Origin of the sequence: Paenibacillus sp. N3/727 (assembly GCF_022637315.1) — a bacterium.
GTDB classification, from domain to species: domain Bacteria; phylum Bacillota; class Bacilli; order Paenibacillales; family Paenibacillaceae; genus Paenibacillus_AQ; species Paenibacillus_AQ uliginis.
In genome coordinates, this window is the sequence record NZ_CP093336.1 from 1742672 (window position 1) to 1973357 (window position 230686).

A 230686-nucleotide genomic window follows, 5' to 3' on the forward strand; every position below is an offset into this window, starting at 1 on the left:
GATCAAGGAGCTTCAAGATCCTGAACGGGAACTTTCTTTTGGATTCTTTTATAAAGAACAAGTTTATTAATAAGATTTCAGTTAAATAGAATGAACTTCTTTAGTTCAGTCTGTAAAAACAAGGAGTGAACAAAAGATGGCAGCTATGGTTCAGCCAACTTACAAGGGCAAACGTTATCGCTTGGACAAGCCGGAGCTTCTCGCACCGGCGGGTAATCTGGAAAAATTAAAATTTGCAGTCCACTACGGAGCGGATGCAGTTTATATCGGCGGACAAAAATACGGCCTGCGCTCAAATGCCGACAATTTCAGTTTTGAGGAAATGAAAGAAGGCGTCGAATTCGCTAAAAAGTATGGTGCAAAGGTAATCGTTGCAACCAACATGTATGTCCATAATGAAGATATCGAAGGAATCGAGGAGTACTTGCGCAGTCTGAATGAGACTGGGGTTTTCGCCATAATCGCGGCTGATCCTGCGATCATTGAGATTGCCCAGCGTATTGCGCCGGATCTCGAGGTTCATCTGAGCACACAGCAGTCGACGTTGAATTGGCAGGCGGTAAAGTTCTGGAAGGAAGAAGGACTTCCGCGTGTAGTTCTTGGCCGAGAAACGAGTCTTGAGGAAATAGCCGAGATTAAAAATCATGTGGATATTGAAATCGAAGCTTTTGTTCATGGAGCGATGTGCTCTTCTTTTTCCGGGCGCTGCGTTCTGTCCAACCATTTTACGGATCGGGACTCCAATCGGGGCGGCTGTTGTCAGTCATGCCGTTGGAAATATGACTTATTTGAGGATGGACGTGAGGACTGGGTATCTGAAGAGCAGGTGGCGCTGGATCAGATAGTTCCTACACCTTCCTCTTTCAAACCGGGCGTAACACAGATCCCGCTGTTCCAACCGGAGGATAATGCGTTTACGATGGGGTCCAAGGATCTGTGTATGCTGGGGCACATTCCCGACTTGATCGAAGTAGGGATAGACAGCTTCAAGATTGAAGGACGCATGAAGTCGATTCATTATGTAGCAACGGTTGTAAATGTTTATCGACAGGCTATTGATTCGTATATGGCTGATCCAGAAAATTATGTGCTGAAGACTGAGTGGATAGAAGAGCTTAATAAAGCGGCCAACCGACCGCTAAACACCGGCTTCTTCTACGATACTCCGGACCATGAGGATCATATTTATGAACCGGAAGAAAAAGCGGCGCCTTATGATTTCGCAGGACTTGTTATGGATTATGATTCAGTGAACGGCATAGCACTGATTCAGCAGCGGAATCATTTTAAACTAGGCCAGGAAATTGAGTTTTTTGGTCCGGAAGGGACCTTCTTCAAACAAGTTGTCGGTATGATTACCGATGAAGAAGGTAATGAGCTGGATGCAGCCCGCCATCCTTTGCAGCTGGTACGCATGAAAGTGGATCATCCGGTAAAGGGTTTTGATATGATGCGCAAACGTAAATGATGAGTCAACTTGTGAAATAGGTACAAATATCTTACAATAACAGGAATCCGGTACCTCGTCAGGTGTCGGATTCTTTTTTTATGACAAAAAAACTAGGACGTTTGAATTATTTTTGTGTGAAAAGCCAAAGGAAATGCTACCCAACTGTCGAAATAAGAAGTAGTGTATTGTTTTTGCCTCATATTCTAAAATTGATAGTGGTAGGTGAACAGCAAATGGGAGAGGTTGAACAGCAAGATAGAAAGCCAAAAAAAGAGAAGAAGGTGAAAGATCAAAAGAATAATAAGACTGTTACTTCCGGATCGAAGGGGGATCGTTCAGGAAGATCCAAGTTGGCTGGATTGGTTCATGCTGCCAAGCAGATGCGGATTAATCCTGCTAACTCGGTCGGCATACGTTTATTTTTGATTTTCTTTATCGCAATTGTTATGTTTGTTGTAGTCCTCGGCTTACTGTCGTACATGAAAGCTAAGGATACGATTGAGAAAAATGCGGCTACTGCCAACCAGCAGACCATTATTCAGACTTCAGAAAAAATAGACATTATTCTGGAATTTTATGAGAATCTGGGAAGGCAAATTTTTTATGATAAAGAGCTGCAAAAGCTTTTGACGTCCTATAATTCAAATAAATTAAGTGACTACGAGATGTTCTCTACCCAAAAAGACATCCGTGACAAACTAACTAACCAGATTACTTCCGATGGATATATTAAGGCGATTTACATTATTCCGCCTAAGAAGAACTTCGTCATCGCTGCGGGAGCTACGAGGAATGATCTAGACGGTATGCTTAAAGAGCCATGGGTCGCAGAACTTGAAAAGGGTACAAAGACTCTTTGGCTGCCAACCAGAGCAGATGAGAGTACTCCATATTTCAGTATTGCCCGTTCTTTAGGTTCAATGAACAATCTGAATGACTCATATATTTTTGTAATTGAGCTTGCGGAATCGGTTATTAACAAGCAACTGCAAAACATTAATCTCGGTACAGAAGGACAGCTGCAGCTCGTTTCAAGAGATGGCAAGATCATATCGGCTAACGATGAAAAATTGAGTGGCACGGAGTCCCTAATGACATTTATGAAGAATGAGCCTGAGGACAAGAAGACCGGAAGTCTTAGTGCTCATGATGTTAATGCTAACGACGTATTGGCGGTGTACAATACACTGGAAGTCAATGATTGGAGACTCGTCGGTACGATTCAGACCGAAGAACTTACGAAAGATGCAGCAGGTATTCTGACGATTACGATGTGGGCGGCGCTAGCCGATGCTCTTATAGCCATATTGATTGGGATATGGATGGTTCGCATGATTGCGCGTCCACTCGGTAAGCTTAACCTGCTTATGAAAGAAGGCGCCAAGGGTAATCTAAACGTTCGTACGAATCATCGTTCGAATGATGAGATCGGTCAGCTTTCTGCCAGCTTTAATGATATGATGGAGCAAATTACACAACTAGTTCAGCAGACCAACAATACAGCTCAGGACGTGCTAAATACAGCAGTAGAACTGACTGATGCTTCCAAGAAGACCGCCCTGTCGGCGAAGGAAATTGCAGTGGCTACTGAGGAGATTGCTAATGGAGCAAGCAGTTTAGCTGTAGAGGCTGAGCGCGGAAGCGACCTTACAGGCAACATCTCAAGACAGATGGAGATCGTTGTCACGGCGAATGACGAGATGGGCAAATCCGCCCGTCATGTTGAAAGATCAAGTGAACATGGTACGAAACATCTGAATCATTTGCTGGAGAAAACACACCAGACAGAAGATATGACCCGTAACATGATGCGCAAGGTTGATGGATTGAAGGAAACAACTTCTTCTGTTGTAAAAGTTCTGGATGTACTGCAGAATATTACAAAACAGACGAATATTTTATCACTGAATGCTACGATTGAAGCTGCACGTGCAGGTGCTGCTGGCCGTGGATTCATGGTTGTAGCGGATGAAATCCGGCAGCTTGCGGATCAATCCAGGCAATCGATTGATATGGTCAGCCAGATCACAGACCGTATTATGACAGAAATGAATGAAACGGTACAAGTTCTTCTGGATGCGAATCCGCTGTTTAAAGCTCAAATGGATTCGGTTAAAGAAACGAATGATATATTCGTCTCCGTCCAGCAGCAGATGGGTGAGTTCATCGAACGACTCGATTCTGTTACGGATTCCATTGAAGGCCTCAATCAGTCACAAATCGTACTCTCTGAAGCGATGGGCAACGTAAGCGCTGTTGCTGAAGAATCATCAGCAACTTCCGAAGAGGTTGCATCCTTGAGCAATGAGCAGCAGAGTGTGAGCAACCAGCTCGTAAATCTGTCTGGCAAACTGGAGAATGTATCAAGCGAGTTGAAAGCTACACTCTCCCGATTTACACTGTAAATATGACAAAAGCTTGGATCTCTTTGCGGGAGATCCAAGTTTTTTTGTTTAGGTGCCGCTGCAAACGATTGTGATAATGATTGAGGGGGAATGATGATATAAAAGGATCATCAGGAGGGACAAACATGCGGGTTAACCGGCAAAAACGTATATTTTATGGATGGTTGACACTAGCAGTGCTGATGGTTCTACTGGTTTGTCGGCTGGCATGGGTACAATTCGTCATGAAAAATCATAAGCCTCCTGGCAGTCGGCATACTCTGCTTGAAACATCAATGCTTCAGCGTGAGCGGGGCATTGTGCTGGATACCGGGCGGGGACATTTTACCGATCGGAACGGTCTTCCGTTGACCGGTAAGTTGATCTGGTCCGCCGTCCTTTTTCCTATCGAGAATGAAAATGATGATATATCCGATGATTCATTGTTGAAGCTGGCTCATATACTGAATACGGAAGATAAACATTTAAGAGAAGTATGGTTCGCCTTGAAAGAGCCAATACTATGGCATGCTCAAGGGACTTACATTCCTCTTGCGCTGAATTCATCTCAGATTGAAGCCATTAAGGAATTGAAATTATCTGCTATTCGGGTACTTCCGTATGAACAAAGGTATGGAGACAGGGAGACGGGGATGCAGTGGTTAGGCTTTATATCAGGTCAGCGTAAAGAGAACTTATTCTTCCGTGATTATGAAGGGGTAAAGGGAACAAGTGGGCTGGAAAGGACACTGGATGCTCTTCTACAGGGAACAGGACCTACAGTCGTTTATTTCCCCGTAGATGGTCGGAATCAAATCATACAAGAGATGAAGCCGATGGTGAAAGCGGGAGATAACCCCTATTATCCGCTACGGATTACGACAACGGTTGATGCCAAGCTTCAGAAGGGCATTGAGCAGTTGACAGAACAGGCAGGTATGAAGGAAGGAGCTGTAGTCGTACTGGATGTCCGGAATAGCGATGTTCTGGCGATGGTCTCCAGACCTTTTTATAATCCGGAACAGATACATCCTGAGCAGGGCGAGTGGGAGAACAAAGCGTTAAAGGGAGCGGTGCCCGGATCGATCTTCAAAATTGTTACGGCTGCAGCTGCACTGGATTCCGGTTTAACCTCGAGTAAAGAAACGTTTCACTGTAATGGTGAATTTGGAAAATACGGCTTATCCTGCTGGAAAGAGGGAGGCCACGGAACCCTCAACCTTCGTCAGGGGTTTGCGGAATCCTGTAATGTGGTATTTGCCGAATTGGCTGAACGCCTGACCTCTGGACAAATACAGGATACGGCATTACAGCTTGGACTTGGCCGGACTGTAGGCTGGCAGGCACAGAGGAGTATACTGGGCATTCCTCTACTGAAGCCGCTAGACCACGAGGAGAGTGGGACTGTTTTTGCAGCCTCTACAGATCCTTTGGATTCTGGTGCTCGTGTACAGACAGCGATTGGGCAAAGGGATACATTGGTTACACCGCTGCAGGCTGCTAATTTGGTCGTAACGCTGCTGAACGATGGGGACGTGATTTCGCCTCGGATTGTCCATCATATATTATACGCGAACGGTCAGCATCTTCAAACCTTGGAGCCTATGAAGCGGTCTTCCGTTGAAGGAACAATTTCCCGGGAAACCGCCCGAACACTTCTGACTTGGATGGAAGACGTAGTTCGAAATGGAACGGGACGCTCGCTTAAACATTCGACTTGGCAGCTAGGGGGCAAGTCTGGTACGGCTGAGACCATGGTAAAGGGCCGTCCCCGGAACAACCAATGGTTCGTGGGATACGGCCCTATAAAACATCCGCGTTATGCGGTAGCAGTGCTGGTGGAGAATGTGAGTCCGCACAGCAAGCATCAAGCGACAAAGCTGTTTGGTCAGGTCATGGATTTATTGTCTTCTTTTGAGACTTCTGAAGAATGAGCAGTTTGCGGATTTTTCATCTCAAACGGTGACACATCGAATTCTTCTTTTGGCAGTCTAATCCATTGTTGAAGATAACCTTGCTGCAGCAGCTCTTTGAGCAGAATCATCAGGATTGGTGAAAGAATCAGACCCGCCATTCCGAAAATAGAAATCGAAATAATCATGAACGACAGCATTAGAAACGCTGAAGATACACCGAGGGATTGGCCTGTTATTTTTGGTTCAAGCAGCTGACGGGTTACCATCACAATAGCCAAGAGGATAGTCAAACTAATGGCAAGACCTACCTTGCCGACAATAAAGAGATAAATAATCCACGGTATGAAGATAACCGGCACGCCTAACAGTGGAAGTATATCAAAAATTGCACTCATGAGCGCCAGTGAAAATGCGTTGCCGGTACCAAGGATAAGCAAGCCTATGTATACGAGAACAAATGTGATCGAAATCAGCTTTAATTGTGCCTTCAAATAAGCTCCAATGGCTGAAAATACATTATCCTTCAAAAAGTGAAAAGCTGTTTTTATAGTCTTTGGTGTCTTTTCTTTTGCAAACTTACGCCAACTACCAATTTCGGAACTAAGGAAAAAGGCGAGGATAATTGCAACACCGAAGTTGGCAATAAAAGTAGTGAAAGAACCCATAAATCCGACACTATAACGGAAAAATGATTCTGCTGCACTTTGAGCAAAGTTGGTAATATCTTTGAAGTATCCATTCATTCGCGCCACCATGTCTGGTGGAAGTGCGTCCAACTTGTTTTGTAAATAATTCATGATAGATGAGAAGTGCTCTTGAAGGGTGCGGGTATGAAGCGGAAGATTTTCCTGCAAATTCATCACTTGCGAAACGATAATTGCTCCTGCACCAAACAGAACGCCCAATATAATAAGGAGAAACAGAAGTACGGAAATCGCTGCTGCAAATGTCTTGGGCAAACCACGACGATGCAGTAACCGGGCTAGCGGCTCGATGAGCAAAAATACCAGGAAGGATAAAAAGACAGGAGCGGCAATCTGGTATAGCTTGCTGAACACGTACATAATCAGGTACACCGTCAGCACGATCATTGCTATATCGAAGAAGGTCCTCCAATATTTTTTGTAGAGGGGAAGCATAGTAAATTATCGGCTCCTTTATACTTTAATAATGTTTCTATTGTACACGATTTGTGAAAAAAACGCCTATTTCTTTATCGGCTATGATAAAATAATAAATAGTGTATTGCCAAAGTAAAAAGAAAAGAGAAGCGGGGAGTTGGCATGCAGACATTACTGCTTTGGTTGTTTTATCTTTCATCTTTTTATGCCTTTATTCCCGGGCTTATTACCCGGATTTTTGGTTTTCGAGTATTTCGTAGGGGTACGGGGAAGCAGGATTTCGCTCTGACGTTTGATGATGGGCCGGATCCCGTATATACGCCTCAGTTGCTCGATCTTTTGAAGCGTTATGATATGAAGGCGACCTTTTTTCTGGTTGGCTCCCATGCGGAGAGTCATCCGGATGTGGTAAAACAAATTCATGAAGAAGGCCATCTGATTGGAATTCACAACTATATTCATAAGAGCAATTGGCTAATGCGGCCCAAAACAGTACGAATGCAGCTTAAACGGACCGATGACATCATTTACAATGTAACGGGTGAGCGTCCAACCTTTTATCGACCGCCGTGGGGTATTGTGAATTTGTTTGACTTTGCCAAAAACAGCGGCTATCGGATCGTATTATGGTCGGCTATGTTTGGAGATTGGCGTAGCAAGACCGGCTCTGATAAACTGGCCAAGCGTATGCTCCGGAAGCTAAAGCCTGGGGAAGTTATGCTCCTGCATGATTGCGGAACGACGGTGGGAGCGAATCCAGATGCTCCTGTGAATATGCTGATTGCATTAGAGCAGGTGCTGGAAGAAGCACAACGTAGAAATCTGAAAAGTATACGGATAGACACGATGATTAATAGCGAGAAAAAATTGCAAAAAGCTAAACTCTCGATCATGAAGCGTATGGTGGTTTCGCTATGGCTATTGTGGGAAAAAGTATTTCATGTATTGTTCCAGCTTGAGACTGTAACGCCAAAAGATCCCATGCTTCATTTCCGGCCTATTTCATATCAAGGCAAGACGGTAACAATGGATGACGGCACCCGTCTAGAAAAAGGCGATCAGGTGCTAGAGCTTCACTTTGACAACAAGAAGTTGTTTCGTATCGGAAGTCGGTCCCGTTCGGAAATGCAGCTTGCCATTCAAATGATCAGAGCGATGCAAAAGGATCTCCCTACGCTGGCCAACATGGTGCTAGAACGGCCGGAGTATATGGATATCAAAGGTTTATACGGAGTAACAATGATTTCTCGTGGACCGGAACAGTTCGGTTTTCATGTCCAGGATCTACCGCAGGGGCTGTTTGCAAGTTCAGCGCGCATATATCTTAAAATTTTGCTGAGTGTTATTCATCCTAAAGGTCAATCCCGCCTGAAGGAAGGAAGTCAAAAGATGGAACCTAAGTTGCTCATGATGCCGGTGGATGTGTTAATTAACCGTTATGCAGAAAAAGGCAGCCGTTCGTACCGCTCACCCAAGCAGGACAGCGCGGAGGAACATGAATTAAGTGATCTGCCCATAGGCAGTGCATCACAAGGTCTATCATCCTAAATAAAACCCGCCCTTGAATTTTCAAGAGGCGGGTTTTATATGTTAGTTCTCGTAATTATTAGATTTTCAGGACGCCGCCGGAGCTTGCGTTCGTTACGAGCTTGGAATAACGGGCAAGATAGCCTGTCTTCACTTTAGGCTCAAACTCTTTCCAGTGGGTGCGTCGTTCAGCCATTTCTTCGTCGCTGACTTCAAGCTGAATGATACGGTTGTTCAGATCCAACACAATGATGTCGCCGTCTTCAACGAAAGCGATAGGTCCACCTTCAGCTGCCTCTGGGGAGATATGGCCGATACTGATGCCGCGGGAAGCTCCAGAGAAGCGTCCATCGGTAATGAGACCGACTTTGGCTCCAAGACCCATACCTGCGATCTGAGAGGTCGGTGCAAGCATTTCTGGCATGCCCGGTCCGCCTTTAGGACCTTCATAGCGAATAACAACGACGTTGCCTTCCTTCACTTTGCCGTTTGCAATGCCTTCAAGTGCTTCCTCTTGAGAGTTAAAGCAGATGGCAGGACCTTTATGGTAGCCGCCTACAGAAGGGTCTACCGCACCGACTTTGATGATGGAACCTTCCGGAGCAAGGTTACCGTACAAGACAGCAAGGCCTCCACGTTCGGAATAAGGCTGGTCGATCGGATGAATAACATTGGTATCCTGGATTTCACATCCTGCCACATTCTCAGCAAGTGTTTTGCCTGTTACGGTAATGCAGTCACCAAATAGGGCTCCTGGCTTTTTAAGCAGTTCATGGAGCACTGCACTCACGCCGCCAGCAGTATGCACGTCCTCAATGAAATAATCGGAGGCCGGGGCCAGTTTCGAAATATGAGGTACACGGTCTGCCACTTCGTTTATCCGCTCCAGCGGGTAATCAATGCCTGCTTCGTGGGCAAGAGCAAGCGTGTGGAGAACAGTATTGGTCGAGCCGCCCATCGCCATGTCCAGTGCAAATGCATTGTCGATGGCTTCACGGGTTACGATATCACGCGGTTTGAGATCCAGCTTGATAAGCTCCATCAGTTGGCGAGCCGATTGTTTAACAAACTCTCTGCGCTCGTCTGCAATCGCAAGAATTGTACCATTCCCCGGAAGGGCAAGGCCCAGCGCCTCGGAAAGACAGTTCATGGAGTTAGCCGTGAACATTCCAGAGCATGAACCACATGTTGGACAACCGTACTGTTCCAGTTCAAGCAGCTCGCTATCATTAATTTTACCGACCTGATGGGCACCAACACCCTCAAATACAGAAGTCAGAGACAGTTTACGTCCTTTGCTGTCGACACCTGCTTTCATTGGACCGCCGCTGACAACGATGGTCGGGATGTTAACACGCAGTGCACCCATCAGCATGCCTGGCGTGATTTTGTCACAGTTCGGGATACAGACCATACCGTCAAACCAGTGGGCCGAAACGACGGTTTCCAAGGAATCTGCAATAATTTCGCGGCTCGGGAGTGAATAACGCATGCCGATGTGTCCCATGGCAATTCCATCGTCTACCCCGATTGTATTGAACTCGAACGGAACGCCGCCAGCTTCACGGATGGCTTCTTTAACGATCTTACCGAATTCCTGAAGATGTACATGGCCTGGAACAATATCGATATAAGAGTTGCACACGGCGATAAACGGTTTGCCAAAATCTTCTTCCTTCACGCCGGCGGCACGCAGCAGACTGCGATGCGGTGCCCGATCAAAACCTTTTTTAATCATGTCTGAACGCATTTTTTTTGCTGTCATGATGTCGGTTTCCCCCCAGATCTTTTATATTAGATTTTACTAGTGCTTTATCGCGGTTCACCGGCAAAGCAGCCGGGTACCAGTAATGAACGTTTCGGTTTAAATGAGTCTATCACAAAAAGGCATGTTTTTCTACTCGATTTTAGTAGAAAGGAAGAGGGGAATAATTCAAGAAATTCGGGGACAAGAGCGATTGTAGGAACGATTCGTACATGTAGCGCCTTACAACAGAGAAGGGGGCGCCCTAGGTCAACGGACCTTTTAGGACACCCTCTCAATGATATGGGATATTGGAAGATTTATGGTGTTATCTTACAAAAAAACGTCGCATTGCCAGATTTTCTAGACGAAGAATTCCGTCTACTGACGGTTCAATGACGGGATGGAACAAGCGTTTAAAGCCGGGCTGGGCAAGAAGGACCGTACACAGTATGGCAGCAGCGATAAGCAGCATTGCTCCTCCAAAATGCGAGATGGATTCATGGAGACCGGAAAAGTCCATCAGCCGGATAATGAAACCGTGCAGCAAGAACACATACAACGTGCGGCGGCCAAGATCGGTAATGCGCCCCATTGTCATTGGAACCCAGGCGAGGAATGCGGCGGAAGCAGTCAGTTGTAAAGCGTAAACCGCAATCCGGAACAGGCCTGCATACCACACGTCTTGGCCAAGCTCTGCATAGGTCATGTTCCCATAAAGCCATCCTGTTGGAAGATTGCTTCCCCAAACGCTAAACCCAATAAACAGGAGGAGCGAGATCGTGGCTGCGATACCTTTAATCCATGGTTTAAAGCGCAGAGCGAATGTTTCGAATGAAAAATGATACCCTACTAAAAAGAATGGAAAGAAAACAAACGTACGGCTGACACTCAACCAGACACCATCTACCGGTAAGTATCCGGCAATTACGCCGAGTACTGCTGCGAAGAGAAGCTGCTGCCCTGCCGTTAATTTGCCCACGGATAATAGCAATAAACGCCAGCATGCATGGCTGAATAGAAACCACAGCAGGAGGTAAGGTGCAAAGAAGGAGCGATGTATATCATCTACATGGAAGAAGACAGCATCCAGTAAAGAATATAAACTTTGGAAAATAACATATTGTATAGCGATTTGGAGTAGCACTTTTCGGCCGGTCTTACCCATCATTGAACTTTTTGCAAAGTAACCTGTAACGAGAACAAACAAAGGCATATGAAATGAAAAAATCCACAGGTACAATGTGTGAAGACTGTCCATCCGGCTAATTAAAGGTTCAATGGCATTACCGACAAACACAGTGACGATAAGAATAAAACGCAGGTTTAGAAAGAAGGTTTCACCTTTCTGTTCAATGGTGCGGTTCATGGTTTCCCTCCATGGCCCTATCTTTTTTGAATTATGCCGGGCCTTTATATATTGCTTGTTTGTCTTGATAATTCACGTTAAGCTACAATTTAAAATTACTCCGTTTAAGGTTTTTAATAGGTGATAATAATCACAAAGCATGACGCTGCAGCGTTTTCAAATGTGTCAAAGCATTGAATATCCACAGGCAGTAGAGTACGTGTTCGAAAGGAGTAATAGAAAGGAAGAAAAAGGAGACATTTCAATATAGAAAGAGTATCATCGAATGAAAGGGAGGGATTCTGCTTGCCGCTTATTCAGGTGAATGGACATTCATCCCCGTGCCGGGGGGTATTGTTCGACAAGGATGGTACTTTGCTTCATTTTATGGCTCTCTGGGGAGGCTGGGCTGATTATGTTCTACGCTTCATGGAAGAACGTCTGGAGCTTATGGGAGCCGGTTTTACCGTACCTAAAGAGAAGGTGCTCGGAACGTTACATGTTTCTGGGGGCGCTGTATCGGATTACGATGTTCAAGGGCCGCTTGCGATGGGAACTGCGGAGGAAACGAGCGGAATTCTGGCTTGGCAGCTGTACGCTGCGGGAATGCCTTGGAATGAAGCCATCATACAAGTAAACCAGATTACGAAAAATGCGATGTACCAAATACGCCAGCATAAACCGGCGTTTCCTATGCCGGGACTGGAGACATTTTTGGAGTCTTGCAGGAACGCTTCTTTAGAAATGGCAGTGGTTACTTCGGATACGACCGCAGCGGCACTAGAGCATTTGGAATGGATGGGAATCCGCTCTTATTTCTCAGTAGTAATCGGCCGGGATCAAGTTGAGAACGGTAAACCACACCCTGAAATGGCAGAAAAGGCATGCAGAATGCTTGGATTAGAGCCAGGTGAAGCCGTTATTATTGGAGATAGTAACGGAGACATGCAGATGGCAAGGCAAGCTGGTGCTGCACTGGCTGTCGGGCTTTATCAAGGAGAGGGCGAAGACAATCATCTTATAGATGCCGAAGTCGTCATCTCCGATTATAATGAAATGAAGGTAGTTTATTAGATTCGTTATTTTATGGCGCTGTACGGAGGTGTATGGATTGGAGAACAGGGAAAAGAACGAAAGGTTGGCTACTTGGATAGAAGCAAGTGATTATATCGTCTTTTTTGGGGGAGCCGGAACATCGACAGAAAGTGGAATTCCGGATTTCCGGTCAGCCGCAGGGCTGTATCAAACAGAGCACCATTCGCCGTATCCTCCGGAGGAAATGCTCAGCCATACGTTTTTTATGAATCATCCCGAGGTGTTTTTTGACTTTTACCGCAGTAAAATGTTGCATCCTCATGCAAAGCCCAACGGCTGCCACAAGCTGCTGGCTAGACTTGAGCAGGAAGGTAAGCTTAAGGCCGTCATTACACAAAATATTGACGGTTTGCATCAGACAGCCGGAAGCACGGAAGTGCTCGAGTTGCACGGTTCCATTCACCGAAATTACTGCATGGACTGCTCACGGTTCTACTCATTGGAAGATGTTATGGGCATTCAGGAGACGGTTCCGCTTTGTTCGGATTGCGGCGGTGTGATCAAGCCGGATGTTGTATTATATGAAGAAGAACTGGACCAACAAATTCTGATGCGCTCCATTCAGGAAATATCCACGGCGGATTTACTCATTATCGGCGGTACATCGCTCACGGTACATCCGGCTGCAGAGCTTGTGACTTATTTTCACGGAAGTAAGACAGCTCTACTCAATGCAGACCCAACCCCTTACGACCATCGAGCCGGCCTGCTCATCGCAGATCGTATCGGTCAGGTCATGACACAGATCAATGACTTGCTTCGCAAAAGTACATAAGTTATTGCATTCACTCCACTTTAACAGGGCTTGTTAACAAACAAGTATCTGAATGGCATTCCGAACGATTCCCGGGCAGCAAGTCCATCTGTATTCCTGAACGAGAACAACATCACACCAGAAGTGTTGCGCAAGATTCGCGCACTGAGCTGCGGCTCGCGGTCAAAGTCTGGCTCAGTTCGCTTTGGCATGGGTTTTGCGAGGTAAACGAGTGACCTCCGCCCTGATCGGAGCGAGCAAAGTCAGTCAGATCGAGGATAATGTAGCAACACTAAACAACCTGGAATTCTCGAAGGAAGAACTTGATCGCATTGAGACGATCTTAAAAACGGAAAACGAAGGATAATTTCAGCCTTAAGTATTATCGAAAAACGGTAACCTTTTTGGAGAGTTGAGCACACTTGAGTCACGAAATAGCGGTACAGGGAGTTATATCTGAACCGCCATTTTATGATTTCGATCTGTTGCTGCTTTCTTAGCAGTCATGAAGCAGCGGAGAGGACGAATCGATTCTGGAGAAGCGGCAGCGGCCGCCTTTGTCCCCGAATTTCAACCATGATTTATGATTTCAGGAAATTCGGGGGCAAGAGCGATTGTAGGAACGATTCGTACTCGTAGTGTCTTACAACGAATAAAAGGATCTCTTATTTCGTATGTCGTGATCTCTTTCTAGATACCGGTCATCTCTTTACGGTAACTGGTGGGGGATTGTCCGCAGAAGCGTTTGAACTGCCTCGAAAAATATAGCGGATCGGTTAGGCCGACCGAGGAGGAAATCTGCTCAACCGAAAGCTCAGGGCGCTCGCGAAGCAACCGCTTGGCTTGATCGATCCTTAATTTTAACAGGTATGTCACAGGTGATATACCTGTTTCTTTTTTGAAAATCCGTGATAAATATGCACGGTTATATCCGAGACTCACGCACATTTGCTCGATAGAGACAGGGTGTGCATACTGGGAAGTCATATAGTTAATCATCTGCTTGACCGTTCGTTGCACCTGCGGCTCTACCACCGTTAGCCGGGAAGGTTGAGTGGCGCAGTTCATGATCTCGGCCCAAATGAGGTGCAGGAAGCCGACCGCGGCTGTATGCGCACTTTCTTGTTTCATATGAAAATGTTCTTGAATATGGTGAATATATTCAGGAACCTTGCTGTTTTCGCTTTTATTGGTTGTGTTCAGGACTGGGCAACCTGGGAGGAAACCGGCAGACTCCACCAGAGAATGACCTGTTTCTCCAGTGAAAGCGACCCATAGATATTTCCATGGATCAGAGTGACATGACACATAACTGACGAGTTGACCGGGGTGGATAAGAAAACAGTCACCGGGTCCAAGCTCATAAACATCGGTTTCCGTGCGGAATGTTCCGTGTCCGGATACAATGGCGTGCAGTAAGTAGTAGTCATATATTTTCGGGCCTAAAGCATGTTCGGGTTTGGTCTGGCTTTCACCAGCAAAAAGCACATTCAGCTTGCCAAACTCCGCTTGAACCGGATTGGAGGACACAGAATAACTTTCCTTTTTTTTCATGGAGAGACCTTCCTTTTTTCATTGGGTAAATCGTTATGAGAAGACGGTCACAGCTACTTGTAGTTTACAACGTAAGGTCACATTTATCCATATGTATCACACAAGACTGCATTACCCTCTTCACCTTAATCTTTTATACTATGGATATCGGTACTACCATACGTACAGGATGGAGTGATTAACGGGATGAATACACAACAGCTAATAAAGATGTTTTTAGAAAAATACGGTGAAGGCAGGTATCCGCTTCGGGTGTTTAATGCACCGGGACGAGTAAACCTAATTGGCGAGCATCTGGATTATAACGGAGGGTATGTACTTCCAGCAGCTCTCGAATTCGGGACAACGCTGATTATCAGGGATCGTGACGATCAGCATATTTCATTGGCTTCCACGAATATACCTTACGAAGTAACCCTCTCCATGAAAGATGCTTTTGGCGGGAAAAGCGGCCAGTGGACCGACTATCCGGTAGGCGTCATTCATGAACTGGATAAACTCGGCTATAAACTGACCAAAGGTTATGACCTGCTGTATCAAGGTGATATTCCAAACGGAGCTGGACTTTCCTCTTCGGCTTCTATTGAGGTTGTAACCGCTTATGCTCTGATGTCGATGGAAGGCCATAAATCAGACACTGTTGAAATTGCGAAGTTGTCCCAGAAGGCGGAGAACCTGTTTGTTGGCGTCAATTCGGGGATCATGGACCAATTTGCGGTGGCTAATGGGCGTAAAGACCACGCTATTTTGCTGATGTGCGATACGCTGGATTACGAATTGGTGCCTTTTGAGACAGGGTCCTACAAAATTGTGATTGCCAATACGAACAAACGAAGAGGACTGGTGGACTCTAAGTATAACGAACGCCGCGGTGAGTGTGATCAGGCTCTGGAAATTTTGCAAAAGGAAATTCCTTCCCTTCAATACTTGGCTCAGCTGAATCCTGACCAGTTCGTTACCCTGCAGGACAGCATTCTGGACGAAACCATAAGACGCCGTGCCAAGCATGTAGTGGAAGAGAATCAGCGGGTGCTTGATTCGGTTGAATCACTGAAGAACAACGATCTTGAGGCATTCGGACAATATATGAATCAGTCTCACGATTCTTTGCGCTATTTGTATGAAGTAACTGGAGATGAACTGGACGCGATGGTGGAAGAATTCCAGCGTCAGGAAGGTACTCTGGGAGCACGGATGACCGGTGCCGGTTTCGGCGGTTGTACCGTGGCATTGGTGCATGAGGATCATGTCGAGAAGGTAATCGAGGAAGTCACATACCACTATGAAGTCAGAACGGGGCTCAAACCCGAGTTCTATGTGTGCGGCGTTGGTCAAGGTGTACATGAAGTAAAGGAGGCGTAGTAATATGGCGATTTTAGTTACCGGCGGTGCCGGATATATCGGGTCTCATACTGTAGCTGAGCTGCTTACACGCGGTGAGGAAGTTGTTGTGATCGACAGTCTGGAAACAGGGCATCGGGAAGCTCTTCTGGGTGGAAAGCTCTATGAGGGGGATTTGCGCGACAAGGCGTTGTTGAAAGCGCTGTTCGCCGAGAATAAAATTGATGCTGTTATTCATTTTGCGGCCAGTTCTCTTGTCGGCGAGAGTATGAAGGACCCCGTGAAATATTATGACAACAACGTTAACGGTGCACTATGCCTGCTGGAAGCGATGAATGAGGCCGGTGTACGCAAAATCGTATTTTCGTCCACAGCTGCGACGTATGGTGAGCCGGAGAAGGTGCCTATTGAAGAAAAGGACTGCACCCAGCCGACGAATGTATATGGCGAAACGAAGCTGATGATGGAGAGAATGATGTCCTGGTTTGATAAAGTGCTGGGCATTAAGTACGTATCTTTGCGTTATTTCAATGCGGCAGGGTCCCATGCTAGCGGCAAAATTGGCGAGGATCATCGTCCGGAGAGTCATCTGATTCCGCTTGTGCTTCAGACTGCTTTGAAACAGCGTGATCACATTTCCGTATTTGGTGAGGATTATCCTACAGCTGATGGCACCTGCATCCGAGACTATATCCATGTAAGTGACCTGGCTGACGCACATATCCGTGCAGTTGATTACTTGCGCCGCGGTGAGGACAGCAATGTGTTCAATCTGGGTAATGGGCTCGGCTTCTCGGTAAAGGAAGTCATCGAAACGTCGAAACAGGTAACAGGACGTGACATTCCGGTTGTGATGGAAGCCCGTCGTGCCGGTGATCCGGCTGTTCTGGTTGCCTCGTCCGAGAAGGCCCGCAGTATTCTTGGATGGAATCCTTCCTACAACAAGCTGGAGGATATCATTGAAAGCGCCTGGAGATGGCATAACAGCCACCCGCACGGGTATAGCGGCAACTAAGGGGGACTGACGATGGAAAACCTGACAGCAAGAACTCCCGAAATGGAAGATGCTCTGCACGCGATAGAACGTCTTGTGTTGTTTGCCTTGCGCAAGGCGTTAATCAAGGAAGCAGATTACGATTATAGCCGCAATCTGCTTCTGGAAGACTTTGGATTTAGCGAGCCTTACAATGGACAGGTGAACGAGGAGATCCTTGACGGCCCGCAGTCGCAGCTGGATATCTTGATCGATTATGCTGCTGCAAATGGGATGATTGCTGAAAATACGGACACGTACCGTGATTTGCTGGACGCCAAAATGATGGGACGCTTGATGGCCCGTCCTTCCGAGGTAGTTCATGCATTCAGCCAGACGGAGCAGATGCACGGTATTGAAGCGGCAACGAACGATTTTTACAAGCTGTGCATCGACTCCAACTATATCCGGATGGACCGGGTCGCCAAGAACGAGTATTGGAAGCATCCGAGTGCGTATGGGGACATCGAAATTACGATCAACCTGTCCAAACCGGAAAAGAGTCCGAAAGAAATCGCTATGGCGAAGCTGCTTCCTCCACCTGTATATCCGAAATGTCAGCTATGTCGTGAGAATGTTGGTTATGCAGGGCGGGTCAATCATCCGGCTCGGCAAAATCTGAGAGTGATTCCGCTGGAACTGAACAAGGAGAAGTGGTTTTTTCAATACTCTCCTTATGTGTACTATAACGAGCATTGTATTGTGTTTCAGCATGATCATGTTCCGATGAAATTAACAAAAGATACGCTCGCGCGCTTGCTCGGTTTTGTGAATGCGTATCCTCATTATTTCCTTGGCTCAAACGCGGATCTTCCGATTGTTGGGGGATCCATCCTGACACATGATCATTTCCAAGGCGGACGGCACACATTCCCGATTCAAAATGCTCCAAAAGTAGCCGGATTCAAAAATGAGGTCTATCCGGATGTATCAGTCAGTATTGTCAACTGGCCGATGTCAGTCATCCGTTTATCCTCGAATGACTCGGGTATGCTGCTTGAATGTGCAAATCATATTTATGAATCATGGAAAAGTTACAGTGATCCCTCTGCTGATATTGAGGCGGACAGCAAGGTGGATGGGCAATGGATTCGTCATAATACGGTGACTCCGATTGCGCGCCGGAATGCTGAGGACGTATACGAAATGGATTTGGTGCTTCGTAACAACCGGACGAACGATGAGTATCCAGAGGGGATATTTCACCCGCATCGCGAAATGCATCATATCAAGAAAGAGAATATCGGCCTGATTGAAGTCATGGGTCTGGCGATACTGCCTGGTCGTCTTAAGCTGGAGCTAGATCAGATTTCGGATATTTTGTCAGGAGATGATGCGCTGTATGAAGCGGTACAGTCGGAGGGACACACACTTGCGATTCACCGTGACTGGATTGAACAGTTGAAAGAGCGAGTGGGAGCAACAATAACTAAAGGTGAAGCCGTGGATTTGATCCGAAGCGAGGTTGGCGGTATTTTCACGACTATACTTGAACAGGCCGGTGTCTATAAGCATACAGCGGAGGGCCGTGAGGCATTCTGTCGCTTCCTCGAAAGTACGGGCTATTCAGCGGTATGACTTACCGAATAATGATATAACGAAATGGTGAACAGCCGCAGTTCCTGTCCGGAACTGCGGTTGTTTGGTTTTGAAAGAACAGGAGAGTATAATTAAATCGTTATTTCATTACAAGATTAAGTTATTGGAGGTTGAAATGGCATGGGACCTTTTGAATTTTATAATCCGACCAAATTGTTTTTTGGTAAAGGAAAACTGAGTACTCTAAAGACAGAAGCACCGAAATACGGGCAAAAAGTACTTCTCGTGTATGGTGGAGGCAGCATTAAACGCAGTGGGTTGTATGACCAAGTGGTATCTCTGCTTGGAGAGTGCGGAGCCGAAGTCACTGAACTAAGTGGAGTCGAACCCAATCCGCGCCTGTCGACAGTTCACCGGGGCGTAGAGTTATGCCGCAAGCATCATATTGATCTGATTCTCGCTGTCGGCGGGGGGAGTGTACTAGACTGCTCCAAGGCAATTGCTGTCGGTGCAAAATACGAAGGCGATATGTGGGATTTTGTGGAGCGTAAGGCGGTCCCTCAGGATGCTCTCCCTCTTGGCACAGTTCTGACGATGGCAGCTACCGGCTCGGAGATGAACGGTGGTTCGGTCATTACCAATGAAGCAACGAAGGAAAAGATGGGCTGGGGCAGCAAACTGGCATACCCTGCGTTCTCCATCCTTGACCCGGTACATACGTTTTCCTTGCCGAAAGACCAGACGGTATACGGTATGGTGGATATCATGTCTCATGTACTCGAGCACTATTTTCACCTGGATACCAATACTCCGATTCAGGATGGCTTCTGTGAGACAATTCTCCGGACAGTTATCGAAACGGCACCTAAACTTATTGATGATTTAGAGAACTTCGACCTCCGGGAGACGATTATGTACTGCGGAACGATGGCACTGAACGATATGATCAGTATGGGCCTCAGAGGCGACTGGGCCACTCATAACATCGAGCATGCCGTATCTGCGGTATACGATATTCCGCATGGCGGAGGTCTTGCGATTCTGTTCCCGAATTGGATGGCTTATAATATCGATGTCAATCCAGAGCGTTTCAAACGTTTGGCTGTAAATGTATTCGGTGTTGATGAAGCAGGTAAAACAGATAAGGAAGCAGGTCTCGAGGGAATCCGGGCTCTGCGTGATTTCTGGACATCCATCGGGGCACCAAGCACATTGGCTGATTATGATATCGACGGAAGTGATATTGAAGTGATGGCAGATAAAGCAGTACGCTTTGGTCCGTTTGGAAATTTCCGCAAGCTGCAGCGGGAAGATGCTGTAGAGATATACAAGATGTCACTTTAGTACTTAAATATTGGAAAACCTGCTCATTCAACATGAGCAGTTTTTTTGTTGTTATAAATCGAATAAGAATAAAGTGAGAATCATGTAAAGCTAGGTAAATATTTGAAACGAAGTTAACTTTATTCCGTATTACTTGTTATATACAGTGAGGGATTCTGAAGGAGGCAGTCAAAATGGAGGCGCTGTTTTGGGGATGTCTGATCGGTGGGGTATTGTTTGCCGTTGTGACGGTGCTGCTTGGAGATGTTCTAAGTGGAGCGCTGGACGGGATGCTGGATTTTCTGTCCGTTGATTTCTTTAAACCAGTAGTACTGGCAGCGGGAGTCACTGTTTTTGGAGGTACAGGCATCATGCTGGTAAAGTACACCGACCTATCCTCAATGCCGCAGGTGGTCATATCTTTGCTTGTTGCTATTCTGTTATCGATCGCAGTGTATTTCGGTTATGTGCGGCCGATGGAGAACAGTGAAAACTCTACTGGCTTTTCCATACAGGAGTTGGCTGGAAGAATCGGGGAAGTTACGATTCCGTTGCCAGCTGAAGGTTATGGTGAAGTTATGGTGAGAGTAGGCGCAGGCAATACACTACATATTGCCTCCAGTTTTGACAAAACGCCGCTGGTTGCCGGGGTCCGGGTGGTTGTCGTGGAAGTGGCCGATGGTGTCCTGAGAGTATCTGAGCTGGAAGAGCGAAAGGGAGATGATTATGAACATTCCTGAGTATTTGGTCATACCGTCCATTGTTGTAGGGGTCATTATCGTATTGGGTCTGGCTTTTTGGGCTCGTTACAAAACGGTTAGTCCGGATGAAGCGATGATCGTAACCGGGTCGTTTCTTGGCAGTAAAAATATTTCAGAAGATGAGTCCGGGCGTAGAATCAAAATCGTCCGTGGCGGCGGTGCTTTTATTTTACCAGTATTTCAGAATTCGGAATTTGTTTCACTTTTATCCCACAAGCTTGATGTCATGACGCCAGAGGTTTATACGGAGCAAGGTGTTCCGGTTTTGGCGGATGGGGTGGCGATTATCAAGATTGGAAGCTCCATTGAAGATGTGGCGACAGCAGCCGAACAGTTCCTAGGTAAACCGATTGAAGCGCTGAAGGGTGAAGCCCAGGAGGTGCTGGAAGGTCATCTGCGTGCCATCCTCGGTTCGATGACTGTCGAGGAAGTATATCGTAATCGAGATAAATTTGCTCAGGAAGTGCAGGGCGTGGCTGCCCGCGATCTAAAAAAAATGGGCCTGCAAATTGTATCCTTTACCATCAAGGATGTACGCGATAAGCATGGTTACCTGGAGGCGCTTGGTAAGCCGCGGATCGCAACGGTAAAACGTGATGCGGAAATCGCCGAAGCTGAGGCAGTTCGGGATGCTCGTATTCAAAAAGCACGTGCAGAAGAAGAAGGACAGAAGGCCGAACTGCTGCGCGATACGAACATTGCCGAGGCGGCTAAAGAGAAAGAACTGAAAGTAGCCTCCTTTAAGAGGGATCAGGATACCGCGAAAGCGGAAGCCGACCAGGCATACCATATTCAAGAAGCCAGAGCCAAACAGACGATGGTGGAAGAGCAAATGAAGGTGGAACTCGTCCGAAAAGAGCGGGAAATCGATCTTCAGGACAAAGAAATTGTGGTTCGTCAGAAGCAGTATGATGCGGAAGTGAAGAAAAAAGCCGACGCTGACCGCTACGCGGTTGAGCAGGCTGCGGAGGCGGATAAAGCACGTAAAATGCGTGAAGCTGATGCCTTACAATATTCTATCGAGACTCAGGCCAGAGCTTCTGCTGAGCAGAAACGGTTGGAAGGTCAAGCAGTGGCAGATGCCGAACGCGCCAAAGGTACAGCGGAAGCAGAAGTTATCCGTCTGCGCGGTTTGGCAGAAGCAGATGCAAAAGAAAAGCTGGCTGAAGCATTCCAAAAATTTGGAGAAGCGGCTGTGCTCGACATTATTGTCAAGATGCTGCCTGAGCTTGCCGGCAAAATCGCCCAGCCAATTGCTTCCATTGATAAGCTGACGGTTGTTGATACCGGTAAGGGCGAAGGAGCGGCTCGTGTGAGCAATTATGTAACAGAACTGATGTCTACCGCTCCTGAAATGCTGAAAAGTGTATCGGGAATCGATGTCGAGCAGTTGATTCAAAGCTTGACGAAACGTCCTGCGGCTCCGGCCCAGAAGCCGGTTGCTATTGAACCAGAGCGGGTAACGATGGAAGTGGGCGCAGCTAAAGAAGAACAATAACCCTCAGCGGACGGCTCTGACTATAGAGCTGTCCGTTTTTCGATATCATTTCCAATCGAGCTACCTCCAGAAAAATGGAAGACACTTATTTTTGCTGAATCAGCAGTTATCTGTTAGAATTAGCGGGATATATGTGTTAGCAAATGGGGTGCGGATGTGAGCAGCTTACGAGTGGCTAAAGTATTGAATAATAATGTAATCATAGCAAAACATCCTCAACATGATGAGGTTGTTGTAATCGGCAAAGGGATCGGTTTTAACCGTAAGACGAATGATATGATACCGCTCTCAGCCGTAGAGAAGATGTTTATTCTGACCAAACCTGAGGAACAGGAGCAGTATAAACAGCTGGTACCCCAGATTGATGAACAGTTAATTGAAGCCATGAATGATATTATCCTCCATGCCACGAAATCTGGCAGTGGGCCGCTGAACGAGCATATACACATTGCTTTGACCGATCATATTGCATTTGCTATTAAACGCCATGCACAAGGTCTTCTAATACATAATCCTTTTTTGTATGAGACAAAGGAATTATATCCTAAAGAATTTGAGATGGCTGAATATGCGGTGCAGACTATTAAGAAGCGGCTTGGCGTGGATCTTGGGCAAGACGAGGTTGGCTTCATCGCTCTTCACTTTCACGGAGCACTGACAAATCAGCATATCTCAGAGGTGAGGAAGTACTCCGAACTTGTATCTGATCTCGTACAGATGGTTGAACATAAGCTGGAATATGTCATCCCTCGGGATTCTCTTGACTATTCTAGATTGATTACTCATCTGCGTTTTGCCTTGGAAAGAATACGGCGTGGAGAATCTGTCGAAGAAGCGGGTGGGCTCGACAGCCTCCTCAAGCGAGAATATCCTGAAATGTATGCTCTCGCCTGGAAGCTAACCAAGATGATGGAACAGCGTCTGAAAAAACCGATCTATCCGGCAGAAGCGGGGTATTTGAGTATCCATCTGCAGAGACTTGCTCAAAGAAAAGAGCAAAGTGAATAATTGGTGAATATTTTGTGAGGTGTGTCTAATGGACTTGAAACCTGACATTATGGGTGTTACAATACGGACAGTAAACTAACAGAACTACAAATCAACGTGTAACTGATTCGATCAGGCATGAGTATATAACAGGTCATTTTTGGTTGTTTCTACTCCTTTATGGGTAATCTAACCCATAAAGAATTAGAATTAACCGAATCCTGGTGTATGCTTATGCCTTTTTTTGGTTTGAAGTTTTGTCTCCACACCTTTGATTCGACAACTAGATGGAAGGAGAAATTTTATGTTTAAACGGTTTTTTGGCGTTTTGCAGAGAGTTGGTAAGGCTCTCATGCTGCCAGTTGCCATCCTGCCAGCGGCGGGGCTGCTGCTTGGACTGGGCAATATGCTGGTCAATCCAGACTTCCTCCAATATGCGCCATGGCTCGATGCAGACTGGGTTCAATCCGTTGCAACCGTAATGATGAACGCCGGACAGATCGTATTTACGAACTTGTCACTGCTGTTTGCCGTCGGTGTAGCCATCGGATTGGCTGGGGGTGAAGGGGTTGCGGGTCTTGCCGCAATTATCGGTTATCTTGTCATGAACGTGACCATGGGAACGGTGATCGGTGTTACACCGTCCATGATCGGTACCGATAATGCGTATGCAAGCGTGCTCGGCATTCCAACACTGGCAACCGGAGTATTCGGCGGTATCCTTGTCGGTATATTAGCAGCCAGCATGTACAACAGATTTTTCAAAATCGAACTGCCATCCTACCTGGGCTTCTTTGCAGGTAAGCGGTTCGTACCGATCATGACAGCAGCTACTTCGGTATTACTGGGCTTGCTGATGACGGTAATCTGGCCGCCAATCCAAACGGGATTGAACTCCGCTTCCCACTTCATGCTAGAGCAGAATTTAACACTGTCTGCGTTTGTATTTGGCGTCGTGGAGCGTGGATTGATTCCGTTCGGGTTGCATCACATCTTCTATTCTCCGTTCTGGTTTGAGTTCGGTGAATATGTAAACCAGGCTGGACAATTAGTACGCGGGGACCAGAATATTTTTATGGCCCAGCTCCGAGATGGTGTTGAATTTACCGCAGGTACTTTCATGACTGGTAAGTTTCCGTTTATGATGTTCGGTCTTCCAGCTGCAGCACTCGCGATTTACCACGAGGCCAGACCAGAACACAAGAAGTATGTTGCGGGTATTATGGGCTCCGCAGCTCTGACTTCCTTCCTGACAGGGATCACAGAGCCGCTCGAATTTTCATTCCTCTTTTTAGCACCGCTTCTGTTTGCGGTTCACGCTTTGTTTGCGGGTCTGTCTTTTATGACCATGCACATTTTGAACACAAAGATTGGTATGACTTTCTCGGGTGGATTGATCGACTATATGATCTTTGGGGTTATTCCAAACCGTACACCATGGTGGAATGTTATCATCGTCGGTTTGGTTATGGCCGTGATCTACTACTTTGGATTCCGCTTTGTCATCCGCAGGTTCAATCTGAAGACACCTGGTCGTGAGGAAGCAACCGAGCAGGAAGAGAACAGTGAATCAAGTGGAGGCAGTAAGGATGAATTGCCTTACAATATCCTGAACGCACTTGGCGGACAACCGAACATTGCGCATCTGGATGCTTGTATCACACGTCTCCGTGTCGAAGTAAAGGATAAGGGGAATGTGGATAAAGCTCGTTTGAAAAAGTTGGGCGCTTCTGGTGTACTGGAAGTAGGTAATAATATTCAAGCGATTTTTGGTACCCGGTCGGATACGATTAAATCGCAAATTCAAGACATCATGTCAGGTATTACGCCTGCCCCTTCTACAGCCACAGCTAAGGAGGAACCAGCTGTTGTGGAACAGCAGGCAGCACAGGGTGGCGATGCTGTTATCATGGAAGATATCGTCGCTCCAGTTAACGGGGAATTGATGGATATTTCCAACGTGCCTGATCCGGTATTCTCTGAACGGATGACGGGTGATGGATTTGCAGTACTGCCACATGATGGAATGATTTCATCGCCGGTTTACGGTAAAGTATTTAATGTATTCCCGAGCAAACATGCGGTCGGCATCATGTCGGACGGCGGTAAAGAAGTGCTTGTTCATATTGGTGTAAATACGGTTAAGTTAAAGGGACAAGGCTTTAAAGTGCTCGTTAACGAGGGCGACCTTGTATCGGCTGGTCAGCCGATTATGGAAGTAGATCTGGAGTATGTGAAAGAGCATGCTAAATCGATTATTTCTCCGATCATCTTCTCCAATCTTCCTGAGGGAGTGTCGGTGACGCTCAATAAAACAGGTGTCGTCAAATCAGGTGAACCCAATATCATTACGATTAAATAGTTTATTTGGGTAATTATTTAAAAATGAAGAAAGAGGGATGAAAAACATGCAAAAAACTTTCAGAATTATCGACGAGGATGGAATCCACGCACGCCCAGCTACAGCATTGGTAAACACAGCTAATAAATTTAAGGATACAGAATCTTTTGCTGAGGCTAATGGTAAAAAAGTAACTTTAAAATCAATTCTAGGTGTTCTGTCTCTGGGACTGGAGCAAGGCGATACACTTACGTTGATCTCGGAAGGAGCAAGTGAGAACGACGCGCTGTCCGCACTTTCGGACGTTATGATTAACGAAGGGCTGGGCGAACTCAATGAATAATATTAAGGGAATCGCGGCATCGGCAGGTATTGCCATTGCCCGTGCATTTACCTTGGAGCATCCGGATTACACCGTAACAACTCAAAAGGCGGAGGACGTTAACAGTGAGATTGCGAAGCTGGATGCCGCGCTGGATAAATCCCGTGCTGAGCTGGAAGCAATCAAGGAACGGACCCGTCAAGAGCTGGGTGAGAAGAAGGCTGAGATTTTCGAATCTCACCTTCTGATCCTGGACGATCCAGAGCTTATCACTCCGGTTAAAGATAAAATTGCCGCTGAATCGGCTACTGCAGAATACGCACTGAATGAAACAGCTGAGCAATTTATTAAGATGTTTGAAAACATGAAGAGTGCTTATCTGCAAGAGCGTGCAGCTGATATGCGTGATGTAACTAAGCGTATACTTAAGCATTTGCTTGGACTGAACTATGTAAGTCCATCTGAGATTAATGAAGAAGTTATTGTCATTGCTGAAGACTTGACACCATCAGATACTGCACAGCTGAACCGTAAATATGTCAAAGGTTTCACAACAAACATTGGCGGACGCACTTCACACTCGGCTATCATGGCCCGCTCACTCGAGATACCTGCAGTCGTCGGAACGAAGAACGTTCTTTCCTTGGTGAAAAACGGTGATCTGATCATCGTTGACGGACTTGAGGGGAATGTACTGATTAACCCTTCCGAGGCAATAGTTGCGGAATATCGCAGCAAACAGGAGTCTTATGCGAAGCAGGTTGAAGAGTGGAGAAAGCTTCGCAATGAGCCTACGGTTTCGAAAGACGGAGTTCATGTTGAGCTTGCCGCTAACATCGGTACGCCAAATGATGTAGCCGGCGTTCTGGATAACGGGGGTGAAGCTGTAGGTCTTTATCGTACGGAGTTTCTGTATATGGGACGCGACAAATTGCCTTCCGAAGAAATTCAGTACAATGCCTACAAGACAGTACTTGAGAGAATGGAAGGAAAGCCTGTCGTTGTCCGTACGCTAGATATCGGCGGCGACAAAGAGCTGCCTTATCTGGATCTGCCGAAAGAGATGAATCCGTTCCTTGGGTTCCGGGCTGTACGTCTATGTCTGGAGCGTCAGGATATATTCAGAACTCAGCTTCGGGCACTGCTTCGGGCAAGTGTTCATGGCAACTTGCGGATCATGTTCCCGATGATTGCTACACTGGGTGAATTCCGCGAAGCGAAAGCTCTTCTGGAAGAAGAAAAGAGCAAGCTGATCTCTGAAGGTACGGCTGTTTCGGAGAACATTCAGCTGGGCATCATGGTGGAAATTCCATCCACGGCTGTTATGGCTGATCAGTTCGCGAAGGAAGTAGACTTCTTCAGTATCGGAACCAATGATCTGATTCAGTACACCATGGCTGCCGACCGGATGAATGAACGGGTATCCTATCTGTACCAGCCGTATAATCCGGCTATTCTCCGTCTTGTAAAGATGGTTATTGATGCTGCTCACCGTGAAGGCCGCTGGGCCGGCATGTGCGGTGAGATGGCAGGAGATGCTATTGCGATCCCGCTGCTGCTCGGTCTAGGTCTGGATGAGTTCAGCATGAGTGCAACCTCGATCCTTCCGGCGCGTAGCCAGATTTCCCGCCTGTCTCGTGCAGAAATGCAAGAACTTGCGGTAAAAGCGCTGGATATGCGCACGGCGGAAGAAGTTGTTGAGCTCGTGAGACAAGTAACTGCTGAATAAGCAATGAACAAGTTATATGAATGATCATGGTTTCTGAAATCTTATCAAGGGTATTTCATAGCATCCGTCTTTTATAGACGGGTGCTCTTTTTAATCGTAGACTGAAGCCCAAACCGAATTGTTCCGCCTAGCATAAACTGAAAGTGTAAGCGATTTATCAGCCTATAGAGGTCTGTCTTATGAATCAGGCGCCAATACTATTAAATGAATCTACTTTAAAAGTGACGGTGATAATGATGAGTATGGACATGATCAATCCTATTACGGATATAAAACTTGGAGTAACTTATGGAAAGAATCAAAGCTACTTCAGCTTGTGGGCACCTACAGCCCGTACGGTATTCCTTGTATTGTATGAGGATGCCGGGAATTATGATGAATCCGGAGCAGTCACGAATCATGGTGGCGGACAAGAAAACCAGATGACCCGTGGAGATGAGGGGATTTGGACTTTCATTATTGCCGGAGATATGGCGGGCAAATATTATCTTTACAAAATAGAACAGGATTATGGTGAATACCGGTTTGCTGTAGATCCGTATGCGACGGCAGTGTCAGCAAATGGGTACCGTGGAGCGATTGTTGATCCGGAAGTCTGTCGTCCGAAGGACTGGGATCTCGATAAGCGACTTCCATTGATACAGCCGACAGATGCAGTACTGTATGAACTGCATGTAAGGGATTTTTCCATGTCACCGGATTCCGGTATGAAATATAGAGGGAAGTACAAGGCGTTTACAGAAACGGGTTTAAGTGATGAATATGGTAACAGCTTGGGGATTGACCATCTTGCTGAGCTGGGCGTAACGCATGTGCATTTGCTGCCCATATTTGATTTTAAGACGGTTAATGAGCTTGAGGGAACAGAATACAACTGGGGTTATGATCCGCAAAATTATAACGTACCGGAGGGCTCTTATTCAACTGATCCGACAAAGCCGGAGGTTCGTATCCGAGAATGTAAAGAAATGATACAGGCACTTCACAAGAAGGGTATTAGAGTCATTATGGATGTGGTGTTCAACCATACCTATACAGTGGATGACGGACCGTTCGAACGGGTTGTTCCCGGATACTTCTACCGTCAAAATGGGAGCGGGAGCCTGTCAAACGGGTCGGGAGTAGGTAATGAGTTGGCGACTGAAAAGCCGATGGTACGAAAATATATTAAAGACTCACTGCGCTATTGGGCTGAGGAATATCACATGGACGGCTTCCGGTTTGATCTCATGGCTCTAATAGACACGACGACCATTTATGAGATCGTAGAAGAGCTTCGTCGTGAAGTAAATCCGTCTATTTTAATTTATGGAGAGCCTTGGACGGGAGGAGATAGCCCGCTGCCTAATAAGACGGTCAAGGGAACACAGCGGGGGAAAGGTTTCGCCGTGTTTAACGATAACTATCGTCATGCGATTAAAGGTGACAATGACGGAGGTAGCAAAGGGTTTGCTACCGGGGAACCTTGGTGTGAGGGAGCAGTGGCTGAAGGCCTGATGGGATCGATCCACGATTTTGCCCACGATGCCTCTGAGACAATCAACTACGTGACTGTACATGATAATTTAAATTTGTGGGATAAGGTCCTCACTTCCATGGGAAAGGGGCATGAAGCGGGATTGCTTCACATGAATAACGGAGCTCCTGCAGATGGCGGGGACATTTTGGAAAAAGTGTTCGATTGCCGGCCTTATTTCGCTATTTCGGATCACGATATCATGACCTCAGAGCCGGTGCGCCGAAGTTTGCTTGCCAACAGTATTGTGCTTGTATCTCAGGGAATTCCGCTTATTCATGCAGGTGACGAACTGCTGAGAAGCAAGTTTGGCGATCATAACAGCTACCGGAGTGGAGATGTCGTTAACGCCATTCGTTGGATAAACAAAGAGCGATTTCTTCCTGTTTTTCAATATTATAAAGGACTGCTGGAACTGCGAAGGACACATTCTGCTTTCAGGATGAACAACCGTGAGCAGATTGAAAATCATATGGAGATTATTCAATGTGGCGGTCAGACGGTGGCTTACCACCTGAATAACCATGCCAATGGAGACAGTTGGAGCGATATTGTTGTCATCGTTAATGGAGGTTGCAACGAAACCATATTGGAGCTGCCAGCTTCACCATATGGCTGGAATGTTGTAGTGAATGAGAAGAAAGCAGGAGTAGAGACTCTTATGACAGTCGACACCTCCGAGATTGCTGTTCCGGGATTATCAATGATGGTGCTACGTGCAGATAAGCAGCGGCCGAAAAAAAATCTTGTCACCATTGAATTGGAATATGAGCGTGCAGATGACAAGTATGACGGATGGAACTTATGGGTATGGGGTACAGGTGTGAAGGATGGTAAGATTGATTTTACACAAAAGGATGATGGAGGAGTTACAGCTATTATCCGTGCGGCATCCGATGTGAATCGGATCGGCTGTATTGTTCGCTTGAACGATTGGGAAGCGAGAGAGTGGGACCAAGACCGTTTTATCGTGTTTCCTCCTGGGGAGAAGTTGTTGAAGATCAAGGTGATTAGCGGAAGCGGAGAAGGGAGTTCCCTTTCAGATTTAGCCAGTTAAACTAAGCAAAAGGAGCCTTCCGGTAACTGGAAGGCTCCTTTTTAGAGATAAGAAGAAGTCTATAAAGAAAAAATAATTGTTTCACTACCAAGGAAATAGGGTAATGATTAGTTAGACTTTGTTTTCATAATAAGGAGGATGCTTATCATGTCGTCAAAAGGAAACAATGTTCAACTAGCAGCTGAAATTCGGAATGAATTTACGCGGGCTGCACGCCGCAGTATTCGTCAAAATGGAGGGCTTCCCGGAGTTGTATACGGCTCGGACTCGGAAAGCATTCCGGTGTCCGTTAATCTGAAAGAAACAGCAAGACTGTTTCAGACAGGACGTTCGGAAGTGTTTGATCTTAACATTCCAGGATCTGACCCGGTTCCCGTACTGATTAAAGATATTCAGAAACGTGGAGAAAAAGTAATACACATCGATTTCCTGCATATTTCGATGAATAAGTCGGTTCGTGTCTCAATTCCTCTGGAGTATCAGGGAGAAGCTATAGGCACGAAAAGTGGCGGTATTTTGCAAATTCAGGAAATAGTGCTTGAAGTGGAAGGAATGCCAGGAGATCTTCCGGTAACGATTGAAGCAGATGTTTCCGGGCTTGAGATTGGCGATAAACTAACTGTTGCTGATCTTAAACTTCCGTCAGGTATAACATTGATGGCAACTGGCGAAGAGGTTCTTGCATCAGTTAATATTCCGCGCGCTGTAGAAGCAGCTCAGGCTAACGATGAAAAGGCGGAAGAAGCAAGCGAGATAAAAAGCTGAAAACGGACTTATAATTCAGCCCTCCGGAATAAACCGGAGGGCTTTTTATTGCTGAGACCTATTTCTCACGGTCAATAATTCCTTTGTATGCTGACGGAGAATCACCGAAATATTTCTTCCATATAGTCAAGTAGCTACCATCCGCCTGCATGGTCTCCAGCGCGTTATCTATCGCAGCTACAAGGTCGGAGTTTCCTTTCGCAAAGACAGCGCATACCTGGTTAACATAGTCCAGGGAATAAGCCGTCTTCACAGGTAAATCCGGGGTTTGCTGGCGCAGGTTTAATATAGATAAACTATCCGTGAGAACGGCATCCACTTTACGATTCACAAGCAGGTTAGCTGCCTCTGTAAAATCTTTTGTTACTACTGCTTTTGATTGATATTTGGCTGCGATCTGCTGATACTCACCGACCGCTTCAACGGCGGTCGTCTTTCCCTTCAGATCAGTGAAGGCTCGGATGTTCTTCTCATTCGATCGCACTACCAGGACTGGGGTAGAGGTCATATACGGATTAGAGAAATCATATAAGGCACGACGATTCCGATTATCGGCTACTTCGTTAAAAACGGCGTCATATTTCCCTTCTGTTAAACCAGGTAGCAGGTCCTTCCATTTAGCCTCAACAAAGACGGCTTTCATCTCCATATGTCTGGCAACTTCCTCAGCGATCTCGACATCGAAGCCGGTCAATCTTCCGCCAGTTCCATGATAGCTGAATGGAGGATAATTGCCTTCTGTTCCGATGCGAAGTGTGTCTTGTAGTGCTGCATTTTGCAAGAGTCCTCCGGTTTTAACCCGAAGCTGACCTACACCCATATTTGGGTTTGGAACTCTGTCGTAACTTTTCTGACCGCACCCCGGAAGTGCAAGTAATATAATAATCACAATCAGCAATGTTTTTATGGAATAATGTTGTCCACCCATTTAATCCATCCTTTCCAGATTGACTCCGATCCATAGTTAAGGATTAGGTTATCCTAAACATCGCGATGTATTCGTTCTATCGAGGGGGATCCATACCAAAAAAAGCTTAATCTGCGCCGGAAATCCGGGGCAGATTAAGCTTTAAGATGAAGTCACATAATTGATGATGGATTTTTAAAGAATTATGATGATTGCTATTTAAATATAAGGATGCTGGTTTCCGAAATGGTTATCTGGCCATCCAGCCACCATCGACACATAGGACGTGACCGTTTATGTAATCGGATGCGGAAGAAGCCAGGAAGACAGCAGGACCTCCGATATCCTTCGGTGTACCCCATCTACCAGCCGGAATACGGTCTGTTATCGACTGTGTCCGTTCCGGATCTTGGCGTATAGGCGCTGTGTTTTCGGTTTCGATGTAACCTGGAGCGATACCGTTAACTTGAACACCGCTTGCAGCCCACTCGTTAGCAAATGCTTTAGTAAGACCTGCAACCCCGTGTTTACTTGCAGTATACCCCGGTACATTGATTCCACCTTGATAAGATAACATCGAGCAAATATTAATAATCTTTCCACTGCCTCGGGCAATCATATGGTTTCCGACGATTTGTGACAGCAGAAATACGCTGTTTAGATTGAGGTCAATAACATCGAACCAATCCTGGGCGCTATGATCTTTTGCCGGTGTCCGGCGAATGATGCCAGCGTTATTAACGAGAATATCAATATGTCCTGTAAGCTTAAGTGCCTGATCAAAAGTTTCCTGAAGCTTGGAATGATCACTCAGGTCAACTACAATATCATCACCTTGTCTGCCATGTGACCGGACGATTTGTAAGGTTTCTTCACTCGAACTGTAGGATACGGCAACAACATCTGCACCTGCAGCGGCAAGAGCAGTGGCAATACCTTGACCAAGCCCGCGGGCAGCTCCGGTAACCAATGCGGTTTTGCCTGTTAAGTCAAAACTGTTCATGATGGGAAACACTCCTTTTTATTAAACAGTGTAAGGTTTTGTGTTTTAAGCATTAGTTTGGCATTTCAATGGAGATGCCGGCATTGCGGAACAGCCCGGCTGTTTCGGCCGGAAGTCCCTGATCCGTAATAATCGATGTTAATTCATCTAATGCGGCAAAAGTACGTAGCGCCGTTTGTCCGAACTTTTGATGATGCGCCACTGCAAACACCTCTCGCGAAGTACTGACCAACGCTTTTTTGAAATCGATCAAATCTCCTGTATATATGGAAAGGCCATGTTCCAAATGCACCCCTGTGGCCGATACGAAAGCTTTCTGAATATTTAACTGCTTTACATAATCTACCGACTCGGGTCCGGCAAGCATGTTTCGAACACGGTAACCACCGGGAACGACGAGGCGGATATTATTTTTGGGCGCCAACTCGCTGATGATATAAACATCGTTGGTGATTACCGTCAATGGTTCATTGGCCAGCTTGCGTGCAATTTCAAGCGTCGTGCTACCGCCATCGAGAGCAATGATATCATCAGGCTGTATATGAAGCAGTGCCAATTCGGCAATCTCGCTTTTCTCATCTGCGTGTTTGGTCAGCGGTTCTTTTGATGGAAGTATGCCGAATTGATCTTTTTGGGCAAGCATCGCTCCGCCATGAATCCGGACAATCAGCCCTTGTTCCTCCAGCTTCGTCAGATCCTCTCGAATCGTCTTCCCGGTAACCTGCAGCTTCTCGCTTAGTTCCGCCACCGTGACTTCCTTATGGGTCAGCAGCAGCTCCATTATGTTTTCGTATCGTCTTATAGGGTTCATTTCATTTTCAACTCTTCCGTTTGAGGATTACTCTTATTTTAATTCTTTCATGGAGACTGGGTCCATATCATCATACTTTTTGTTATCGCCAGCCATTCCCCAAATAAATGTATAATTGCTAGTTCCGACGCCGCTATGGATAGACCAGCTCGGTGAAATAACCGCTTGCTCATTTCTCATGACGATGTGGCGAGTTTCTGATGGTTCACCCATCAGATGGAATACAACAGCATCTTCCGGCAGATCAAAGTACAAATACGCCTCCATACGGCGTGGATGAGTGTGAGCTGGCATTGTGTTCCACATGTTTCCTGTTTTGAGCAAGGTCATTCCCATTACAAGCTGTGCGCTTTGGATGCCATTCTGATGAATGAAACGGTAAATGACGCGGTCGTTTGAATTTTTGATATCGCCAAGCGCACTGGAATCAACTTCTTCAAGTGTAGCTTTTGCAGTAGGAAATTCTTTATGGGCTGGTGCAGAGTTTAAATAAAATTTGGCCGGTTGCTTGGCATCAGTGCTTTTAAAAATAACTTCTTTGGTGCCCATGCTAACATACAGGCATTCCTTATTATCCAGCTTATATTCCGTTCCGTCCACAACAACAGATCCTTGTCCACCTACGTTGATAATTCCAAGCTCACGGCGCTCCAGAAAGTAGGAAACACCTAATTCTTTAAGATCTGTTTCGAGCTTAACTTCTTCATTTACAGGATTGGCACCACCAACAATGAGACGATCCTCGTGTGAGAGAACTAGTTCCAGCTTGTCTGGGGTAAATAGAGTAGGGATATGAAATTCCTTGCGGAGTCGGTCAGTGTCGAATTGTTTGACCTCATTAGGATGTGAAGCGTAACGTCTTTCCATATTGTATTATCTCCTTCAACCATGTAGTCATGAACAAGTGACGTTCATATAAGTACAAATTACTCCATTTACGTTCATATTGCAAGTCATTAGATACAAAATGAACATAATATACATATATTTAATATGTATTCAGGGAATTATCTGATTACGGATAAACTGCTTATCGACTGACCTTTGTATAATTTTGTTGTTGGTGGATGACATAAGCTCTCATGGAATGCCTGGCTTCGGGAAAGCTATAGCTGACTAACAAAGGACCTAGGGGCTATTCCTGACGGAAGGATGAACATCATTGAAGATAGGATCATGGTCTGTCATTGTGGCAGTGGTCAGCTTAAGTCTAACTGTCTGTAGTGCATACGTATCCTTGGAAAAAAATATGCCTAATACATGGTTGATGGAACGCCATAGTGATGTACTCCGAATCGCCCACCGGGGAACGTCTGGCTATGCACCGGAAAACACGATCGCCGCATTCGAACATGCATGCAACATGGGGGCCGATATGATTGAGCTGGATGTGCAGCTGAGCAGCGACGGTCATGTGGTCGTTATTCATGATACTAAAGTGAACCGAACAAGTACTGGTAAGGGCAAGGTACACAATATGACGTTGAATCAGCTTCAGAAGCTGGACGCGGGTTCTTGGTATGACTTCAGGTTTAAGGGACAAAGGATACCTACGTTGGACGAGATACTGAGGAGATTTGGCGGAAAAATTCCGCTTTTGATCGAGATGAAGTCACCTGCAATCAATCCAGGCATTGAACAAAAGACAGCGGATCTTATACGAAAGCACGGACTGGATAAATTCTCTGGAAAGCATCCTGAACTTATTGTACAGTCTTTTCACATCGCTTCACTCCAGCGGTTTCACAAGATTCTAACGGACATTCCTCTCGCTGTGTTGGTATCCAATCCATTGGAGCTGACGGATGAACGAATACAGGAGTTTGTCCCTTTTGCCAATTACGTGAACCCTTCGATTGCTGCCGTAAATGAAGATAATATCCGAAAAATTCATAATGCAGGTATGAAGGTGTTCGTCTGGGACGTACATCATTTGCTGGAAATTCCGCCGCTTCTGCAGGCAGGGGTTGATGGAATAATTACAGATTATCCGGATATTGTACCAACGCATATTTATTCCACGAAAGTTTCTGATACGCCTCAAACCCCATAAACCTGACCATTCTTGAAAATGCATAAAATCATAAATTTGTTCGAAAAAGGACATGGGTGCGGGAAGGTGTTCTTGTGATGAAATTGGAGCCAGCTGTCTCTGAATCTTCTACTATATTCATAGATTATGGAATTGAGGATAAAAATATGACTATTATTTCGTTAGAATTTACTAGAAAGAAAAACTTCCAACAAACAAGAAGAGGAGCCGCCCCTCAGTCATTCCGATGACTTATGGGGTAGCTCCTTTCTATCATTTACGCCGGTATGGTGACACGGAGATAGAAGCTTCCGGGTCTATTGTTCGTACAAGCGATTTCAGCCTGGTCAGTTCCATCAGATGGATCTGATAAAGCAGCTGATCGTGTTGTTGATCGGGATGTATGTCTACACCTTCTGTCATATGAAGAGGCAGGGGCTTTCTGCCGAGCAACATCTCCATACAGTTTCGGATTTCCTGAGTGTGAGAACTATGAATGGTAACTTCTCGCTTCAGAGAATAACCGGAAGTCGTTAATCGGGCAGCCTCAAGGGCCATCAAGCAGGCGATAGCAGAGTACATAGCCTGTTCTAAACCGAGCAGCAAACCGGCCAGGGACAGGATAAGAACATTGATGACGATACCTGCGCCTGAGAGGCGCATGCTGTTGATTATCGCCATAATGGGTGGCGGTATTTTGGGCATGTGCAACAACATATCCAGTACAGCCCCATGCTTGATACCGATACCAATGCCAAGGCCAAGAAAGATTCCGCCAAGCCCCGCTGCCGCCGCTCCGCCTTCGATGAGCGGCGGCAGCGGGTGGAGTAGAAGGGAACAGATCGAGAACACGGTAAGTCCTGCAGCAGCCCTGAGGGCCAGATCCCGGTTAGCTTGGAGGAACAAGAAGATGACTAAGGGCAGGTTGAACAGAAAAAGAAACATACCCGTCTGCAGGCCGGTTACTTGATAGGCCAAGGCTGATATCCCTGTAAGGCCTCCGGCGATGAAGCCGTTCGGGACAAGAAACATATCCAGACCAAAGGAAGCGATCATGCTTCCGATGATAATCATAAATAACCGCTTGCGGCGTGAAACAACATGTGAATCGCCATGTGTACCGTCTGGAGCAAGAAACGGTTGGTTTGACATTAGGTTAACCGACTCCTCCTTTCTGACAGAAATGGAGACGATGGAAACGAGAGACGATGTCCCGGGTTAAATCACCCCATTACACCATCATTTCTACATGCTTATGATGAAGTGGGAAAGTGATTAAACCGAACCATCCTCATGTAAAACCATAGAATCAGGCTTCTTTTTCTGCGCATCCTTAAACTTGAACACCCGATTCAGCAGTTTGTAGACATGCTTGGATTCTTTTGTTAGAAGAGGTCCAAGTATAGCAAGTATTAACACATACAATGCCGCGAACGGTTGAATGATGGTCATCAGACCACCGGCTTTACCCAGATTAGCTAATATTATCGAGAATTCTCCGCGCGACACGATCGTCAAACCAATGTTGTTAGAGGCTTTGGAAGATAAACCTGCACTTCGTCCTGCGAGCATACCTGCTGCGTAATTACCAATCAATGTTACGACTACTGCAGCGAGTGACAGCCACACAGCACCGCCAAGCTCCATTGGATTAATCGTTAATCCGAAGCTGAAGAAGAAAATCGCCCCAAAGAAATCGCGGAAAGGCAGGATGAGGTGCTCAATTCGTTCTCTATGATCGGTTTCAGCCAGCACCAGTCCCAGAAGGAGTGCTCCAATGGCTTCGGCCACATGAATAGTTTCAGAGAAACCTGCCAGTAGAAACAGTGACGCGAATACGACGAGTGAGAACAATTCGTTGGAACGAATGTTCAGCAGGCGATTCAGCAAAGGAACTGCCTTGCGTCCAATGATAAGCACTAGCAGCATGAAGCCGAGTGCGATCACGGCTGATAACAGCACGCCTCCAAGCGAGGAAGATCCGCTTAATACAAGACCTGAGAGAATGGAAATATATACGGCAAGGAATACATCTTCAAACATAATAATACCAAGTATCATTTCGGTTTCCGAATTCGCAGTCCGTTTAAGATCGACAAGCACTTTGGCTACAATCGCACTGGACGAAATGGTTGTTATACCGGCAATGATAAGCGTTTCAGCCAATGGAAAGCCAGACATAAAACCGATCAGGAGGCCAAGTGTAAAGTTGATACCGATATAAATGCTACCACCAACGGCAATGGAGCGACCGGATTTAATAAGGCGACCGACAGAAAACTCCAGACCGAGATAGAACAGAAGGAACAGCACGCCAATTCGTCCCATAAATTCGATCAGCGGGGCGCTTTCGATAAATCGAAAATCAAAATGCCACCACTGCATAGCATGAGGTCCAACCGCCATCCCGATAAGAATATAGAAGGGGATGACGGAAAAACGGAGTTTGGAAGAAATCAACCCCGATAAAGCGATTAAAGCAATTGCCAGTCCTACTTCGAATACAAGATGATTCATCTATTCAACCACTTCCATTCAGCAAAATTTGTTTAAACAAGCGCTGCTGTTGACGTTCGCCAACAACAACGAGTGTGGAGTCAGCTTTGATGACTACTTCAGGACCGGGGTTAATCTGTTTCCCCTGATTTTTTTCCACAATCGCGATGATTGTCGCTCCCGATGCCTGGCGCACGCCAAGTTCTCCGATGGATTTTCCAACTCCATAGTAATGGGGTTCGATCCGGTACCATTCTATAATCAGCTCATCCAGAGCCATGTCGATGGTCTCAAGCGCTTTAGGTTTATAAGTTAGACCGCCCACGATGGCGGCAAGCTGCCGTGCCTCATCATCATCCATTGATATCATGGAGATGCTTTCGTCAGGCTCGTCGTAATTAAAATGGTATATTTCACGTCGGCCATCATCATGCAGGATGATCACAGCTTTATCTCCCCCACGGGTTTCAACTACATACTTTTTTCCGATACCCGGCAGATCACTTTCACGTACATACATGGATTAAATCCTCCTAAAGATACACTTTTTTGGTCAATAAAACGGCGAACTCAAATAAGCCTGCTGTATTCGGCCTTTTTTAAGAAGAAATTGTTAAATTGAAAAAATAACGAAACTCATAAAGGGTAAAAGAAAAGTAAATAGAACGCGAGGTATAAACCGCGCTGAGGATAAAGAAATCACACAAACGTAGAGGTGAATTTTATGGGGGATAAAATTAAAAGGCGGAGTCGTAAAAGGATGACCGGCAAGTAAGGTAGTCGAGGTCTAGGGACACGGAGTATAAGAAGGCTTGTAAAACAAAACAAGACAATAAAAATTTTACCCGCAGCAATCAGCTTGGATGAAGAAGGGGCAGTCTTGTGAACAGCGGATGCCTTCACATGCGTATATGTTTCGTGTACAGACCGACCTTGAATGTTCTCGCTCACGTATTGATCCTGAACCGGGAAGTACAGCACAAACGCAGTCAAAAACATGATTCCAAACATTGTAATATTTCGTAAAACGTTGTAAATTCGCTCCATTTCGTCCCACCTCCTTTCAATCCAACCTTTCTCAATTTATCATAACACATAACCGGATTGATCTCAAAAAGAGATTGATGTTTTTTATAAAATACCAAAATATTTTCCACAATCTTCTTGATAAGTCTGAAAAGAAACTTAAAACGTACGGCATTATAAATCCATGGGTATGACCTCGCAGCGGATCCGGGCTTGTCGTGAGTGAAGTTGCCTGATTCAAGTTCACATTTTTTAAAATGAACTGATGAGCTCTAGTGAAGACTCCCTTGCCCAGGGAGTCTTTTTTGCTTGAAGAAGGAGGAGTTCGTAAATATTGGAAACCAACTCTCGTTACTTTGCGTAAAGGAATGGTAGCCTGCAAGGTACAGTGAAATCCCGACTTCACCGGGCTCGTGTTACCTTGGCTGACGCACTCGAATCCTCTCATGAAAGATTCCCTGTTTCAAAGCAAGTTTGCGGCTTAACACCGCAGATGTAAGAGAAATATCTGATTACGATAAGGAGTGGTAGCAATGCCAGATGTTCATTTTCGAAAAATTGATGAAAATACCGTTCTTGAAATTTGTCAATTAAGCAACACCCTTACAGAGGTTCAACGAATAATGGTTGCTGATAATGCGGTTTCTATTGCTCAAGCTCATTTCTCTAAGAATGCATGGTTCAGAGCCATCTATGCTGATGATGATCCGATCGGCTTTATCATGCTGCACCAGGGATCTGATGATGAGATAGATGTCGATGGAGTCTATTTATGGCGTTTTATGATCGCGGGGCCCCATCAAGGGAAAGGATACGGAAAGCAGGCGATTGGATTACTGATTGAACACTTAAAAGGACAAGGAATCCATGAAGTCGTTGCAAGTTGTGGGGAAGGAGAAGGAAGCCCATTGGGGTTTTACTTGAGCTTAGGGTTTACACCGAACGGAGAAACCTTTGGTGATGAGATCGGGTTAGAACTCAGATTTTAGAAGTAGAATCCGGGGTTAGATGAATTAGTGTGAGGGCGTTTGAGTTTTAAATGTTGAGAATATCACCAGGAGGAAAAGTATGAGCAAACCTGAAATGAATGTGGCATTGGTTGTTGGTCCTGATTGCGACCTGGAATCCCAGGCTATGCGCAATACATTTGAGTATTTTGGTGTAAGAGTATTTACATATTGGATCGGCAGACCGAGTGACTTCACAGATGTATTGTCTGGTAATGACCTGTATCCGGATACCGATATGATCGTTTTAAATTTTCACGGAGATGAAGATGGATTTATCATGCCGGAACTTGGTGAGGACGTCTATGAGGCAGATGAGCCACGGGGGAATTTCGGCCCAGAAGATGTTAGAACCTTTGCGAAACTGGATGGAAAAATCGTTATTGGCAATGGATGCATGTTAGGTGCTCCTACGCTCGCGCAAGCATTCCTGGATCGTGGGTGCAAAACCTATATCGGACCGGATGATTATCCGGACGGGAATGCTGCTCTTATGTATGTTTATCGCTTTTTCTATGAAGTTATTCAAAATAAGAAAAGCGTTAATGAAGCTCATCAGATAGCAAGAACAATGGATGAGGAAATGTTGATGTACCAAATTTATGAAAATAGTGATTAAACTAGAGAAGAGTGAGTATACAATTGAAAACAAGATTAATGGTCACATCAGACCTTGAACAATGTTCACACCTATTTTTAAAGGTTTTTAACGGCGAACCATGGAATGATCAATGGGAATCAATCCAGCACGTACAAAAATATCTTCTGGAATTTATAAATAATCCTGTATTTATCGGGTTTGTTATCGAGCAGAATGATAAAATCATAGGTGCGAGTTTTGGGCATACCAAGAGCTGGTATGCGGGGGAAGAGTACCACATTCATGAATATTTTATTGATACCGATCTACAGCATAGCGGGGTGGGTTCGCAGCTGATGAATGACATTAAAACAGAGTTGGCATCCAGAAATATTCATTGTATTGTGCTGCTTACAGAAAGGGATCTTCCTGCTGAGAAGTTTTATAAGAAGCATGGGTTCGAAGTGAAAAAAGATGTTATTTTTATGTACAATGTTTTCTAGTCTAAAAGGAGTAGAAAATGATATACGCTTCGATTGCACTTGATTGTCTAATCATTTCCATTTATAATCGGTTATAACTTAAAAAATAGGAGTTGTCTTGATGTCGGCGTTTGTTCTTAACTAACCAAATTTCATATGATTCATCCGTTTATTTTAGCAAAAATCCACTTTTAGAGTGGTATATTTGTTATGGAAACCAATGGATGAATCGAAATTAGTTAAGAACACTACGGCCATCCATATACAATCGACTGCAATCAGCCGTGCTCTTAAGCACGGCTTTGTTTTTTGCAATAATGTAAAAAACAGGTTTTGTTCATCGTTTTTGTCATTTTGACAAAAGTCGATGGAGCAGTCAGCCAATCCCCAAAAGGGACAGAAGATGGACTATACGTTCATTTTCTGTCCCTTTTTTTATTTGGCATAACAATGAACGTTTAACTGCTTGGATGGCGTGTGTTCTTTTCTAAGGTAACAGAAGCATAACAAAATCGATGATAAGAGAGGGATTACCATGAAAAATTATATCGCGGAAGCAAATGCAAATGTACATCTTCAAGAGGGATCGAGGGTCATTGAGCAGCTGTTAGTGGAGTGTTATATACATCCTGGAATTTCTACAAAAGAACTTGCCAAAAAGACGTTTCTACCTGTTCCAGTTGCTACAGCGATCAAAAAGGAGCTCATTAAGGCAGGTGCTCTTACACAGGATAGCGGGGTTCGTTGTACGCCCGAAGGCGTTACATTTATTGAAGATGAGTTGGGATATGGTGGATTAGACAAAGCCTTATATCAGAAGCTTATGGCCAATGATTTCGATTGGAAGGCTGAACTTTCGGATTTGTTACAATTACTCACGGACATATTTCAACAACGGCCGCAAGTTAATGTGCAAATTGATCAGTCCAAATGTACAGTGGAAACGAGCATGCGTCGGGCCATTCTGTGCTTGAGGGAGCATGCGCTGATCGGAAAGAAAATCATATGTGTTGGTGATGACGACCTGGTCAGTATATCGCTTGGTTTTCTAATCAAAAAATTATTTCCGAACATAAGGAATCAAAGAGCTTTGATAACCGTCGTCGATGTTGATGAGCGATTTTTACAGTATATCCGTAACACAGCTGAGCAGGAGGGAATAGAGGTGATATGCCGCAGTCTGGATTTGCGCCAGCCACTTCCAAAGAAATTATGTGGACAATACGATTGCTTTTTCACGGATCCGCCTTATACGCTGCAAGGTATGACGTTGTTCGTTTCTCGCGGGATAAGCGCGTTGAAGAAAGAAAAGGGATTGCCGATTTTTTTGTCATACGCACATAAATCCCCTGACTATAATCTGGCAATACTGCGGGAGCTTGTACGTATGGGCTTGTCACTACGAGAGATTATTCCGCATTTCAACAAGTATGAAGGAGCACAGATGATTGGCAATAGTGGACAAATGATCATTCTCAAGACGACGGAGTTGACAGAACCCATTGTTACATGCTCTTTTGAGGATGCGCTCTATACAGGTGAGGTAAAGCGAACATTACGCACATACCAGTGTAAGCAGTGCCACGGATCTCTGCTTGTTGGTATTCAGGGCGAATTTCATACGATCGAGGATTTGAAAAATCAAGGATGTCCCCATTGCGAAAATGATACCTTTACATTGATTGCTAAAAAGAATGCGTAGCTTGGTTCACCTGATCTTGTGAAGAGTCGATTGCTATAGATCGGTGAACTGCAGTTGAATCAAGTACAAAAAAAGAGCAGGCGCCGCGGCAGGCAGCCTGCTCTTTTACAACCCATCCTGCGTGATCGCGTCAAAACAATGCGTGACTCCCTCCATATTCGGCGCCGGATACGGATACCGGGACTTTGATTCCTTGGTATGCTCCTTGTGTGCAAATTACCCCGACTGAGGAGCGTTAATTATGAAAAACGAATGGACTCGTAAAATTGCGGCATTTTTTGTGAAATCGGACCCTGAATATGAGAGCTTTATTCATCAGCATGAGGCGAAAAGCCGCAAGGAGATACTACTGTATTTGTCTTACGCCGTCTTACCTGGTTTGCTGGTCTATTTGCTCATTTATCCACTTCGTCCCCTGCTTATGTCGCTTACTGGACTATCCAGCCACTACGTACAATTTCTTGTTTTGGCTATTATGGCCAGCGGTTGGCATATTCTTTTCCCATTATTCATGCTAAAATTTGTGGATAAACTTACCTTTAAGCAGTCTCTGGTTTATCTAGGGTTCAGAAAATGGGATACCAAGGGACTGCTTGTTATTTTACCGATTATCACCATCTTGTTTACTCTCCTGTCGCTGCCCTATATGAAATGGATTTTTCCGCCTTTATCGACATTTCTGGACCAGATGCCTGTGTTTCATATGGGGGAGTGGCATATTTACCGGCAGGGTTATTATGATTTTCCTTGGCCGTTGCTGGTCATCGGGCTTATTGGGAATTTTATCGGGGAGGAAATATATTTCCGTGGATATTTGCTGAAAAAAATCGGCCGACTTCGTTACGACTGGCTGATTCTCAGCGTGCTGTTCCAGTTCTATCATATGTGGCAAGCGCCGATAAATTGGGCATTTATCCCACTGGCAGTTATCATTCCGTGTGAAATTCTGGTCAAGCTGCGGAAAAACCTTTACGGAGCTATTTTGTTTCATGTCTATATCAACACGGTATGGGGTGCTGTAACGCTCTATTTAGTTGGAGTATAATCCTTTTTTGCAATTCAAAGAGAGAGGAATCTGCGAATGCCTTCCCTAAAAATGAAGCTTCCCTTGATTGCCGCGGCCCTGCTTGCTGGATTTCTCGTTATGGCCGTGTATATTCACCTGGAGACGATTCGGCATCCTTATATCGGAGCGGTACTTGAACACGATGAAATAGGCTGGAGGGTAAGCAGTGTGGACCCTTCGGGCAAAGCGGCACAAGGGCAAGTGGACGGGGGAGATCGTGCATTGATAGTTGACGGCATGCCAGCGGAAACATGGTTTGCTGGCAAGACGCAGGCTTCTCTGGTCAGGGCCACTACATCGGCATTCATGCGTAGTGATGGCTCCGTCTACGAATTGCGGATCGAAACGGAAAGCGACGATGTACGGAAAAGCTTGTTGGCCATGCTGCTAGAAGCGCTGCTACTTGCCATTGGCTTGCTGGCTTGCCGCAAAAATCCCGGCTCGCACACGGTTCGCCGATTCTCCATGATGAATTATGTGATGGCGCTGGTCATCCTAACTGTATATTCTACGGAATTGGCTTTGTCGAATTTGCTTCTCGCATTATCCTCCATCTGGCTCCCTTATTTATTGCTCTCTTTCTGTGTCGCGTTTGTGCTGCGTGCTGTGCCTCTTATGTGGACAAAGGCTCTGTTTGTCTTTCGGCTCCTCTGTGCACTGTTATCCTGCTACGCTCTTTGGGCGATGGTCCAAAATGAGATTCCCAGCTGGCTTCGAGGGACGCTGCATCTTGTCTTCATGCTGACGTTGCTGTTCATCCTGGTTATGGTCCGATTATATTGGAGGTCGTTGGACTCGGTAGAGAAGAACCATGCTCTGGTACTGGTTGCCGGGCTGGGCTTCAGCCTTCTGCCCTATCTGCTCTTATATGCGATCCCGGATTTGTTGGGAGACGGGTACTTTCTGGCTCCCGAATACGCGCTCAGCGGCCTTGTACCGCTGTCCGCCATTTTCCTGTATGTTCTGAACAAACGGAGCATGGTGGATATGCAGGTATACCTTCCCCGTCTGGTCATCCATACGCTCTACTACGGAGGCGTATTTCTATTGTTTTCCCTGGCATATCGAACAAAACATCCGCTTTGGGTTGTGGCTATATTTGGCGGATTTGCAGCCGGAACCTGGGCTTACCGGAAACATCTTTACCGGTCGGAAAGGAGCGCGGAGGGGCGGAGGAAATGGTTGGATCAACAGAAACTCAAGCTGTCCATCCAGGTGGCAAAGACCCGGAATATCCAGGATATTCTCAGTCTGATGAGCGAGGCGTTGCACCATATTGTGGATGCGGAAGGGATTTGTGTCATATGGCAGGATGAGGAAGGGACACGACCAGTTGTACATGGCACAGGCAAATATGAGAACACCGGAACCGGAGAAGACGCGCGCTGGATGGAGCGAAGCTTTTGGGAAAGGAACTTTGACTTTGAATATGTCGCTTCCATTGCCAGTCATACGGAAAAGGGAGGCAAAGGGTATCTGTGCATAGGGCCCAAATGCAATTTGTCCATGTTTTCCGCGGAGGAGAAAGGGTTAATTGACGAAATTTGCGTAGAAGCAGTCCGGCTGCTGACCAATACCAGGCTGTTGGTAGGACTCCACAAGGAATTTCAACGCAGCAAGGAGCAAAACGCAGCTTTTGAACGTCATGTCAGCGATATCCGTCAGACGAATCGCCTACTGCTGGAGGCCCAGCAAGCCGAACGTATCCGCCTCTCTTATGCTCTGCATGACCACCTGCTACAAAATCTGATCTTTTTGTCGCGGGATCTGGAGGAACTGGCGGATCAGGGACGAGTGGATTCCAAGAGGGTAGCCGCCTGGTTGAAATGCGTCTATGATTCCCAGCAGGAGATTCGGGTGTTGTGTGATGAGTTGTATCCACATATTGTAGACAAGGCGGATCTGGAGGAATCCCTGCGATGGCTGCTGCGGACTGCCGGAGAGAAAGGCGACCTGAACGTATCGCTTCATTATCATTGGCCTGCAGAAGCACCTCCACCTGACCCGATTTTGAAATCCAATCTGTTCCGGATAATCCGTGAACTGGTTCACAATGTGCTAAAGCATGCTGAAGCCAGTCGGCTTGATGTCCGATTAAATTTGGAGTCAAATGGGGTGATATGTTGCGTCGTAAGCGATGACGGCAAGGGCTTCGACGCAACCGCCTTTCCTGACCAGATCGCCTCCATAGACGGTGGACATCTCGGACTCATCTCCGTTAACAGCCAGATCGGTTATCTTGGCGGTGAGATGGACATCCAGTCCAAACTGGGAAAGGGAGCCCTCATTACGCTGCGGCTACGGCCCCAGCATCATGAGCAACGGGAGGGAAAAAAACATGAAAGACAGTATCAGAGTGATTTTGCTTGACGATCATCCTCTAGTGATGGATGCGTTGAGAAGCCGTCTGGAGCAAGAAGGGGATATTCGCGTGCTCGGAACCTTTGCAGACCCGCGGCGCTTACTAGAACAAATCGGCTTATCTAAACCAGATGTGCTTGTGCTGGACGTTTCCTTGCCCTATATGGACGGCTTCGAACTGACAAAGCAACTAAAGAAGGAGTACGGCTCTTCCCTGAAAATCATTATGCTGTCCGGATATACCTACGATGAATTCTATCGTAAGGCTTACGAGCTTGGGGTAAACGCCTATTTATCCAAGCAGGCCTCATATGGACAGATTATAAATGCTGTGAGGCAGAGCATGTCCGGTCATATGCTGGTGCCGGAGAGATTATTCACGGCTTCCGGGCAGGACAAGCTTACACCTGCGGAACGGGAGGTGCTGGTTCGAGTTGCTCAGGAAATGAGCAATAAGGAGATCGCCCGGGATCTGGCTGTCAGCCAACGGACGGTGGAATACCATCTAACGGCGATTCTTCAGAAGCTGGGCGTCAAATCGCGGGTGGGTGCCGTCGCTAAAGGCTATGAGCTAGGAATAATGGGTTCATCTGTATACGATTCATGATATAGGAGAAGTATTTGATGATTGCTATGATGTGTTAGTTGAAAATAATCATGGGAGGGAAGTCGCTTGGAAAATGTTCAGTTGATTGAATTGGATCATGAACTGCTGGAGGGAACGGGGAGTTACTGCCTCAGAAGCAAAAGAAATTCCGAAGGATATGCAAACAAAAATAAATGGTTAATGAACAGATTTGAAGAAGGGTTAAAATATGTACAATTGTTTGAAAATCAAAAACAAGTAGGTTTTATTGAATACATGGAAGCAGAGTCTTCGTATAGAGTTGTGTCCGCAGATCACTATCTAGTCATTCATTGCTTATGGGTCAGCGTCACAGGAAAAGGACATGGCACAACACTTATACATAAATGCCTTGAAGATGCACAAAAGCTGGGGAAACAAGGAGTTGTCGTTGTGACCAGTTCCGAAACCTCTTGGACACCAAGTAAGGACATCTTTCTTAGAAATAACTTCAAAATCGTTGACACAGCACCATTTGGCTTTGAGTTACTTGTTCATCAGTTTATTGATGACTCTAGTTCTCCTTACTTTCCAACAAATTGGGAAGAACGTCTTAAACCGTTTAATAAGCTAACCATTTTGCGTTCCTTCCAATGCCCTTATGTAGAGATCGCTACCAACAATGTGGTAGAAGGTGCAAATCATCTTGGTATTGAAGCAGAGATTTACGATTTTAACAATCGGGATGAATTGATGAAGATGTCACCTACTCCATACGGTATTTACTCTGTTATTTATAAAGGGCAGCTGATTGCTTTTCATAGATTAACCGTTCATTCCGTAATCAAAAGATTAAAACAAATCAATTCGCTGCATGAGTAACTTATGAACCTGGATTTCGTGGAGGCTGGAGTAACCGGGGGCTCACTCAAGAAGGAATACAACAGTCAGAGCGATTGGGACAGTATTTGCTTCAAAATAATGATCGATTTAATATCGAACGAATCATAACCAGCGATTTGAAGAGGGCTCTTCAAACATCTACGATCATTGCGAAGCAACTTAATCTGCCGACCACCATCTCAGAAGATTGGCGGGAAACCAATAATGGTCTACTGGCGGGAATGCCAAATGCATTAGCTGATGAGAAATATCCTGGTTTATATTTTTCAAGTTTAAGAATTGATGAAAGGTATCCGGGGGGTGAGAGTCCCATAGAAAATTTCAGAAGAATTAGAGAAGCATTCACAACCTTATGCCAGAATCAGACAAACACAGACCATACCGAGAATGTAATGGTGGTAACTCACGGTGGGGTTATCAATATTATTTATCATATTGAAAAAAACATCGAGTGGAGCAATAAGAATAAGTTTATAGCAGCAGCGAACACAGGACTTCATAAGGTTGAGTATCGCGGAGGAAAATGGGAGCTTACTTTGGAAAATTCAACAGACCATATCTGTTGAGAACAGCCTCAAGACTACCGAAAAAGGAATGATCTCGCTTGACATGCTGATCTTGCTCAGGGAATATGATAAAGAATGGATAATCGAGGGTTTAATGGCAGGGGCGGTGTAGACTTAAGATGAAAAAATGGATTACGTTTGATCTTGACGGTACATTAATGCAAAATCCGTTTGACGCCTGGGTTTTTCCAGAGGTCGAGAATTTGTTGTCCAAAGAATTGAAATACAGCTGTGATGCCAAAAAGCGATTGTTTCATGCACACCAGCAAATGCTTAGGAATGAGCAAATAGTGGCTGCTTACGACTGGGATGATCTTGTAAGGCAACTCATTCAGGAGCTGGGGCTAACACGAGAGATTGACATCGAGGCGCTGGTGGTCGCACATTCGGTAGAGCCTAAGGTATATCTATTGGACGACACAGTCATTCCTGCATTACGACGGCTTAAAGAGGAAGGATATGATCTGGCAGCTGTAACGAACGGTTATTACAAGTACCAATATCCGGTGATGAAGGCGCTCGGATTAACGGAATGGCTTGATGTGATTGTGACGCCGGAGCGTACCGGTTATGCGAAACCAAGCATACGTATGCTCGACAGCCTATTGTCAGAGGGTGAATTGGTTGCACATGTGGGTGACCGGTTAGACCATGATGTCACGATTGCGAATCAGCTTGGTGTTGTGTCGGTTTTAATTCATCGGGATCTGCCGGAGAATTTACTTCAATTATTGCCAAAGCAGCGCGCGGATCACATAGCCATAAGGCCCGTTTTGGAGGGGCTTGCGGTCTCGGAAAATCCACAGCTTGCTGATGAGCCGTTGCCACATACGTATAAACCGAACTACGTCATTCGGGATCTTGAGGAATTATTTCATTGTTTGGACATAAAAAAGAGGTAGGTTAGCGGAACTTGTACTATAGCATCACGGTGTAACGCCGGCTGTAGCGCAGGTTTTTAATGCTCTGACATTATAATGGGATGGAACGGATGATCTATAGTTCTCGTATTAGAACAAAAGGTATGATGAAGGTTTAAGGAAGAAAGGGGCGTTCTCATGAGTTTTATGGATAAATTCAAAGCCGGGGTTACAGAGGCCGGCAGCAAAGCAAAGACCTTAGTGGAAATCAATCGCTTGAAACTGCAGAACAACAGCAAAAAAAGCGATATCGAGCAGCAATATCAAGAGATCGGCAAGCTTGTCTTTGATTCAATAGAAGAAGGCAGCTGGCCGCTTACGAAGGAGCAGCTAGAACCCCAAATCAATCAAATTATGCAGCTAAAGTGTGAGATTGACCAGAACTTGCTGCAGATTATAAATTTGGGAGATGAAAAGAAATGTAAATCCTGCGGAAACCTGGTGTCGGTTAATGACCGGTACTGTTCTAAATGCGGATATACGTTTGAAATTGAACATGAACTCGTTCAAGTCATTGAATTGAACGAAGGTTCCGTCCATGATGGGGATACTTTTATTGTTCCTGACCCGCTGAAAAAGAAGGAAGACCAGTAGGTTATTAACTATAAATAGGCTATGCTATTTCCAAAGGCATAGCTTATTATCGTTTGAAGTCGGATGGGGAAATTATTAATTAACAGCACATCGAACGAATAACAAAACCGGTCACCGTATGAACGGTGACCGATTGTTTTAAGCTAATCCAAAGTGCTTTTCGATCTTTGAAAGCATATCTTCTTTTGTTGTAGAAGTATCTCTTACATAGTATTGCACACCACATTGCTTGGCTTGCAGTAAGTAATGATTCGAGGTTTTTACTATATTATTTAAGGTTTCAGTTTTGGCACGTTCAGGATCAGATAAAGTTGGAAAAATGTCTTCCATACCCTTTACATGATCACGCTTGAAGTAATCCGTTCGGATAAGGTCATCTTCCGCAAATACATATGCAATCCGATTGTTGTTTGCAATGGATTTAAGAAAATCTGGTGTCATGTCAGTATCAACGATGATGGGCTTATCGCTGCCCATTTGAAGAAGATCTAAAATGATAAATTCAACGCTTTCCTCGGCCGCCGTATTGAGCCACTGATTTCTATCGTTGTCTTTCCCCAAAAAGTACCATTCCCAATCCACAAAATGTCTTAATATGGCAGGATGGTCCTGGGGGTTAGCTTTCTGCTGATAATTAAAGGTTTGATCATCAGAAGAATAGCATTTCATCCCCCACTTGGAGGAGATCATACGTGTCATGGTGCTCTTGCCTCCACACGGGCCGCCACAAATCCAATAAACGTGTTCAAGATAGCGTCTTAATAAACGGTCAGAAATTTTCACCGGTCAATCCCCCTGTAATTTTTATTCGTTAATGTCAGGGGACTTTCTTATTCTGCTTGCATGAAATGACCATGTTGCTGGCACTGGCATACACCACCTTTAATGTAGTCGCTGATATTATCTCAATTATTTTTCTTCAATACCACAAAAAACCAATATATAGTATTATGTTGTTTATTAGTGGAGGGAGTGATTGAAGCGAATGAAGAGAAAAACGAGGTTATTATCCATTATATTTGTAACCGCTTTCTTTATTTCTGGGTGTGGTCTTATTGGAAGCCCTTCAGACAAACGATCTCCCACAATACACAATTCCCAGACCATAAGTATTGTAATATCGAACCTGGGTATGACATTTCCTTCCGGGATGGACGAGAATGACAACCGCTATCTGAACTATATTGAGGAAGAAACCGGGCTCGAAATTAAGGTCACTACACCGCCAACGGAAGTGTATAATGAAAAGCTTGACGTAATTATGTCCTCGGGCAATTTACCGGATATGATACATGTCTATGAGCCGGTTTGGTTTGGCAATTATGCGAAGCAAGGGGCGTTTATGCCGCTAGATGACCTGATTGATCGGTATGGACCCAACCTAAAGGAGAAAATTCCTGCAGAGATATGGGATCGGGTACGGTACGGCGGAAAAATTTATGCGGTTCCAAGTCTGAATGAAGTAAGCGGTGTGGAGCTGGTTTATGCAAGAAAGGATTGGCTTGACCGGCTAGGCATAAAGCCTCCTGTTACGCTGGATGAATATTATGAGGTTATTCGGGCGTTCACTCAGGACGATCCGGACGGTAATGGTATTGATGATACGATTGGCCTTACCTTTACTGCTAATCTGGGGCGGTCGTCTCCATTTTTCGGCGCATTCGGAACTCAGATCAATTCTTGGTTTGAACGGAATGGGAAGCTGGTGAATGGAAATATTTTGCCGGAAACAAAAGAGGCACTCGCCTATCTGGCGAAGTTATATAAGGAGGGGCTCCTGGATCGCGAATTCCCATTAAACCTGCAAAACAATTTATACGAGAAAATTAAAAATGGAACGGTGGGTCTGTTCTCTGCAGCTTGGTATGATACCCGAGGTCCAATTGCCGACAATATGAAAAAAGATCCGAATGCACAGTGGATCGCCCTAGAATATCCGACAGGACAGAATGGTCTAAAGGGAGTCTATGATAAAGACATCATACGGGGATATAACGTCATTCCTGCCGGATCAAAGAACGCCAAATCTGTTATTCAAATGCTTGATTTCATTGTAAGCGATTATAAAAATTTGAAATTAGGCTTTCAGAATGAAATATGGCATTTGGAGAATGGCAAAATGGTCACGAACTTTGAGAAGCATGATGAGCATTTATATCGGGGGATTTATCAATCGCTCGTGGATGTACCGGATCCTGTTTTGTTTAGGGAACGATTGGACTCGCTCGGAGACTTTCAATTATACACTAACTTAGAGATGATAAAGAAAAACGTCATTAAAAATAAATTTTATGGGATACCAACTCCAGCCATGAGTAAGTATGACAAGAAGCTGGATGGGCTGCAAGATATTTTCACGAGAATCATCATGGGGATAGAGCCCATCGATTCCTTTGATACTTTCGTAGAGCGATGGAAGCAGGAGGGTGGAGACGAAATTACAAAAGAAGTTAACGAGTGGTACAGAACTAGAGGCCGTGCGGGGTTGGAGGATGGTCTGGATGAATAATCTGTTCCGCTGGATTCGTCAGCGATTTTCACAAAATATTCAAACAAGGCTGACCGGGTATTTCCTGTTGATTCTGCTGCCTCTCGTTATTATTAGCTTGTTTGCAGTTGAGAGGTCACGTGATATTTTGTATGAGCAGGCAGTGGAAAGAACGGAAATGGCGTTAGCTTCAGCCTTGAATCACTTTGATCTGGTATTGCAAAATGTGGAGGAGATTTCTACGTTAATTGCAGCTGATCCTGGTATGAATGAATTGCTCAACAAAAATGACACTGCCTTTTCGCCGAAATCTATTGTTGATTTCTCGAATATCCTTGGACAGTTAGCCAATTCCGTCTCCGTGAACCGTTTTGTGTCTCATATTTCTATATATCATCGAGCATCTAACATGTTCATCTCAACCAATTTTGGCGGCCGGAAGCTGACCTCTGAGCCTCAACAGGAATGGTTAGTAGAATCGGCCCGAAGAAATGGAACAGGGATTTCCTATGTCATGGCAGATTATCCTGTTACAGATGAGTTAACCTTCGGAAAAATGACCGGAACCGATACCATTTCTTTAATCCGCTCTATGGACTTGTATAATACGGAACGCCAATCGAATTTGTTGATCGTTAGTTTTAACAAGAACAAGCTGCTGAATGTTCTCAAAACACTTCTACCTACGGAGAACAGCCGGATATCCTTACTGAATGAGAAGGGAGATGTCATCATTGAAACAGGCAGTGCCGGAGAAAAGGAAGGGTTGTCCGAGAATGAGATGGAGGTTATAAAGGACTCCGAGTATTCCCTGTGGCGGCTTGCTCTGGTTCAGCCGAAGAAAGAGCTTTACGAGGAGACTGATCAGCTCCGTCTGTATACCTTTACGATTATCGGCATCAGCATTTTGCTTGCCATCATTATTTCATGGGTTATATACAGTGGAATCGCGGCTCCTGTACTGAAATTGTCCCGCGGGATGAAGAGGCTTAGCCATGGAGAAATGAACGTTCACATTAAAGACAAAAGAAAGGATGAATTTGGCTTTCTCATTCAGTCTTTTAATCGGATGGTATTGGATCAGAAGCATTTGATCGAGGACCATTACGAGCAGCAGCTCCGTTTGAAGACAACGGAACTGAAATTTTTACAATCTCAGATTAATCCGCATTTTCTATACAATACGCTGGATTCAATCTACTGGACGGCGAAAAATTACGAAGCTGAAGAGATTAGTGAAATGGTTATGAACCTGTCTAAGTTTTTCCGCTTAAGCTTGAATAAGGGCAGACAGGTGTTTTCAATCGAAGAGAGTATTGTGCATCTTCATTATTACATCCGGATTCAGCAGCTCCGGTTTTTGGACAATTTCACGGTGGAGTACCAGATTGAAGAGGAGAGCAAGGCTATTCCCATCTTGAAGCTGCTGCTTCAGCCATTGGTGGAGAATGCGATCATTCACGGTATGGAAGGCAAATCATCAGGTGGTACTCTTATCGTCTCCAGCAGGATTGTTCAGCAAAAATATGTTCATATCAGTGTTCAAGATAATGGTCCTGGAATCGGGGAAGAAAGGCTGGAATATATCCGTAATGAGCTAAGCCGTATGGGTTCACGTAACTTTCCGTCCCTTTCACAAGAGGAAGAATACATAAAGGATCTGTTTGGTTTGCGCAACGTGTTCACGAGAATGAGACTGTATTACGGTAAAGAGTCGGACATGACACTTGAAAGTACGCCAGGGATCGGCACGACTGTTACGATCTCTATTCCACTTGATCGCTGCAAAATGGAACGAGAGGGGGCAACAGAATGAATTTGATGATTGTGGAAGATGAACCCCGGTTAAGAAATTCGATTGCCAACAATATTCCTTGGGAAGAACATGGTATCGAGGTTGTAGGTTTGGCATCTAATGGTGTGGAGGCGCTTCAAATTGCGGAACGCAAAATGCCAGATATGATGCTTGTTGATGTTCAAATGCCGGAAATGGATGGTTTAACGCTGATTAGCAAGCTTAAGGAACGTCAGGCCGGAAGAGCTCATATCAAGATGATCATATTGAGCGGTCATGATAATTTTGAATTTGCACAGCAAGCGATGGAGTACGGAGTATCGAAATATTTGCTTAAACCTGCGGGAGAGACGGAAATACTGGAGGCCGTCTTAGAGGCGAGAGAACAGCTTCGGTCCGATCTGGAGCAGTGGCAAATGACCGCAGAGTTGGAGCAGAAGTGGAAGGATAATCTTCCGAATTTGCAAAATAATCTGATGATCAACTGGGTGCGCGGCAGATATACGAGCAGGGAAGTGCTGGCCAAGAGCAAAGAGCTCTATATGGATATAAAAGAGGATGATCAGTTCGCGGTGGCTGTGATCGATCTTGATCCGATTCCTGCCGACAACACAAGGTTTGGATCGGGAGATACAGAGCTGCTGCAATTTACAATGTATTGTTTGGCTAAGGAAATTTTGCCAAAATCTTTTTGTTGGGTATGTACTGACCCAGATTATGATCTGATGCTTGTTTTTGGGGCTGATCCGCTCCGTAATCCGAAGGATGTTATGCTGCATATCAACAGCACGGTCGTTAAGCTGCTGTCCCAGACGAAGGAAATATTAAAATTGACCGCAAGCTCGGGTATTTGTGCAGGTACAGGCGGGATCGAAGACATGTGCCATATGTATTCGCAGGCCTGTAGAGCATTACAAGAAAGAGTCGTGTACGGCCATGACATCGCTATTCCTTACCGGGAAGAGCAGAGTACACACAGACATGATATGTCAGGACTGCCTCCACTGGAGAAGCAGCTTGAAATTGCGCTCGAAACGGCGGACGAGGACAATGCGATGAGGGCATTATCCCAATTGTGGGAGGAGGGCTTTTCGCAGACCGAATCATCTGAGGAATTCCATGAAGCTGTGTTATACATGAACAGTTTGTTTACCCGGCTCATCCTGAAGCAGGGATGGAGGATCAGGCATGTGGTGGAAGAGGATATTGTATATTTTCAAAACATTAAGCTGCTGAACACCAAAATGCAAACATGGTCCTGGCTCGTGAGGACGGTTCAGAAGATTTCAGCTTACATGAGACAGCAGCGCAAGACAACGAGCCATCAGGTTGTGAAGGAAATTCTCTCTCTGATCGATCAGGAGATTGATCAGGACATCACGCTTCATACGGTAGCTGACCGGATGTACGTTAATTCCTCTTACCTGAGCCGTTTGTTCAAACAGGAGATGGGTACGGCCTTCTCAGCTTATGTTCTGGAGCAGAAGATGGAACGGGCAAAGCGGGTTTTGCAGGAAGGTCACAAGGTTTATGATGCGGCCCGTTTGGTCGGCTACCGTGATGTAAGTTATTTTACGAAAGTGTTTCGTAAGTATTGGGGGGTGAATCCCGGCGAATTCAAACTGTAATTTAGATCAGATTAAAGAAGAAGTTTGGGGCATTCGAGGTGGTCTGTTATTAGCCATCTTGGATGCCTCTTTCTTATATTTCTCGCAGAAACGCTGTCGCCCTTTGAAAAGTACGACAAATTCGTTTCTACTTGCATGTCCCCTTGAAGTGAACATCAAATTACCAGAAACAGTAATGAGTGTCGTCTACCCGAATGTCCTCTGCAAAATTAAAATTTATAGTAACAAACGTACTCATACCAACGGAAGAGGGGGAAGTATATGAAGCCTGGAACAAATAAGCTGCCCACGCCCCATCCAAAGCGCGGATATATGCCGCGTCTGTGGTCGGATATATGGAAGGAATGGGACTTGTATCTGCTGCTTGTACCCGGGATCCTATTCATATTGCTGTTTAAGTACACACCGATGTACGGAATTGTTATCGCTTTCAAAGATTTTAATATTTTCACAGGCTTTGCCGACAGTCCTTGGGTGGGGTGGAAGCATTTTGAGAAGTTATTTACCTCCCCGGATTTCGCGCTCGTGTTTAAGAACACCGTTATTATTAGCCTTTTAAAAATCGTGATCTTATTTCCACTCCCGATCATCATCGCTCTTATGCTAAACGAGATGAAAAATATGATTTTTAAACGCTCGGTGCAGACGGTTATTTATCTTCCACACTTCTTGTCATGGGTTATCGTCAGCGGCTTGTTTATCGATCTGTTATCTACGAATGGTGGGCTGGTCAATAAGTTGCTTGTTTCGCTTAATCTCGAACCCATTGCCTTCTTTCTTGATAACAGTGTGTTCCGCAGTGTTCTGATCACTTCTGCGGGGTGGAAGGAAACCGGCTGGAGCACGATCGTTTATCTCGCCGCCTTCAGTACCATCGATCCGGTGCTGTATGAAGCCGCTAAAATTGATGGATCCGGAAAATGGAAGCAATTATGGCATATTACGCTCCCTGGCATTGCCCCGATTATTATTCTGATGTTCATTCTACGTCTAGGAAGCATATTGGAAGCAGGAACCGAACAGATACTGACCATGTACAATCCGGTCGTTTATAAAGTTTCTGATGTCATTGGTACTTACGTGTATAGACAGGGCCTTGGCAATCAGGACTACAGCTTTACGACGGCAGTCGGTCTGTTCGAGGCGGTTATTTCGTTCACACTCGTTATCGTAGGTAATTCATTAAGTAAGAAATACCTGCAACGGGGAATTTGGTAATGAAAGGGGGGAGCGAAAATGAATCAAAATCACGCCTTACGGACGGAGAATGGTGCTGGACTTAGCGGAACAATTAAAACCTCATTCGGAGAAAGGTGCTTCGCGGCCTTCAATTATTTCTTTTTCATCTTGATGGGAATCACAACGCTAGTTCCTTTTGTGAATCTGATCGCCAAATCCTTGAGCAGCGAGGAAGCGGTCATCTCTGGAAGAGTCGGTCTGCTGCCGGTCGGCGTACAATTTGAAACCTATGGATATGTGTTGCAGAATTCCATGTTTCTAACGTCTTTAAAAACGTCAGTGCTCCTCACGGTTATCGGTACGATTCTGAGCCTAACGATGACAACGATTACCGCCTATCCGTTATCCAAAGTTAGGTTGAGAGGAAGAAAGTGGCTGCTGTTGATGTTTGTATTCACGATGCTGTTCAGCGGCGGACTGATTCCTACATACCTGCTGATGCACAACCTGAACCTGCTCAACACACTGGCGGTGCTGTTTTTGCCGGCGATGGTGAACGTGTTTAACATGCTTATTATTAAAAATTACTTTGAGGGGCTGCCAGATTCACTTGAGGAATCCGCGAAGCTGGACGGAGCAGGTAATATCCGAATTCTGATCTATATCATACTGCCGTTGTCCCTACCGGTACTCGCAACGATTGCTCTTTTCTTTGCGGTCGCGTTCTGGAACGATTTTTTTGCCGCCATGATCTATATTACCAGTCCGGAACTGAAGCCGCTGCAGCTGTACCTGAAGGAATTGTTTGTTTCCACCAGTGGAGATTTCCTGAAAAACAATGTGGATGCAGCCATTAACATGACATCGCAGTCCATTCAGGCATCATCGATTCTTCTGGCTACCCTGCCGATTCTGATCGTATACCCTTTCCTGCAAAAATACTTCGTCAAGGGTGTGCTTGTAGGCTCGGTTAAAGGTTAAACGTCAACTATTTAAAGGCGGTGATGCCCTGGTCATGTGATGGTTTAGTTTCCCTGATATTCATTTCCAAGGAGGTTATACGATGATAAAAAAATCAGCGATGCTTGCCGTGCTTCTAGGTTTTAGTTTAGCCGTTTCAGGCTGTGGCGGCGGGTCCACAAAGACAGAAAGTGAAACACCGAAAGCCGAAACACCGAAAACCGCTTCGGAAGGTCAGAAGGAAGACACCAAGCCGGGAATACGCATGATTATGCAGTATGGACTATTTGATCCGAGTAAAGAATTTACGAGTCAATTAATTAAAGAGAAGACTGGCTACGATGTTCAGTACGAAATGCTTCCTGCAGAAAACCCCGATGAGAAGTTGAATTTATTAGTAGCGAATAAAGAAAGTTTTGATGTGATGAAACTTAATTCGGCTCAATTTTATAATCTCGCAACAGCAGGCGCTCTCGAACCTCTTGATGAACTACTTGAAGCTCACGGAAACAATATCAATCAGGCGATCAAGCCTGAATCTTGGGGAAGTGCGACGATTGACGGCAAGAAGTATGCCATTCCTGAAGTGGGTTCGGGCATAGCCGTCGGCGAAGAACTGATTGTGCGTCAGGATTGGATGGATGAGCTTGGCCTCTCGATGCCTACCAACCCAGATGAGCTTTATACCGTTCTTAAGACGATTAAGGAAAAGAAAAATATTACCCCGCTTACGGGCGGCAATAAAGATTCGCTCTACGGAGATATCGCATGGGCTTTCGGCGTATTGACCGATTGGAAAGAAGTTGATGGAAAGCTGGTCCATAAAGCAGAGCTTCCGGAAATGAAAGAGTTCATTGCCTATATGAATAAGCTCTACACTGAGGGATTGCTTGATACGGAGATGCCTATCAATACCGCACAGAAAGCCATTGAGAAATTTACAAGCGATAAAGCGGCCGTTTACAAGTTGGCCTGGTGGAATGCCGGAACTACAATTTCAGCGTTAGAACAGAATTCCCCGGATGCCAAGGTGTCGATAATCCCTTACCTGAAAGGAAAGGACGGCAAGGCTGTGGCTGGTGTTGACGCTAAAACGACCTGGTTTATCGCAATTCCGAAAGCGTCCAAAAATAAGGAAGAAGCGATGAAGTTCTTGAATGCGAAGCTCGAGCCAGAAACGTTTAAGGAACTTGCCATCGGAAAAGAAGGAGTCCATCACGAAGTGAAAGATGGCAAGTATTACCCGATCCTGCCAAAATTCAACGAAGATCTGGGCAACGGAAGTTCATTCTTAACCGGAGTTGACGAAGAGAAGTATCCGATTTATTGGCAGGCCCGTGTTCGTAAAGATCCTGTATTGCAATCGTACTTTGAAACGTACCAGAAAAATGCGGAAGGTATCATTGTGATTGATCCAATGTCAACTGCACCGCCGATTGAAGCAGTCTCTAAAAACACCTTGAAGCTGAGAACGCTTCTTGATGACAATATGCTTAAATTTATATCTGGCTCGGAACCGCTGGAAGGTTATGATAAATTCCTTGAACAGTGGAGAGCTGAGGGAGGAGCCGATATGGTCAAGGCGGCGAATGAATGGTACCAGTCCGCCAAATAATGATGACATGACCCTAAAAAGCAGTTGCGTGTGCAGCTGCTTTTTTTTCAAAATCAATCATTGTGAGAAAGGTGGTATCGTAATGAACAAAAATTTCCGGAGACGGCTGGCATCATTATTGAGTCTGACTTTAATCCTTTCTCTGGTGACCCCGTGGGGTTCTGGCGTGTCCGCGCAGACTAGCGAAACACCTCAGCCCGAAAGTGTATCATTGGTTTCTCAAGATGGACAACAACAGCTAATGCTGACAGATATTAATGCAGATGAGAACATACTGGCACAGAAAAGTGATTATCTGGCAGTATTCACAAGCGGAGCCAGAGTTACGGATGACGTTTACGATGAACAAGTGTTCATCAAAACACATGACGTGGCCATTGTAGTGGATGCCTCCGGAATCGTACAGAAGAAATATGGCCCGGATGGGGATCCGCCGACTGCGTGGGATCCTGATGAAGAGGTCATGATCCCGGAAGGAGGTTACATCGTTTTAGCTGGCGGCAGTTCGTGGGATGCCTCCGTTCATCAGAAGCCGCTTTTTCTTCACTATGGGGTTGGAGATAAAATCAAGCTGATGCGTGGTGAAAGGGAAGTTACAGCTGGGGATTTTCTGAAGCCGTCTCCTGAGCCAGAGCCAGAACCGAACCCAGAACCAGGAACGAAGCCGGAGCTGGTTGTGAATACCCCTTCGGAAACCATTGTTACGATTCCTTTGGTTGAAGTCAGTGGTTATGTGAAGAATTACACGGAGGAGAATGGCATGAAGATTACGATTAACGATAAGATAACACCGATTGCAGCCGGCGGAAGCTTTCGGATGAACGTGTATTTAAATCCCGGTCCTAACCCGATTACAGTCCGGCTGTTGGATAACCAGGGGGAACTTGCTACAGTTTCGTTGAATGCTGTTTATGATACTTCGGAGCAAACCGAGGATTATATCGAGGTGGAAGCCGCGCCTGCGGACATCACCATTGGTGTTCAGGGACCTCGGAAGAGACTGAGTTATATCGATAAAGACGTATCTGGCATTGAGAACATTATCGCTTTGTTTACGGGCGACTTCGGTGCATCCATTGTAGTTCCTAAGTTTAATGTGGCGGTACAGGTCGATGTAAACAACCGAGTGCTGCAGGTCATCAATCCGTCCGTGAACGGCAAACCTCCAGTGTGGGCCGGGCCGACAGAGCTTGCGATACCGGAGGGCGGATATGTGCTAATGGCACAGGATAACAGTTATGCAGGCAATGATATTAAACGGTTCTTGGCTGAAAAGTTTAAAGCCGGCGATATGATCAAACTCCGGAAGAACGGAGAAGTAGTAAGTGTCAAAGATTTGATGAGCGGAAACGGCTGGATCGCGAAGCTGGTTTTGGATAACGCGCCGATGTACACGGTCATAGAAAGCCAAACTTCGCTAACCGGTAGAATTGAAAATATGGATGATCCGTCAGTGATTCGTCTTATGGTCAATGATACAGAAGTTCCTTTTGGTGAAGATGGGACTTTTACTTATTCTTATTCACTGCAGGCAGGCACGAATTACATTGATGTGAAGGTGCTTAAAAATAGTACCGAGCAGGATAAGCGCAGCATTGTTGTATTTAACAGACCCGGATTCACCTCTGACAAGGAAGTGATCCTGTGGGTTGACCAGGCGGCAAATGCGAAGAAATTCAAAACCAGTGAGAATGTACGTGAGTTTCTTGAGCAAGCCAAGAACGGTGGTACTACAGCGGTTGTATTCGATGTGAAGGGAGTGGAGGGATACGCTTCGTATAAAAAGAATGATCTGACGGGGCGTCCTTACGTAAGCGAAATTAAAGCACCGCAAAAAGCCGGAGCGAGTCCCGATCTGGATCTTCTGCAAGAGTTCATTACGCATGGACACGCGCTCGGCTTGAAAATTCATGCGGCGATCAATGTTTTTGCCGAGGGTTCGATTGCGCATCAGGAATTTGCTGTGCTTAACGATCATCTGGATTGGGAAGAACGGGTTCACTTTGCTGAGAATAACGGGGAAATCAAACGACTTCGGGAGAGTGCCAAGCAAGGTTTGGTTGCTTTTGTTAACCCATCAAATGATGAGGTCAGGGAGTATGAACTGAAGACATTCAAGGAAATTATTAAAAACTATGACGTTGACGGTGTCGTTCATGACCGGGGACGTTATGATAACGAAGGGGCCGATTTCAGTAATGAAACTCGGGTCAAGTTCGAACAGTTTCTGTCCGCTAGAGGCAAGCAACTTGTCAATTGGCCGAATGATGTTTTTTACTATGAGAATAATGTCCGTGTGAATGGACCGCTGATCCAGGATTGGTGGGAATTCCGGTCGGGAACGATTCAAAGCTTTTTTGGAGAGGTAAAAGCGATGGTCGATTCCTATGAAGCTGAGTCCGGTAGGGAAATAAAGGTTTCCTCTTATGTCGGATCGTGGTATGAGACATATTTTTTGAATGGCGTGAACTGGGGCAGTAAAAATTTTCGTTTTGACTCTAGGCTTGGTCTGCTGGATGAGTCTGTGTATACGCCTGAATATTACGAAACAGGGTACATTGAATATTTGGATTTTCTCATGATTGGTGCTTATCAGACGACCAGCCAAGAGGTCAAAAAGTACATTACACTCGGTAATATCGTAACCAATGGAGAAATTCCACTATATGCGGGTATTGCGTTAACGAATGTGCAAACACCCGCCATGCAGCGCGAAGTGTTCCAGGCAGGTCTCAGTACGACCAACGGGCTAATGCTGTTTGATGCTTCTCAGGTCAATTGGCCGATTGTGTCAGCAGCGCTGCAGGATCGGGAGTGGGTCAAGGATTATCAGCTTGGCACGAGCCTGCCTGGAAATCCGACTGGATTTATGGAGGGCAATTTCTATAATGTGAATCGGGTGGAAGGCAACATCAATGTCATGACAGAAGAATTCGGTTATTCAACGGGAACCAACCGCTTCGGCGTTGAGGTGGTTGTTAACGCCTCCGGCGAAGTAACCCATGTGGTGAACAGGGATCAGGCTATACGCTGGAGCTGGGGCTCACCGGAAGAAAACAACAGTGTTATTCCGCCTGGAGGATTTGTTATTTCAACCGTAGATCCTTCGGGGATCCGGATCAATCGGCAGCTAGTTGCCAATGCATACAATAAGGGAGACCAAGTACGTTCAGCGGTATTGAGCGGACTTCTGGACGATGAAGGAAAGCAGACGGCGAACAGCTCGGTGACGGTGGAAGGCCATGTAAAAGTACTCGGACCAGGTAATGTCTCTGTACAGTTTAACGGACAGCCAGCGACGGTGAAAGCGAATGGGGATTTTACGGCTTCGATTCCGCTTTCGACGGGTTCTAATAGAATAACCTTTGACGTGTATGTGGATCAATTGAAGACGAACAGCAAATCACTTGATATCGTAAGAACCTCGAATGGTGGGGAAACAGGACCAGAAAACCCTGGTAATCCTGGTAATCCCGGCAGTCCTGTAAGTTCAACCACGCCTTCGGTTCCAACATCTCCTGCAGCGCCTGAGCGGTTGAAGGTTAAACAGGAGACCGGTAGAGACGGTCGTACAGTGACACGTGCTGACGTCAATCTGGAGCTAATGCTTAAGGAAATCGAACAGTTGGTAAAAGGGGAAGCGTCATCGCGTAAACTACAATACACGCTGAAGGATAAAGGGGATGTTGTTGAGATCAACTTGCCCGTTAGCGGATTAATTACAGCAGTTAAGAAGCTTTCAGCAGGGGAGATTGTGATAGATACGCCATATGGACATCTCCAAATACCGCTGAGCAGCTTACAGAAAGCGGTATTGGTAGGAAAAGATACTAAAATGCTGATGGTAAGGATTAGGAAGTTAGAAGATCAGCAGGAAAAACGGTTGGCTGCCCGATTGGCTCTGGAAGGAACGTCTAAGCTCGGACAAACGGTAGATTTGGAGTTGGTGTTTAAGCAGGAAGAAGCGGAGTTGAAGTTTCCTGGCTTTAGTGGGGGATACGCTAAATTCGCAATGAATTTGCCAGATGGAAGCGATCTGTCCCGAATTTCGGCGTTCAAATACGATCTGGCATCCGACCGAACCACTTTTGTTCCGTCACGTATTAATACGAAGGAAGGACAGTCTTACGCCGAACTCATCCTGTCGGATGGTGGTATATTGTCCATAGGGACACGGGAGAAGAGTTTCAATGACTTAAGCGGTCATTGGGCACAGAAAGATATTATGCTGCTTGCTTCCAGAGGGTTGATTGAAGGAGTGGATTCGGTCCGATTCGCACCGAATAAACCTGTTACCCGAGCAGAATTCACATCGCTCCTCGTGCGGTCGCTTGGTCTGAAGAAACAGTCTGATTCGGGCGTCTCCTTTAATGATGTGCATAAGGAGGACTGGTTCGCGGACGCCATAGAAACAGCTGCTGGCTTGGGACTTATCGAAGGCTTTGTGAATGGCGAATTCCGTCCGAATGAGCAGATTACGCGCGAACAGATGAGTGCTTTGCTAGTACGGGCGCTCAAAATGGCAGGTAAAGAGCTTGACACAACAGGAGCGAAAGAGACTTTGCGAGGATTCGAGGATGCGGAAGGGATCGGGGCATGGTCTGAAACCGCAGTTGCTGCAGTTGTTAAAGCAGGACTCATGAAAGGACGATCTGCAAGCCGTTTCGTTCCTCAGGCACACTCGACCCGTGCGGAAGCAGCTGCGGTGTTAAAAGGAATGCTCCAGTCAGCAGGTTTCATTGATGGGTAAAAGCTAGGAAGACGATTTGCTAAATAGAAATGGGATATGAAAAGGGTATAAAAAATGGGGTGTCCGAGATCTATTCACCTGGGACACCCCTCATTTGTTCCGCAGAGTATAAGGCTCATCACCAAAGTAAGTGCTTGGCGATTGTTATAGTGAATGGGTTGCAAACACTCTTGATGCATTTACTGATCTGCCTAACGTTTGAATGGGCAGTTACATTTATCAAACATGATGTGATAAATGTAATGTTGTACGTTATACAACACTGGAGAAGCAGAATGCTTGAACCTACTGATATTGTTGTAGATTCTACAACAATACCATCTGGAAAGAGGCAAATAAACGATTTCCTATCTCTATTGTTGTATGGAATACAACAATCCGTCTTTCACCGCTATATGATGGATTAAAGTTGCATTTTATACAACATTCACTGAATCCTGTTGGATAATATGAGTAGCTACATCCCACCGCGTATGTAGGAATATAAGTAGTCACATTCTACACATAAGGAGGTTCAATTCATTCAAGTACTGATGTTGTGTCCATGTCAGTCCATCAAAAAAAACGGAGGCAAGAGCGATTGTAGGAACGATTCGTTCGCGCCGCGTCTCACAACAGACAAAAAGGGGTGTCCCAGGTCAAAGGACCTTTTGGGACACCCCTCTTATACTGGATCAATCAAAGACGATCTCTTTGCCCTGCTTGCTGGATTCATAGACACCGCATAGAATCTTCATCATTTCCACACCGTCGCCTACAGGACTGATGGTAGATTGTTTGCCTTGACAAACCTCGATGAAATAATCGATTTCATCTTGGAATCCTTGTATAAAGTCAAAGCTTAGATTGTTAATCTGGGGCGTCGTATTCAAGATCGTATTATGCTTCTCGGTGATGATTGTCAAACTAGGCTCGAGTTCTACTCCGCCGTTCTCACCGTACAGCTTCACAGTTAGCTCGTCTTCTTTGGCATGGAGAGTAAAGCTGACGTCAACCAGGAGAGAGGCACCATTATCAAATCGGATTAATGCGTTCGCCATATCTTCCACGGTGTTGTGCTCAGCATTGTAGTCTGCTGCTTTATAAAACTTCAGATTTTGAATGTTCGATCGGTTTCCAAGCTTGTTGTAAGTATTTCCGCTGATCGATTTTACTTTTGGCTTGCCCATAAGGTACCAGCATAAATCGATGACGTGAACCCCGACATCGATCAAGGGTCCGCCTCCGGAGCGTTCAATGTCCGAGAACCAGCCGCCCGGGTTGCCCAGCCTGCGGATACAGGAAGCTTTTGCATAGTAAATCGGGCCAATATCGCCGCTGTCCATAAACTGCTTGACGATCCGTGTGTTGGAGGCATAACGACGTACAAATCCAACCTGAAGTATTTTTCTGGATTGCTCTACCGCTTGTTCAACGGCTAACGCTTCATCTACAGATTTGCAGAGAGGCTTCTCCACGAGTACATTTTTACCGGCCTGAAGGGCAGCTATACTAATTTCTGCGTGTGAGTTGTTCCATGTGCAGATGCTGACAGCATCAATGTCCGGATTGGCAAGAAGTTCTTGGTAGTCGGAATAGACAAAAGGAATATCGTATTTCTCAGCCTTGGCCTGTGCTCGTTCCACTTTCATATCACATACCGCGTACAGGATGGCTTGCGGGTTCTGATGATAGGATTTCAGGTGCATTTCAGAGATACTTCCTGCTCCGATGACACCGATTCGTATGACTTCACTCATTGTTTATTCACCTCTGCTATAGAAATAGGAAACAGATCACGGATTTTAGATTAAACGGAATGTATGGTCGGCCACTGAAGTTCAATGCCTTCCTGAGTCAGTCTCATCTGGAATTGGGAAAGCTCGGTTTCATTGTTACGGACGGCAGTAGGAAGCAGATTTCGGTCCAGGCAATAACTTGCACAGTAACCGGCAGCCTCTCCGATGTTCCACTCCACTGGATGCAGTCGGTAGCATCCATTCGTAATGTGGGTAACGCCGATGTTTTTGGCGGCCGCAAGAACATTGGTCACCCGTTTCGGAATCAAGCTACCGAGCGGGATCTGAAAGGGCAGGGAAGATATATCGATGTAGGGCCGGCCAGCTGTACTCGGATGCAGATCAATGCGATAACATCCGATGCCAACGGAATCGTGGAACATTTCCGCTTTCCCATCCGGACGGCTATCCGTAGCCACATGCTGCTCCAGCACGGTAAACTCCGCTTGAATCCTCCTTGATTCACGTATGTAAGGGTACATCGCTAGGCCGTCCTCGGTGCCAACGACATCTGGTCTAAGCCGCAGACCCGGATAACCCTGCTTGCCGTCCGGATGAGGCGCTTCGGTCTGCAGCCAATAGAGCAGAGAAAGGCTAAGCTGCTTAGCGCCGTATAAGTGTCGGCGTCGTTCCTCCTCGCTTACATCGATCACAGATCCTAGCCAGTAGTCGTTCTGGGGCCAGTTGATGAGTGAAATCGGGCTCTGGAATGTTCCTTCCTGAAAAAGCTTCTGATTGAGGATTTGCCGGTACAGGAATAAAGAAAACTTCTCCGTGTCCGGGAAAATCTCATATCTTACCGGTTCCATCGTTGCAGGTCTTACACCACTAAGACTCAGCAGGTGATCGGGCCAGAACTCAGGTTTGTAATCACGCCAAAATGAATACTGTTCCGGCCTGTCAATGGTATGATCCTCATTTTCCATATAATCAACCGCGTAACAGTAGGTAAAGCCCTGCATATCCATTGGCAATGCTTCCCCGTCTACCGCATGTGGTTCACCGGTCTGTGCCATGGATTCCGCTCCGGTGACATATTCCACTCCTGCTGCTGGAAGAAGATCACCACATTCTGTTGCATCTAAATAAATAGGTGCACGTAATATCACACGTACATCCGTGTTGAGGCTCTTGACGGTTACACTGCTGACCTGATCTCCAGCAACTTCGGCCTGCTCTAACACATATTCATACATAATTTTTAATCTTCCGCTGTGTATATAAGGGGCGAGCATTTCTTGCAGCACGGCTAGAGCCGTACGGGGCTCATGACACAACCGGCTTACAATCCCGCCTCCGGGATTCAGGTGGATATCTGCTCTGGCCGCTGCCGTTAAGGGAAAGTGATTGCGATAATACTGCCTTACTCCTTCACGAAACTGACGATAACTTCGCGTACAGCCAAACGATTCAATCCATGGATGCTCATCTGGAGGTACAGCTTGACTTGTGAGCTGGCCACCAATCCAGCGGGTCTCTTCTGTCATAATTACGTTTTTTCCTGATTTAGCAGCTGCGAGAGCAGCAGCCGTACCGCCGGTGCCGCCTCCGAGAATAACGATGTCCGCATGCAATTCTTTAACCATCGGTGCAAACGCTCCTTTTTTGCTTGATAGGATAAAGATGCTGTCCCCCTTCCATCCCAAGGCTACGCGTTAGCCTGATTATGGAATAACTATACTTATTGTATAAGTTCATATGCTGGAAATGTACGGGGGGAAGGTGACCTTTTTTGGTAAAATGATGCTTTCTTAAACAATAAGATGAGGTAGTTTTCCCGTACATGCACTTCTGGGCCTCTGCCCACATACAATGAACAGACTAGAACCGAGCGCGATAAAGGGCCGGTTGCATTGTATTCTGCAGGAGGTGTCCCCAGTGCCTGGACTGTTTACCGCAATTGCTTTGTTCATTAAAGAATTGAGCCTACTCGTATCGTATGTGAAAAATAATGCGTTTCCCCAGCCCTTGACCGAGGAAGAGGAAGCGAGGCATCTGCTTCTTATGGCGGAAGGTGACCCCAATTCCCGCAACAAGCTCATTGAGCATAACCTCAGGCTGGTGGCCCACATTGTCAAAAAATTCGATAATACGGGCGAGGATCTGGAAGATCTGATTTCGATCGGAACGATCGGTCTGATTAAGGCAATAGAGAGCTTTCGACCAAACAAAGGGACGAAGCTTGCGACATTTGCCGCGCGTTGTATAGAAAATGAGATACTAATGCATCTTCGTTCCCTGAAGAAGACCCGCAAGGACGTATCTCTTCATGATCCGATTGGAACGGATAAAGAGGGCAATGAAATCACTTTGATAGATATCCTTGGCTCAGAGGCTGATGATATTGTGGATGCGGTGCAGTTGAAGATTGAAAAGAGCAAGATTTACCGCAATCTGGACATTTTGGACGACCGGGAGAAGGAAGTGGTCATCGGGCGTTTCGGCCTTGAAGCAGGCGGTGAGGAACGGACGCAGCGGGAGATCGCGAAGGAGCTCGGGATTTCGCGTAGCTATGTATCACGGATTGAGAAGCGGGCATTGATGAAGTTGTATCATGAGTTTTATAAGGCGAAGCGGTGAGGTAAGAAATTGCCTGTAGGAATGAGACTTCAAATGTCTCGATCCTGCAGGTTGTTTATGTTTTTAATAAGAAATTCCAAAATCACTGAATTATCTGTATAGCTTGAAGCAGATATAAAATGCGCTGTACTGTGGTATACTCGAACTATAAGTGGGAAATGAGGTGTTTGTGTAATTATGAATCTTACGAAGGACCTTGCTAAATTGATCCGGTTAACGGGTGACCGGGCGAAGTTGGATGCTAAAGCAAATGGAACATATATTGTATATAAGACAAATGAGGGGCAAATTGTTAGAGAATATAGTACGGGTAAGATCGAGAAAATGAATGAACAGGATTTCACACATGAATGAGATAAATGTAACAATGTATGTGTTTGCAGGTAATAATGGAAGTGGTAAGAGCACAATCCGCAACTTGATTGTTGACCGGCTTGGAGTCAGTGTGAATATTGATCCAGATGCACTAGCCCGCAAAATCAATAACGGGCATCCTGAAAAGAGTAAAGTATCCGCTGGAAAAGAAGCTATAAGAATAGCCAGAGAATGTATCAGAAATAAGTGGGACTTCACTGTGGAAACCACTTTAGCGGGTGGTAACGTTATAAGGCAGATGAGAGATGCAAAGGAACAAGGCTTTGAAATCATTATGTTTTATGTGGGATTAGGTGATATTCTGATATCTCACTGAGACCTGATTGATCAATTAATTGTTGTTGATAAAAGTAAAGCTAATGGAGAGTTTATTTTTGAAGCAGATAAAAGCGGATAAAATATTATTTAAATGAACTGCCTGAATGGACACAAGAAATTAATCGGAAACTACAAAAAAATTATAAAACACATAAGTAAACCAATTCGAATCGGAAACGATCGTAATTGGTTTATTTTTTTGACATCGCATCGTGCCCACAACCTCAAAAAATTCGACAATACAGGCGAAGACATGGAGGACCTCATCTCCATCGGCACCATTGGGCTAATCAAGGCGATTGAGAGCTACCGTCCGAACAAGGGCACGAAGCTGGCCACGTTCGCGGCCCGGAAATTTTAGACGATAGAAAGAAACTTGAATATCCAGATCTGTTAAAATCAGTGTGTGAAGAACATTGGGTTACACCTAAACTCAACATTTTTCAAGTATTACTACAAAGTGTATAGAACATGTATATCAGTATATCAAAAAGGAGTACGCCACTGGTATTATACAGTGCGTACTCCTTTTGTCATTAACTAGACTTATATCACACCACTTTTTCCATTACTTGATAAAATTGACTGTTGTACAAGTCTGCATAGAAGCCCCCCTGTTTCAGTAACCCCTCGTGGCTGCCCTTTTCAATCACACTACCATGGTTCATTACTAGAATAAGATCGGCGTCTCGAATCGTAGATAATCGATGTGCAATTACGAAGCTGGTTCTACCTTTCATCAGCTCATTCATGGCTTTCTGAATGTAAATTTCAGTACGCGTATCTACGCTACTCGTCGCTTCGTCTAAAATAAGAATCGACGGATTTGCAAGGATGGCTCTGGCAATCGTCAGGAGTTGCTTCTGACCATGAGAAATATTGGAGGCTTCTTCATTCAGAATCGTATTATACCCATCCGGAAGGGTCCGAATGAAATGATCCGCATGGGCTGCTTTAGAAGCTTTAATGATCTCCTCTTCCGTAGCTCCTTCGCGGCCATAAGCGATATTATCTCGAATCGTACCATTAAAGAGCCAAGTGTCTTGAAGAACCATACCGAATTTACTGCGAAGGTCACCGCGCTTCATATCGGTGATATTCACACCATCAATCTTAATCGCCCCACCATTCAATTCATAGAAACGCATAAAAAGATTGATGAGTGTCGTCTTTCCTGCTCCTGTCGGCCCTACAATGGCAATGCTCTGTCCGGGTGAGACATCAATATTCATATCTTCGATAAGCATTGAATCTTCTTTGTACCCAAAATTAACATGTTCAAATTGAACCGCGCCTCGAGGATACATAACCATTTTAGCATTCTGAATTTCTGGCACTTCTTCTTGTTCATCCAAGAGCTCAAATACACGTTCAGCACATGCTATTGTTGATTGAATGATGTTGGCAATGTTTGCTGTTTGAGCAATCGGTTGCGAGAATTGTCTCGTATACTGAATAAATGCTTGTACATCCCCGATGTTGATTTTTCCATTAGAGACAAAGATACCACCGACGACACACACAAATACATAACCTATATTACTAACGAAACTCATTAATGGCATAATCATTCCAGAAAGGAATTGGGCCTTCCAACCAGAAAGGTACAAGTTCTCATTGATTTCGTCAAAATCCTTTAACGTTTGCTCTTCGAGTCCAAATGCCTTTACAATCTTATGTCCTGTGTACATTTCCTCAACGTGTCCATTCATATCACCCAGAGACTTCTGTTGTCCCTTAAAATACTTCTGTGATCGAGTAGCCACACCTTTTACAACAAGCACACTTAGAGGTAAGGTGACAATGGTAATAAGCGTCAACCATGGACTGATCGTCAGCATCATGACAATGACCCCGACAATGGTCACAACCGATGTAATAAGCTGAGCTAAACTTTGTTGTAGTGTTGTACTGATATTATCGACATCATTTGTAGCGCGACTCAGAATTTCGCCATGTGTCTGGGAATCGAAATACTTGAGCGGCAAGCGAGATAACTTACTGTTAATCTGCGTCCGCATATCGAGTACAACTTTCTGAGCTACACCAGCCATCAGATACTGTTGTATATAACTGAATAGCGCACTGATGATATAAAAACCAGCCAGAATCAGCAAAATTTGAGTGATATAATGGAAATCTATTTTGGCATTTGGGACACCTTTACTCATCGCAATGATGCCTTCAAATAATTTAGTTGTTGCTTTCCCCAGAATTTTGGGGCTTACAATACTAAATATAGTACTTAGTATTGCCATCAATAAAATGAATATCAATGTAATCTTGCGAGGTTTTAGATACTGAATCAATCGCTTTAAAGATCCCTTGAAGTTTTTAGCCTTCTCTCCGGGCATAATACTTGCTGGTCCACCTTGGCTGCGACTTCGTCCAGCAGGCCTGTTTTTTCTTTCCTTTTCACTCATGCGCTTTCCTCCTCTGACAACTGTGAGGATACAATCTCACGATACACATCACAGGTATCCATTAACTCTCGATGTGTACCTATTCCGACAATGCCACCATTATCCAACACGATAATTCGATCTGCATCCATCACGGTACTTACTCTCTGTGCTACTAAGAGTACAGTAGCATTCATAGTAACTTCTTTCAGGGCGGTACGAAGCTTTGCATCTGTCTTCATATCTAGCGCTGAGAAGCTATCGTCAAATACATATACTTCTGGCTGCCTAACCAATGCACGAGCGATAGATAGCCGTTGTTTTTGACCACCTGAGACATTACCGCCACCTTGCGCAATCTCGGATTGGAATCCGTCCTTCATATTGGATATAAATTCGGTAGCCTGTGCAATGTCAGCCGCACGTTGTATCTCTTCATCATTAGCATTCTTTTTACCGTAACGAATATTATCTGCAATAGTACCGGTGAAGAGCAATGACTTCTGGGGAACGAAACCAATCTTCTCCCGTAATTGTTCCTGAGAAAGTTCTCGGACATCCACACCATCTAAAAGCACTTTTCCGCTGCCTACATCATAGAAGCGCGGGATAAGACTCAACAGTGTGGATTTACCTGATCCGGTGCCACCAATAATTGCGGTCGTCTCACCCGGTCCGGCATCAAAGGAAATGTTAGAAATCGCTGGTTGCTCTGCACCAGGATAATGGAATGTTACGTCTTTAAATGAGAGGTAGCCCCTTTGAAGATTGGCTTGTTTAGGTTGTGAGGGGTCATTAATTTCCGGTACCTTATCCAATACCTCATTAATCCGAATAGCCGAAGCAGAAGCTCTTGGAAGGATAACAAAGATAACAGATACCATGATGAGCGAGAATATAATTTGTGTCGCGTATTGAATAAATGCCATTAAAGATCCCACTTGCATATCGCCGTTACTTATACGAACCCCGCCAAACCAGACAATGGCAATGGTTGAGAAATTCATAACTAACATCATGATCGGCATCATAGCTGCCATAATCTTGTTTACTTTAACCGCTGTGTTTGTAAAATCTACATTGGCATCTTCAAAGCGCTTGGTCTCATGTTCAGTACGATTGAACGAGCGAATCACTCGCATTCCTGTAAGATTCTCACGTAAAACGCGGTTCAACGTATCTAACTTCACCTGCATAGATTTAAATAGTGGAAGTCCCCTCAGCGCTATAATCGCAATGGCTGCAACAAGTACAGGAATGATGACCACAATAACAAGCGATAACTCGGCATCTTTATTTACGGCCATGATCATACCGCCAATACACATCATCGGTGCACTGATCATCATACGAAGAAGCATAATGAGCACTTGCTGAACTTGATAGATATCATTTGTGCTTCGGGTAATTAGAGATGCAGTACCAAACGTATCGAACTCCTGCAGGGAGAAATTCTGTACATGACGGTACATTTTACTCCGTAATTTTTGGCCGAATCTTATAGCCACACGTGAAGAGCAATAGCTTACTCCAATAGAACAAACCGCTCCAATGGCTGCAAATATTAGCATGATACCGCCAATTTTCCAGATATACGGGATATCACCGTTAATGATCCCTTTATCTACGATGTCCGCCATTAGTGTAGGTAAGTACAAGTCTGATAAAGACTGCATAAAGACCAATGCGAACACCACTAGGATTGGAAGCCGAAAGGGCTTCAAATACCTAAATAATTTCATCATATTATTCATCCCCATTTTCAGTCAGACTCACGTTTATATGCTCAAAACAGCCATGAGCTTTAGTGAGTAAACCTGCTAGTTTATCACTTTCTTATTCACCTAAGAATTGAATTTACCCGCTAAATGAAGTCTCTGTTACCGTCACCCTTCTTGCGTAGTTCTTTAAGAACCGCTCTTCATCTCTAATTTCTTATGTATTTGTGTAACTTTCGGAGATATGACATCTAGCATTTCACTAATTTCAGAACTCTAAAACCTGCTTGATTTAGCCTTCCCCTCCTCTTTAAGCAGAGCATTAGCATCATTCTTTGGGTTTGACGGCCTTAGTATGCACGGTGTCTAAACTCAGCTTTATTAAATCTCTTTATGGCTATGGAAATAAATAACTTCTCAGCATTTACTATTACGGAAGTGTATTCACCTCTTAGTCATTTAATATTTTCGGTACTAATGTAGTATAATTTCAATCTGAATAAAATGTCAATATTTGTCTGAAATTTAAAATAAAAACCAAAAATTCATTTTTAAAGGTAGAGGGATGAAGCCTGTGTAAGGTTTTGTGTGGAATTAAACAACTATTAATTGAATAATGTGGCATTTTATCAAAAAAAGTAATTTGATGGATTTACTCTTTCTGTTATTTTATGGTATGATTATGGCGTTATATAGCGTTTTAGTAAAAATAATACATGATTTGGCTTTATTATACAAAAAATGAAATTAATGCGGCTGTTGATATCTTCGCTAAATAAATGCTATTCAAACGTTAGGTTTGGTCTACATCGACGTTAGATTATATTGCAGTGAAGCGTGAAACAGTCTCTAAGGAGGATGTTTATCTTGCTCTGTTTATGTGGCACGTAGCAAATAGTGAAATGAAAAAAGCAAAGAACAGGTCCCACATGTAGAACCCTAGAAAAGTTCCTAGTAACTCAGTTTGAGGGGGACAACAAACGCTTCACTGCACTTACAAGAGTTGATTTTTTCATTTACATAAAATACTGACGTTATCAGAAATTATAAGAAGTATAAAAATCATCAGAATAGTTGATGGGAATTACATAATATTGTTTCGTTGAAGTGACTTCGTTGTAACCAAACTTGGTTTATCCAGACAAGTCACTTTTTTTGATGAGCTTTTTCCTGAGATTCTTTTGGAATCAGATAGCTTGTGAAAGTTTGTTCATGAGGTGAGCTATAAGTATAAAGTTGGGATTGATTTTAGAAATATAGTGTCTTCAAATTCGAGAGGGGTTTAATGATGATTAACGATGAAAAAACTAAATTAATCAACGGTATATACTCACTCACACCTTTGCAGGAAGGAATGCTTTACCATCATATGACTGACAGTGAGTCTACACAAAATATGATGCAGTACATAATAAACTTAAAAGGTGAAATTAGAGAGGAAAAAATCATTCAAGCGCTTAGGTTGCTCGCATTAAGACATGATGTATTAAGAACAGCTATTACGGACGAGAAACTAGCAAATCAAGGTCAGGTAGTATTAGGTAGTAGAGAAATAGAGTACGAAAAAATTGATCTGTCAGGGCTTGGCGAAATGGAGAAACAATGTAGGCTGGATGAGATATCGGATCTCAATGTCAAGCGCAGATTTGACCTGCAGAAAGATTCTCTTTTAAGAGTAAAATATATTGTATTGGATAACAAAAACTACAAAATGATTTGGCTTTATCATCATCTTATTATTGATAGTTGGTGCCTACCTTTAATATATAGTGATTTTAAGAGATACTATGATTCGCTTGACAATGGAAAAACAATGTCTGAGATGATAGAAGATATATCCCAAGAAAAAAGTCAGGAAGCAGGATACAATGAATACGTAGAGTGGCTTGATAAACAGGATAGGGCAGCAGGACTTTCCTACTGGAGGGAAATGCTGGCGGATTATGATGAAATGGCTGAAATTAAGCCGATGGCGAAACCCAAACATACTACTGTTCAAATGGTTAAAACAGGACACAGGCTTTCCGAAGATGTAACGAATAAGCTGCTTAATTTCATTGATTCTAATAATATACCAATAAATGTTGCAGTAGAACTTGCCTGGGGAATAGTTTTACAAAAATACAACTATACAAGCGATGTAGTATTCGGAAAAGTTGTATCAGGCAGAGATGCAGACATAAGAGGAATTAAAAATATAGTCGGGTTATTTATTAATACAATTCCTGTAAGAGTGAAAAGTACTAAGGATATTACCATTTTGGAGCTTTTGAAAGAACTTCAGAAGCTGGGGGAAAAGAGCAATAGATATTCGTATTGTTCTCTTGCCGAGATTCAGGGGTTAACAAAGCAAAAAAATAAGTTGATGAAAACGCTGTGTGTATTTGAAGATTCGCTTGGTTTTAAGGATAGATTGGATACCAGTGAAAACGGGCTCCGTTTAACGGTTGAGTCGGAAAGAAGGCAGACAAACTATGCTATAAGTGCAAGCGTTAGTCTGGACTACAACAGATTAAACATTGATCTATCGTATAACCCAAATGAGTATATAAAAGACGAAATCCAAAACATCATGTTAATGTTTGAAAAAATATTGCACGCGATTGTTGCAAATCCCCTGGGTAAAGTTTCCGAGATCGAAGCGATAAGCGATAGGGATAAAGAAAAAATAATCAACGAGTTCAACCATAAATATCTAGACAATGCTAAAACTGAGACAATGGTAGATATATTTGAGAGCCAGGTAAAGAAAATACCTAATAATACAGCAGTAGTATTTGAAGATGAGCATATTACTTACGCAGAGATGAATAAAAGATCCAATCAACTTGCAAGGAAATTGCGTAAAATGGGCGTAAAGCCAGATGACTTCGTAGCCGTTATGACAGAGCGGAGTATCGAGATGATTGTGAGTATTTATGGAATTCTAAAAGCGGGTGGGGCTTATGTTCCGATAGACCCAACCTCTCCAGATGACAGAATTACAATCATGCTTGAGGATTGTCAGCCCAAGGCCATTCTGGTTTACCAGACAAAACTAAAACATGATATTGGAATACCAGTAATCGATCTTGCAGAGAGGGAGATATGGGAAGGGCTGTCCACAAATCCGAGAAAGGTAAATAAACCTGAGGATTTAGCCTATGTGATCTACACCTCGGGAACGACAGGTACACCGAAAGGTGTCATGATTAAGCACAGTGGTGTAGCATCCTTCAGAACTCATTTCCTGGATTTATATAAGGTGACGGAGAAGGATAACGTTCTTCAATTTGCAAACTATGTATTTGATGGTTCTGTTTGGGAAATGACCATCTCCTTATTGACTGGTGCAACGCTGACGATTGCAACACAAGCTAGCATTTCAGACATCAGAAGCTTTAACAAGCTAGTAGAAGAAAGTGGAATAACAATAGCTGCATTACCGCCGCAGTTTTATCTGCAGACTGATATACCGAGCGTAAAAATAATTACGACGGGAGGATCGATGTCAAGTCCGGAAGTTGTAAATAAATCAGGTGGTAGAAGCAGATACATAAATGCCTTTGGACCGACGGAAAATACAGTACAGGCCACTCTCTGGGAATATGACGGGGAAAGTGAAATACCGCATAATATTCCGATAGGTAAACCGATGCCAAACTCACGGATATATATACTGAATGGAATGAATTTGTGCGGAGTAGGCGTTCCCGGAGAACTGTGTATTGCTGGCGCAGGTTTGGCAAGAGGATATCTTAACAGACCCGATCTCACAGCAGAAAAATTTATCGATAATCCTTTTGGAGAAGGAAAATTATATCGTTCGGGAGACTTGGCCAAATGGCTGTCTGACGGAAACATCGAGTATTTGGGACGGATTGATGAGCAGGTCAAGATCAGAGGCTTCCGAATTGAACTAGGTGAAATTGAAAGTGCAATAAGAAGTGTAGAAGGGATCGTGGACTTAGCTGTTATCGCCAGGGAAGACAATTCAGGTGATCCTGCGATTTGTGCTTATGTTGTCTCTGACAAAGCGATAAGCGGATCCGAGCTTAAGAAGACACTTGGAGAGTCGCTGCCGGACTATATGATACCTGCATATATCATGCAAATAGATAGTATTCCGGTCACAAGAAACGGGAAGCTAGACAAGAGGGCACTTCCACAAATCCAAATAACGAGCAAGCGAGAGTATGTTGCGCCAAGTAATGAAACAGAAGAGATTTTGTGTGCTTTATTTAGCGAAATTCTTGGTATCGGAACAGTAGGCGTTAAGGACAGCTTCTTTGAGTTAGGCGGAGATTCGATCAAGGCAATAAGAATCGTATCGAAAATAAGAAGTGAAGGATTTGAAGTTTCTGTTCAGGACATCATGAGCAAACACACAATTGAAGCAATTGCATACAGCGTTAGGGAATCATCTTATGAAAATAAATACGAACAGAGTGAAGTTACGGGAAAAGTAGTATCCACTCCGATTATCCAGCAATTCGAAGCATGGAGTTTGGTCAAGCCGAGCCACTTTAACCAAGACATAATGATAGAAATTGACACAAACAATGAAATGGAAATCAGAAAGGTTATCGATGCATTGGTGATCCACCATGATATCATTCGTTCTGTCTACAGAAACGGGCAGCTGGAAATATTAAGTGCACAAGAGAGTATGCTGTATGATTTCGAAATATTTGACTTAATAGACGGTGATTATAGATTAGTAGATATTGAAGGGATTTGTACGAAACTGCAAAGCAGCTTGGATTTGGAAAATGGGCCGCTAATGAAAGTGGCATTATTCAAAACTGAGCCGAAAAATCACCTGTTCATATGCTTGCATCATCTAGTTGTGGATGGGGTTTCCTGGCGCATTCTGCTGGAAGACTTTGAGACCGCTATGAAGCAGATAAAGGCTGGTGATAACAAAATTGAGCTGCCTCTAAAGACCGCTTCGTATAAAGAATGGGGCGAAGCGCTCAGGGAATACAAAGAGAGTATGCAGCTGAAAAAGGAAAGAGCATACTGGGAGATAATCACAACCAAAATTAAAGAAGGTAAATTAGCGACAAGCGGAAATGAGACAGGCACAGGGCATGCTGTTATAAGCCTGAGTTTCAGCAAGGAAGAAACATATAATCTATTACATAAAGCCGGTAAAGCATTCAACACAAAGATTAATGACTTGCTAATAAGTGCATTAGGGGTGTCTGTAAAAGGGTGTACAGGTCAAGAACGAGTATCCATAATGATGGAAGGACACGGAAGAGAGGGGATTCATAAGAAGATAGATATAGATAGAACCGTTGGTTGGTTTACGAGCATGTATCCGATCATTGTGGAATGCAGTGGAACTATACAAGACAGCATTATATCAACCAAAGAAATGCTAAGAAAAGTACCGAATCATGGGATGGGATACGGTCTATTAAAAGAGGGTCTTCCGGAAATATCAGCAGATATTTACTTTAACTATTTGGGACAAATGGACGCTGAATCGAAGGGCTACGCTTCTGTTGTTAATTCAACCGGAAAACGCTTAGCAGACGAAAATAATTTATCAACGAATATACTCTTTAGTGGAGTTATACATCAAGGGGAATTGAAGTTTACAATTAAATATGACAGCGGCCTTTTTGCATCAGAGACAGTTCAGAAGCTTGCTAATTTGTATAAAGACAGTCTGAATGAAAGTATAAAATTTTGTATTAATCAAAAAGAAACGGTTAAAACCCCTTCGGATTTTTCAGCAAGTGAGTTAACACAGACTGATCTATCAATGGTATACAACCGATTCGCAGATAAAACGGAGATTGTTGACATTTACGAACTTTCGCCTTTACAAGAGGGGATTTTATATCATAGTTTAGCTAATAATGAATCTACAGATTATTTCATACAGAATGTTTTTGAAGTCAGCAGAGAAGTTAAAGAAGGTAAGATCAAACAAGCACTTAAACTTCTTGCCATGAGACATGAGGTACTAAAATCTTCCATTGTATTTGGTGAATTTAAACGCCCGAAACAGGTCGTATTGTTAAATAGAGAACCTGAGTTCGAAAGAATTGATTTAACAGGGCTTGCAGAAAATGAGCAGCAAAATAAAATAGCTGAAATAGCGGCACTTGATGTAAACCGCGGATTTGATTTGCAAGAAGATTCGCTTTTTCGAGTAAAGTACATCATTCTTCGTGAAAATAACTGCAAAATGATATGGAGTTATCACCATATCATCATTGACGGCTGGTGTTCATCATTGCTATGCAATGATTTTCAGAATTATTACAATTCTCTTAACAACGATGAAAGCATACTAGAAATCGAAGAAATGGTTTTAAAAGAAAAGAATCGGACAGCAGAATATAGTGAGTATATCAAATGGGTTGAAAAGCAGGATAAAGAGCTTGGAATCTCCTATTGGGGAAATTTACTGGAAGATTATCAAGAAATATCAGAAATAAAACCAGTGATGAAACCTGTACCTTCAGATATGAAAGTAGCCCAAGAGAAGATAAAGGTCTCAAAAGAAACAAGTCAAAGTTTATTTTCATTGGCATCATCTAACCGTTTAACAATAAATACAATAGCAGAAGCTGCATGGGGAATTGTATTACAACAATATAGCTTTACCAAAGATGTTGTGTTTGGGAAAGTTGTATCGGGAAGAAATGCAGATGTTAGAGGAATTGAAAAAATAGTTGGGATATTCATTAACACAATACCAGTAAGAGTAAATGATAAAGATAATACGATTATTTTGGATCTATTTAAAGAGCTTCAAATGCAAGGGACAAAAAGTAACGCATATTCGTATTGTTCTCTTGCCGAAATTCAGGAATTAACCAAACAAAAATCAAGTTTGATAATGTCACTTTTCGTATTTGAAAATCACTTGGATCAAGAAAAAGACCAAGACAACATTGTTGGGCTGCAGCTTAAACTGGAGTCGGTAAGAGAAAAAACTAATTATGCAATAACCGTAATTGCCGGAGTAGAGGATGGTTGCTTGCGTTTTGAGATTATGTATAACCCAAATGAGTATGTAAAAGGCGAAATTCAAAGCATTCTGGCAATGATTGAAAGGGTGTTACACGAGTTTGTTGCAAATCCTCAAGGAAAAGTCTCCAATATCGAAGCAGTAAATGATAACGAGAAGGAAAAAATACTCAACGAGTTCAACCATAAATATACAGGCAATGCTAATACTGAGACCATAGTAGATTTATTCGAGGAGCAGGTAAAGAAAACACCCGATAATATAGCAATAGTACTCGAAAGTAAGCAGATTACGTACACAGAGATGAATGAGAGAACCAATCAGCTGGCAAGAAAATTGCGCGAAATGGGCGTAAAACCGGACGACTTCGTAGCCATTATGGCAGAGCGGAGTGTCGAGATGATTGTAGGGATTTACGGAATTTTGAAAGCGGGAGGGGCTTATGTACCGATAGATCCAACCTACCCAGAAGACAGAATTGCATTCATGCTTAAGGATTGCCAGCCCAAAGCTGTTCTTGTCTACCAGGCAGAACCTAAACATGATATTGGAATACCAGTAATCGATCTTGCAGAGCGGGAAATCTGGGAAGGGGTTTCCACAAATCCAACAAAGGTAAACAAACCTGAGGATTTAGCTTATGTCATCTATACGTCAGGAACTACTGGTCAGCCCAAAGGTGTTATGCTGGAACATTGCGGGATTGTCGCCCTGCGTACCCATCTGATGGAGCTGTATCAGGTAACCGAACAGGACAACGTCCTGCAGTTTGCCAATTACGTCTTTGACGCCGCAGTTTGGGAAATGACACTATCGCTTCTGCTTGGAGCAAGGTTGACACTGATCCCGAAGGAAACTATTTTGGATACGGGAAGCTTCAATGCGTTTGTGAATAAGAGTGGAATCACGCTGACCTTGTTGCCGCCGCAGTATTATGTGCAGACAGAACTCACCGGTCTAAAGGCGCTGACAACGGGCGGATCTGCATCGAATGTGGAAATTATCGAAAAAGCAGGCCGGCGTTGCAAGTATATTAATGCTTATGGTCCGACGGAAAATACAGTGCTAGCTACTAACTGGGAATATGACGGAAAGAGTGACATCCCGTATCCGGTTCCGATAGGCAAACCGATTTCAAACTCACAGATATATATACTGAATGGAATGAGTTTGTGCGGAATAGGGGTCCCGGGAGAACTGTGTATAGCCGGCGCTGGCTTAGCAAGAGGTTATCTGAACAGACCTGAGCTGACAGCGGAGAAATTTATCGATAATCCTTTTGGAGAAGGTAAGCTGTATCGTTCGGGAGATTTGGCTAGATGGCTGCCCGACGGCAACATCGAATACCAGGGGCGGATCGACGAGCAGGTCAAGATCAGAGGCTTCCGGATTGAACTGGGTGAAATTGAAAGTGCCATGCGACTTATAGAAGGGATTGTGGACGTAGCTGTCATCGCTACCAAAGACAAATCAGGAGATTCTGCGATCTGTGCTTATTTTGTATCCGACACAGAAATGAGCGAGTCCGCACTTAAGAAGAACCTTGGAGCGTCGTTGCCGGAATATATGATCCCTGCATATATCATGCAAATTGACAGCATTCCGGTCACAAGAAGCGGAAAGATCGATAAGCGGGCACTTCCAGAAATCGAAGTAACGAGTACACGTGAATATGTTGCGCCGAGAAACGAAACGGAAGAAATTTTGTGTGCTTTATTTAGTGAGATTCTTGGCATTGCATCATTGGGTATTAAGGACAGCTTCTTTGAACTTGGCGGTCATTCGCTGAGCGCAGTAAGACTTGTCAATGCGATCGAAACTAAAACTGGCTATCGCATTCCGCTTCAGGAAATCTTTGCAAATCGGACGCCGGAATGCTTAGCAATTCGATTATCCGAAAAAGAATTGGTATCCTATACACCGATTACAGCAGCAGAAGAAAAAAAATACTACTCCATGTCATCTGCGCAAAAACGGGTTTATGTTGTTTGCCAGATGGGTATCGACAGAACTGCTTACAACATCCCACAAAGCTTTAGGATCAAGGGTCAGGTGAACATTGAATCCATTGGAATAGCTTTGCAAAAAATGATTGATCGTCATGAGATTTTGCGCACCAATTTCTTAATGGTTGACGGAGAGCCTGTGCAAGAAGTAAGAAAAACGACAAAGTTTGACTTTGAATTTCTAGAAGTCAAGGATACGTCAGAAGCAGAACAGTTCAAGGAGTTTGTAAAACCATTCGACCTTGGGCAAGCTCCGCTTGTACGGATGAAGCTCGTGAAGCGGGAAGAGGATCACTTGTTGATGCTTGACATGCATCATATTATCAGTGACGGCATGAGTATGGGGACGTTCATCCGTGAATTAATAGCACTGTACAATGGCGAATCTCTCAAACCTCCGATGCTTCAGTATAAGGATTACAGTGAATGGATCAGCAAGAAAGACTTCTCAACGCAAAAGGCTTATTGGGTTAATGAGTTTTCGGACGAGATTCCTGTGCTTGATTTGCCCCTTGATTACAGACGGCTGCAGACGCAGAGCTACAATGGAGCCATTATCGATACGACGACTGGCCGAGAACTGGGGGAAAGAATCAAGGAGATCGCACGGCGGACCGATACGACTGAATATATGGTGTTCCTTTCAGCAATTATGATCCTGCTGAGCAAGTATAGCAGGCAGGAGGATATTATCGTCGGTAGTCTGTTCAGCGGACGAACGCACAAAGACACCGAGAATATTCTAGGGATGTTTGTTAACACCCTGGCTATGAGAGGGAGACCGGAAGGCAATAAAACATTTGCTGAGTTTTTGAGCGAAATGAAAGAAAAATGTCTGCACGCATACGACAACCAGGAGTATCCGTTTGAAGAACTGGTTGATGCGGTACAAGTTAGACGTGATATGGCAAGAAATCCGCTGTTCGATGTCCTGATGGTACTGCAAAACAATGAGCAACCAGAACTTAAGATGCACTGCGCAGAAATAGAGTCTGTCAGACAAGAAAGTACAACTTCCAAGTTTGATCTGAAATTTGACATTGTTGAAACGGGCACTGGCTTCTGTATCGAACTCGAATACTGTATGGATTTGTTTAAAGCAGACAGCATTGAGCGAATGCTTGTACACTTTATCGGCCTGCTGGAGCAGATAACCGCGAATGTAGAAATAAAGATCAGTGAGATCGAGACCATCACCAAGGCCGATAAAATATTGATTCAACAGACTTTTAATGATACTAGTATGGCGTTTCCACTCGACAAGACGGTCGTAGATCTGTTTGAAGAGCAGGTCAGAAACAAACCGGACAACACGGCAATCATCTTCGGTAATGAACAACTTACGTATGAGGAACTGAATCAAAAAGCAAACCAGCTGGCTAGACAGCTTCGCGGCATTGGCATCAAGCCTGACGATTTTGTAGCCATCATCGCTGAAAGATGCACGGAAATGATTGTGGCAATCCTAGGCATCTTGAAGGCAGGCGGTGCTTATGTGCCGATCGATCCGACATATCCTGCAGATAGGATCGAGTACATAGTGGACGATTGCAAACCAAAGGTTATTTTGACAGCAAAAACCGAGGTACCGTTGGTAACAAAGATTGAGTGTATCGATCTCAGTTCTGTTGATCTCTATACAGGTGCTTCAACAAATCTGGACAAGAACGTCTCCAGCAATGATTTAGCATACAGCATCTATACTTCTGGGACGACAGGGCGTCCGAAGGGCGTCATGATTGAACACCATTCACTGACTACAAATATGATCTATTCAGCCAGACGGTTCCTGCTAGGGAATGAGATTCTGGTGCCTTTGTTCACCAACTACAGTTTCGACTTGACGGTACCATCTATTTTTCTGCCGCTCTGTTTTGGTGGCACGCTTGATCTGATTCACAAGGATAAAGAGATGGACATAAGATTCATCATGAATAATAAAGAATACACATTTATCAAGATGACGCCCTCACAGTTGAAAATGCTACTCGGTGGCTATAACCACAAGCCGCTAGAGAAACTGTGCTGCCTTGTAGTCGGAGGCGAGAAGTTGGAAAGCGATGTGGCAAGCGAGATTCTAAATACTTACGGCCATCATCTCGTGATTCTTAATGAATACGGGCCTACGGAAGCAACTGTCGGAAGCACGTTGTATCCGTATTCCGCAACGGATGAACGTACCTTTATGCCGATTGGCAGGCCGTTTGCCAACACGCAGATCTATATCATGAACGGGATGAACCTTTGTGGCATTGGAGTTCCCGGAGAACTTTGCATCGCGGGTGAACAAGTTGCACGTGGTTACCTGAACAAGCCAGAGATGACTGCGCAAAAATTCATTGATAATCCTTTTGGTGATGGGAAGCTATATCGTACAGGTGACCTTGCAAAATGGTTGCCGGACGGGAACATCGAATATATTGGTCGAATTGATGAGCAGGTCAAAGTCAGGGGATTCCGGATTGAGCTGGATGAAATAATTCACGCGATTCGCAGTATCGAATCCATCCGAGACAACGCAGTAATTGTCCGGGAAGACGAATTCGGTGACAAAGTGATTCTTGCGTATTATGTATCGGATGAAAAAATCAGCACATCTGAAGTGCGGGAAGAACTCAGAAAGATTCTTCCTGAATACATGCTTCCAACCTCTTTCATGCAGATAGACAAGCTGCCGACCACGAAAAACGGCAAGCTTGATAAACGGGCACTGCCGCAGATATTCATCGATAACACAAGTGAATTCGTGCTGCCGAGAAACAAGATTGAAGAATTATTGTGTCAGGTATTCTGTGAAATGCTGGGAGTAAAAGCGGTAAGTGTCAAAGATAGCTTTTTCGAGCTTGGTGGGGATTCTATCAAGGCGATCCGTATCGTTTCGAAATTAAGAAGCCTTGGTTATGAACTATCTGTCCGCGACATCATGAGCCAATATACCGTTGAAGCAATCGCCCGCACCGTTGTTGTTACTCATGAGAACTACTATGAGCAACAAGAGGTAACCGGAAGCATCATTCCGACACCGATTCTCAAAGACTTCGAAGCGCGCAACCTTAAAAAGCCGCATCACTACAATCAGGATGTGATGTTGGAAATCGACACGGATAACGTAGCGCACATTCGGAAGGCACTTGATGCGCTGGCTGTACATCATGATATCATTCGATCTATTTATCGGGATGGTAGATTGGCGATTTTGAGTAGCTGCGACAGCAAACTATATGGTTTTGAAACGTATGATTTCCGAGATGCAGCTGCTGCTTCCCTCCAGATGGAAGCAGCTTGCAACAAGCTCCAGAGTAGTATTGATCTGGAGAACGGGCCGATGATAAAAGCCGCTTTCTTCCAAATAGATTCCGGTAATTTTCTCTTCCTGTGCTTGCATCATCTCGTTGTGGACGCCGTTTCGTGGCAGATCCTGTTGGAAGACCTGCAGACTGCATTGAGACAGGTAGAGGATGGAAAGCCGGTAAACCTACCACCGAAGACTGCTTCCTTCAAGGATTGGGCAGAAGCTTTAGAGGAGTACAAATCTAGTAGCCTGCTTAAACAGGAGCAGAAATATTGGGCAATAATAATGGCGAATATGAAAAATGGCAGAATTGACTTGGAAGATAACGGGACGGAAACGGGATTTGGTAATGTGAAGATCAACTTCGATGAGGAACAGACGGAACAACTGGTGCGGCGCGCAGGAAAGGCGTTCAATACGGAAATCAACGATTTGTTAATCAGTACCATTGGTCTTGCGGTTCGCGGGCTTACGGGTCAGGTAAAAGTTGTCGTCGGTCTCGAAGGTCACGGCCGGGAAGAAATTCACAAGAAGATTGATACCGATCGCACTGTTGGCTGGTTTACCACAAAGCATCCGATCGTTGTTGAATGCCATGAGGAGATCCGGAAAAGCATCATTTCGATCAAAGAAATGTTGCGAAAAGTACCTTCACACGGTTTGGGTTACGGCCTGTTGTATGAGCTTCAGGATATTGCGGCTAACATTTATTTCAACTATTTAGGTCAGATGGACACTCAATCGAAAGCTGCCTTCTTCTCAACAGGAAAGAGCATTGCAGAGGAAAATGGAATGTCTGGGATCATTGACATGAACGGATACATCGCAGACGGCAAGCTTAACTTCCTGATTCAATACGACAGAAGCGGATTTTCTGCTGAAATGGTTGAACGGTTTGCCGAGCTATATCAACAGTATTTAATAGAAACTATCAAGTATTGCTGTACTCAGGGAGCAATAGAGAAAACCGTGTCAGATTATTCTGCTTATGACCTGACGGAGGAGGATTTGTCCGAACTGCATCGTCAGTATGCAGAACCATCTGTATTGGAAGACATATTCCCGCTTACCTCTTTGCAGGAAGGAATCCTCTATCATAGCATCGCTGATCATCAATCGACGAGCTATGTCACACAGCTTGTTTATGCGTTCAGCGGTGGTATAAGCGAAGAAAAGGTACAGCAAGTGTTTACATTGCTTGTCATGCGGCACAACGTGCTCCGAATGGCGATTGTGCACGAACAGCTGTCTAAGCCGAGACAGATCCTGTTGACCAGTCGGGAAGTAGACTTTGAAACAATTGATCTCTCGGGACTCGGAAAACTAGAACAGGAGAAAAAGGTTGCCGAACTTGCTGATCTGAACATCCAACGCGGATTCGATTTGCAGTATGATCCGTTACTGCGGGTTAAGCATATTGTGCTTAGTCCTGATGAATACAAGATTCTTTGGAGCTATCATCATATTGTATTTGACGGCTGGTCTTCTAACATGCTGTTTGGCGATTTCATAACTTATTGCAACAAATTGAAGAACGGCAGTATTCTGTCTGATCTGGAGCGTATGGCGGCAGAGGAAAAGCATCAATCCGCGACCTACGGTGATTATGTCAACTGGCTCAAGAAGCAGGACCGTGAGATGGGGCTGTCCTATTGGAGTGAGTTGCTCTCCGAATATCAGGAGATTGCTGAAATCAAGCCTATGACAAAACCCGAATCTACGGAAAAGCAGATGGAACGAATCGGAATAAAAATTCCGGATGAAATCACTAATCAACTTCTTCAGAAAGCTGCTTCCTGTCAAATCACAATCAATACGGTGGCTGAGGCTGCTTGGGGGATTGTGCTGCAACAATACAGCAACATTAAGGATGTTGTATTCGGTAAGGTTGTTTCCGGAAGGAATGCAAATGTTCGAGGGATAGAGAAGATCGTTGGACTGTTCGTCAATACCATCCCGGTTAGGATAAGATCCAGCGTGGGGATGACTGTCTCGGAGCTCTGGAATGAGCTTCAGGAGCAGGGGACGGAGAGCGATCAGTACTCATATTGTTCCCTCGCTGACATTCAGGGCTTGACTGAACAACAAGGTGATCTGATCAAGGTACTGTTTGCCTTTGATAACTATTATGTTAACGAAGAGAAACAGCAAGGCGGAGAAAACGGACTTCAGTTTGTTTTAGAGTCGGGACGCGAGCAAACCAACTACGCGATTACCTTGAAAACATATTTTATTGGTGAACAATGGGTCTTTGATATTCTTTATAATCCGAGTCACTTTGTATTGAAAGAAGTACAAAGTATACTTTCCAGAATTCAAGCTGTCTTACTGTCGTTTGCAGCCAACCCTGAGAGAAGGGTCTCCGAGATCGACATGATTACCCAGCAAGAGAAGGATCAACTCCTTGAGTTCAACAATACGGCGACCGATTATCCAATAGACAAGACCGTCGTAGATGTGTTCGAGGAGCAGGTGATAAAAACACCTGATCATATAGCAGTAGTATTCGAGGATGAGCAGCTTACTTATGCTGAGTTGAACCGAAAGGCCAACCAACTGGCAAGGAAACTGCGTAAGATGGGCGTGAAGCCGGATGACTTCGTTGCCATTCTGGCAGAGCGGAGTATCGAGATGATTGTAGCGATTTATGGAATTCTGAAAGCGGGAGGGGCTTATGTACCATTAGACCCTACCTTTCCAGAAGACAGAATCGCATTCATGCTCCAGGATTGTCAGCCCAAAGCCATTCTTGTCTATCAGGCAGACCTGAAACTTAATGCGGGTATGCCAATAATCGATCTCGCAGAGATGGAGAATTGGGATGGGGAGTCCACAAACCCGGAAAAGGTAAACCAACCTGAGGATTTAGCTTATGTAATCTACACTTCGGGAACAACGGGTACACCGAAAGGGGTCTTGGTTAAACACAGTGGCGTTGTATCCTTCAGAACCTATTTGCTGGATACATATAGAGTAACAGAGCAAGATAATATTCTACAGTTTGCAAACTATATATTTGATGCTTCGGTTTGGGAAATGACTCTTTCCTTATTGGTAGGAGCCAGGCTGACGCTTCCAACACAAGCTATCATTTCAGACATTAGAAGATTTAATGAATTTGTAAAGCAAAGTGGAATAACTATCACATTATTACCACCGCAGTTTTATCTGCAGACTGACCTGCCGAGCGTAAACATAATAACGACGGGAGGATCAGCCTCAAGTCCGGAAGTTATAAAAAAATCTGGCGGCAGAGGCAGATATATAAATGCATTCGGACCAACGGAAAATACAGTCCAGGCCACACACTGGGAATATGACGGGAAAAGTGAAATACCGGAAAGTATCCCGATAGGCAAACCGATTTCAAACTCACAGATATATATACTGAATGGAATGAGTTTGTGCGGAATAGGGATCCCGGGAGAACTATGTATAGCCGGCGCGGGCTTAGCAAGAGGTTATCTGAACAGACCTGAGCTGACAGCGGAGAAATTTATCGATAATCCTTTTGGAGAAGGTAAGCTGTATCGTTCGGGAGATTTGGCTAGATGGCTGCCCGACGGCAACATCGAATACCAGGGTCGGATCGACGAGCAGGTCAAGATCAGAGGCTTCCGGATTGAACTGGGTGAAATTGAAAGTGCCATGCGACTTATAGAAGGGATTGTGGATGTAGCTGTCATCGCTGTCAAAGACAAATCAGGAGATTCTGCGATCTGTGCTTATTTTGTATCCGACACAGAAATGAGCGAGTCCGCACTTAAGAAGAACCTTGGAGCGTCGTTGCCGGAATATATGATCCCTGCATATATCATGCAAATTGACAGCATTCCGGTCACAAGAAGCGGAAAGGTCGATAAGCGGGCACTTCCACAAATCGAAGTAACGAGTACACGTGAATATGTTGCGCCGAGAAACGAAATCGAAGAAACACTGTGTCAGGTCTTTAGTCAGGTGCTGGGTGTTGAAAGGGTTGGAGCGGAGGATAGCTTCTTTGAACTTGGCGGAGACTCCATCAAAGCGATCCGCATCGTATCGAAGATGAGAAGCGCAGGGTACAGCATCTCCATTAAGGAGATCATGGGCAAATATACGGTGGAAGCAATCGCTCACGCGGTTGAGGCAGTCAGCGAAAACCACTATGAGCAAAATGAAGTGACAGGACCCGTGATCCCGACACCGATCATAGAGGCGTTTGCGTTGTGGCAGCTTCCCGCCCCGCAGCATTTCAACCAGGACATCATGCTGGAGATCGATCTTGATGATGAAGCCCAAATTCAAAAGGTGCTCACAGCTTTGGCTGTTCATCATGATATCATCCGGTCGGTCTATCGGAAGGGCCGCCTTGAAATTCTGAGCAGCCGCGAAAGCAAATTGTATGAGTTTAAGGTGTTTGATGTCCGGGGTGAAGCGCATGTGAGGGACCGGATCGAAGTGGCCTGTACCGGGCTGCAGAGTAGTATGGATTTGGAACGGGGACCCCTGATGAAAGCGGCACTGTTCCGAACCGCCGGGAGGAACCTCCTCTTCCTCTGCTTGCACCATTTGATTGTGGACGGCGTTTCTTGGCGCATCCTGCAGGAAGACTTGAGCACGGCTTTGCAACAGGTGAAGGAAGGCAGGAGCATCCGCTTGCCGGCCAAGACGGCCTCCTTCAAGGAATGGGCGGAAGCTCTGGAGGCCTATAAAAGCAGCCGGCAGCTTCAAAAAGAACGGACTTATTGGGAAAAGGTCATGTCACAGATGGAACAGGGCCATATTGCAATTGATGAATATACCGATGATACCGGATTTGCCAGCCTGGAGATCACCTTGAGTAAAGAAGAAACGGAGCAGTTGGTTCACCGGGCAGGCAGGGCATTTAACACTGAAATAAATGACCTGTTGATCAGCGCCATCGGTATGTCTGTACAAAGGCTGACTGGACAAGCCGTTGTGTCCGTTGGACTGGAAGGCCACGGCCGGGAAGAAATCCATACGAAGATGGAAATTGACCGGACAGTTGGCTGGTTTACAAGCATGTATCCGATTGTCATCGAATGTAATGAAGATCTGCACGAAATGATTGTAACGACAAAGGAAATGCTGCGGAAAGTTCCGAATCATGGCCTGGGATACGGGGTGCTGAAGCAGGAGCTTCCGGATCTCGCAGCTGACATCCATTTTAATTATTTAGGACAAATGGATGCAGAAGCGAAAGATCACAGGATCCTGTTTAATTCGAGCGGAAAAAGCGCAGCAGATGAGAACGCTATGTTCCGTAAGATCAACATTAGCGGAGGTATCCTGCAGGAAATGTTGAAATTCACTATCACTTATGACAGAAGCAAATACTCAGCAAAAATAATGGGGCGTTTTGCCTCGATGCTTCAGGATTCCATGCGCACAATCATCCTGCATTGTTTGACAATGGATGAAGTTGCGGTGACCCTTTCGGACACGCATGCTTCAGATCTGTCTGAGGACGATTTGCAACTGATCAACTCTCTTTTTGATATCGAGTGAAATTACAATCGATAAAGGTGGCCGATATTCGACATGAGCCAAAGAAGTGTCATAAACCCGACAATTGCAAATATCTATTCTCTTACCCCGATGCAGGAGGGGATGCTGTACCACAAGCTTGCGCACGGAGAATCGACCAGTTATGTCATTCAAAATAGATTTGAATCGAGCGGGTATATTTCCGAAGCAACAACTCAGCAGGCTTTAAAGCTCCTTTTCATGAGGTATGAGGTTCTGAGGACGTCAATCGTATTTGAGAAGCTGGAAGCTCCAAGGCAAGTAATCCTAAGGAACAGGGAAGCTGAATATGAACGAATCGATTTGTCAGAATTGTGCGAAGCGGAGCAAGTCAGCCGATTGGATGAGGTAGCTCGACTGGATGTCGAGCGTGGCTTTGATCTGCAGCGGGATTCTCTGCTACGAATCAAGCTTATCGCATTAGGTCATGACAGATACAAAATGATTTGGACATTCCATCATATCATCATAGACGGCTGGTGCTTGTCGCTGCTATACGGCGATTTTAAACGTTATTATGATTTGCTTGAAATCGGAAGAAGTATGAGTGATTTGGAACGGATGATCGCTGGCGAAAAAAAGCGGACCGCGGAATATGGCGAATACCTCCAATGGCTGGAAAGGCAGGATAAAGAACTTGGCCTTTCCTATTGGGAGGAGCTGTTAGCAGATTATGATGAAACAGCTGACATCAAGCCGATGAAAAAGCCCCAACCCGTTGATGAGCATGTGTTAGAGAGCCGTATCGTGATGTCCAAAGGACAAACGCAAAGCCTGCTAGATCTGGCCAGTTCCAACCATGTCACAATTAATACGGTTACAGAGGCTGCGTGGGGGATCGTTCTTCAGGCATATAGCGGGACCAAGGATGTGGTATTTGGGAAGATTGTGTCAGGTAGACATGCAGATATCAGGGGAATCGAACAGATCGTGGGCTTATTTATTTCGACCATCCCTACTAGAGTCAGATGTGAAGAAGATACAACTGTTTCGAAACTTCTGAATGAGCTGCAGATACAGGGGATGAAGGGTAATGAATATTCTTACTGTCCACTTCCGCAAATTATGGGATTGACGAAACAGAAGTCCGATTTGGTTAAAGTTTTGTATGTATTTGAAAATTACGAGTTCGAAGAAGTTTTACTGATGGACGATGAAGACGGGATTCAATTACAGTTCGAATCGTCTAGGGAAAAGGTTAATTATGCAATCGTTCTGGTTGCAAGTCTTGAAGATGGTTATTTGAATCTGAAGATCATGTACGACCCCAGTGTGTTCGTGAAGGACGAAATCGAGAGCGTACTATCCAAAGTGCAAACCGTTTTATTGTCTCTTACAGCCAATCCGGCAGGTAGGGTCTCTGCAATTGAGACGATTACCCCAGAGGAGAAGGCCAGAATCCTTGGTGAGTTCAACGACACGACTGTCGAATACCCAAGGGACCGAACGGTAGTGGATATGTTCGAGGAGCAGGTGAGAAAAACACCTGATCATATAGCAGTAGTATTCGAGGATGAGCAGCTTACTTATGCTGAGTTGAACCGAAAGGCCAACCAACTGGCAAGGAAACTGCGTAAGATGGGCGTTAAGCCGGATGACTTCGTTGCCATTCTGGCAGAGCGGAGTATCGAGATGATTGTAGCGATTTATGGAATTCTGAAAGCGGGAGGGGCTTATGTACCATTAGACCCTACCTTTCCAGAAGACAGAATCGCATTCATGCTCCAGGATTGTCAGCCCAAAGCCATTCTTGTCTATCAGGCAGACCTGAAACTTAATGCGGGTATGCCAATAATCGATCTCGCAGAGATGGAGAATTGGGATGGGGAGTCCACAAACCCGGAAAAGGTAAACCAACCTGAGGATTTAGCTTATGTAATCTACACTTCGGGAACAACGGGTACACCGAAAGGGGTCTTGGTTAAACACAGTGGCGTTGTATCCTTCAGAACCTATTTGCTGGATACATATAGAGTAACAGAGCAAGATAATATTCTACAGTTTGCAAACTATATATTTGATGCTTCGGTTTGGGAAATGACTCTTTCCTTATTGGTAGGAGCCAGGCTGACGCTTCCAACACAAGCTATCATTTCAGACATTAGAAGATTTAATGAATTTGTAAAGCAAAGTGGAATAACTATCACATTATTACCACCGCAGTTTTATCTGCAGACTGACCTGCCGAGCGTAAACATAATAACGACGGGAGGATCAGCCTCAAGTCCGGAAGTTATAAAAAAATCTGGCGGCAGAGGCAGATATATAAATGCATTCGGACCAACGGAAAATACAGTCCAGGCCACACACTGGGAATATGACGGGAAAAGTGAAATACCGGAAAGTATCCCGATAGGCAAACCGATTTCAAACTCACAGATATATATACTGAATGGAATGAGTTTGTGCGGAATAGGGATCCCGGGAGAACTATGTATAGCCGGCGCGGGCTTAGCAAGAGGTTATCTGAACAGACCTGAGCTGACAGCGGAGAAATTTATCGATAATCCTTTTGGAGAAGGTAAGCTGTATCGTTCGGGAGATTTGGCTAGATGGCTGCCCGACGGCAACATCGAATACCAGGGTCGGATCGACGAGCAGGTCAAGATCAGAGGCTTCCGGATTGAACTGGGTGAAATTGAAAGTGCCATGCGACTTATAGAAGGGATTGTGGATGTAGCTGTCATCGCTGTCAAAGACAAATCAGGAGATTCTGCGATCTGTGCTTATTTTGTATCCGACACAGAAATGAGCGAGTCCGCACTTAAGAAGAACCTTGGAGCGTCGTTGCCGGAATATATGATCCCTGCATATATCATGCAAATTGACAGCATTCCGGTCACAAGAAGCGGAAAGGTCGATAAGCGGGCACTTCCACAAATCGAAGTAACGAGTACACGTGAATATGTTGCGCCGAGAAACGAAATCGAAGAAACACTGTGTCAGGTCTTTAGTCAGGTGCTGGGTGTTGAAAGGGTTGGAGCGGAGGATAGCTTCTTTGAACTTGGCGGAGACTCCATCAAAGCGATCCGCATCGTATCGAAGATGAGAAGCGCAGGGTACAGCATCTCCATTAAGGAGATCATGGGCAAATATACGGTGGAAGCAATCGCTCACGCGGTTGAGGCAGTCAGCGAAAACCACTATGAGCAAAATGAAGTGACAGGACCCGTGATCCCGACACCGATCATAGAGGCGTTTGCGTTGTGGCAGCTTCCCGCCCCGCAGCATTTCAACCAGGACATCATGCTGGAGATCGATCTTGATGATGAAGCCCAAATTCAAAAGGTGCTCACAGCTTTGGCTGTTCATCATGATATCATCCGGTCGGTCTATCGGAAGGGCCGCCTTGAAATTCTGAGCAGCCGCGAAAGCAAATTGTATGAGTTTAAGGTGTTTGATGTCCGGGGTGAAGCGCATGTGAGGGACCGGATCGAAGCCGCCTGTACCGAACTGCAGAGTAGTATGGATTTGGAACGGGGACCCCTGATGAAAGCGGCACTGTTCCGAACCGCCGGGAGGAACCTCCTCTTCCTCTGCTTGCACCATTTGATTGTGGACGGCGTTTCTTGGCGCATCCTGCAGGAAGACTTAAGCACGGCCTTGCAACAGGTGAAGGAAGGCAGGAGCATCTGCTTGCCGGCCAAGACGGCCTCCTTCAAGGAATGGGCGGAAGCTCTGGAGGCCTATAAAAGCAGCCGGCAGCTTCAAAAAGAACGGACTTATTGGGAAAAGGTCATGTCACAGATGGAACAGGGCCATATTGCAATTGATGAATATACCGATGATACCGGATTTGCCAGCCTGGAGATCACCTTGAGTAAAGAAGAAACGGAGCAGTTGGTTCACCGGGCAGGCAGGGCATTTAACACTGAAATAAATGACCTGTTGATCAGCGCCATCGGTATGTCTGTACAAAGGCTGACTGGACAAGCCGTTGTGTCCGTTGGACTGGAAGGCCACGGCCGGGAAGAAATCCATACGAAGATGGAAATTGACCGGACAGTTGGCTGGTTTACAAGCATGTATCCGATTGTCATCGAATGTAATGAAGATCTGCACGAAATGATTGTAACGACAAAGGAAATGCTGCGGAAAGTTCCGAATCATGGCCTGGGATACGGGGTGCTGAAGCAGGAGCTTCCGGATCTCGCAGCTGACATCCATTTTAATTATTTAGGACAAATGGATGCAGAAGCGAAAGATCACAGGATCCTGTTTAATTCGAGCGGAAAAAGCGCAGCAGATGAGAACGCTATGTTCCGTAAGATCAACATTAGCGGAGGTATCCTGCAGGAAATGTTGAAATTCACTATCACTTATGACAGAAGCAAATACTCAGCAAAAATAATGGGGCGTTTTGCCTCGATGCTTCAGGATTCCATGCGCACAATCATCCTGCATTGTTTGACAATGGATGAAGTTGCGGTGACCCTTTCGGACACGCATGCTTCAGATCTGTCTGAGGACGATTTGCAACTGATCAACTCTCTTTTTGATATCGAGTGAAATTACAATCGATAAAGGTGGCCGATATTCGACATGAGCCAAAGAAGTGTCATAAACCCGACAATTGCAAATATCTATTCTCTTACCCCGATGCAGGAGGGGATGCTGTACCACAAGCTTGCGCACGGAGAATCGACCAGTTATGTCATTCAAAATAGATTTGAATCGAGCGGGTATATTTCCGAAGCAACAACTCAGCAGGCTTTAAAGCTCCTTTTCATGAGGTATGAGGTTCTGAGGACGTCAATCGTATTTGAGAAGCTGGAAGCTCCAAGGCAAGTAATCCTAAGGAACAGGGAAGCTGAATATGAACGAATCGATTTGTCAGAATTGTGCGAAGCGGAGCAAGTCAGCCGATTGGATGAGGTAGCTCGACTGGATGTCGAGCGTGGCTTTGATCTGCAGCGGGATTCTCTGCTACGAATCAAGCTTATCGCATTAGGTCATGACAGATACAAAATGATTTGGACATTCCATCATATCATCATAGACGGCTGGTGCTTGTCGCTGCTATACGGCGATTTTAAACGTTATTATGATTTGCTTGAAATCGGAAGAAGTATGAGTGATTTGGAACGGATGATCGCTGGCGAAAAAAAGCGGACCGCGGAATATGGCGAATACCTCCAATGGCTGGAAAGGCAGGATAAAGAACTTGGCCTTTCCTATTGGGAGGAGCTGTTAGCAGATTATGATGAAACAGCTGACATCAAGCCGATGAAAAAGCCCCAACCCGTTGATGAGCATGTGTTAGAGAGCCGTATCGTGATGTCCAAAGGACAAACGCAAAGCCTGCTAGATCTGGCCAGTTCCAACCATGTCACAATTAATACGGTTACAGAGGCTGCGTGGGGGATCGTTCTTCAGGCATATAGCGGGACCAAGGATGTGGTATTTGGGAAGATTGTGTCAGGTAGACATGCAGATATCAGGGGAATCGAACAGATCGTGGGCTTATTTATTTCGACCATCCCTACTAGAGTCAGATGTGAAGAAGATACAACTGTTTCGAAACTTCTGAATGAGCTGCAGATACAGGGGATGAAGGGTAATGAATATTCTTACTGTCCACTTCCGCAAATTATGGGATTGACGAAACAGAAGTCCGATTTGGTTAAAGTTTTGTATGTATTTGAAAATTACGAGTTCGAAGAAGTTTTACTGATGGACGATGAAGACGGGATTCAATTACAGTTCGAATCGTCTAGGGAAAAGGTTAATTATGCAATCGTTCTGGTTGCAAGTCTTGAAGATGGTTATTTGAATCTGAAGATCATGTACGACCCCAGTGTGTTCGTGAAGGACGAAATCGAGAGCGTACTATCCAAAGTGCAAACCGTTTTATTGTCTCTTACAGCCAATCCGGCAGGTAGGGTCTCTGCAATTGAGACGATTACCCCAGAGGAGAAGGCCAGAATCCTTGGTGAGTTCAACGACACGACTGTCGAATACCCAAGGGACCGAACGGTAGTGGATATGTTCGAGGAGCAGGTGAGAAAAACACCTGATCATATAGCAGTAGTATTCGAGGATGAGCAGCTTACTTATGCTGAGTTGAACCGAAAGGCCAACCAACTGGCAAGGAAACTGCGTAAGATGGGCGTTAAGCCGGATGACTTCGTTGCCATTCTGGCAGAGCGGAGTATCGAGATGATTGTAGCGATTTATGGAATTCTGAAAGCGGGAGGGGCTTATGTACCGTTAGACCCTACCTTTCCAGAGGACAGAATCGCATTCATGCTCCAGGATAGCCAGCCCAAAGCCATTCTTGTCTATCAGGCAGACCTGAAATTTAATGCGGGTATGCCAATAATCGATCTCGCAGAGAGGGAGAATTGGGAGGGGGAGTCCACAAACCCGGGAAAGGTAAACCAACCTGAGGATTTAGCTTATGTAATCTACACTTCGGGAACAACGGGTACACCGAAAGGGGTCTTGGTTAAACACAGTGGCGTTGTATCCTTCAGAACCTATTTACTGGATACATATAGAGTAACAGAGCAAGATAATATTCTACAGTTTGCAAACTATATATTTGATGCTTCGGTTACGGAAATGACTCTTTCCTTATTGGTAGGAGCCAGGCTGACGCTTCCAACACAAGCTATCATTTCAGACATTAGAAGATTTAATGAATTTGTAAAGCAAAGTGGAATAACTATGACAGTATTACCACCGCAGTTTTATCTGCTGACTGATCTACCGAGCGTAAACGTAATAACGACGGCAGGATCGACCTCAAGTCCAGAAGTTATAAAAAAATCTGGCGGCAGAGGCAGATATATAAATGCATTCGGACCAACGGAAAATACAGTCCAGGCCACACACTGGGAATATGACGGAAAAAGTGAAATACCGGAAAGTATCCCGATAGGCAAACCGATTTCAAACTCACAGATATATATACTGAATGGAATGAGTTTGTGCGGAATAGGGGTCCCGGGAGAACTGTGTATAGCCGGCGCTGGCTTAGCAAGAGGTTATCTGAACAGACCTGAGCTGACAGCGGAGAAATTTATCGATAATCCTTTTGGAGAAGGTAAGCTGTATCGTTCGGGAGACTTGGCTAGATGGCTGCCCGACGGCAACATCGAATACCAGGGTCGGATCGACGAGCAGGTCAAAATCAGAGGCTTCCGGATTGAACTGGGTGAAATTGAAAGTGCCATGCGACATATAGAAGGGATTGTGGATGTAGCTGTCATCGCTGCCAAAGACAAATCAGGAGATTCTGCGATCTGTGCTTATTTTGTATCCGACACAGAAATGAGCGAGTCCGCACTTAAGAAGAACCTTGGAGCGTCGTTGCCGGAATATATGATCCCTGCATACTTCATGCAAATTGACAGCATTCCGGTCACAAGAAGCGGAAAGGTCGATAAGCGGGCACTTCCAGAAATCGAAGTAACGAGTACACGTGAATATGTTGCGCCGAGAAACGAAATCGAAGAAACACTGTGTCAGGTCTTTAGTCAGGTGCTGGGTGTTGAAAGGGTTGGCGCGGAGGATAGCTTCTTTGAACTTGGCGGAGACTCCATCAAAGCGATCCGCATCGTATCGAAGATGAGAAGCGCAGGGTACAGCATCTCCATTAAGGAGATCATGGGCAAATATACGGTGGAAGCGATCGCTCACGCGGTTGAGGCAGTCAGCGAAAACCACTATGAGCAAAATGAAGTGACAGGACCCGTGATCCCGACACCGATCATAGAGGCGTTTGCGTTGTGGCAGCTTCCCGCCCCGCAGCATTTCAACCAGGACATCATGCTGGAGATCGATCTTGATGATGAAGCCCAAATTCAAAAGGTGCTCACAGCTTTGGCTGTTCATCATGATATCATCCGGTCGGTCTATCGGAAGGGCCGCCTTGAAATTCTGAGCAGCCGCGAAAGCAAATTGTATGAGTTTAAGGTGTTTGATGTCCGGGGTGAAGCGCATGTGAGGGACCGGATCGAAGCCGCCTGTACCGAACTGCAGAGTAGTATGGATTTGGAACGGGGACCCCTGATGAAAGCGGCACTGTTCCGAACCGCCGGGAGGAACCTCCTCTTCCTCTGCTTGCACCATTTGATTGTGGACGGCGTTTCTTGGCGCATCCTGCAGGAAGACTTAAGCACGGCCTTGCAACAGGTGAAGGAAGGCAGGAGCATCTGCTTGCCGGCCAAGACGGCCTCCTTCAAGGAATGGGCGGAAGCTCTGGAGGCCTATAAAAGCAGCCGGCAGCTTCAAAAAGAACGGACTTATTGGGAAAAGGTCATGTCACAGATGGAACAGGGCCATATTGCAATTGATGAATATACCGATGATACCGGATTTGCCAGCCTGGAGATCACCTTGAGTAAAGAAGAAACGGAGCAGTTGGTTCACCGGGCAGGAAGGGCATTTAACACTGAAATAAATGACCTGTTGATCAGCGCCATCGGTATGTCTGTACAAAGGCTGACTGGACAAGCTGTTGTGTCCGTTGGACTGGAGGGCCACGGCCGGGAAGAAATCCATACGAAGATGGAAATTGACCGGACAGTTGGCTGGTTTACAAGCATGTATCCGATTGTCATCGAATGTAATGAAAATCTGCACGAAATGATTGTAGCAACAAAGGAAATGCTGCGGAAAGTTCCGAATCATGGCCTGGGATACGGGGTTCTGAAGCAGGAGCTTCCGGATCTCTCGGCTGACATCCAGTTTAATTATTTAGGACAAATGGATGCCGAGGCTAAAGACGGTAAGCTGAGCTTCTTTTCCGCAGGAAAAAGCTCAGCAGATGAAAATATCTTACCGGGAAAAGTGAGCTTTAACGGATATATTTCCGGGGGCCGGCTCAGCCTGACCTTAGCCTATGACAAAGACCTGTATTCTGGCGTACGGATGGAAAAGTTCACATCCCTGTACAAACAAAGTCTGCTTGAGATCATTGAGTATTGTCTCCTGCAAAAGGAAACGGTCAAGACCCCTTCGGATTATTCTGTATCCGATTTAACGGGCAAGGATTTATCCGTTATACAGAACCGTTTCGAGAGAACGTCGCGGATCGAGGATATTTACGCCCTTACCCCACTGCAGGGGGGGATGCTATTCCACGACATTGCCGATAAGGAATCCACGAATTATATCATCCAGAGTATATTTTCTATCGGAAGCGATGTTGAAGAAGAATATATTAAGCAGGCCCTGCAATTGCTTGCCCTGAGGCATGATGTATTGCGAACGGCGATTGTGCACGAAAACCTCTCCAAGCCGAGACAGGTGCTGCTGCATGACAGGGAAATCGGGTATGAAAGAACGGATCTGTCGGGACTTGAGCAACCTGAGCAAGCGGAAAGAATCGCCGCCATAGCGGAAGGCCATATCAAACGTGGATTTAGCTTGGAGCAAGATCCGCTGCTACGGGTTCATTATCTTAGGATTAGCGAAGGCACTCACAAATTGATTTGGAATCATCACCATATCATCTTGGACGGCTGGTGCTTGTCCTTGCTGTACGGAGATTTCAACAAATTCTATAGGATGTTGAACGAAGGCAGCAGCCGGGATGTTCTGGAACAGATGGTGATGGAGGAAAAGAAACAGAACGCTTCCTATGGGGAGTATATCGAATGGCTGGAGAAGCAGGATCAGGAACTAGGGCTGTCCTATTGGGAGAAGTTGCTGAGCGATTATGAGGAAACGGCCGAGATCAAACCGGTGACGAAGCCCCCAGTAACGGAGCTGCAAGTTCAGCGGGAAGTCGTCAAGGTAGCTGGCGAGACCAGTAAAATGCTTTTCCAGGCCGCCGCGACCCATCAATTGACTGCCAATACTTTGGTAGAGGCTGCATGGGGAATCGTTTTGCAGGTATACAGCGGTACCAGGGATGTCGTATTTGGGAAAATTGTTTCAGGTCGTCAGGCAAATGTGCGAGGCATCGAGAGTATTATCGGATTGTTTATCAATACCATTCCGACCAGAGTCAAAGGCAGCGAGGACATGACCGTAATGGAGCTGCTCAAGAATCTCCAGAAGCAAGGGATCGAGAGCGACCCATATTCATATTGCTCCCTCGCTGAAATTCAGTCTTCAAGCCAGCAGAAGAATCACCTGATCAAAGTGCTTTATGTATATGAAAACTACTTTATTGATGAAGAAAAGCTGAAGGCTGGGGAAGGCGGGCTCTCGTTTAAACTGGAGTCGTCCAGAGAGCAGACCAACTACGACATAACTTTGTGTGCGTATCAAGATGAAGAGCGTCTGGTATTTGATCTTCTTTATAATCCTAATGTATATGCCAAGGAAGAAATTCTGAGCATTCTAGCAAGAATTGAAAAAGTGTTGCAGGCCATTGGTGAAAATCCTAACCGGAAATTGTCCGAGATCGAGACGATTACCGAACAGGAGAAACTCCAAATCCTCAGCGGATTCAATGATACGGCTGTTGAGTATGCACGAGATCGGACCGTCGTAGATTTGTTTGAGGAGCAGGTGATAAAAACACCTGATCATATAGCAGTAGTATTCGAGGATGAGCAGCTTACTTATGCTGAGTTGAACCGAAAGGCCAACCAACTGGCAAGGAAACTGCGTAAGATGGGCGTTAAGCCGGATGACTTCGTTGCCATTCTGGCAGAGCGGAGTATCGAGATGATTGTAGCGATTTATGGAATTCTGAAAGCGGGAGGGGCTTATGTACCGTTAGACCCTACCTTTCCAGAGGACAGAATCGCATTCATGCTCCAGGATAGCCAGCCCAAAGTCATTCTTGTCTACCAGGCAGACCTGGAATTTAACGCGGGTATGCCAATAATCGATCTCGCAGAGAGAGAGAATTGGGGTGGGGTGTCTACAAACCCGAAAAAGATAAACCAACCTGAGGATTTAGCTTATGTAATCTACACTTCGGGAACAACGGGTACACCGAAAGGGGTCTTGGTTAAGCACAGTGGCGTTGCATCTTTGAGAACCCATTTGCTGGATACATATAGAGTAACAGAGCAAGATAATATTCTACAGTTTGCAAACTATATATTTGATGCTTCGGTTTGGGAAATGACTCTTTCCTTATTGGTAGGAGCCAGGCTGACGCTTCCAACACAAGCTATCATTTCAGACATTAGAAGATTTAATGAATTTGTAAAGCAAAGTGGAATAACTATGACAGTATTACCACCGCAGTTTTATCTGCTGACTGACCTACCGAGCGTAAACGTAATAACGACGGCAGGATCAGCCTCAAGTCCGGAAGTTATAAAAAAATCTGGCGGCAGAGGCAGATATATAAATGCATTCGGACCAACGGAAAATACAGTCCAGGCCACACACTGGGAATATGACGGGAAAAGTGAAATACCGGAAAGTATCCCGATAGGCAAACCGATTTCAAACTCACAGATATATATACTGAATGGAATGAGTTTGTGCGGAATAGGGGTCCCGGGAGAACTGTGTATAGCCGGCGCGGGCTTAGCAAGAGGTTATCTGAACAGACCTGAGCTAACAGCGGAGAAATTTATCGATAATCCTTTTGGAGAAGGTAAGCTGTATCGTTCGGGAGACTTGGCTAGATGGCTGCCCGACGGCAACATCGAATACCAGGGTCGGATCGACGAGCAGGTCAAAATCAGAGGCTTCCGGATTGAACTGGGTGAAATTGAAAGTGCCATGCGACATATAGAAGGGATTGTGGATGTAGCTGTCATCGCTGCCAAAGACAAATCAGGAGATTCTGCGATCTGTGCTTATTTTGTATCCGACACAGAAATGAGCGAGTCCGCACTTAAGAAGAACCTTGGAGCGTCGTTGCCGGAATATATGATCCCTGCATACTTCATGCAAATTGACAGCATTCCGGTCACAAGAAGCGGAAAGGTCGATAAGCGGGCACTTCCAGAAATCGAAGTAACGAGTACACGTGAATATGTTGCGCCGAGAAACGAAATCGAAGAAACACTGTGTCAGGTCTTTAGTCAGGTGCTGGGTGTTGAAAGGGTTGGCGCGGAGGATAGCTTCTTTGAACTTGGCGGAGACTCCATCAAAGCGATCCGCATCGTATCGAAGATGAGAAGCGCAGGGTACAGCATCTCCATTAAGGAGATCATGGGCAAATATACGGTGGAAGCGATCGCTCACGCGGTTGAGGCAGTCAGCGAAAACCACTATGAGCAAAATGAAGTGACAGGACCCGTGATCCCGACACCGATCATAGAGGCGTTTGCGTTGTGGCAGCTTCCCGCCCCGCAGCATTTCAACCAGGACATCATGCTGGAGATCGATCTTGATGATGAAGCCCAAATTCAAAAGGTGCTCACTGCTTTGGCTGTTCATCATGATATCATCCGGTCGGTCTATCGGAAGGGCCGCCTTGAAATTCTGAGCAGCCGCGAAAGCAAATTGTATGAGTTTAAGGTGTTTGATGTCCGGGGTGAAGCGCATGTGAGGGACCGGATCGAAGCCGCCTGTACCGGGCTGCAGAGTAGTATGGATTTGGAACGGGGACCCCTGATGAAAGCGGCACTGTTCCGAACCGCCGGGAGGAACCTCCTCTTCCTCTGCTTGCACCATTTGATTGTGGACGGCGTTTCTTGGCGCATCCTGCAGGAAGACTTAAGCACGGCTTTGCAACAGGTGAAGGAAGGCAGGAGCATCTGCTTGCCGGCCAAGACGGCCTCCTTCAAGGAATGGGCGGAAGCTCTGGAGGCCTATAAAAGCAGCCGGCAGCTTCAAAAAGAACGGACTTATTGGGAAAAGGTCATGTCACAGATGGAACAGGGCCATATTGCAATTGATGAATATACCGATGATACCGGATTTGCCAGCCTGGAGATTACCTTGAGTAAAGAAGAAACGGAGCAGTTGGTTCACCGGGCAGGCAGGGCATTTAACACTGAAATAAATGACCTGCTGATCAGCGCCATCGGTATGTCTGTACAAAGGCTGACTGGACAAGCCGTTGTGTCCGTTGGACTGGAAGGCCACGGCCGGGAAGAAATCCATACGAAGATGGAAATTGACCGGACAGTTGGCTGGTTTACAAGCATGTATCCGATTGTCATCGAATGTAATGAAGATCTGCACGAAATGATTGTAACGACAAAGGAAATGCTGCGGAAAGTTCCGAATCATGGCCTGGGATACGGGGTGCTGAAGCAGGAGCTTCCGGATCTCGCAGCTGACATCCAGTTTAATTATTTAGGACAAATGGATGCCGAGGCCAAAGACGGTAAGCTGAGCTTCTTTTCCGCAGGAAAAAGCTCAGCAGATGAAAATATCTTACCGGGAAAAGTAAGCTTTAACGGATATATTTCCGGGGGCCGGCTCAGCCTGACCTTAGCCTATGACAAAGGCCTGTACTCTGGCGTACGGATGGAAAAGTTCACATCCCTGTACAAACAAAGTCTGCTTGAGATCATTGAGTATTGTCTCCTGCTAAAGGAAACGGTCAAGACCCCTTCGGATTATTCTGTATCCGATTTAACGGGCAAGGATTTATCCGTTATACAGAACCGTTTCGAGAGAACGTCGCGGATTGAGGATATTTACGCCCTTACCCCACTGCAGGGGGGGATGCTATTCCACGACATTGCCGATAAGGAATCCACGAATTATATCATCCAGAGCATATTTTCTATCGGAAGCGATGTTGAAGAAGAATATATTAAGCAGGCCCTGCAATTGCTTGCCCTGAGGCATGATGTATTGCGAACGGCGATTGTGCACGAAAACCTCTCCAAGCCAAGACAGGTGCTGCTGCATGACAGGGAAATCGGGTATGAAAGAACGGATCTGTCGGGACTTGAGCAACCTGAGCAAGCGGAAAGAATCGCCGCCATAGCGGAAGGCCATATCAAACGTGGATTTAACTTGGAGCAAGATCCGCTGCTACGGGTTCAATACCTTAGAGCTAGCGAGGGCACTCACAAATTGATTTGGAATTATCACCATATCATCTTGGACGGCTGGTGCTTGTCCTTGCTGTACGGAGATTTCAACAGATTCTATAGGATGTTGAACGAAGGCAGCAGCCGGGATGATCTGGAACAGATGGTGATGGAGGAAAAGAAACAGAACGCTTCCTATGGGGAGTATATCGAATGGCTGGAGAAGCAGGATCAGGAACTAGGGCTGTCCTATTGGGAGAAGTTGCTGAGTGATTATGAGGAAACGGCCGAGATCAAACCGGTGACGAAGCCCCCAGTAACGGAGCTGCAAGTTCAGCGGGAAGTCGTCAAGGTAGCTGGCGAGACCAGTAAAATGCTATTCCAGGCCGCCGCGACCCATCAATTGACTGCCAATACTTTGGTAGAGGCTGCATGGGGAATCGTTTTGCAGGCATACAGCGGTACCAGGGATGTCGTATTTGGGAAAATTGTTTCAGGTCGTCAGGCAAATGTGCGAGGCATCGAGAGCATTATCGGATTGTTTATCAATACCATTCCGACCAGAGTCAAAGGCAGCGAGGACATGACCGCAATGGAGCTGCTCAAGAACCTTCAGAAGCAAGGGATCGAGAGCGACCCATATTCATATTGCTCCCTCGCTGAAATTCAGTCTTCAAGCCAGCAGAAGAATCACCTGATCAAAGTGCTTTATGTATATGAAAACTACTTTATTGATGAAGAAAAGCTGAAGGTTGGGGAAGGCGGGCTCTCGTTTAAACTGGAGTCGTCCAGAGAGCAGACCAACTACGACATAACTTTGTGTGCGTATCAAGATGAAGAGCGTCTGGTATTTGATCTTCTTTATAATCCTAATGTATATGCCAAGGAAGAAATTCTGAGCATTCTAGCAAGAATTGAAAAAGTGTTGCAGGCCATTGGTGAAAATCCTAACCGGAAATTGTCCGAGATCGAGACGATTACCGAACAGGAGAAACTCCAAATCCTCAGCGAATTCAATGATACGGCTGTTGAGTATGCACGAGACCGGACTGTCGTAGATGTGTTTGAAGAGCAGGTTAGGAAATTCCCTGAAAAAACGGCAGTTGCTTTTGGGGAGCAGCTAATGACTTATGCTGAACTGAACCAAAAGGCCAATCAACTGGCAGGCAAACTGCGTGAGTTAGGTGTAAAACCAGATGATCTTGTAGCTATTTTAGTTGAGCGTAGAATTGAGACGATTATCGGTATTTGCGGAATTCTAAAAGCAGGAGGGGCTTATGTCCCAATCGATCCGATGTATCCGGAAGATCGAATTCAGTATATCTTGAAGGACTGCCAGTCTAAAGTGGTGCTCATTTGCAACTCAGAACTCGAAACGGAATTATCTGTCATAGATCTTGCAGATCATAAGATTTGGGAAGGTGCGGCAAATAATCCGGTAAATGTGAATAAATCTGGGGATTTAGCGTATTGCATCTATACTTCTGGCACAACCGGTAAGCCGAAAGGCAGCCTGATCGAGCATAAAAGCATCATTCGATTGGTCACGAATACTAACTATGTGGAACTGGATGAAAAGAGAGTAATCTTGCAAACGGGATCTATGTCCTTTGACGCATCCACGTTTGAAATGTGGGGAGCACTCCTTCATGGGGGGACTCTGGTGCTTGCATCTCAGGAGGTAATCACCGACAACAAGAGTCTGAAAGAGCACATACTCCGTTATCAAGTGAGCACGATGTGGATTACAGCATCTTTGTACAACTTAATGATTCAGACGGATGTCGAGATGTTTGACAGTCTAAACGAATTGTTGATTGGTGGAGAGAGGCTCTCGGAAGAACATGTGAGAATGTTAAAAAACCGGAAGAATCAGGTTAAATTGATCAACGGTTACGGGCCGACAGAAAACACAACATTTACAACAACTTATGAAATTCCTGAGTGCTTTGAGCTGATTCCGATCGGCAAACCGATTGCCAATACGCAAGTCTACATTCTAAATCAGAATAGACTCTGCGGAATTGGTATCCCCGGGGAGCTCTGCATCGCGGGCGATGGTCTGATGAGAGGATACCTGAACAAGCCGGAATTAACAGCCGAGAAGTTGATCACCAATCCGTTTGGAGCCGGCAAACTGTATCGTACCGGAGATTTGGCAAGATGGTTGCCTAATGGAAACATTGAATACTTAGGACGAATTGACGAACAGGTTAAGATCAGGGGCTTCCGAATTGAGCTGGGTGAAATCGAAAGTACACTCAGAAAGATCGATTTGATGCAAGATGCGGTTGTGCTTGCACAAGAAGATACTTCGGGAGAGATGGCCCTCTTCGCTTATCTGGTATCCGATACGCCGATCCGCTTGCCGGATATCCGGGATACTCTTAACAAAATATTGCCTTCTTACATGATTCCGGCTCATATGATGCAGATCGACAGTATTCCGGTCACTCCAAATGGAAAGTTGGACAGAAGAGCACTTCCGGAGATAGTAGCAAGCAGCCAACACGAATATGTTGCGCCGAGAAACGAAATCGAAGAAACGCTGTGTCAGGTCTTTAGTCAGGTGCTGGGTGTTGAAAGGGTTGGCGCGGAGGATAGCTTCTTTGAACTTGGCGGAGATTCCATCAAAGCGATCCGCATCGTATCGAAGATGAGAAGCGCAGGGTACAGCATCTCCGTTAAGGAGATCATGGGCAAATATACGGTGGAAGCGATCGCTCACGCGGTTGAGGCAGTCAGCGAAAACCACTATGAGCAAAATGAAGTGACAGGACCCGTGATCCCGACACCGATCATAGAGGCGTTTGCGTTGTGGCAGCTTCCCGCCCCGCAGCATTTCAACCAGGACATCATGCTGGAGATCGATCTTGATGATGAAGCCCAAATTCAAAAGGTGCTCACAGCTTTGGCTGTTCATCATGATATCATCCGGTCGGTCTATCGGAAGGGCCGCCTTGAAATTCTGAGCAGCCGCGAAAGCAAATTGTATGAGTTTAAGGTGTTTGATGTCCGGGGTGAAGCGCATGTGAGGGACCGGATCGAAGCCGCCTGTACCGGGCTGCAGAGTAGTATGGATTTGGAACGGGGACCCCTGATGAAAGCGGCACTGTTCCGAACCGCCGGGAGGAACCTCCTCTTCCTCTGCTTGCACCATTTGATTGTGGACGGCGTTTCTTGGCGCATCCTGCAGGAAGACTTAAGGACGGCTTTGCAACAGGTGAAGGAAGGCAGGAGCATCTGCTTGCCGGCCAAGACGGCCTCCTTCAAGGAATGGGCGGAAGCTCTGGAGGCCTATAAAAGCAGCCGGCAGCTTCAAAAAGAACGGACTTATTGGGAAAAGGTCATGTCACAGATGGAACAGGGCCATATTGCAATTGATGAATATACCGATGATACCGGATTTGCCAGCCTGGAGATTACCTTGAGTAAAGAAGAAACGGAGCAGTTGGTTCACCGGGCAGGCAGGGCATTTAACACTGAAATAAATGACCTGCTGATCAGCGCCATCGGTATGTCTGTACAAAGGCTGACTGGACAAGCCGTTGTGTCCGTTGGACTGGAAGGCCACGGCCGGGAAGAAATCCATACGAAGATGGAAATTGACCGGACAGTTGGCTGGTTTACAAGCATGTATCCGATTGTCATCGAATGTAATGAAGATCTGCACGAAATGATTGTAACGACAAAGGAAATGCTGCGGAAAGTTCCGAATCATGGCCTGGGATACGGGGTGCTGAAGCAGGAGCTTCCGGATCTCGCAGCTGACATCCAGTTTAATTATTTAGGACAAATGGATGCCGAGGCCAAAGACGGTAAGCTGAGCTTCTTTTCCGCAGGAAAAAGCTCAGCAGATGAAAATATCTTACCGGGAAAAGTAAGCTTTAACGGATATATTTCCGGGGGCCGGCTCAGCCTGACCTTAGCCTATGACAAAGGCCTGTACTCTGGCGTACGGATGGAAAAGTTCACATCCCTGTACAAACAAAGTCTGCTTGAGATCATTGAGTATTGTCTCCTGCTAAAGGAAACAGTGAAGACCCCTTCGGATTATTCTGTATCCGATTTAACGGGCAAGGATTTATCCGTTATACAGAACCGTTTCGAGAGAACGTCGCGGATTGAGGATATTTACGCCCTTACCCCACTGCAGGGGGGGATGCTATTCCACGACATTGCCGATAAGGAATCCACGAATTATATCATCCAGAGCATATTTTCTATCGGAAGCGATGTTGAAGAAGAATATATTAAGCAGGCCCTGCAATTGCTTGCCCTGAGGCATGATGTATTGCGAACGGCGATTGTGCACGAAAACCTCTCCAAGCCAAGACAGGTGCTGCTGCATGACAGGGAAATCGGGTATGAAAGAACGGATCTGTCGGGACTTGAGCAACCTGAGCAAGCGGAAAGAATCGCCGCCATAGCGGAAGGCCATATCAAACGTGGATTTAACTTGGAGCAAGATCCGCTGCTACGGGTTCAATACCTTAGAGCTAGCGAGGGCACTCACAAATTGATTTGGAATTATCACCATATCATCTTGGACGGCTGGTGCTTGTCCTTGCTGTACGGAGATTTCAACAGATTCTATAGGATGTTGAACGAAGGCAGCAGCCGGGATGATCTGGAACAGATGGTGATGGAGGAAAAGAAACAGAACGCTTCCTATGGGGAGTATATCGAATGGCTGGAGAAGCAGGATCAGGAACTAGGGCTGTCCTATTGGGAGAAGTTGCTGAGTGATTATGAGGAAACGGCCGAGATCAAACCGGTGACGAAGCCCCCAGTAACGGAGCTGCAAGTTCAGCGGGAAGTCGTCAAGGTAGCTGGCGAGACCAGTAAAATGCTATTCCAGGCCGCCGCGACCCATCAATTGACTGCCAATACTTTGGTAGAGGCTGCATGGGGAATCGTTTTGCAGGCATACAGCGGTACCAGGGATGTCGTATTTGGGAAAATTGTTTCAGGTCGTCAGGCAAATGTGCGAGGCATCGAGAGCATTATCGGATTGTTTATCAATACCATTCCGACCAGAGTCAAAGGCAGCGAGGACATGACCGCAATGGAGCTGCTCAAGAACCTTCAGAAGCAAGGGATCGAGAGCGACCCATATTCATATTGCTCCCTCGCTGAAATTCAGTCTTCAAGCCAGCAGAAGAATCACCTGATCAAAGTGCTTTATGTATATGAAAACTACTTTATTGATGAAGAAAAGCTGAAGGTTGGGGAAGGCGGGCTCTCGTTTAAACTGGAGTCGTCCAGAGAGCAGACCAACTACGACATAACTTTGTGTGCGTATCAAGATGAAGAGCGTCTGGTATTTGATCTTCTTTATAATCCTAATGTATATGCCAAGGAAGAAATTCTGAGCATTCTAGCAAGAATTGAAAAAGTGTTGCAGGCCATTGGTGAAAATCCTAACCGGAAATTGTCCGAGATCGAGACGATTACCGAACAGGAGAAACTCCAAATCCTCAGCGAATTCAATGATACGGCTGTTGAGTATGCACGAGACCGGACTATCGTAGATTTATTTGAGGAGCAGGTTAAGAAAACACCTGATGAGATTGCAGTCGTTTTTCAGGAAGATCGACTGACGTATGCGGAACTAAACCGGAAAGTTAATCAAGTAGCATGGAAACTCCGCAGACTGGGGATAAGACCAGATGACCGAGTCGCCATCATGACCGAGCGTAGTATCGAGATGATCGTCGGGATCTATGGAATCATGAAGGCGGGCGGTGCCTATGTACCGATAGATCCTACTTTTCCAGAAGAGCGTATCCAGTTTATTCTGGAGGATTGTCGACCCAAAGCGGTGCTTCTTTACAAAACGGATTTAAATACTGAACTTTCTGTTCTCGATCTTGCAGACCGTTCGATTTGGGAAAGTATGTATGAAGATCTGGATAAAGTAAACAAGCCCGATGATTTGGCCTATGTCATTTATACCTCGGGAACTACTGGTCAGCCTAAGGGTGTCATGCTGCAGCATCAGGGCATTACAGCCATGCGTATCTATCTGAAGAATCTATACCAAGTAACCGATCAAGACAACGTTCTGCAATTTTCCAACTATGTCTTTGACGCTGCAGTGTGGGAAATGACGTTGTCACTCCTGCTTGGTGCAAGGTTGACGTTAATCACGAAAGAGATAATTGCGGACACCGGAAGATTTAATGAGTTTGTGAACCAGAGTGGCATCACGTTGACCTTGTTGCCGCCACAGTACTATTTGCAGACTCAGCTTACAGGTTTGAAGGTACTCACGACCGGCGGTTCGGCATCAAATGCAGCAATTATTCAAAAGGCGGGCAGCCTTTGCAGATATGTCAATGCCTATGGACCGACAGAAAACACAGTACTAGCTACGCACTGGGAATATGACGGAAAGAGTGACATCCCGCATCCGGTCCCGATAGGCCGGCCGATCTCTAATGTACAAGCCTATATTATGAACGGAATGAATTTATGCGGAATCGGGATACCAGGTGAATTGTGTTTTGCAGGAGATGGTATAGCTCGAGGGTACCTGAATATGCCGGAATTAACAGCCGAAAAATTTATTGCCAATCCATTTGGAGCCGGCAAACTATATCGGAGCGGAGACTTGGCCCGATGGCTGCCTGATGGAAACATCGAATATCTAGGACGAATCGACGAGCAGGTCAAGATCAGAGGGTTCCGAATTGAGTTGGCTGAAATCGAAAGTGTGATGCGTAAGCTGGAACACATCGTTGATGCAGTGGTAATCGCAAGAAAAGATGACCGTGAAGACAAAACTATTCAAGCCTATGTGATATCCGATGTTCAGGTTAATCCGACCGAGATCAAGAATGCACTCAAAGGTGTACTACCAGGATACATGATTCCTGCCTTTATCATGCAGATTGATAGTCTTCCAGTTACCAGAAGCGGCAAGTTGGATAAAAATGCATTGCCTATGCCTGACTTAGATCTCTTCCGTAAGACCAATCGATTTGTGGCTGCTAATAATGAATGTGAACATATCCTGAGTAATATCTGGAGAAGTATACTTCATTTCAACGAAATCGGCATTGACGATAACTTTTTCGATTTAGGTGGAAATTCCTTGCTGATCACCGTCATGCTTTCACAAATTGAAGAGCAGTACCCTGGGATTGTAAAAGTTGGTGATGTATTTGCAAATCCAACCATTGCACAGCTTGCCGCACATATTGAAATGAGCAGTTTGGAAACTATGTCTTGCTCGCAGATTTCGTTCCCTGATTCTTACTTTAAACAGTCCAACAAAGTGCTTCATGATTCTATCATCAGATTCACGGACAGCGGAAGCTTGTATCAGAGTATTAAAGCAATGCATGATACCGATGAATTCAAACTATATGAATTTCTGTTGTTCTCTTACAGCTATTTGTTGTTTGATGCGACTGGCCAGCAACAACTTGCGGTATGTACTGTCAATCAAAAGGACTACGTCTCCTTTGAAGTAAAAGCTGAAGAAGACCTGAATGTTCTTATGGAGACTGTCCATCAGAATTATCAGGATGCGACTAAATTCCAGAGAGCGAAGATCCACATCAAAAGCACGGAAAAAGGTTTGATGCCAATTTTTCTCTACCGATTCAGTGGTAACGAATTATACAAGGACTATTATGATTTCTCCCTTTCCTTTGATATTGGAGAAGATTCCGTCACATTTGCTGCCGAGGTTTTTAACAAAAAAGTTTCTGAGCAAAAGCTAGAAGAGTTATTGAGGGGATTGATTCAAATCGTCCAATACCTGTTGGAATATGCATAAAAAAAATGTGAAGGGTGGGTAGACTAGCCCATACGATTTATGGGCTAGTCACTAAATTATGACTAAAAAAGCAATTGTATTTCCGGGGCAAGGTTCGCAATATGTTGGAATGGGCAAGAAATTGTGTGAGAACTTTAAAATTGCATCCGAAGTTTTTGACCAAGCTAGTGAAGCGTTATCCTTAGATATGAAAAAAATGTGCTTTGAGGGTGAAAAGTCAGAATTGACACTCACATATAATGCACAACCGGCTATTCTGACCACCAGTGTTGCAATGTTCCGGGTCTTTATGGAAGAAGAAGGGGTTACGCCTGATCTGATGGCTGGTCACAGCTTGGGGGAAATCTCGGCGTTGACTTGCGCTGGCGCTATCAATTTTTCTGATGCGGTTAAGATTGTGAGAAGACGAGGGGAATTCATGCAGCAGACAATTGCCCCCGAGCTCGGCTCAATGGTGGCTGTATTGACCCGAGACATCGAAAAACTTGAAGAAGTTTGCAGATCGGTATCGGGAAAGGAGGGGATTGCCAGCATCTCCAACTTCAATTCGATAACTCAAACCGTGATCTCCGGTAATCGAAATGTAGTAGATCAAGTAGTAACGATATTGGAGAAAGAGGATATCAAGGTGAGCCGACTAAATGTGAGTGCACCCTTCCACTGCGAGTTGATGCAGCCTGCTGCAGAGCTTTTCAAGGAGGAACTGGCCAAATATACTTTCAACGATCTCAAATATTCTGTCCTTTCGAATGTAACAGCAAAGCCCTATGGGGGAAAAGAGGACATTGTTGAGAATCTGACTGCTCAGATTGTGATGCCTGTACAATGGGTCAATTGCATGATCTATGCCAAGATGCTGACGGTACAGTATGCGGTTGAGCTTGGACCAGGTAATGTTCTGAAAAACATGATGAAGGGTATTACGTCCGATCTTCCAACCTACTCTTATGATAATCCTTCAGAAATAATTGCTCTAAAAAAATACATCAAAAACAAATATATTCCGTTTTTGTCGAGAAGCTTGGGAATCTCCGCAGCAACCCGGAATTTCAACTGGGATGAGGAAACATATCGTAAGGGTGTTATCGAACCATATAATCACATAAATGATATCCAGCAGCTTATCGAAAGAGAAGACAGAGTAGCAACCAGTGAAGAAATGCAACTGGCAATTGAAATGCTGCTCAAAATGTTTCGCACCAAGAAAACTCCGCGAGACGAACAAATTGCAAGATTCAAGCAATTGTTTAATGATTCGGGTACCCAAGGTTTGTTCAAAGATTTTGACTATAGCATGATCAATTAAGGGGGGAATCTTTATGGATTTGAATGCTTTAAAGCATCTTTCGATTCTTCCCGATTCCAGTGATGTGCCTGTATCTGCAGCTGCCGATGTTGGGGGGAATGACATTGCTATTATCGGTATTGACGCAAAGATCGGAAGTGCTAAAAACGTCGAGGAACTTTGGGATTATTTGAGTAATGGTTTTGATCTGATACGAGATTTCCCAGTAGAACGCTGGAAGGACGCTAACCAGTTCTATAAATTAAAGTTTAATAGGCAATTGCCTGAAGAACTGACCCCATGCTCTTATATAGATCGGTTGGATTTGTTCGATGCCGGATTTTTTCAGTTATCTCCAGCTGAAGCGGAACTGATGGAGCCGGCTCAACGGCTGTTTCTTGAATCTGCCTGGACTGCTTTGGAGGATTCTGGATACGGTAAAGGTATCTTGAACGGAAGCAAAACCGGAGTTTTTCTGGGGTACAACAATCCACAAAATCCATACAATATGGTGGTTGAAGAGACTGATAATTATATGTATGGCGTGGCGGTGTCAGGAAATGTGGACGCGATTATCGCAAGCCGAATCAGCTATTTTCTGAATTTGAAAGGTCCAGCGGTTAATGTTGATACTTCTTGCTCATCTTCGTTAGTGGCTGTTCATCTGGCTTGTCAGCAAATTAGAGACGGTGAGGTTTCGATGGCGTTGGCGGGTTCTGTACGCTTGAAGACATTGCCTCCTCATCAGCATGGAAAGAAGATGGGGATCGAATCCTCTTCCGGCAGAACCAAAACATTTGATGATCGTGCAGATGGTACTGGTATAGGTGAAGGCGTCATCTGTATCGTCCTTAAATCGCTACGTCAGGCCGTACGGGATCGCGATAACATCTATGCTGTAATTAAGGGCAGCAGCATCAATCAGGATGGTGCATCCGTCGGCATCACAGCTCCAAATGCGGCTGCACAAGAAGAAGTCATCAAGGCAGCGTGGAAGGATGCGGGTATTAATCCGGAAACGATCACCTATATCGAAGCGCACGGTACCGCTACTAATCTAGGAGATCCAGTCGAAATCAATGGTATCGAACGAGCATTCGGCAGTTTTACAGATAAGAAGCAGTTTTGTGCAATTGGTTCAGTGAAATCAAATGCCGGGCATCTAGACTGCGCTTCGGGGCTTGCAGGCTTGGTGAAAGCAATCTTGATGCTGAAGCACAAGCAATTACTGCCTACTCTTCATTTTGAGGTGCCAAACCGAAAGATCAACTTTATATCATCCCCGGTTTACATCAATGACAAATTGGTGCCCTGGGAAACGGAATCCGGTTCGAGAAGATGTGGGGTCAGCTCCTTTGGAATGAGCGGTACGAACTGTCATCTGGTCTTGGAGGAAGCACCTGTGTTGCAAAGAATGGAAGAAAGCGCCGCTCCAGTAAGATTGTTGACCGTCTCTGCGAAGAACAAGGAGGGGGTTATGCGTTTGATTAAGGATTATCAGACCTATCTCCGGCGGTTTCCAGATTGTAGTTTGGATGATTTCTGTTATACGGCTAATATCGGCCGTGGGCATTACAATTGCCGGTTTGCGATGATTCTCGATTCAATCGATGATTTTTCAAACCAAGTGTTTGACATTCATCAGCTTACTGATGAGCGTTATATGTATCGCGAACATAAGGTGACAGATGTACAACTGCAGATAGAGGGATATATTACTTCCTCTTGGAAAAAGTCATTAACGGAGCAGGCAAATCTATTAATCGAACAGGTCAATGAGGAGCAGGATGCTAATTTATATGAGCAGCTGCTGCAGAAAACCTTAGACCTCTATGTTCAGGGAGCAGACATTCAGTGGCATCAGTTTTATAAAAATGAGGTTCGGTATAGACTGAATATTCCTACTTATCCCTTTAATTATAAACGTTACTGGATTAATTTCCCTGAAAAGGAATCTTCATCATTACAAAATAATAACTTGGCGAAGCTTCATCCCTTGGTTCATAAATGTGTTCTCGATACTCATCAAATGCAGGTGTATGCCACTGATATGAGTATAGATAGCTGTTGGGAACTAAAATCTCATAAGATCAACGGCGTGTATGTTTTACCTGGAACTGCATTTATTGAGATGGCTCAGTTTGTCAGTAGCCGTTTTTTGAAAAAAAATCATTTCGAGATTCAGGAACTGTCCTACTTAGTCCCATTTGTTTGTAAGGAAGATGAAGTGCGGATTGTTCACACGCTTGCAAAAATGGAGAATTCTGAGTTGAGCATCTCATGCTACAGCAAAAATAATGATGAACATGAGTGGACGCCTCATCTGGAACTGAGGGTGAGTGAAGAATGTGAACAAGTGCGATTTACTTTACATGCAAATGAAATTATTGACCGTTGTAAAAAGGCCGATACGGCGACAAAACCAAACACTCTGTCGATCGTTGAGATCGATGGAGAAAAGTGGGGCCATTTAAAGGACGTCTATTTAAATGACAATGAAGTTTTGCTTCACCTTGAACTGAATTCATCTCTTACACAGGACATAAAAAATTACTTTTTATTTCCGTCCATGTTGGACCCGGCAATAAATGGAGGCAATTTCCTCCTGCAAAGTGTGTATTTGCCGTTCTCTTGTTCAAAAGCTAGGTTCTACGAGGCACTTCCAGAAAATTTGTATAGTCACATTAAAAGAAAAACTCAGGGAAACGATTCGGATGAATTTGCAGCCTTCGATATCACACTTTTGACGGAAAATGGACGGGTTATTGCCGAACTGGAAGACTACAGCATTAAGAAAGTGCATCAGCCGGAATTTTTCATGAGGAAAGAAAACAGCCAATTAGACATGTATCATGCAACGAGCTGGGTTTCTTATGAAAATGCACATGAAAATGCCTTGATGTTTCTAGATGATGAGGATCTCCTTTTAGTATTGCATCGACCTGACCAGAAGTTCAGTCCGCTGATGGAAGCACTGCAACACCGGTTTGGTCACCGCATGGTAGCGTTCCAGCTCGCTGGAGATAATGATTTTGAAGGTTGGCTGAGTCTATTTCCTAAAGAGAGAATCAAGTACATCGTACAACTGGCGTCACTTTCGAATGGGGATGTTCAATCAGTTCATGATGTTGTGTATGAAACAAAGATTATTTTGAAAAGCACATTTGACCTGATTAAAGCACTGCTGAAGCAAGACGTTAGGCAAGAGATCCGCCTAGTCTTGATGACGTCGAATGCGACCTTCGTAACGGGTGATGAAGATCAAGTATACCCAATTAATCGTGCACTAGCCGGGATGGGGGCTAGCATTGGAGAAGAGTACGCTAATATTAAAACTCGCACTGTGGATTGTGATGGAAATACGGAGATAGCGTCCCTCCTGGATGAATTGTTTTATGACGAAACGATGTACGCGGTGGCTTTTAGAGATAACAAGAGATATGTAGAACAGCTGGATACGGTGCCTTACTCCGAGCAATTGGCTGAGAAAAAGCTGAAACTCAAGGATCAAGGGACTTACATCATCACCGGCGGATTAGGCGGCATGGGACTAGCCATCTGTAGATATTTGTTTAGTGTGAATCCGGCGATTCGCGTCATTCTTCTGAACAGGACGTATTCCCGTGAGATGTTTAAGGCGTTAAAGGTACATGATGATATCTTCTTCCAGAACAAGCTCGATCAAGTAAATAAACTTTGGTCGGATGGAAAAGATTTAGAAATCTTACAGGTTGATATCGCTGATTATGGACAGTTGAAGGAGACGTTGCAGGATATCCGAGATCAGTTTGGAGCGATCGATGGTGTGATCCATACCGCTGGTGTGGCGGGTGACGGATTCATTATGAAAAAGGATTGGGAAACATTCGAGGCGGTCTTACGCCCGAAGGTCTACGGGACATGGATGCTTCATGAATTGACCCGTGACGATCAACTGAGTTTCTTCGTTATGTGCTCGTCGTTCGCATCTCTGTTTGGAGCAGCAGGGCAGAGTGATTATATAGCGGCCAATGCCTATCAGGACAGCTTTACATATTATCGTAGAAGTTTAGGAATTCCAAGTCTGACCATCAACTGGACAGGTTGGAGTGAGTCGGGTATGGCCGTTGCTAATGGTCTGAATGCAAACGGAATGTATGTGCATTTTGTTAAGGATGCAGAAGGGGCCAATGCCTTTGCTTACGCGCTGCAAACCGGGTTGCCTAGAGTTTTGGTGGGTGACGTCAATTACTCTGTGTTAGCATCAGAAAGTCAAGGGTATGGGGAAAAAATAAAGTTCTCTGAAAAAATAGAGAAAAAGCGTGGAACTGCCACAAAGGTAACTACGACCACTGAGCGAGATCTTCATGATGTTGTCGTGACTGGGAAAAGTATGGATAAACTGACGGAAATTGAAAAGCATGTGATCTCCGCCTGGGTTAAAACCCTTAGTGTAGATGAAGTCGATCTCCATGACAAGTTTTTCGAATCCGGAGGTAACTCATTGTTGGCTGCTTATCTGCACAAGGAATTGAATAAAGCCTACCCAGGAGTAACGGCCATTACCGATATCTTTGTTTATTCCTCTGTTTTGGATATTTCAAATTATATCGAGTCCAAGGTGAGCGCAAGTACGAAAAAGCTCGTGATTGAGGAAGAACAGAACGAAAAGAATCTTGAAAAAATGGTTGCACAGTTTGTCGGTGGCGATATGGATCTCGATCAAATACTGGCACTGCTTGATGAGTAAAAATATCTCAAAGGAGTGAATAAGTTGAATAATGTAAAACGGTTTATTTTAGACCAACTAGGTAAACAAATTTTATCGCAGCAGGAAGCAGTACAATTGTTAAGCGAATTGCAGAATAAAGAGACGGAGAGTACGCAGGAAATTGCTATTATCGGTACAGCTTGCAGGCTTCCTATGGCGAATAATCCAGAAGAGTTCTGGGACAATTTGCTGAACGGAAGAACCTGTTTGAGCCCCAAGCCGGCAGACAAGCTGATCTACGAAAAAGTATTTAAAAATAAACATTATGCGGAATTTGTCGGGATGAATCAAATTACCGACGACCATGAGAATTTGGAAGATTTCTTAGGGTTGTTTGTTGAAGATATGGATAAATTTGATGCGAACTTCTTCGGTATCCCTCCGAGAGAAGCGAAATGTATAGATCCAGAACAGCGGGTTTTCATGGAAGTCGCATGGAGCGCGATTGAAGATGCTGGTTATGGGGCGGAGAATATTAAAAATACCAAAACAGGTGTTTTTGTTGGCAAGGATAGTACAACCACAACTGAATATAAGTACATTACTGAATGGGATCAAATGACACTGAGTGGAATCTGGAGCGGCATTCTTGCCAGCCGGATCAACTACATTTTCAATCTGAAAGGGCCAGCAATGGTACTCGATACAGCTTGCTCCTCTGGATTAGTTGCGATTCATGAGGCCTGCAATTCAATTCGAAATCAGGAATGTGAAATGGCACTTGCCGGTGGAATTTCTATTGGCTCAAAGGGCGCTAAATCGGTTAGTGAAACGGAAAAGGCAGATGAAGAGGGCAATGGCGTTATGCAGGCAGTCTCATCAAATGATAACCGGGTACGTTCCTTTGACAAAAAGTCCAGCGGAACTGTTTTTGGTGAAGGTGTTGTCGTATTTGTACTAAAGTCGCTCACAAAAGCGGTGAAAGATCGTGACCATATTTACGGTATTATCAAAGGCAGTGCGATTAACAATGATGGTGCTTCTAATGGTCTGACCGCCCCGAACCCGCTGGCGCAAGAGGAAGTGATCATTGATGCGTGGAAGCGGGCTAAAGTTGCGCCCGAATCTATTAGCTATGTAGAAGCACATGGGACGGCCACACAACTGGGTGATCCGATTGAAATTCTCAGTCTTTCGAATGCCTTTTCGAAATACACTGATAGAAAACAATTCTGCGGCATTGGTTCTGTCAAGACAAGTATCGGACATACGGTCGGAGCTTCGGGGCCTGCAAACCTGTTGAAAGTATTGTTATCAATGAATCAGCATACGTTACCACCGAGCCTGCATTTCGAAGAACCAAATCCACATATTAATTTTATGGATTCGCCGATTTTTGTAGTAGATAAAGTCACACATTGGGAAGATAATGAGCAGCCACTCCGTGCAGGTGTTAGCTCCTACGGTTTCAGTGGGACAAACTGTCATATGGTTGTTGAGGAATATCAAGAAGTACAGGAAACGAAAACGGGCATATCCAGAAATAATATTCTGACGCTATCTGCGAAAACAGAGACTGCCATGCTTAATATCATCAAGAATTACAATAAATACTTGGAAAATAAAACACAATTAAATATTGACAATCTTTGTTTCACAGCCAATACGGGACGGGGAGATTACGGATATCGTGTGGCTATGGTTATTAATAGTCTGGAGCAATTGAAGGAAAAAATCGAATTGCTCAGTCAAAGCGGATTGAAATCCATCGAAGACAAACAGATCTTTTATAACAAGAACCACGTTGTATCCGACAAACGCCAGCATAAGCAGGAAGGAGAAATTACCGAAAGCGAGCTTCGCCACATCAAATCACAAGCCCAGAAGATTGCGGATACATTGAAGGATCGTGAAGAGGACGAGGACTATTGTTCAATGCTTTTAGATTTATGTGCCTTGTATGTTAAGGGGGCTAATGTAGACTGGACCCAGGTATACCGGCAAGGGCTTTATAGTCGTGTCCCATTACCAACCTATCCATTTGATAGAACTCATTACTGGGGTGATGTCAAAGTGACAAAAATTGTAAGCGAAGATGCTGCAGCGAACAATCAGGCACTCCATCCTCTGGTTGAGAGATGTCTTGTCGACTCCATGAGACAAAACATATATCTGATGAACTTTAATCTTAAGAAGCATTGGGTACTGCAGGACCATAAAATTATGGGCGGCAATATACTTCCCGGCACAGCGTACATTGAGGTCATTAAAGAATCATTCCGGCAGTGCTATGACAACGAGAACGTTGTGATTAAAAACATTGTATTCCTTTCTCCGTTGGTAGCCTCTGCTGAAGATGAGGATCTGGAAACTCATATCGTTATTACTAAGGAAGAGGGCGATGCAAGCTTCTCTGTTGTTTCTAGACATGCGAACGCAAATGGTGACACTTGGATTGAACATGCAAGAGGCAATGCATATTTTCATAACGACACCGTCGAAAAAACAGCTGAATTTAACAGCATTGTGACAGATCCTGAGGTGACTGTACTTCCGTTAAAGACAACGTTGGACGAGAACGGAATGAACGCTTTTGGGGAAAGATGGAACTGCGTACAGCATTTCTATCAGAATAAGGATGAGGAAGGCCTAACCATCTATACGGAAGTTAAAATTCCCGATAAGTTATCAAAGGATTTGGAAGAATATGCTTGCCATCCCGGTTTGATGGATACAGCCGTCAATATGGCCACCATGCTGCTCTATCAAGGTGAAGAACACTTCTTACCGTTCTCCTATAAGGGCCTGAAGTTCTACAAAAAGCTGCCGGGACACTTTTACAGCAAAATCAGAAGAATTCCAAAAGGTAATGATTCCGAAATCATGAGCTTTAATGTGGTGCTTGCGGATATGGAAGGAAACATTATTGCCGAAATAGAAGAAACTTCACTGAAGAAGATCAATAATATCCATGAGTACGTAAATAATTCTTTTTATGGGGTAAGGTGGGCTCCGCAAGCGGCGGATAAGAGTGAGAGCTTGATTCCAGATGGTGATATCCTGATCTTTACGGATCAATCCGGGTTATCAAGTGATCTAGCAGGTAGACTCCAGACATTAGATAACCATCTGTATTTTGTATCCTTCGGTGAGGCTTTCGCAAAGCTTGATTCGTCACACTACACCGTAGGTTCATCGGAAGAGGATTATTTGAAGCTTCTGGAATCGATTGGCCCGGAGAATATCTCAACTGTCTATCACTTGGGCACTATTAATTTTAACCAAACGGATTTTGCCCTTGAGCAGTATCCTGCGGCGTTAAATCAAGGCTTGTACTCCCTGCTCTACCTGACAAGAGGCCTTTTGAACATGAAAAATAACAATGTGAATTTTGTCTTACTGACTGAAAATGCTCATGCTATTGACAACGAAGAAGCCTATATCAAACCTGCTAACGCATCATTTTTAGCTCTGGCCAAAGCGACTCAAGCGGAATGCCCATTATACACATACAAATGTATCGACATCGATTATCTTACCAGTATTGACACAGTGATGAATGAAGCGCTTCGCATAGATAAGCAAGCCTTCCGTGTCGCTTACCGCAACAATGTACGCTATACCGAAATGCTAGTAACTATCGACGTTCAGCCTGATGATATTAAGGAAGTTAAAATCAAAAATGAAGGAATCTATCTGATCACTGGAGGGACAGGCGGTCTCGGCTTAGAAACCGCATTGCTTTTGGGAGATTCGGGACCATGCAATATCTGTTTATTAGGCCGGAGAAAGCTACAGGAACGTTCCGAATGGCAAGCTGTGTTAGATAAAGAAGAAGACAAAAAAGCATGCAGTTTAATCCGCGGCATTCAGCGTCTTGAAAGCAAAGGATGCAACGTCATTCTACGGTATTCAGATGTGTGTGATGTTGGTCAAATGAATATCATCGTTGAAGAATTAAAGGCGGTGTATGGCCGCATCAATGGGGTCGTACATTGTGCAGGCGTTGCCGGCGAAGGCTTTCTATTCCGCAAAGACATGGACATTTTTAATAGTGTCCTTACTCCGAAGGTCTTTGGCACTGTCATTATCGATGAATTAACAAGAGATCAGGAGCTTGATTTCTTCATTCTGTTCTCCTCGATGCAAAGTTTGTTCGGCGGACTCGGTCAAGGCGATTACACGGCAGCCAATGCGTTTCTTGATGCATACGCATCGTATCTTTTGAAAAAAGGGTTGGCAGCTCAGACAATTAACTGGCCTGGTTGGAGTGAAACCGGTATGGCGGTCGACTATCAAGTGGCTGATTCTTTAACAATGTTTAAATCGCTGGATACTCATGTTGCGATTAGCGCTCTGGACAATGTCATGAATTCCAAATTAAGTAATGTGGTTCCGGGCCAGATCAATCTTGATATGCTCTGGCAAATCGGTGAAGACAATCTGCCTTTCGGACTATCTGATGATTTACAGAAGAAACTTGCACGTTATAAGAGAAAGAACAAGGATATGGGAAGTAAGGAAGTAAATAAACTACTGAATCCAGAAGACTTATTGATTCTGGGAAAGGGTAAGGAGTACACCGAAGCGGAAAAAAATGTGGCCTACATCTATGCAATTACACTTGATTTAGATGAAATTGATATTTACGAAAATTTCAATTCTATTGGTGGCGATTCCATTCATGCTATGCAGCTGATGAAAGAATTAGGTTCCATCTACCCTGGAATGGTTGACATTTCGGATATTTTTACTTATCCAACAGTAGAGGAGCTTGCGGCATTTATTGATAAGAAAAGAGCTGTGGGGAAGGCTGATATTGTTACATTGATGTAATAGTTGGAATCGAATTGCCTGATATAGATTTGATTAGGCTTCTGGGTAACTTGTAATATGTTAATACGTTTCAAATAAGATGATTATGGTTGTGTTTCTTTTTCCCCTCATCAATAACGTTCTCTTTCTGTTGTTGATGAGGGGCGACGGCCATAGTGTAATATATCTTCCGAAAAAGAGTACATAAGGCGGGATGAAATGAAACCGATCAAATTATTTTGTATCCCCTACGCAGGGGGGACAACCGAAGTATATTGGAAGTGGAGAAAGTTCCTATCTAATCATATTGAATTGTGCCCAGTAGAGATTGCCGGGAGAGGAAAGCGAATTTGTGAACCGCTTCCCCAACAGTTTGAGGATGTAACTGAAGATTTGGCTTCCTCAATTATGAATCAGCTGGAATCAAACGAAATGTATGCTATATATGGACATAGCATGGGATCCTTGCTTGCTTTTGAAACATATTACAAGTTGATGGAAAGAGGGTGTCATGCGCCAAAACATATGTTTTTTAGCGGAAGAGAGGCACCTCAATGCTCTCATAAATCTGATAGGCCTATTTGCCATGACGCGTCGGATGAGCAATTTCTACAAGTTGTATTAGAATATGGGGGTACTTCAAAGGAAGTTATCCAGAATCAAGAGTTGCTTCAACTTTTCTTGCCAATTTTAAGAGCGGATTTCAAAATTACAGAGACATATAAACACCAGGAAAAAAAAGAGAAAATTGTTTGTGACCTCACTGTGATAAATGGGACTAACGATCGAAGTATTATGAATTTTGATATAAATGAATGGCGGTTTCATGCGGAGAAGCAATGTAATATCAAAAAAGTAATGGGGGGACATTTCTTTATCATTGAAGACAGCATGTTGTATGTTGTGGATATCATCAATGATGCGCTGCAAAACGTTTGAGGGGAATCTTGAATAATTATCAAGGGCGTTTAAGTGTAGATAAATGGCATGTCAACCTCCTATCGCCTCTTTTGTCGAATGCATAGTAAAGAGCTGAAGGTTATAGTAAGAACAGCCATTAATTTGAGGCTGTTCTTTTCTTAGTTAGTGATTTTAAGCCAGTTGAGGCATTATCGATTTATAGGGAAATTTAAAATAAGGAAAACCCTGCGATTACAGTGCGCAAAAGATTCTGAGAGATGAACCTCTTTCGCATTGAATCGCGAGGGAATTCTAAAGTAAGAGAATAAGCAGTAGCCCTATAAGTTGCGAATATGCTTTATCTTAGTTTAGATTTGTATTTTTTTCTCTAATATTAAGGAAGATACAAACAGTAACATTGCCGAAACCAACAGGGACACAAGTAAAGTGATTGGTAGATATGAAGATAAATAATCAGAAGATATATACTCTGGCAGCTGAAAGGATAATTTAAAGGATAAGTTGGGATTCTTTGAAATGATATTGTGATCTGAAAACACCAAGCTGAGTAAAGGTGAGGCAAGCATAATGATCAGAAGAACATAAAATTTCAATCTGGATTTGAATAACATTACCAAAGTGATGGTAATTGAGATGATTAAAGGACTCAGTATTAGATATCCAAAGTAGTTCATACTAACTTCATAAAAGTAACTTCCTAAGGAGTGATGAATATTAAATAATTCAGGGCTGAGCCAATAACTTTCAAGGCCAGTTGCAAGTGTGATTGCGTAGCATAATAAGAGTATTTTGAAACAAATGAGCAAAGCGGAAAGTGCTTTTGCACATAATAAATAATATCGAGGAAACGGCAACATTAGCCACCAACTGATTGTTTGTTTCCTCCATTCTTTAATGGATAACTTTATTGAAACTCCGGCAAATACGAATATCAACAAAGGAGTAATCTTTAGCAAGTTGAGAGGAGCGATTGCTGTTCCAAAGAGAAGGACTACGGTATACCATGTGAAAAACAGAAGGAGCAGAAGAGCGGAAATCCATAAATATGCCGGTTTTCGATTTGATTTATCACCCAATAAATGGTCGTTTTGCACAAGGCTCCAAAAAGAACTCATCGATAAATCCCCCTATATATAGTTTCGATTGATCCCTGTGTGGCGCGCAAGTATTCTACATCCCCTGACAATACGTTAGCCCCATTGCGGATAAAAACAGCGTGATCGAATAATCCTTCTGTTTCGTGAATCTCATGTGTACTAATAATAAGAGTGAAAGGAGATTCAACCATATAGTCAATAATGACCTGAATGATTTGTTCTTTAGATACGAGATCAATACCTGAGAAAGGTTCATCCAATAGCACAAGTTTTGTATTCCGTGCAAGGCATAGCACAAGATACAAACGTGATTCCTGTCCTTTGGATAATGTATGTACTTTTTGATCGGCATCCAATTCCATGAACTGGATTAGTTCCAAGGCTTTTTCTAAATCGAAAGAAGGAAACAAAACTTTGGAGAATTTTATAGCTTCCAATACAGTGTGATGCTCATACCATTTGGTGCGATCAGACAAAATAGTAATATCATGATTTTGTTTCCAATGGATTTTTTCACCAAAAACTCGGGCCTCTCCATGATCAGGTTGGGTTAATCCTGCAATAATCTTGAGTAATGTGGACTTGCCTGCTCCGTTCTGTCCAAGAAGACCAGTTATCTTACCGGCAGGAAATGAAGCTGTAAATTGATTAAGAACAAGCTTTTGTTTATAACGTTTAACAAGTTCCTTACATACAACAGCATCTGAATTGGTGACTAATGAATTAGGCCCATGAGTTATCAATTCCACTCAGCCTCCTCAATCAATGTTATGGCAGAGTCTTTCGTAAATCCTATGCTCTTTATAGACGTGACGAAGTTGCTAACTGCCTGAGTTGCCAGAGATCGTTGAAGTTCGTCCACTTTCTTCTGGGATGAGGTTACAAAAGTTCCATGCCCCCTTCGAGTTTCAAAAAGATTATCCCGCTCCAATTCCTGATAAGCCCGCATGACTGTATTGGGGTTAACTTTTAGCCCTTTAGCTAGATCACGGACTGAAAGTGTTCTTGTACCCAATTGGATATGCCCCTGTGCAATGTCAGATCGAAATTGGTTGATGATCTGCTCATACAGAGGCTTACTGTAATCCAACTGGAACGTGAGGTCGCCTACTTGAATAATATCCATTTCACATCCCCCTCACTGCTTTATGACTCCTCATGAATTGTATTATATATGTTAATACAAACAAGTCAATGCATTTACAGTATTTTGAATAAAAAGTTATCATTGACTTAAGTGTATTGTGGTATATAATACAATTGTCGATACATAATTTGGTAAAAATTAAATTAATTCTACTTTAAGGAGCTAAAAGGATGCACAGAATCACGAAATGGGCTATGGCGAACAAAGCAGCAATTCTGGTTATCGTTTTTTTAAGTTTGCTTGTCGGCATTTTCAGCTACTCTAAAATGCCAAGGGAATTACAACCTTCGATGGAAGTATCTACAATTAGCATCACGACAGTGGGACAATCCATGGATTCAAATTCGATGCTGGTATCTGCGACGGAACCGATTGAGAGAGCGGTAGCAAATGTGAAGGGGCAATCCTCTGTAATATCTACTACCGGGGACGGTTACTCCCAGGTCACGATAAAGTTCCAACTCGGAATTAAGATGAAAGAAGCTGTTGCCGAAACAGAAAAAATCGTAAACGGGCTTCAGCTTCCAGCAGGGGTAAGCAAGCCTTATATTTATCAACCCAGTACGGACAGCATGCCGGTTTCTATCCTGGGAATCGGATTATCTGAACAAATGTCATCTACAGGAATGGATAAAATTAATAACGAAATCATCCCCCGATTACAGAAGATCACAGATGTAGGAAGCATTCGAAATACTGGTGGTGTTATGCAAAATGTGATTATTCGTGTAGACCCAGGTGAATTGAGTAAGCATAAAATATCAATGGAAAGTCTGATGAGCCTGTTAAATGGTCAAAATTTAGTCGTGTCCTTAGGCAGCCATGTTGTGGATAACACAGCAGTATCCCTTAAAGTTGTCGGCAACTTAAATGACTTACAATCGCTCGGGGAACTTAATGTTGCGGCTGATGTTAAACTAAGCGATGTTGCAAAGATCAGCCTTTCTAAAGATACAAAGACGATGACTCATTTAAATGGTCAAGATGGCGTTGTTCTTTTAGTGAACAAGGTTGCAGGCGGGAATGCTGTAGAGGTTGGAAAGAATATAGCATCTGAAATTAAGAAAATGAACGAGGATTACAAGGGCGACATCGAGACATCCCTTGTTTGGTCGAGCGACTCCTTTATTACAGGTTCTGTTAATAGTATGATGCGTGAGGTACTGCTGGGTACTTTGTTCGCAACCTTGATTATCTTTCTGTTCTTGAGAAATTGGAGAATGACACTTATTACAATTATCAGCATACCATTGTCGCTGGCAATTACTTTATTCTTTTTATCGTTATCAGGTATAAGTTTGAACGTAATTACTATCGGCGGTATTGCTGTTGCGATCGGACGATTAGTAGATGACAGTATTGTCGTTATCGAAAACCTATACCGCAGGTCACAGACAGAAGGCTATACCAAAGACGTTATTATCGACTCGGTTAAAGATGTCGCAGGAGCTATCACACTTTCAACCTTGACCTCCGTTTGTGTATTCTTGCCGCTTGGATTGGTTAAAGGCTTGTCCGCGATGATTCTGCCCTTTGCTCTAACAGTAACCTATTCTTTATTGGCTTCTTTATTTGTTGCTATAACGGTAGTCCCATTGTTAGGTCATAGTTTCATGAAGAATGTCAAGCCAAAGAAGCATAAGCAGGTGAAATCGTATCAGGCCGTGTTAAAATGGACTTTAAATCACAAATTTATCACACTTGCAGCAACCTTTGTTCTATTAATTGGTTCTATCGTAGCTTATGGGGTTATACCTAAAGGCACGATAAATAATAACGATACCTCGCAGATTGATATCAACCTGACTCTTCCAAGCGATACCCCTTATGAAACCGTCAAACAAACTGCACTTCAACTAGAAGATTTGGTAAGGCAGCAACCAGAAACCAAGCATGAATTTATTCATTTAGGTGTTAGCGAAGAGGACCTGAAATTGGGATCTGTTCAGTCACCGACATCCATTGCATTTACCATCTTCTTAAAAGAGGATGCGAATGCAGATCATTTAATAGACAAAATTATTACCTTCAAAGATCAGTACCCGAATGCTGATTTTGAATATACGGAATCAAGCGGATTGAGTTCAGCAAATAATGCTATCGTTCTTGATCTTTCAGGAAGTCATCAGGAGGATTTGGAAACAGCAGCTAAGAGTGTTACTGAAGCACTGAACCCAATTGAGGGAATTCAAAAAATCAGCACTAATCTGACAGAGAAAAAAACAATCTATAATATTAATGTGGATCCTGGCACAACGAATGTTTCAAATCTGGCAATGCAATTAAATATGCAGTTGAATCAAATACCAATCGGTTCGATGATATTGGATGGAATTGCGACACCGATTTTATTGGATATAACGAATCCATTGCAAACCGGAGACAACCTGCAAGATTTGAAAGTGATTGGAAAGACAGGTGAGATTGCATTAAGTGAAGTTGCGAAAATTGAAAAAACGGAGCAACAATCTACGATTCTTAGGAAGAACAGTCATGATTTCATTCGTATCACAGCTACTGTAGATGGAAGTAAATTAAGTACCATTAACAATCAAATTGCCTTGGAAACCTCGTCGCTTAAGCTGCCTGATGGAGTCTCCTTGGATATAGGCGGAGCAGGGGCACAGCAGAGTGTGGATACCAATAACTTATTCACAGCTATGATCGTTTCGATTGGCATTATTTATTTACTTTTAGTCATTATGTTTAAGAATCTAAGAATGCCATTTGTTATTCTTTTCTCATTGCCATTCGCAGCGGTTGGTTCAATACTGGGTTTGATTATTAGTAGAATACCCGTAGATACGTTTGCCCTGATAGGCGCATTGATGCTGATAGGAATTGTAGTCACAAATGCAATTGTTTTGCTGGACCGGGTGAAACAGAACGAAAAAACAATGATCATACGAGAGGCTCTAATCGAAGCAGGAAATGTCAGACTTCGTCCAATCCTGATGACGGCTGCGGCTACCATATTTGCACTTCTGCCGGTGCTCTTTTCGAAACCGGAGCTTGGCAGTATCGTTTCAAAAGGCTTGGCAGTCGTCGTAGTTGGCGGATTGGCGGTATCAACATTACTGACCTTGGTAGTCGTACCTGTAATATATGAAGCTTTTTTCTTCCGGAAATCTAAACGACAACGGTTGAATAACATTAATACGAGCGTAGAACAAGATCAGATAAATATGTAAGTAACGAAGCAAAAGGTGTCGATACTGCCTCCTGACGGGGAGAGTATCGACACCTTTTCTTTAGAAGCAGGTAATAAAGTAAAATATATATTACGCAAAATTTTCTAACTGGGCTGTTCCTTTTTTAGGAAGACCGTCGAGAGGCAGATTAAACAGTCAATGTTGGATTTTTAGTTTTGAGCCTGGTCTATATGTATTATATTTTTGCTGAAAATTGTTTTATAAGCTCATCACATGACTTTATCAATACAATAGAAGGTGAGTTTTGGGATAACGAACATAAGGATAGTTTGTAATCCGGATCGATATCGTATTGAGTGAAAAAGACACAAGGCGCCTCTTCTTGAGAGGTAAGTTTAAATACACCATTGTCGCACTGGATACTAAACGAGTTTAGATCTTGAGATAACCCTTTTCCGATATATTTAATATAGCTCTCTTTAAGGGTCCACAAGTCATAAAAATATGATAATTGCTCAATCGAAGGTTTTCTGATTAGATCGGCATACTCGTTTTTTGAAAAAAAGCATTCTGCTGTTGAAAGATCGAAAGGCTGGATTTTTTCAATATCAATGCCTATTGGGTTCGAATCGATGGCGAGTACAACCCAATGACCGGAATGGGATATATTAAAATGAAATGGTTCAGGATGTACTAGAAATGGCTTACCGTAACAATTGGAATTAAATTGGATGCAGTTATTTGGAATTTGATACATCTCCATTACAGATGTTCGAACTAATAATTCACCAAATAGTGTTCTTAACGCATCTTCGTATCGCCGAAATGAACGAATCTTAGCTTGTTTCTCCACTGGGAGATGATCCAATAATATACGAAAAGTATTAGAGCTAAGCTTGTTATTAAATTCTATTGCGATAATTTGCGGCATATTCTCATCCCCTTAGAAAAAGATTAGCTAGCATGGATTCTATCTGGAAAAAATAAGGACTATGTATGTTTTTATGTAAAATGAACTTCTCCCATCTTAACATAATAGATTGCGGACAACTAGGGCCTTACATTGTTTGGGATGAACGGCTTAGGAAGTATATTAGATTTAATTATTTCTGTTATGGATAAATGCAGACTTATAGTAAACAGGTGAAACATAGACTTGTTCCGTTACGACATCAGCCAATGTTTCTCCGGGCAATGAGTGATCTTGCATATCATACAAGGATAACGAGTGGATAAAAAGCTTACTACCGATTTAATAGGGATGGTAATTGCCAATTGAGCTGTATTCTCAAGCGGCAGGAGGTGTTTTCTCAATGCTAAAATGTTAAGTTAACCCTTTAATAAGATCGACGTGTAAAAAAGTCTGCTTAAAGTTATGGATTCATAGATCGGATAACAACTGACATCGCATCGTGTCCATAACCTCAAAAAATTCGATAATACGGGCGAGGATCTGGAAGATCTGATTTCGATCGGAACGATCGGTCTGATTAAGGCAATAGAGAGCTTTCGACCAAACAAAGGGACGAAGCTTGCGACATTTGCCGCGCGTTGTATAGAAAATGAGATACTAATGCATCTTCGTTCCCTGAAGAAGACCCGCAAGGACGTATCTCTTCACGATCCGATTGGAACGGATAAAGAGGGCAATGAAATCACATTGATAGATATCCTTGGCTCAGAGGCTGATGATATTGTGGATGCGGTGCAGTTGAAGATTGAAAAAAGCAAGATTTACCGTAATCTGGACATTTTGGACGACCGGGAAGTTGTATCATGAGTTTTATAAGGCGAAAAGGTAGAGTGTCGATTTTAATATGATCCTACAAAGAACGCCTAAAGCACCTGCGTCTTAACTGAGCAGATACTTTAGGCGTTTTAAACGGTAATTATAATGGGTGTGCCTTTCCGTCAGTTCTTCCTAACTTACTGTACTTGTCAATAACACATGTAAGTTATTGGAACGGGCAAGATATTCACCCAGATAACGTAAAAAGGTATAAATATGGGAAGATGAAGAAAATTATTGTTGACAATTTGGAAGCGCATACAATAAAATATTTCCAATAAGACTTTGTTAATAATTTTAACTAACTTAATTTTAACTAACTTAACAAAAGGGGGGACTACTTATTGATTGACAAAGGCCAAACGGGAAACGCCAAGCTGGTGAAGCATATTAACCGAGAAGGCATCCTTCATCAGTTGAAAGAAAACCCCCGGGTATCAAGAGCTGATTTGGCGAAATTAACGGAATTAAGCCGTCCGTGCGTATCAGCTCTCGTTGACGAGATGATTACGGAAGGCCTAATTAGCGAAGTCGGCGTGGGAGAATCAAAGGGCGGCAGGAAGCCTATCCTCCTCGAATATAACTTTCAAGCTTATGGTGTTATTGGTGCGGTATTCGAAGGAAGCACTCTGCAGCTGGCTATAGCCAATTTGAAAGGGGAGCTGCTGATTCAACGCACGACCAGCTTACCTCATCCGATGAATGGCGAGATGGCCATCCAGAGCATCAGGCAAGGGCTTGCGGCCCTGCTATTTGAAAGCGGATTCGATAAAGAACGACTGCTTGGTATGGGCCTGGGCTTGCCGGGCATAACCCAGCGAAGCGCCGGAACGGTAAGCTACGCTCCCAGTACGGGATGGATGGGGCTGCCGGTGCAGCAGGAGATCGAAGAAATCTTAGGGCTGCCCGTGGTCATTGAGAATGACGTGAACCTGATGACGCTTGGTGAATTTCATAAGGGCATAGGCGTCGGGCATACCAATCTGGTATATATGTATGCGGGCACTGGGATTGGCGCCGGAATTATCATCGATGGTCAGCTGTATCGCGGAGCCAACGAGGCGAGCGGGGAGATTGGGTACATGATGGTTGGTCCGGTCGGTAATCAGACCAAGGGAGAATATGGCGTATTCGAGCGCAATTACTCCGTATGGGCCATTTACGACAAAGCCAAAGGCATTCTTCCTTCAATTGATGAGAGATCGAGCATCGTTAAGCAAATTGTTGATCAGGCGAATCGAGGGGGGAAACAAGCTCAGGCACTGCTCGACGATATCTGTCGGCACTGGACCTATGGCATTGCCAATCTAACAAGTGTGATGGATCCAGCGCTATTGATTCTTAGCGGAGAAATGATGCATATCGGGGACGAGGGGATTTATAAAATACAACAATGGTTAAACGACTGGGTTCCTTCCGCTCCTCAGATTAAGATGGCCTCGCTAGGCGATCAGGCTGGACTCATTGGGGCCATTCATTGCACGCTGGAGGCGTTCCCATCCACTCCTAAATTTCAAAGATAATTCAATGCTTTTGCTGCGATCTGTACAAACGCAAAGTCTTGAGAAATACAAATTTCACAACAACACCACCTACTAGATTTTTACTTCGAATGCTTACTCTTCTTCTAAGTGTATACACACCTTCTGAGTTCATAATTCATGACTTCTAAGGTACTTCTAAGTACTTCAGACTGACTTCCAAAATTGACAATCAGCTTCAACGGAATTTCTACTTGCCTGAAGAGTTCAGGATTCTCCAGATTACTTTTGATTCACTTACCAATCAGTCACCCTTGAATAGGAGAACATTTTTTGTTCATAAGCTGTACAGACGCGGCTGTGATATGTCCTATATGTTCATTTGATCAAGTCCCGGCTAAGATTCATTTCGTCTAACGAAGATGAATTCATGCGATACAGCAAGATCAACGAAGAAAATTTTAAATTTAGGGGGTCAATTCATGGAAATGTCGAAGGGAAAGGCAAAAAAGTGGTTGATAGGAACAGTCCTCAGCATTGCAATGCTGACGGTCACAGCCTGTGGTGGAAGCACTTCTGAAGGCGGTAAAAATTCAGGAGATAAGGGTTCCGAGAAGCAGAAGCTGGTCATTTATACAGCTAGAGATAAGAACATCGTGGATGAAATTATTCCGAAGTTCGAAGAGCAAAATCCGGGAATGGAAGTCGAAGTTCTCACCATGGGGGCGCAGCAAATATTGGAGCGCGTTCGTGGGGAGAAGGCGAACCCGCAGGCGGATTTCTGGTGGGGCGGCACGCAATCGGCGCTGATGACGGCTGCGGATGAAGATCTGCTCGAAAGCGCAAAGCCGAGCTTCGCCGATAGCATTCCTGCAATGTACAAAGACAGCCAGGATCGCTGGTACGGTGAGATGCTGCTGCCGGAAGTAATTATGTATAACTCCACAGCGTTGAAAAAGGAAGATGCTCCAAAAGATTGGGATGATCTGCTGGATCCGAAATATAAAGACAAAATTATTATTCGCGGCGTGCTCGCTTCCGGAACGATGAGAACGATTTACTCCTCGATGATTTTCCGTCAAGATGCTAACGATCCTGCCAAAGGATACGACTGGCTGAAGAAGCTCGACGCGAATACGAAGGAATATGCGCAAGACCCGACCAACCTGTACCTGAAGCTGGGACGAGAGGAAGGCACGCTTTCGCTGTGGAACCTACAGGACATTATGCTCCAGAAGGAGCTGCAGAAGCAGCCGTTCGACTTTATTTATCCTGCTAGCGGCGCACCGATTTTGGTTGATGGTGTCGGGGTTGTCAAGGGCGCGAAAAACAAGGATGCGGCAATGAAATTTTACGAGTTCCTCTTCGATTCCAAGCTGCGAGTTGAGCTTGCAGAGAAGCTATATCAAATCCCGACACGTACAGACATCAGCAAAGATACGCTTCCGACATGGTTACAAGGGTTGGAACTGAAACCGCTTACGATCGATTGGGCGGTCATGGCTCAGAAAGAAAAAGAATGGATGCAGCATTGGGACGAGAACATTAAGGGAAAAGGTTCCAAATAATGCATTCAGGCGGAGGAGCTCCTCCGCCTGAACATTTTACTTAAGGGGGAAACCGACTTGATAGAGGTCATACTGGATCAGGTAAATAAACAATTCGGAAACGTCAAGGGTGTTACAGACGTTAACATTCGGATTCAACCGGGGGAATTCTTCACCTTTCTCGGACCGAGCGGTTGTGGCAAAACAACGACGCTGCGGATGATCGCAGGATTCTATTATCCGAGCGAGGGCCGCATCATGTTCGGTGATCAGGATGTCACCACGCTTCCCCCGAACAAGCGAAATACGGGAATGGTATTTCAAAACTATGCGTTATTTCCGCACATGACCGTTTTTGAAAATATCGCATTCGGTCTGCAGGTAAGAAAAATCCCTAAATCCGAAATCGTGCAGCGTGTCGAACGCGCGCAGAAGCAAGTTCATTTGGAAGGCTACGGCAGCCGCCGTATCGATCAACTGTCCGGAGGCCAGCAGCAGCGGGTTGCCCTGGCTCGTGCACTTGTTATCGAGCCGCAAATCCTACTCTTGGATGAACCGCTATCGAACTTGGATGCGAAGCTTAGAGAAGAAACGAGAATTGAAATTAAGAGACTTCAACTGGAACTGGGAATTACCACAATCTATGTGACGCACGATCAGGCTGAAGCGATGGCGATGTCTGACCGGATCATGGTTATGCAGGGTGGTGTTGTCCAGCAGATTGGAAGTCCAGAAGAAATATATTATCGCCCGGTCAACCGGTTTGTCGCTTCCTTTATCGGGGAGTCCAATCTGTGGGAAGGAACCGTAGAACGAATCGAAGGCAACGAAGCGGTCGTTCGTATCGCTCCGGGCCTTAGTGTGAGAGGGTTGATTGCGAATGCCTCGCCGAATTACAAGCTAGAAGCGGGCAAGAGCGTGGCTATATCCATACGTCCGGAATCGGTTCGTGAGGCTCTGCAAGGAGAGTCCGGCGACAATGTAGTTAACGGTAACGTGGTAATTTCTGAATTTACGGGCGTAAGCGTGAACTATGTATCGCAGGTGGCAGACCAGCAGCTGAAAGCGATGTTCGTCAATCAAGGGCATCGAGTGCGCGGACGCGGGGAAGAAATCTCCCTGTTCATTCCGAAAGAAAGCATCTATTTCTTGGGATAGAGAGGGGATGAATTATGTTAACCAAAATATCCAAAGCACCCAAAACACCTAAGCTTAGAACAAGTTCATTCACGCAATCGCCCTATTTTGTCTATGTCTTGGTAGCACCGCTGTTTCTAGTGCTCTTGGCTTACGTCGTATATCCGTTGTTCCAAACGTTCATCCAAAGTATCCAGGTAGAGGACAAATTTTCGGTCGCCAACTACTTCCGGTTTTTTAGCTTGGAGCATACGTCCAATCTGGAGGCACTCTGGACCAGTATTTATATTTCTGTCTTAAGCGTAATCACCTGTGCGATCGTTGGTGTTGCGATGGCCTTCCTGTTGGAGCGCTACGAGTTCCCCGGCCGGAAAATACTGGCCGTCCTCGTCCTCGTTCCGATGGCATTGCCGCCGCTTGTCGGTGTATTGTCGTTTACGTTTTTGTACGGCGAAAGCGGCATTATCCCGAGAGCACTAAAAGCGCTGCTTCATCTCGATCAGGTGCCGTTTTTCTTGAAGGGCATTTGGGGTGTGCTCGTAGTACATACCTTCACGATGTACACGTACTTTTATATGACGGCTTCCTCTGCGATCCGTGGTCTCGATCCGTCCTTGGAGGAGGCGGCAGCGAGTCTTGGCGCAGGACGACTCTATATATGGCGGCGTATCATTTTGCCAATGCTGACACCGGCGCTGGTCGCATCGTCGCTGCTCGTCTTCATGATCGCGATGGCTTCCTATACGGCTCCGCTCATCTTTGGCATCGAGCGGACGATGACGATGCAGATTTATTTGTCCCGGACGAACGGCAATCTGGATATGGCTGCGGCGCAGTCCACGATCTTGTCCGTCGTTTCGATTTTGTTCCTGCTTGTGATGCGCTGGTATCAAGGGTTGCGCAATTATCAGAACATGAGTAAAGGGATCAGCGTCCATCGCACGGAAGTGAAAAGCGCCGTAGGCAAGTACGTCGCGATGATCCTGTCTATCATTGGTGTAATCGTTCTGCTGCTTCCTATTTTCGTGCTCGTTCTCATTTCACTTTCGACGAACGGCACGTGGACGACGCAAATCCTTCCGCCAGAATACACGCTTGAGCATTACGTGAAGCTGTTTACCGACAGCAAAACGTGGCGACCAATTGCAAACAGCTTCCAGATGAGCTTCGTGGCGACAATCGGCAATGTCATCTTCGGCGTCGCTGCCGCGTATGCCATGGTTCGCTTGAAATTTAAAGGAAAGACGCTGCTTGACGTGCTCATCATGCTTCCATGGGCTCTGCCGGGAACCGTTGTTGCGGTTAACCTGATTGCCGCCTTCAGCGAGCCTACTATATTCAGCTTCAACCAAGTGCTGATCGGCAGCTTCTGGATTCTTCCTTTGGCGTATTTTGTCCGGCATTTACCACTTGTGTTCCGATCCACTTCGGCGACACTGGTTCAGATGGACGCATCGGTCGAGGAGGCAGCTCGCAACTTGGGCGCATCCTGGTGGTACAGCTTCAGGCGGGTTGTGTTTCCAATGGCGCTAAGTGGCATTCTAGCGGGGACGCTGCTCGCGTTCGTACAGGGCATCGGAGAATTCGTATCATCCATCCTGCTCTTCACCGCAAAGAGTACGCCGCTTTCCGTCGAGATTTTCCAGCGGATGTATTCATTTGAGTTTGGTACAGCTTGTGCGTACGGTGTGCTGCAAATTACCCTGATCATCATCGTGCTCTTCATTTCGCGAAAAATAACGGGCGACAGCACGGCCGTGTAAGTAACGGTCATTTCGTGGGAACACCTAGGGGTTCATCATCCACGTCATGATATACAGCGGGGAAACTGGCCATTTCCAGCTGAAAAAAACATTCCACCATTATAGGAGGGATTTGATGATCAAAGGTAAGTCGACTCTAAAGTTGTGTTCCATTGTTATGAGCACGGTTCTGGCAAGCAGTGTGCTGTTGTCCACGCAAGCTCATCCCGCGTATGCGGATCGGGGAGTTGTCGATCTGTGGAAGTCGATTAAACCGCTGACGACGATTGCCAACGCAATGAACACGGGGGCTCATCCGGATGATGAGCACAGCGCGACCTTGGCGTATCTTTCCTTGGGAAGAGGGGTTAACACCTCCAGCGTGATCGCTGTCCGAGGAGAAGGAGGACAGAACGAAATCGGGAGCGAGCTGGGGCAAGCCCTCGGCATTATTCGCACCCACGAACTGCAGGAAGCTTCCAAGATCACGAATGTGACGCTCGGAATGCTTGGCGAGCAGCTGGATGACCCGATTTTCGATTTCGGGTTCTCTAAGAGCGTGGAAGAGACGCTGGAGAAATGGGGCGAATCGGTCGCTTACGAACGATTGATTCGGAAAATTCGCGAGCTGCGCCCGGATGTAATCATTCCTTCGTTTTTGAATGAAAACTCTACACACGGACATCACCGGACGATCAACGTGCTTACTGTTCGGGCGTTTAAGGATGCGGCGAATCCAGACATTTTTCCTGAACATTTGCAAAAAGGGCTTCAGCCTTGGCAGATCAAGAAGCTGTACCTGCCTGCCAGCTCTAAGGACTATACCGTGAAAGCGCCGGTCGGGGAATACAATGAAACTTATGGGGCTTCTTATCTTCAGCTTGGAGAAGAATCCCGCTTCATGCATAAGAGCCAAGGCATGGGAAGGGTGTATGATGAGGGCCCTGTGCAAGGGGACAATTACTACAAGCTCGACTTGAGCACGGTGAAATCGAAGGAGAAAGAGAACGACTTCTTCGACGGCATTGCATTCACCTTCGAGGATTTGGCGAAAGAGATCGATGCGAAGGGCAAAGACAACAAGGTCGTCAAGGATTTGCGCACCTTGCAAAAGGACGCGAATGAAGTCGTTGCCGCTTATCCGAGCTTCTCCAAAGTACTGAAAGAAGTGCATGAAATGAAAGCAGACGTACAGATGGCGCTGGCCGATGTTAAGGCATCCGGCTTAGAGGCGGCGACCAAGGAGGATCTGCTCCACCGGCTTCATGTCAAAGAAGAGCAGTTGAACAAAGCGAGCATGGAATCGGCGTCCGTCGTGGCGAAGGTGAAGCCGGAAGCGAGTGAGCTTGTTGCCGGTCAAACGACGAAGGTCGTCGTATCAGCTTTCAATGGCGGTTCCACGAAATTAGGCAAGATCAACCTGAGCTTGAACGTACCTGCAGGCTGGACGGCGAAGCCGGTTGGAGTGACTAGCTTCGATGAGTTAAGCTACAACGAGACGCTATCAGCCACCTTCGAGGTGACGATTCCTGCGGACGCGCCACTGTTCAAGCCTTATGACCCTTCGGTATTCAACGCGAAGGTGGAATATCAGGCGTTCAATACGGCAACGACATTGAACGTTACGCCGCAAAATGCAGTAGCGGTATTGCCACCGTACTCGATGTCGCTCAGCCCGAGCGCAACGATTCTGAATACGCTTAAGCCGGGAGAGCCGATTCCGGTGAAGGTTACGGTGCGCAATTATACGCCAGGCGCTTCCAAAGCATCGGTGTCACTGAACGTACCGGAAGGCTGGACGGCTGAGCCAGCGGTTGAAGAAGTGAGCTTTGCCGCTAAGGGCGAAACGAAGTCCGTCGCATTTACGGTCAAAGCTGCTTCGAACGTCGTGCCTGGCAAATTTGCCGTGACGGCTGTTGCGAAAAACGGCAATGTACAAAGTACGCAGGGTGCACAGATCATCGAGTATCCGCATATCGGAAAGACGTACATGGTACAACCGGCCGAGCTCAAAATCCAAGCCTTTGACCTGAAGGTTCCGGACAAATTGAAGGTAGGTTACGTATCCAGCGGCTTCGATAACATCGATCAATATTTGAGTCAAGTGGGCATCGATGTCGTAAAGCTGGAAGCGAAGGAGATCCAATCCGGGGATCTTTCGCAATATGACACGATCGTGCTTGGAATTCGCGCATACGCATTCCGTCCGGAATTGATTCCGAGCAATCAGCGTCTATTGAACTATGTCAAAAATGGCGGCAACCTCGTTGTTCAATATCATAAGCCGGAAGACAAATGGTCCCCGGATCTTGCACCGTATCCGATCAAGATCGGATCGCCGCTTATTCAGTGGCGTGTAACGGACGAGAATTCCAAAGTGACGATGCTGGTACCGGATCACCCGATGTTCAATGCCCCAAACAAGATTACGGATCAGGATTGGAACAACTGGATTCAAGACCGCTCTGCCTACAATCCGTCGGAATGGGGCAAGGAATATACGGCGCTCATTTCGAACGGGGATCCGGGCGAGAAGGAGTTTACGGGCACATTCCTGACGGCGCATTATGGCAAAGGAATCTATACTTACAGTTCATTGGTCTGGTATCGCGAGATTCCAGCTTTAGTTCCAGGCTCCATTCGCATGTTCGTAAATATGATTAGTCAACATCAGTAAAGTTCGCTTTTGATCACGAAGTGACCTTTTTAACATGTAAGCTAGCTCAACATCACAACATCGGTAGCGGGGGCCCCATTGGGCCCCCCAATACGATGGAGAAGCGGAGGTTTAAGGAGTATATGGATGTAATCGGAGTTCACGGGCGAGAAATCAGTCATGTGACGGAAAGTGCGCAATTCGCGGTCGTGCCCTTGGGGTCAGTGGAATATCATGGGCCGCATTCCCCACTCGGAACCGATACGATCTTGGCGGAAGGATTCGCGAAGCGGGTTAATGCAGCTCTGCGTCCTTTGATCTATCCGACGCTTCCGTTCTCGGCTTGCCCGGGCAAAACCCAGCATTATCCCGGAACAATATCGGTTCGCCCCTCGATTTTTATCGAGTATCTTACTGATGTTGTCGAAGGGATTTGCCGTCTTGGCATCTGCAATATCGTGCTTCTGAACGCTCATGACGCCAATATGGGCCCAGCCAGAGTCGTCGCTGAATCGGTGACTAGCACCTATCCCGACGCCAGCTTCCTTATTATCAACTGGTGGCAGATGGCGAGCGTCGATTTCACGCAGCAGTTAGGACTGTTCCAAGGGACGGCAGGAAGAGGGCATGGCGGTCCGTTTGAAATGTCCGCCGTCAAGGCGCTTCGCCCGGAAATGGTAGCCGTACAGGAATCGGACTTGGAATTAGATTCGTGTCCTCCTTTATCTTCTTTGCCTTATGTATTAGTAGAAGGAACCCCTCAAGGCTGGGACGGCTACACAGGACATATTCAGCAGTGCTCCTTGGAGGCGGGGCAGACAATCGTAGTAGAAGCAAGCCGCAATATGAACTTATTGATACAAGAATGGTTGGATATGAAAAAAAAGACGAACAAGGAGGCTAAATAGAGCCTATGGGATATCGTGAACAATGGTTGGAGACCGAAGGGGCCGCATTTCCCGGCAAAACGTATACAGAGGTTGTGTTGGAGCCGGCATTTAACGAGGCCAAGACTCATTTGCTGGGCCCGATGATGGCGATCAACAAGGCACATCTGATCATGCTGGAAAAGCAGCAATTGGTATCAACCGACGAAGCGAAGCAAATTGCCAAAGCAATCCGGTCGATCGACCCGGAGGCGCTTCGCCAAGCTAGCTATACGGGACAGTTCGAGGATTTGTTCTTTCAGGTAGAGCATCAGATGCTGGAGCATGCGGGCGATATCGCAGGCAATTTGCACCTGGCGCGCAGCCGCAATGACATGGGCATTTCCATTTATCGCATGGTTCTACGGGAGAAGTTGATCGTGACATTGACCTCCGCGCTGAAGCTCAATGAGCAGCTGCTGCTATTCGCCAAAGACCACACAGATACGCTTATGATCGGCTACACTCATACGCAGCAGGCTCAGCCGACGACGCTTGCACATTATTTTATGGCCGTTGTTGATTCGCTTAACCGGGATATTCGGCGGATGATGGCGTCCTTCACGAACTGCAACCGAAGCAGCATGGGGGCAGCGGCGCTTACAACGTCGGGCTTCGCAATCAGTCGGGAGCAGATGATGGAGCTGCTCGCCTTCGACGAGCTTATCGACAATTCGTACGACGCGATCGGCGGTGCCGATTACTTGGGTGAAGTGGCGACGGCCGTGCAGCTGGCGGCGATCAATTTGGGCCGGGTCGTTCAAGATATGCTGCTCTGGTGCACACAGGAATTCGGCGCGTTAAAGGTGGCGGCTCCGTATGTACAGATTAGCTCGATCATGCCGCAAAAACGCAATCCCGTTTCATTTGAGCATATGCGTGCTCTGCTATCGAGCTGCGTAGGCAATACGAACACGGTACTGTCGATGATTCACAATACGCCGTTCGGGGACATCGTAGACACTGAGGACGATATGCAGCCTTATGCGTGGAGAAGCCTCGACATTATGGATAAAATGTACCGGTTGTTCGCTGCCGTCATTGGTACGATGGAAGTGAACAAAGAGGTGCTTCGCGAGCGGACGCAAGGAAGCTTCGCCACGGTAACCGAGCTGGCGGACACGCTTGTCCGCACGGACGGCTTGTCGTTCAGAAAAGCGCATCATATCGTCAGTGACGTGGTAAAGCTGTCCTTGGCGCAAGGCCTGGCGGCTAACGAGATTACGTTGTCCATCGTCAACGAAAGCGCACAGCGCCACATCGGACGGGATTCTTCTCTTAGCGAGGAGACGCTGCGCGAGGCGCTCGACCCTGTGCATTTTGTAGAGATTCGCTCATTGCCGGGAGGGCCGAGCCCGAAGGAAATTAATCGTATGATCGACATTCGAATGAACCAGCATCACGCACATGTTCATTGGCTTGGGCAAGTACAAAGTAAAATTGAGCAGGCGCTGCAGCATTTGGATCAAGTCATCCTAGAGTGGAGTGGTTCTTGATGGATAAGCACACCATCCCTCTGCTTGCTATCGACGGCGGGGGGACGAAGTGCCTTGCGGTCTTTACAGACAGGCAGGGGAATATACTCGGACAAGGAAAGGGCGGTTCCTCCAATTACCAAGGCAGCGGGAAAGATGGGGTCATCCGCGAACTGAAAGTCGGGATTGAAGAAGCGGTCGCGGATTTGTGTGAGAGGAACGGAATTGATGTATCGCATGTAGAGATTGAAGTGGAATGCGCCGTGTTCGCCCTTGCGGGACTAGATACGGAATACGACCGGCGCATTATTACTGGATTGGTAGAGGAAGTGCTGAAGCTGCTGCCGATACAGGTCAAGCATCTAATTGTAGAAAACGACGGCTACGCTGCACTCCTCGGGGCAACAGACGGCGATCCGGGGATTCTGGCCATTGCCGGAACGGGGTCGATCATATTCGGCATCAACGATCAAGGACAGACGGCCAGAGCCGGAGGCTGGGGTCATCGGGTCGGTGACGAAGGCAGCGGCTATTGGATCGGCAAGCAGGCAGTGATGGCGATTCTCAAGGCTTATGACGGGCGGAATGAGGGTACTCGGCTCGGTAAATGGGTGCTCCCGCATTTTGGTATGGAAAATGAAGAGGATTTGTTCAACTGGGTATATGGCCCCGAGTATTCCGTCGAAAAAGTAAGTGAGCTCTCCCGTGCGGTTGGCCAAGCGGCCTCTGACGGAGACAAGGAAGCGCATCAAATTCTGGAGGTGGCCGCTCACGAGCTGTTTATCGCTGTCGCAGCGGTTATACGTCATTTGTCGTTCCAGAATAAACCATTTACAATGATACTACTGGGTGGCGTTCTGCAACACGAAGGATACGTTCGGGATATGTTAATGCACAAGATTAAAGCGCACGCTCCACAGGTTCAATGGGACAAGGCTCGGAAGGAGCCGATTTACGGTGTAACAGCCATGGGACTTTCTTATTTGGAAACGAAGGTATCTACTAAGGTTCAGTAAGATACGAACAGTAGGGGGGGAGGGAATGAAGAAAAGATGGTTATTCGTGTTTGCCCATCCAGATGACGAATCTTTTGCAGCCGGAGGCACGATCGCGAAGCTCAGCAGCATGGGGCACGAGGTTTTTCTGGCGTGCGCTACATCGGGATGCAGGGGGAAGTCGGGAGAATTTCAATTCGCTACCCGCGAAGAATTGGCCCGATTTCGTGAGCAGGAGCTGCGGAGCGCATGCTCCGTACTGGGTTTTGCCGACCTCATTCTATACCGTTATCCAGATGGCGAACTAAAGTCACTCGATTTGGAAACGCTGGTCCATCAAATTCAATCAACTATTATGGAGCTGAAGCCGGATGTCATCCTTACGTTTCCACCGGACGGAGTTACCGGACATCCTGATCATATCGCGATTTCCGCAGCAGTAGTTAAGGCGGTCGTGCTGGCAGAAGCGCAATACCCAGAGGGGCAGCAGCCATCATTATATTTTACCTCAATTCCCCATTACTACGACCATTGCAAGGATTCGGGGCCGAAGCATACGTGCCCGATTACAGTGAGAGTCGATATCAGTAACTTTCGTCAGCACAAGGGGGAGGCTTTACAAGCCTACCGGAGCCAGATTTACTCGGTAAACCGCGCCTATCCCGGGGTCATGGACGACGACTATACAGTCATCTGTGACTATGAATATTACACATTGGTTCGTGCCAATGGTCAGCAGATGCAAGAGGAGACGGTACTGGCTTTGAACGAGCTGCCGATGTTGGATTTGATGTAATAAGTTGTTTTTGATTGAACATTCTGATTCTCGATACTGTTCCTGCCGTTCCTCTGCGAATGTGTAGTGAACATGGATGCAGCTGGTAATCTCTAAAAATCGGACAAGCAAATCCTGTTAATCGTTCTACATGATTTGATCGAAAAGCGCGATTCGGTTAAAACGATACTAACGAGGCTTACTTGGACAGCTACACTACTGACATTAGAATAGAGATACTGATGCATCTTCGTTCCCTGAAGAAGACCCGCAAGGATGTATCTCTTCACGATCCAATTGGAACGGATAAAGAGGGTAATGAAATCACATTGATAGATATCCTTGGCTCAGAGGCTGATGATATTCTGGATGCGGTGCAGTTGAAGATTGAAAAGAGCAAGATTTACCGCAATCTGGACATTTTGGACGACCGGGAGAAGGAAGTGGTTATCGGGCGTTTCGGCCTTGAAGCAGGCGGTGAGGAACGGACGCAGCGGGAGATCGCGAAGGAGCTCGGGATTTCGCGCAGCTATGTATCACGGATTGAGAAGCGGCATTAATGAAGTTGTATCATGAGTTTTATAAGGCCAAAAGATAGAGTGTCGATTGCATTCCCATACTAACAACAAAAATACTTTCTAAACTAATCTCAAAGCGAATTTGCTTTGAGATTTTTCTATTTAAGATTTATGTAAGGTTTAAATTAAAAAGGTGTAAGGTTCAAGGTTTATTATAACTATTGAAGACAGGAGAAATTTTAAACTTACGATTTAGGAGACACAAATATGAAACCAATCTTACAAGCAAAGAATGTTCAAAAAGTTTTTGGTGCCAAAGGAAATGTGTATACAGCACTACAAGATATTAATGTAGAGATTCAAGAGGGTGAATTTACCGGAATCATGGGTCCGTCTGGTGCTGGTAAATCCACGCTTTTAAATATTTTCTCCACAATCGATACACCATCATCAGGAGAAATCATTATCGCTGGTCAAAATATCGTCAAAATGAAGGAAGCTCAATTATCGGATTTTCGTCGCAATAAGTTGGGCTTTATTTTCCAAGAATACAATTTACTTGATACCTTAACGGTAAAAGAGAATATTTTACTTCCACTTGCTTTATCAAGAGTACCAGTGAAAGAAATCGAAAAACGAGTCAATGAAATCGCTGATACATTCGGTATTCGAGAAATTTTAGATAAATACCCATACCACATATCTGGAGGTCAAAAGCAGCGAGCAGCTGCATCTCGTGCTATTGTTGCAAATCCAAGCTTAATATTAGCTGACGAGCCAACAGGTGCATTAGATTCAAAATCTGCCACTAGTTTACTAGAAAGCTTGAGCACATTAAACGAAAAGAATAAATCAACGATCCTGATGGTAACGCACGATGCGTACGCAGCAAGTTTCTGTAAACGAGTTTTATTTATAAAAGATGGTCAACTCTTTACGGAACTGCTGAAAGGGCAGCAATCCCGTAAGGATTTCTTCCAAAAGGTATTAGATGTCCTGTCTTCTCTTGGAGGTGGGCATAGTGACATTATTTAGTATTGCTAAAAAAAATATAGTGCAAAATTTCAATAACTATTTCTTATATTTTGCTTCGATGATTTTTAGTATAGTCATTTACTTTACATTCGTTTCATTGAAATATGATACAACGATTCAAGCGACTTCTGATGGGTCACCAAAAATTAGTTCTGTTTTTAGTGGTGCAGCATTTGTTTTAATGATTTTTGTAGCTATTTTCATATGGTATTCTAACTCCTTCTTTACAAGGAAACGTAAAAAAGAAGTAGGTTTATATTCTTTACTGGGTGTTCGTAAAAAGCAAATTGGTCGTATGCTTTTCTATGAAAATTTTATTATGGGGATATTAGCACTCGTGATCGGAATTTTAATTGGCTCTGTATTATCAAAGTTTTTCGTGTCCATTTTAATGAAGGTTATGGGATATGAAGCAATCACGAATTTCTCAATTTCATCTGAAGCAGTTATTAACACGGTCTTAGTCTTTGTTGTTATTACACTAATTACCTCATTCCAAGGGTATAGACTTATCTATCGCTTTAAATTAATTGATCTATTTCAGGCCGATAAAGAAGGAGAACAAGAACCCAAAGCATCTATGATGGTTGCTTTATTATCTCTTATTCTAATTGGTGCTGGTTACTGGATAGCGCTTCAAAACTTTATTGAGTCGAATGTTTGGAGATCTTTAGGTTTTGCGATAACTCCAATGGTAATCTTAGTTACGGTTATTCTGGGTACGTATTTGTTATTTAGCACATTAACTGTATACCTATTAAAAATGTCAAGAAAGAATAAAAAGAACTATTGGAAAGGAATTAACATCATAGGGACGTCCCAACTTCTATACCGAATTAAAGGGAATGCTCGTACACTAACTATCATTGCCGTACTGGGTGCCACAACATTAACAGCGGTTGGAACGGCATACAGTTTGTATTACAACAACAGAAGTAGTGTAGAGACAATAAATCCCAATAGCATGATGTTTATTGCTACGGATAAGAACTTAACAAAACTTGTTGAAGATATCGTATCAAACAATAAAGATCATAACGTTGTATATCATGAATCGATTCCAACACTTCAACTAGATGCAGATATAACAAACCTAAAAGATAAATTTTCTAATGATGAAGAGAAATATACGATTATTTCAAACAGTCATTTTAACGAATTAGCAAAAGCACAAGAACGCAATGATTTCCTTTCTTTAAAAGCTAATGAAGCAGCTGCGTTAGACGCAGTCTACATGGAAGGGATGTCACCAAAATATGTAGGAGCCACGATTTCTTTAAAGCTTAATGGAAGTGATGAGAAGATTACATTTACAAATTTAAAGAAATATAGTGTCCTCAATCTTTATACTGCCTATACTTCTCTTGTTGTCAGTGATGAATTATTTACGAAATTAGAGAAAGAAGCAAGTCCAACATACATGGAAGTGTATAACATCACGAATGAAGATGATGCAGAACAATTAACAAAAAATATTCAATCGATCGTACCAGATGAAGCAGCATTCTCAAGTTTTTATGTGAACTATGCATCAGGGTTAGAATCATCAGGCTTGTTAATATTCATGGGTGGATTTCTGGGATTAGTCTTCCTGGCTGCAACAGGAAGTATCATTTACTTTAAGCAATTAACAGAAGCTAACTCAGATAAAGGTCGATATGAGATTCTTAACAAAATAGGAGTGAACAAAAAAGAAGTACGAAAATCAATTGCGAAGCAAATATTGTTTGTTTTTGCCCTGCCATTACTTGCAGGATCAGCTCATAGTATTGTGGCATTAACTGCTTTATCAAAATTATTACAAACAAATCTAGTTATTCCAGTAGTCATTTGCATGGGGGTATATACCTGCATTTACATCGTTTACTACTTCTTAACAGTAAATGCTTACTACAAAATAGTGACGAAAACGAATTAAATAATAAATTATACGAGGAGTAGAACAATGAAAAAATTAATCATATCTGTTTCGGTAATAGCGGCACTTGTAATTGGGTCTTTGATTTTTATTCAGAATGTAAATATAAACAGGATCGGTGCAGACGAATACTTTGTTCAAATTAAAGGAGAAGGCGAGAAATTAGATGTTAAAGCAGCTAATGGTCAGCATTTTGAAGACTACAAATACACCTTACAAGCGATTAACAAAGAAGGAATAGAAAAAATGATGACATTTACAGCGCAAAAACAACTTCGTGAAGAAGCTTTTCTAAGACTTTATGTTAAAGAAGAGAAAGGAGTAACATCTTGGCAAGAGGTAACAAAAGATGAACTACCGGAAAAAGCAAAAGAGAAATTTGAATAACCTAGACAGAAGGAAGATAAAGGATATGGAAGAGGGAGCTGTCCCAACGCATTCACGACGCGAACAAGATTTTTAAGGATTGTCTTCTTCCAGATCTATTGGCAGATAAAGTTGGTCCATGGTATAAGGAATGTACAAAGAAACCGTTCCTTTCGTAAGTGGTTGGGTCGTACCTCCATTTTACAAGAGAACGGTTTCTTTATGTTTAGATCTTTTACAGTAGATTATGCGCGGAGCGTCTTCCAACAGACAGAAGGGGTGTCCCAGGTCTATGGACCTTTTGGAACACCCCCATTGACAATGTTATGTTTAGTAGCTAAACTAAAATCATGGATAAATTAAATTACTTGTCATCTGACAACAACAAAGGAAGCCGCAATCTTGGCCGATTGATATTGCAGCTCCGGCGGTTAGAACGCCACCCGCATACATTTGGTAAAGCCGGTTCTCTGACCCCCAGTGAAATTCACACGATTGAAGCGATTGGATACGAGGGAGGCGTGCTGATGAGCGAGCTTGCCGCGCGTCTCGCTGTTACAAAAGGTGCGGTCACCCAGCTTATCGTTCGTCTGGAAGCGAAAGATTTGGTGACACGTTCGCCACATCCGCATGATTCCAGAGCGACTATCATCTCACTAACCGATATAGGGAAGGAGGCTTTTAAGGCGCACGAGGAAGTGCATATTCAGTTTTATGATCAACTTCGTTCACAGCTTAACGAGCAGGAGATCGAAATTTTTGAAAAATGCATTGAAACACTAAATGAAATTTTGCGCAAATAATTTTTTTTTGGATAAATAGTTTAGTATCTATACTATAATGGATCTTCGGAGGATAAACATATGAAAGACAAGATCGTAGTCATTGGGGGTTATGGTCAAGTAGGCCAAGTGATATGCAGCAGCCTGGGAGATTTGTTTCCCGGAAAGGTTTACGCTGCCGGAAGAAGCTTTGATAAAGCTGCACGTTTTGCTGCAACTACCGGCAATAAAGTGATTCCGATTCAACTGGATGCACATGATATCAACGCAGTTGACCTTTTGGAGGAGGGAACGATTGTGGTCATGTGCCTGGATCAAGACAACACTAATTTCGTAGAGAGATGTCTCCAAAAGAAAATACACAATATCGATATATCTGCGTCGCATGACTTTTTATCCAAAGTAAGGAGTATTGAGAAACATATGACACCGTTAGAATCGACTTCGGTATTGAGTGTCGGTTTAGCGCCGGGACTCACCAACATGCTGGCAAAACAATGCACTAATACGATGGATCAAGTTCATTCGGCTGATATTTTCATCATGTTAGGTTTGGGAGAGCAGCATGGTCATGCTGCAATAGAGTGGATGGTTGATAATATAGCTTCGAGCTTTTCCGTGGTTGAGAATGGAGTGAACAAACAAGTGAGAAGTTTAGAGGATGGTAAAACGACGGATTTTCCCGGAAAATTCGGTCGAAGAACAGCTTACCGATTTAATTTTTCAGATCAACATGTTTTACCGGAAACGTTGGGCATTCCTTCAGTTTCCACACGTATTTGTTTCGACTCGTCATGGATAACCCGCCAAATCGCTTTAATGAAAAAGTTAGGCGTATATCGTTCGCTTCAATATCCTGCCGTCCGACGTTCCATGATCAATCTGCTTGGTAAATTTCACTTGGGAACAGAGGTATATGCTGCAAAAGTTAGTGCAAATGGCATATATAACGCTCAATCCGTCTGCTATGAATGTTCGATTCATGGACAGAGTGAGTCGTTCATAACGGGAAAAACCGCAGCATTCATAGCAAAAAAACTGTATCTGCATGATTATCGCCCAGGTATTTTTCATATAGAGGAGTTATTTGAGCCTATGGAGCTGATCGAGGAATTAAAGGAGTGGGCTGCCTTCGAAGAAGGCTGGAAAAGTTAAACAACGCCTAAAGCAGCTGCGTGTTACTTGAGCAGATGCCTTAGGCGTTGTTTTTTTACTGTAACTGATAATGGCTGTGGCCTTTTTGTCAGTTCTGTTGCTTACAGTAATCCGGCTGCCTGAAATACTTTGTCAAAGGCTTGGCGAGACCGGGCAGCAAGTTGATCAGGGGAATCGGTTGGGGTGGATGGGGTCAGAATTTCCTGGGCCACGGGACCATTATACCCGATTTGATGCAGCCCTCTTAAAAATCCTGCCAAATTGATTATACCTTCACCTGGGTAAATACGGTCATTGTCTAGCACATCCTCAACAGGGACGTCTTTCGCATCGTTGATATGTACATGAACAATTTGGTCTGCTCTCAGACGCAATATATCGGATTCGTTCAAGCCGTTCGTGTACCAATGATAGGAGTCGAATAATAGTCCGACATTCGGTTCGTGAATCGCATCAATCCAATTGAGTGTTTCGTCGACTGTCCAGATAAAAGGATTTTTCCATTGTGTGCGCAAATGATGCGGACCGACAAACTCCAGGCCGAGCCTGATTCCATAAGCGCCGAGGATATTAGCACATATCCGAAGGCGCTTGGTTGCAACAGCCATGAAATGCGCACCCGGGTAATCCGTCGAGGGAAGAATGTAAGTACAGCATCGGGTGCATCCGAGTGCGGAGGCTGCCGCTGCCGTTGCTGGTAATTGACTTATTCCTTCTAAAAATATATGCTCGTCAGCTCTCCATTCAACAGGAAGACCGATGGCTCCGATCGTAAGATTGAGTTCCAGAAGACGTTCGACAGCCGTTTCGGCTCCGAGACGGTCAACCAGCTCTTTGGCTTCAAGATCCACACTCTGAAAATGGTACTGGGATGCCAGCTCCATGAGTTGCTCATCATTTGCAATTTCACCTAAACCAGCACGTGTTAATCCTTGTAGCATGAAGATGTCCCTCCAATTGTGTGTAATCGAGTCTGTTCAGCGTGATTTGAAAGCCTTATACCCAGTTATGCCCGCTCCAAAATCGTATTCAATGTCGTACGATCCAGTCCTTTAACCAGCTTAATAAGCAATTCTTTGGCTGCCTCGTAGTCATCTGTATGGATGATGGATGAGGAAGTATGGATGTATCTTGAACAAATGCCGATGATCGTGGAAGGAACACCGATCCCACTCAAATGCACCTGTCCTGCATCTGTGCCGCCTGGAGATACAAAGTATTGGTATTTGATTTTGTTGGTGTCAGCTGTGTCTTGCACATATTCGACCATTCCGCGGTGCGTCAGCATCGTTGGGTCGAAAATGCGCAGCAGCGCGCCTTGTCCAAGCTGTCCGAACTGACTCTTGTCACCCATCATATCGTTCGCTGCGCTGGCATCAAGTCCGAAGAAAATGTCCGGTTGGATCAGGTTGGCTGATGTCCGCGCACCACGCAAACCGAGTTCTTCCTGAACGGTAGCTCCGGCGTATACGGTATTAGGAAGCTTTTCGCCGTGAAGAGCCTTTACAAGCTCAATGGCCAGTCCAACACCATAGCGGTTATCCCAGGCTTTCGCCATGATTTTCTTGGGGTTCGCAAGTGGAGTGAACTCACAGATCGGAACAATCTGCTGTCCTGGACGGATACCGAACGATTCGGCTTCGGCTTTATTATCCGCACCGATATCTACATACATTGTCTTGATGTCAACCGGCTTGCTGCGCTGTGCTTCATCCAACAGATGGGTAGGAATGGAGCCAACCACTCCAGTGATCGGACCTTGATCCGTAATAATCTGCAGCCGCTGTGCGAGCACAGCCTGACTCCACCAACCACCTAAAGGCTGAAAGCGGATCATGCCGGCTTCCGTAATTCCCGTTACCATAAAGCCTACCTCATCCATATGACCTGCGACCATTACTCGAGGACCTTCATCATTTCCGCGCAAGACCGCGAAGATGCTTCCTAAGCGATCCTGCAGGAATTCGTCTGTATATGGGGAGAGGGCATCCTTAACCCATGAACGCAGTTCACGTTCAAAGCCCGGAGCCGCCGGGAATTCTGTTAAAGTCCGCAGCAAATCCATTGTCGATTGATTCATAATGTGTTCGCTCCTTTTTTCGAAGGTATGTATAAGATTCATGTTCTAGTATGCCCTTCCAGCGTCGAAAAGTCCATGCTATCACATGGCCTTATTAACCTTCGTCAATGCATAGGCACCTATACCGGTGACAACGAGTATACTGTACTGAACTTGCTTTGCCGTATTTACCTTAGAAGGGAGCATTATATGAAACAACATACCCTCGATTTATGCAGCCAGCATGGCAAAGCCAGTGAGTTTCTACTGGTGCTAGTGCTCTTTATTTTGCTGGTGGTTTTGTTGATGTATGTGTTGATCTGAATGATCAATGTTAAGGCCAGTACGTAAAAACAGCTTTAGGCAAAGTGCTTGAAGCTGTTTTTTTATATGGATGATTTACCAAACATACATAAAGAAAGTTAATTCAAACCATAATGATAAGAGCGAAATGTCTATAATCCCCAACTTGCGAAAGCAACATATACTTAGCCGGAGGTGTACGAATTGCCTGACTCTAAACAAAAATCCGAATCAAAACTAAATTCGATGAGTCCGGAGGAATACAAATCGATCGCCAAAAAACATGAACCGCCGAGCAATATACTGAAGAACTGCTTAAAAGCTTTTTTAGTGGGAGGATTGATTTGTGTTATCGGACAAGGTATCCAGCAGTTCTTTATGTCGGTGTTCCATATGAGCACAAAAGAGGCCAGCAACCCGACGGTAGCGGTACTCATATTGATTTCCGTTATTCTGACAAGCTTCGGGGTATACGATAAAATCGCCCAGTGGGCAGGAGCCGGCACGGCCGTTCCGGTAACCGGGTTCGCCAACTCCATGTGCTCTGCCGCACTTGAGCATCGTGCGGAAGGACTTGTGCTTGGCGTAGGAGCCAGCATGTTCAAACTTGCGGGTTCCGTTATCGTCTTCGGTACCGTAGCTGCATTTATCATAGGTATTATCTATGCTCTTCTGGGCATAGGAGGAGGCCATTGATTATGAAAGTGACCGGACAAACCTGGAAGTTTGAGAATAAACCAGTCATTTTGGGAGCCTCTTCGATTGTCGGTCCTGATGAGGGGGAAGGCCCATTAGCTCAGGATTTTGATTATATATACGATAATATAGAAATTAACGAAAAGACCTGGGAGAAAGGTGAGCGGCGTTTGCTAGAGGATGCGGCTAGAACGGCACTGGAGAACTCAGGCATTACAGAAGAACAGCTACAGTTTTATGTAGGTGGAGACCTGATGAATCAGATCATCAGCAGCTCCTTCGCCGCCCGTAAAATGGGTGTTCCATACATCGGAGTATTCGGAGCCTGCTCTACTTCCATGGAAAGCTTGGCTATTGCCTCACTTATGGTAGATTCGGGTGCTGCACAATATGCGATGGCGGGCACAGCGAGTCATAACTGTACGGTTGAAAAACAGTTCCGTTATCCGACAGAGTATGGCTCTCAGAAGCCGCCGTATGCGCAATATACAATTACCGGAGCCGGATGTTCGGTTGTAGCGACCCAAGGGGTCGGACCGGAAATCACTTACGCTACGATTGGTAAAGTGATGGATCTAGGAATAAAGGATCCTTTCAATATGGGTACAGCTATGGCACCTGCAGCTGTGGACACCATTTCCGCACACTTTAAGGATAGCGGACGCTCTCCCGGATATTATGATTTGGTCGTGACAGGGGATTTGGCGGCTGTCGGGTTACCCATTGCCAAAGAGCTCCTTCAAAAAGAAGGAGTCCGCATGGAGGAGACTGATTTTATGGATTGCGGCCTTATGATTTACGACCGTGATAAACAGAAGTATGTGTTATCTGGTGGAAGCGGCTGCGGATGCTCTGCCGTTGTTACTTATGGTCATATCCTCAAACGAATGCGACGCGGCGAGCTCAAAAAAGTGCTGGTTGTGGCAACAGGAGCATTGCTCTCACCGCTTTCATATCAGCAGGGCGAGAGTATCCCTTGTATCGCCCATGCCGTAGCTTTAGAGATGGGAGGTTGAAGAAGCATGCAATTTTTATGGGCTTTTATTATCGGCGGTTTGATCTGTGTCGTTGGACAGATCATGATGGATGCATTCAAGCTCACACCCGCCCATACGATGAGTACACTCGTTGTGGCCGGCGCGATTGCTGATGCTTTTGGCTTATACGATCCACTGGTCAAATTTGCTGGCGCGGGTGCTTCTGTACCGATCACGAGCTTTGGTAACTCTCTTGTGCACGGAGCTTTGTCTGAACTTCAACGTGACGGATGGATCGGTGTTGTTACAGGTATTTTTGAAATCACAAGTGCCGGGATATCATCGGCGATCATCTTTTCGTTTCTGGCCGCACTGATCGTACGTCCCAAAGGCTGAAGATACGGTTCATATGGATGATACACTACAGCTCCGGATGTTTTTCCGGGGCTCTTTGCTGTTTAGGAAAGATATGAACAGGATAACTCTTTTGCAGGAATGCATTTTTGAATGGACTCTTGAATGTACTCAGCGACCTTCATCATGTACAATAGTAGTTAATCTACTATTTATTCCCTTACAGGAGGTTTTTAATACATGCCCGTAAGTCAAGAATCCATGAATATCATTTCTTCGGTACGCTCCAATCTGGAATCGTGCCTGCTGGGCAAGGAATTCGAAATCCAGCTTCTTCTTACTGCGCTGCTTGCCGGCGGACATGTCCTGATTGAGGATGTTCCGGGAACGGGCAAGACTCAGTTAATTAAAGCACTCGCCAAATCCATGCAAGGAGATTACCGGCGCATACAGTGTAATCCTGACATTCTACCAAGTGATATAACAGGTGTATCGGTGTTTCACCCCCGTGATGAACGGTTCTATTTCCGTCCGGGGCCTGTAATGACGAATGTTCTTCTCGCCGACGAGATCAATCGCGCAACGACCAAGACGCAATCGGCCTTGTTAGAAGTTATGGAAGAACGTAGTGTAACCGTAGATGGAGAGACACATGAACTTCCACATCCGTTTATGCTGTGTGCTACGCAGAATCCAATTGATTTTGAAGGCACTTATATGCTTCCCGAAGCTCAGTTGGACCGTTTCATGCTGAAAATCAGCTTGGGCTATCCTGATGCCGCCACCGAAAAAGAGCTGATGTTCCGTTCTAAAAATGGACAGTTGGTGGACAAGCTCAGACCGGTGACACATATGGACAGTATCTCGGCCATTCAGTACGAAATTCGGGATGTGTTTATTGGAGACCCGGTAGCCGATTATTTGTTAGGCATAACGCGTGCTACAAGAGAGCACCCGGCTGTCATTCTGGGAGCGAGTCCACGCGCTACACTTTCGTTTATGAATGCCGTAAAGGCTTATGCGTTCTTGCAGCAACGGGATTACGTACTGCCTGATGATGTCAAAACTCTTGCGCCTTATGTCTTGTCACACCGGATTATGCTGCGTCCGGAATCCAGACTTGACAATGCGACGACAGAGTCGGTGCTACAATTTATTCTAAGGCAAGTAAAAGTGCCCGTACAGATGGGGAGATAAGGATGCGCCGTTATCTTTCGATATGGACGAACGGCATAAAACCGTCGAGACTCGCAGCGGTATTGGCGGTTTGGTGTATATGCTTGCTGTATGTTCTGTTTCAAGGCGGCAAGACATCCACGATGCTTTTTTCAATGGTCAGTCTATTGTCTGTTTATCTGATTGGTTCGAGTTTCGGCGGAGTCAATCGAGTAAAGGCCTCCCGCTCCGTTTCATCAGGTGAGAATAATGGTGATGTTCTGCATGCCGGTGACCAGGTTCGTGTCAAGATGGAAGTGAACATCCCAGGGCTGCTGCCCATGCCTTACCTTATTGTAAGAGAGGTGCTTCAGCGTCATAACGGGGAAAAGTGGTCCTTTGAAGATAGTGTGATTCCGAGCCTGCGCGGATCCGGGGAGCTGGTGTTTCAGACACCTCCGCTGGAAAGAGGTCGCTACGCCTTTTCAAGCACGGAATGCATTAGCGAGGATATATTTGGCCTTATGGAGCATCGCGGGGTATTCGAGGTCCAAACGTCATTCCGGGTGCTCCCGAGAACCGTGTATATTCCGAATTGGCATCGGAGCATTCGTAATTTAAGGCTCGGAGGGACGCAGACGACACTTTCGTCCTCCAGACGGGAGACGACCCAGATTAACGGTGTTCGGGATTACGTTTACGGTGACCGGATTTCACGAATACACTGGAATGCAACAGCCAGGACAGGCTCCTGGAAATCCAAGGAGTTTGAGCACGAATCATTTCCAAAAACGATGATAGTATTGGATTGCACGGCAAAAGGATACCATAATTCCCGACAATTTGAGTTTGCGGTTTCAGCGGCTGCTTCACTTGTTGAATATGGAGCCCGAGAACATGCAGGTACCGGGCTGTTTACTGCAGGGAAAGATTCCCGTGTATTTGCGCCAAGCGATACCCCAAGCGAACGGATGCGGATGATTCAGCATTTGGTGGATGTGGATGCAGACCGGACAGAAAGTCTGCTGACCTCACTGGAGAGAGCATATCGCCATTTTCCGAAAGGTGCTTTGTTCCTTCTAGTGAGTCCTTTGGCGGATCAATCGGTTATGGAAGCAATGCGCTGGGCAGAAACCAAAGGAATGAACCCTAGCTTGCTTAGAATACTAAGCTTTGATGGAGTGAACAGTGGCAAAGAGGATTATTCTGCATTTCTCCAGTCACGGGGTATTACGAATTACGCGGCTTCTTCGCTCGATGAGCTTCCTGCTGTTTTGGGAGGTGGTGCGTGATGAGGTCATGGATACAAAAGTTCTCGCTGTCCTTTTTCTATATATTATCGTTATTGTGGATTTGGCTTATATTACTGCAGTGGGTTTCCTATTCAGAGTCCTTATTATATGAAGAAACAACGGCAAGCATTATTGTCGCGCTCGCCATTACGGCGATTACGGAATCCTTGGTGTTTATCAAGCGCGGGTTTCGTATGCTCATTCAGTTGCCGTTGATCATTTATGCGGTATACCGCACGTTAGAGAAATACGGCAATCCTGTACCTTCAAGCTTGCTTGAAGGACTAGAGTCGGGAGAGCTGCTTGAATTTCTGCCTTATCTTTGGTTTGCAGCTGCATCATGGGCGATTTTTCTGTTTATAGCAGTCTGGGCGAACAACAAGAGAAGGATCTTATTGGTTATAGGGTTGAATATCGTAGCTTTTGCTGTGCTTGATTCCTTCACGACCATTGTTTTATGGGATGAAACCGCATGGATCGTAGCGGTGGGTATGGGCTGGCTTGTTACAGAGCATTTCAACCGGTTTCGTAAAAGATTTCCTTTGGGTTGGCGCAAACTTCGGGAGTATCCCATTAAGATTATCGGAAATATCCTCGTTATCTTTTCGTTGATTATTTTGGCCGGCATCAACATGCCGAATATCCAACCCGCACTTACAGATCCTTATACCGCTTGGCGGGAATGGAACGGCATACCGTTGTCGGGAAGCGTGAGCGGATTGGGTGGCGGTATTCTCGATGTCTCTGTCGAGAGCATGTCCGGATATGGGCGTGAAGATAACGAATTAGGCGGAGGTTTTAATTTCGACTATTCACCGGTCATGACAGTTGCATCTAAGGAAAGAAGCTACTGGCGTGGTGAGACGAGAGCACAATACTCCGGAACAGGCTGGTCAGATAAACAAAGACGGCGCGACTCGGAAGAAGTTGAGCTAGGCGAGGCTCTAAGCGGGGATTTATCAGGGAAGATTGACACCAAGACGGTGCAGCAGACCGTGACGATGCTCAATGACAGTGTATATCCGGTGCTGTTTGGAGCCTACTCGATATCTAAATTGGACAGGTTGGATCCTGACGTGGATAACGGAATGCTTCGTTGGAAGGGCGAAAGTTCCGAGCTTCATCTGAATTCTGAGCCGAAACGTCCGAATTATCCGAAGACGTATACAGTCACTTCGGAAATCCCGGTCATCCCGGTAGAAGAGCTTAGCGCTCAAGCTTATGATCAATTGTTTACCGGTCCAATAGACGAGGCGTATCTTCAGAAACCGTCCGATTTCCCGGAACGTGTCGAAATGCTGGCGGAGGAAGTGACTGCCGCAGGAGATACCCCATATGAAAAGGTAATGCTGTTGCAGCAATATTTACAAAACAACTTTACCTACACGAACACACCTGACTTAACGAGAAGGGAAAGTACAGACTTTGTGGATGCCTTTCTGTTTGAGGTGAAGGAAGGCTACTGCGACTATTTTTCTACGTCTATGGTTATGATGACCCGATCACTAGGTATTCCCGCCAGATGGGTGAAAGGCTATGCGCCTGGAAACATTCCGAGTCAGGAATTTATGTCTCAGAATGGTCAGAGTAATTCCGCATCTGGGAGTTATACGGTTACCAATGCGGATGCACACTCATGGGTTGAGGTATACTTCGGGGACTACGGCTGGATTCCGATTGAGACGACACCAGGTTTTAACATGCCGATTTTGGCCGGCGGGGAGTCGCTGGAACCTATTGTTTCGGAGAAAGAGAAAGAGAAGGCTGAGGAAGAGGAAGAGCCTGTTCTGCCTTCTGAAGAAACGGGAGGCAGCTCCTCTTTGTACATGATTCTGGGAATTATTTCAGGAGCGGTTATTCTCGCCTGGATAGGGTATATTCTTTGGAGAATGCGGTTTAATCTCCGGTTCTTCTCTGCCCGTCTTCGAGCCGGGAAACCTCTGACACCTGCTGATAAAGTGATTGCCGAGACAGAACGTTGGCTACGTTATGCCCATCGTCGCGGCTTGAAACGCGACACCCACGAAACACTTCGGGAGTCGGTTAGCCGTTGGGAAAGTCTTTATCCGCCACTGTCCCGCTCGCTGACTCCATTACTTAGAAAGTTTGAGGCTGCACGCTATAGTCCAATCCACATTATGGAGGAAGAATGGCGCGCGGTTCAATCCGAAGCGGATCAGCTCAAGAAGAGTATAAAAAGTGTTAGGATTTCCTGATCACAACCGCCCGGATTCCGATAGGAATAACGGGCGGCTTTTTCATGAAACCCCAGGCACTCATTGGCTTTGGATGTATGGTTGACGCGCTGTCGATTATTTTTACTAACCAACCGTAATATGGTATAGTTTTTCGTATGAAATTGAGGTGACGAATTTGTTTGAAATGTTGATTCCAAAACTCCGCGTCAACACGGTGTTTGACATTAACCTGGAAGAACTGTACGAACAGGGCTACCGGGGAATTATTACGGATTTGGATAATACGCTCGTAGGAGCGAAGGCGCCACTTGCAACCCCTGAATTGGTGGCATGGTTTAAAAAAGTAAAAGAGATTGGCTTTCAGCTGATCATCGTTTCCAATAACCAACTGGAGCGCGTATCAAAGTTTGCCACTCCGTTAGATATCCAGTATGTGCACAAAGCCCGTAAACCTAGCAACATTCCTTTCCGGAAAGCGATGAAAATGATGGATCTAAAGAATGAGCAGACGATTGTAGTTGGAGATCAAATGCTGACGGACGTTTACGGCGGTAATCGTTTGGGCTTATACACGGTTTTGGTCATGCCGATTGCGATTAATGATGAAGGATTTGTGACGCGGTTTTTCAACCGGCGGGTGGAACGAATCGCTCTGACACGTCTGAGAAAACAAGGATTATGGATTGAGGAGGACAAGAAATCATGATGGAGCCTTTAGGCGAACAAGTCAGCAAGAAATGCAGCGGTTGTGGCATTTCGCTGCAGCATACTGCTCAGGGTGAGCCTGGCTATCTGCCGGAAAAAGCCTGGGACCGTGAACCGGTCATTTGCCAGCGCTGCTTCCGTATCAAAAATTATAACGAGGTCGCATCTGTTGCAGTCGATCAGGATGAATTTCTGCGTCTGCTCGGGCAAATCGGCGAGAAGAAAGCCCTCGTCATTCATATTGTAGATATTTTTGACTTTGAAGGAAGTTTAATATCAGGTCTTCAGCGGTTTGTTGGCAACAACCCGGTCATCCTGGCTGTCAATAAAATCGACCTGCTTCCGAAAGTCACCAATTGGAACAAGCTTCTGAATTGGGTGCAGAAGCAGTGCAAAGAACAAGGACTTCGAACAACCGACATCGTTCTGTGCAGTGCAAAGAAGAATCAGGGTTTCGACAGACTTCTGGATACGATGGCTGCTCATCGCGGTGATCGTGATGTTTATGTTGTCGGCGCAACGAATGTTGGCAAGTCGACACTCATTAATCGTTTGATCCGTGATTACAGTGATCTGGAGCAGGAGCTGACCACATCCCGTTATCCGGGAACTACGCTGGATATGGTTAATATTCCGCTAGATGACGGACGATATATTGTGGATACACCGGGGATTGTCTATCCATGGAGATACAGTGAGCTTGTAAGCCGCGACGATCTGGGTGTCGTTATGCCCGAGAATCCGCTGAAGCCTCTGGTATACCAGCTAAATGAAGGCCAAACGTTGTTCTTTGGGGGAATGGGGCGATTCGACTTCATTAAGGGAGAACATCAGTCCTTCACTTGCTTTATTAGCGGCCGACTGAATATACACCGTACGAAGCTGGAGCGTGCCGATTCACTGTTCGAGGAGCATGCGGGGGAACTGCTGTCGCCTCCAACCAAGGAACGGCTGGAAGAAATGCCTGAATGGACAAGACATGAGATAAGAATTCCCAAAGGCTCCGGCTCGGACATATTTATTTCCGGCTTGGGATGGGTGAAAGTGAACGGAGACATGGGTGCTCTTGTCGCGGTTCATGTGCCGAAAGGGGTCAAAGTACTTCAACGGCCGTCACTGATCTAACCGGGTTTACACGGTCTTTCGGGAGAGGGTGATGGAATACATGAATTCAATACAGCAAAAAGGTTTTGTCCGGAATAGTGGAGCTATATTGCTCGGGGTGATGGGGGATCCGATCATTCATTCTAAATCCCCTGTCATGCATAATGCAGCTTTGAAAGCACTCGGTATTCCAGGTGACTATGTTCCTCTTCATATTAAGCCGGAAGGGCTAGAGAACGCAGTTCAAGCCCTTCGTTCACTTGGCTTTCGCGGGGTCAATGTAACGATTCCGCATAAGGTAGAGGTTATGAACTACCTGGATATTATAGACGAAGGGGCTGCAAGGGTCGGAGCGGTCAATACGATTGTAAACGATAACGGCGTTCTCACCGGTTTCAACACGGATGGAATCGGATACGTCCGGTCATTGAAGGAAGAAGCTTGTCCTGATTTGGCCGGCAAAAATATTGTTGTTCTCGGAGCAGGAGGTGCCGCTCGCGGTATCATACACGCTTTGACTTTTGAACAGCCAGGACATATATCCGTTGTCAACCGAACTGCCTCAAGGGCAAAGGAGCTTGCAGAAGAGTGGCGTTCGTTAGCCGATATTCGGGGATTGGCTGAAGCGGAAGCGAGAGAGGCTGTGAAGTCGGCAGACGTGTTAATCAACACGACTTCGGTCGGTATGCATCCGCATATCGGTGATCTTCCACTATTGGCAGAATGGATTCCGGAAGGAATCGTTGTCAGCGATTTAATATATAACCCGCTTACAACTGAACTTCTGCGGAGAAGTGAAGAAAAAGGCTGTACCATTCACGGCGGCCTTGGCATGTTTGTGAATCAGGGGGCTTATGCTTTCGAATATTGGACAGGACAGGCTGCCCCGGTTGAGATTATGAAGCAGACTGTGCTGAACAGTTTTCAGGAATAAGCAGGTCTCCAATAATAATTGCTTAAAGATACATCAAGCGCTAGAATAAAGGTTTCGGAACAGAGAAAAGCTTGAAATAGATGAAATTAAGGGAGTTATGACGAAGTATGTTAACAGGAAAGCAAAAAAGGTATTTACGGTCAATGGCGCATCACTTGGATCCTTTGTTTCAGGTCGGTAAGGGTGGAAGCAATGATCATCTGATCCGTCATATTTCTGAAGCGATTGAAAAGCGGGAACTATTAAAGGTATCTGTGCTGAACAATTGTTTGGAAGATCCGCGTGCAATCGCGGCGGAATTGGCTGAAGGTGCTAAAGCAGAGCTTGTACAAGTGATTGGAAAAACGATCGTGCTGTACAAGGAATCGAAGGATAACAAAACGATCGAACTGCCTTAATAAAAGGAGGCGAACCGGATGAAGGTTGGTATTATGGGAGGCACGTTCGACCCCATCCATATCGGTCATATGCTGGCAGCAGAAGCCGCCCGGGACGTTTACCAACTGGATGAAGTGTGGTTTATGCCAAGCCATATTCCTCCACATAAGCTGGAATCCGGTGCGACGGGGCAGATAAGGCTTGAAATGACATCCGAAGCCGTGTCCGGCCATCCGTCTTTTCGGACGTTGGACTTTGAAATTGAACGTGGAGGAGTATCATACACCGTAGATACGGTGACGGAACTGCGCCGGGCTTATCCGCATATAGAGTTCACATTCATCATTGGTGCGGACATGGTCAACTACCTGCCGAAATGGCACCGGATTGATGAGCTTGCCGGAATGCTTCATTTTATCGGTGTGAACCGGCCAGGATCCAGTTTGGATGTCAATTTGCTGCCTTCGTTTTTACAGAAAGTTGTAAAAATTGCAGATATGCCTCTTGTGGATATATCCTCGACCCTGATCAGGAAGAGGGTGGCCGCGGGCGAGTCTATCCGTTATATGGTACCCGACCGTGTATATGATTACATTGTAAGGAGCGGAATCTATGGGATACAGCCGGGAACAGCTGATTGAGGCCGTATCATCCCAGATGCCCGAGAAGCGCTGGATACACACCAAGGGCGTCATGGAAACGGCGGTCAAACTTGCTGGACAGTATGGGGCTAATCCGGAAAAAGCGGATTTGGCGGCTATCCTGCACGACGTCGCTAAATATTGGCCTGTGTTAAAATTAAAAGAAGTGCTAGTGGATAACGGACTTAATGACGAGTTGCTGCAGCATGATAAACAGTTGTGGCACGCCGAAGTAGGCGCCTTTGTCGCAGAAAGGGATTACGGCATAACCGATCGGGAAGTATTGGATGCAATACGCTATCATACCTCTGGTCGTGCCCAAATGACTCTTCTGGAGAAGGTCGTCTGTCTGGCGGATTATATGGAGCCGGGAAGGGATTTCCCAGGCGTGAATAATATTCGCGAACTGGCCAACCATAGCCTTGAAGAGGCGCTTGCAGCCGGATTCGATTCGACGATAAGTCTCTTGGTATCTCGCAAGCAGATCATTTATCCACTGACCGTACTGGCTCGAAATGACTTAATAAAGCAATTGGAGGCGAATTCATGACGATAAATCCGAATGAATTGTTAAATGCGGCCGTGGCGGCCGCTGAAGATAAGAAAGCGATGAATATTGTGGCTCTTGATTTGAGAGGAATCTCTCTTGTAGCCGATTACTTTGTTATTTGTCACGGTAACTCCGACACCCAGGTTCAAGCGATTGCAACCGAAGTGCGCAAGCGTGCTCAAGAGGTCGGCGTGACGCTTAAAGGTATAGAAGGAATGGACGCTGCCCGCTGGGTGTTGATGGATCTTGGCGATGTAGTAGTTCATATATTCCATCGCGATGAGCGTGAATATTACAACATTGAACGTCTGTGGTCTGACGCTAAAGTGGTGGAGAACGTATGAGCCTGATCGCCGGTACGATCGTGGAGCTGGAAGTAACCCGTGAAGTATCGCCTTACGGTTATTTTTTGGACGGCGGCGACAGAGATGTGCTTCTCCATTACTCTGAGCTCACCGGGAAGGTAGAGCCTGGAGATTCGGTTGAGGTGTTCATATTTTTTGATACGGAGGATCGGCTCGCAGCTACAATGAAAAAGCCGTATCTCACATTGGGTGAGACAGCCAAGCTAATGGTAGCTGACGTTCATCCGCGCCTTGGCTGCTTCCTCGAGATGGGGCTGGGCCGTCAATTGCTGCTTCCTATCCGTGAACTACCTGAGATGAGAGAGCTTCATCCCCAGGTAGGTGATTATGTATTCGCCATGATGGAACACGATAAGCAGGGACGGCTCCGTGCCAAGTTGGCCGGAGAACAGGAGCTTGCGCCCCTTGCTTTTCATGCACCCGATGCTTGGCTCAACCAATGGTTTACAGCACTTGTGTACAAGCCTCTTCAAATGGGCACGTTCGTTATAGTAGACGGTGGCGTGCTTGGTTTTGGAGCTATTGGGATGATTCATTCTTCCGAGCGTACGCGATTAATGCGTCTCGGAGAAGAAGTTCGTGTTCGTGTCAGTCATATACGTGAGGACGGCCGTGTCAACTTATCGATGGTGCCGCGTAAAGAAATTGGGATGACAGATGATGCTGATCGGCTGCTAGCGTTTCTGAAGGAACGTCCGGGTGGAGCCATGCCATACTCTGACGCAACGCCGCCAGATATTATTAAGCAGCGTTTCGGCATCAGCAAATCAGCCTTTAAACGGGCCCTAGGTAAGCTGATGAAGGACGGGCTGGTTACACAGAAGGAAAATTGGACCTATCTTGCTAAGGGAAATGAGGAGAACTCGGAACCTAGTGTAGAGGGCAATAAATAAGGAAGCCTTAAGAAAGTGGTGTCATCATGTTGTCTTACCGCAAATTTGCGTACGTTTACGATCAACTTATGGAGGACATGCCTTACCCCGATTGGCTCCGGTTTGCGCGGACAGCTTGGGAAAAGTATGGTATGCCCAAAAGTGTGGCGGAGCTCGGATGCGGGACAGGCAGCATCACGATTCCGCTCGTGAATTCGGGATTTGAAGTAACGGGAATAGATCTGTCATCCGACATGTTGTCGATTGCTCGCCGCAAGCTGGAGGGGACCCCTCAAGGGAATCGTCTGTTCCGTGAGGGGAGTGTTCGCTGGGTACAGCAGGATATGCGAGTATGGGAACTGCCAGAGCAGGTGGACTCCGTCATTTCTTTTTGTGATTGCATTAATTATTTACTTGAAGAAGACGACATTCGAGCTGTGTTCGCCCGTACCTATAGCGGTCTGAAGGATGGGGGCTCGTTCCTGTTTGATGTGCACCATCCGAACACCTTGATTCGTTACGATGAGGAGCAGCCCTTCGTTCTTGATGATCATAAGGTCTCATATATTTGGACATGTGCTCTGGATGAACTCCGCTGTGAAATTGAACATCATCTATCTATTTTCGCGCGTGATGAGAATGATCGATCGGTATACCGCCGTTTCGAAGAAACGCATACGCAGCGCGGCTACGATCCAGAGTGGATGAAGGTGGAGTTGACCAAAGCCGGATTCCGTGATGTGAAGTGTTATGCGGATTTTGAGTGGGTTGAAGCTGGAAGCGATGCACAAAGGCTGTTTTATGTAGCTGTCAAATAATAAATTACAGACTCAGGACTGTTTCAGCGTAGATATTCTACGAAGGAACAGTCCTTTTTGTTTTGGGGAAGTCGTGTGTTCTTCTTGCATGGGAAACTCTTTTTTGGCGGTCTATTTGATTGTGGTTAAGATGCCGTACCAAGGCCGTAGGTTTGCTTAAAAACCTGTGTTAGACTATACCCGCATCAAACTGAAAACGATTACAGTCCGTGGTAACCCGGAAGTGAAGTCGAATGATGATGACGGATAGCTAAACTACAATCAAATAGGTCTGTTTACAGTAATCTACTTTCGAGTAAAGAAGGGTGGAAACGACGATGAAATGGTCTGTGTTTACAGTTGCAACCCCTGATTTGAATCCGGAGGAGTTGGCCGCAGCTGCGCATGAGGCTGGAGTTGAAGGAATAGAATGGCGTTTTAAGGAAACTCCGGAGGACACTCTTCAGGAGGAGCCTTCATTTTGGCGCCACAATCGCTGCTCTATCGATCCAAGAGGTACAGAGGAGGAATGGTTGAGGTTTGACAAGGTAGCCAAGGAGTACAATCTTCGCAGCATAGCCGTTGTACCTTATCTGACTTGTGGTGACATTGAAGGCACAGAGCGGGTGATGAAGGCCGCCAAGCTGCTTGGGGCTTCCTTTATCCGGGCGGGTATCCCTGGCTATGATGGAAGCGAGAATTACCATGATCTTTATAAGCAAGCCGTACATTATCTGGAATCCGTGGAACGACTGGCTGCGGACTACGGTATCAAAGCTCTTGTAGAAACCCACCACAAAACAATTGCGCCTAGCGCCGGCTTGGCTCATAAGCTGGTTAGCCACTTTGATTCTCGACATGTCGGTGTCTTATATGATCCCGGAAATATGGTTCATGAGGGTTATGAAAATTTTAGGATGGGCTTAGAGCTTCTTGGTCCTTACTTGGCCCATGTTCATGTGAAAAATGCCGGTTATCGAATGACGAAGTCAGAGAACGGCCATCACACGGAATGGCTAGGTGAGTGGGTACCGCTTTCCCATGGTATCGTTTCATGGCCTCAGGTTATTGCGGATCTGAAATCCGTTGGCTATGACGGATACTTAGGAATTGAAGATTTTAGCGGAACATATCCTTCCAAAGAAATGTTGAAACATTTTGTGCAGCAAATGCAAGAGTGGACCAAGTAAAAAATAGCAAACGAAAGAACATGTAAACATTTTACGAGTATAATTCACTTTTTTAACAAAAGGGAGGTACAACAATGGAAGTAAGAATTGGCGTCATCGGTTTGGGTATGGGCTTTAGTCATGTGAGAACCTTGGCAGCGGGAAAAATTCGTGGAGCGTCTCTTACGGCAGTATGCGACGTAGAGGCAAGCAAGCAGGACATGGCTAGAGCCGAATTACCGGATACAGTAAAAATATGGGACGACACCGAGGCGATGATGTCATCTGGTGAAATCGACGCTGTCATCATTGCGACACCCCATTATGATCACCCATCGCTAGCTATATTTGCTTTTGAGCAGGGCCTACACGTACTGATTGAGAAGCCTGCAGGTGTTTATACAAAGCAGGTGAGGGAGATGAACAAGGTTGCGGCCGGGAGCGGCAAAGTATACTCGATTATGTACAATCAGCGCTGCAATCCGCTTTACCAAAAGCTTCGCGAGCTGATTGCTTCTGGGGAGCTCGGGGAAATCCGCCGTACAAACTGGATTGTTACCCACTGGTACCGTTCACAAAGTTACTATGATTCGGGCGGCTGGCGCGCGACATGGGCGGGTGAAGGCGGGGGGGTTCTCATTAACCAGTGTCCGCATCAATTGGATTTATGGCAGTGGATTACCGGAATGATGCCTGTCCGGATGAGAGCTTTCTGTTCTTTCGGCAAATATAGAAATATCGAAGTAGAAGATGATGTGACGGCTTATGTGGAATATGAAAACGGTGCGACAGGTGTGTTTATTACGACGACGGGCGAAGCACCGGGAACGAATCGTTTTGAGGTTACAGGAGATCGGGGCAAAATCGTTATAGAAGATGATAAGTTAACGTTTTGGCGGCTACGGGTGTCCGAAACGGAGTTCAACCGTGAGTATACCGGTGGCTTCGGGGAGCCGGAATGCTGGAAGTGTGAGATTCCAGTCTACGGGGACAATCCTCAGCACAGCGGTATTATACAAAATTTCACGGATGCCATATTAATCGGTACTCCGCTTATTGCACCGGGTGAGGAAGGTATTAAAGGTCTGACTTTATCCAATGCGATGCATTTATCTAGCTGGACCGATAATTGGGTAGATATCCCTATGGATGAAGACTTGTATTACGAGCTCCTGCAGGAACGCATTAAAAATTCGACCTATCAGAAGACGGTGAAAGAAACAGGACCAGTAGATATGTCAACCACCTTCGGTTAAAGACACTATGATGAATGATGATCACTAACACCCTTGGGCAGTTATCGAATTCGAGGAGGATGATCAAATGAATCGCAACAACGGTATGCTTTACGCCCCTGCCGGTAAATCTAAGCCGGTCGTCGGGCCGGGAGAATTCGTCATTGCAGCGATGTCTCTGGAGCACGGCCATATTTATGGAATGTGCAACGGATTGGTGGAGGCGGGGGCTACGTTAAAATGGGTATATGATCCGGATCCCCAGAAAGTGGAGTTGTTTTGCCAAAAATATCCTCAGGTGCGTGTAGCTTCTTCAGAAACTCAGATTCTGGAAGATCCGAAGGTTCAGCTTGTCGCCGCGGCTGCTATTCCGTCTGAACGCTGCAGTCTGGGACTGAAGGTTATGTCCCACGGGAAAGATTATTTTACGGACAAAACACCATTTACGACGCTGGATCAAGTCACGGCAGCAAGGGCAAAAGCAGAGGAAACGGGCCGGAAATATATGGTGTATTATAGTGAACGTCTCCATGTCGAGAGTGCTATTCACGCCGGAAAGTTAATACAGGATGGCGCTATCGGCCGTGTTATACAGGTGATGGGCACTGGACCCCACCGTCTCAACGCCCCATCTCGTCCTGATTGGTTTTTCCGTTATGAACAATATGGAGGCATTTTGTGCGATATCGGCTCTCATCAAATCGAGCAGTTTTTGTTTTATGCAGGATGTAAAGATGCCAAGGTGATGAGCAGCAAAGTGGCCAATTACAACAATCCGTTGTATCCGGAACTTGAGGATTTCGGAGATGCAACGTTAATCGGTGACAACGGGGCAAGTCATTATTTTCGCGTGGACTGGTTTACGCCGGACGGTCTTGGCACTTGGGGGGATGGAAGAACATTTATTCTTGGAACGGACGGATATATCGAGATGCGCAAGTATATCGATGTGGCAAGGGATTCGCAGGGAGATCATCTTTACTTGGTCAACCATGAAGGGGAATATCATATGGAACTCAAGGGAAAGGTGGGATATCCCTTCTTCGGGGAGTTGATTATTGACTGCCTGGAACGGACGGAACGGGCCATGACGCAGGAGCATGCTTTTAAAGCGGGGGAATTATGTATTGTTGCACAGAATGAAGCCGTTCGTATTCAGTAATTGTATCCGTTATAATAAAGGAATACCTAGGATCAGAAGGGGCAGTCTCTATGAAACCGGTGTCCTTTATGAATGAATTGAATGGGAAACTTCAGCTCCATCAACCCTTCGATTTTCATTATCGCAACGATAAACCGATGGCTAGCGGTGAATTTCATTCACATCCATTCTATGAAATATTTTATTTTCACGAGGGAAAATGTACATACTTGATCGGGGATAAAATTTATGTACTGAAGCCAGGTGATCTTCTTTTAATGAATGGTTTGACACTGCATTGTCCTCATGTGGAACCTGGTTCCAGGTATGTCCGGAGTATTGTTCATTTTGATCCCGGATTTGTGGGCCGGTGGCTTCAACCCGCCGCATTTTCTGCCTTATTAAGCCCGTTTGAAGAGCTGAGTAACTACCGGATTACTCTTGAGGGACCAGAGAGAGCTGAATTCGAAGGCATTATGATAGAGCTGGAACGTTTGACATCTACAGGCGCTCCGCAAGAACGAAGAATGCTGAGACTGATTGACATGATGTGTTTTATTGCTGATCTTTGCCGCACTGCTGTGAATCATAAAGAATCTTTTCCGGAAAAAGAGCGCCATATCCAGCAAGTCATCACCTTCGTGGAGCAAAATTATATGAAGGATCTTAGTCTCGAAGAAATTGCTCATTCGGTACATTTAACAAAGCACTATTTATCATCCTTATTTAAAGAAGTCACTGGAACAACGGTATTCAAATATGTATACAGCCGAAGAATCAATCAGGCAAAAATGCTGCTCTGGCTTCATCCGAAAATGACTGTAACCGAAGTGTGTTACGCTGCCGGGTTTAAACATTTGGCCCATTTCAGCCGAATGTTTAAGGAGATGGTCGGCCTGACACCGGAAGATTACCGTAACAACAGGTTATCTTCATTGACTTAACAGCCGATGTTCGATATAATATCGTCATTAAAATCGAATATGATACGATGATGAGGATCAGTAGTTTCTAACCCGATCACATAGAGAGCCGGCGGTTGGTGCAAGCCGGTTGACGAAGGAAATGAACTCACCTCGGAGTAACGATGTTAACCCGGTTCAGACAGCTTACACGGTAAGCGTTAATGTCAGGCCGATGAGTCATCGTCGTCTCACCTGCGATAGAGGTGCAAAGTGAGTTGAAGGCAAAGAATGCCTTTGGCTAACTAGGGTGGTACCACGGGAATCAAACCTCTCGTCCCTAGCGTCGTACGCTATGGATGATGAGGTTTTTTTGTTTGGAGGCGCACGGTCATACACCGCGTGCTTGACTGCGAAGGAGGAGCTGGAAAGTATGAGTGAAAATCAACAAACAGGCCACGGCTATCAGCCGCAGGCCATCGAGCCGAAATGGCAGCAGTATTGGGATGAACATAAAACGTTTAAAACGCATGAAGATCCGTCGAAACCGAAATTTTATGCGCTGGATATGTTCCCATATCCGTCAGGTGCAGGTCTGCACGTAGGACATCCAGAGGGTTACACGGCAACGGATATTGTGGCCCGTTTCAAACGGATGCGTGGATTCAATGTACTCCATCCGATGGGCTGGGATGCATTCGGTCTTCCTGCCGAGCAGTATGCGATGGACACTGGTAAACATCCGCGTGAATTTACAGTGCAAAATGTCGATAACTTCCGCCGGCAGATCAAGTCACTCGGTTTCTCCTATGACTGGGATCGTGAGATCAGTACGACGGATCCTGAGTACTATAAGTGGACACAATGGATTTTTATCCAACTGTATAAAAAGGGTTTAGCTTATGTTGCAGAGATACCAGTAAACTGGTGCCCGGCGCTCGGCACGGTTCTCGCTAATGAAGAAGTGATTGACGGCAAATCCGAGCGCGGCAATCATCCTGTCATCCGTAGACCGATGCGTCAGTGGATTTTGAAGATTACAGATTATGCCGAGAGATTGCTGGAAGATTTGGAGGAGCTGGATTGGACCGAAAGCATTAAAGATATGCAGCGTAACTGGATCGGTAAATCGACCGGTGCAGAAGTCCGCTTCGACATCGCTGGCCACGATCAGCATCTGACCGTATTTACGACTCGTCCGGATACGCTGTTCGGTGCAAGCTACTGTGTGCTGGCTCCAGAGCATGAGCTGGTGGACCGAATTACTACGGAAGAACAGAAGGATGCTGTAAAAGCTTATCAGGAGCAGGCAGCACGTAAGAGCGATCTGGAGCGTACGGATCTGGCAAAAGACAAGAGCGGGGTGTTTACAGGAGCTTATGCAGTGAACCCAGTAAACGGAGCTCAAGTACCGATTTGGATTGCGGATTATGTGCTTGCAGGTTACGGTACGGGTGCTATTATGGCCGTTCCGGGCCATGACAGCCGGGACTGGGAATTTGCGAAGCAGTTCGGTCTGGACATTATTGAAGTCGTTAAGGGAGGAAATGTGGAGGAAGAGGCGTACGCCGGTAGCGGAGAACACGTCAATTCTGATTTCCTGAACGGATTGGATAATGAAGCAGCTATCCAAACCATGAACGAATGGTTGGAGAAGAACGGCAAAGGTGAGAAAAAGGTAACCTACCGTCTGCGGGATTGGTTGTTCAGCCGTCAGCGTTACTGGGGTGAACCGATTCCTATTCTTCACCTGGAGGACGGTACCATGAAGACCGTACCGGAGGATCAGCTTCCACTGCTGCTGCCGGACGTGGATCAGATCAAACCATCAGGCACGGGAGAATCTCCGCTTGCAAATGTGACGGAATGGGTCGAAACGATTGATCCTGAGACGGGCATGAAAGCCCGCCGCGAGACCAATACGATGCCGCAATGGGCTGGAAGCTGCTGGTATTATCTGCGTTACATTGATCCTGATAACCATGATGAACTGTGCTCCAAAGAGAAGCAGAAGGCATGGTTGCCGGTTGACCTGTATATCGGCGGTGTTGAACACGCGGTACTCCACTTGTTGTATGCCCGTTTCTGGCATAAGGTATTGTACGACCTGGGGGTTGTGGATACGAAAGAGCCGTTCCAAAAGCTCGTCAACCAGGGTATGATTCTGGGTAACAACAACGAGAAAATGAGTAAGTCGCGCGGCAATGTGATCAATCCGGATGATATCGTCAATGAATACGGTGCGGACACACTGCGTGTCTATGAAATGTTTATGGGGCCGCTTGAAGCGACCAAACCGTGGAATACGAATGGTGTGGAAGGAATGCACCGTTTCTTGTCCCGTATCTGGCGTCTATTTATCGGCGAGAACGGCGAGCTGAATTCCAAGATTGTAGACGGCGAAGGAACCGATGAGTTCAAACGTACCTGGCATAAGACGATCAAGAAGGTTACTGACGATATGGAACATCTGCACTTCAACACGGCGATTAGTCAGATGATGATCTTCATTAACGAAGGCTACAAGGCTAATGAATTGCCACGCAAAGCGATGGAGAACTTTGTGCAAATGCTGTCTCCTCTCGCACCACACTTGGCCGAAGAGCTGTGGAGCCGTCTGGGTAACAGTGATAGCGTGACCTACGTGTCATGGCCGGAATTTGATGAAGCTTGGACAGTGGATGCAGAAATCGAAATCGTTATCCAAGTAAGTGGTAAAATCGTAGACCGGGCTAAAATCTCTAAAGATATGGACCAAGAAGCGATGAAAGAATATAGCCTCTCCCTTCCAAATGTCAAGCAGGCGCTGGAAGGAAAGAGTATCCGCAAGGTGATTGCAGTGCCGGGTAAACTGGTCAATATCGTGGCCGGTTAACCGTCTTTCCGAAGGCAATGTCCAGTTTCGCCAGATCCTCCTCATATTTTTCATGTGTGGTGTTGATCAGTTGGTGGAACAGACCGTCCAACCTGTTTCCGAGAAGGGACAGCGCTTGGGCGGTAATGCCTCCGGGAACAGCCACTCTCTCTTGAAGCTGTTCAGGAGAGAAACCTTCCTCCGTAAGCAATTTGCCGGTTCCGAGCAGCATTTCTCCGGCAAGTGCATTGAGCGTAGGACGGTCGGCTCCGGTCATTTCGACGGCGGCATCAATCCATTTTTCCACAAAAAAACTCAAAAAAGCAGGCCCGCAGCTGGAAAAATCGGATGTAATCCGTGTGTGTGATTCCAGAACCGGGGTGGGCCTGCTAATCGAAGACAGGAGGCTTTCCAAAAGCAGCCTGTCTTCTTCTTTTATACGTGATCCATAAATACATAAGGATGCACCGCTTCCGGCTTGGTTAGTGATACTCGGTATAATTTTCGCCACCTTGCAGGGAAGCGCAGATTCCAGATGAGACAGCTGGACGGGACTCGTAATAGATACAGCGATTTGAGAGATGTGGACTTGCTCTTGGATCTCGTCGATGACAGTTTTGAACTCACCGGGCTTAACGCACAGAAAAAACAGATCGCTCTTTGACGCAGTTTCCGCATTACTTCTACATACGATCAGGCCAGGGTGACTGTCTGACAGCTCAAGAGCTTTGTTCAGAGTGCGGTTGCTGATCCGGATCTGCTCAGGCTGTAGGGCGCCCGCTCGTATGAAGGAGTCGATCAAAAGACTGCCCATACTTCCCGTACCGATAAAACCGACCTTCATGTGTACGTTCCCTCCTTTCGCGCTTTACGGCAATGGGATGCCGTGTTCATATCGTTAATGTATGCGGCTTAGCCGTCAATTGATGACCGTTTTGGGGAGGATTACGGAATGAGAGCGCTATAATGTTCGTTAATATTCATCGGACGGGTATTCCGTTCGGGATTGGAGTGGTTTTTATGAGACGATTACCGTTAGGATTGAGTGTTACGACGGTTTTGCTTGGCTGTGGACTAATCCTGTTTGCCGGAGGCAATCAGGGTGGAATACAAGGATGGAAACCGCTGAATGCTGAGATCGAAGAGGTACTTGGGATGCAGGAGCCGGATTCACTGAAGTCCGTTCCCACGAAGTCTGTACCCATGAAGGAAGCGGTCGAAAAGGGAAATGACGATTCTAATAATGTCCAAAGACAACAAGGGGTGAAGGAAACACCTGTACCCGCCTCTGTGGAATCCGAAGATCCGGCTAAGCCAGTTATCGATGCTTCAAAACCTGCTGCCGAAGACGTTCAATCTGCGGAGAAAGTGAGTGAAATGCCTGCGGCTGAAACTTCCGGTAAAATTAACATCAATACGGCAGACGCGGCAGCGCTTATAGATTTACCGGGAATCGGTGAGAAGAAGGCCCAGGCTATTATTGATTACCGGATTAAGCACGGTCCGTTCCGCACTGCGGTTGATCTTCTAGAAGTGAAAGGCATCGGCCCGAAAATGCTGGAGAAAATGAAGCCTTACGTAGGTTTTTAACCCTGTGATACAATGAAATTAAATAAATTTTACGAAACAGGTGAGTTATGAAATGAGTACGGATCAACGTAAAGACTGGGACACCTATTTTATGGATATTGCATTTATGGTGTCTACACGTTCGCAGTGTTTCCGGCGCCACGTCGGAGCGGTGCTTGTACAGGGGAAAAAACTGCTCGGGACTGCTTATAACGGAGCTCCGATGGGCGTCCCGGACTGCTCTGAAGCGGGTTGCATGATTGTGGAAGACTATGAACTTGTTATTCATGATGATGGTAAAGAAGAAATGGTCAAAAAACAGCGCTGTGTCCGAACGATTCATGCCGAGCAAAATCTGTTGCTGTTCACAGACCGCAATGACCGTGAGGGAAGTACCGTTTATGTGACGGATGAGCCGTGTTGGACCTGCGCTAACATGCTGGCGAATAGCGGAATTACAGAAGTTGTATTTCACAGGTCTTACCCGAAGGATACGGAAAAGGTAAGCCGTATGATGGAACAGAAGGGAATTTTATTCCGTCAATTGTTCCAATATGATCCGCCGAGGGAGACGCTGATGACGGTGTCGGATTAACCCAGTACTATATGAAGATGGAAAGCGAATTATATTAGTATGATGAGGAAGAACCTCTGGTTGCTTAGTCAGCCAGAGGCTCTTTTTTTATACGTATGCTATTTATTATGAAGAGGAGATGGGAACGTGATGACACAACGACCGCTGCTGGCTTTTACGTTCTGTTGGATTCTCGGCAGTGGGGCTGCCTGTATGTATTCAGGCTGGCAGCTGATGCTTATTGTTACAGGAATCGCAATCTTGCTGGTCGTTCCTTTTTTGCTTGGAGCAGTAGCTCCCTTGTTTATAGGTTGCATGGTCGCATCACTGCTGGTTTCGTCAGGGTACTGGGAATGGAACGATGCGCGCAACGTTAGCAGGCTGCAGTCCCTTATGCAAAAATCAACCAATGAGGATGATCCGATCCCCGTATCGGCTGAAGGAGTTATTGTATCTCCCGTAAAAGTTGATGGTGACCGTGCTGATTTTGTGTTGTCTGTTCGTACTGCTGACTCGCATACCGGGATCAAGGAAGAGGTTCAAGTCCAGGTCAAGCTGCTGACAGAGGTGGAGACAAAGACGGCAGTTGAATGGAAACGTGGGGATTCCGTGCAGATAACAGGAGAGCTGAAGAGGCCCGGAACAGCCCGCAATTTTGATGGATTTGATTACCGAGAATACTTACGGACTAAGGAAATACACTGGCTCCTTAAGACAAAAGGAATACAAAATATTGCGGTACAGCAACCGGACGAATGGAAGTTGACTCATGTGCTTCGCTGGAATGATGAAGTCCGTCAGTATTTTGGTCATCGGATTGAAGAATTGTTCAGCGGAATACATGCGGGATATATGAAGGGGCTTATTATTGGTGATCAGGGTGATTTGAATCCGGATACGTTCGCTGAGTTTTCCCGTTTGGGACTTACTCATATTCTCGCCATATCGGGTTTGCATGTCGCGGTATTTGTAGGATCACTGTTGTTTGTTTTCTCGTTATGCCGTTTGACCCGGGAGACGTCACTCACCGCTGTAATGGTTTTTTTGCCGTTTTATGTGATGCTGACAGGGGCCAGCCCGTCAATCGTTCGTGCCGGTATCATGGGAATGATCGGTCTATATGCTGCGAGGAGAGGGCTGCTGAAGGATGGCATGCATATTTTGTGTGTCGCTGCTTTGCTGATGCTTCTTTGGAATCCCTATTTTCTTGTTAACGTCAGTTTTCAGTTGTCCTTTCTCGTCACAGCCGGGCTGATGGTTTTCGTCCCGAAACTGATGCCTTTTCTTTCGTTGATGCCGCGTTGGCTGGCAGGCACCTTGGGAGTGACGGTAGCTGCCCAACTGGTATCTTTTCCATTGACGATCTATTATTTCAATCAGTTCTCTCTTTTGTCAGTTCTAGCTAATCTGCTGATGGTACCTCTGATCAGTATGATTGTTTTACCAATGGGGACGGTGGCGTTGATTATGGGTTGGGTGTGGCTTACGGGTGCGAAATGGATTGCTGGAATGACAGAGTGGTTGAATATGTTTACTTTCTCTGTTGTGGAATGGATGAACGGTTCATCCGTATTTGTTACGATTTGGCCCTCACCGGGTCTGTGGTGGATCATCAGTTATTTTATAGTTCTATATTTAATGTTATATGTTTGGGGCCGGAAAAAGAGATTGGATCAGGCTCTATCTGGAGCTGTAGACGAGACCGTTCCATTATCCGGAGACGAACCTCCCGGAAGATTTGCTGCACATCGGAATGATAACTGGGGAGGTTCTGGTCATTCAGTAAAATACCGAACAGCCGAATGGCTCAGATCTATAGGTTTGCACCGGCTAGCCGGTGTATTTGAGCATTTCGGCAGTGGCGCAGCGGTAGCAGTGCTTACCGGTTTGTTTTTTCTGCTGCTGTACAACGGTTATCATGGGCCGATTAAGCAGGGGGTTGGATCGGTTCAATTTTTGGATGTGGGGCAGGGAGATTCGATTCTGGTGTCTACTCCGGAAGGAAAACATATATTAATCGATGCTGGTGGTACGACAAATTTCAAGAAAGAGAAGGATGCATGGAAGGTACGAAGCCGTCCGTTTGAAGTTGGTGCAAGCGTCGTTGTGCCTCTGTTAAAGAAGAGGGGGATTCATTCGCTGGATATGGTGATGGTTTCTCACAATCATCAGGATCATTTTGGCGGACTGCAAGCAGTTCTGGAGGAAATTCCGGTGAAGGCAATCATATTTAACGGTACATTGGCTGAATCCGAGGCATTTGAAAAGCTGCTCAAAACTGCGGTGAAACAAGACATCCCCGTTTATCAGGCTGATAGCGGGACCGTCTATCGGCCGGACACCAGTACCGAATTTTTGTTCCTGAACGCCGGCATTGATGGCAGGGAGCAAAACAAGGAGAAGGATACACTGCCTGTGGTAAAAGATCAAAATCACGAGTCTCTTGTATTTGAGCTTGTAATGAACGAAGCTCGCTTTCTGTTCACTGGGGACGCCGATGCCAAAGCCGAGCAACGAATATTGACAGAACACGCTGACCGTATTGCAGAGCGGTCGAAAATCCGTCGGCTCGATGTATTAAAGGTAGGCCATCATGGCAGCAAGACATCAACAACCGATTCATGGCTCAAAGTTTGGAAGCCTGCTTCAGCCGTGATCTCTGCCGGCGTGGACAATATGTACGGTCATCCCCATCCTGATGTCGTACAGAGGATTCAAAGGAATGATTCACTGGTATTTAGGACAGATCTGCATGGAGAAGTTCAGATGAAAATTTCACGCAAAAGTGAAATAGATGTTCGTACGAGATTGACGTCTGATGACTAACTTCATTATTTTTGGTATAGTTAGATGAACTTTCCTGAAAATTAATAGGTAACAAATTGCAACAAATTAATATTATCATCCGTCTGTATATATGCAGGGAGAGGGGGATCCACTGTGGTGGAGCAGGGACTCATCAGAGCCGCTCAATCGGGCGATCGCGACGCTCTAATCACCCTATTGCGAGAAATTGAACAACAAGTGTACCGGACTGCTTATTATATTTTAAACAATGAACAGGATGCAATGGATGCTTCCCAGGAAGCATTGATTCGCATTTATACGAAGATCAATTCCTACGAAGAGAAAGCCCAATTCAAAACATGGGTGCAACGAATCGTCACGAACATTTGTATCGATAAGTTTCGGCGGACGAAACCTACGGTTTCTATTGATGAGCATGATCTTGTTTTTCAGGATCGGCAGAACGTGGAGAAAGAAGTGATGACAGGATATCTGGCTCAGGACATTCAAGAGGCGATCAATCAACTGCCGGATCATCATCGCACCGTTATTGTCTTAAGATATTTGCAGGATTTGTCTTACAACGAAATAGCTGATTGTCTGAACCTGCCGCTGAACACGGTGAAATCGTATTTATTCAGGGCAAGACAACAGCTTCAGAACATGCTCCATGAGCATCAGAAGGGTGGTGTATCAGGATGAATTGCCAAGAGGTGGTGGAATATATGCACCGGTATTTGGATCAAGACCTTGATCCGGAAGAGACTGCGCAGATGTACCGCCATGTTGCTGTTTGTCCGGCTTGCGCGGAAAAATTCAATGTGCTGAAATCCCTGTCAAGGGATTTGGAAGATCTTCCGGCTGTCACACCTCCTTACAGTTTGGTTGATTCTATACTGCCGCAGCTTGATGCTATAGAATTGGCCCGTCAGGAGCAGGCCAAAGTTGACGATGACAAGGGGCCGGCCGTAATGATGCCGGAGCTGAAGCGTTCCAGACGAACAACAAGCTGGTGGGGTTCCATAGCAGGTAGGACGGCGATTGGTACAGCAGCAGCGGCTGTTATTCTCGGAGTTGCCATATTCAATTATGAACCGCAAATGCTCTCCGATGCTGAGCTGCCTGTGGAAGAGGCTATGCCGACAAGTATGAAGACTGGCAGCGGCGGGAGTCAGGAGCTGCCTGAAAGTGAAGATCCGAATAAGGACAGTGACGTAAACGATAAGAATGAAGAGCAAGCAGAATTACAGCCATACGCAGCGGCTATGGATGACTCCGAGAAGGCTGGGGCGGAGAAGAGCAGCCCTGATGAAAGTGTATCGTCCAATATGGACGCAGTGCCGGCAGAAGACAAGAAAAACGATAATAAGAGCCGGACTGCCAGCCCGGACGCAGGAACTTCTGCCCGAGAGAGTTCAACGAAAGGTAAAACGGGGAATACGGAACCTCCACAAGAGGTGCACAAACCAAAGGTTCCACCTTCAGAGCTGCCTGTACCCGATTCCCAGGAATCACAGGATATTCAGGACACCCAAAAGCCTGCTGAAACAGATGTTCCAGTAACGGAAAGTCTGGATACTTCTTTAGATAATGTTAATAAACATGGTATTACGGGTATGGTACCGGAGCAATGGTCTTCTCCGGATGGTCTTTACAGTGCGTCCTTAGAAATTGATCAACTGGTCATGTATCGGCTCCCTGCAGCTGCTGATCAGTTACCTGAAGTGATACATTCACTTCCGCTGAACGGGGATTGGATTGCTGGAGAATGGTCCGTAGACAGCAAGAACTTCACCTATACGGTGCTCGTCGACCAAAAAGAGGTTAAGCACGTACTTAACGTTCAACAACCGGTTGAGTCAAACAAGCCAGAAGCCGAAAAGACTGAGAAGTCTGAAAATTCGGATCAAACCGATAAAGCAGACAAAAAAGTTAATGCAGATACACCAGAGAAATCAGATACAACAAAATCAGTAACAACGCCATAAAAAGACGATAAACCGGTGCACACTTACCAAGAGATATGAATAAGTTAAGGTAGATAGAAATATGCCGCCTAACCACCGTCGTATGACCGACGGCGGAGTGATTCTAGAGCATTCCGTCCGGCGTTTATATAGATGTTGGGACAAAAGGACCTCGCAGCCAACGCGCCGAGGTCCTTTTGCTATGAGATAAGAAAGAATAAACATCGGATTAAAGTGCATCCTTATCTCGAAAAAAACTAGCCCTAAATGTGGTGTGTCTTCTTTGAGGTACGTCGATAGACGTTTCTGTTAAGAGATGAAGAAGGCCCGCTCTCGCTTTAAGGGCAGCTTTTTTGGTATAGTGTACAAAGAAAGAGAAGGGGGAAACACAGGATGGATGCCAAAGCAGCAGCAAAGGCGGTCAAGCAGGGGGAGGTATCCTCCGTTTACCTGCTTTACGGCAGTGAGAAATATCAAATGAATGAATTCGCTGCGTTATTGGAATCGCAGCTGTTAACTAAAGAAGACAAGGATTTTGCCCTGATTCATATGGATCTGGGGGAAGTACCTATACAGGCTGTAGTTGAGGAAGCGGAAACCGTACCTTTTATGGTGCCGAGAAAGCTGGTTTTTGTAAGAGATACTTCCCTGTTTACGGCTGGTAAAGATAGCAGCAAAATTGAGCATAGAGTAGAGGCGCTGTTAGAATATTTAGATAATCCGGCGGATTACAGTGTTGTTGTGTTTATGGTTCAGCATGAAAAGCTCGATGAGCGCAAAAAAGTAGTGAAGGCTGTTAAGAAGGTAGGAACGACTCTTGCTTTTATGCCTCTCGGCGGGGAGGAATTGTTAAGATGGGTGGACAAGCAGGCCTCAGTACAGAACTGCTCATTTGGTCCGGGAGCCGCAGAGGCACTCGTCCGCAACGCAGGCACGGGCCTACAGACCCTTGCTGGGGAAATCGATAAGCTGTGTCTGTACGCCGGAGCCGGCGGAACGGTGGATGAGGCAACTGTGGATCATATGGTGGCCCGAAGCACGGAGCAAAATGTGTTTGCTCTGGTGGAGGATATCGCGAATCTTCGGATTGATAAGGCGTTATCAATATTCTATGAGCTGCTGAAGCAACGTGAGGAACCGATTAAAATAGCCGCTCTCATCACGAGACAGTTCCGGATTATTTTACAGGTGAAGACTTTATCTAAACAGAGCTACTCCCAGCAGCAGATTGCTTCGCAGATTGGTCTGCATCCGTATGCTGTAAAGATTGCCGGGGAGCAGGCACGGAAATTCGAAACTTCCCGTTTGGAAAACATACTGAATCATCTGGGAGATTTGGATTACAAGATGAAGACAGGTGGAGTGGACAAAGTCTTGGGACTGGAGTTGTTTTTACTTCGGCTCGGGGCTTAAAGCCCTAACAGCTACACATTAGAAATCGCCTATCTACGTACTTCAGGGAAGCAGACTCTAAAAAAGTATATACTCTCCTGAACAATCAAAAAACCCTGATCAGCTTAGGCTGTCCAGGGTTTTCCATTTCTTATTCAGAAACGCAATCTTACGCTTGGGAAGTAAGAGCGTTCAGTCTTTTCGCCAGACGGGACTTCTTGCGGGCAGCCGCATTTTTATGGATCAGGCCCTTCGTAACGGCTTTGTCAAGCTTTTGGGAAGCGGCTTGGAAAGCAGCTTTAGCAGTTTCAACCTCCGTACCAGTCAGCGCTACGTCAGCGTTCTTAACTGCTGTGCGAAGTGCGGATTTTTGGGAAATGTTGAGTGCATGGCGTTTGTCGTTCGTTTTGACGCGTTTAACCGCGGATTTAATGTTTGGCATTACATTCACCTCCTGTAAGGCATTTCAATAGAGCGAAATGTTTCACAACTTAAAATATTTTAGCATGGGGGGGTACAAAAAGCAATACCAAGTAGAAACGACTTCGCCTACTTTCTCAAAAGCCGAAAATGCACCTTCTGCGAAAAATATAACTTTCTTTTTTTGAAAAAGACTTCTGCATAATCCTTGTCCAACTCCAGCACACTACCATTATTATGATGCAGGAGAGTGAATCAGCATGGAATTAGATTTGCAGCGTTATTCGGTTCGAACGGATTTGGCGGTTGAATCGAGAGAGCTTGTCTCCGGCTCTGAAGCTCCGCCGATTTCAGGAGTTTTGGAAGACGTTAAGCAGGAGGATGGAATCAAGATTACCCGACTTGATGTTCAAAATGAAGCTGCCTCCCAAAGGATTGGAAGAGTCAAGGGACACTATGTAACACTTGAAGTACCTGATTTGCGAAATGGAGATACCGGGTTGCAGGAGCAGGTGGCATCGGTGTTCGCCCGCGAGTTTGAGGATTTCATCCAGCGTATTGGTATCGGTAAAAATGCTTCCATCCTGATCGTTGGACTTGGCAATTGGAATGTAACCCCGGATTCACTAGGTCCACTCGTCGTTGAAAATGTTATGGTAACCCGTCATTATTTTGAATTGATGCCGGACCGGGTGTCACCTGGATATCGCCAGGTTAGTGCCGTAGCACCTGGTGTGCTCGGGTTGACTGGAATTGAGTCGAGCGAAATCGTCCACGGCATCGTTGAACGGACGCGTCCGGATGCCATTGTAGCGATTGATGCGCTGGCTTCCCGATCACTGGAACGGGTAAATACAACGATCCAAATCGCAGATATCGGCATCCATCCGGGGTCTGGCATCGGCAACAAGCGGAAGGGTCTGACCCAAGAAATTCTTGGCGTACCTTGTATAGCTATCGGTGTTCCAACCGTATGCTATGCATCAACGATTGTGAACAATGCGATCGAGCTGATGAAGGATCATTTTGGCAAGGGAGCGCCAGAGACCGGTCAGATTATGGGTATGCTTAATGAGATCCCGGAGAATGAGCGTCTGGCTTTAGTGAAAGAGGTGCTGGAGCCGCTTGGTCACGACCTCATTGTCACGCCGAAAGAGATTGACGAGTTTATCGAGGATATCGCCAACATCGTGGCAAGCGGTCTGAATGCTGCACTGCACGAAGCGGTTGATCCTGGCAATGCTGGTGCATACACACACTAGATTATTGGTAGAAAGAACGCCTGGCTGCTATGGGCATTCACAACCAATATAAACATATCAAACCATATGGCTGCTCCAAAGTTCTTGAACAGAACCTTGGGGCAGCCTTTTTGCATTCTATTATATTTTGAAAGGAATTTCGTTTATACGTTCTATCGATTCTTCTCCGTTCATAGATTTGAAATATAAGAGATTACAGAGTCGCGGGACAAGCAGTCAAAGCTTGTTGTATTTCCGTTAACGGAGGAGGACATCGATATGAACAATCGAAAATTTCGTATCTGGAACATTGCCAGATTGAAACGAAAGGTTATGGAAGGTTTAAGCATGGGACGAACGTTGGTGCTGCTGATGCTAGGGTCTCTTCTGTTTTTCTTATTGCTGGGACTCGGGGGGATGGCAGAGAAAGGTCTGAACACTTCTCCGGTCTCTTCCATGAAGGGATTGGCTGCATCACTGTCCAGCCGTTTTTTTATCGACCTGATTGGAATGGAAATGCCGCATATGGCATTGGAAAAGGAATCGTCCACTCTGTCTGCAGAAAAAATAACTCCGTTCGTATTTGAACTTTTGACTAGCGTGAATCCAAGGGATCCCAAAAGCCTTCTGGCTGGTGAGGTGCCGGGCATGAAGACAAATCAGCCGGTCCCTCTCAGGATCGGTTCAGGTAACGAGCAAGGGGAAGCACCGGCAGATTACCGGCCGGATCACTCCCCAACAGAACCTGAGGAGAAGCCGGAAGCTACTGTACCTGGAAAGACAGAGAAAGTTCCGGTGAAACCACCGTCTGAAAGCAGCCCTGGGAGTACTAATAAAAATGGAAAGACTGGAACAGACTCAGCTAAAAAGAACGTATTTATTTACCATTCTCATCCGCAGGAAGCGTTCAATCCACTGCTGGAGAAGCAGAGTAGCAATCCGGGATCTTCTTCACCGAACAAAAATATTATGCTGGTGGGCAATATGGTAGCGAAAAGGCTTGAAGCGAAAGGCATTGGAACGGTTCACGATAAGAGTGATTACCAGAGCAGCGTACCGGATTATAACTGGAATTATTCCTATAAATATTCACGTCAGACGGTTAAGTCGGCCCTTTCCCAGAACGAAGAGCTTTCTTACCTGATAGATATCCATCGGGATTCTCAGCGCCACAGCAAGACAACAACGACGATCAACGGAGTCAATTACGCACAGGTGTATTTTATTATCGGGCATGCGAATAAGAACTGGCGTGAAAATGAAGAGTTTGCAAGCAAAATCAATCAACTGCTGGAGAAATCCTATCCTGGGGTATCCCGCGGCGTGTGGGGAAAATCGGCGGACCAAGGTAATGGGGAGTACAATCAATCCCTGTCACCGAACAGTATTTTAATAGAAATCGGCGGTATTGACAGCACGAAGGAAGAATTACAGCGTACAGCCGAATTGCTTGCCGATATGATTGCAGAAGTGTACTGGCAAGATCAGAAAGCTCAAAAAGCAAGCGTAATGAACAAGAAAGACGGGACGAAGGCAACAACCGAGAACGAAACAGTAACGGTTCAGAAGAACAGTAAACAGTCCTGATATATAAAGAATCAAGGGGGAGAAAAGATGTCAAGAGCCGGAAAAAAGTTGATCGCTATCGTAATTTGGGCCGGAATCGGTGTACTTATAGGTATGCAGCTGGGCGGGATGGAAGGACCTATGGTTCAAAAAGGAACGTCCAGGCAGGTTCAGCAGGCTCAGCAAGGTCAGGGTGACCTTCCGGCTCTTGATCATAAAGCGCAAGATGCAGCCTCCCAAGCATCGGCAAGGGAAACTGCTGAACAGGTGGATGACCGTTATACAGAGGAGGAACAGCCAAAATTTGAACCCACCCCGCGTGACATTTTGCTGCCGGAAAGTTCAAAGCCGCCGGCAGACGTACTTGCCGACAAAACAGCGGGACTCCTTCAGCAGCTCTCGAATCAAAGCATCCGCTGGGTGGTTTCCATGTTCGGTTCTATCACGGATTGAATGTAAAAAGTACTTGCCATTGCTGTGTACACAACCAACTGTTATAATAAATTGATTCAAACATCTGGTGGTTGTTGGGGGTAAGGCATGACTGACGTACAAGTAAGACAACAAAAAATTCGTAATTTCTGTATCATTGCACATATAGACCATGGAAAATCGACATTGGCAGACCGTATATTGGAGTTCACCGGTGCCTTGACTTCCCGTGAAATGCAAGAGCAGGTTCTTGACCAAATGGACCTAGAGCGGGAGCGGGGGATCACGATCAAGCTGCAGGCTGTTCATCTGAACTACCGTGCGGATGATGGTGAGGATTATATTTTGAATCTCATCGACACCCCGGGGCACGTTGACTTTACGTATGAGGTATCACGGAGTTTGGCGGCTTGTGAAGGCGCGCTGCTCGTTGTGGATGCCGCTCAGGGCATCGAAGCCCAGACGCTGGCTAACGTGTATTTGGCCCTAGACAATAACCTTGAAATCTTACCGGTCATCAACAAAATCGACCTGCCGAGTGCAGATCCTGATCGTGTGAAGCAAGAGGTAGAAGATGTTATCGGTCTCGACACGAGTGAAGCCGTTTTGGCTTCCGCAAAAGCAGGTATCGGGATTAAAGAGATTTTGGAACAGGTTGTCAAGCAGGTGCCAGCACCTACTGGTAATTCCGAGGAACCACTTAAAGCGCTTATCTTCGACTCGCACTATGACCCATACAAAGGGGTTATTGTTTACGTTCGCGTTATTGATGGCAGCATTAAAGCTGGATCTAAGATCAAGATGATGGCTACCGGAAAATCATTCGAGGTCATCGAAGTTGGCGCGTTCAAGCCGCGGATGACTATCGTGGATGAGCTGCAGGTGGGCGATGTAGGATTTATCGTGGCAGGAATCAAGCATGTAGGAGATACTCAGGTCGGTGACACGGTTACCGATGCCAAAAAACCTACGGCTGAACCGCTTCCAGGTTATCGTAAAATCAACCCGATGGTGTTCTGTGGGCTGTATCCAATCGAAACATCAGATTACAACGATTTGCGTGAAGCACTTGAAAAGCTTCAGCTAAACGATGCGTCGCTCAGTTTCGAGCCGGAGACTTCCAGTGCATTGGGCTTTGGGTTCCGCTGCGGATTTTTGGGTCTGCTGCATATGGATGTTATCCAGGAACGTATCGAGCGTGAATTTAACATTCCGCTGATTACGACGGCACCAAGCGTTATTTACCGTATCACCTTGACGAACGGGGAGCAGATTCAGATCGATAACCCGTCGCATTATCCGGAGGTTGGTAAGGTCGATTATGTGGAAGAGCCTTATGTCAAGGCGGCCATCATTGTGCCTAACGACTTTGTTGGTGCGATCATGGAGCTGTGTCAGAATAAACGCGGTGAGTTCGTCAACATGGAATACCTTGATACGACACGCGTTACGCTTACTTATGAGATACCGCTCTCAGAAATCGTGTACGATTTCTTTGATCAGTTAAAGTCCAGCACGAGGGGCTATGCTTCGTTTGACTATGAACTGTCTGGATACCGGACTTCAAATCTGGTCAAAATGGACATTCTGCTCAATTCTGAGCAGGTGGATGCTTTGTCCTTCATCGTGCACCGTGATCGCGCATTTCATCGCGGCCGGGCTATATGTGAAAAGCTACGAGAGCTGATCCCACGTCAGATGTTCGAGGTGCCGATTCAGGCATCTGTCGGAACAAAGATTGTGGCCCGTGAAACCGTTAAGGCGATGCGTAAAAACGTTCTTGCCAAATGCTATGGTGGCGATATCTCGCGTAAACGGAAACTGCTTGAGAAGCAGAAGGAAGGTAAGAAGCGGATGAAGCAGGTCGGCAGTGTTGAGGTACCTCAGGAAGCGTTCATGGCGGTTCTCAAAATCGACGACAACTAAGGTTATTTCGAATGCTGAACAGATACAGAGGGATTACGAGAGGAAAGCCGATCAGGCTTTCCTTTTCTTTCATGATTAAGAAGTTTTAAAATTATGATATAAAGTATTAAGCTAACAGCTTATGAGCAGGGCTAAGCAAGGGAGGTTCATTATGACGACGCCATTTATAAACGGAAACAGCAAGCGTACTGAGGCTGTATATGTTCACATTCCGTTTTGTACGAATAAATGTTTCTACTGTGATTTTAACTCGTATGTTCTAAAGGGTCAGCCTGTCATGGATTATTTGCAGGCGCTTGAACGCGAAATGGAAATGACCGTTAAGGCATCTCCACCGGGAGTGATCAAGAGTATCTTTGTGGGGGGCGGAACCCCAACGGTTTTGAAGGCGAAGGAAATGGAGTATTTTCTGAAGACTGTACGTGATCATTTTCCTGAATGGGATAATAACATTGAATTTTCCATGGAGGCCAATCCTGGAACGACGGATCTGGAGAAACTGTTTGTCATGCGAGAAGGCGGTGTAAACCGTATCAGTTTTGGTGTGCAGGCGTTTCAGAACGATCTGCTGACTGGTATAGGTCGTATTCATAATACGGATGACGTTTACCGCAGTCTTGAAAATGCTAAAAAAGCCGGGTTTGACAATATGTCGATTGATCTTATGTTTGGGCTGCCGAACCAGACGGTGGACATGCTGTCAGAGAGTGTTACAAAGGCTCTGGAACTGGGATTACCCCATTACTCCATATACAGCTTGAAGGTAGAAGAGAACACGCTGTTCCATACCTTGTACCAGAAAAATCAGCTGCCTCTTCCGGATGAAGAAGCTGAGCTGAATATGTACCTTCTGCTTATGAACCGGATGAAAGAGGCGGGTTACAAACAGTATGAAATCAGTAACTTTGCCAAACCGGGCTTCGAAAGCAAGCATAATATGACCTATTGGTTAAATGAGGACTACTATGGTCTTGGAGCAGGCGCTCATGGTTATGTTGGTCGTCAGCGCCATATGAACATTAAAGGAGTCAATCCTTATGTTGAAGCTGTAAAAAGCGGTCTTCCGCGTCTCGATAGCTACGATATTTCCCCTGAGGAAGCGATGGAGGATTTCCTGATGGTCGGTTTACGGGTGCTTGACGGTATTTCCCGCAGTCGCTTTGAGCAGCAATTTAACACTTCGCTGGACGTTGTCTTTGCGCGTCCGCTTCATAAGATGGTTAATGCAGGATTGCTGGATGCGACAGATGATGGCTATAAACTGAGTGAACAGGGAATATTGTTCGGCAATGAAGTATTTGCTGAATTTATAGGCAGTTTGTCAGGTAATTAATCTATTGAACTTCTATACGCTCTGTTGTATATTTATTCATAATATAACGGAGCGTATAAAGGGGAGAAAGAGAAATGCCGGCCGTATGCAGAAAAGCGAGAGTAGAGGATGTAGAACCTCTGTACCAGATGATTCAGGGATATGCGGAAAAAGGAATCATGCTGCCCCGGTCGCGGAATGTGCTGGAGAAGCAGATTGAAGAGTTTGTCGTAGCCGAATGGGACGGAACGGTCATTGGCTGCGGATCTTTATGTCAGCTCGGAAGTGATCTCGTGGAGATACGTTCTCTTGGCATTTCCGAAGGTTATAAAGGTAAGGGAATCGGCTCCATGCTGGTGGATTCTCTTATGGCCGAGGCCAAACGCAGAGAAATCCCGAAGGTGATGGCTTTGACATATGAGGTTTCTTTTTTTATTAAAAACGGCTTTGCCGTGGTGGAAAAAGAGATTTTCCCCGAGAAGGTGTGGACGGACTGCATTCACTGCAAAAAACAGCACGCCTGTGATGAAATAGCGGTTCTGAAATTGATGAACTAACTATAGTAAAATCAAATAAAATAACCGGCCATTTATAAATGGGTTGTCCGATATTTTCAGGACAGCCTTTTTTCATGGGATCAATCACAATCATCTGGTAGAATAACTCTAATACATAAGGGGGGCTAATATGAAAACAAAGATTTTTACATGGTCATTGGCATTTATGTTTCTTGTCTCATGGTTGAATATCCCAGTTACGAACGCTCAGTCTTTAAAACCCCAGGATATTCTTAAGAAGAAGTATCCCAATGAAACTATAAGATTGATCAAAACGGCGGACGTGAACTCAGACAAGAAACAGGAATCTTTTATTTTGACGAACTCGGGCAACTTTTATTTCATTAATTCCAAAGGTATTATTGTGCTGATCAATACAGGGATTTCAGATGAAGAAGGTTATGAAGATTACAATATCCAGATTTACTCGGTGACTGCTAAAGAGAAGCATGTTGCCCTTACCGCCACTTATTTCCCTTCAAACACTCAAATGTATGTTTATCGTTACAAAGACGGAACATTAAAACAAGTTCTTAAAGTAATGGGCGATATTGATGTTCAAATTGATAAACAGGGTAAAGTATATCAGCTTTGGAAAAATCATAAACTCGAAGGTGGATGGGATACTGCGGTAGGGATATTTACTTGGAATCCGAAAACAAATAAATACGTGGGCTCAGGTAAATACGTTCTTCAATAACTGTAATTCTCCTATAAACCAAAGTTCACCTTCCGCATCTACACCTCTCCAGCCAATTACCAAATCTTTTATTGTAGTGAATATACAGCACTACGCATGCGGATCATCCTTCTGATCCCTGTTATCCCCAGATTTCTTCAGAATGGATAGAATGGTGAAATCCGGTGATAAAGGGGACCACTTCGTTTCTTCAGCATGATTCCGCCTTCTCCGTTGAAGCCAGGTACACAAAACCAAAGCAGGCCACCCAAGGATGAATCCTCGGAGGGCCTGCCGTTTTTTTCTGAATAATATCCCGATTGCCTTAATCTAAAAACTACTTTTGTGACATCTCTATTTTTTAATAATCTGACCAAGACCCAAGAACTCCGTCATAAAAATGCAAGTAGGTATCCCCATATATCCATTGATCCATATCAGAATAGGAGCTGGTATAAGAATTGCTGTCATCCGGATATCCCCAGGAAAGAATAACTTGCTCCCGGGTCATGCCTATGGAAACCTTTTGTTGGGTGATTTTTTGCCATATAGAGGATGGCCATTTCGGAAATACTTTTTTCGGATCTTTGGTGTAAAAACCAGTTTCTAATCGTTCCGTAAGCCCTTCACTGATTGGTAATTTGAATGAAACCATTTTACCGCTTGCTCGTTTAGCTGTAATAACGATATTTTGATCTTTAATTTTCACCGAGGTGAAATATACTTTTTCCAAGTGATAAAGAGGGTTTGAGGATGGTAAAGTATTTTTATTTGCCCAATAGTTTTGTCCGCTCAAGTTTGTTGTAACGAGAAGATAATGAGCGTATAAACAAAAACTGTCAGGGGCATAGTCGTCTAAGATTGACTCGTTTATTACTTTTCCATTATTGAGAGTGATTTGTACATCCGTTATACCATAACCAGCTGACTTCACCTCAGTAATCCAACCAGTCTGATTTCCTTTGTATACAAACACCTTATCTCCTAAATAGGATCGCAAATGTGAAGGTGCCGTGTTTGAATTATTGATTATTGCATCCGTTTTTGCTTTTCCATCAGGATGACTCCATAAAAAAATAGCATTAGGCTTAGGTAAGTATTCTCCTGATAATCCGGATACACTGAGGAACTTTTTGAAAGTAACATAGGTAGTACCTTCATAAACCAAGGAGTTGGTCTTATTAATTTCGTACGTGCCTTTTGGCGATTTCACGGATATCGTTTGGCCGTAGACAACATTAACATTTTTAATTTTTGATAATAACTTTACGGGAACGTAAGCTCCACTATTTTTAATTTTTTCGAAGGTATAAGCCTTTTGCTTAGATATTAAAAATTGTCCATCCAGGAAAATGGCTATTTCTTCAGAAACTTTTGCGTTTTTCATATCATTTGCGGCTGCGCTGACCGTTGTTGCAGAAAGTAAAGTAACAAATAAAAAAATGAAGCAGCTTACAGATGAGAGTAAAATCTTAAATGGTTTAGTCATATATACCCGCCTTCTATATAGTAAATTTTACCTAGAAAGCATATTAACACAGAACTCGTAATAAAGCTTTGAATATTCTGTTACTGTCTCAACAAAATGACGGAATATTCCCAAACCAGCATTCACTATTCCAAAGATCTACGCCTGCACTGAAATAGCTCTTCTTAAGATGTCGAACTGACTTGACAATACTCTGGTCGGTTTGGTATTTTTGTTATAGCGGTTAGCACTCGATGATGATGAGTGCTAACGATATGGAAAAACATGCAGTCAGCAAGGAGGGAGCGACATGTTAACAGATCGTCAACGCATGATTTTGAGTGCGATCGTCGATGACTATATCCGTTCGGCAGAGCCGGTTGGATCAAGGAGCATTTCTAAACGTGGAGATGTGGGCTACAGCCCTGCGACGATTCGTAATGAGATGGCTGATTTGGAGGACCTTGGTTTTTTGGAACAGCCTCACACTTCAGCAGGACGTATTCCTTCGCATAAGGGATATCGTTACTATGTAGATCACCTTACGTCGTCGTTTTCGTTGAATCCTTCCGAACTGCAGTTGATGAAAGCATTTTTTGCCGAGAAGCTGAATGCTATGGAGCAAATGATTCAGCATGCGGCCGGTATTTTGTCACAGATGACGAATTACACTTCCATCCTACTGGGACCGGAAGTTTTTCATACGTCTTTGCGTCATTTCCAACTTCTTCCTTTGGACGATAATACAGCCGTAGCTATTATTGTAACGAGCACCGGGCAGGTAGAGAACAAAACCGTTAGTATTCCGCCAGGTGTATCCGTATCGGAAATGGAGCAAGTGGTCAACCTTTTGAACAGTAAATTGGCAAATGTGCCTCTGTACAAGTTAAAGACCCGTCTGTACTCCGAATTAGGTCAGGAAATGCAGCGGCACATCGATCACTATGAGGAATTAATGAGTGTGCTTGAAGTTGCACTGGATAGTAAGGAACAGGACCAGAAGGTGTATTTGAGTGGAACAACCAATATGCTCAATCAACCGGAGTTCAAGGATGTAGATAAGGTACGGAACATTTTTGAACTGCTCGAGCAAACACCGACTCTGATGAAAATGATGACCCCGGTGCCAGGAGAGAATGGCATTCAGGTACGCATCGGTACGGAGAACGACCACGAAGCCATTGCGAATTGCAGCTTGATCACTGCAACCTATTCTGCTAATGGCAAAGCGCTTGGAACGATCGGTATATTAGGGCCTACACGAATGGAATACGCCCGTGTGATCGGGATATTGAATATCCTTTCGCATGATCTGACAAGATTACTGTCACACTGGTATAAATAAGGGAGTGAGAGTGATGAGCCAAGGACAACAGCCGCATGGAGATGGTGATGAACGCCATTCCACGCTGATTAACAACAGCAATGCGGTTCGGGCTGTCACATCTGCCGTTGAGGGAACACTTGGCCCCAAAGGGCTTGATGTCATGCTGGTTGGGCCCCGCGGTGAGGTTGTGATCACGAACGATGGGGTAACCATTTTGGATAAAATGGATGTAACTCATCCGGCAGCTCGCCTTCTCATTCAAGTGGCTCGTGCTCAGCAAGAGAAGATCGGGGACGGTACTACAACCGCCACCGTACTTGCAGGAGCATTGGTTCAAGAAGGCGTAGCGCAAATTGTCCGAGGTGTTCCGGCATCGAAGGTCGTGGAGGGCATGAGACAAGGCGTTGATATGGCGCTTCGTTTTCTATCCAATCGGGTACGGGTAATAGATGGTCTGGACGACCCTCTGCTGGAACGAACGGCTTTTGTAGCCGGACGTGAACGCCGGGATATGGTGGATCTGGTCATGCAGGCCGCCTATAAAGCGGGAATTGACCGTTTAAGGGACCCATCTTATTCGCTTGCCAGCAGTATTATCGCGCTTGAAAAAGCGGAGAATGAGGTGTTCGAGGGAATACTGCTCCGGCAGAAGCCTTTGTTCTCCCGGGAACAGCAGGAGTATAACGATGCAAAAGTGCTTGTGCTGCTGGATTCTCTGGAGCCCGATGAGCTCGATGAAGAGGTACTGACCACTGAAGCTGGATTCGCCAGATACATGGATCTGCGTAAAGTGTTTGCTTCTGACTTGGCGCGTCTGTCGGAATTGTCTGTTAAACTAATTCTGTTGGAAAAAGGAATTCATCCAGACGCTGAGCAGTTTTGTCTGGATCACGGAATTATGGTCGTTCCCCGTATTTCACGGACCGATATCCGCCGGGTCTGCGACATGACAGGGGCTGTACCGGTACGCCGGGCGGCGCTACATAAAGATCCAGAACAATTAATGTCGATTCTCGGTTATACTCCTCGAGCTGCGTATGATGAAACTCTGGAGCGTGTTCGCCTTCAGGGTAGCGATGCTGGAGAGCGGGTTGTGACCGTTATTGTCGGCGCCAGCACGTCAGAAGTTGTCGGTGAGGCAGCCCGTATCGCCTGTGACGCGGCTTCAGCTCTTCAAGCCGCTGTTGCTGGCGGAGTACTCCCTGGAGGCGGGACAAGCGAACTCGCTGTTTCCTACGAGTTGGAGCGTCACAGGGAAGTCCAAAAGGGTATGGAGGCATTTGGCATAGAAGCCGTATCTACGGCACTGCGGCGGCCGATGTCACAAATATTGCTGAATGCAGGATACAATCCATTGGAGAAAATGGAGGAAGTACGTGCAGCTCAGATTTCCCTGGGGACGGATTCCATGGGAATCGACTGTGATACCGGTGCGGTTATCAGCTATGAGGACAAAGGGATCGTTGATCCAGCTCCTGTTAAGCTTCATGGACTCCGTGCGGCAGGGGAAGTAGCGTCAGCTGTTCTTCGCATTCATCATGTGATTAAGATGAGGGAGACAGGCAGTTCCGAAGAGTAATACCGAACTCACACACAAATATGAGTTATGAATATTAGGAGGTGGAAGGCATCTTGAATAAAGACAAAGTAAACACAGTACAAGATACAGTAAACGAAGAAAATATGGAGCAAACTCATACCGCATCGGAATCCGGTGAACATCCGGAGGTGCAGGAGTCTTCTAACGAAGAGAATGTTTCACAAGAGGTTGATTCCTCAGAAGAGGGTGGCCTTCAGGCTGAAATAGAGAAGCTAAGAAATGAAATGTCGGAACATCAGCAGCGCACCCTTCGTGTCCAAGCTGATTATGACAACTTCCGTAGACGCACCCAAAAGGAAAAGGAAGAGTTGGCTAAATATGCTTCTTCCAAGTTGGTTACCGAGCTTTTGCCGGTATTCGACAACTTTGAGCGCGCTCTAGCCGCTTCAGAGGACAATCCGGAATTCGAGTCATTCTCAAAAGGTGTAAGCATGATCTTCCGTCAGCTTGAAACGGTGTTGAATACGGAAGGCCTAACTGCTATGAACAGTGTTGGTCAACCGTTCAATCCTGAATTTCACCAAGCGATCATGCAGGTGGAGAGCGATGATTATGAGGAAGGTATCGTCGTTGAGGAAGTTCAAAAAGGCTATATGCTGAAAGACAAGGTGCTTCGACCGGCTATGGTTAAGGTAAGCATGTAATAGGCTTTATCCATTGTCGACTTTAAATAAATCATAACTGTAATGAACCACACACCCTTTTCAGTGTGTGAAATATGAAGGAGGATATTATCTCATGAGCAAAGTAATCGGTATTGACTTAGGTACTACCAACTCTTGTGTAGCGGTAATGGAGGGCGGCGAAGCTGTCGTCATTCCGAACCCGGAAGGCGCACGCACAACCCCATCGGTTGTAGGTTTTAAGAAAGACGGCGAACGCGTTGTCGGTGACACAGCGAAGCGTCAAGCGATCACCAACCCTGACCGTACAATCAGCTCGATTAAGCGTCATATGGGTACGAACCATAAAGAAACGATTGATGGAAAAGAATTTACACCTCAGGAAATTTCCGCTATCGTTCTGCAAAAGCTGAAATCGGATGCCGAGGCTTATTTGGGTCAAACCGTAACCCAAGCCGTTATTACCGTTCCTGCATACTTTAATGACAGCCAGCGTCAAGCAACAAAAGATGCCGGTAAAATCGCTGGACTTGAAGTACTGCGTATTGTTAACGAGCCAACAGCAGCAGCGCTTGCTTACGGCATGGAGAAATCCGAAGATCAAACGATCCTCGTATATGACCTTGGTGGCGGTACGTTTGACGTATCCATCTTGGAACTCGGCGATGGCTTCTTTGAAGTTAAAGCTACAAGTGGTGACAATAGCCTCGGCGGTGATGACTTTGACCAAGTAATCATTGACTATCTGGTTGCCGAATTCAAAAAAGACCAAGGCATTGACCTGAGTAAAGATAAAGCTGCAGTTCAGCGTTTGAAAGATGCTGCTGAGAAAGCGAAGAAAGAGTTGTCCGGTATTTTGACAACAACCATTTCCCTTCCGTTCATCACTGTGGCTGACGGCGTGCCTCAGCACTTGGAAATAAACCTGACTCGTGCGAAGTTCGAAGAATTGTCCGCGTCCCTCGTGGAACGTACACTCGGACCAACTCGTCAAGCTCTTAGCGATTCAGGTATGACACCTAACGATATTCACAAAATTGTACTTGTGGGTGGATCCACTCGTATCCCTGCTGTTCAAGAAGCGATCAAGAAATTGACCGGTAAAGAGCCTCATAAAGGTGTTAACCCGGACGAAGTGGTTGCCCTTGGTGCAGCTGTTCAAGCCGGCGTTTTGACAGGGGATGTAAAAGACGTCGTTCTGCTCGACGTAACTCCGCTCTCCCTGGGTATCGAAACGGCTGGTGGTGTATTCACCAAAATGATCGAACGCAACACAACGATTCCTACAAGCAAGTCCCAAGTGTTCTCGACTTATGCAGACAGTCAGCCTAGCGTTGAAATTCACGTTCTGCAAGGTGAGCGTCAAATGGCAGCGGGCAACAAAACTCTTGGACGCTTCATGCTTGGAGATATTCCTCCAGCACCACGCGGTGTACCGCAAATCGAGGTTACTTTCGACATCGATGCTAACGGTATCGTAAACGTGTCGGCAACGGACAAAGGCACAGGTAAGAGCCAAAAAATCACCATTACTTCTTCGAGCGGTTTGAGCGATGATGAAGTAGAACAAATGATGAAGGATGCCGAGCTTCATGCGGAAGAAGACCGTAAGCGTAAAGAGCTCGTTGAGGCTCGCAACAATGCTGATCAGCTCGTGTACACTACTGAAAAAACGCTGAAGGATCTTGGCGATAAAGTGGACGCTTCCGAAATCGATAAAGCGAACGAAGCGAAAGAAAAAGTGAAAAAAGCTTTGGAATCCGATAACCTGGAAGAGATCAACACTGCAACCGAAGAGTTGACCCAAATTGTTCAGCAATTGTCTGTGAAGCTGTATGAGCAAGCAGCTCAAGCTGAACAAGCTGGAGGAGCTGGTGATGCTTCTCAAGAAGCTCCGAAGAAAGATAATGTAGTTGATGCTGAATACGAGGTTGTTGACGAGGATAAAAAGTAAGGTTAATCTGAATAGACCTGAGTCAAGGGAAAGTCAAAGCGCGAATCCCGCACTTTGACTTTCCTTTTGTCCAGCATTGTGAGTAATGAGTGAATGGGGTGGAACCGTGGCTGAAAAGCGTGATTATTACGAGGTGTTAGGCGTTGGCAAGGACGCATCGGATGACGAAATTAAAAAGGCATACCGAAAAATGGCGCGTCAATATCATCCAGATGTAAACAAGGCCGATGATGCCGAAGCCAAATTCAAGGAAGTTAAAGAGGCATACGACGTATTGAGCGATAGCCAGAATCGTGCGCGCTACGACCAATACGGACACATAGATCCGAACCAGGGAATGGGCGGCGGTGGTTTCTCCGGCGACTTCGGCGGAGGATTTGGAGATATTTTCGATATGTTCTTCGGTGGCGGTGGACGCCGTGACCCGAACGCACCACAGCGGGGGAACGATCTGCAGTACACGATGACCGTCGAGTTCAAAGAGGCTGTCTTCGGCAAAGAAACAGATATTACGATTCCGAGAACGGAAACGTGCGATACCTGTGACGGCTCCGGCGCAAAGCCGGGTACGAAACCGCAAACCTGCGGTGTCTGCCACGGCAGCGGCCAGCAGGAGGTTGCACAGAACACGCCGTTTGGTCGCATGGTGAACCGGCGTGCTTGTTCCAATTGTAACGGCACCGGCAAAATCATTAAGGAGCGCTGCAGCTCCTGTCATGGTAACGGTAAAGTTAAGAAACAGCGTAAAATCCATGTGCGTGTGCCAGCGGGTGTCGATGACGGTGCTCAACTGCGCATGACCGGTGAAGGCGAAGGTGGACTGCGCGGAGGACCGGCAGGTGACTTGTACATCGTCATCCGTGTGAAACCGCATGACTTCTTCGAGCGTGAAGGAGACGATATCTACTGTGAAGTACCACTTACCTTTGCTCAGGCAGCACTCGGTGACGAAATCGAAATCCCGACGCTGACTGAAAAGGTAAAGCTGAAAATTCCGGCAGGCACGCAAACAGGCACCTTCTTCCGCTTGAAAGGAAAAGGAGTTCCGCGTCTACGCGGCCTTGGGCAGGGCGATCAGCATGTGAAGGTGGTTGTTATTACGCCAAGCAAGCTGAGCGAAGAGCAGAAGGAACTGCTGCGTCAGTTCGCATCCTTGGATGGAGAGCAGACCCATGAGCAAGAGCAATCCTTTTTTGACCGTATGAAGAAAGCTTTCCGCGGGGATTAATATAGCTGTGACTTAAAGCTCGGCCGAAATGGCCGGGCTTTTTGTTTTACCTTTAATTCAAGCCTACTCTGGATGTTGGAAGACGATTCAGGTACGGGGCTACTCGTGCCCCGGAATAAAACGGCTCTGGATGAAGCACGCTAGGAAAGGTTCCGTATAGTAGCGGATGGAACAATTTCAGACGATAAAGCGCAGGTGAGCATAGTGACTGAAAAAAATATTTTGGCGTATTTCAAAACCCCGGATGAAGCCCAAGGTGTGGCGCGTAAGCTACAGGCATTAAGAGTTGCGGATATGTCCATCGACCGGTTCAGTGCATATCCGGGTGGGGAACTGAACAATACCATGCACCCTATGACGGGCGATATTGTCAGTTTGACATCGATGACCCTGAACTCTTCACTCACCAACCGTTCCTCAGGAATATTAGGTGCAGTAGATCCTTCAGCGAGCGGCATGAGTGACGGAAGTCAGGATGGTCCGGATGGGCGGGATATTCTGCTTACGGTAGTGTTGGATGAGAATGTATTCCATCAGGCAATGAGCATAATTGAAGATGCCGGAGGCATGGTGTAGGTAGCATAATCCAGCGGAAGGAGAATGAGCTAAATGCGTAGAAAGATGAAAGGAAGAATAGCAGATAAGACCGAGAAAATCATTACGCTCCAATCTGCAAAAGCGGAGGATGTGGAGTTTTCTGCTATAGAGGCCGACCATGATGATGTGGAGGCCCTGCGCCGCAGTGAGGCAGCAGACAAGCGGCAACTCAAAGAGATGTTTGATAATCACGATAACGAAAACGAAAAATAGCAAGTGCGCAAGTCACTTCTTGGCAGATGTTCAAAAGGTCTCTTCAGCGGAGTGCGTCCACTGTAGAGGCCTTGTTTTTTAGAGATAAGAAAGAATAAACATTGGAGTAAAGTGCATCCTTATCTCGCAAGAAAAACTACCGCTAAGTACGATCTGTCTTCTTTGAGGTACGTCGATAGACGTTTTTCTTTTTTTCTATGGGACAACGATGGGTATATGTAATAATTAATCCTTAAATTTTGTAACAGGGGTCCTCAGTATAGTACAATATTACTTATGTAAAAACGAGGAGGATCACCTAAATATGTTATGGCATGAATTAACGATACATACTACAGAAGAAGCTGTAGAAATGATTTCTAACTTCTTGCATGAAGCTGGAGCCGGAGGTGTCTCGATTGAAGAGTCCGGTACGTTGAATAAGAAACGGCATACACCTCATGGTGAATGGTTTGGGGATGTTCCTTTCAATGATATTCCTGAAGGACATGCGGTCATAAAAGGCTACTTTTCCGAAGAAGTAAACCTTGAAGAGATCCGTAATGAAATCTCTCCGCGGGTGGAGGAGCTTTCGGAGTTCGGAATTGATACAGGCGATGTCCGTTATGAGATCAAGACGGTAAACGAAGAAGATTGGGCAACGGCATGGAAACAGTACTTTAAACCGATTCGTGTCTCCGAGAGGCTAACGATCAAGCCGACCTGGGAGGAATATACCCCTGAATCAGCCGATGAACGGATTATTGAACTTGATCCGGGTATGGCGTTTGGCACAGGTGCACACCCAACGACCTCCCTCTGCCTACGCACATTGGATTCCGTAATCCAAGGCGGTGAAGAAGTTATCGATGTCGGTACTGGTTCTGGGATACTTTCCATAGGTGCGGTTCATCTGGGCGCCTCCAAGGTACTTGCACTGGATCTCGATCCGGTGGCGGTGCTCAGCGCGAAGGATAACACGCGCCTGAACGGTATGGAGGACAGAATTACGATTAAAGAGAGTGATCTCCTTACGGTTATCACAGAAGGAAGCGGCTTGGAGAATCTTGGTGTTAGGCTTCCAGTAAAGGTTGTCGTAGCTAATATATTGGCCGAAGTTATTCTTCTGTTTGTGGATGACGTTTATGCGGCTTTACAATCTGGAGGTATCTATATTGCTTCCGGTATTTATAAGAATAAATTCGATGTTGTTGAGCAAGCGCTGACTTCTTCCGGTTTTGAAATTGCGGATGTGTACCGTGAGGATGACTGGGTTGCGTTTGTAGCAAGGAAGAGGTAAAGATGGAATTTTTGGATCAACTTCTATTTTATCCGCTGGAGCGGCTACCTTTTTATTTATTAACCTTGATTATAGCGTTCACGCTGCATGAATTTTCCCATGCTTATTTCGCGAACAAGTTCGGTGATCCGACAGCGAAGCTGCTTGGAAGGGTCACGTTGAACCCTACAGTTCACTTCGACCTGCTGGGTATTATCCTGCTCCTCATTGCTGGTTTTGGTTGGGCCAGACCGGTACCGGTCAATCGGGAGAATTTTAGTAATCCGCGGCGAATGGGTATTATCGTGTCAGCTGCCGGTCCTCTCAGCAATTTGTTGCTAGGCATCGTAGGATGTTTGATATATGCTGGTATGTACCAATTTGGAGTCATTGATGGAATAAGCAACGCTAAGGCAGTTCAGGGCATTCATTTCTTTTTCGATACTTTTATCGTACTGAACTTCTTCCTGTTCCTGTTTAACCTCGTTCCGCTGCCGCCGCTGGACGGTTACCGTATCGTTGAAGATCTGGTGCCGCGCCGTGTACGCGCGAAGCTGCAACAGTTTGAGCAGTGGTCCATCATGATCTTCTTGTTAATTATTGTGATTCCGGGCTTTCAAAATTACACGATTCGACCGCTCTATGATGCAGCTTATAATTTATCTGTTTTTTTCCTGAATATGTTTAAGAACTTGTTCGGAGGCTGATTTGAAGCTTAATGCTAATGATTTTCTCTGGTCAGGTTGAGCGAAAAGTTGTATGATGAGGTTTGGCGATTTTGAGATAGGTGAGGATAAAGATATGCAGCGATATTTCGTTTCACCCGAACAGTTCAAGGAAGACCGCGTGGACATTACCGGGGAAGATGCCAGACATATTACGAAGGTCATGCGGGGCAAACCGGGAGATACTTTCATCGTTAGTGACGGTGTATCCCGTGAAGCTCTGGTGGAGATTGAAAGTATAGAACAGACAAGTGTCATTGCTGTAGTAGCTGAGCCGATGGAGATGGATCACGAGCCTCGCCTAAAGGTGACGATTGCTCAGAGTCTGCCTAAGGGGGACAAGATGGAAACCGTCATCCAGAAATGCACAGAAATTGGTGCGGTGACATTTGTTCCATTTTTATCCGAGCGCACTATTGTCCAGTATGACGCGAAAAAAGAAAGTAAACGTCTGGAAAGGTGGCGTAAGATCGCCAAGGAAGCAGCGGAGCAGTCTCACCGTAACATGATTCCTGCGGTCGAACAGCCGCTAACCTGGAAAAAGCTGCTGGAGACGTTTTCCAACTACGACGCCGTTTGTTTTTGCTATGAAAAAGAGCACGGTTCCCAGCTTAGGGACGTGCTGAGGCCATTTACAGCGCAGGCATTACAGGAACCGGGATCGACCGCTAGCCTGCTGCTGCTCGTCGGTCCCGAAGGCGGGTTCACTGAAGAAGAATGCAGAAAAGCCGAAGAAGCGGGGGCTGTTTCTGTCGGGCTTGGGCGCAGAATTTTGCGCTGTGAGACCGCAGGAATGACTGCGCTGGCTTGCGCATTGTACGAATCCGGAGAAATGGGGGGAGTTTGAATATGCCATCCGTAGCGTTTTATACGTTGGGTTGCAAAGTCAATTTTTACGATACCGAAGCCATCTGGCAGTTTTTCAAGAATGAAGGCTACGAACAGGTGGATTTCGAACAAACTGCTGATGTTTATTTGATCAATACCTGTCATGTGACGAATACTGGTGATAAGAAGAGCCGGCAGATGATCCGCCGCGCCGTACGCCGTAACCCGGAAGCGATTGTGGCAGTGACGGGCTGTTATGCCCAAACCTCGCCTGCAGAAATTTTGGATATTCCGGGCGTGGATCTTGTTATTGGCAACCAGGACCGCGATAAAATAATGAGTTTTGTTCACGAAATTGAACAACAACGCCAACCGATCAATGCGGTCCGCAACATTATGAAGACCCGTGCGTTTGAGGAAATGGACGTGCCGGATTTCGCGGAACGTACTCGTGCTTTCCTGAAAATCCAGGACGGCTGTAACAACTTCTGCACGTTCTGTATTATTCCATGGTCTCGTGGTCTGTCGCGCAGTCGTGATCCAAAGAGTATCATTCAACAGGCTGAACAGCTCGTTAGAGCCGGTTACAAAGAGATCGTGCTGACCGGTATTCATACCGGTGGATACGGCGATGATATGGAGAACTACCGACTATCTGATCTCCTGTGGGATCTTGATCGTGTAGAAGGCCTTGAACGTATTCGGATCAGTTCCATTGAGGCAAGCCAAATTGACGACAAGATGCTCGAAGTGCTGAATAAATCTTCTAAGATGTGCCGTCACCTGCACATTCCTCTCCAAGCAGGGGATGATACGGTGTTGAAGCGTATGAGACGTAAATACACGACGGAAGAGTTTCTAACTAAGATGAAGCTGATTCGTCAAGCAATGCCTGATCTGGCCATAACAACAGATGTTATTGTAGGTTTCCCAGGTGAAACCGACGAAATGTTCCGTAATGGCTATGAGCTGATGAAGGAAATCGGATTTTCTGAAATGCACGTGTTCCCTTACTCCAAACGGACGGGTACTCCGGCAGCGCGTATGGAGGATCAAGTGGATGAAGAAGTAAAAAATGCGCGTGTTCACGATCTGATCGATTTATCTGAACAGCTGCAGTTTGCCTATGCAGAGCAATTTGTAGGTCAGGTGCTTGAGGTTATTCCTGAACGGGAATATAAAGGATCCCCGAATGGTGGGAAAATGCAAGGATATAGTGAAAACTACCTGCAGCTTGTCTTCAATGGCGGTCCTGAACTTGAGGGACAAGTATGCCGTGTGAAGGTAACCAAAGCTGGAGTGAATGAGTGCGAAGGCGAGCTGGTTAGCGTTATCGAAAACGGAATGACGGCTGCTGCTCAGTAAATTGTACAAAAGACGGCTGCCATGCCTGACAAGGATTTCATTTCCGTTAAAGGAGGTGAAATCCTTGTTGCACATGAAGGAGGATGCAGATATGAATCGAAAAGAAATTTCCGCAGGTGGTGTTGTGTACCGTCAAAAGGACGGAGCACTTCAAATTCAGTTGATTCAAGACCGTTATGGAAAAACTTCTCTTGCGAAGGGCAAGATGGAGGCCGGTGAAACTATAGAGGAAACGGCTTTGCGCGAAATATGGGAAGAAACCGGAATTACTGGTAAGATTATTTCCCCCGTCGATATTATTGCTTATAAATATAATCATTCCGAGTACGGAGTAGTCGACAAGGAAGTACACTATTATTTAGTAGAAGCCGGAGAAGGTACCTTGAAGCCTCAGATTGAGGAGATTAACGGGGTTGACTGGTACGAACCTCAAGCAGCTTGGAAAAAACAGTGCCAGAGCGGTTACGGTAATAACGATAACATCCTGCGTAAGGCATTGGAGCTTCTAAAGATCAATGTTTAAATGTATTTAGAAGCCTTTTGCCAAAAAGGCAGATAACATAGCGGCAGGGCGAGCAGGGAGCAGACGACGTTAAAAATGGTCTGAGCATGGGCGATTTGACTGCCAGGATTTGCCGCAAACCAGCCGGAAACGGCCGCAAGCGTTCCGATAAAGGGTGCGAAGAGCAGCGCCCCGCCTATATTTAGCCCTAAATGCGACCAGGCTACAAAACGTCCGGCGTGGGTGCTGCCGATTGCGGCGATAAGGGTGGTTACACATGTGCCGACATTTGAGCCAAGCACAATGGCAACCCCGAGAGTAGGAGGCAGTACACCGCCTACTGCCAAACTCATGGCCATGGCGATAACAGCCGCGCTGCTGTGCATAAGAGCGGTGAGCGCCGCGCCGGCCACTATTCCCCAGAAAATGCTACGTGCTGCATGATCGAGAAACCACTGGAACATGCCTAACTGCTGAAGGGAAGGACCGATGGATTGCATCACTCGGATACCCAGTAGTACAAGGGCAAATCCGGCTAAAGCGAGACAAAGAAATTGTGTCTTCTCAAACCTGCTCCGAAGCTCGACAAGTCTGGATGGTAGCCGTTCGCTCAGAATGACGGCTGCTGTCCAGACCATCAGCGAAAGAATGAGCAGAGGTAATGCTGCCTGTCCGATCTGCAGACTGATCAGCTCGGTTGTCAGGGTGGTGCCGATATTGGTGCCGAGAATAATGCCTAGTGTCCCTGCATAATTCAGGAGCCCGGCATTAGCGAAACCAATCGCCAGTACCGTGACAGCCGTACTGCTCTGCAGCAGAGCGGTGAGACCTGTACTGGTCATCATTCCTTTTAACGGCGTGGACGTTGCTTTATTCAGCCATTGGTGGAGCATAGGTCCAGCAAAACGCTGAAGTGAAATCTCCATGACCTTCATGCCCAGCAAAAACACGACGAGACCGTAAGTGACCGGAAACCAGAGTGTAGAAAACATGAGATTCTCCTTTGTGAGGTCTTTGTTATTAGAGATAAGAAAGTATAAACTTCAGAGTAAACAGCATCCTTATCTCGCAAGAAAAACTACCGCTAAGCGCGGTCTTTCTACTATGAAGATACATCGATAGATGTTTTTCTTATTAATTACGTATATGATCCCTTACGGACACGCATGCCAGTGATTGTCCGAAGGGAATGAAATCAGGGAGTGAAGCATGAATGCCATCGGTCATTTTGGATCGCAGCCGAAAGAAAAGATTGGAACAAAGTCATCCATGGGTTTTTAAAAGTGAAATAGCATCGGTCGAGGGAAATCCGGAACCTGGTGAGCTAGTTCAAGTGTTGAATCATCAAGGCCGGTTTCTGGCTACAGGCTACTACAATCCGAAGTCGCAAATCACGGTTAGAGTTGTCTCTTATCAGTCGCTTGAGAAGATGGACCGAAATTTCTTTGTGTCCCGCTTTCAGGATTGTTTGAGACACCGCGAACGGTTTATCGGTGATGAAAATGCGTACCGGCTTGTGTACGGGGAAGCTGATTTTCTGCCAGGGTTGATTGTTGACCGCTTTTCTGACGTGTTGGTTGTTCAGCTGTTGACACTCGGTATGGATCAATGCCGTGACAGTATTGTCGAAGCGCTTGTGGAAGTGATGAACCCTGCTGGTATTTATGAACGCAGTGATGTTTCCGTAAGGGAACTGGAAGGTTTGGAGCAGCGCAAAGGAATCTTGTATGGGGAATGTCCACGACATGTTACAGTTACCGAAAATGGCCTGAAGATTAAAGTCGATATTGAAGAAGGACAGAAGACAGGTTATTTCTTTGACCAGCGTGAGAATAGAGCCTCCATACAGCCGCTGATGATCGGATGGGGAGATCGGAGCGGAATTACACTGCAAGAACTTGAGCGGGACGGACAAATGCTGCGGGTTCCAGTAAACAAAAGCGGTAAAGAGGTTACGTTCCCTTATTGGGATGGGGCAACCGTTCTGGAGTGTTTTTCCCATACGGGAAGCTTTACTTTGCATGCTTGCAAATATGGAGCCAAGAAGGTTACTTGTCTCGATATTTCCGAGCATGCCATTGACAGTGCCAGAGAAAATGTGGAGCTGAACGGGTTTCAGGATCGCGTCGAATTTGTCGTGGATGATGCTTTTCAATATCTTCGCTCACAGGTTAAGGGAGTGGAGGAACGTGAAGAGCGTGCCCGAGGAGAACATAAGGTAGATACTTCAAAACCATTGACAGCTGGAGGCGGACGTACATGGGATGTTGTCATTCTCGATCCTCCTGCTTTTGCCAAGAGCAAAGGAGCGGTAAAGGGAGCATGTCGCGGCTATAAGGATATCAACCTTCATGGTATGAAGCTGGTAAATGAAGGTGGGTACCTCGTTACAGCTAGCTGTTCCTACCATATGCGTCCAGATTTGTTCCTGGAGACGATCAAGGAGGCTGCCCAAGATGCCGGTAAAATATTGCGTCTTGTAGAATGGCGTGCCGCGGGTAAGGACCACCCTCAAATTCTAGGTGTGGACGAGGGGCACTATTTGAAGTTTGCGGTGTTTGAAGTCCGCAGTAAAACGAATTTGTAGAATACTGGAGACTGCTCCATACAGCGATGTATTATCGTTGATGAGGCAGTCTTTTTTTGTCTGGAGCACAGCTAACGAACCGCTTAAAAGATAGAGCTATAACAACGGCTTACATGACGGTTGTCCGTGTGTGACTGTAATGGTAATGGCATCCAAACGTATGTTCCTTCATTCGACAGTTATGCTATACTAATAGACACCGTGTAAGAACGATCCTTCTACGTAGCGACTTCATTGTTTAATGCAAGCACTGATTTTGGATTTGAGCCTTAAATATAAGAAGTTTTTTGATTATAGCTTAGAGATTTGAGGAGGCATAGCATGTCGATTCGTTTTGTCATCGGACGTCCGGGAAGCGGAAAGAGTACCGCAATAAGTGAAGAGATTACAAGACGGCTTGAGGAAGATCCTCACGGAAAGCCCATCATTTTGATCGTACCGGAGCAAGCATCCTTTCAGGCGGATAATACGATTGTCACTTCAGGCCGCATCAGAGGCACCTTTCGCGCTCAAGTACTTAGCTTCCGCCGGCTCGCTTATCGGGTTATGCAGGAGACTGGCGGATCTGCCCGGGTCGCCATTAGTGAAGAAGGCAAGCGGATGCTGCTGTACAAAATTATCCAGCGACGCAAAGAGGAGCTGAAACTGTTCGGCGCATCCAGTGAACAGCTTGGATTTGTAGGTAAACTTAGTGATTTGTACACGGAGATGAAACGATACTGCATTGACGCTTCCGGTGTTGAGAATCAGCTTGAGCATATGGCTTCCTCTACAGGAAGTCCTCCGATGCTGCGCCGCAAACTGGAAGATGTATTAACGCTGTACCGGGATTTTGAGCACGAGCTGTCCCCGCTTTATATAGATGAAGAGGATACTTTGGTAAAGCTCGCTGAAGGGATTGCCTCATCGGAATATATCCGCAGCGCGGATATATGGATTGACGGATTCCACGGCTTTACACCGCAGGAATATGTTGTTCTCCGGGAGCTGATGCAGCATGCTTCATCGGTAACGACTGCGTTGACGTTAGATAAGCCTTATATGAATGGTGCGCTCCCGCATGAGTTGGACTTGTTCCACCCTACGGCTGTGACGTACATAAAGTTGAAAGGTATTGCTGACGAATTGGGTATGGATTCGGTACATACGGTGCTTAGCCCGGATACGCTGCCGAGGTTTAAGGAACGTTCCGTACTGGCACATCTGGAACGCGGGTATGACCGGAAAGCTCGGTGGCGTCCTCTGAACGGTGATGAAGCAGGGAAAACGGAAGGCTTGTCGCTATACGCTGCGGATAACCGCCGTGCGGAGGTGGAGGGAGCTATCCGCGAAATGCTGAGGCTGGCGAGGGAAGAAGGAGCAAGATTCCGTGAAATGGCGGTATTCGCCCGTAATCTGGCAGATTATGAGCATATGATCAATCCGCTGTTCCGTGAATACGGTGTGCCATACTTCATGGACCAGAAGCGCAGTGAGCTTCATCATCCGTTGGTTGAGTTTATACGCTCTGCTCTAGATGTGATTGGCAAGCGTTGGCGTTACGAAGATGTATTCCGATGTGTCAAAACAGATCTGCTTCTTCCTTTGGATGGTTCGCTTTCCAGAGAAAACATGGATGCGCTCGAGAACCATGTACTCGCATCCGGCATCCAGGGCTCTCGTTGGAGTGATGGACGCCCTTGGAAAGGGATACCGAGTCTATCTCTGGAAGATGGAGACGGGGGAAGTCAGAGTCAGCAGGCAAAAGGGCTCCATATTATCGAACAATGCCGCGCCGCCATTACTGGGCCTCTTCACGCTTTTGAGAAGAGGATGAAGAAGGGTGCGACAGCAAGAGACAAAGCTACAGCGGTCTACAAGCTGCTGGAAGATGCCGATGTGCCAGGGAAGCTGGAGCTGATGAGCCGGGCGGCACTGGATGCCGGTAGACCGGAAGAAGCCAGAGAGCACCGTCAGATTTGGGGGGCTGTACTGGACCTACTGGATCAGATTGTTGAAATGATGGGTAGTGAGAAACTGAGCGCCGAGATGTTTACAGGAATGTTGGATACGGGCTTAACGGAGCTGAGAATGGCACTTGTTCCGCCTTCCCTTGACCAAGTACTTGTGGGCAGCATGGATCATACCCGCTCTGGAGGCGTGAAGTATGTATTTTTATTAGGGGTTAATGATGGCGTTATTCCAGCACAATTTCAGGATGATGGAATATTGACGGAGCAGGAACGAGTTACTCTTGAGAGCTCGGGCATGGAGTTGGCCCCTAATATTTCACGCCGTTTGCTGGATGAGCGTTTTTTGATATATACGGCACTAACAAGCGCCAGCCGCCAACTGTGGATCAGTTATCCGGCAGCAGATCATGAAGGAAAAGCGCTGCTGCCATCAGAGGTGGTACGCCACATTAAAAGCATGTTCCAGCTGAAAGAGCAAGTGCTTTATGCCGAGCCTCATGGTGGGCAGTCTCCTGAGGAGCAGGGACGATTTGTGGCCGGAAGCGGAAAATCGCTGGCATTTCTTGTTGGCAGACTCCGTGAATGGAGAAACGGTGGAAGCCTGCCGCCTTTATGGTGGGAAGTGTACAACTGGTTTGCCCGCAATCCGGCATGGAAGGATCAATTGGGCAGCATGCTGTCTTCGCTCTCTTACCGCAATGAGACACGGAGTCTTGCGGAAGAGACGAGCCGTCGTTTATACGGAAGCAAGCTGCGGACAAGTGTATCCCGGATGGAGCGTTTTGTCGCGTGTCCGTTTTCACATTTTGCATCCCATGGACTCAAGCTGCGGGAGCGTCAGCTGTACCGGCTACAAGCTCCGGATATTGGGCAGTTGTTTCATGCCGCGCTTAGCGATATGGCGTCTCGCTTTAAGGATCAAGAGCGGAGCTGGGGTGAGCTGAGCGCGGATGAATGCCTACGCGAAGCTGAGGCGACGGTGGATAGACTCATTCCTATGTTACAGGGAGAAATATTGCTTAGCTCCAAAAGATACGGATATATATCCCGTAAGCTGAAAAATATCGTCGGCCGCGCCTCTGTCATATTAGGAGAGCAGTCGCGCAGGGGGAGTTTTGAACCGGTCGGCTTGGAGCTGGATTTTGGGCCGGACAAGCCCATCCCGCCGCTTGCCTTCCAGCTGCCGAACGGGGTGTTGATGGAAGTGGTCGGACGGATCGACCGTGTTGATATGGCGCGCGGTGAGAATGGGATTATGCTGCGGGTAATTGATTATAAATCGAGCCAAAAAGATTTGCGGTTGCATGAAGTGTACTATGGATTGTCACTGCAGATGCTGACCTATTTGGATGTACTGCTCACGTTTGCTGAAGATTGGCTTGGAGAGAGCGCACTGCCTGCAGGCACGCTCTATTTCCATGTTCATGATCCGTTGCTTCAGTCACCCAATGGCATGAACCCTGAGCAAGCAGCGGAAGAACTATTGAAACGGTTTAAGATGAAAGGACTGCTGCTGGCTGATCGTGAGGCTGTGTCCTTAATGGATTCTTTCCTTGAAAAAGGCCATTCTGCCATTCTTCCTGTGGCCGTTAAGGCCGACGGGAGTTTCTACAGCAGTGCGGCAGTAGCGACGCCAGACCAATGGGATACGCTACTATCGGCCGTAAGAGAAAATATTGTTACGATCGGCTCGCGGATCACGGACGGAGAAGTGACAATAGAGCCGTACCGGATTCAGCAGGAGACAGCCTGTACCCATTGCTCATACCGTCCTGTTTGTCAGTTTGATGAGGCGATGGAAGGCAGCAATTATCAGTTGCTCGGGAAGCCGGGTAAGGACCAGGTATGGGATCTGCTTGGTCAGATGAAAGGAGGAGACGGAAGGTGAACGGAATCATGACAAAGCCGGAGGGCAGTATGTGGAGCGATGACCAATGGAAAGCGATCGCGAAGAGCGGGAGCGACATCCTGGTAGCCGCTGCCGCAGGTTCCGGTAAAACCGCCGTGCTGGTCGAGCGTATCATCCGCAAAATAACGGATGAGAGCGCAGGATTCAGCGTGGATCGTCTGCTCGTGGCCACATTTACCAAAGCGGCAGCAGCCGAAATGCGCGAGCGTATACGGGAAGCACTCGAGAGAGAGCTGGAGAACGATCCGGACAATGAACATTTGCGGCGCCAACTCGCATTGCTGGGACGTGCCTCCATTACAACGCTGCACTCTTTCTGTATGGAAGTGATACGGCGTTATTATCAGCTAATACCGCTCGATCCAGGCTTCCGGATATTGAATGAGCATGAAGCAGAACTGATGCGCCAAGACATTTTGGAAGAATTGTTTGAGGAAAAATACGGAGATGCCGAGCAGGGAGGAACTTTCCTACAGTTAGCCGACTGGTTCAGTGGGGAGCGAAGCGATGATGCTCTATACCGGCTGGTTCAGCGGTTGTACAATTTTTCCCGCAGTCATTCCTGGCCTGATCGTTGGCTTCGGGACACCGCCGCAGAATTCCAGGTGGCAGACACAGCAGCGCTCGGTGAGACGGGCTGGGTACAGAGCATCCTTGCTGATGCGCGCCTGGCTCTTTCCGGAGCAGCGGGTCTGCTTGAACAGGCGCGTTCCGTAGCGCTATTGCCGGGAGGACCGGCTCCGTATGCTGCCAATTTGGATGAGGATAGAGCATTGGTGGATTCGCTGCTTGAAGCGGTCAACAACGATCCATGGGAGCAGCTGTATGATCGGTTTCGGGATGTTTCTTTTGGCAAACTGAAATCCGTCCGCAAAGATGAGGTGGTTCATGAATTGCAGGAACGGGTCAAGGAACTGCGGGACAATGTGAAAAAAACGGTGAATGAGCTTAAAACAGCTCTGTTTGGGCGTCCGGCCTCAGAATTTATGTATGAGCTTCAGACAGCAGCTCCGCTTATGAGTGAGTTGGTGGAGACGGTTATTACATTCGCTGACAGATACCGTGCAGCCAAAGCGGCCAAGAGTACAGTGGACTTCAATGACTTGGAGCATTACTGTCTCCAGATTCTAAGGCATCCGGACTCGGATCCGGGTCACCTTATGCCATCCGATGCTGCATTGGAATACCGCGAACAGTTTGATGAAGTGCTGCTCGACGAATATCAGGATACCAACAATGTGCAGGAGGATATTGTTCGTCTGATCTCCCGGGAGTTTCCCGGAAACCGGTTTATGGTCGGGGACGTCAAGCAAAGTATTTACCGTTTCCGATTGGCAGAACCGGGGTTATTTCTCGATAAATATAAGAATTACGGATCAGAAGCTGCATCAGGGTCTGAAAACGCTGAGCATCTCCAGGGCTCATCTGGAATCCGGATCGATCTCGCACGGAACTTCCGCAGCCGAATGGAGGTTGTGGACGCCGTTAATATGCTGTTTCGACAGATCATGAATGAGTCCGTTGCTGAAATTGCGTATGATCAACGGGCAGAGCTCGTGTGCGGCGCATCCTTTCCACAATCAGACGTACGGAATGAAGACGATGTAAATGCTGGACCTGGACAGATAGATGAATATCCGTATGCTCCGGAACTGCTGCTGATTGACCGCCTTGGCCAGGAGTCTGAGGAACCGAAGGATGAGGAAGGCCCAGATATCGAAGGGATTTCTTCTGAAACGGAGCGGCTGGAGATGGAAACTGCACAACTGGAGGCTCGTGCGATTGCCCGTCGGATCCGGGAGATGACCGGAGAAAATGGGAAGCCGCTGATGGTGTATGATAAGCAGCTTAAATCGATGAGGCCGGCGCAGTACGGTGATATGGTTATCCTGCTTCGTTCGGCAATGGTGTGGGCCCCCTTAATTATGGAGGAGCTGCGGCAGGAGGGGATTCCTTCATTCGGCGAACAGAACAAGGGGTACTTTCAATCGATTGAAGTTGAAATCATGCTTTCTTTACTTCATGTGATAGACAATCCTCGTCAGGATATTCCTCTCGCTTCTGTTTTACGGTCGCCGATCGTTGGATTAACGGAAGAGGAACTGGCACAGGTTCGCCTTTGTGCATCAGGAACGTTTTACGATGCACTTTCAGAAGCTGTTAGTACATTCGAGCCTGGGCTGCCTCAAGGGGTAGGGATCGATACAGGCCGTTGGTTTACGGGGATAGAATTGCCGGGGCTTGCTGAGGTAGCGGCAGGTCTGGCCGATTTTCAACAAATCCGAGAAAAGTCAGGGATCTCTTCAGACCAGAGCCCTGTACTGTCCGCTGAGCTGTTTGGGAAGCTGAAGAAGTTCATGGAAAGACTCCACAGCTGGCGTAAGGAAGCCCGTCAGGGAAGCCTCAGTGACCTGATATGGCGCATCTACAGTGATACGGGCTATTTGGACTGGATCGGTGGTTTGCCAGGTGGTACCCAGCGCAGAGGCAATCTGACGGCGTTGTATGACCGGGCTGTCCAGTACGAACAGGATACTTCATCCAGAGGCTTGTTCCGCTTCCTGAAGTTTATCTCACGACTGCGTGACAACGGTGGGGATCTTGGGGCAGCAGGCGGGACGGAGAGCCAGGGGAATGCTGTTCGTCTGATGACGATTCACAAAAGCAAAGGCTTGGAGTTTCCAGTTGTGTTTGTTGCCGGAATTTCAAAAAACTTTAATCAGCAGGATCTGAACGTTCCTTTCCTGATGCATAAAGAGCTAGGGTTCGGCCCGAAATATGTGGACGAGAAGCTGCGGGTCAGTTATCCGACACTGCCGAATCTGGCGATTCGCCGCAGGTCGCAGCTGGAGCTTCTGGCTGAGGAGATGCGTGTACTTTACGTGGCGCTAACCAGACCGAAGGAGAAGATGATTTTGGTCGGAACCGTGAAGGATCTGCCGAAAAAAGTGAGCGGTTGGGCTCAAGCGGACAGTACACTTGATCTGCTCCTTCCTGATTATATGCTGGCTCGTGGACGCAGCTATCTGGACTGGATCGGACCGGCCATTATACGCCATCCATCTGCCGGAGTGCTTCGGGAAGCTGCAGGATTGCAATCTTTGGAGCATACGGTTCTGTCTTCGGACAGTACTGGCTGGATCATTCATATGGAGACATCCGATTCTTTGTCCGGGAACACGATCGTGAAGGACGAACAGGAGGTCCCTGAAGCTGAACGGGCCGAGAAGGAGTTGGCACTACGTAAACTGGAGCCTGTTGCCGATATCGGTTGGAATGAAAAGGGCAGTGTGCAGGAAATGAGACAGGAAATTTACCGCCGTCTAAGCTGGTCATATCCCTTTGCGGCGGTGAGTGGGATTTCTGCGAAAACGTCCGTCACAGAAATGAAAAAGCTGCTTGCAATGCAAGATAGTCCATCATTAGACATGATAGAGGAAGCTGCAATTCGCAGGCAGCAGGAGGAGACGCAGGTAGATGCGAGTTCATTCACGCTGCATCTGCGGCGGCCCAAATTTATGGAAGCCGTCACATTAACTCCTGCAGAGCGTGGAACGGTTTATCATACGGTTATGCAGCATTTGCCTATCAGCAATAGTACGGATCTTTCGGTCGTTGAGAGGACCATTGCGGAGTTGACGGAGAAAGAGATTATTACGAGAGCACAGGCTGAAGCCGTAAGTCCGGAACATATTTTGGGAATCCTTCATTCTTCAGTAGGTGTGAAGCTTCTTGAAGCGCAGCAGGTCTGGCGCGAGATGCCGTTCTCTTATGGTCTATCGGCATCAGAAGCTTATAAAGGTCTGTCATTTCTAGGACTTGCAGAAGGTACAGATGAATCCTCAATTCGTGACGCCCAGCTTCTTGATGATGAGACTGTCTTAATTCAAGGGATCGTGGATTGCTTGTTCCGGTTCAATGATAAGCTGATTTTGCTGGACTATAAAACAGACCGCGTAGTGGAACACCGTGGAGGTATCGAAACATTAACGGAGCACTACCGTTTTCAGCTGGAGTTGTACAGTAAGGCGCTTCAGGATATTTTAGGTGAACCCATTCATGAAAAATGGCTCTATTTTTTCGATGGGGGCCGTGCAGTGCTCTTATAGATTTATCAATGGATTTTGAAACTTTTAAAGAATATATATATTCTTTGAGCTTATTTAGCGTTCAGGGACAGTGGGAGAGGGGAACTAGGAGTTATGCGGATTTTGCATACGGGTGACTGGCATTTGGGCCGGACGCTTGAAGGCCGGAGCCGTTTGGCTGAGCAGGAAGCATTTTTGGACGAGCTCGTGAGGATGGCGGATGATCAGCATGCGGATCTCATATTGATGGCAGGTGATGTTTATGATTCCGTTAATCCGCCTGCAGCGGCGGAACAGTTGTTTTATGATGCTGCGGCACGGCTAACAGATGGAGGACGGCCACTTGTCGTCATTGCAGGAAACCATGATCAGCCCGAGAGGGTGTCGTCTGTGACACCGCTTGTGGCAAAACGCGGTATTACCTTGGTTGGGCTTCCTTCGGCGGAAACTGTTACAGTAACAGCTTCTAGAACAGGAGAAATCGCCAAAATCGCAGCTCTCCCATATCCATCTGAGGCAAGATTGAATGAGCTGCTAACCGCAGACGGCAACGAGGATGAGCTTCGCCGTGCGTACAGTGAACGAGTGGGGAAGTTGATGCAGATGATGGCCCGCGATTTTTCACCGAAGACGGTCAATCTGGCCATGAGTCATATTTATGTACTCGGCGGGCTCGAGAGTGAATCAGAGCGTCCCATTCAGGTGGGGGGGGCTTACACGGTCGATCCTTCGGCTCTTGCGGTTGGTGCCTGTTATACGGCCCTCGGCCATCTTCATCGCCCACAGGCTGTCAAAGGTGAGGGGATAATCCGTTACAGCGGATCACCTTTGGCCTACAGCTTTTCGGAAGCGGGTCAGGCTAAATCGGTGACCATGGTAGATGTTTCTCCTGGCAGCACTCCGGTCGTCGAGGAGCTGTTTTTGAGCAGTGGACGTCCGCTTGTTCGCTGGAAGGCTAAGGGAGGGCTACAGGAGGTGTACCGGTGGCTTGAGGAGGAGCGTGATCCGGATGCTTTTATAGATCTGGAAGTTTCACTGACCGAAGCCATGGGAATGGCAGACATTCAGCGCCTCCGCAAAAGTCGGGACGGTATCGTACACATCCGGCCAATATATCCTGAGATGGAAGCGTTGGAACTGGATACGGAGCGCTCTAGGCTTCCACTGCCTGATTTATTCCGTAAGTTCTACCAGCGGCAGACCGGAGGTGCAGAGCCGGAGAACAGCCTGGTTGACCTCTTTATGGAGCTTGTGGATGAGGAAGAAACAGAAATAGCGGGGGTGAGCGAATGAAGCCGATTTCACTCAAAGTAGCCGGTCTTCAGAGCTACCGGGAACCGCAGGAAATCGATTTTGAACAGCTGTGCGAGACCGGATTATTCGGTATATTTGGACCAACGGGGAGCGGTAAATCGACATTGCTCGACGCCATTACTTTGGCGATGTACGGCAAGGTGGAGCGTGCGGTAAACGGCACGCAGGGCATTATGAATCATTCGGAGGACAGCTTGTTTGTTTCCTTTACCTTTGAGCTGGCCTCTGCAGATGGTCCGGAGCGGTACCGTGTGGAGCGCCGATTTAAACGGGTTAATGAACTGTCGATCAGCAATACGATCAGCCGATTTGTAGTAATTACGGACGAGGGGGAGGCCGTAATTGCAGACAAGCTGGCCGACGTGACCCGGTGTATTGAAGAGAAAATCGGTCTAAAAATGGATGATTTCACCAGAGCGGTTGTGCTTCCTCAAGGAAAATTTGCCGAGTTTTTGTCATTGAAAGGCAGCGAACGGCGGCAAATGCTTCAACGGCTGTTTCATCTGGAGCGCTATGGTGACCAGCTTGCCATGAAACTTAGCCGCAGGGTGAAAGACAACGATGGAGCATTAAAGTCTGTAGAAGCGGAGCAGCAAGGTCTTGGGAACGCAGGCAAGGAAGCGGTAGCTGAAGCCGAGAAGGTGATGTCGGATGCGGTGGTGCATTCGGAGGAATCCAGAAAAAATTTGAAGGCAGCTGCTGATCGAAGTGAAGCTTTAAACAAAGTACGCGAACTGGATATGGAGCAGCGCCGTCTAAAAAGCAAGCTGGATGACTTATCGGCACGTGAAGAGGAGATTAAGAGTTATGAAAAGCAGCTGGAGCTTGGTGCGTCTGCAAAACTGCTTATCCCTGCTCTGGAATCGCGGCGAGAATCTGCAAAAACCCATGAGAATTTGCTCGCTAAAGCGGAACTGCTGTTTAGGCAATCGGAACAGTCAGAAGTAGCGGCTGAACGTGCTTGTACGGCAGACGACGCTGCTCAGATGCTTTTATCTGCAGAAGAGCCTAAACTTCTACTTCGGGCTGAGCAGTTGGAACAGGCGGCTGTTCTTCAGCGGGAAAGGGATGCTCTTCACCTTGAGCTTATCGCTCTAAATGATCAGCGGTCTAAGGCCAGAAAGTCATTGGAGAGTATCAATGAGCAGCTTCATAAGGAACAGGAGCTGCTTGAAAGAGGAAGAAAACGCCGTGAAGAGCTGCAGGAGGGTCTGAAGCAGCTTGAGACAAGGGCACAGGACCGGCAGATGCTGCATGAGGCTATGCAGAAGCGGCAATCGATTCTGACGGCTGAAGCACAGTTATTCAAAGCGGAGGCTGAGTCTAAGGAACATAACATACAACAGCAGCACATCGAACGTGATCTGAAAGAAGCCCTAGCCATTGAAAAAGAGATACAGCATCAGCTGGAGCAGCTTGCTCAGGAATCTGAACAGCTTAGACGCTCGGCTACCGATGCTTCTGAGTATGCTGACCAGTGGGCAGTGAAGGCGGCAGAAGCGGCTAGAGCTATGAATGAATCCTTCCGTGAACAGCAGCTTCACGCCTTATCGCTTTCATTGGCTACCGAGCTTCGTGATGGAGAAGCCTGTCCTGTATGCGGCAGTCTGCATCACCCTGCACCGGTTCAACCAGATACCCTCTCAGATGAATCCGGTGAGCTGCATCAGGAACGCCTTCGACAGGTACAGGAAGAGATTCAAGAGCTGCGGCTGGTTCTTCGCCAGCAGTTAAACGAAGCATCGGGATTACCTGTTCCGGCTGCTGTCCAGGAAATGTCAGACTCTATGACAGATAAATCTGAGATTAGTGCCTTAACAATTGCATTCTCCGAAGCGGCTGTCGGATTAGCGCTAGAGCATAATGACGGTCTATCGCAAGTTGCAGAGCTTGAAAAGCTTCAGCATTTTGTATCCACCCTGAAAGCATTTGCTTCTACACAAGCGGAGGCTCTGCATCAATGCAGGGAAAAGACTTCAATATATCAACAGAAACTTGGTTCCCTGCAGCAGGAGTTGGCCAAGCGGACAGCTTCTGCTGAGAACGCGCGCGCTTCGTCCGAACAGTTTAGGAGAAAACTGAGCGGATTGAGAGAAGATATTAGTATTTTAATGAAAGAGTGGGGTGAGAGTAGCCCCGGTCTTGATCTTCAGGCGGTGGAGTTCCGCTTTAAAGAAATGCAGGAGCGGGATGCCAAAGCCGAATCCGTGAAGGATGGACTTGACCGGAGCGTACCATTTCTGGAAGAGAAGAAACAGGCCGTGTTGAATCTTGAGAGTCAGATCCGTGAACTTGAGAAGCAGCTGATTCAATGGGATGCACAGCATCAGGGCAAGCAGGAGCTAATGCAGGAGAAAGAGGAGCGGCTTCAGTCGTGGATAGGAGACCGTTCCGCTCAAGAGCTGCTGCAGGAATGCAAGCAGCGGCTGCAACATTTGAAATCGGCTGCCGAGCATTCCAGGCAGGAACGCCGCAAGGCGGAAGAGATGAAGCAACAGGCTACTAAAGAGGCGGCTATCGCTAAGCAGGCCGCGGATTCCGCTGACGAGCACGCGAAGACGGCGGAGCAGAGATGGCTTGCCCAGCTGGATGACTCGCCGTTTGCTACCGAAGAAGGGGTTCTTGAGGCGTTCATGACTCCACAGGAAGCTGACAAGTGTGCTGCTCACGTTCAATCTCATCGTGAAGGGCAACGTGAATGGTCACTGCGGCTGAAGGATATCGAACTGAAGCTGAACGGAGCAACGTTCAGTGAAGAAGATTGGCAGGAATGTTGCCAAAATCTTGAACAGTGCCGGCAGGCAGATGAAGCGGCAATACAGTCGAAAGCCCGCGCTGAGCGGGATTTGGAGGACCTCAGGCAACGCCATATCCGGTTTATGGAGCTGGAAGAGCGCCGGAGTTTACATTCCATAGAGGGAGAGCGCCTGTCCAAGCTCCAATCCTGTCTGCGCGGAAATGCGTTCGTGGAATATGTTGCAGAAGAACAGCTGATGCAAGTCAGTCAATCGGCTTCAGAGCGGCTGCGGTTTCTTACCAAACAGCGTTATTCTCTGGAGGTAGATTCGGGAGGCGGATTTGTTATTCGTGATGACGCGAACGGGGGAGTCCGCAGGCCGGTTTCAACGTTGTCGGGCGGAGAAACGTTCCTGACATCTCTCTCCTTGGCGCTGGCGTTATCTGCTCAAATTCAACTCAGAGGGCAGTATCCTCTCCAGTTCTTTTTCTTGGATGAAGGGTTTGGAACATTGGACCCGGAGCTGCTTGATACAGTCATTACTTCTCTGGAAAGACTGCATAACGATCAACTCACAGTAGGAATTATCAGCCATGTGCCTGAGCTGAGGGCACGTCTGCCCCGCAAACTGGTTGTACGGCCTGCCGAACATTCCGGCGGGGGATCGAAGATTGTTTTGGAGACGATGTAATCATATTTATACCCCGTGATATTTTTCACAGAGACAGCTACATGGGGCTGTTATAATACAGCTAAGCCGACATTCTTATTTAGAAGCACCTCGGCGGACGTATGGATAAGAGAATCCTCTTATATCATACGCCCGCTTGCTGGACAGCTGAGTTCCAGCTGACCGGGTGCTTCTATTTTTTTTGCTTTCATTGGACGGATTTAAGGGTTTTCTTGTATGATGAGAGCATGATAACCTTAGAGGAGGTACAGTTATGGATAACTGCCTGTTTTGCAAAATTATTAATGGAGATATCCCTTCCAAGAAGGTGTTGGAGAATGATCGGGTGCTCGTGTTTCATGATATTCAGCCGGCCGCTCCGGTTCACGTACTGATCATACCCAAAAAACACATCGCTTCAATGAACGATGTCCAAACAGCAGATTTAGAGCTGATTGGTGACATTCACAAGGCGGCACAAGAGGCTGCTGCTGAACTGGGAATCGCGGAGAGCGGTTATCGCCTAATCAATAACTGTGGACGCGACGGCGAACAAACCGTCCATCATTTACATTATCATTTGCTCGGAGGAGCACGTCTTGGAGCCCTGACAGGGATCTCTTCTTCCCATGCTTAACCATCATTGGGCGGCGATTTCATAATATAGAAATACATATTGCCGTTGAAGCTTTTAAAAATGAGCTGTCAAGGTTGACACCTTATTTCTGTTTGCCCTATAATGAAGAATGATGAACCGTGTTATTGCTCTTGGACGGTCTGGTCGGAGGGAGGGAAAACTGGTGTCTGAAACGAAAGTTCGCAAAAACGAGACAATTGATGCTGCACTTCGTCGCTTCAAACGTTCCATTGCTAAAGATGGCGTCTTGGCTGAAGTGAAGAAACGCAAGCATTATGAAAAGCCAAGCGTAAAGCGCAAGAAAAAGTCCGAGGCTGCTCGTAAGAGAAAGTTTTAGGGGGATATGAACTAGCATGAATCTTAGCGAACGATTGAACGAAGATATGAAGCAAGCGATGAAGAGTAAGGACAAGTTCAAACTCTCCAATATTCGAATGGTTCGTTCGACGATTAAAAATCTTGAAATAGATTTGAAAAGAAGTTTGGATGACAACGAAGTGCTTGATATTATTAGTCGTGAGATCAAACAGCGCAAAGATGCCCTCCAAGATTTTGAAAAAGCAGGTCGTGACGATCTTGTCGCCGATGCGAAAGCAGAAATTGATTTTCTTAGCGCCTACCTCCCGGAACAGCTTTCTGAAGAAGAAATTAAAGTCATTGTACAGCAGACCATCCAGGAAACCGGTGCTTCTTCAAAAGCCGAGATGGGTAAAGTAATGAGCGCTCTCATGCCGAAAGTTAAAGGGCGTGCAGACGGAAAGCTTGTCAACCAAGTTGTTCAACAATTTCTGTAACAACATAAGCGGAACACTCCTTGATTTATCAAGGGGTGTTTTTTCGTATATACACTCATAAATTTTGAAACCGAATACAAATTTATTCGTAGTAACTACCATAAGTCGGGATGCTGATACATAAGTTATCCCGAGGTGGTTCGCATCGGTTATAATATCGATATATGCGTATTACTGACATATTATGTCGTAAAGGAGGGGGATATAATGGGTAAAAGAGAATTCTGGGGTAGGCGCATTTTGGCGTTTGCAGGAGTACTAACACTTATACTGATGTCTGTGGGTATGTACGTCATTCCAGTAAAGTCAGCTGCGGCCGCTAACATTGGTTCAGTGTATGTCATTCCGGTTGAACAGAAGATCGAGCGTGGATTGACCAGCTTCATGGAACGCGGTTTCAAAGAAGCCGAAGAGATGGAAGCGGGATTAATCGTGCTTGAGATTAATACGCCTGGTGGTCGCGTTGATCAAGCCGACGAAATTGCTAATTTGATAAAGAACACCAAAATTCCTACAGTTGCTTATATTCGTGGGGATGCCGCATCGGCCGGAAGTTACATTGCTCTGAACGCGGATAAGATTGCAATGGCACCGAGAAGTATGATTGGTGCCGCGGAAATGGTAGACGGAATGGGTAAGCGTGTTGAAGACGCTAAGATGGTCGCCTGGTGGAAGAGCAAGATGGCGAGTGCTGCCGAAGCGAATGGGCGTGAAATCGATATCGCTGAGGGAATGGTTGATATCAATATGAAGGTGGAAATGCCGGAAATCGGCAAGACAAAAAACTTTGGCGAGATTATTGCATTATCAGCAGACGAAGCATTAAAGGTGGGTTATGCGGATAAGAAAGCCGACAGCACGAATGAGGTCATTGAATGGATGGGTTATTCTACAAATGATCTGTTTCATATGGAGCGTACTTTTTCAGAGAAGCTGGCAACGTTTCTGACGCACCCTGTCGTGATGACACTCTTGCTCTTTATAGGTATCGCCGGGGTTATCATTGAAGTCATAGTACCTGGCTTCGGAGTACCTGGTATATTGGGTACGGCAGCTTTCGTGCTCTATTTCTTTGGTAACTCTGTTGCCGGATTTGCTGGATCGGAAACCTGGCTGCTGTTTATTATCGGTATTGGCCTGCTTGTGATGGAATTGTTTGTGCCAAGCTTTGGTATATTGGGGGTTGTTGGTTCAGGCAGCCTGATCTTTGGCGTAGTACGCGCGGCATACAGTACATCACATGTGGCGCTTTCTTTGGGAATAGCAGTTGCCTGCGCGCTGGTAGCCATTGTAGTTGTGGCACTGGTGTTTAAAGAGCGGGGAATATGGAAGAAATTCATATTAAGTGAAAGCCTCACGAAGGAACAGGGATACATTCCTGTACAGGATCGGGATGTGCTGATTGGACTTGTCGGTAGAAGTATTACACCACTTCGGCCATCCGGAACAGTTGAACTTGACGGACACCGCATTGATGTGGTTACTGATGGAAGTTTTATTGATTCCGGCCGTCCTGTTCGTGTCGTGAAAACCGATGGAACCCGGATTGTGGTTGAAGAAGCAATGGAGTAAGACAGGAATGAAAATAGGCATATAGTTGATTAACCAGCTTTATTTGGTAAGATGGACATAACAAATATTTAGTATGGAGGATGATGTGTTAGATGGATAGTTCTTTAATTACCATTCTACTGATCGGGGTTGTAGCGATCATCGTACTGAGCGTGTTCTTCAGCTTCTTCCCGCTGATGCTCTGGATCTCGGCTGTTGCTTCCGGTGTTCGCGTCGGAATTATTACGCTGGTGGCTATGCGGCTGCGTCGTGTAACCCCAAGTCGTATCGTGAATCCGCTCATCAAGGCGACGAAAGCCGGTTTGGGATTGAATATTAACCAGCTGGAAAGTCACTACTTGGCGGGAGGTAACGTGGACCGCGTTGTTAATGCGCTGATTGCAGCGCAGCGTGCAAACATTCCGCTTGAATTCGAACGTGCTGCTGCGATTGACCTCGCAGGACGTGACGTGCTTCAAGCCGTACAGATGAGTGTAAACCCTCGTGTTATCGAGACGCCTACCGTTGCGGCTGTTGCCAAAGACGGTATTGAAGTGAAAGTTAAAGCTCGGGTTACCGTTCGCGCGAATATCGATCGCCTCGTCGGTGGTGCGGGTGAAGAGACAATTATTGCCCGTGTCGGTGAAGGTATCGTTACTACGGTTGGTTCCTCAGCGTCTCATAAAGACGTATTAGAGAATCCAGATCTTATTTCTAGAACTGTTCTGTCCAAAGGGCTGGATGCCGGTACAGCATTCGAAATTCTGTCAATTGACATCGCGGACGTAGACGTAGGCAAGAACATTGGTGCTTACCTGCAAACCGAGCAAGCTGAAGCCGATAAGCGTATCGCTCAAGCAAAAGCGGAAGAGCGTCGTGCAATGGCTGTTGCGCAAGAGCAGGAAATGAAAGCAAAAGTTGTGGAAATGAGAGCGCGCGTGGTTGAATCCGAATCCCAAGTACCTTTGGCTATGGCTGAAGCACTTAGAAGCGGCAAACTCGGTGTTATGGATTATATGAATCTTAAAAATATTGAAGCGGATACCCAAATGAGAGGTTCCCTTGGCAAGATCAGCGAGAATACGGACGGACCGGACACTCCTAAAAATAACAAGTAGAGATGAGGCGAGCCACTGATGGAATGGATTCTTGATAATATATACATCGTGGCGGGTATTGTTTTCTTTCTCCTCTCCGCGCTTGGTAAATTAGGCAAGGGCAGTGATGAAAACAAGCCGAACCGGATGCCTACCTTCGGAGGAGGAGGGGATTCAGCCGAACAGGGGCCAAGAGCAGCTAAGGCAGTGCGCCCAGGACAGCAGGTTCGGCGCGTCCAGCCATGGCCCGGTGCAGAAGTTCCGACGGGTCAGGCAGCCGATAAGCGGTCACGCGATCAGTTCGATGACGATGATGATGAGAAATTTGACCCGTACTACGAAGAACCGGACAGAACTTACGAGTCCCCTGTTGAATCCCGGTATGATGTTCTGTCGGAATTGGATGACCCTCACTCGGCCAGAGACAGCATGGAGCAGCGCAAGCGCAATATGCAGGCAGAGCTGGACCAGATCCATAAACAATTGGATAGAATGACCTCTCACATACCTGAAACATTGGTTGAGGTTACAGATGCCGATGGCAAATCGCCGCGAAAGCAGTCGAATTTTGCTGAAGAGGTTAGAAAAGGAGTTATATGGTCTGAAATTCTGGGTCCGCCCCGTTCTAAGAGGCCGATGGGCCGCCGACATTAGGCAGAGTTTGAGGGTGTTAGACGGCAATAAAAGTATGAACAAGAAGACCGCTTTCGTCATTGACGAGGCGGTCTTTTTTGCATTTCAATAGGCCGAGAAGCCTTTCAACTTGCATAAAAGGGGCTTATTGCTCATAAGGTGTACAGTACAGGAAGGGGGAAGGCCTTCATATGTCCCGCATCAGCCGCAAGCTGCAGAAATGGACTCAGGAAATGCTCGACTTGCCGCAGGATCTACTGTTCGACTTGCCGCGGTTGACCCTGATCGGCAATAAAGAGCTGCATATCGAAAATCACCGCGGTGTCCGCCATTTTTCCGCGGATAAGCTTATACTGTCTCTTACCCAGGGCACTATGGAAATAACGGGATCTGGTCTCTCCATCCGAGCAATTCAGAGTAGTGAAGTAACGATTGAAGGCACGATTAATAATATCCAATACATAGGAACGGGGGAGAGACCGTGAACATACCGACAATGATATTTTTACGTGGTTATTTAAAACTTACGGTGCGTGGGGAGCATGTAGAAGCATTTATTAATGCATTGGCGGAGGCGGGAACTCCGGTTTGGGATGTAAGACCAACAGGGACGCATTCCGCAGAATTTAAACTGCTGTTAAACGATTTCAAGGGGCTGCGCCCTTTGTTAAAGCGGACAGGCTGCAGAACCCGCATCCTTGAACGGCATGGCTTGCCATTCCGTGCTTTACGCTTGCTGAAACGCAAAGTATTTGTGGTTGGAGTGGTCATGTTTTTTGCGATTCTTATGGCTTTATCCTCTATGGTATGGAACGTGAGTGTCGAAGGGAATGAGACTATAGCTTCAGAGGATATATTGGAGGTAGCGAAACAGGAAGGGGTATACCCCTATCAATGGATTTTCAGACTGAAATCACTGGACAAGTTATCTACTAATCTGACGACCCGTTTACCCGGAACCTCGTGGGTTGGTGTGGAGAGAAATGGTACGAGCATCCGGATTCAGGTTGTCGAGGCATCGGTTCCCAAAAAGCCGGAGCTGTTAAGCCCGCGGCATCTTGTAAGCACTAGTGATGCTGTAATTACTTATATCTACGCAGAGAAAGGTGTCCCGAAAGTTCAGATCAATTCCCGGGTAAAAAAAGGAGATATACTGATTTCGGGTATTTTGGGAGATACGGAGAACGCCAAATCCGTTGTTGCCAAAGGAGAAGTAAAGGGACTGGTATGGCATGAATATGAGATCGAAGTGCCTCTTGTGAAAAAGCGGAAAATATATACCGGTGAAGCATCCAAAAAGTCTTATTTGGTCCTTGGTAATCGTGCTGTTCAGTTGTGGGGGTATGGGGATGTTCCGTTCAAGAAACATGAGACGCTGACAATATATGATCCGCTGACATGGCGTTCGCGAGCACTTCCGATCGGCTGGATGACCGAAAAGGTGATGGAGGTAAGCGAGAGTAGCCAAACTGTGACAGAGGAAGAAGCCAGGAAAGAAGGATTAGAGGGCGCATATCGGGATATTTTGGCTAAATACGGCCCGGAAACCCGGCTCGTGAGTCAAAAAATTTTGCATGATAAGAAAGAGAATGGTAAAGTTTATATGAAAGTACTTTTTGAGGTGGAAGAGACCATCGCAAAAGAACTTCCCATAGTATACAATCAAGGAGAATGAGGCTATTTGTCACAGCAAACGACCAGCATTCAGATTTATTTGCAAAGCGCGTCTGAAGGACTTTCCTTGTTCGGACCGCAGGATTCTTTTTTAAAGATTATTGAATCGGAAATCCCGGCCAGAATAGCTTCAAGAGAAGCCATTATCAATATCTCTGGCGATCAGCGTCATGTGGAAAGTCTGCAGCAGCTGTTTGATGTATTGCTTCAACTTGTTCGCAATGGCTATATCCTGACCGAGAGAGATATCCTTTATGCGGTTGATTTGGCAAAGGATCTGCGTGCTGATCAGCTGTTGGATCTGTATAAAGGTGAGATCACGACGACGTTCCGGGGTAAACCGATTCGAGTGAAGACGATCGGACAGAAACATTATGTTACCAGTATTAAGAAAAAAGATGTCGTGTTTGGCATTGGCCCGGCAGGTACGGGGAAAACCTATCTTGCCGTAGTGCTGGCAGTAACTGCGCTTAAGGAAGGCACGGTGAAACGGATTATTCTTACTCGCCCGGCAGTCGAAGCTGGTGAAAGCCTTGGTTTTCTTCCAGGCGATCTTCAGGAAAAGGTCGATCCGTATCTAAGGCCCCTATATGATGCGCTGCACGATGTTATGGGACCAGATCAAGTAGTGAAAGCTCTTGAAAGAGGGCTAATTGAGATTGCGCCGCTTGCTTATATGCGGGGACGGACGCTGGACGATTCATTTATTATTTTGGATGAAGCCCAGAATACGACGCCTGAACAGATGAAGATGTTTTTGACACGGCTCGGTTTTGGATCAAAAATGGTCATAACGGGAGACGTAACCCAGATTGACCTGCCGCGGGGTAAAAAATCAGGTTTGGTGGAAGCGAAAACCATCCTAAACGAGATTGATGATATCGGATTCGTCTACTTTGCGGAACAGGACGTTGTACGGCACTCTTTAGTACAAAAAATCATCGTCGCATATGACAAAGCTGCAGAAAACCAAGATTAAAGGGGATTGTCGCTATGGCCTCCAAAGAACCATCGACGGACAAGTCCATATCTGTTAAAAACTACGGTTGGAAATATAGCGTGGCGACACGCTATATTCTGTTTTTATTGCTCGCGCTACTCTTTTATATCAGTCTTTCGGTAAAGCTGCTCCCTGAACGTTACGATATTCAGGTTGGTACGCATAGTGAGAAGAACATTGCTGCCCCTGTGCAAATTGAGGACAACAAGGCAACTCTGAAAGCTCAGGAAGAGGCAGCCGAGCGGGTACAACCCATATATACATATATACCGCTCCGCAATGATGTATTGGTTACCCAACTGTTTGATCGCATTGACCGTTTGAATCAGGATGAGGTTTCCGTGCAGGACAAGATCTCGATTTACAAGCTGGAAATCCCACAGCGCGTTGATGATTTCGTGAGAAACTTTATTGCAAGTAACAAAGGCACCGAAACGTATCCACCTGAGCTGCTTGAAGAAATGAAGAAGGTTATTGATCAACAGGCTTACCGCATACCGGAAGAGACATTTATCAAAATTCCGAGGCTGAATCCTGATGATATAAACCAGGTGAAATCGGTAGCGAGGGATATCGTATCACGTCTGATGAATGAGATTGTGGATGCGCAAACGGCCAGAGCTAAGGTAGCTGAGCTTGTCAGTGCTAGCAAGCTCAATGACCGAACTTCAAGAGAAGTTGTTCAGGAACTTGCACGTGCATCCATCACGGCCAACAAGTTTTATAACGAAGTGGCTACGAAGGAAGCCAAGGTTGCGGAACGGGAAAATACGCCGCCTGTGTTTATCAAGCAAGGTGATGTTCTTGTTAAGCAGGGTCAACTTATAACGCCTGAGCTGTATGAACTGCTCGGTAAAAACGGGCTGCTGAAGGATGAGGTTAACTATTGGCCTGAGCTGGGTATTCTGCTGTTCTCCATCTTGCTGTCACTTGGAATCTTGATGTTTATCCGTCAGTCGGATATGAATATGTTCAAGTATAATAATTCCCAAGTTCTTATGATGGTGCTGATCTATGTCATTACGTTAATCTCCATGCACTTGGCCGGTGTTCTGCAAAGCGAAGCGCGTACGTATATCGGTTATTTAGCGCCGGTTGCGATCGGGGTTATACTGGTGACACTGCTCTTGGACATGCATTTGGCCTACTTCAGTGCGATCATATTCAGTATTATGGCGAGTGTCATACTGAATGTGGACAAAGGTGAAGTGTTCGATTTTTACTTCGGATTTTTTGCCGCAGTGACGTCCTGTGTGGCAATCTTTTCGATACACCGGGCTAGTCAGCGTTCCACCTTGCTTAAGGGCGGGATTATGGTCTCACTGTTCGGGGCAATGTCGGTTCTGATCATGATGCTGATTCAGGATTCCTCTTGGACGAGAGTAGAATCTTTATATGCTTTGGCGTTTGCGGTTGCCGGTGGCATTCTGACAGCCGTTCTCGTTATTGGTCTGATGCCGTTCTTCGAGGTTACCTTTGGTATTCTTTCGCCGCTCAAGCTTGTGGAGCTGTCGAACCCGAACCATCCGTTGCTGCGAAAGTTGCTGACGGAAACACCAGGAACCTATCACCACAGTGTTATGGTTGGTAACCTGTCAGAAGCAGCGGCTGAGGCGATTGGGGCTGACGGATTGTTATGCCGAGTGGGATCCTATTATCATGATGTCGGCAAAACAAAGCGTCCTATTTACTTTATTGAGAACCAGAACAACATGGAAAATCCTCATGATTCCATTGATCCCAAGCTGAGCAAGTCAATTATTGTGGCTCATGCGCGGGATGGCGTGGAAATGCAAAAGGATTATAAGCTGCCTAAGCCGATCCGTGATATTGCAGAACAGCATCATGGAACAACGTTTTTACACTTTTTTTACCACAAGGCACTTCGGCAGGCTGAGGAACAGGGAATTGATCCGGATTTCACTGAGGATGATTTCCGCTATCCGGGACCGAAGGCACAGTCTAAAGAAGCGGCTGTTGTTGGAATTGCGGACAGTGTAGAGGCCGCAGTTCGTTCTCTGCGGAAACCCACGGTGGACCAGGTGGAATCGATGATCGAGAAGATTATTAAAAGCCGTTTGGATGACCATCAATTTAATGAATGCGATCTGACGATGAAAGAACTCGATATTATTGCCAAGACGTTGAAGGAAACCGTCATGGGTATTTTCCACTCCCGGATTGAATATCCAGAGGAGATTAAGAAGCCGAAGCCGGACAGTCCGCCAAAACAACAAGAACTGGCGGATTCGGGAGATTCGGACACCAAAGAAGACAGAAGAAGGAGCGTTTGAGAATGAGTCTGCAGCTGGTATGGAACAATGAACAAGAGGATTTTGTCATTTCGGATGATCTGATCTCTCTTCTCGAACGGATTCTGCAGCAAGCTGGAACGGTCGAAGGGATAACGGAAGGTGAGGTAGACCTTACCTTTGTTGACGACGGTCAGATTCATGAACTGAATAAGGAATACCGCGGAATTGACCGGCCGACTGATGTTCTGTCTTTTGCTATGAATGAGGAGACGGACGAAGAGCTTCAGATCATTTACGAACTGGATGACGAAGACGAGCTCGGAAACGTGCCTGATGTACTGGGAGACATCATTATCTCTGTTCCGCGTGCTAAGCTGCAAAGTGAGGAATACGGCCATTCACTGGAACGGGAGCTAGGCTTTCTGTTTGTTCACGGCTTCTTGCATTTGTTAGGGTATGATCATCAGGATGAGGCAAGTGAAGCCGTTATGATGGGGAAACAAGAGGCGGTTCTAGCTGAAGTGGGGTTGACCCGTTAGTGAAGCCGCATAGGCCTTCTCTACGGTCTACCTTCAACTGTGCAGTACAAGGCATCATTCACGCCTTTAAGGCCGAAAGAAACATGAAGATTCATACAGCAGCTGCTGTTGTAGTATTTACAGCTGCGGCACTGCTGGGGCTGACACCAATACGTTGGTTGTTTCTGGGGCTTGCCGTAACCTTAGTTATTACGGCGGAATTGATAAATACAGCGGTAGAAGCTGTGGTTGACTTGGTATCTCCTGACGTTCATCCCTTGGCCCGTATTGCCAAGGATACAGCCGCGGGGGCGGTATTGATTACCGCTCTGTTTGCTGTAGTTGTCGGGATTATGGTGTTTTATGAGCCGGTCATATCCTGGTTTGGATCTATCGGCAGCGGTTTTGATCATTCACAGTAACGGGTAGGGAAAAACCAATTCGATTCTCAGGAGGGATTGTCATGGACACAGGATCATTGATGCAGGAAGCGATTAAGGCACGTGCGCGGGCTTATATTCCTTATTCGAATTTCGGTGTTGGCGCGGCTCTGTTGGATATAAACGGTGAAGTTCACCATGGCTGCAATGTTGAAAACGCAGCTTACGGACCGACAAACTGCGCGGAGCGAACCGCACTGTTTCGAGCGATCGCTGACGGACATAAGCCAGGCAGCTTCCAAGCGATTGCCGTGGTAGGGGATACCGAAGGACCCTGTGCTCCATGCGGCGTATGCCGGCAGGTGCTGGTGGAACTGTGCAAACCTGACATGAAGGTTATCCTGGGCAATATGAAGGGTGATATCCAGGAGACGACTGTGGAGGAACTGCTGCCTGGGGCGTTTGGTCCTTGGAATTTAGAATCCAAGTAACAGGTAATACAAGTAACACGCAAGTACAAGCTGCAGAAACAATAGAGGAATTATCGCGGAGGAATTTATGCAGAAAAAAACGTTTAAATCGGGTTTTGTAGCTATTATCGGCCGGCCCAACGTCGGCAAATCGACGCTTATGAATCAGGTAATTGGTCAAAAGATCGCGATCATGTCGGATAAGCCGCAGACAACTCGCAATAAAATACACGGGGTATATACGACAAACGATTCGCAGGTCGTATTTTTGGACACGCCCGGAATTCATAAACGCCAATCCAAACTCGGAGACTACATGAATCAGACCGCGCTTGGCACATTGGGCGAGGTGGAGGCAGTGCTGTTCCTGGTGGATGCCTCGGAAGGCTTTGGCGGGGGTGACCGCTTTATCGCCGAGCAGCTGAAGCAGATCCGTACACCGGTAATTCTCGTCATGAACAAAATTGATAAAATTGAGCCGACGGCTCTGCTGCCGTTGATTGAAGAATATCGCAAGCTGCTTGATTTTGCGGAAATCGTACCGATCTCGGCCAAACTGGGTAACAATGTAAATACACTGCTGGATCAAATCCAGAAATATTTACCACCTGGCCCACAGTATTATCCTGAGGATCAGGTAACGGATCATCCGGAGCAGTTCGTCTGCGCCGAATTGATTCGCGAGAAAATACTGCATAAGACCCGGGAGGAGGTGCCTCATTCCATTGCCGTCACCATTGAAGACATGCGTGTGGAGGAGAATGGAACGGTTCATATATCAGCTGTTATTTTTGTAGAGCGTGATTCTCAAAAAGGGATTATTATCGGAAAGCAGGGCACATTGCTGAAGGAAGTCGGCCGACAAGCTCGTCAGGACATCCAGCGATTACTCGGCTCCAAGATTTTCCTTGAGCTGTGGGTGAAAGTTAAAAAAGACTGGCGTAATCAAGAGCGCGTTCTCCGGGATCTCGGGTTTCACCGCGGACAATAACCATACTCAATATATTGAGTGCGGGTCATGTTTATAATGGTGCTACTGGTATCATACTTGGACTCCTGCCAACAATT

Annotated in this window: 154 protein-coding genes, 4 pseudogenes and 1 other annotated feature (1 of these 159 only partly in view); of the genes and pseudogenes, 131 read left to right on the plus strand and 27 right to left on the minus strand. The window is 45.9% G+C overall.

The genetic code is table 11. From position 1 onward, the window contains the following. The 4 genes from MNQ98_RS07810 to MNQ98_RS07825 all read left to right on the plus strand — a co-directional run. On the plus strand, positions 1-70 hold the end of the coding sequence (locus MNQ98_RS07810) for a peptidase U32 family protein (protein WP_241932667.1). The gene continues 863 nt to the left of window position 1, outside the view; 70 of the gene's 933 nt are visible here — the last part of the coding sequence; its start codon lies beyond the left edge, outside the window; it ends in the stop codon at positions 68-70. A 66-nt stretch (positions 71-136) separates the two neighbouring features. Continuing rightward, positions 137-1468, plus strand: coding sequence for a peptidase U32 family protein (locus MNQ98_RS07815; RefSeq protein ID WP_241932668.1), 1332 nt, complete (start codon positions 137-139; stop codon positions 1466-1468). Positions 1469-1683: 215 nt separating this feature from the next. Next, entirely contained in the window at positions 1684-3855 is a 2172-nt protein-coding gene (locus MNQ98_RS07820; RefSeq protein ID WP_241932669.1) for a methyl-accepting chemotaxis protein, read from the plus strand. A gap of 125 nt (positions 3856-3980) precedes the next feature. Then, the gene (locus MNQ98_RS07825) at positions 3981-5768 is read left to right on the plus strand and encodes a peptidoglycan D,D-transpeptidase FtsI family protein (RefSeq protein ID WP_241932670.1); all 1788 of its coding nucleotides are present in this window, start codon (positions 3981-3983) and stop codon (positions 5766-5768) included. On the opposite strand, the gene MNQ98_RS07830 is transcribed toward MNQ98_RS07825, so the two are convergent. Then, positions 5723-6889 carry an AI-2E family transporter gene (locus MNQ98_RS07830; protein WP_241932671.1) on the minus strand — a complete coding sequence of 389 codons (1167 nt, stop codon included), beginning with the start codon at positions 6887-6889 and terminating at the stop codon, positions 5723-5725. The two genes, MNQ98_RS07825 and MNQ98_RS07830, sit on opposite strands and share 46 nt — an antisense overlap. Before the next feature lie 144 nt (positions 6890-7033). Between MNQ98_RS07830 and MNQ98_RS07835 the strand changes: the two genes are divergently transcribed. Further along, positions 7034-8419, plus strand: a complete 1386-nt coding sequence (locus MNQ98_RS07835; protein WP_241932672.1) for a polysaccharide deacetylase family protein — start codon at positions 7034-7036, stop codon at positions 8417-8419. Positions 8420-8477: 58 nt separating this feature from the next. Here the strand turns inward: MNQ98_RS07835 and ilvD are convergent, their stop codons facing one another. Beyond that, positions 8478-10163: a dihydroxy-acid dehydratase gene (gene ilvD, locus MNQ98_RS07840; protein WP_241932673.1), complete on the minus strand. Its 1686-nt coding sequence runs from the start codon at positions 10161-10163 to the stop codon at positions 8478-8480. A 307-nt stretch (positions 10164-10470) separates the two neighbouring features. Further along, positions 10471-11511 carry an acyltransferase family protein gene (locus MNQ98_RS07845; protein ID WP_241932674.1) on the minus strand — a complete coding sequence of 347 codons (1041 nt, stop codon included), beginning with the start codon at positions 11509-11511 and terminating at the stop codon, positions 10471-10473. A 285-nt stretch (positions 11512-11796) separates the two neighbouring features. Between MNQ98_RS07845 and MNQ98_RS07850 the strand changes: the two genes are divergently transcribed. From MNQ98_RS07850 to MNQ98_RS07860, 3 genes and pseudogenes are all read left to right on the plus strand, one after another. Then, complete coding sequence (locus MNQ98_RS07850) at positions 11797-12564, plus strand: HAD family hydrolase (protein ID WP_241932675.1); 768 nt, start codon at positions 11797-11799, stop codon at positions 12562-12564. A gap of 37 nt (positions 12565-12601) precedes the next feature. Continuing rightward, positions 12602-13360, plus strand: coding sequence for an NAD-dependent protein deacylase (locus tag MNQ98_RS07855; RefSeq protein WP_241932676.1), 759 nt, complete (start codon positions 12602-12604; stop codon positions 13358-13360). Positions 13361-13363: 3 nt separating this feature from the next. Continuing rightward, a pseudogene (locus MNQ98_RS07860) lies at positions 13364-13706 on the plus strand (aldo/keto reductase); the annotation flags it as partial. A 323-nt stretch (positions 13707-14029) separates the two neighbouring features. Here MNQ98_RS07860 and MNQ98_RS07865 read toward each other — a convergent pair. Continuing rightward, entirely contained in the window at positions 14030-14893 is an 864-nt protein-coding gene (locus MNQ98_RS07865) for an AraC family transcriptional regulator (protein WP_241932677.1), read from the minus strand. A gap of 186 nt (positions 14894-15079) precedes the next feature. On the opposite strand from MNQ98_RS07865, the gene MNQ98_RS07870 reads away from it, so the two are divergent. From MNQ98_RS07870 to MNQ98_RS07925, 12 genes are all read left to right on the plus strand, one after another. Continuing rightward, positions 15080-16255, plus strand: coding sequence for a galactokinase (locus tag MNQ98_RS07870; RefSeq protein ID WP_241932678.1), 1176 nt, complete (start codon positions 15080-15082; stop codon positions 16253-16255). Between the two features lie 4 nt (positions 16256-16259). Then, entirely contained in the window at positions 16260-17249 is a 990-nt protein-coding gene (gene galE, locus MNQ98_RS07875; protein WP_241932679.1) for a UDP-glucose 4-epimerase GalE, read from the plus strand. A gap of 12 nt (positions 17250-17261) precedes the next feature. Further along, the gene (locus MNQ98_RS07880; RefSeq protein WP_241932680.1) at positions 17262-18845 is read left to right on the plus strand and encodes a UDP-glucose--hexose-1-phosphate uridylyltransferase; all 1584 of its coding nucleotides are present in this window, start codon (positions 17262-17264) and stop codon (positions 18843-18845) included. A 141-nt stretch (positions 18846-18986) separates the two neighbouring features. Next, positions 18987-20150, plus strand: a complete 1164-nt coding sequence (locus MNQ98_RS07885) for an iron-containing alcohol dehydrogenase (protein WP_241932681.1) — start codon at positions 18987-18989, stop codon at positions 20148-20150. Between the two features lie 173 nt (positions 20151-20323). After that, complete coding sequence (locus MNQ98_RS07890) at positions 20324-20869, plus strand: NfeD family membrane protein (protein WP_241932682.1); 546 nt, start codon at positions 20324-20326, stop codon at positions 20867-20869. Beyond that, complete coding sequence (locus MNQ98_RS07895; RefSeq protein ID WP_277883731.1) at positions 20850-22388, plus strand: flotillin lipid rafts scaffold protein FloT; 1539 nt, start codon at positions 20850-20852, stop codon at positions 22386-22388. Before MNQ98_RS07890 ends, MNQ98_RS07895 begins: the two co-directional genes overlap by 20 nt. 156 nt (positions 22389-22544) lie before the next feature. Further along, positions 22545-23396: a glucose PTS transporter transcription antiterminator GlcT gene (gene glcT, locus MNQ98_RS07900; protein WP_241932684.1), complete on the plus strand. Its 852-nt coding sequence runs from the start codon at positions 22545-22547 to the stop codon at positions 23394-23396. A 283-nt stretch (positions 23397-23679) separates the two neighbouring features. Then, entirely contained in the window at positions 23680-25737 is a 2058-nt protein-coding gene (ptsG, locus tag MNQ98_RS07905; RefSeq protein ID WP_241932685.1) for a glucose-specific PTS transporter subunit IIBC, read from the plus strand. A gap of 46 nt (positions 25738-25783) precedes the next feature. Then, positions 25784-26059 carry an HPr family phosphocarrier protein gene (locus tag MNQ98_RS07910; RefSeq protein ID WP_208915211.1) on the plus strand — a complete coding sequence of 92 codons (276 nt, stop codon included), beginning with the start codon at positions 25784-25786 and terminating at the stop codon, positions 26057-26059. Next, entirely contained in the window at positions 26052-27767 is a 1716-nt protein-coding gene (ptsP, locus tag MNQ98_RS07915; protein WP_241932686.1) for a phosphoenolpyruvate--protein phosphotransferase, read from the plus strand. The genes MNQ98_RS07910 and ptsP overlap by 8 nt, the downstream gene beginning before the upstream one ends. A 179-nt stretch (positions 27768-27946) precedes the next feature. Further along, complete coding sequence (gene pulA / locus MNQ98_RS07920) at positions 27947-30340, plus strand: type I pullulanase (protein ID WP_241932687.1); 2394 nt, start codon at positions 27947-27949, stop codon at positions 30338-30340. A 147-nt stretch (positions 30341-30487) separates the two neighbouring features. Then, positions 30488-31105 (plus strand): 50S ribosomal protein L25, encoded by a 618-nt coding sequence (locus MNQ98_RS07925; protein WP_241932688.1) that lies wholly within the window; start codon positions 30488-30490, stop codon positions 31103-31105. Positions 31106-31163: 58 nt separating this feature from the next. On the opposite strand, the gene MNQ98_RS07930 is transcribed toward MNQ98_RS07925, so the two are convergent. From MNQ98_RS07930 to kduI, 4 genes are all read right to left on the minus strand, one after another. Then, positions 31164-32033, minus strand: coding sequence for a transporter substrate-binding domain-containing protein (locus MNQ98_RS07930; protein ID WP_241932689.1), 870 nt, complete (start codon positions 32031-32033; stop codon positions 31164-31166). A gap of 229 nt (positions 32034-32262) precedes the next feature. After that, entirely contained in the window at positions 32263-33015 is a 753-nt protein-coding gene (gene kduD / locus MNQ98_RS07935; RefSeq protein WP_277883732.1) for a 2-dehydro-3-deoxy-D-gluconate 5-dehydrogenase KduD, read from the minus strand. A 52-nt stretch (positions 33016-33067) separates the two neighbouring features. Further along, complete coding sequence (locus tag MNQ98_RS07940) at positions 33068-33826, minus strand: DeoR/GlpR family DNA-binding transcription regulator (RefSeq protein WP_241932690.1); 759 nt, start codon at positions 33824-33826, stop codon at positions 33068-33070. A gap of 33 nt (positions 33827-33859) precedes the next feature. Continuing rightward, positions 33860-34693 (minus strand): 5-dehydro-4-deoxy-D-glucuronate isomerase, encoded by an 834-nt coding sequence (kduI, locus tag MNQ98_RS07945; RefSeq protein ID WP_241932691.1) that lies wholly within the window; start codon positions 34691-34693, stop codon positions 33860-33862. Positions 34694-34988: 295 nt separating this feature from the next. On the opposite strand from kduI, the gene MNQ98_RS07950 reads away from it, so the two are divergent. After that, positions 34989-35879: a glycerophosphodiester phosphodiesterase gene (locus MNQ98_RS07950; RefSeq protein WP_241932692.1), complete on the plus strand. Its 891-nt coding sequence runs from the start codon at positions 34989-34991 to the stop codon at positions 35877-35879. 252 nt (positions 35880-36131) lie between these two features. On the opposite strand, the gene MNQ98_RS07955 is transcribed toward MNQ98_RS07950, so the two are convergent. From MNQ98_RS07955 to MNQ98_RS07970, 4 genes are all read right to left on the minus strand, one after another. After that, positions 36132-37010 (minus strand): YitT family protein, encoded by an 879-nt coding sequence (locus tag MNQ98_RS07955; protein WP_241932693.1) that lies wholly within the window; start codon positions 37008-37010, stop codon positions 36132-36134. Between the two features lie 123 nt (positions 37011-37133). Then, positions 37134-38375: a cation:proton antiporter gene (locus MNQ98_RS07960; RefSeq protein ID WP_241932694.1), complete on the minus strand. Its 1242-nt coding sequence runs from the start codon at positions 38373-38375 to the stop codon at positions 37134-37136. 4 nt (positions 38376-38379) lie between these two features. After that, positions 38380-38874 carry a cation:proton antiporter regulatory subunit gene (locus MNQ98_RS07965; RefSeq protein ID WP_241932695.1) on the minus strand — a complete coding sequence of 165 codons (495 nt, stop codon included), beginning with the start codon at positions 38872-38874 and terminating at the stop codon, positions 38380-38382. Positions 38875-39053: 179 nt separating this feature from the next. Next, complete coding sequence (locus tag MNQ98_RS07970; protein WP_241932696.1) at positions 39054-39401, minus strand: hypothetical protein; 348 nt, start codon at positions 39399-39401, stop codon at positions 39054-39056. 512 nt (positions 39402-39913) lie between these two features. On the opposite strand from MNQ98_RS07970, the gene MNQ98_RS07975 reads away from it, so the two are divergent. The 11 genes from MNQ98_RS07975 to MNQ98_RS08025 all read left to right on the plus strand — a co-directional run bounded on the left by MNQ98_RS07975 (position 39914) and on the right by MNQ98_RS08025 (position 50126). Then, the gene (locus MNQ98_RS07975) at positions 39914-40369 is read left to right on the plus strand and encodes a GNAT family N-acetyltransferase (RefSeq protein ID WP_241932697.1); all 456 of its coding nucleotides are present in this window, start codon (positions 39914-39916) and stop codon (positions 40367-40369) included. Positions 40370-40448: 79 nt separating this feature from the next. Next, positions 40449-41006 (plus strand): delta-aminolevulinic acid dehydratase, encoded by a 558-nt coding sequence (locus MNQ98_RS07980; RefSeq protein ID WP_241932698.1) that lies wholly within the window; start codon positions 40449-40451, stop codon positions 41004-41006. A 23-nt stretch (positions 41007-41029) separates the two neighbouring features. Beyond that, positions 41030-41470: a GNAT family N-acetyltransferase gene (locus MNQ98_RS07985; protein WP_241932699.1), complete on the plus strand. Its 441-nt coding sequence runs from the start codon at positions 41030-41032 to the stop codon at positions 41468-41470. Between the two features lie 514 nt (positions 41471-41984). Next, positions 41985-43151, plus strand: coding sequence for a bis-aminopropyl spermidine synthase family protein (locus MNQ98_RS07990; protein WP_241932700.1), 1167 nt, complete (start codon positions 41985-41987; stop codon positions 43149-43151). Between the two features lie 241 nt (positions 43152-43392). After that, a complete protein-coding gene (locus MNQ98_RS07995) occupies positions 43393-44196 on the plus strand; it encodes a CPBP family intramembrane glutamic endopeptidase (RefSeq protein WP_241932701.1) in 804 nt (267 codons plus the stop codon). A gap of 36 nt (positions 44197-44232) precedes the next feature. Next, positions 44233-46587 (plus strand): sensor histidine kinase, encoded by a 2355-nt coding sequence (locus MNQ98_RS08000; RefSeq protein ID WP_241932702.1) that lies wholly within the window; start codon positions 44233-44235, stop codon positions 46585-46587. Beyond that, the gene (locus tag MNQ98_RS08005; RefSeq protein ID WP_241932703.1) at positions 46556-47185 is read left to right on the plus strand and encodes a response regulator transcription factor; all 630 of its coding nucleotides are present in this window, start codon (positions 46556-46558) and stop codon (positions 47183-47185) included. The genes MNQ98_RS08000 and MNQ98_RS08005 overlap by 32 nt, the downstream gene beginning before the upstream one ends. Before the next feature lie 66 nt (positions 47186-47251). Then, positions 47252-48025 (plus strand): GNAT family N-acetyltransferase, encoded by a 774-nt coding sequence (locus MNQ98_RS08010; RefSeq protein ID WP_241932704.1) that lies wholly within the window; start codon positions 47252-47254, stop codon positions 48023-48025. 74 nt (positions 48026-48099) lie between these two features. Further along, the gene (locus MNQ98_RS08015; protein ID WP_241932705.1) at positions 48100-48612 is read left to right on the plus strand and encodes a histidine phosphatase family protein; all 513 of its coding nucleotides are present in this window, start codon (positions 48100-48102) and stop codon (positions 48610-48612) included. Positions 48613-48731: 119 nt separating this feature from the next. Next, entirely contained in the window at positions 48732-49514 is a 783-nt protein-coding gene (locus MNQ98_RS08020) for an HAD family hydrolase (RefSeq protein WP_241932706.1), read from the plus strand. 156 nt (positions 49515-49670) lie between these two features. Then, positions 49671-50126, plus strand: coding sequence for a zinc ribbon domain-containing protein (locus tag MNQ98_RS08025; protein ID WP_241932707.1), 456 nt, complete (start codon positions 49671-49673; stop codon positions 50124-50126). Between the two features lie 138 nt (positions 50127-50264). On the opposite strand, the gene MNQ98_RS08030 is transcribed toward MNQ98_RS08025, so the two are convergent. Then, positions 50265-50909: a hypothetical protein gene (locus MNQ98_RS08030; RefSeq protein WP_241932708.1), complete on the minus strand. Its 645-nt coding sequence runs from the start codon at positions 50907-50909 to the stop codon at positions 50265-50267. A 202-nt stretch (positions 50910-51111) separates the two neighbouring features. Between MNQ98_RS08030 and MNQ98_RS08035 the strand changes: the two genes are divergently transcribed. The 7 genes from MNQ98_RS08035 (at position 51112) to MNQ98_RS08065 (ending at position 64541) form a co-directional block, all read left to right on the plus strand. Then, positions 51112-52635: an extracellular solute-binding protein gene (locus MNQ98_RS08035; RefSeq protein ID WP_241932709.1), complete on the plus strand. Its 1524-nt coding sequence runs from the start codon at positions 51112-51114 to the stop codon at positions 52633-52635. After that, a complete protein-coding gene (locus MNQ98_RS08040; RefSeq protein WP_241932710.1) occupies positions 52628-54430 on the plus strand; it encodes a cache domain-containing sensor histidine kinase in 1803 nt (600 codons plus the stop codon). The genes MNQ98_RS08035 and MNQ98_RS08040 overlap by 8 nt, the downstream gene beginning before the upstream one ends. Beyond that, the gene (locus MNQ98_RS08045; protein WP_241932711.1) at positions 54427-56037 is read left to right on the plus strand and encodes a response regulator transcription factor; all 1611 of its coding nucleotides are present in this window, start codon (positions 54427-54429) and stop codon (positions 56035-56037) included. Before MNQ98_RS08040 ends, MNQ98_RS08045 begins: the two co-directional genes overlap by 4 nt. Positions 56038-56298: 261 nt before the next feature. After that, positions 56299-57255, plus strand: coding sequence for an ABC transporter permease (locus MNQ98_RS08050; protein ID WP_241932712.1), 957 nt, complete (start codon positions 56299-56301; stop codon positions 57253-57255). Positions 57256-57273: 18 nt separating this feature from the next. Then, positions 57274-58197 carry a carbohydrate ABC transporter permease gene (locus MNQ98_RS08055; RefSeq protein ID WP_241932713.1) on the plus strand — a complete coding sequence of 308 codons (924 nt, stop codon included), beginning with the start codon at positions 57274-57276 and terminating at the stop codon, positions 58195-58197. Between the two features lie 82 nt (positions 58198-58279). Next, positions 58280-59791 carry an extracellular solute-binding protein gene (locus MNQ98_RS08060; RefSeq protein WP_241932714.1) on the plus strand — a complete coding sequence of 504 codons (1512 nt, stop codon included), beginning with the start codon at positions 58280-58282 and terminating at the stop codon, positions 59789-59791. Positions 59792-59873: 82 nt separating this feature from the next. After that, a complete protein-coding gene (locus tag MNQ98_RS08065) occupies positions 59874-64541 on the plus strand; it encodes an S-layer homology domain-containing protein (protein WP_241932715.1) in 4668 nt (1555 codons plus the stop codon). A gap of 674 nt (positions 64542-65215) precedes the next feature. Here the strand turns inward: MNQ98_RS08065 and MNQ98_RS08070 are convergent. Both MNQ98_RS08070 and MNQ98_RS08075 read right to left on the minus strand, forming a co-directional pair. Continuing rightward, complete coding sequence (locus MNQ98_RS08070; protein ID WP_241932716.1) at positions 65216-66280, minus strand: Gfo/Idh/MocA family protein; 1065 nt, start codon at positions 66278-66280, stop codon at positions 65216-65218. Between the two features lie 50 nt (positions 66281-66330). After that, entirely contained in the window at positions 66331-67905 is a 1575-nt protein-coding gene (locus MNQ98_RS08075) for an FAD-dependent oxidoreductase (protein ID WP_241932717.1), read from the minus strand. A gap of 292 nt (positions 67906-68197) precedes the next feature. Here MNQ98_RS08075 and sigK point away from each other — a divergent pair, with 292 nt between their 5' ends. The 4 genes and pseudogenes from sigK to MNQ98_RS08095 form a co-directional block, all read left to right on the plus strand. Beyond that, positions 68198-68899, plus strand: coding sequence for an RNA polymerase sporulation sigma factor SigK (gene sigK, locus MNQ98_RS08080; protein WP_208915179.1), 702 nt, complete (start codon positions 68198-68200; stop codon positions 68897-68899). Positions 68900-69076: 177 nt separating this feature from the next. Next, on the plus strand, positions 69077-69253 hold the full coding sequence (locus MNQ98_RS08085) for a hypothetical protein (protein WP_208915178.1): 177 nt from the start codon (positions 69077-69079) through the stop codon (positions 69251-69253). Beyond that, entirely contained in the window at positions 69246-69590 is a 345-nt protein-coding gene (locus MNQ98_RS08090) for a zeta toxin family protein (RefSeq protein WP_241932718.1), read from the plus strand. The genes MNQ98_RS08085 and MNQ98_RS08090 overlap by 8 nt, the downstream gene beginning before the upstream one ends. 165 nt (positions 69591-69755) lie before the next feature. Next, positions 69756-69944: pseudogene (locus MNQ98_RS08095) on the plus strand (sigma factor); the annotation flags it as partial. Positions 69945-70143: 199 nt separating this feature from the next. Here the strand turns inward: MNQ98_RS08095 and MNQ98_RS08100 are convergent. Both MNQ98_RS08100 and MNQ98_RS08105 read right to left on the minus strand, forming a co-directional pair. Continuing rightward, positions 70144-72015, minus strand: a complete 1872-nt coding sequence (locus MNQ98_RS08100; protein WP_241932719.1) for an ABC transporter ATP-binding protein — start codon at positions 72013-72015, stop codon at positions 70144-70146. Further along, on the minus strand, positions 72012-73739 hold the full coding sequence (locus MNQ98_RS08105; RefSeq protein WP_241932720.1) for an ABC transporter ATP-binding protein: 1728 nt from the start codon (positions 73737-73739) through the stop codon (positions 72012-72014). The genes MNQ98_RS08100 and MNQ98_RS08105 overlap by 4 nt, the downstream gene beginning before the upstream one ends. A 1258-nt stretch (positions 73740-74997) precedes the next feature. Between MNQ98_RS08105 and MNQ98_RS08110 the strand changes: the two genes are divergently transcribed. The 7 genes from MNQ98_RS08110 to MNQ98_RS08140 all read left to right on the plus strand — a co-directional run bounded on the left by MNQ98_RS08110 (position 74998) and on the right by MNQ98_RS08140 (position 124886). Further along, entirely contained in the window at positions 74998-91491 is a 16494-nt protein-coding gene (locus MNQ98_RS08110; protein WP_241932721.1) for a non-ribosomal peptide synthetase, read from the plus strand. Between the two features lie 33 nt (positions 91492-91524). Continuing rightward, positions 91525-96018 (plus strand): amino acid adenylation domain-containing protein, encoded by a 4494-nt coding sequence (locus MNQ98_RS08115; RefSeq protein ID WP_241932722.1) that lies wholly within the window; start codon positions 91525-91527, stop codon positions 96016-96018. A 33-nt stretch (positions 96019-96051) separates the two neighbouring features. Continuing rightward, positions 96052-113157: a non-ribosomal peptide synthetase gene (locus MNQ98_RS08120; RefSeq protein WP_241932723.1), complete on the plus strand. Its 17106-nt coding sequence runs from the start codon at positions 96052-96054 to the stop codon at positions 113155-113157. 58 nt (positions 113158-113215) lie between these two features. Continuing rightward, positions 113216-114463: an ACP S-malonyltransferase gene (fabD, locus tag MNQ98_RS08125; protein ID WP_241932724.1), complete on the plus strand. Its 1248-nt coding sequence runs from the start codon at positions 113216-113218 to the stop codon at positions 114461-114463. Positions 114464-114476: 13 nt separating this feature from the next. Continuing rightward, entirely contained in the window at positions 114477-119171 is a 4695-nt protein-coding gene (locus MNQ98_RS08130; protein WP_241932725.1) for an SDR family NAD(P)-dependent oxidoreductase, read from the plus strand. A gap of 24 nt (positions 119172-119195) precedes the next feature. Further along, on the plus strand, positions 119196-123968 hold the full coding sequence (locus MNQ98_RS08135; protein ID WP_241932726.1) for a beta-ketoacyl synthase N-terminal-like domain-containing protein: 4773 nt from the start codon (positions 119196-119198) through the stop codon (positions 123966-123968). 198 nt (positions 123969-124166) lie between these two features. Then, a complete protein-coding gene (locus MNQ98_RS08140; protein WP_241932727.1) occupies positions 124167-124886 on the plus strand; it encodes a thioesterase II family protein in 720 nt (239 codons plus the stop codon). Positions 124887-125215: 329 nt separating this feature from the next. On the opposite strand, the gene MNQ98_RS08145 is transcribed toward MNQ98_RS08140, so the two are convergent. Genes MNQ98_RS08145 through MNQ98_RS08155 form a run of 3 tightly spaced genes read right to left on the minus strand, consistent with a single transcriptional unit; the run spans position 125216 to position 127091 of the window. After that, complete coding sequence (locus tag MNQ98_RS08145; protein ID WP_241932728.1) at positions 125216-125983, minus strand: hypothetical protein; 768 nt, start codon at positions 125981-125983, stop codon at positions 125216-125218. Continuing rightward, positions 125980-126714, minus strand: a complete 735-nt coding sequence (locus MNQ98_RS08150) for an ABC transporter ATP-binding protein (protein WP_241932729.1) — start codon at positions 126712-126714, stop codon at positions 125980-125982. Before MNQ98_RS08150 ends, MNQ98_RS08145 begins: the two co-directional genes overlap by 4 nt. Continuing rightward, positions 126705-127091 (minus strand): GntR family transcriptional regulator, encoded by a 387-nt coding sequence (locus tag MNQ98_RS08155; RefSeq protein WP_241932730.1) that lies wholly within the window; start codon positions 127089-127091, stop codon positions 126705-126707. Before MNQ98_RS08155 ends, MNQ98_RS08150 begins: the two co-directional genes overlap by 10 nt. A 215-nt stretch (positions 127092-127306) precedes the next feature. Here MNQ98_RS08155 and MNQ98_RS08160 point away from each other — a divergent pair, with 215 nt between their 5' ends. Beyond that, the gene (locus tag MNQ98_RS08160) at positions 127307-130303 is read left to right on the plus strand and encodes an efflux RND transporter permease subunit (protein WP_241932731.1); all 2997 of its coding nucleotides are present in this window, start codon (positions 127307-127309) and stop codon (positions 130301-130303) included. A gap of 196 nt (positions 130304-130499) precedes the next feature. Here MNQ98_RS08160 and MNQ98_RS08165 read toward each other — a convergent pair whose 3' ends face one another. Further along, positions 130500-131195, minus strand: a complete 696-nt coding sequence (locus MNQ98_RS08165) for a 4'-phosphopantetheinyl transferase family protein (protein ID WP_241932732.1) — start codon at positions 131193-131195, stop codon at positions 130500-130502. A gap of 468 nt (positions 131196-131663) precedes the next feature. Here MNQ98_RS08165 and MNQ98_RS08170 point away from each other — a divergent pair. The 16 genes and pseudogenes from MNQ98_RS08170 to MNQ98_RS08245 all read left to right on the plus strand — a co-directional run. Then, positions 131664-132032 (plus strand): annotated as a pseudogene (locus MNQ98_RS08170) (sigma-70 family RNA polymerase sigma factor); the annotation flags it as partial. 365 nt (positions 132033-132397) lie between these two features. Next, positions 132398-133576: an ROK family transcriptional regulator gene (locus MNQ98_RS08175; protein ID WP_208915165.1), complete on the plus strand. Its 1179-nt coding sequence runs from the start codon at positions 132398-132400 to the stop codon at positions 133574-133576. A gap of 440 nt (positions 133577-134016) precedes the next feature. Beyond that, positions 134017-135102: an extracellular solute-binding protein gene (locus MNQ98_RS08180; RefSeq protein WP_241932733.1), complete on the plus strand. Its 1086-nt coding sequence runs from the start codon at positions 134017-134019 to the stop codon at positions 135100-135102. 57 nt (positions 135103-135159) lie between these two features. Beyond that, complete coding sequence (locus MNQ98_RS08185) at positions 135160-136239, plus strand: ABC transporter ATP-binding protein (protein ID WP_241932734.1); 1080 nt, start codon at positions 135160-135162, stop codon at positions 136237-136239. A 14-nt stretch (positions 136240-136253) separates the two neighbouring features. Beyond that, the gene (locus MNQ98_RS08190) at positions 136254-137981 is read left to right on the plus strand and encodes an ABC transporter permease (RefSeq protein WP_241932735.1); all 1728 of its coding nucleotides are present in this window, start codon (positions 136254-136256) and stop codon (positions 137979-137981) included. 115 nt (positions 137982-138096) lie between these two features. Continuing rightward, positions 138097-140637 carry an NEW3 domain-containing protein gene (locus MNQ98_RS08195; protein ID WP_241932736.1) on the plus strand — a complete coding sequence of 847 codons (2541 nt, stop codon included), beginning with the start codon at positions 138097-138099 and terminating at the stop codon, positions 140635-140637. A gap of 122 nt (positions 140638-140759) precedes the next feature. Beyond that, a complete protein-coding gene (locus MNQ98_RS08200; protein WP_241932737.1) occupies positions 140760-141524 on the plus strand; it encodes a creatininase family protein in 765 nt (254 codons plus the stop codon). 5 nt (positions 141525-141529) lie between these two features. After that, positions 141530-143038, plus strand: coding sequence for an argininosuccinate lyase (argH, locus tag MNQ98_RS08205; protein ID WP_241932738.1), 1509 nt, complete (start codon positions 141530-141532; stop codon positions 143036-143038). Continuing rightward, positions 143038-144033, plus strand: a complete 996-nt coding sequence (locus MNQ98_RS08210) for an N-acetylglucosamine kinase (RefSeq protein WP_241932739.1) — start codon at positions 143038-143040, stop codon at positions 144031-144033. The genes argH and MNQ98_RS08210 overlap by 1 nt, the downstream gene beginning before the upstream one ends. Positions 144034-144058: 25 nt before the next feature. After that, positions 144059-144808, plus strand: a complete 750-nt coding sequence (locus tag MNQ98_RS08215) for a PIG-L deacetylase family protein (protein ID WP_241932740.1) — start codon at positions 144059-144061, stop codon at positions 144806-144808. Between the two features lie 203 nt (positions 144809-145011). Beyond that, positions 145012-145385, plus strand: a pseudogene (locus MNQ98_RS08220) (sigma-70 family RNA polymerase sigma factor); the annotation flags it as partial. 187 nt (positions 145386-145572) lie between these two features. Then, positions 145573-146340, plus strand: coding sequence for an ABC transporter ATP-binding protein (locus MNQ98_RS08225; RefSeq protein ID WP_241932741.1), 768 nt, complete (start codon positions 145573-145575; stop codon positions 146338-146340). Beyond that, a complete protein-coding gene (locus MNQ98_RS08230; RefSeq protein WP_241932742.1) occupies positions 146327-148258 on the plus strand; it encodes an FtsX-like permease family protein in 1932 nt (643 codons plus the stop codon). Before MNQ98_RS08225 ends, MNQ98_RS08230 begins: the two co-directional genes overlap by 14 nt. A gap of 27 nt (positions 148259-148285) precedes the next feature. Then, complete coding sequence (locus tag MNQ98_RS08235) at positions 148286-148645, plus strand: YxeA family protein (RefSeq protein ID WP_241932743.1); 360 nt, start codon at positions 148286-148288, stop codon at positions 148643-148645. 329 nt (positions 148646-148974) lie between these two features. Next, positions 148975-149427, plus strand: coding sequence for a MarR family winged helix-turn-helix transcriptional regulator (locus MNQ98_RS08240; protein ID WP_241932744.1), 453 nt, complete (start codon positions 148975-148977; stop codon positions 149425-149427). 60 nt (positions 149428-149487) lie between these two features. Continuing rightward, positions 149488-150561 carry a saccharopine dehydrogenase family protein gene (locus MNQ98_RS08245; protein WP_241932745.1) on the plus strand — a complete coding sequence of 358 codons (1074 nt, stop codon included), beginning with the start codon at positions 149488-149490 and terminating at the stop codon, positions 150559-150561. A 101-nt stretch (positions 150562-150662) separates the two neighbouring features. On the opposite strand, the gene MNQ98_RS08250 is transcribed toward MNQ98_RS08245, so the two are convergent. Next, the gene (locus MNQ98_RS08250) at positions 150663-151502 is read right to left on the minus strand and encodes a sugar phosphate isomerase/epimerase family protein (protein ID WP_241932746.1); all 840 of its coding nucleotides are present in this window, start codon (positions 151500-151502) and stop codon (positions 150663-150665) included. 65 nt (positions 151503-151567) lie between these two features. Next, positions 151568-152641, minus strand: a complete 1074-nt coding sequence (locus MNQ98_RS08255; RefSeq protein WP_208915151.1) for a M42 family metallopeptidase — start codon at positions 152639-152641, stop codon at positions 151568-151570. Between the two features lie 528 nt (positions 152642-153169). Here MNQ98_RS08255 and spoVAC point away from each other — a divergent pair. From spoVAC to leuS, 20 genes are all read left to right on the plus strand, one after another. Beyond that, positions 153170-153619 (plus strand): stage V sporulation protein AC, encoded by a 450-nt coding sequence (gene spoVAC / locus MNQ98_RS08260; protein WP_241933870.1) that lies wholly within the window; start codon positions 153170-153172, stop codon positions 153617-153619. A 2-nt stretch (positions 153620-153621) separates the two neighbouring features. Continuing rightward, on the plus strand, positions 153622-154635 hold the full coding sequence (gene spoVAD, locus MNQ98_RS08265; protein ID WP_241932747.1) for a stage V sporulation protein AD: 1014 nt from the start codon (positions 153622-153624) through the stop codon (positions 154633-154635). A 6-nt stretch (positions 154636-154641) separates the two neighbouring features. After that, positions 154642-154992 carry a stage V sporulation protein AE gene (spoVAE, locus tag MNQ98_RS08270; RefSeq protein ID WP_241932748.1) on the plus strand — a complete coding sequence of 117 codons (351 nt, stop codon included), beginning with the start codon at positions 154642-154644 and terminating at the stop codon, positions 154990-154992. Positions 154993-155190: 198 nt separating this feature from the next. Continuing rightward, a complete protein-coding gene (locus MNQ98_RS08275; protein WP_241932749.1) occupies positions 155191-156147 on the plus strand; it encodes an AAA family ATPase in 957 nt (318 codons plus the stop codon). Between the two features lie 2 nt (positions 156148-156149). After that, positions 156150-157397, plus strand: coding sequence for a DUF58 domain-containing protein (locus MNQ98_RS08280; protein WP_241932750.1), 1248 nt, complete (start codon positions 156150-156152; stop codon positions 157395-157397). Further along, a complete protein-coding gene (locus MNQ98_RS08285; RefSeq protein ID WP_241932751.1) occupies positions 157397-159613 on the plus strand; it encodes a DUF4129 domain-containing transglutaminase family protein in 2217 nt (738 codons plus the stop codon). The genes MNQ98_RS08280 and MNQ98_RS08285 overlap by 1 nt, the downstream gene beginning before the upstream one ends. Positions 159614-159770: 157 nt before the next feature. Next, on the plus strand, positions 159771-160301 hold the full coding sequence (locus tag MNQ98_RS08290; RefSeq protein ID WP_241932752.1) for a YqeG family HAD IIIA-type phosphatase: 531 nt from the start codon (positions 159771-159773) through the stop codon (positions 160299-160301). Next, complete coding sequence (yqeH, locus tag MNQ98_RS08295; RefSeq protein ID WP_241932753.1) at positions 160298-161425, plus strand: ribosome biogenesis GTPase YqeH; 1128 nt, start codon at positions 160298-160300, stop codon at positions 161423-161425. The genes MNQ98_RS08290 and yqeH overlap by 4 nt, the downstream gene beginning before the upstream one ends. Positions 161426-161465: 40 nt before the next feature. Then, a complete protein-coding gene (gene aroE / locus MNQ98_RS08300; RefSeq protein WP_241932754.1) occupies positions 161466-162338 on the plus strand; it encodes a shikimate dehydrogenase in 873 nt (290 codons plus the stop codon). Positions 162339-162445: 107 nt separating this feature from the next. After that, positions 162446-162736 (plus strand): ribosome assembly RNA-binding protein YhbY, encoded by a 291-nt coding sequence (gene yhbY / locus MNQ98_RS08305; RefSeq protein WP_208915143.1) that lies wholly within the window; start codon positions 162446-162448, stop codon positions 162734-162736. Between the two features lie 18 nt (positions 162737-162754). Beyond that, positions 162755-163357 carry a nicotinate-nucleotide adenylyltransferase gene (gene nadD / locus MNQ98_RS08310; protein WP_241932755.1) on the plus strand — a complete coding sequence of 201 codons (603 nt, stop codon included), beginning with the start codon at positions 162755-162757 and terminating at the stop codon, positions 163355-163357. Continuing rightward, complete coding sequence (gene yqeK, locus MNQ98_RS08315; RefSeq protein WP_241932756.1) at positions 163329-163907, plus strand: bis(5'-nucleosyl)-tetraphosphatase (symmetrical) YqeK; 579 nt, start codon at positions 163329-163331, stop codon at positions 163905-163907. Before nadD ends, yqeK begins: the two co-directional genes overlap by 29 nt. Continuing rightward, positions 163904-164251 (plus strand): ribosome silencing factor, encoded by a 348-nt coding sequence (gene rsfS / locus MNQ98_RS08320; protein ID WP_241932757.1) that lies wholly within the window; start codon positions 163904-163906, stop codon positions 164249-164251. Before yqeK ends, rsfS begins: the two co-directional genes overlap by 4 nt. Continuing rightward, positions 164248-165165, plus strand: coding sequence for a CvfB family protein (locus MNQ98_RS08325; RefSeq protein ID WP_241932758.1), 918 nt, complete (start codon positions 164248-164250; stop codon positions 165163-165165). The genes rsfS and MNQ98_RS08325 overlap by 4 nt, the downstream gene beginning before the upstream one ends. A gap of 26 nt (positions 165166-165191) precedes the next feature. Continuing rightward, positions 165192-165962 (plus strand): class I SAM-dependent DNA methyltransferase, encoded by a 771-nt coding sequence (locus MNQ98_RS08330; protein WP_241932759.1) that lies wholly within the window; start codon positions 165192-165194, stop codon positions 165960-165962. 317 nt (positions 165963-166279) lie between these two features. Beyond that, a complete protein-coding gene (locus tag MNQ98_RS08335) occupies positions 166280-167131 on the plus strand; it encodes a sugar phosphate isomerase/epimerase family protein (RefSeq protein WP_241932760.1) in 852 nt (283 codons plus the stop codon). Between the two features lie 74 nt (positions 167132-167205). Next, positions 167206-168366, plus strand: a complete 1161-nt coding sequence (locus MNQ98_RS08340) for a Gfo/Idh/MocA family protein (RefSeq protein ID WP_241932761.1) — start codon at positions 167206-167208, stop codon at positions 168364-168366. 67 nt (positions 168367-168433) lie between these two features. After that, the gene (locus tag MNQ98_RS08345) at positions 168434-169507 is read left to right on the plus strand and encodes a Gfo/Idh/MocA family protein (protein ID WP_241932762.1); all 1074 of its coding nucleotides are present in this window, start codon (positions 168434-168436) and stop codon (positions 169505-169507) included. Between the two features lie 50 nt (positions 169508-169557). Further along, a complete protein-coding gene (locus MNQ98_RS08350; RefSeq protein WP_241932763.1) occupies positions 169558-170430 on the plus strand; it encodes a helix-turn-helix transcriptional regulator in 873 nt (290 codons plus the stop codon). Positions 170431-170468: 38 nt separating this feature from the next. Continuing rightward, positions 170469-170733, plus strand: a binding site (T-box leader). A gap of 88 nt (positions 170734-170821) precedes the next feature. After that, complete coding sequence (gene leuS / locus MNQ98_RS08355; RefSeq protein WP_241932764.1) at positions 170822-173263, plus strand: leucine--tRNA ligase; 2442 nt, start codon at positions 170822-170824, stop codon at positions 173261-173263. Here the strand turns inward: leuS and comER are convergent. Next, a complete protein-coding gene (gene comER, locus MNQ98_RS08360; protein WP_241932765.1) occupies positions 173244-174086 on the minus strand; it encodes a late competence protein ComER in 843 nt (280 codons plus the stop codon). The two genes, leuS and comER, sit on opposite strands and share 20 nt — an antisense overlap. A gap of 176 nt (positions 174087-174262) precedes the next feature. Here comER and MNQ98_RS08365 point away from each other — a divergent pair, with 176 nt between their 5' ends. The 6 genes from MNQ98_RS08365 (at position 174263) to holA (ending at position 181552) form a co-directional block, all read left to right on the plus strand. After that, positions 174263-174832 (plus strand): ComEA family DNA-binding protein, encoded by a 570-nt coding sequence (locus tag MNQ98_RS08365; protein WP_241932766.1) that lies wholly within the window; start codon positions 174263-174265, stop codon positions 174830-174832. Positions 174833-174884: 52 nt separating this feature from the next. Beyond that, a complete protein-coding gene (locus MNQ98_RS08370) occupies positions 174885-175406 on the plus strand; it encodes a deoxycytidylate deaminase (protein WP_241932767.1) in 522 nt (173 codons plus the stop codon). Positions 175407-175535: 129 nt separating this feature from the next. Then, a complete protein-coding gene (locus tag MNQ98_RS08375) occupies positions 175536-178211 on the plus strand; it encodes a ComEC/Rec2 family competence protein (protein WP_241933871.1) in 2676 nt (891 codons plus the stop codon). A gap of 114 nt (positions 178212-178325) precedes the next feature. After that, entirely contained in the window at positions 178326-178874 is a 549-nt protein-coding gene (locus MNQ98_RS08380; RefSeq protein WP_241932768.1) for an RNA polymerase sigma factor, read from the plus strand. Beyond that, positions 178871-180160, plus strand: a complete 1290-nt coding sequence (locus MNQ98_RS08385; RefSeq protein ID WP_241932769.1) for an anti-sigma factor family protein — start codon at positions 178871-178873, stop codon at positions 180158-180160. Before MNQ98_RS08380 ends, MNQ98_RS08385 begins: the two co-directional genes overlap by 4 nt. A gap of 372 nt (positions 180161-180532) precedes the next feature. Continuing rightward, positions 180533-181552 carry a DNA polymerase III subunit delta gene (gene holA / locus MNQ98_RS08390; protein ID WP_241932770.1) on the plus strand — a complete coding sequence of 340 codons (1020 nt, stop codon included), beginning with the start codon at positions 180533-180535 and terminating at the stop codon, positions 181550-181552. Positions 181553-181700: 148 nt separating this feature from the next. On the opposite strand, the gene rpsT is transcribed toward holA, so the two are convergent. Then, entirely contained in the window at positions 181701-181973 is a 273-nt protein-coding gene (gene rpsT / locus MNQ98_RS08395) for a 30S ribosomal protein S20 (RefSeq protein ID WP_208915126.1), read from the minus strand. A 238-nt stretch (positions 181974-182211) separates the two neighbouring features. Here rpsT and gpr point away from each other — a divergent pair, with 238 nt between their 5' ends. From gpr to MNQ98_RS08430, 7 genes are all read left to right on the plus strand, one after another. Further along, positions 182212-183213 (plus strand): GPR endopeptidase, encoded by a 1002-nt coding sequence (gpr, locus tag MNQ98_RS08400; RefSeq protein ID WP_208915125.1) that lies wholly within the window; start codon positions 182212-182214, stop codon positions 183211-183213. A gap of 258 nt (positions 183214-183471) precedes the next feature. After that, a complete protein-coding gene (locus MNQ98_RS08405) occupies positions 183472-184779 on the plus strand; it encodes a stage II sporulation protein P (protein ID WP_241932771.1) in 1308 nt (435 codons plus the stop codon). A 27-nt stretch (positions 184780-184806) separates the two neighbouring features. Further along, positions 184807-185211, plus strand: coding sequence for a hypothetical protein (locus tag MNQ98_RS08410; RefSeq protein ID WP_241932772.1), 405 nt, complete (start codon positions 184807-184809; stop codon positions 185209-185211). Between the two features lie 87 nt (positions 185212-185298). Further along, positions 185299-187116 carry a translation elongation factor 4 gene (lepA, locus tag MNQ98_RS08415; protein WP_241932773.1) on the plus strand — a complete coding sequence of 606 codons (1818 nt, stop codon included), beginning with the start codon at positions 185299-185301 and terminating at the stop codon, positions 187114-187116. 151 nt (positions 187117-187267) lie between these two features. Beyond that, entirely contained in the window at positions 187268-188449 is a 1182-nt protein-coding gene (gene hemW, locus MNQ98_RS08420; protein ID WP_241932774.1) for a radical SAM family heme chaperone HemW, read from the plus strand. 74 nt (positions 188450-188523) lie between these two features. Beyond that, on the plus strand, positions 188524-188985 hold the full coding sequence (locus tag MNQ98_RS08425; protein WP_241932775.1) for an N-acetyltransferase: 462 nt from the start codon (positions 188524-188526) through the stop codon (positions 188983-188985). Between the two features lie 130 nt (positions 188986-189115). Further along, on the plus strand, positions 189116-189685 hold the full coding sequence (locus MNQ98_RS08430) for a hypothetical protein (protein WP_241932776.1): 570 nt from the start codon (positions 189116-189118) through the stop codon (positions 189683-189685). 340 nt (positions 189686-190025) lie between these two features. Here MNQ98_RS08430 and MNQ98_RS08435 read toward each other — a convergent pair whose 3' ends face one another. Next, positions 190026-191153, minus strand: a complete 1128-nt coding sequence (locus MNQ98_RS08435; protein ID WP_241932777.1) for a hypothetical protein — start codon at positions 191151-191153, stop codon at positions 190026-190028. A gap of 289 nt (positions 191154-191442) precedes the next feature. Between MNQ98_RS08435 and hrcA the strand changes: the two genes are divergently transcribed. The 12 genes from hrcA to MNQ98_RS08495 all read left to right on the plus strand — a co-directional run bounded on the left by hrcA (position 191443) and on the right by MNQ98_RS08495 (position 203373). Beyond that, positions 191443-192477 (plus strand): heat-inducible transcriptional repressor HrcA, encoded by a 1035-nt coding sequence (gene hrcA / locus MNQ98_RS08440; RefSeq protein WP_241932778.1) that lies wholly within the window; start codon positions 191443-191445, stop codon positions 192475-192477. 13 nt (positions 192478-192490) lie between these two features. Continuing rightward, entirely contained in the window at positions 192491-194038 is a 1548-nt protein-coding gene (locus MNQ98_RS08445; RefSeq protein WP_241932779.1) for a TCP-1/cpn60 chaperonin family protein, read from the plus strand. Between the two features lie 53 nt (positions 194039-194091). Further along, the gene (gene grpE, locus MNQ98_RS08450; protein ID WP_241932780.1) at positions 194092-194703 is read left to right on the plus strand and encodes a nucleotide exchange factor GrpE; all 612 of its coding nucleotides are present in this window, start codon (positions 194092-194094) and stop codon (positions 194701-194703) included. Positions 194704-194797: 94 nt separating this feature from the next. Continuing rightward, positions 194798-196636, plus strand: a complete 1839-nt coding sequence (gene dnaK / locus MNQ98_RS08455) for a molecular chaperone DnaK (RefSeq protein ID WP_241932781.1) — start codon at positions 194798-194800, stop codon at positions 196634-196636. 106 nt (positions 196637-196742) lie between these two features. Further along, on the plus strand, positions 196743-197864 hold the full coding sequence (gene dnaJ / locus MNQ98_RS08460) for a molecular chaperone DnaJ (protein ID WP_277883733.1): 1122 nt from the start codon (positions 196743-196745) through the stop codon (positions 197862-197864). Positions 197865-198068: 204 nt separating this feature from the next. Continuing rightward, positions 198069-198440: a hypothetical protein gene (locus tag MNQ98_RS08465; RefSeq protein ID WP_208915114.1), complete on the plus strand. Its 372-nt coding sequence runs from the start codon at positions 198069-198071 to the stop codon at positions 198438-198440. Positions 198441-198473: 33 nt separating this feature from the next. Further along, entirely contained in the window at positions 198474-198674 is a 201-nt protein-coding gene (locus MNQ98_RS08470; RefSeq protein WP_241932783.1) for a YfhD family protein, read from the plus strand. A 304-nt stretch (positions 198675-198978) separates the two neighbouring features. Next, complete coding sequence (prmA, locus tag MNQ98_RS08475) at positions 198979-199953, plus strand: 50S ribosomal protein L11 methyltransferase (protein WP_241932784.1); 975 nt, start codon at positions 198979-198981, stop codon at positions 199951-199953. Positions 199954-199955: 2 nt separating this feature from the next. Then, complete coding sequence (locus MNQ98_RS08480) at positions 199956-200639, plus strand: site-2 protease family protein (RefSeq protein WP_241932785.1); 684 nt, start codon at positions 199956-199958, stop codon at positions 200637-200639. 94 nt (positions 200640-200733) lie between these two features. Then, positions 200734-201504: a 16S rRNA (uracil(1498)-N(3))-methyltransferase gene (locus MNQ98_RS08485; protein ID WP_241932786.1), complete on the plus strand. Its 771-nt coding sequence runs from the start codon at positions 200734-200736 to the stop codon at positions 201502-201504. A gap of 2 nt (positions 201505-201506) precedes the next feature. Further along, entirely contained in the window at positions 201507-202850 is a 1344-nt protein-coding gene (mtaB, locus tag MNQ98_RS08490; RefSeq protein WP_241932787.1) for a tRNA (N(6)-L-threonylcarbamoyladenosine(37)-C(2))-methylthiotransferase MtaB, read from the plus strand. Between the two features lie 91 nt (positions 202851-202941). Then, positions 202942-203373, plus strand: coding sequence for an NUDIX hydrolase (locus MNQ98_RS08495; protein WP_241932788.1), 432 nt, complete (start codon positions 202942-202944; stop codon positions 203371-203373). Here the strand turns inward: MNQ98_RS08495 and MNQ98_RS08500 are convergent. Beyond that, the gene (locus tag MNQ98_RS08500) at positions 203370-204344 is read right to left on the minus strand and encodes a Na/Pi cotransporter family protein (protein WP_241932789.1); all 975 of its coding nucleotides are present in this window, start codon (positions 204342-204344) and stop codon (positions 203370-203372) included. The two genes, MNQ98_RS08495 and MNQ98_RS08500, sit on opposite strands and share 4 nt — an antisense overlap. Before the next feature lie 221 nt (positions 204345-204565). Here MNQ98_RS08500 and MNQ98_RS08505 point away from each other — a divergent pair, with 221 nt between their 5' ends. From MNQ98_RS08505 to era, 19 genes are all read left to right on the plus strand, one after another. Continuing rightward, positions 204566-205939 (plus strand): class I SAM-dependent rRNA methyltransferase, encoded by a 1374-nt coding sequence (locus MNQ98_RS08505; RefSeq protein ID WP_241932790.1) that lies wholly within the window; start codon positions 204566-204568, stop codon positions 205937-205939. Between the two features lie 321 nt (positions 205940-206260). Next, a complete protein-coding gene (gene addB / locus MNQ98_RS08510) occupies positions 206261-209779 on the plus strand; it encodes a helicase-exonuclease AddAB subunit AddB (RefSeq protein WP_241932791.1) in 3519 nt (1172 codons plus the stop codon). Positions 209780-209787: 8 nt separating this feature from the next. After that, positions 209788-213909 (plus strand): helicase-exonuclease AddAB subunit AddA, encoded by a 4122-nt coding sequence (gene addA, locus MNQ98_RS08515; protein ID WP_241933872.1) that lies wholly within the window; start codon positions 209788-209790, stop codon positions 213907-213909. Between the two features lie 93 nt (positions 213910-214002). Further along, a complete protein-coding gene (locus MNQ98_RS08520) occupies positions 214003-215181 on the plus strand; it encodes a metallophosphoesterase family protein (protein ID WP_241932792.1) in 1179 nt (392 codons plus the stop codon). Continuing rightward, entirely contained in the window at positions 215178-218630 is a 3453-nt protein-coding gene (locus MNQ98_RS08525; protein ID WP_241932793.1) for an AAA family ATPase, read from the plus strand. The genes MNQ98_RS08520 and MNQ98_RS08525 overlap by 4 nt, the downstream gene beginning before the upstream one ends. 253 nt (positions 218631-218883) lie before the next feature. Beyond that, positions 218884-219246, plus strand: a complete 363-nt coding sequence (locus MNQ98_RS08530) for a histidine triad nucleotide-binding protein (RefSeq protein WP_241932794.1) — start codon at positions 218884-218886, stop codon at positions 219244-219246. A 163-nt stretch (positions 219247-219409) separates the two neighbouring features. Beyond that, complete coding sequence (gene rpsU / locus MNQ98_RS08535) at positions 219410-219583, plus strand: 30S ribosomal protein S21 (RefSeq protein WP_005547957.1); 174 nt, start codon at positions 219410-219412, stop codon at positions 219581-219583. A gap of 16 nt (positions 219584-219599) precedes the next feature. Further along, complete coding sequence (locus tag MNQ98_RS08540; RefSeq protein ID WP_241932795.1) at positions 219600-220040, plus strand: GatB/YqeY domain-containing protein; 441 nt, start codon at positions 219600-219602, stop codon at positions 220038-220040. Positions 220041-220247: 207 nt separating this feature from the next. Next, entirely contained in the window at positions 220248-221612 is a 1365-nt protein-coding gene (locus MNQ98_RS08545) for an NfeD family protein (RefSeq protein WP_241932796.1), read from the plus strand. A 92-nt stretch (positions 221613-221704) separates the two neighbouring features. Continuing rightward, positions 221705-222709, plus strand: a complete 1005-nt coding sequence (gene floA, locus MNQ98_RS08550) for a flotillin-like protein FloA (RefSeq protein WP_241932797.1) — start codon at positions 221705-221707, stop codon at positions 222707-222709. 18 nt (positions 222710-222727) lie between these two features. Then, positions 222728-223342 carry a hypothetical protein gene (locus MNQ98_RS08555; RefSeq protein WP_241932798.1) on the plus strand — a complete coding sequence of 205 codons (615 nt, stop codon included), beginning with the start codon at positions 222728-222730 and terminating at the stop codon, positions 223340-223342. 170 nt (positions 223343-223512) lie between these two features. Continuing rightward, complete coding sequence (gene yqfC, locus MNQ98_RS08560; RefSeq protein WP_241932799.1) at positions 223513-223806, plus strand: sporulation protein YqfC; 294 nt, start codon at positions 223513-223515, stop codon at positions 223804-223806. Further along, positions 223803-224996: a sporulation protein YqfD gene (yqfD, locus tag MNQ98_RS08565; protein ID WP_241932800.1), complete on the plus strand. Its 1194-nt coding sequence runs from the start codon at positions 223803-223805 to the stop codon at positions 224994-224996. Before yqfC ends, yqfD begins: the two co-directional genes overlap by 4 nt. A 6-nt stretch (positions 224997-225002) precedes the next feature. Then, positions 225003-225974: a PhoH family protein gene (locus tag MNQ98_RS08570; RefSeq protein WP_241932801.1), complete on the plus strand. Its 972-nt coding sequence runs from the start codon at positions 225003-225005 to the stop codon at positions 225972-225974. 14 nt (positions 225975-225988) lie between these two features. Further along, positions 225989-228289, plus strand: a complete 2301-nt coding sequence (locus MNQ98_RS08575; protein WP_241932802.1) for an HD family phosphohydrolase — start codon at positions 225989-225991, stop codon at positions 228287-228289. 2 nt (positions 228290-228291) lie between these two features. Next, positions 228292-228789, plus strand: a complete 498-nt coding sequence (gene ybeY / locus MNQ98_RS08580) for an rRNA maturation RNase YbeY (protein ID WP_241932803.1) — start codon at positions 228292-228294, stop codon at positions 228787-228789. 83 nt (positions 228790-228872) lie between these two features. Further along, positions 228873-229190, plus strand: coding sequence for a diacylglycerol kinase family protein (locus MNQ98_RS08585; RefSeq protein WP_347272245.1), 318 nt, complete (start codon positions 228873-228875; stop codon positions 229188-229190). Between the two features lie 41 nt (positions 229191-229231). Continuing rightward, the gene (locus MNQ98_RS08590; RefSeq protein WP_241932805.1) at positions 229232-229639 is read left to right on the plus strand and encodes a cytidine deaminase; all 408 of its coding nucleotides are present in this window, start codon (positions 229232-229234) and stop codon (positions 229637-229639) included. A gap of 67 nt (positions 229640-229706) precedes the next feature. Next, positions 229707-230609 carry a GTPase Era gene (gene era, locus MNQ98_RS08595; protein WP_208915089.1) on the plus strand — a complete coding sequence of 301 codons (903 nt, stop codon included), beginning with the start codon at positions 229707-229709 and terminating at the stop codon, positions 230607-230609. Positions 230610-230686: the final 77 nt, after the last annotated feature.

Excerpts from the sequence above, each read along its gene's own strand:
- MNQ98_RS07815 (WP_241932668.1), top strand. The coding sequence starts at position 137 with ATGGCAGCTATGGTTCAGCCAACTTACAAGGGCAAACGTTATCGCTTG.
- MNQ98_RS07820 (WP_241932669.1), top strand. The coding sequence starts at position 1,684 with ATGGGAGAGGTTGAACAGCAAGATAGAAAGCCAAAAAAAGAGAAGAAG.
- MNQ98_RS07825 (WP_241932670.1), top strand. The coding sequence starts at position 3,981 with ATGCGGGTTAACCGGCAAAAACGTATATTTTATGGATGGTTGACACTA.
- MNQ98_RS07830 (WP_241932671.1), bottom strand. The coding sequence starts at position 6,889 with ATGCTTCCCCTCTACAAAAAATATTGGAGGACCTTCTTCGATATAGCA.
- MNQ98_RS07835 (WP_241932672.1), top strand. The coding sequence starts at position 7,034 with ATGCAGACATTACTGCTTTGGTTGTTTTATCTTTCATCTTTTTATGCC.
- ilvD (WP_241932673.1), bottom strand. The coding sequence starts at position 10,163 with ATGACAGCAAAAAAAATGCGTTCAGACATGATTAAAAAAGGTTTTGAT.
- MNQ98_RS07845 (WP_241932674.1), bottom strand. The coding sequence starts at position 11,511 with ATGAACCGCACCATTGAACAGAAAGGTGAAACCTTCTTTCTAAACCTG.
- MNQ98_RS07865 (WP_241932677.1), bottom strand. The coding sequence starts at position 14,893 with ATGAAAAAAAAGGAAAGTTATTCTGTGTCCTCCAATCCGGTTCAAGCG.
- MNQ98_RS07870 (WP_241932678.1), top strand. The coding sequence starts at position 15,080 with ATGAATACACAACAGCTAATAAAGATGTTTTTAGAAAAATACGGTGAA.
- galE (WP_241932679.1), top strand. The coding sequence starts at position 16,260 with ATGGCGATTTTAGTTACCGGCGGTGCCGGATATATCGGGTCTCATACT.
- MNQ98_RS07880 (WP_241932680.1), top strand. The coding sequence starts at position 17,262 with ATGGAAAACCTGACAGCAAGAACTCCCGAAATGGAAGATGCTCTGCAC.
- MNQ98_RS07885 (WP_241932681.1), top strand. The coding sequence starts at position 18,987 with ATGGGACCTTTTGAATTTTATAATCCGACCAAATTGTTTTTTGGTAAA.
- MNQ98_RS07890 (WP_241932682.1), top strand. The coding sequence starts at position 20,324 with ATGGAGGCGCTGTTTTGGGGATGTCTGATCGGTGGGGTATTGTTTGCC.
- MNQ98_RS07895 (WP_277883731.1), top strand. The coding sequence starts at position 20,850 with ATGATTATGAACATTCCTGAGTATTTGGTCATACCGTCCATTGTTGTA.
- ptsG (WP_241932685.1), top strand. The coding sequence starts at position 23,680 with ATGTTTAAACGGTTTTTTGGCGTTTTGCAGAGAGTTGGTAAGGCTCTC.
- MNQ98_RS07910 (WP_208915211.1), top strand. The coding sequence starts at position 25,784 with ATGCAAAAAACTTTCAGAATTATCGACGAGGATGGAATCCACGCACGC.
- ptsP (WP_241932686.1), top strand. The coding sequence starts at position 26,052 with ATGAATAATATTAAGGGAATCGCGGCATCGGCAGGTATTGCCATTGCC.
- pulA (WP_241932687.1), top strand. The coding sequence starts at position 27,947 with ATGAATCAGGCGCCAATACTATTAAATGAATCTACTTTAAAAGTGACG.
- MNQ98_RS07925 (WP_241932688.1), top strand. The coding sequence starts at position 30,488 with ATGTCGTCAAAAGGAAACAATGTTCAACTAGCAGCTGAAATTCGGAAT.
- MNQ98_RS07930 (WP_241932689.1), bottom strand. The coding sequence starts at position 32,033 with ATGGGTGGACAACATTATTCCATAAAAACATTGCTGATTGTGATTATT.
- kduD (WP_277883732.1), bottom strand. The coding sequence starts at position 33,015 with ATGAACAGTTTTGACTTAACAGGCAAAACCGCATTGGTTACCGGAGCT.
- MNQ98_RS07940 (WP_241932690.1), bottom strand. The coding sequence starts at position 33,826 with ATGAACCCTATAAGACGATACGAAAACATAATGGAGCTGCTGCTGACC.
- kduI (WP_241932691.1), bottom strand. The coding sequence starts at position 34,693 with ATGGAAAGACGTTACGCTTCACATCCTAATGAGGTCAAACAATTCGAC.
- MNQ98_RS07955 (WP_241932693.1), bottom strand. The coding sequence starts at position 37,010 with ATGTCAAACCAACCGTTTCTTGCTCCAGACGGTACACATGGCGATTCA.
- MNQ98_RS07960 (WP_241932694.1), bottom strand. The coding sequence starts at position 38,375 with ATGAATCATCTTGTATTCGAAGTAGGACTGGCAATTGCTTTAATCGCT.
- MNQ98_RS07965 (WP_241932695.1), bottom strand. The coding sequence starts at position 38,874 with ATGTATGTACGTGAAAGTGATCTGCCGGGTATCGGAAAAAAGTATGTA.
- MNQ98_RS07970 (WP_241932696.1), bottom strand. The coding sequence starts at position 39,401 with ATGGAGCGAATTTACAACGTTTTACGAAATATTACAATGTTTGGAATC.
- MNQ98_RS07975 (WP_241932697.1), top strand. The coding sequence starts at position 39,914 with ATGCCAGATGTTCATTTTCGAAAAATTGATGAAAATACCGTTCTTGAA.
- MNQ98_RS07980 (WP_241932698.1), top strand. The coding sequence starts at position 40,449 with ATGAGCAAACCTGAAATGAATGTGGCATTGGTTGTTGGTCCTGATTGC.
- MNQ98_RS07990 (WP_241932700.1), top strand. The coding sequence starts at position 41,985 with ATGAAAAATTATATCGCGGAAGCAAATGCAAATGTACATCTTCAAGAG.
- MNQ98_RS07995 (WP_241932701.1), top strand. The coding sequence starts at position 43,393 with ATGAAAAACGAATGGACTCGTAAAATTGCGGCATTTTTTGTGAAATCG.
- MNQ98_RS08000 (WP_241932702.1), top strand. The coding sequence starts at position 44,233 with ATGCCTTCCCTAAAAATGAAGCTTCCCTTGATTGCCGCGGCCCTGCTT.
- MNQ98_RS08005 (WP_241932703.1), top strand. The coding sequence starts at position 46,556 with ATGAAAGACAGTATCAGAGTGATTTTGCTTGACGATCATCCTCTAGTG.
- MNQ98_RS08020 (WP_241932706.1), top strand. The coding sequence starts at position 48,732 with ATGAAAAAATGGATTACGTTTGATCTTGACGGTACATTAATGCAAAAT.
- MNQ98_RS08025 (WP_241932707.1), top strand. The coding sequence starts at position 49,671 with ATGAGTTTTATGGATAAATTCAAAGCCGGGGTTACAGAGGCCGGCAGC.
- MNQ98_RS08035 (WP_241932709.1), top strand. The coding sequence starts at position 51,112 with ATGAAGAGAAAAACGAGGTTATTATCCATTATATTTGTAACCGCTTTC.
- MNQ98_RS08040 (WP_241932710.1), top strand. The coding sequence starts at position 52,628 with ATGAATAATCTGTTCCGCTGGATTCGTCAGCGATTTTCACAAAATATT.
- MNQ98_RS08045 (WP_241932711.1), top strand. The coding sequence starts at position 54,427 with ATGAATTTGATGATTGTGGAAGATGAACCCCGGTTAAGAAATTCGATT.
- MNQ98_RS08050 (WP_241932712.1), top strand. The coding sequence starts at position 56,299 with ATGAAGCCTGGAACAAATAAGCTGCCCACGCCCCATCCAAAGCGCGGA.
- MNQ98_RS08055 (WP_241932713.1), top strand. The coding sequence starts at position 57,274 with ATGAATCAAAATCACGCCTTACGGACGGAGAATGGTGCTGGACTTAGC.
- MNQ98_RS08060 (WP_241932714.1), top strand. The coding sequence starts at position 58,280 with ATGATAAAAAAATCAGCGATGCTTGCCGTGCTTCTAGGTTTTAGTTTA.
- MNQ98_RS08065 (WP_241932715.1), top strand. The coding sequence starts at position 59,874 with ATGAACAAAAATTTCCGGAGACGGCTGGCATCATTATTGAGTCTGACT.
- MNQ98_RS08070 (WP_241932716.1), bottom strand. The coding sequence starts at position 66,280 with ATGAGTGAAGTCATACGAATCGGTGTCATCGGAGCAGGAAGTATCTCT.
- MNQ98_RS08075 (WP_241932717.1), bottom strand. The coding sequence starts at position 67,905 with ATGGTTAAAGAATTGCATGCGGACATCGTTATTCTCGGAGGCGGCACC.
- MNQ98_RS08085 (WP_208915178.1), top strand. The coding sequence starts at position 69,077 with ATGAATCTTACGAAGGACCTTGCTAAATTGATCCGGTTAACGGGTGAC.
- MNQ98_RS08090 (WP_241932718.1), top strand. The coding sequence starts at position 69,246 with ATGAATGAGATAAATGTAACAATGTATGTGTTTGCAGGTAATAATGGA.
- MNQ98_RS08100 (WP_241932719.1), bottom strand. The coding sequence starts at position 72,015 with ATGAGTGAAAAGGAAAGAAAAAACAGGCCTGCTGGACGAAGTCGCAGC.
- MNQ98_RS08105 (WP_241932720.1), bottom strand. The coding sequence starts at position 73,739 with ATGATGAAATTATTTAGGTATTTGAAGCCCTTTCGGCTTCCAATCCTA.
- MNQ98_RS08110 (WP_241932721.1), top strand. The coding sequence starts at position 74,998 with ATGATGATTAACGATGAAAAAACTAAATTAATCAACGGTATATACTCA.
- MNQ98_RS08115 (WP_241932722.1), top strand. The coding sequence starts at position 91,525 with ATGAGCCAAAGAAGTGTCATAAACCCGACAATTGCAAATATCTATTCT.
- MNQ98_RS08120 (WP_241932723.1), top strand. The coding sequence starts at position 96,052 with ATGAGCCAAAGAAGTGTCATAAACCCGACAATTGCAAATATCTATTCT.
- fabD (WP_241932724.1), top strand. The coding sequence starts at position 113,216 with ATGACTAAAAAAGCAATTGTATTTCCGGGGCAAGGTTCGCAATATGTT.
- MNQ98_RS08130 (WP_241932725.1), top strand. The coding sequence starts at position 114,477 with ATGGATTTGAATGCTTTAAAGCATCTTTCGATTCTTCCCGATTCCAGT.
- MNQ98_RS08140 (WP_241932727.1), top strand. The coding sequence starts at position 124,167 with ATGAAACCGATCAAATTATTTTGTATCCCCTACGCAGGGGGGACAACC.
- MNQ98_RS08145 (WP_241932728.1), bottom strand. The coding sequence starts at position 125,983 with ATGAGTTCTTTTTGGAGCCTTGTGCAAAACGACCATTTATTGGGTGAT.
- MNQ98_RS08155 (WP_241932730.1), bottom strand. The coding sequence starts at position 127,091 with ATGGATATTATTCAAGTAGGCGACCTCACGTTCCAGTTGGATTACAGT.
- MNQ98_RS08160 (WP_241932731.1), top strand. The coding sequence starts at position 127,307 with ATGGCGAACAAAGCAGCAATTCTGGTTATCGTTTTTTTAAGTTTGCTT.
- MNQ98_RS08165 (WP_241932732.1), bottom strand. The coding sequence starts at position 131,195 with ATGCCGCAAATTATCGCAATAGAATTTAATAACAAGCTTAGCTCTAAT.
- MNQ98_RS08180 (WP_241932733.1), top strand. The coding sequence starts at position 134,017 with ATGGAAATGTCGAAGGGAAAGGCAAAAAAGTGGTTGATAGGAACAGTC.
- MNQ98_RS08190 (WP_241932735.1), top strand. The coding sequence starts at position 136,254 with ATGTTAACCAAAATATCCAAAGCACCCAAAACACCTAAGCTTAGAACA.
- MNQ98_RS08195 (WP_241932736.1), top strand. The coding sequence starts at position 138,097 with ATGATCAAAGGTAAGTCGACTCTAAAGTTGTGTTCCATTGTTATGAGC.
- MNQ98_RS08200 (WP_241932737.1), top strand. The coding sequence starts at position 140,760 with ATGGATGTAATCGGAGTTCACGGGCGAGAAATCAGTCATGTGACGGAA.
- argH (WP_241932738.1), top strand. The coding sequence starts at position 141,530 with ATGGGATATCGTGAACAATGGTTGGAGACCGAAGGGGCCGCATTTCCC.
- MNQ98_RS08210 (WP_241932739.1), top strand. The coding sequence starts at position 143,038 with ATGGATAAGCACACCATCCCTCTGCTTGCTATCGACGGCGGGGGGACG.
- MNQ98_RS08215 (WP_241932740.1), top strand. The coding sequence starts at position 144,059 with ATGAAGAAAAGATGGTTATTCGTGTTTGCCCATCCAGATGACGAATCT.
- MNQ98_RS08225 (WP_241932741.1), top strand. The coding sequence starts at position 145,573 with ATGAAACCAATCTTACAAGCAAAGAATGTTCAAAAAGTTTTTGGTGCC.
- MNQ98_RS08235 (WP_241932743.1), top strand. The coding sequence starts at position 148,286 with ATGAAAAAATTAATCATATCTGTTTCGGTAATAGCGGCACTTGTAATT.
- MNQ98_RS08240 (WP_241932744.1), top strand. The coding sequence starts at position 148,975 with ATGGATAAATTAAATTACTTGTCATCTGACAACAACAAAGGAAGCCGC.
- MNQ98_RS08245 (WP_241932745.1), top strand. The coding sequence starts at position 149,488 with ATGAAAGACAAGATCGTAGTCATTGGGGGTTATGGTCAAGTAGGCCAA.
- MNQ98_RS08250 (WP_241932746.1), bottom strand. The coding sequence starts at position 151,502 with ATGCTACAAGGATTAACACGTGCTGGTTTAGGTGAAATTGCAAATGAT.
- MNQ98_RS08255 (WP_208915151.1), bottom strand. The coding sequence starts at position 152,641 with ATGAATCAATCGACAATGGATTTGCTGCGGACTTTAACAGAATTCCCG.
- spoVAC (WP_241933870.1), top strand. The coding sequence starts at position 153,170 with ATGAGTCCGGAGGAATACAAATCGATCGCCAAAAAACATGAACCGCCG.
- spoVAD (WP_241932747.1), top strand. The coding sequence starts at position 153,622 with ATGAAAGTGACCGGACAAACCTGGAAGTTTGAGAATAAACCAGTCATT.
- spoVAE (WP_241932748.1), top strand. The coding sequence starts at position 154,642 with ATGCAATTTTTATGGGCTTTTATTATCGGCGGTTTGATCTGTGTCGTT.
- MNQ98_RS08275 (WP_241932749.1), top strand. The coding sequence starts at position 155,191 with ATGCCCGTAAGTCAAGAATCCATGAATATCATTTCTTCGGTACGCTCC.
- MNQ98_RS08280 (WP_241932750.1), top strand. The coding sequence starts at position 156,150 with ATGCGCCGTTATCTTTCGATATGGACGAACGGCATAAAACCGTCGAGA.
- MNQ98_RS08285 (WP_241932751.1), top strand. The coding sequence starts at position 157,397 with ATGAGGTCATGGATACAAAAGTTCTCGCTGTCCTTTTTCTATATATTA.
- yqeH (WP_241932753.1), top strand. The coding sequence starts at position 160,298 with ATGATGGAGCCTTTAGGCGAACAAGTCAGCAAGAAATGCAGCGGTTGT.
- aroE (WP_241932754.1), top strand. The coding sequence starts at position 161,466 with ATGAATTCAATACAGCAAAAAGGTTTTGTCCGGAATAGTGGAGCTATA.
- yhbY (WP_208915143.1), top strand. The coding sequence starts at position 162,446 with ATGTTAACAGGAAAGCAAAAAAGGTATTTACGGTCAATGGCGCATCAC.
- nadD (WP_241932755.1), top strand. The coding sequence starts at position 162,755 with ATGAAGGTTGGTATTATGGGAGGCACGTTCGACCCCATCCATATCGGT.
- yqeK (WP_241932756.1), top strand. The coding sequence starts at position 163,329 with ATGGGATACAGCCGGGAACAGCTGATTGAGGCCGTATCATCCCAGATG.
- rsfS (WP_241932757.1), top strand. The coding sequence starts at position 163,904 with ATGACGATAAATCCGAATGAATTGTTAAATGCGGCCGTGGCGGCCGCT.
- MNQ98_RS08325 (WP_241932758.1), top strand. The coding sequence starts at position 164,248 with ATGAGCCTGATCGCCGGTACGATCGTGGAGCTGGAAGTAACCCGTGAA.
- MNQ98_RS08330 (WP_241932759.1), top strand. The coding sequence starts at position 165,192 with ATGTTGTCTTACCGCAAATTTGCGTACGTTTACGATCAACTTATGGAG.
- MNQ98_RS08335 (WP_241932760.1), top strand. The coding sequence starts at position 166,280 with ATGAAATGGTCTGTGTTTACAGTTGCAACCCCTGATTTGAATCCGGAG.
- MNQ98_RS08340 (WP_241932761.1), top strand. The coding sequence starts at position 167,206 with ATGGAAGTAAGAATTGGCGTCATCGGTTTGGGTATGGGCTTTAGTCAT.
- MNQ98_RS08345 (WP_241932762.1), top strand. The coding sequence starts at position 168,434 with ATGAATCGCAACAACGGTATGCTTTACGCCCCTGCCGGTAAATCTAAG.
- MNQ98_RS08350 (WP_241932763.1), top strand. The coding sequence starts at position 169,558 with ATGAAACCGGTGTCCTTTATGAATGAATTGAATGGGAAACTTCAGCTC.
- leuS (WP_241932764.1), top strand. The coding sequence starts at position 170,822 with ATGAGTGAAAATCAACAAACAGGCCACGGCTATCAGCCGCAGGCCATC.
- comER (WP_241932765.1), bottom strand. The coding sequence starts at position 174,086 with ATGAAGGTCGGTTTTATCGGTACGGGAAGTATGGGCAGTCTTTTGATC.
- MNQ98_RS08365 (WP_241932766.1), top strand. The coding sequence starts at position 174,263 with ATGAGACGATTACCGTTAGGATTGAGTGTTACGACGGTTTTGCTTGGC.
- MNQ98_RS08370 (WP_241932767.1), top strand. The coding sequence starts at position 174,885 with ATGAGTACGGATCAACGTAAAGACTGGGACACCTATTTTATGGATATT.
- MNQ98_RS08375 (WP_241933871.1), top strand. The coding sequence starts at position 175,536 with ATGACACAACGACCGCTGCTGGCTTTTACGTTCTGTTGGATTCTCGGC.
- MNQ98_RS08385 (WP_241932769.1), top strand. The coding sequence starts at position 178,871 with ATGAATTGCCAAGAGGTGGTGGAATATATGCACCGGTATTTGGATCAA.
- holA (WP_241932770.1), top strand. The coding sequence starts at position 180,533 with ATGGATGCCAAAGCAGCAGCAAAGGCGGTCAAGCAGGGGGAGGTATCC.
- rpsT (WP_208915126.1), bottom strand. The coding sequence starts at position 181,973 with ATGCCAAACATTAAATCCGCGGTTAAACGCGTCAAAACGAACGACAAA.
- gpr (WP_208915125.1), top strand. The coding sequence starts at position 182,212 with ATGGAATTAGATTTGCAGCGTTATTCGGTTCGAACGGATTTGGCGGTT.
- MNQ98_RS08405 (WP_241932771.1), top strand. The coding sequence starts at position 183,472 with ATGAACAATCGAAAATTTCGTATCTGGAACATTGCCAGATTGAAACGA.
- MNQ98_RS08410 (WP_241932772.1), top strand. The coding sequence starts at position 184,807 with ATGTCAAGAGCCGGAAAAAAGTTGATCGCTATCGTAATTTGGGCCGGA.
- lepA (WP_241932773.1), top strand. The coding sequence starts at position 185,299 with ATGACTGACGTACAAGTAAGACAACAAAAAATTCGTAATTTCTGTATC.
- hemW (WP_241932774.1), top strand. The coding sequence starts at position 187,268 with ATGACGACGCCATTTATAAACGGAAACAGCAAGCGTACTGAGGCTGTA.
- MNQ98_RS08425 (WP_241932775.1), top strand. The coding sequence starts at position 188,524 with ATGCCGGCCGTATGCAGAAAAGCGAGAGTAGAGGATGTAGAACCTCTG.
- MNQ98_RS08430 (WP_241932776.1), top strand. The coding sequence starts at position 189,116 with ATGAAAACAAAGATTTTTACATGGTCATTGGCATTTATGTTTCTTGTC.
- MNQ98_RS08435 (WP_241932777.1), bottom strand. The coding sequence starts at position 191,153 with ATGACTAAACCATTTAAGATTTTACTCTCATCTGTAAGCTGCTTCATT.
- hrcA (WP_241932778.1), top strand. The coding sequence starts at position 191,443 with ATGTTAACAGATCGTCAACGCATGATTTTGAGTGCGATCGTCGATGAC.
- MNQ98_RS08445 (WP_241932779.1), top strand. The coding sequence starts at position 192,491 with ATGAGCCAAGGACAACAGCCGCATGGAGATGGTGATGAACGCCATTCC.
- dnaK (WP_241932781.1), top strand. The coding sequence starts at position 194,798 with ATGAGCAAAGTAATCGGTATTGACTTAGGTACTACCAACTCTTGTGTA.
- MNQ98_RS08470 (WP_241932783.1), top strand. The coding sequence starts at position 198,474 with ATGCGTAGAAAGATGAAAGGAAGAATAGCAGATAAGACCGAGAAAATC.
- prmA (WP_241932784.1), top strand. The coding sequence starts at position 198,979 with ATGTTATGGCATGAATTAACGATACATACTACAGAAGAAGCTGTAGAA.
- MNQ98_RS08480 (WP_241932785.1), top strand. The coding sequence starts at position 199,956 with ATGGAATTTTTGGATCAACTTCTATTTTATCCGCTGGAGCGGCTACCT.
- MNQ98_RS08485 (WP_241932786.1), top strand. The coding sequence starts at position 200,734 with ATGCAGCGATATTTCGTTTCACCCGAACAGTTCAAGGAAGACCGCGTG.
- mtaB (WP_241932787.1), top strand. The coding sequence starts at position 201,507 with ATGCCATCCGTAGCGTTTTATACGTTGGGTTGCAAAGTCAATTTTTAC.
- MNQ98_RS08495 (WP_241932788.1), top strand. The coding sequence starts at position 202,942 with ATGAATCGAAAAGAAATTTCCGCAGGTGGTGTTGTGTACCGTCAAAAG.
- MNQ98_RS08500 (WP_241932789.1), bottom strand. The coding sequence starts at position 204,344 with ATGTTTTCTACACTCTGGTTTCCGGTCACTTACGGTCTCGTCGTGTTT.
- MNQ98_RS08505 (WP_241932790.1), top strand. The coding sequence starts at position 204,566 with ATGCCATCGGTCATTTTGGATCGCAGCCGAAAGAAAAGATTGGAACAA.
- addB (WP_241932791.1), top strand. The coding sequence starts at position 206,261 with ATGTCGATTCGTTTTGTCATCGGACGTCCGGGAAGCGGAAAGAGTACC.
- addA (WP_241933872.1), top strand. The coding sequence starts at position 209,788 with ATGACAAAGCCGGAGGGCAGTATGTGGAGCGATGACCAATGGAAAGCG.
- MNQ98_RS08520 (WP_241932792.1), top strand. The coding sequence starts at position 214,003 with ATGCGGATTTTGCATACGGGTGACTGGCATTTGGGCCGGACGCTTGAA.
- MNQ98_RS08525 (WP_241932793.1), top strand. The coding sequence starts at position 215,178 with ATGAAGCCGATTTCACTCAAAGTAGCCGGTCTTCAGAGCTACCGGGAA.
- MNQ98_RS08530 (WP_241932794.1), top strand. The coding sequence starts at position 218,884 with ATGGATAACTGCCTGTTTTGCAAAATTATTAATGGAGATATCCCTTCC.
- MNQ98_RS08540 (WP_241932795.1), top strand. The coding sequence starts at position 219,600 with ATGAATCTTAGCGAACGATTGAACGAAGATATGAAGCAAGCGATGAAG.
- MNQ98_RS08545 (WP_241932796.1), top strand. The coding sequence starts at position 220,248 with ATGGGTAAAAGAGAATTCTGGGGTAGGCGCATTTTGGCGTTTGCAGGA.
- floA (WP_241932797.1), top strand. The coding sequence starts at position 221,705 with ATGGATAGTTCTTTAATTACCATTCTACTGATCGGGGTTGTAGCGATC.
- MNQ98_RS08555 (WP_241932798.1), top strand. The coding sequence starts at position 222,728 with ATGGAATGGATTCTTGATAATATATACATCGTGGCGGGTATTGTTTTC.
- yqfC (WP_241932799.1), top strand. The coding sequence starts at position 223,513 with ATGTCCCGCATCAGCCGCAAGCTGCAGAAATGGACTCAGGAAATGCTC.
- MNQ98_RS08575 (WP_241932802.1), top strand. The coding sequence starts at position 225,989 with ATGGCCTCCAAAGAACCATCGACGGACAAGTCCATATCTGTTAAAAAC.
- ybeY (WP_241932803.1), top strand. The coding sequence starts at position 228,292 with ATGAGTCTGCAGCTGGTATGGAACAATGAACAAGAGGATTTTGTCATT.
- MNQ98_RS08585 (WP_347272245.1), top strand. The coding sequence starts at position 228,873 with ATGAAGATTCATACAGCAGCTGCTGTTGTAGTATTTACAGCTGCGGCA.
- MNQ98_RS08590 (WP_241932805.1), top strand. The coding sequence starts at position 229,232 with ATGGACACAGGATCATTGATGCAGGAAGCGATTAAGGCACGTGCGCGG.
- era (WP_208915089.1), top strand. The coding sequence starts at position 229,707 with ATGCAGAAAAAAACGTTTAAATCGGGTTTTGTAGCTATTATCGGCCGG.